Raw genomic sequence first — 226,158 nt, 5'->3', positions numbered from 1 at the left:
CGCATGCTCTTTGTTCGGTTTGTGGTGTTTTTGTATGAGAGTTGTGAGCATATCTGCATATTCCTGCAGAAATGCATTGCGGTGGTCCATGTTAGAAAGTGCTAGTTCCATTTCCATTACTGCGCTTGGAATCTCTTCATCCTCGGATTGCTCCATTAAAGAAATGGCATCTCGCTTGATCTTCTCCGTAAGTGATAACACATGAGCTAGAGCAGTTTGATCTTGGAGCTTTTTAATCGTGTCAGCAGAGAGACCTAGTGAATCTGACAATAAAAACGAACGACCGGCACTTACATATAAAACTTCTACAAGGTTTCTAACATTCCTTGTGCCTGCGCGTACTACAAGGCCCACTTTTTCCAGTGCTTTAAGATGATAATTAATTTTTTGAGCGGAATCGTTCATTCTTTTTGATAGCTCTGTCGCAGAACTTGGCTCTTTTAACAAACTTATGAGCTCTGACCTTACAGGATGCAAAAGTGCAGCAGCTTGTTCTGGTTCTGTGACAATAAACGTCTCTGGCATGCTTTGATTCCTCTTCACTCTCATCACCTCACTTTCATTCCTACGCAAAAACATTTCTTTACGTAAAATTATTTTATTACGTCCTCACCATTTTGTCAAAGATTTGAAAAAAATATACGTCGGCCTAAAATTAGACACAAAAAAACAGACCGATTTCCGTTCAGCCTGCTTTTTGCTCATTATTCTTTTTATATGAACGGTACGATTCCAAGAATCAAAAAGATCGTGGCTATTCCTGCGTTCAACCAAAATTCAGTTTTTTGCTTAAATATTTTTCGCTCTGCTGCACGAAAGATAAAGATCACCAACAAAATTGAAAACAACACAGTCGGACTTTCCCACGACTTACCATTGTAAATAGCCAGAAGGAGTCCAAAGAACATGAGAAACATTTCTGTATACACCCAGCGTTTCGGACGTTTTTTCATCACATCGGCCCCCTAACCACCGGTTAATAGTACACAGTGTACGGTGGGGAAGCCTATCCGGTGCATATCTTCAAGCAGATTTTTCTTCTTTTGATCCTAGCCAATTTTTTGCTGCAGCATTTTTATGAAGTACACGGAGGACGACCAATCCTATCACTCCACCAACAATTGAACTGACTAAAAAAGGAATGATAAAAAAGAATGCACCCGTTTTTGACCCTAAAAAAATGGTGGCAATCGGCACCGCTATTAAAGCTCCAAGGATCCCTGTCCCAACCCATTCTCCTATTACTGCGTACGTATATTTTCTTCCTTTTTTATAAAGATAACCGGCCAAAAATGCCCCAATCATTCCTCCTGGAAAAGCAAGTAAAGAGCCGATTCCAAATAAGTTACGCAGCAAGCCGATACTAAATGCGATGGTCACCGCCGGAATTGGTCCAAGCGTTACACCTGCCATCACGTTGATCGCATGCTGAACGGGAAACGCTTTTGCTACTCCAGCCGGAATCCAAAATAAATGTGAACAAATGGTCCCAATCGCGACCAACATAGCCATTACCGTAAGTTTTTGGACAGATATCTTCACTTATGATCCTCTTTTCGCCGTGTGTACAGCACGAAGCAGATTACTAGAAATGGCTGAAGGATCAACTGCACCACTGATTGCTGAAATAACAGCAACACCGTCAGCACCAGATTTAATGACTTCACTCGCATTTTCAAGTGTAATCCCACCGATTCCAACAAGTGGAACGTTAATATGATTGTTGCGAAATTCCGCTATGAGATCAACTCCAACAGGCTTCTTCGCATCAGGTTTTGTGGACGTTTGATAGATCGGTCCAGCTCCAATATAATCGGCACCATGTGCAATGGCGTCCACTGCTTCAGCTAGAGTATGAGCTGAAACACCTAAAAGCTTTCCTTCTGTTTCTCTACGCATAAAATCCAGATCTCCATCTGTTTGACCAACATGAAGGCCATCTGCATCTACCGCCTTCATCAAGGCTAGATCGTCATTCACGATAAATAACACATCATGTTTTTGGCAAACTTCCCTTGCACGCTTTGCCATTTCTAACTGTTTCTGGCCACTTAAGCAATTAACACCCTTTTCACGAAACTGAAAGGCGGTAATGCCACCTTCAATCGCTTGCAAAAGAATACGATAGAAATCTTCAGGTGAATTGCAGTTCATCGTACCTGCTACAAAATAGAGTGATAGATCTTGTTGTAAACGTGCTTTTGCTTGAGTTCTCATTGATTCGCTCCTTCCTTCAATACGTAATCTTGCCAGTGGATGGATCCATGAAATATTTCATGGGTAGACTCTAAACAATAGAGCTGGTCCAGAAGATTCTGTTGAAAACTTCCAGGTCCTTTGGCAGTTTTTACTGCCTCTTCAGCCGCTTTAGTGAGCATTAATAGCGCTAAAGCTGTTCTTTCAAGAACTGTTAGGTCTATTCTTTCTCTTGTAACTTCTTGTTTCATATTCGCTTGATATAGAGCTACCATTGAGGTGGCAAAACACCCTGTTCCTGTAACATACGAAAGCATAGGGTCTCCATGAGAAAGCACGATCGCTTTTTCACCATCTGAAATAATATCCTTACTTCCTGTCATTGCGATAAGACAGCCTGTTTGCTTCGCTGCAGCCTCTGCAAGCTTAATCAAATCATCTTCCGAAGTGGTCAGATCACCATCCACTCCTTTTCCTTCCCATGCGCCTTCAGCTAGAAACTGCATCTCAGCAGCGTTCCCGCAAATTGTCAGAATTGTTCGGGGTCTGACCCCCTTCAATTCTGAATATTCTAACAACAACTTCTTGACAAGCTGCTGCCTGAATGATGATAATCCTACTCCCACTGGATCGAGCACAACTGGTACTTCGGCAAGTATCGCTTTTCGTAAAGCGAGTATCATAGATTTCGCTGATGCTTCATCGATTGTCCCAATGTTTAGCACTAAAGCATCGGCTACCCCTACAGCTTCTTCAACTTCACATGCGTCATGCACCATCATCGGACTTCCTCCTGCAGAAAGGACCCCATTGGCAAGAAAGTTCATGGTTACGTTGTTCGTAATATGATGAACGAGTGGCTTTTCTTCTCTAATCTGTGAAACAAACATTTTCCATTCCTGTATTCTAGTATTGTTCATGTGCAATCCTCCTATAGGCAAAATGATTGACCGGTCCATGGCCCGAACCAACATCGATTCCATGTTCAATTGCAGTTTGTATATATTTCTTAGCATTCACTATCGCACTTTCTGGTTTTCTCCCATATGCAAGTTCAGCTGCCAAAGCTGCTGAAAACGTACAGCCTGTTCCGTGTGTATTTTTCGTTTGGATCCGCTTCTCTATAAGTTCAAACATCTCTATGCCATTAAAAACTAGATCTGTTACAAAATCACCGTTTCCAAAATGTCCGCCCTTTACTACAACATGATCAGCACCAGCGTCAAACAAGACTCTCGCCGCTTCTTCTCTTGCCTCTGGGCTGTTTATCTCTATACCTGTTAGCGCTTCTGCTTCCGGAATGTTAGGTGTGACTATTTTTGCGAGTTGGAGCATACATGTTTTCATAGCATGGAGTGCTTCCTCACCTAACAACGTTGCACCCCCTTTTGCGACCATAACAGGATCCACCACTACGTTTTCCCATGCGAATTTTCTTATCATATAAGCTGTTCTCTCAATATACTCACCTGAAAAAAGCATGCCTGTCTTAATGGCATCAGGTGTCAAGTCACTAGCTATAGACGCTAACTGAGCTTCCAACCCTTCAATTGAAACCGGAAATACCCCTTGGACACCAGTCGTGTTCTGTGCAGTGACGGCGGTAAGAACCGACATACCATATACACCTAATTCCTGAAATGTCTTTAAATCGGCCTGAATGCCTGCGCCACCTCCACTATCTGATCCTGCGATCGTAAGTGCTTTACTCACCTTAATAAGTTGTCCCATATACTCATACCTCCTAGTTGTCTATGCAAAAAAGCCACCCGCTAATTAGCGGGTGGCTTTACATTTCAAATCATAAAGGAAACTTTTATTCATCCACACCGCTTCCCTACGCCAGTATGAACTGGATCAGGTTCAAAGGGTCAAAGGTCACAACCTTCTCTCAGCTTAAAATAAGCACCCCTAGCGAAATAACATTATTGAGTTAACACAATCCTACTCATACATAAACAATAATGTCAATATTTTTTAGGTTACGTGTTTCAAAAAGTTTAACCCTCTTTAAATACGGGGAAATAATAACTAACACACTATTACAACATAAAAAACATAGAAATTAAACAATTGTAACAAAAAGATGCAACCAGAAATAAAGATGACAAATCATTAACATTTTTACCAGAAGGTGGTGAAAACAGGGTACTTTAGAAGCAATAAAGAAATTTTTTCTGAATTTTCAAACAAAATGGTTGTCATTAAGCATCTTGCTCAGTATACTAGTAGAAACCTAGAAACATAAAAGGTTAATTGGATAGGGAGATAATTTTAAGGAGGGAAACAGGATGAAAGACAAAAACGCTTCTTTTAACAAGAACCAAAATGAAATGGTGCAATACAAACAACAAAAAAGAGACCCATTTGCCTTCAGCCTTATTGCCCAAATGGTATTAGATGAGGCCCTTCACAATTATTACAAAGAGTATTATGAGAGAGAAATTGACATTGCCTTGGATACAAAAGATAAAGAACGATTTATGAGATTAAGCGCAGAATACAAAGCGTTTCTCAGTTAGCGCTTTTAAACGGCACTCCACTTAAAAAGGTGCCGTAAAAGCCAAAACACCCTTTCAGCAAACGGATCAACAATCCGTGCTGCAGAGGGTGTTTCTGACGTCCCAGTTACTGACAGGTTAAAACATGTGTTCTAAGTCAAAGATGTCGGTGATTCCGGCTTTTTCTTTTGTTCTTTTTTACGTTTAAGCCACCACACATAAAGCACAATTGCTACGATTAGCCATATCGGTGCTAATCCCAATAGACTCACCACAATTAACGAGATCGCAGACATTAAAAAGTTCACCGTATCCATAAAAAGAACCTTCGTTTTTGCCCACGTATTTAACCCTTCTGTTTGAAGTTCTTGCGCTTTTAAATTCTTTACTTCGAATTGTATCGTAACGGTTGAATAATCACTTTGATTTTTTAGAAAGTTCAAACGTCCCTCTACCTGCTCTATCTCTTCCTGCACTGCAGCAAGGTCAGCTGATATCTTCAATAAGTCTTCTGTTTTCTGTGCCTCCTTCATAAAAGCCTCAAGACGTTCTCTTACTTGTTGTTTGGCTTTCAAGCGTGAAGACAGGTCCACGTATTCTTCTGTAACATCTTCTCCACGAACATTTTCGTGTGGGGTACCTTTACTTAAACTTCGAACATCATCTAAAAAGAGACGAAAACTTTTCATTGGAACACGAACAACCATCACACCAGATTCATAACCCTTTTCACCTGTACTCGTGTTCGACTCCACCATATATCCGCCGGTGTTCTCTAACGTTTTTCGAACTGCTTCCATCGAAGGTTGCAAATTATCCACTGTAATCTCAATATCAGCATGATAAATAACTTTTCTTTGATTCTTCATTTGTTGCTCTTCTTTACTTTTATTTGATTTAGTATTTTGACTTTCTTCATTTGTAGAAGAATCCATCTTTGCTTCTGAATGACTGCTGCCACTATCTCGATCTACAGCTTTATCACTTTTCGAACTTCCGCCATTGCTGCATGCACTTAACAAAAGTACCGCAATGAATACCCACAATTCCCATCTCTTCCACATATCGTAATTCCCCCTTTTTCGCTTAGACGCTTTTTATATGAAAAAGGTTTCAGTTCCCAAAAAAACCAACCTATTGAATGATTTTTTCTATGACATTTTTATGATAAAATAGTGTCTGATGATTTGTAGTTTGAAAAAAAACCGATTTATGCTAGTATGTACAGGATAAGTAAGTGGTTTACTGGAGGAATAGCATGTCAATGATAGGAAGAAATGATCCGTGCTATTGTGGCAGCGGAAAAAAATATAAAAAATGTTGCTTACATAAAGAAGAGCAAACACGTGAAGTATCCTTTCATCAAGAAGGACTCATTAAATATGCCCTGGAAAACTATCAGCAGGATTTAGCTGCACGTACATCTAAGTACGTGAAAAAGTACCCGGTTGCTAAAGAGCAAGAACAAACATACGCAAACATTGCCGTTTGTTGGGAAATTTTCTGCTCAGAGATAAAGGATAACAAAACACCTGTAGAGCTTTATGTAGAAAAAGTGAAGAATTCTGTTAAACCAGAAGTAGCGGAAATACTAGCTGGCTGGACAACAGCAACACCATCTCTGTATAAAGTTTTAGAGCAAAAGACTGGATTCATCTTTACTGTACAGGATATTTGGACAGAAGCTGTTTATGATGTAACAATCAACGCTGCTGAAAAGCCAAAAACAGAAAGTGCTCTACTTGGAACACTCGTTTCAAACGGTATCAACCATGAGTTTTATGTTGGATATGTGGAAATGCCAATGACTGAATTACCACCGTTAAAAGCAGCAATAGAAAAGATTCAGCCTCAAAACGATCCAAAAGAAACATTCAAGAGCGAATTTCCTGCTGTACTTCAGCTCGCTTTGATTGATATTAGTGATGGTGTACCTCAATCTCAACCTGAGAAGAAGGAAACTGACGCTACTTCTACCAAAGTTGAAAAAGCAGAAGATGCAACTGATTTAAAAGATGAAAAATACAATGCTGTAACGGAGCTCGTTAAAGCGAATGCCGAGACAGAAGTTGTAAAAGAAGCAGAAAAGCTTTGGAGCGAGTACGTTACAGAAAGCAAGCCTGCTATTCGTAAAGAAGAAATTTATGCGGCTGCCCTTGACTATCTCGTGTCAAAAGATATTAGAGGAATCGCTTCTACTCAAGCAGAAACGGCAAAAAAATATGGTGTTTCACCTGCTAGTCTATCCTCACGATATCGTGAAATGAAAGAACTATTAAGCGTATAAACGATTTCTCGACTGACCCGCCTGATGTATTAGGCGGGTTTTTTTACACTGTAAAAAACAAGACCCTTATAAGGAGTCTTGTTTTCGATTCCGCTCTAGCCAATAAAAAACAGGCAGTCCAGCAACTGTTATAAAGATAGCTGTGAAACTATCAAAAGGATCGTTGACTATAGTCGCGACTACAATATACAAAGAGCCTAAAATAGCGAAAAAGGAATCACTGGAAATAACGGTACGCTATAGACTCGCTTTTGGTCTTTATTGCGTTTACGCAGTTTAAACACGGCATAAAAAGCAAAAATATAAAAAATATATACAGCAAATATAGCCATTTCTGATAAATAATCTGGATCAGTTACGATCATCATGATGATCGCGATCACGACTTGCAAATACGTAGCAGCGATAGGTGTACCATATTTTTCACTGACTTTGCTAAACGTTTTTGCCATCGGAAGCTGATTTCGTTCTGCCATAGCAAATGGAACACGAGGAATGGTTAAGATCTTACCGTTTAGACAGCCAAAGATCGATACTGCGATGCCGACAGCTATTAACTTCCCACCTAGTGGCCCGAAAAGAATCGTTGCAGCTGATGCGGCAGAATTCTCTCCTAGTCTTACGATCTCTGATGCAGGCAATATGTGAAGCAGTGCAACATTAACTAACAAATAGGCTGCCATTACGACTAAGATTCCTCCAATGATGGCTTTAGGTAACGTTTTTCCGGGATCCTTCATCTCACCTGCTACGAATCCAACCATCAACCATCCATCATAAGCGAAAAGTGTCGCAAGGATCGCTGCACCCATTGATATTTCAACAACTGCTTCAGTTGAAGCATTTAAGATTTGTTCATTTCCTTGTGTTATCCCAAAAATAATGATTAGTCCGATCGGAACCAATTTTCCTATCGTAAATAAATTTTGTATAAAACCTCCATACTTCGTACCGAAGTTATTAATGACAGTGAGAAAAAGTACAGTACCTATTCCAATCCAAGGCCCAAAGGACTCTTCCCACGAGAATAAGTGAACCAATAAGGAACCAAAGTATAAGCCTAGAGCCCCGATTACCGCCGGACCATAAATAACAGTCTGAACCCAACCGCTCAAGTATCCCCAAAGCTTACCGTATACTTCTTCCATATAGACATACAAACCACCTGTCTTAGGAATCTGCGTCGCCACTTCAGCAATCGTTAAACCACCTGCTAACGTGATCAATCCTCCTAGAGCCCAGGCTAATAGTGCAAGATTAGAATTCCCTGTATATTCTAGAACACTTCCAGGTTTCATAAAAATCCCTGATCCAATAACCGTTCCAATAACGATGGACATGGCTACAGAAAGCCCAATATCTTTTTTCAATGCTGTGTTTTGATTCATGCTGTGTTCACTCCCTAAAGAAAACCTAAAAAACTAAATCGTCCATCTGAAAAAGACTAGTGTCACTTTAACATACACAATCACAAAATGTCACTACCTTATAAAAAAGACAGTTAATTCAGTTTCTTTAAAGTGTTTTCTATAGAGTAATACAGTGCTTAAAGTTGCTTACGCCTAATCAACTGCTTTTTTATAAAAGCTTTTTCAATCAGGTTATTGAGCTGTCGTTCAAGCTCCTTTTTTTCTAATACATCAGATTCAAGCCTAATCTTCTTTTTCAGTTCACGAATCATGAGCTTTTCTTCTGATGAAAAATGAGAAGAATGCAGCAACGTGTTCACCTCATTTCAGATTTTGATTCACTGAACCTCTCTCTTTTCTAAGAATAAGATAATCTGATACCCATAACATTTGATGTGTTATAAAATCTGACACTCTATTTCAAGTCCTTATACTACAAATGTGAATTCATCATTCACTCCGGAGGTGGAGACCCCGATATAATGATGAGTAAATAATAAAAAGACCTCCATTTTAGGGGGTCTTTTCTTTATACGAAAATTATTCTGTTTCTGAAGCTAACGGCTGATGACTTATTTCTGATTGAGCAATAACTACACTAACTCCTTGTTGTTCAATCGCTGAAAGATGATTTCTTGGCGCATCATCATCTGTAATCACGACGTCTAAATTGGAAACCGGCCCAACTTTCGCGAAAGCGTTAATCCCTATTTTGTAATGCGGAAAAACACCAATGGTTTTACGAGAGACCATTCCAACCGCACTCATAAAAGCAGCCACTTCTGGCGTTGCCGTGCTGATTCCTCTCTCAGAAATCCCACCACCTGTTGCGAACGAAACATCAAACGAATACTGACTGATCAGATTTGTCACTAATGCATCCGTCATATTGCCTGATTTCTTCACTTTTCCACCGACCACATACAGATCGATGTTTTCTTTTTCACGAAGTGCTTCAGCTGTTGTAAGTGAGTTGGTCACAACGGTTAATTGAAAGTCGGGAAGATGCTTTACAATCTCATGGTGCATTCCTCCTCCACTGAGGAAAATGGTATCGTTTTCTTTGATGTACTTTATAGCTTCCTTCGCAATTGCTTTCTCATACTTAGATCCTTCTCCAAAACGAACTGCGTTTGATGAAGGTCCTTTTTTTACTTCTGTTACAGGAATCGCTCCACCATGCGTGCGTTTAAGCAGCCCGTTATCCTCGAGAGATGATAAGTCCCTGCGAATAGAATCGATCGAAACTTGGAGGGCATCTGATAACTCTTTTGCAAGCACTCGTCCTTCATTCTTAAGCACTTCTAAGATCTTTTCTCTTCTTTCTTCAGAAAACATAATAACTTCCTCCATTACCTCTTATTTCCACGTGGTAAGATAATCATATGCCGTTTCATGCTTGTTCGTCAAACTATATTTGCATGTTTATTCCATTTTTTATAAAAACAAGCTAAAACAAGCAGTTATGATAGCTTATTTTAGCTTGGGGTTATAGGATTTTAATGAATAGAGTTTGCAAAATTTGTACTTCTGACAAATACAAATTCCTTTAATTTGTATTTGTCTGAGGTCAGACCCCTTTAGTCTTCGACCTTAATCAGGAAGAGACGCTCGTGAAAACGACCTTGTTTTCGAGCCTTTTCCTGCCTGATCTCATCCAGCTCTCTTAGAGTAAGTTCATGCACTTTCGTTAAAGCGATTAAGATCTCAAACAGCTCTGCCAGTTCTTCAGCAGCATCTATCTCACTTTTAGCTTCACGATACTCTTTTACGCCTTCTGTAAGCTTTTTCTTAAGTTCACTTTCGAATTCCTGATTTCCAAGAATCCGAAAAGTTCCCTTTTTCCCAGCCTGTTCGAGCAGTTCTGGTATTTTGTCTCTCACTAATTTATTGTAATACGCCATTGGCTTTTTTCCCTTCCAACAATTTCACAAGCACCACTAAAAAACAATCCTATATAAACGATATGCATCAAGTTAGTTTTTTAGCAGAAACAACCCCTAAAAAAATAATAGCGATCATACCAAATACCGGATACAAATAATGAATAAGGTCAGAATAGCCTACTTGACTCAGCAGATAACTCCCTGTCATCAAACCGATTAAGATAACTTGATTGGATAACCTGACATTTCTCTGCAATGCTCCTGCAAGTCCGAAAATGTTCCCGATCAGTGTTGAGAAAATCTCACCGTAAATCACAAATACAAAAATATAATGTACAACTACACCAAGACCGCCTACTATTTCAGCGATTGGTATCTCATAACTCATGACACGCGGAACAGAATAGAGGACATAATGGCTATTTAATAGAATAAAAGTTAAGCCTAGGCCACCTAAAAAGCCACCCCATTTAATAACCGATTCATCTCTCGCTTCTCGTGACAAAGGAACAAGAACTGCTTGTGCAAGAGTTAAGTTAAATGCAGCATAAGCAAATGGACTTACAATCCATCTCCAATCGCCAACAAAATCACTTTCAACAAATAGCTGCCTTCCTTCAGATAAGCCAAACATTGATACCGATAATACGATTGAGAAGAATATCATGATGGGGACGATCAGTGAGTTTGTCCAAAGAATCCCCTCTATTCCTTTTTTCATAACAAAATAGGTTACGAGTAATGTTAATAGGATTCCCAATTGAAACGGAAGGTGAAGCTGTTCCCAAAACAAAGCCCCTGCGCCTGATAACATGACTCCAGTAACTCCGAAGAGCATGATCAGCATTAATACGTTGACGATTCTAGAAGCAATCGCTCCAAATAAATATTGATTCATCTCATCAAACGAAGTTGCACCTAGCCGCTTTGCCATGATCATAAGTTTTGTACCAATCATGATAAAAAGAAACCCACTGATTAGAATGCCGGCAAAACCGGCTGAGCCGTATCTTGTAAAAAATTCAACGATCTCTCTTCCAGTAGCAAACCCAGCACCAACCACAGTGCCGATGTAAGTGGCGGCTATCTGCAGTATTTGTTTCATTCGACTACTCATGCCCTCACCTCCATGGCGATATCTTTTACAAACATATGCATGGACAAGGATTTTAGAAGAAAAAGAAAAAACAGCAAGATTTCACTTGCTGCCCTAAATCATTTATTAAATATGGATCGCTTCGCTGTATCCTTCGGTAATGACTCTGTTCTTACCTTGCCTCTTTGCAACGTATAAGCTATTATCGGCACCCTCAAAGAATGCTTGTTTATGCATGCCTCTTCTGTACGTTTGCAACCCTGTACTAATCGTTATGTTTTCTTCCTTTACTTCAGGGTGTTCGAGCCTTTGTATGACCATTCGTACCTTTTCTAATAATATAAAGGCTTCTTCCTCATTTATATCATTTAAGATCACCACAAACTCTTCTCCGCCATAACGGGCGACAAAATCGTCTGTAGTTACATTATCTTTTATAGCCTTCGCAATTCGTTTTAAAACGATATCGCCAATTCCGTGACCATATGTATCATTAATCTTCTTAAAATTGTCTATGTCCATTACCGCTAGATGAACCGGATAATGGTACGTTTCAGCTTGAAGCAACAGCACATCCATATATTCATAAAAGGCCATATGATTATACAAACCTGTTAGTGCATCTGTTTTCACTTGCTTCTCCATTATTGTTGATTTAACCATTAAATCTTGATGATCTGCCTGCGCTTTGTTAAGTTCTTTTACCATCTCATACCCTCTGCTCATGATTCCAACACAGATAGCTGTTGAGGTTATGAGAATACAAATCATAGAGATTTGATCCATAAGATGATTCATATTCTTCAAGATCGGATGGAAGGTGGAAAGCAAGAGATAGGTAAGTGAGCTAAGAGCAAAAGACAGCCACACTTTTTTCTTTTTAAAATAAATCGTTGAAATCAACATAGGAAAGAACAGACTCGTATACATGACATACATTTCATAATGTACGCTGATCAAGATTGCGGAAAACATACTCGCTGTCCAAATAATGATGTAATCTATGTATTTTGTTTTCTTTTTAAAACTCCATTCAGCCAAGCCAACCATAAGTATTAAAAGTGTTGTTGGTAAAACAATGAACATCCAAATAAATTCTTCTAATGGTCTAGATGTAAAAAAACTGTTAATGACCTCTACACACACTGACACAATGATTACAACCCAAAATACATTTATGATTTTGCGATTCCAGGCGATGTGATTTAAGTGTGCAGGCAGGTGTTTTTTCCCCAATACATTCACCCCATCTACACGTATCCGAAATCATTATAACATTTTTTTCCTTCTTTCATTTGTTTTCTAAACGATTTCTTTTTTCAACATGGCTCTTTTATTAAAAGATTTTGCACATATAAATGGAAAACGCACAGCAAGATTAACCTGCTGTGCGATTATTTTCACGGATTATTATTTTATTTTCACACGTTTCTTTTTAGGTAGTTTATCAAGGAGCCAGCCTCTGCCTACTTCACAAAAACGAATCGGCATCTCAAGTGTGGCGAGTATTTTATCCTTTCCATGGATGGTAAGTAACCCAGTCTCCTCGTTCACTTGATCAACAACCGCGTTTTCAGTACCAGAGAGCGGAAACGCCCATTTGTTGTTACCAGAGTCCTTGATCTTAATCATTCTTCCGTCACAAGTTACTTTGTGGCAATGTGGAGGTAAGCCTAACGTAATTTTATTCATTGCATTTCTTTCCTCCCTTTCCGGATTTGTTTCATTGTAACAGATATAGTGCGTGTCTGACTTCTTATTTTTTAAATTTTTTGACTATTTAACACATTTGAAATAAAGCTTCTATAAATTAGGGGACGAGCAATAGGTAATCGCCAAAGCAGGTTGTTTCGTACAAACATATACTATACAAATTGGGGTTCAAAGGGGGAAATGATGAAGTGGAAAAATGGTCCATGCTATACAATATGACTGTAGTATCATTAGGAGCAGTTGCAAGCTTCTTATTTGGTACACCCAGCATATTATTCAAAACACTTGTCTTATTCGTAGTGTTAGACTATTTAACAGGCATGGCTGCTTCTGCCTACGAAGGTAGATTAAACAGCAAAGAGGGCTTTAGAGGAATACTAAAAAAAATGATTATATTTGCGATCGTAGCAGCCGCACATTCTCTCGACCAATTACTAGGTGGAAACTATATTCATTCTGCCACCATCTTTTTTTATTTATCTAATGAAATGTTATCAATAATTGAGAATGCAGGAAGAATGAATGTACCAATTCCTGAGTTCATAAAAAATGCCGTTTCTCTGTTAAGACAGAAAAACGACAATCAAAATAAGTAAAGGTTAATTCGAATAAAATTGTGAGATTTTTTTTGCGATCGCTTGCGCATCGATCTGGTATTCACCAGCATCAATGCGTTTTTTAATATCTAGTAATTTCTTTTCTCTTATATTTAATTGAGCATTTTCATGCAGCACTTTAGCTTCGTTAGATATGTATAATTCGTCTTTAGCAAATGATGGCGGCTTTACAGAAGGCTGCTGATACACTTTATTCACATCATATTTTCGCTGAACGGGTTGTTGTCCGTCAATTCTCATGATTTCACCTCTTCTGTATATTGAAATGTGCCAAGCCATTTCCATTGGTCATCATAATCCAAGTTGTCCAACAATCTGAAGAACAATTCTTGTCCTGATGTATCCCATTTTACTTCGAACTCATCTCCGTTTTCTTTATCCTTACAAAAAGAATGAATCCATTGCGAAGTAAACAAGTAAGGCGTAAACTGTTCAAAATCTAATAGATGTTTCTCTAACCATTGAATGACATCATCATGTGTAAGTTTATGCATCATTAGAATCGTCCTTTGTTTGTGGTCGTCTTAACCTGTATCTATATCATTCGGCCACTACCATTTTTTTTAGGGTATACGAAATAAATATTTCACTCTTTTTTGAATGTTTGTTATTGATACTTTCTTGCCTTAAGGATTCTTACCCGCTATTCCTACATTTATAAACCTCTTTCCCTTCTACGAATCAAGGGAAAGGTCTATAATGAGGAGTGACGAAATACATAACAGAAGGTGTTTACATGAAATTAACGTTTTCTTCTCTTCAATGGATGGTGTTCATCCTTGCTGGTAGTTTAGTAGCTCCCATCGCTATCGGTGATGCGTTTGGAATGACACAAGCGGAAACCGCAGACCTTTTACAACGTTCATTCTTAATTATTGGTGTGTCTGCGATTTTGCAAGCACTATTCGGTCATAAGCTTCCGATCAATGAAGGTCCTGCTGGATTATGGTGGGGTGTTTTTACAGTTTATGCGGGAATTGTAGCTTCAGGGGCTTTAACAGTTGCTGATGGGCTGCAACAGCTTACAGCAGGAATGTTGATCAGCGGCGTCCTTTTCTTACTGCTTGGCATGTTTCGTATTATAAGTTCGGTCAGAGCTCTTTTTACTCCTTTAGTTACCGGCACATACTTAATCCTTCTCGTCTCACAACTGAGCGGTTCTTTTATTAAAGGTATGCTCGGCATCGGCTATCTACAGGAAGGTGCAGATAGCAAAGTAGCTCTCACGTCACTCTTCATCTTAGTTTTGTCTATCGTCCTAGGAAAATCCCGTGTGAAATGGTTAAGAAGTTATTCCATCTTGATTTCTTTGTTACTCGGATGGGGACTGTTCAAAATCTTGAACTTAACAAAAGAAACAATGCATAGCAATACGACTTTTGCTTTTCCAGAATTATTCGCATGGGGTATGCCAGAGCTATCTTCCGGAACGATAATAACTTCTCTATTCGTAGGAATGCTCTTGCTTACGAACATGGTAGCCAGTATTAACGTCGTCGAAAAAGCGTATGAAACAGAGAAAAAAGATTATAAACCTATCAATTATAATCAATCATCGATCATGATGGGCATAAACACATGGATAGCTGGTCTCTTTTCAGCTGTTGCAAGTGTACCGATTTCAGGTGCCGCAGGCTTCATCTTAACTACAAAAATGTTCAGCAAACTAGCATTCATCATAGGAAACGCACTTATTATCTTGATTAGTTTTTTTCCTCCACTTACTTTTTTCTTTGCTGGTATTCCTGCGCCGGTAGGGTATGCAACCATATTCCTCCCTTTTTCGAGTATGATTGGTTTAGCTTTTAAAGAATATAAAGCCGAGTTAAAATCGGAAAACAATCTCTTTATTATCAGCACTTCCCTTATGGTTGGAATTGGAAGCCTCTTTATTCCTGCAGCTGCATTAAAGGAATGGCCAAATATTATCGTAACGCTATTAAGCAACGGCCTGATTATGGGGATGCTAACATGCATGATTCTTGAACAGTTTTATAAAAGAAGAAATTCGCCTCAATTCGTCCAGAAAGAAGACGAATAGTATGAAAACACAGAAGGGCTCCCTCATTGCACGGGAGCCCTTTTGAATCTATCATCTTATAGATTTTTCTGAAACAGGTAATTCCGAGTGAAATTTCAATATTGCTTCTGCTAATTCTTTTCCATGATCAAACATCATCAGATGTGTTGTGTTGGGGATAACCACGGTCTCACTGTAAGGTAATTCTTTCTTTGCCAAATCAATAAAATTTAATGATTTTTGAAAATGTTCTTCTTTTTCAGCGGGTAGAAATAGAACAGGTGATCGAACCTTCTTATACCATGTAAGGAAATCTACATAATAGATCTCGGATATAATTTTCTCCATTGTTTGGCCGGTAGTAATATTACCTACTTTTCCGTTCTCTTTCATACGTGGTTCATACTCTGCAACATAATTAGCCCTTTCCTTATTCCATGGTAACCATTGCTCTTGATAAACCTGTTGAAATTCTTCTACCGATTCGTAATCAGGATCTAATTGTCCTTTAAACTTAGCTAGATGCTCTTCTAATGTCTCATCATGAAGACCATGTTCACCTGAATCATTAATGATCGCACCGTCTATGTTTGCGAGTGACGAAACTCTACCCTGCCGCATCGCTGTAAAATATAACCCTATCATACATCCGTACGAGCTTCCTACGAGGTGAGCTTTTTCAATCTCAAAATGATTCATTACACTTTCTAAATCATTCGCCGTGTCCTCGAAAGAATATCCTTGATGAGGTTGTTCCGATTTTCCATGTCCACGTAGATCATAGCTTATTATTCGATAATGACTTCTGAAGAATGGAATTACCGGATTCCAGGCTTTCGCTGTACCACCAAGATAGTGAATTAAAATCAATGGATTCCCTGAACCGCCATAATCATAACCAGTAAGGATTGTGCCATCATGTGATTGTATCTTATGTTCATCAAACGGAATATTCATATTCATCTATTTTACCTCCTCTTTCATCCGCTCTTGTAAATTTGGTTTTGAACGAGTATGGATTTCGTTCATTTTATTTTTTATATCTTGTTCTATATCTCTTTGAAAGAACGTCGCAAATTTGCAAAGATACGCAATACTATCAGCAATTTCTTTCCCAATATCTTCAGCTACTTCTTCCTTTGCAAGCTGAAATGCCTTTTCCCTTTCAATCCCTTTTTCTTTCATCTCATACGCTCTATTTAACATTCTTCTTAATTCTTCAGCAATCTCCGCTATTTCAGTCGTTAATAACATGTGATTGAGCAAAAGGGATTCCGTGCTTTTATCGGCATCGGCTTGACTAATCTCCCATCCCTTTTGCAGTTGAAAATCTTCTAACTCTCTATGTATGCTTCTCATGATTTACAGTCCCTTCGTTCTACACCATTCCTTCTACATAGTTCTCCACAATTTTACTTATTCCTTTCTATAAACTAAAATTATAGGATATAATGTTACCAAAATATGGAGGTTGGACAATGGAACATAAAACGGCAGATCGACCTAATTGGAAAAGAGTAACTGACAAACATTTTGAAGTAACGCATAAAGAAAGTTCTTGTTTTAATGGCAAAGTTACAGTGATTCATTTGAAGCAAGTATCTGAACCATTGGTTGTTAACTATAAAGAACATACGGTATGTATCGCTGATTCTGGCTATACGTGGATGCAACATTTTCCTGAGGGAGAAAAATATACGATCACAACAGTACTGGACGATAACGGTGATGTTGTACAATTCTATATTGATATGTGTGGGGATCATGGAGTGGACGAAAACGGAATTCCTTGGTTTGATGACCTCTATTTAGATATCGTTATTCTCCCTGATAAGGAACTTTTTCTTTTAGATGACAATGAGTTGATGGAAGCTTTCAAAAAAGGGGACATAAATGAAGATCAAATGAAACTTGCTCATGAGACGGCTCAAAAAATCATTTCGATGCATAAAGAAGGAAAGTTTGAACAACTAGAAACATGTATTGAGCATGCTACAGAATGGATGCAAGCAAAAAAATTCCTTTGATAAGAGATATAGAAAATTAAAAAACCAGAGGCTCATTCCCTCTGGTTTTGTCTATTTATTCACTACTTTGCTTTTCTCTAAAAAACGTAAAGCATCCTCTACTTCATCTAAAACTTGTGATCCGATGATTCCTTCTTCCTCATCTAAAAAAGTAACTTGGAAATAACCACTTTCACCTTGTGGAACATATCTCATTCTCACAAGTTCAGGCTGTTGATCTTCTTCTCTCCAAAACTCTAACTCTTGTTCTGGATTGTTCATTAATTTTTCGATTTGATCACTATTCATCTGTAAGACACCTCTAGATCACTCTGTTTAATTTATTATATACATTTTTACCCTAAATGATATCCTCTAAACCATTAGCAGTATCCGACATTTCCTGGGGAATATTGTCTATGTCTGTTATTGCATGTATGGAGAAGTCCTCACCCACCGCGTTAAAGCTTCTTCGGTACTTATTATTTCTGCAAACTCTTGATGAAGATGAGCAAGAGCAGATTCATGGACTTCTTGAGCAGAAAACACAGTTCCATCATATGATTTAATTTTGAATGCAGCAGTAGCATCATGGATTAACGACACTCCAAAACCATAATTTGCTGCCATTCTTGTAGTGGTCGATACACAATGGTTCGAAGTTAAACCAATAATAACAATGTGTTCGATCTCTTCTTTTTCTAATGAATCTTTAAGCTCTGTACCAATAAATGCACTGTTAACATTCTTAATAAAAAGAAGTTCATCTTCTTTAGGTTCAAATCCTGTTTTCAACTGATAACCTAATTTTGAAGGATGCAATGGAGAGTGTTCATTAACTGATTGGTGCTGAACATGAAAGACCGGCAATCCCACCTCTCGAAAGGCACCAAGTAATATAAGCATATTTACTTCAGCATTTGCATTATTTCGTTCTCCCCAGAAATCTGTTTCATCAAATCCTTTTTGAACATCAACAATAAGCAAACCTGCTTTTTTCACAATACGATCTCCTTATATTCAGATTGCGCTTCTTATTACATTACATGTTCGATATGACTTTCATTTTTCCTTCTGTACTATTTCTAAGGATAAACTCATATTTTGAAAGTAACTTAGACAAGCCATATGAATAGGGGTGCATTTTTTGAACGATATTATGATATTAAGTATTCATTTCGTTATGCTTGGTATCAGTTTAGCTATTCCAATCGGCCCTATTAAACTTGAGATGATCAAACATGGATTATATGGCGGTTTTTGGCCATCTTGGCTTGTTGGAATTGGCGCAGTTTGTGCTGATATATTGTTTATGTCCTTTATATTTCTAGGACTCTCGCCTTTTCTACATGATAAATGGATTACTATCTGCATGTTGTTAACCGGAATTATTATGCTTAGTTACCTAGGAATTTCAACTATAAGAAGTTCAGTATCTTTATCTTTAGTAAAAGAAAACATTACAGACGTCAAGAAACCTTTTTGGACAGGTTTTGTCATTGCTGTTATGAATCCTTATAATTTAATGTTTTGGTTTGGTGTATATGGTGGTTCACTTCAAAGCATACCTTCTACATCAAGTAATATGATTAGAATTGGGTTAAGTTTTTGTATAATAGTAGGGATTATTTTGTGGAATCTTAACGTGGCGTTTACCGTTCATTTTTTTCGAACGCTTATCAATGATTTTACAATACGGTGGCTAATAAGATTTGCTGGAATCGGTTTACTGGCCTTCTCTAGTTTCCTTACGTATAAGTTATTCGCATTGTTTCCATCATAAAACAAAAGGCGCTGCTATAAAATAGTCAGCGCCTTGCCTCTTTTTACTTATCATACTTTTCTCTATCTGCTTGCTTTTCCTCTTCCCTGTCCAATTCTTCTTCATATTCTTCATGATTTCTATTCTGAACAACATTTCTTTCTTTTCCTGTAATATCAGTAGCAACAAAACTTTCATATTCTTCTACAAAGCCGTCATCGTCATCCGAATCTTCATACATCTCGTTATAATCTCTCTTATCGGGATCAGAAAAGTCTGACGGAGTTTCACTTGTTCCATACTTGGCAACGGACTGCCATGTATCTTCTCCATCAAAAAACGTCGCATCCTTATTATCATTGCTTCTTGTTTTGTAGTCAGGGCCAATTACCTCTTCTTCAATAGGACGATCATCTGAAGAATTTTGTGCAGGGCTATGTTCTTTACAATAAAGGGTAAAAGGGACTATCTCTAAACGTTCTTTTAGAATGTCTTGACCACACGTTTTACATACTCCGTACTCACCTTTTTCAATACTTTTTAAAGCTGTTTCGATATCTTCCAGCTCTTTCTCATGTAGATCATTTAGAGCAATATCTTTTTCTTTTTCAAACAATTCTGTGCCGAGATCTCCTGGATGATTATCATAGTTAGACAGTTCACCTGTTGATTCTTTAGGAAATTCCGAATCACTACCAAAAGACTCGTTTCTTTCTCTCATTCCTTTTATCTCTTCTTTTCGTGATAATAAGATTTGTTTAAAATGGTCCATTTCTTGTGTAGATAATGCCATGATTAAATCTCCCTTCCTACTTCCGTATACCATTTCATACCCTTTATTCCGAATAATTATCCATCCTGTGTATTTTGCACCATAATCATACATGCTATACTTATCAACGACCTTCTTACTCTCCAGTTGACTACATCTAATATGGTTTCCCCATTTCTTTTCATCTGTATCTTGCTTATAAATCAAAATACCTATTTTTTATCAAAAAATGTTCTAAAGTGTTGAAAAATTGCTTTTTTTCCAACTTTTTGTAAGGTATGCTAATAATATCTTTTTAAAAGTAATAGTAAGAAAGGCGGGGGAACATGAAGATCTATAAGAATTTTGAAAAACGTTTATTAAAAAATTATGTGATTGGTTCAACCGCTGCCGTATTAGGAGTTGGAGGGGTATTTGTATTTACTACACTCCGTTTATCAACGTTTGAATTTACGGTGTTATGTGGTATTCTTCTTACTTCTTGTGTGATTATGTTTTCACTTGAATATGTTTTTTTTCGTTTGCATACAGCTGTTTTTAAAAATTACTTCTCAAAACAACAACCTGCCATACCACTCGCTGAAAAGGCATATTTTCATGCGCATCATTTTCCGATCAGAACTGTAAAACGAATCCTCGGTCCGCATTTGTTAGGATTATCTATACCGGCACTGTCCCTAACAGCTATAGCAATTTCTTTGGGTTACTTATCACTTCCCTATTATTACATGTATCTTGCATCACTCGGAGCAATCTTAGTGGCAGGTATGCATGCGATTATTGAATTCTTTTTAACGACGAAAGCTGTTCAGCCCGTGCTTCGTACCATTCAAGAAAGAACGCTTAAAGACCATGGAAAAATACTATCCTTATCTACGTCCAAACACATATCTATCCAACGCAAGATTCAGTGGAGTACCTTATTTATTGGAACGTTTCCACTTCTTTTATTCGCACTCGCGAATCAAGTACGCTTATATCATTTGTCCGCACCTGTAAACGGATCGTATTGGAGCTGGGCTTTCTTCATCTTATTGATCGGTATTTCTTTCGCCATCTATGGAGCGTACTTATTGTTTAAAGATATTCAGCAGCCAATGAACGAACTTCAAGCAGGCATGTATGAAGTTCGTACCGGAAATTCGAATGCAAAAGTAAATGATCTGTATTCAGATGAATTTTCTAAACTCATAAAAGGTTTTAATCATATGGCTCAAGCTATACAATCTCGTGAACATGAGAATAAGCAGCTACTTGAAAGTTTTTTCGCGACGATGGCCGCCACTCTGGATGCTCGTGATCCTTATACTGCAGGGCATAGCTTACGAGTTGCGGATTATGCTATGAAGATTGGTCAAATGGCTGGATTGCCGTTTCAGCAATTGGTTCAACTTCGAAAAGCAGCACTTTTGCATGACATCGGAAAAATTGGAATACCCGATGTCGTTTTACTAAAAGAGTCGAAGCTAACTTCAGAAGAATTTGAACAAATTAAAAAGCATCCGGTCATAGGTGCAGACATCCTTGCACAGGTACACCCTTTTGAAGCTATGCAACCTCTGCTTCCTGGTGTTCGTTATCATCATGAGCGTTATGATGGTAAAGGCTACCCTGAACAGCTGGCTGGAGAAAACATCCCTATTTTCGGGAGGATCATTGCTGTTGCCGATGCTTATGATGCAATGACCTCTGACAGGCCTTATCGAAAAGGAATGACTCACGAAAAAGCATTGGCTATTTTGAAAGATGGAAAAGGTACACAATGGGATCCATACTTAACCGAACTTTTTATTGAAGAGATGTCGTTAAAATCTATTTCTTAAAACAGGAGGTCATTTTTGAATACATACGATCATTTTCCAGTTATTGATACAGATAGGCTTAGACTAAGACCAGTGATTGAGTCAGATTTAAAAGAAATATATGCAGCGTTCTCAGATGCTGACGCATTACGATATTATGGAATGGAGCCATTAAAAACTGAAGAAGAAGCATATGAGCTTATTCAAGCGTTTGAAAAAGGATTCACTACGGGAAGTTCCATACGTTGGGGAATCATTCTAAAAGAACAAGATAAACTCATCGGAACGTGCGGATTTCACAATTGGAGCAAATCAGATCGAAGAACAGAACTTGGTTATGAACTAAATCGTGCATATTGGCATAACGGATTCATGAATGAAGCGCTACGAGCTATTCTTCATTACGGATTCAATGGGATGGAGTTTAATAGAATAGCGGCAGTGATCCGACCAGAAAACAATTCTTCCCGTACGCTTGTATCTAAACTTGGTTTTCATGAAGAAGCATTACTACGCGAACATCAAAGAGTCGGCGACCACTACTATGATATGTACATCTATTCCTTACTTAAAAAGAACGCCGATTTATATGGACAAGAAGCTAATAGCATTTAGCTTCTTTTTTTATATTTTACGTGTCATATGTTTCAAACTAACTTTCTAGAGGTATGAAAAGGAAAAAGGAGGTATTCGAGAATGGAACAAAAAGGAACGTTTTATGTAACGGCTAAAGGCGATATGGAGCCAATGCCTACTGACGATCATGTTCATTATTTTGAAATTCAGGCTTCTTATGATGAAAAACAACAGCTAGAGCATCTGTTTGCAAAGATGCATGCTAACAATAAACAAGAGGGCTTGGATATTTTCTCACCGAAAAGGCATTTTTCTGAATCACATGCTGAATACCATCGTGGAAAAGACAGCAAGCTCGTATACGAATTGTTTAGATACCTCTACTTATTAGGAACTGAAAAAACAAAGCGCGAAATTGAAGAGATGGAAGTTTTGCCTGAATTGTATGAAGCAAGCCATGATACAATTGAAAAAGTAAAATAGCACCGGAATCTTTTCCGGTGCCTTTTCTTTAACTACTTATTCCCATTCTATCGTTCCGTCTTCTTTAACCCAAAATCTTACCATTCCTAAATCGTCCAAAGCATGTTTAATCGTATTCACTTTTTCTCGATAACTTGGAGTGTCAGGATGAGCAAGTACTAAGGTTTTAGCAGGATTTTTTTCATGACTTTTTAGTAGGCTCACAAATTGCATATAGAAATCATCATGCTCCTGATACCCTGTAAGCTCAGACAAATTTCCTTGAGCTGCGATCAGAAGTGTATGATATTCATTTGTTGCCATCAAGTCTACACCGTCTGTCTCATGGCTAGTTCCAGTTTGATAACCTTCGCGTAATAAATACGCTTCTACTGCTTTAATTACTTCTGCTTTGTTCAGAACAAAGGCATCACTAATATATGGATGGTCATGTAAAGCCAAACTCATCACTCCTTCTTATCTATAACAGCATTCGCCATACTTTCATATCAATAGAGGGGTACTTAAATGTCGTATACCCCTATTTTTCAATCAAAAAACCGTCTATAAAGGAATTTTCTTAAAAGAGAAACTTCTTTCCCCTTTCGACGTATTTCCTTTAAGATAGAAATAAGAAACTATAGTTGGGGGATTCATACATGGCTCAAAAAGCTGAAAAACAAAACCAGTCCCGTATATGGACCATAATAGCGGGTATCGGTTTGTTTCTATTAAGTAAATTAAAGTGGGTGTTCGGCCTACTGAAATTAGGAAAGTTTGCAACACTCATCTCCATGTTTATATCACTTGGAGCATACGCAGCGTTTTATGGCTGGAAATTTGCAGTAGCCATCGTTTATTTAATTTTTGTGCATGAGATGGGCCATTTAGTCGCTGCCAAACAAAAAGGAATAAAAACTTCTCCAGCGATCTTTATTCCATTTATGGGTGCCGCGATTGGTATGAAAGAGATGCCGAAGAATGCTAAAGACGAAGCCTACATTGCTTATGCAGGACCTTTGTTCGGATTATTATCTTTCTTACCAGCTGTGTTCCTTTATGAAACGACTGGAGAACCCTTCTGGGGCTTGGTCATCTTTTTAGGGGCAATGATTAATCTATTTAACTTGTTCCCCGTCTCTCCACTCGATGGAGGCAGAATCGTAGGAGTTCTATCTACTAAAATTTGGTTCATTGGTTTATTACTTGTTCTGCCTTATCTGTTCATTTCACCTGATCCGATTATTTTCTTAATCTTCATCTTCGGTATCTTAACTTGGTGGAAACGAGTACGTGAAGACTTTGAACAAAACAAGCTAAAAGAAACGCTTACTTTGTTTCAATCAGAACAAGATAAACTCTCTGTGATTAATCAGGAGATGGATGAGTACAAAGACATGCCGAACTTTGGTTATATCATCGGCACGTACTTAGAAGATGTACGAGTTGCAAAAGATAGACTAAAACGCAATATGCCAACCGGTTATTCATTCCCTGTTCTTCAGGATAAGAAGAAGATACGTAAACATAGTACTTTAGTAGAGATTGAAATATTAAACAATCGTGAGCGATTCCTACAAACACTTTTAAAAGAATATGAGAGCAATCAACGTCAGAGAGAGTATATTCATAACATGTATAAAGAAGCGGATCCTGAAGAATTGGCTACTATTCCGGAGCTTCCGAACTTTAGCCACAGAAACTTGTTTGAAGCGTATGAACAAAGCTTGTTAACCGAAAAAGCGAACACTGAGAAACAATTCGAACAAACAAAAAACTATTACGTCTCAAACACAAAAACAAAAGTTATCGTGTTAATTATGTATTTATTGTTAGCAGGAGTGTTATCCGCTTTTGTTGTATACGGAAATCAACTTATGGATGCAAACCGCTTTTTAATCAGCTAGACCTATAAGACACCTCTTAATGGAGGTGTTTTTTTATACCCTTCTTTTTACCTGCACATGTTTATATATGGTACATTGGCTACAGATTTCCATTAACTCAAAGAGGGCTTTTTGACTTATCTTTTCATAGAAAAAAGGAATGCCTAACAAAAAACAAGAATGGTGTAGAAAATTAGAAAAAAAGGAGCGAAGTCTTTATGAAAAAAATTGTTAAAGTTTTATTTTCACTCGCTGTGTTACTTGGTATATTTTCAAATACAGCTTCAGCTGAAAAAGGAACACCAGACAAAGATGTTATCGGTAAAGATATGTATGTGAATGTTGCGGCAGCAACCCTTTGGGTAGGACCAGATGCAGCAAGGCCTGTAGATGATCCATCGGTTTCCCACCCCGTTGACTTACGAAGCTGGACAACTAGTATGACTTATGAAGAAAAGCTTTGGTTAGTTGGAGAACTTGAAACACAAGCGCTTTACGGTCAAAAAGTACATATTTTAGAGCAACAAGGTGATTGGGTAAAAGTTTTGGTCTACGGCCAGCCTACACCTAGAAACGAGGTTGGATACCCAGGCTGGATGCCGCTTTCACAATTAACTTACTCTGAGCCTTATAAAAAAGCGGAAGGAAAACACTTTGCACTGATTACAAGTCCAACTGCTTGGCTTTCTAAAGGACCATTTGGACATAAAAATGATCTTGAATTAAGCTATAACACAAAGTTACCAGTTATTAAAAAATTAGCAAAAACAATCGCTGTATTAACACCTCAAGGAAAAGTCCGCTGGCTAGATGCGAAAGATGCAAAAGTATACAAAAGTGAAAGTGATATTCCGGTGCCTACAGGCGAAGCGCTTGTAGAAGAAGCTAAGAAATTTCTCGGTCTTCCTTATTTGTGGGCAGGTGCATCAGGTTTCGGATTTGATTGCTCCGGATTTACACACACCATTCACAAAGCAAACGGCATTACAATTCCACGAGATTCTGGCCCACAGTCTAGGGAAGGGCTAATCGTTGATAAAGATCAACTTCAGCCTGGAGATTTGATGTTCTTTGCTTATGATAAAGGAAAAGGACGCGTTCATCATGTTGCGATGTATGCAGGAAATGGTATGATGATCCATTCTCCAAACACAGCGTCTACAGTAAGACTAGATCCGATCTCAACACCTGCTTATACGGTAGAATTCTCGGGCGCACGACGATATATTCCACAACCATAACTATAATAGAAGGCGGTGCACAATCATATGTGCTCCGCCTTCTTATTCGTTATGCCTTTTATTCTAAACCAGCTATCGTCATCTCCGATACAGGTAAAAATGCTTCACCTGTATTTTGATAAGTTACCTTAACTTTATCTTGTTCTTTTAAATAGATAGCTAGCGGATTATTTTCTGATGATACGATATAGCTCTTACGGTTATCTAATAGGAAGGATACGACCGTATAATCGCCAACTTTTTCTTTATAAACGCGAAGAACGGTTCCTGAGATCTGTTTTTCTTCAGCATTCGATGTTCCGTCCACTGAACCTCCACCTCGCTGTAAAGCAGTTTTATATTGTTTTATTGCAGCGTTCGGTGTATTTGCGTATGCAGAGATCTCTGGGTTTGCCGCAGAAACAATAAAATAGTTCTGTAAGAATCCATTCGAATCTAGGACAGGAGTCAGCCAGCTTGCTTCTCCATAGAAGTTATAGAGAACTGGCATTTCACCGTCCCATTTTTTCTCGATGAATTTCTTTTCTATGATCTCTAAAGCCCCTTTAGAATCCATATACGATTCTTCTAGATTACCAGTATAATACGTAGCTTCTCCCGTTCTCGCATCTGTTAGTGAATAACCGAGCATAGAGTCGACACCCTCTTTCGGGCTCGTAAAATCAGTAAAATAAAACATATCTCCATTCTCATCAAAAATCGGGCTTACATTGGCTTCCGTTCCTTCATCAGATGGAAGTTTTACATCCTTTTTACCAAACTTGCTGTTCCAAAAACCATGAACATAGTTACCAAAGTAACTGTTTTGTAGGCTAACTGTTTCTGGTGAAACAGCACCATCAATGAAGGCAGGAATGTCCTTGATCGAATAATTCTTCGTATCTCCATTCTCCGGATCTGTTACAACAATACCTTCTACTTTAAATCCATTCCGTGCAGAAATAAATTCTCCATATGAGCGGATATAGAACGGCTTTCCATCATCATCGATTTCTAGTTGTGGATTACCATAGAAAATGTATTCCGGAAAAATTGAGCGCATATGACGTTCAACATTTTTATTAAAATACGAAGATGGTGTATACGTCATCTCTGATTTAACAAACTTCGGGTTTGCCGTAGAGTCTGTAGCACTTAATGTAAAATAACCAGGTGTCACATCACCGTTCCACCACTTAAAGAGTCCAGAGAACTCTACTGGTGCAATATATACGTATTTCCCATCTACTTTTTGAATCTGTAGATTTCCTAGTTCATAAAAGCTTGTGTTTGGTACTTGCCCAAAAGACTTCCTCATTTTATTTTTAGCAAACTTAGGTGGAACACTTGCTGGGGTTTCTTTCTCATCAAAAGACTCAATTTCTGTCTTTTCTGCCATTATAGATGTCTGATATTTTTCGCTCGCGTTAAATAACCCAGCAGACAGAAAGTAGATACCAATCATTAAGCTGATAAGGAATAATGCCAGCTTAATCAATCTTTCTTTACCTGTTGCAAAAAACGCACCAATAGCTGTAACGATAATTGCTAAAATCCAGATTGAAGAAAAATTCCGATCGAGATTCGTAATATAATAGAAAAGATATATAACGGGAATTGTACAAATGACAATTCCGATCACAGCACTAGTAAGATTGTTTTTCTTCTCTTTTTTAATCGGCTTCCTGCTTCCGGATATTGGAATTATCACCAATGCCGCAGCAAGCCCTACAATGATGGAAAATAACAAGATGTTCATAAACTATCCCCTTTTTAACATTTACTTCTTAACCCTATTAAGCAATACGATTGAATATGTAAAAAGTTCCATAACAATTTTTGATGATAAAAAATTAGCTTATTAAGAAATATTGACCTGCAGCTTTAATCGCTCTTATTTTATAATGGAATAAAAAGGATGTGGAAGATTTGTCCCTTGGCATTAGATTGTTAGGTTATTCTTTCATCCTTAACCTATAAACTATGTCCATGTTTCTTTTAAAAGGAGTTGTTATAAAATGAAATACCCATCAAAAAAAGATTGGTGGCTTGGATTGATTCTCTGGGGCGCCGTTGGTTGTGGTGCTTACATCAGTACATATGCCTTACTAACAGAAAAGGCAGATCTCTTAGGAATATTAATTACCGTTATCATTAATCTTGCCTTGATTGCTTTTATCAGCTGGCTTTGGTTTACAACCTACTACGTTTTAGAAGAAAAAGAACTAATCATTAGAAGTGGTCCGATCAACAAAAGAATACCCTATCGTGAAATTTCATCTGCACATAAGACTCTGAATCCCATATCTAGCCCCGCTCTCTCTTTAAAACGAATCAATATTACGTATCAGTTTGGAATGGCTCTTATTTCCCCGAAAAACAGGGATGAATTTTTACAAAAACTGAGTGAGCGATGTCCGAATGCAACAATCAAATTTGATTAGGAGTTGCTATGATGAATCATACATACCAAGCCATTTTTTTAGATCGAGACGGAACGATCGGCGGTTCAGATACGATTGAATATCCAGGGGATTTTGAACTTTTTCCTTATACCCAAGAAGTAATTCACACATTTAAGTCCAATGATATGTCGGTTTTCTCATTTACGAATCAGCCTGGGATCAGTCGAGGTGATGCATGCGAAGCAGACTTTATCAGTGAATTAAATGCGTTTGGATTCGATGATGTTTATCTTTGTCCGCACGACCATACAGAAGGCTGCGATTGCAGAAAACCTGCCATCGGCATGTTAAAGAAAGCTGCCATTGAACATAATCTTGACCTAACAAAGTGTGTTGTGTTTGGTGACCGATGGACAGATATACTTGCTGCCAAAACTGCTGGATGCAAAGCAATATTAGTTCAAACCGGTTCTGGCAAAATTTCGTGGGATCAAAATCATTTCACTTCTGTTATTCAACCAGATTATGTAGCTGCAACCTTAAAAGAAGGAATGACATGGCTGCTTGAACATACATGCATTACCAGATGATGAAAACAAAAAAACGCCTCGAAAGAAACGAGGCGTTTGAACTTAAATGATAAAGGATTGTACGGAAACATAAAGGTTTACAGCGAATGCAAAAAAGCAGAGATAGCTGATCCACTTTTTCTTTTTTTGCCGTTCTTCAAATCCCATAACAAGTAATAATAAAGCTAGTCCTAGAGAAGTAAAAGGAGTAATATCAAGATTTCCTGTAGTTATGCTATAGACCGCAAGTAATAAGACGACTGCAGAAAAAGCAATTTTCAACTTGCGAAACATAAAAACCTCTCCTCTACTTTAGTGAATTCCTTTTTTCTTAAATCTTCCGCCTTTTACTTCAGCAATATCAGCAATGGCTAGAAATGCACTCGTATCAAACTCATCAACAATATCTTTGAGCTTCGCCTCTTCTAAACGAGTGATCACACAGAATACAACACCTTTTTCGTCACCCGTATACGCGCCTTCACCTTTTAGATATGTAACTCCACGTCCTAAGCGATGAAGAATGGCGTCTCCGATTTCTTTATGATTATCACTAATGATCCAAGCGGATTTTGATTCCTCAAGACCTGTAATCGTTAAGTCAATCGTCTTGAATGCAATAAAGTAAGCGATTAATGAATACATAGCTCTATCCCAAGTGAAAACAAAACCTGCTGCTCCGAGAATAAAGATATTAAAGAACATAATAATTTCACCAACAGAAAAAGGCAGTTTGTTATTGGAGAGTATAGCTAAGATTTCTGTACCATCTAATGAACCACCACTTCGAATGACCATTCCAATCCCGACTCCGATAAAGATACCTCCAAAAACAGTCGCTAATAGTAAATCGTCTGTAAATGGTGGAACAGGGTGCAATAATGTTGTTGCGATTGAAAGAACGATGATTCCGTATAATGTTGAGAAAGCAAATGTTTTTCCGATCTGCTTATAACCAACGAAAATAAATGGTAAGTTTAATGCGAATAGAAAGAGTCCTAAACTTAATCCTGTTATGTGAGATAGCATGATTGAAATACCAGCTATACCACCATCAATAACATTGTTCGGTACTAAGAATATTTCTAGTCCAACTGCCATAAGTATGGCTCCGAAAGTTATGAGTATCGCTCTTGTAGCAAGTTTTCCTTTCGTTAGCTTTCGGTGTTGTTTCTTAATCTGTTCCATGGCTTGCGTATTTGTAATTGCTTCTTCTGTCATAAGTGTACCTCCACGCTTTCCCTTATAATCTTACGTCAATTTGCGTTTTAATGGGGTCTTCCCTAGAGATCCCAAGATATTTAAGTGTTTCAGAAGGACTTGAATGATTGAAATGCCTTTGTAATAGAGATATTGCTACTCCCCTTTTATAGGCATGATAGCCAAAGGTTTTTCTGAGCGAGTTCGTGCCAATTTTTCCTTTGATCCCTGCATGCTCTGCAGCTTGATGAATCACTCGATATGCTTGCTGTCGAGTGATCGGCAACTTTGTTTTTTTAGATAAAAATAAAAAATCCTCTCGCTTGAGTTCTGCACATTCCACATACTGAGTAATGATTTTCTTAACTGTTTCATTTAAGAAAACTTCTTTATTCCCGTCTTTGTTAGGGACAGAGTAAAAATCATGAACCACTAAATCTTCCGATAGTAGATCTTTTACTTGCATGCAAAGTAATTCAGTGATTTTTAAACCCGTGTTGATTCCTAGAACAAATAGAACATAATCACGAACGGAGTTTTTCTTTAAATAACGTTTAATCGCATTGATCTCTTTAATATCTCTTAAAGCTTCAACATATTCCATCTGAATATCCACCTTATATGATGTTACTTAATACCATTATAACAAAGGGTTATGTAACATTAAAAAGATATGCTCAACTTTCAGCCTTTATTAATCTTTACTTTTTTACAAAGAAAAAAACCTCCTTAAATAAGAAGGCTTTAAAACTTACCTGATTCAATATGATCTTCTTCGATGTTAACCACTTTTACCTCTGGGTAGAATTCCTGAATTCGAAGCACCAAGTTCTCTACCCCAAAGATTTCTGTAAATGTGTGACTTCCAACATATAAATTAATGCCCGCAAACTTTGCATATTGGACAGAATATAGTGTTCGTTCTCCAGTAATATATGCATCGCAGTTTTGTTTCTGAGCATATTGAATAATGGCTGTATGATTTCCTGCCCCAGTAAGGATGCCTACTTTTTTTATAGGACGATCATGATTTTTCCATGCTTGTACCGTTTCTCCCATCACATGTTCAAGTTGTTCTTTTAATTCAGTAAAAGAACGAGGTGTATGAAAGATGCCGATACCTGGAATCTCTTCATTATCCTTAAATGTGGATAAAGTGGTAATCTCATCGATCTCAATCCGCTCAAACAAAGCTGTACTCGTTCCAAACTCTACAAAATCAAGCGGATAATGAGTAAAGTAATGTGTAATATTGTGTTTCTTTAATTCATCTACACAACCCTCTTTCATTCCATACACAAAATCCCAAGCATCATGATGTGTGATCAACATGTCTGCTCCTCTACTATGCGCCTTCTCTACAGTCTCTGGCGTTAAGTTTGTCGCATAAGCGATTACATTAATCTCTTTCTTCCCTTTATGGGTAAACCCATATTCACCCTCGTCTTCAAATTCCTTCAACCATTTTCCAAAGAGTTGTGTCATCAATTTTTCGAAATCACTAGTTTTCATAACGTGTATCTCCCACTTAGCTTTTCAATTATTATACATTATTTTCCATATAGAGACATAAGAAAAGACCAAGCATCTACTTGGTCTAATCGACTGTATTTATTTTGTCTCATCATCTAATGAATTCTCAAGATGCTTCATTAAATCGTAATAATCATCTGGCCTTTGAAACTGTTCAACGGACCAATGCTGTTTAATCCACTGAGCAACTTCACTCGCACTGTTGAACACTTCACCTGTTGTATCACTATCCCGCACTGTAAAAACCATATTGTCATAATCAACTGTTACGTCACATGGGAACTTTCCGTCCTTTTTATATAGTGAATACTCCATCTCTCATAGCCTCCTTGTTAATTACTTTCTTACAGAAGTAATACCCACTATCTCCCTTCTTTATGACATTTCACTCAGAAGTTTTTAAACGAGGTATAAAACACCTCCGCAACGTTTATTCTGATAAAGATTACAATTAAAGTTCATCTAGGAAATTTAGAAAGAAATAATTAACAAGGAATTAAATCACCTATCAAATACACTTAGTACAAGGAGAAAATGAACATGCAGAGTTTGATGATAAAGATTTTAGGTATTCCACTCGCACTTATATTAGCCAACTTTATATTTAAAAGTGTAGATTTCGAGTTTCTTCAACCGTATATTTGGATCACGGTCATTTTAGCTCCTCTTGGTGTATTGCTGGAATATATTATGGTCCCTCGCATTTCTTACAGCAAACAGCTGACGATTGATTTTGCTACAAGTTTTGTACTTGTCTATCTACTAGGGCTTGTCTTACCTGGTGTAAGTATTTCATTGTGGGGATCGTTTCTTATTGCCATCTTGATTACATGTATGGAAGCAATGGTTCATAAGCATTTGATCTCTGACCACATGGATCATTCTTATCGTTAAAACCATAAAAGTGATTCGTTCTTATTGGAACGATTCACTTTTATGGTTTTTTTATTTTTCACAAGTATATACGAATGCTGGAGGGAAATTTTTCGGTACAAATGCAATTTCAACGGTACGGAAGATCTCTTTAAACGTTCTTTTCATCTGAGTAGAATATTGAAATGCTACTAATACTCCTCCTGGTCTAAGAGACCGATAAATTTCCTCAACGATTTCTGTTTGCAACTCACGAGTGAAATTTGCAAACGGAAGTCCTGAGAAAATCGCATCTAATGTCCCTTCCTCTTTTCCGATACTGGTTAAGATATGACGAGCATCTTCACAGACAGTGTTTCTAGAAAAATGGAATCTAAGTTTTTTTCTCATCTCTTCATCTTTTTCAAATATATAAAGTTCTGAATCTGGCTTTAGATTGCGTACGATTTCTTTTGTAATTACACCAGTACCTGCTCCTAATTCAGCAGCGATGTCAATATGATCCCAGCAAAGAGGAGTTGTCATCTTCTTAGCTAAGCTAAGAGAGCTTGGAAAAAGGCTCCCCACTTGTTTTGGTGATTGAAAAAACTTTTGTATAAATAAAGGGGTTCCGCCATCCACCCTCAACACCTACTTTAATTCCGATTATTACAATCAATTTTATCTAGTATATTCAGAACCGGATGTTTGGTGAGAATGGAACGCAGCTTAAATTTTTATCATATTGACCGTGTGTAACTTCTTTAATAAAGAAATATTCTCCTCGGGGAATCATCCAGAAATGCACATGGAAAAAATTATAATTGATTAAAATGTTAGCTTTTGTTACATTAAAAATTGGTGTGCAGCTGAGATAGACAAAAGATTAAATGAGGTGTATGTATGGATTGGATTAACAATATCATAGGAAGTATTAACACATATTTATGGTCTTATATCCTAATAATCATGTTAATTGGGCTAGGACTTTACTTTACGGTCAGAACAAAATTTGTTCAGTTTCGTATGATCGGGGAGATGATTCGTCTTTTAGGCGAAGGGGCGCGAGATGACAAGAAAGGTGTCTCTTCGTTTCAAGCGTTCTGTATCAGTACTGCATCACGTGTAGGAACTGGTAACTTAGCTGGGGTAGCCCTCGCTATTACAGCAGGTGGACCCGGCGCCGTTTTTTGGATGTGGCTGATTGCATTGATTGGTTCAGCATCTGCTTTTGTAGAGAGTACGTTAGCTCAAATCTATAAAGTACGTGATGGAGATGCTTTTCGTGGTGGACCAGCCTATTACATGGAAAAAGCGTTGAACGCTCGATGGATGGGTATTATCTTTGCCGTATTGATTTCGATTACATTCGGACTAGCTTTTAATTCGGTTCAATCGAATACTATTGCCAATGCTTTTGGAGCTTCGTTTAATATTGATCCTATCTATATTAGTATTGGTTTAGCAGTAGTAACAGCTTTTATTATATTTGGTGGAATTAAGCGTATAGCTAGAGTTTCTGAAATTATCGTTCCTATCATGGCTGGATTATATATTCTAGCTGCATTATATATTGTCATTACAAATGTCACAGAGCTTCCCGCTGTGTTTAGCATGATTTTTAAAAGTGCTTTTGGTATCGAAGAAGTTGCCGGCGGAGCACTAGGTGCAGCGATGATGAACGGCATCAAACGAGGCCTGTTCTCCAACGAAGCTGGTATGGGGAGTGCTCCTAACGCTGCAGCTACTGCAGATGTAAGTCACCCCGTTAAACAAGGTCTAATACAATCATTGGGTGTATTTGTTGACACATTGTTAATTTGTTCTTCAACAGCATTCATTATCCTGTTATCGGGTAAATATACTTCTAACGAATCAGATGGAATCGTTCTAACTCAAGAAGCACTCAACACGGCTCTAGGTTCTTGGGCTGGTCCATTCCTTGCGATTATCGTATTGTTGTTCTGTTTTAGTTCTGTAGTTGGAAATTATTATTACGGAGAATCGAACATAGAATTTATCAGCACGAACAAAGTATGGCTACTTCTTTATCGAGCAACTGTTGTTGCAATGGTAGGCTACGGAGCTGTTGCATCATTAGATTTTGTATGGAGTTTAGCAGATTTGTTCATGGGGCTTATGGCAATCATCAACTTAATCGCTATTTCACTTCTTGGAAAAATTGCCTTTGATGCACTTGGTGACTACTTGAAACAAAAGAAAGAAGGAAAAGATCCCATTTTCCGTCCATCTAGTATTGGACTCAAAAACACAGAAGCTTGGGATGAAGATGTTTCTAAAGATAATTAAGTCAAAAGAAAGAAGACTTCCAGTGTGAAGTCTTCTTTCTTTTGTGTTAGTTTAAAAATGACTGAAACTTGCAAAATAAAAACTGGCGAAGAGCCAGTTTAAAGTTATACCATTTATCACTCAACCTAATTTAAGTTGCTTTTTCTTGTGCAGGCGGGGAAAGTAAATCCTTTAATTGTTGTTCAAGATCCTGCAAAGAAAGCTCGTATAAATGACGTCCATCTGCTGTCTTATAGATATTATGTAACAATAGATCAGCAATTAAGTTTTCTCTTTTTAGATGGTCCGCTGACACGTTCAATCCCTCCTGTAAATCTCTTCAACATTTTACTTACCCTGAAATGATGGAGAAAAAACTTCCCATAATAGTTTATGTAAAAAAATGACGAAGGTGATGTAATTTTACAACCACTATCTTCCGTCAAGATTACCCGCTTTTGGTTAAAATGTCAATTGTTTCAAGACAATAATTGTCGTCGATACTGTAAAAAGATTTGCTTAAAAATTGTGTAGTTAAACAATCTCGTCATAACGAATAGATAAAGGAGAGTTGTTATGTTTGAAGGTGGATTAAACGTAGATTATTTTATCTTATTACTCGCGATTCTACTCTTGCTAGGAGTAGTTACTACGAAGTTCTCTTCTCGCTTTGGTGTACCTGCTCTTGTTCTTTTTATTGGAATTGGAATGCTTGTAGGAAGTGATGGCCTTAATTTTATTTATTTTGATGACCCGCACTTAAGTCAGCTGGTCGGAGTAATTGCTCTTATTATTATTTTATTTGAAGGTGGACTTCAGACAAAATGGAATAGCGTAAGACCCATCTTAGCCACTTCACTATCACTCGCAACGTTTGGTGTATTTCTAACAACAGCCGTTGTTGCTGTATCCGTTAAGTTGTTATTAGATGTTAATTGGCTAGAAGCATTTTTGTTCGGTTCGATCGTTGGATCCACAGATGCTGCTGCAGTATTCTCTGTTTTAGCCGGAAAAAATGTTAAAGAAAAACTTTCTTCAACTCTTGAAGCAGAATCTGGTTCCAATGATCCGATGGCTGTATTTTTAACAATCACATTTATTGAGTTGCTCACAAAAGACTCAACTTCCATTACAGGACTTGTTCTATCATTCTTTTGGCAGATGGGGATGGGAGCTGTTTTTGGCTATTTCTTTGGTAAGTTTGCCGTTTATGCCATTAACCGTATACGACTTGAATCAAGTGGACTGTATCCCGTATTTGCTCTTTCTTTTGCTATCCTGACATATGGGATTACGATGCTTGCTGGAGCAAGTGGACTGCTTGCTGTATATGTTGCAGCTGTGTTTATGGGGAACAGTCACCTTACATACAGAAACTCAATCGTACGATTTAACGAAGGTTTCGCTTGGATGATGCAGATTTTAATGTTTGCGATCTTAGGTTTACTTGTTTTTCCGAGTGAGCTGTTTCATGTTGATATTATGCTAAAAGGGCTAATAATCTCTTTCGTACTTATTGTCATCGCACGTCCAATAGGTGTCTTCCTAAGTATGCCTACTTCTGCTTTCTCATTAAACGAAAAATTATTCATCTCGTGGTCTGGTCTTCGTGGAGCTGTTCCTATTGTTCTTGCTACGTTCCCACTCATCGAGGGAGTAGAGAACAGCCAGTTGCTCTTTAATCTTGTTTTCTTCGTTGTTCTTACATCCGCTCTCATACAAGGATCAACTATTCCTTGGGTAGCTCAGAAATTAAAGTTAACGGAAAAAGAAAAACCTACTTCTCCACATGTATTGGAACTTGTTTCGATGGGGAAAGCCAACGCAGAAATCGTAGAATTTTTTGTACCCGAACATGCAAAAATCATCGGACAGACACTTGAGGAAATTTCCTTACCAAATGAATCTACTGTAAGTGCAATGATTCGAGGCGATGAATTGATCACACCAACAGGGAGAACAGAGATTCACGCTCACGATATTCTTTACATTATGGCACATAAAACAAAACTGAAGAGTGTAAGCGATTATTTATCAAAACAAAATATTGAAAAGAATTAAAGAAAAAGCCGGGAAGCACTTTCCCGGCTTTTCTTATGCTCCTTTTTCTACGTTTACTTGATGAGGATATGGAATCTCGATGCCGTTTGCGTCTAAAGCTTCTTTTAGTGCTTTACGCAATTCTCTTTCTACCGCCCATTGTTCTCCGTTTATCGTCTTAGAAATAATACGAATAACAACGTCGGAAGATCCTAGCATATGAACACCTAACACGTTCGGCCCTTCCATAATACTCGGGTTATTTTCTTTAACCTTATCACAAGCATCTTGAAGTACTACGAGAGCCTTATCTATATTTTCTTCATATGCGATCCCAATATCAACGAGCGCACGCATATTACCACGTGTATGGTTCGCAATCGTACTGATCTCACGGTTCGGCATATAATTAAGTGTGCCATCAAACGCGCGTATGTGAGTTGTTCTTAAACCCACTTCTTCTACAATTCCATCTACACCGCCAATCGTTACATAGTCTCCAACTTCCATCTGTTTTTCTAGCAGGATGAAGAATCCCGTTACAACATCACTTACGAGTCCCTGCGCTCCAAAACCTATGGCTAATCCGACTACCCCTGCACCAGCAATAAGTGTACCAATTTCAAGTCCAAATTGTTTAAACAAGATACCAGCAAAAACAAAGATTAAAACGTATGAAAATAGGTTGACCACAAGCTTTTGTAGCGTAATAATTCTTCCTGATGACATCTTTCTATGTGTTGCCGCTTTATCAAACATTCGGTTGATCACCCTTCTACCGATAGAACGGATAACCAAGAACATGACGATGATTAATAAAAACTTAGCCGCCCATAGACCAGCCGATAGCATGAGCTCTGCCCAGTTTACTTTCTCCATCCATCTTTGCCATTTTTCCAAAAAAAACCACTCCCACTATGTACAATAGAATACTCCCTATTGTACAAAGCTTCGAGTGGCTTTTCAATCTTTAACAAAAAACTATGGTGCCATAACAGGAGTACGATCAATTTCAAAGCCCATATCTTCTAGCATCTTATGGTCTGCAGTTGACTCTTGCCCTCTCGTCGTAAGGTAGTCTCCTACGAAAATGGAGTTCGCTGCGTATAAACCGAGTGGCTGTAGACTTCTTAAGTTCACCTCGCGCCCACCTGATATACGAATCTCCTTAGTAGGATTGATATAACGAAATAATGCAAGTACCTTCAAACAGTAACGAGGATCGAGCTCATCTGTTCCTTCAAGCGGTGTGCCATCAATGGCATGCAAGAAATTGACTGGAATAGAATCGGCGTCAAGTACGTTAAGGCTTCTTGCCATATCAATAACATCTTGTTTTGTCTCTCGCATGCCAACGATAACTCCTGAGCAAGGAGAAATTCCACTTTCCTTAATGATATTTACCGTATTCACTCGATCATCGTATGAGTGAGACGTTGTAATATTTTTATGATTTCGAGCAGAAGTGTTGAGATTATGATTGTACCGATCGACACCCGCTTCTTTTAACCGCTCTGCTTGTTCTGGTTTTAAGATGCCGAGGCACGCACATACTTTTAAACCATATGTATCTTTGATTCTCTTGACAGCTTCAACAACTTTATCGACATCTCGGTTTGTAGGTCCACGACCGCTCGCAACGATACAATACGTTCCAACGTTCAAGTTATACGCTGCTTCAGCTCCTTTTACCATCTCATCACTATCCATCATTCGATAAGTCTCAATGGGTGCAGTTGAAACAATAGATTGTGAGCAATACCCACAGTTTTCTGGACATGCACCTGACTTGGTATTCATAATCATATTGAGTTTTACAAGATTTCCATAGAAATGCTTTCTGATTTGATAAGCCCCGTGCAGCAGCAATAGCAGATCTTCATCTGGACAATTCAAGATACCAAGTGCCTCTTCATTTGAAATCTCTTCTCCACTTAATACTTTTTCAGCAAGAGCATTCCATATCATCTTAACTGCACTCCTTTATGACGCATGTTTTGTTCGTTGAGACATCGCCTTTTTACGTGCAAAATTAATTCTCGGAGCTAACATACCGGCACAAATCGCTAGAATGATATCTTTAGGTAGTGGAACCATCATCCACGCCCATGCCATTGAGTATGTGAAACCTTCTGGTGCATCTGCCCACATTTTATAAGCCATGAACATCAAGTTTGTACCTACAATGTAATTAACCGCTGTTCCTACAAGGGTTGCTACAATGTAAGAAGCTTTTCCACCATTTTTTTCAATGATTAGACCTGTCAGATATGCTACCAAAATGTACGATAATAAAAATCCGAAGGTCGGGCTAATAACTGTTGCAAAGCCACCTTTAAATTGCGCGAAGACAGGTGCTCCTATTAATCCGACGAGTACGTATACACTCATCGCAATAGCACCTAATCTACTTCCTAACAAGGCTCCTGCTAGAATACAGAAAAAGGTCTGCAACGTAATGGGCACGCCTCCAACCACCATGAACGGAAACATGGTCGTAATGTTTGCTCCTATCGCCATAAGAGCTACAAACATGCCAACTAACGTAATATCAATTGTTTTCAAACCATTTCTTTGTGCTGTCATCTTCATAAACCTCCAAGAATAAGTTCTATATACGATTTAGAATAGCGAAGGTTCACAATTACGTCAACTTAAAATTTTTTTTGGTTAACATATTTAAAATGAATAAACCATTCTATAAGCTAGAATGGTTTATTCCGTTTATACACTTTGAGAGAATAAGATGGATTATTTATCCCCCGTAAATTTGATTCCTTTTACAAAATATCGGTTGAAGAACGCGTACAGGACGATTATCGGTAACGTAAAGACCATCGATGCGGCCATGATATAGTTCCAAAATGAGATAAACTGTCCTTTGAACGAGTTCAGTCCTAGCGGCAGAGTGAACATGTCTTGATCGGACAAAATGATGAGAGGTCTCATGAAATCGTTCCAGAACGCCATGAATACGAAGATTGTCTGAGCTGCAAGTGCCGGTTTTGCGAGAGGTAAAACGATACGAAAAAATGTACCGAACCGTCCAAGCCCGTCGATCGCAGCTGCTTCTTCCACTTCTTTCGGAAAATTGATAAAGAACTGTCTCATCATAAAAATGAATGTCGCGTTCACCGCACCTGGTATGATCATCCCTTGATAAGAGTTGAGCCAGCCAAGTTCTTTTAATATTAAGAAGTTTGGAATGAGCGTTACTTGGAAAGGAATCATCAATACAGCCAATATCATTAAGAAAATACTCTTCTTCCCTGGGAAGCTTAATCTTGCCAGTGCATATCCAGCCATGGAGTTGAACAATAAGTTTAATAGAGTTCCGACAGTTGCAATAAACAAACTATTAAACAACCATCTTCCGAATAGGGGCTCTCTCGTAAAGATCTGCTTATAGTTATCAAGTGTAAAGTCTTTTGGAATAAAATTAATCGACACACTTACGATCTCACCAAGTGTTTTAAAGGAAGAAGACAGTGCCCATAAAAACGGAATGACGGTGATGATCGCGTAAACGACAAGGATGACATACAAAGCTTTTCTTCCAGCCGTACGTTTTTTCATGGTATCTCCTCCTTAATATAGTGATTCTTCTTTTGAAAATTTGCGCTGTAAAAGTGTTGCCACTAAAATGATGATGGCAAGCATGAAAGCGATCGCTGTAGCGTAACCCATCGTTCCAAGTGTCTTAAATGCATATTGATAGATTAAGAGAACGACCGTTAGAGTGGAGTTGTTCGGTCCGCCCGAGCCTCCAGAGAAAATATAAGATTGATCGAAAAGCTGGAATGTACCAATCAGACCCATAATCACCACAAAAGATGTTACAGGTCGTAAGTTTGGAACCGTAATATGCCAAAACTTTTGAATCGGACCTGCTCCGTCGAGTTCAGCTGCTTCATAATGACTGTCTGGAATATCTTGAAGAGCTGCTAGATAGATAACCATGAAAAACGGTGCTGTTGCCCAGATATTCATGATCATGATGGCGATAAGAGCAACGTCTGGATCACCAATCCAGTTATACGTTGGCAGATTTAAGAACTTTAGTACATAGTTAATCAATCCGTTTTGGTTATACATCCACATAAAAATAAGTGTTAAGACAGCGGATGAAGTTAACGTTGGTAAGAAGTATACGATGCGAAAGAACTTTTGTCCTTTAAGCCCTGCATTTAATGATGCTGCTAATACGAGAGCAAGAAATGTCTGAGTTGGCACTACGATCGCAACATAGATCGCCGTGTTCTTGAGTGCAATAATAGCTCGATCATCAAATGTTACTTTCATAAAGTTATCGAGCCCTCTAAACTCATAGGTCGCACCACCGATCAGTTCTACCTTATGAAAGGAAAGGAACACAGCATATAGAATTGGTGCGATCACAAATACTCCTAATACGAGTAGCGCTGGCAAAAGAAATAGATAGCCTTGCCCCGCTTCTCTTCGATCTTTTTTAGATAACATCCTCACTTGGTTCACCTCGATTCATAAGTCATTATTCTGTTACTTTTATCTCTCTGTTCGCCTGTTTTTCTGCATCGTTTAATGCTTCTTTTAAAGGTCGATCACCTAAATACGCACTCAGGAATTGGTTATTAAAATTGTTCATTACGATTGGCAGTGTTGGACCATCCTGCCATACCGTTGCATATTCTGCGCCGCTCACAAGAGGTCCGCGAAGTTCATCTTGATCAAAACCTAGTTCAGTAGCTACAGACTTTCTTGTTGGAAGAGCAAAGCCTTTGCTCGTCCACTTCTTCATACCTTCTTTGCCCGTAAGATATTCAATCAGTTCCCATGACTCTTTCTTATGCTCTGATTCTGCATTCATCGCGTATCCGACTGCAAAAGACATCGTTCCTTTTTTACCGTTTACTGTCGGTAACTCAGCTGTTCCATAATCAAGCTCTGGGAACGTATCTTCTAAAAATGGTATGTTCCAGTTTCCTTCCATAACCATAGCCGCATTGCCGCGACCGAACATCTCACCAGCTGATTGCCCGGCGCCAACTTCTGAAGGCGTTGCTGCAGTCTTATCTTTCACATGCATATCAACAATTGGCTGGATAGCATCCACAACTTTATTGTCAGCAAAAGTGGCTCGACCATCTGTGATGACCTGTCCATCCTGAGATTCTGCCATATAATACATCCGTTCAATCTGTGGAAGCATTCCAAGTCCGTATACTTGTTTCTTTTGATCGGTCAGTTTTTTTGCGATGACCTCCATCTCTTCCCATGTCTTTGGAGGTTCTTTTATTCCAGCTTCTTTAAACATTTTCTTGTTATAAAAAAGAGCGAGTGTTGAGTAATCCTTTGGCAGACCGTAAAGCTTCTCACCTTCTTTAAAAGCATCAAGCATCGGTTTTTCAAAATCTGCAAGGTCAAACTCTTTTGTCACATACTTATTTAGCGGTTCAACAGCGCCTGTCTCAATGAGAGCAGGAGCTTCAAAAGCATCAAGATAGAATACATCTGCTGCGGTTCCACCGATCAATCGTGTTTTCAAAACATCCATGTATTGATCACTAATTGTATTCAGTTTCACATCAATGTGGGGATGTTCTTTTTCAAAATCTGATAGAACTTCGTTTAACAATTTCTTCTCAGTCGGATTTCCACCCCAACCACTCAGAACAATCTCTGTTTTCCCTGATTGAGTTTCTTCTTTTCCATTGTCATTTCCACAGCCAGATAACACCGTTGCTAAAAGCAGCGAAGGTACACCTATTGCAGACAGCCACTTTGTATGTCTCATCTTCTAAAACTCCCTTCTCTACATAAGGTGAACGAACCACTCTATTTTTGGATTACTTCATATCCTGTTGTATTCTCTTTAATCTCTACTGTTGTTTCTTCAGCCTCACGTCGAACGTGAACGGAAAGATGTCCTTCTCCGACCTTAATCTTATCTACTTTAAGCTCATTCATCTCCTCCAACAGTTGAGGAGACAGGTGAATGACTTTGTTTAAACTATCAGGAAATAATCCAAGAATCGTTTGGATGAATACTAATGGTGTTCCAGCAGCCCAAGCTTGTGGTGAACATGCGACCGGGTAATTTACTGCTTTACCTTTTTTAGAACCATATCCACAGAAAAGCTCTGGCAGCCTGTCATATTCAAAGTGACTAGCAGCAGTAATCAATCCTGAAATCACAGTGTTTGCATCACTCTGATGATTGACCTTACTCATACCAAGCAGGATCATACTGTTGTCGTGCGGCCATATGCTTCCATCGTGATAGCTCATCGGGTTGTAACCCGCTTCTCCTTCTGCCATCGTTCGAATACCATAACCGGAGAAAAAGCTAGGCGAAACAAGTTTTTCTATCACCTTACTTGCTTTAGGACCGTCCAACATCTCTGCAAAAAGAACATGCCCCGGATTGGTCGTTAATGTCCCTACCTGTTTTTTATCCTTATCTAACGCGATCGCGTGAAACTCTTGATCTTCCATCCAGAATTTCTCGTCGTACAATTTCTTTAGCTTTTCTGCATCATGACGAAGTCTGTTTGCTTCTTCCACTTTTCCTTGCACTTCAAAAATAGCCGCTATACCGATTTTGGCTTGATAGACATAACCTTGAACCTCAGATAGCGCTATTGGTGTTTCAGCATAATCTCCGTTTCGATGGACGATCGAATCTCCAGAATCCTTCCAGCCTTGGTTCGCGATTCCTTTACTCGATTCTTGATGATATTCCACAAATCCATCACCATCCTGGTCACCATATTCGTCGATCCAATTTAGTGCTGCATCTACATTCGACTTCAGCTGCTCTACTAGAGATAAGTCACCTGTCCATTTTGTGTATTCAGATAAAAGAACCAAAAACAGAGGTGTTGCATCAATCGTTCCGTAATAAGGCGTAAAAGGAACTTGATTTGTAGAAGCTAGTTCTCCGTATCGGATCTCGTGCATGATCTTGCCAGGTTGTTCATCACGCCAAGGATCTACTTTCGTACCTTGTTGAGAAGCCATGGTTAATAAAGTACCTTTTGCTATTTCAGGATTAAAAGCAAGCATCTGAAGCGCTGCGATCAAACTGTCTCTTCCGAAAGGAACACCAAACCAAGGTAATCCTGCTACTGGGAACGCTCCATGTCCAATGTCCGTTAACAATACGCGAAGATCCATAATGCCTCTGTCGACAAGTCTTTGAAGAGGCTTATAATCTGTTTGAACTTTTGTTGTATCTCTTTCCCATTCTTTGTATGAAGTCTTTAGCAGTTGAAGCGCTTTCTCCGGATCTATAACTGTACCTGATTTCCCGTCTATTTCTGGAGTTACAGAAAACGTAACCGTTTCGACCTCACCGTGATTCAAATGAAAATCAAATGCGATAGAGCCGTCTTTATCAACCGACTTTGCATCTCGATCCCATTGTACTCTTGTCGCACGTTCAACATCGTCTGCACCCTTGTAAAAATAATCGAACGAGTTCTCTGTAACTTTTTCGCCTGTTCTTCTTCCAATCTCACCATATTGAAAACCGCGAATTATAAACATGTCTGTAAAATCAGCATCAACATGAACACTAATTTCAAAATCTACAGGCTTTGGATAATAGCTTTTCAGTTTAAGTGTTTCATATAAAACTCCATCATAAATTAAGCGCTTTCTTTCAATCTCAACAGATTCTCTCCATAGAATGAGTTTTCCGTCCTCTTCCATGTGAGGGTTGGTTAGCAGGATTTCAGCTTCATAATTCTCATCCGCTGATGAGGAAAGAAGTATAGGATCTTTACCGTTTATTTTAATATCGAACTTGCTTAGAAACCGGGTGTCTTTCGTATATAGCCCTAGTCCATAATCATTCTCTTTCGGAATATTACCTTTGTCATCAGTTAAAAAAAATAGGTCGTTTTCTTTGATTACACGGTAGTTCATTTGCTAAATCCTCCTGATTTTTATAAGTAAGGGTGTTTCCAAAACGTTTTCGGTCTTGGTCTAAGTAAAAACCACTATCTGTGGTTTTCGGTTGTTGATTCTCTTTTGATGAAAGCCGTTTGGAGAACTTTATTCTTTTCAACTTCCTTTCCTTCTAGCAGTTTCGTTAGAAGTGTCGTTGCTTCAAACCCTAATCTATAGCGGTCTTGTGCGATTGTAGATAGAGATGGCGATGAATAAGAGGAAAGGATAATGTTGTCATAACCAACAACAGATAAATCTTCTGGAAGTTTTTTTCCCAACTTTTTAGCGGCTCTCATAGCCCCCATCGCCATTAGATCACTGGCACAAAACAACGCCGTAATCTCAGGGTGTTTTCTTAATAGTTTGGTTGTTTCAAGTTCTGCCGATTCTTCTAAAAAAGCACCGTTTACAACATAATTTTCATTATAGGAAATTCCTTTTTTCTTCAATCCTCCTTGATAACCTGCTAAACGTTCCCGGCTGACAAAAGCTTGACTATGCCCATTAATCATCGCAATGTTTTTATGCCCCAAATCAACGAGATGCTCTACCGCTGTTTGTGCCCCACCTTTGTTGTCGGTTGTAACATATCCAACAGAATCACTTTCAATCGGTATATCGATAAGAATACAAGGAATATCGCTTTTTAGTACCTCATCCAAGTACGGGTCATCCGTTTTAATGCCTTGTAGGATCACCCCTTCTACTTTTCTTTCATTGCACAGCTGGTTATACGTTTTTTCTTGTTGTTTTTTGGAATCTGTACTGATCAATACAAGTTCGTATCCAAGTTCACCAGCGCAATCATTCACGCCGCAGAGTACTTCAAAGGTAAAATTGTCTTTACTTCCTTCAATTCGAAGTCCGGATACGAGCAATCCAATGGTTTTCGTCTTTTTCATTACAAGACTTCGAGCTAATAAACTAGGACTATAATTAAGTTCTTGAGCGATCACCTTAATTTTTTCTCTTGTTTTTTCGTTTACATCAGAGTAGCCGTTCAACGCTCTGGAAACCGTTGTTACAGACACTCCTGCTTTTTTAGCAACATCTCTTATTGTAGCCATTCGTTATCCTCCAAAACGTTTTGGAACTGATTAGTAGTTATCTTAACGCTTTTTGATATCGCTTTCAAGTATTAGTTTTATAACATGCAAAAAACCCTGAGAGTAATCTTTCAAGACTACTTTCAGGGTTTCTTTTGCATCTACTTGTTTTCTTCTTCTTTTTCATGAGGAACTTCTTCTGTTGGAGTTACAGGTTCAGAAGTATGTTCAGCAACAGGTTCTTCTTTCCAAGATTCTTTTTCATTATGAATCTGGTGCAGCTTTTTCACTTGTCGCTGCAGTTGAATTACTTTAATCAGACCAAATAGTCCGACTGATAGGCCACCGATTACGGCTGATCCTAAAATGACGAGTACTAATGGCCAGTTGGCAGTTCCAAAGAGGTAGTTGATTTCTACATCACCAACATTTATGACCGCGAACGTTGCTATGATTAGTGCGAAGATAAAACCAAATAACAGATACAATTGCATTTTCATTTTTATCACCTCATTGTTATCTATTCCCTCAATGAAAGGGAAATTCACCTAAATTTTTACGAAATTTTTATGAAAGTTAAGCTGCTTTGATTTCGGGTATCCTTGTATTATAAGGAGGTGCTTCATTGACGATTAAAGCTTTTGTTTATGACGCATACGGAACACTTTTTAATGTACATTCCGTTACTGAAAAAGCCCAGTTTCATTTTAAAGGACATGGTAAATCGATCAGTGAAGAATGGCGAAAAAAACAAGTAGAGTACTTCATGCTTCACCAGCTAACTGGAACATACATTCCATTTTCCGAAATCACTCGCAATGCTCTTTTATATACTTTAAAAAAATTCTCTTTACAATGCAACGAAGAAGCACTTGATTCTTTAATGGATGCTTATCTAGAACTCCAAGTCTATGAAGAAGTTCCTGACACTCTTCATAAAATTCAACAAATTAATATTAAGCAAGTTATTTTTTCTAATGGAACTTATAAAATGCTAAAGCCATTAGTTAAAAAAAGAGAACTAACAGATGTAATAGATCTACTTTCGATTGAGGATGTTCAACAATATAAACCTGCACCTGCTGCCTATCAGTATGCTCAGGAGACGTTAGCTGTAAACCGGGAAGAAATTTTATTCATGAGTTCTAACTTCTGGGACATCACCGGTGCAGCAGCATATGGATTTAAGACCGCATGGGTCAATCGAGGAAATCTACCATTAGATGTTTTAGGTATTAAACCTGATTATATTTTTTCCTCTCTTAAAGATCTTGAGAACGAAAAAGAGCTGCACTCCTTATGAGTGCAGCTCTTATCTATTTTTTGTTTGGTTCCTAGAATTAACAATATAATCTGGTATCAAAAGAGTACCGATGAAGAATAAACTACCCCCACCTATCCGAATGATCCTCTCATGTTCAGAACCTATCGTTAAAGAAATTATCATGATTAGTGCTCCAATAATTACGAATGTAATCCCAAGATATCGATATTTCATTGTAATCTCCCTCAGATTGATTTTTTTAGTTAGTTTAGAAACTTCATAATGAATGACTTTTTGTCTTGCAATTCTTTTTCTTGTTTTTCAGTGGTAGGTATTTGCTCTCTTTCCACATTGCGAATTTTTGGTTCTGCTTTGGATTCAGAATAGTTAATGTGAGTTACAAACCATCCTTTATCCTCTTTCTTTATACGAACCCATACATCTTTTTGACAATCTGCACAGGATTCCATTTTGTAGTAGTGAAGTCTGTAAATATATTCCTTACTGTTTATACGATATTCAAACTGATCTAACTCTTTAAATGAGTATGTAGGTTGTTCTTCTTTAATAGTTTCTGAAATAATATCCACGTATTTCATTTTTTCCGAATCGGAGAGTAATGTATATTGCATTGATTCATTATTTATTAACTTTGCCTCTCCCCACTGTCTAGCAATTCCTTGTGTCTCAACACTTTGATCATCTATATCTACAACAAAAACGACCAGAAGACAAACGATCAAGAAAGTAAATATCATACGAAATGCATAGGTTGATCTCTTATCTTCTTTTAATTCCAATTTAAATTTAATTTTGTCTTCATTCATTTCGTACTCCAGGCTTCCTTTTATTAATCTCCACACTCACAACGGTTTTCCATGTTTCAGGTTTATGACACATCATAGCAGGAGTTAAATAGATTTCTTTATAACTACTTTTTAGCGAAAGGCTCTCTTCTTCGGCGAAATTCATTATCTCTTCCAGGGTTTCAATTGAGTTTCGATAGTGACCTCTATGTAACTTTTGAACACAAGTGAGCGACTCATTAGAAATGAGTTGTAGTGTTGGAAACTTCTTTCCTAATCTCTTTTCAACGTGAAAACATGCTTCTTCAAATAATTCTTTAGTTATACAATCAGGGACTTGCATCATTTGAGTTGTAATTGACCTACTGACATTTTTCTCATGCCAAAGAATCTCATGCGGCATTAAAGTAAATTTGTAACTTAACTTATTTTTCGTTAAATATTTCAGCTGATTTACGACTTTCCAGACGATCCATTGCTCATCAATTGGTTCTGGCCTACCTGCCCAATCCATGCGATAGGATGTGGTCATCTCTTGCGAAACGTACTTCATAGCTGGTATCACACGAACTGCCACTGGCCCTGGCTTCATTTTATAGATGTCAGAATGAATGTTTCGGTGGTCATGAGTCATTAACTTTGTTGTCATCATGATACCTCCTTCATTAAGGATTGGAAAATAATGATAATTAAAGAATAGCATAAAATAAACTGAATTTCTTTACAAAGGAGAGATTACAGTGAACAAAAAGAGGTTAATTGGATTAGGATTATAAAAAGCAGAAAAAAAACACTTGCAACCCCGATGTCACAAGTGTTTTCTTTATTAACTTTCGATTTCAACTTCACTCAGCCCTCTTGTTAACTGATCAGGGTCAAGGTCTTCTCCAATAAAAACAAGTCTTAGCGGCATCTTCATCAATTCTTTTTCGTAAGTAGGCAAGCCATAAGAGTACTGAAAAAGATAAATTTGATTTTCTAACTGAATATACCCTTTGATTCTGTAGATCGATGAGGGTACATTTCTCAGCCAGTTTTCAAACAACTCTTTATTAACAGGTCCTTTAAACGAATAAATAAAAGTTTTGACATTCAATTTATCTGCGGAAATAGACTGGTGATCTGATCGCTTTTTTACGGAAAGTGAAAAAAGTTGAGACAGTTCTACCTTCGCAAAATCTGTTAACACAAATGGAGTGCCTTCATTCAACCTTGATGCGTCACTCGTAAGCATCATCTTCTCTTTCTCCGTCAAACCGCTTGTTTTGTTCCACACGATATAATCTGCGTGCTTAACCTGCTCAAGCATGAGCATTCTAGCCTGAACATTCATACTCTCTCGTTCTAGCCATCGAGGTGCATCCATGATTGAAATGATACCTGCTATCTGTAAGTCGTCGATTAGATAAGGTGACAAACAGGCATCAAGTACATCAATCGGATGAGCGACACCTGTTGCTTCAATAATTAACGTATCAAGCTCATTCTCTTTACATAGTCCCCAAAGCTGTTTTTCAAGTTGATCCGATAAAGAACAGCATATACAGCCGTTGAGAAGCTCTTTAAGCGGAACATCTTCTGGAACAGAATCAGAATCGATCGAAACTTTCCCAATCTCATTCATTAATACAGCTGTTTTATGCTTTTGTTCTTTTTCATATGACAGCAGCTGTTTGAGCAATGTCGTTTTTCCGCTTCCTAAAAATCCAGCTAGAATAATAACATTCGCTTTCTTTTTCATCTTACACCTCGAACTTCTTTTTTATAGATCTCATCAATTTCTCTATTTTAACACAAACAAAAAAACAGCCGTTTTACAGGCTGTTAACATTTAGTTTAGCTAATAATTTTTTTATAATATCAAGGCTTACTTCTTCCCAAAGGGCATGGTCAGTCGTAAACAAACTAGAGATTCGATCAGCAAAAAGCTTGAAGGCTTTTTCGTAACGTGGATCCTCTTTTGAAGGTATCTTCTTTTTGCGCTCTTCAACAATTTGCTGCAATTTCGGAGCACGTGGGCCCCACTTTACAACTTCTTTTCCCTTCTCATCAATAAAGATAATGATAGGAATTGATTTTGCTTTTGCTGTTAAGTATCGATCCATTAATTCCGGATGCTGGTCGCGTAAGATAAAGCGGATATCAATAAGTGCTTCATCTGCCATGCGCATAAAAACAGGAAGATTCAACATCGCATCACCACACCAATCTTCGGTAATCACGATCGCTCTCAACCGGTTTTTTTGGATGCCTTGCAACGCATCTTTCATAGGTTCAGGTAGCACGAATGAATTATATATCGTCAGCAAGTTTTCCTTGTGTGTTTTCATTGAATGGATATATGCATAGCGCGTCATGCCTTTATCAAACCATGTATTGAGGTCAGTCATCATCCTGTGTTCCTCCCTGTTTATCTTGTATTCTTATTTTAACCAAACAAGGGGGAGTTGTGGCAACGAAAATGCCTTACATTTATTTTTTTAGTTCTTTTAACCTGCTCTGAGCTTTTTCTGGAGTTGGGAAACAGCGAATAAAAGCAGGTATCTCTCATTCGGCGTTAACCGGAGCCAGTCCTTCGCTTTGTACTTCATACTGATTTCCACCTTTCACTAACATTTATCATGCCGTAACTATCTAATACCTCTTTTCACATAAAAGAAAACTTTTTTTCACACATAAGTTTTCGTCATTTAATGAGGAATTTCGCATTATTACTCGTAATTTCTTTTTTCTCCTATACTATTTCTCGAAAGAAGAAGGGTTTCTTTTCATAAAAATAAGGGAATGGATACGAAAACAGGGGAGGGGTTAAGTGGTTATGAAAATGCTGAGTGAAGATGTTAAAACTTTGTTTTTTACAGACGATGGGACGATTCCGAATCATCCTTCCTGGCCCGTTTTGTTATACGTAGGAAAATTAAAAGAACCTCAGGATGCATTAGACGTTTTTGAGCAAAACGGCTGGAGTAATGGTTGGAAGAATGGTGTCTTTGATTATCATCATTATCATAGCAATACTCATGAAGTTCTAGGTGTTATGAGCGGTGAGGCGGTTCTCCTACTTGGAGGAGAAGATGGCGTTTCTGTTACTGTTTCAAAAGGGGATGTTATCGTGCTCCCTGCCGGTACCGGACATAAATGTATCGGATCCAGCACTGATTTTAAAGTAGCTGGAGCATACCCGAATGGAATGGACCACAACCTTAAAAAAGGTGAACCTGATGATCGACCAGCTGTATTAGATGATATTATGCTCGTTCCATTACCTGATAGAGATCCTCTCTTTGGAAGTGATGGCCCACTGTTGGAGTTGTGGAAAAGTTAAAGAATACATGTAGAGAGTGCCCTCCACAGTGAAGAGCACTCTTTTTTATCTATTCTTATTCTCTCTCCACCACGTCGAGCTAGATAAAAACTCTGAGCCAAGAGTAACTGTCTCACCAATCTGAGGCGTACATATTTGAACATTGGATAATATTGCAGCATTTACCGCCCGTTCTACAGGATCTGTCCAATCATGCAGTGATAGCGTAAAAGCACCCCAATGAATAGGAAGCATGACTTTGCCACTTACATCAAGGTGAGCTTGTACTGTTTCTTCAGGCATCATATGTATCGCAGCCCACTTCTCATGATATTGTCCACATTCCATTAAAGTGAGGTCAAAAGGTCCATACCGTTTCCCAATCTCTTTAAAGTGTGGTCCATATCCACTGTCCCCACTAAAATAAATGTTCGAATCCTTTCCTTGTATAATCCAAGAACACCAAAGGGTAGAATTACGATCCGATATGCTTCTTCCTGAAAAATGTCGTGCGGGGGAGCAGACTAATGAAATTCCTGAAAACTGTATCTCATCCCACCAGTTACATTCTTTTATGCGGTCTGGTTCCACTCCCCACCGCTTTAAATGTCCAGCAACGCCAAGCGGGACTGCAAAATTTTTCACTTTATGTTTAAGTTGTTTGATGGTTTCATAATCCAGATGGTCATAATGATCATGTGACAAAACCACTAGATCCACTTGGGGAAGTTCTTCAATTTTAAAAGGCAGTTCTTTGCTATAACGCTTGTTTCCAAACCAAGGAACAGGCGACGGCGCGGAGCCGAACATAGGATCGATTAGTATGCGTTTTCCGTCCATCTCTATCAATAATGCTGAATGTCCAAACCAAGTTACTCTTGTTTCTTGATTTGCTTCTTCAGGTAACTGAAACAAGTTTATAGGAATTGCTTTCTTAGGCTGACGATTAGGGTTTCCACTTAAAAATTCTTTTAATACAGGGAGCATAGAACGTAGATCCGTTGTCATCACGGTTTCTATCTGATTAGTAAAAACACCATCATTATAGTTTTTTATTGTTTCATACGTGTTCACCTCTTGTTTTGAGGGCTTCTTACCAAAAACAGGATGAATCATCATAAATAAAAAAACAGCTGTTACGATTACAAGTAGAAAGCCTAATAAAACCATAGTTACGTTCCTCTCTATTTTACAGTAGTGCTCATATATTACTCCTTTTCAAATCATAGAAGCAACTTTCTAGTTGGTTACTTACGACAAAAAAGCTGATTCATGTGAATATACTAGATCTCACAAAATCAGCTTTTAATCAATCTATTCATTTAAGCACTTTCCTTTTCCTTTTTCTTCACTGCTTTCTTTCGCTTTCTTTTCTTTTTCTTTTGAAGCTCTTCTTCTTTTGCTCTGTTCTTTGCACGTCTTCTCATCTCTTCATAAATTCTAATACAAAGAGTTGCAAAGCTGATCAACAACGCAATAATTTTATACGCCATCCCCATACACGCCCTTTCTTCCTAAGAAACGGGGCAAATATTTATGATTCTGACTCTTTCGCTGCAGCCGTTTCAATAGGAGTTCTCATCGCTCTTAAATTCTCCTGATCGCAAACTGCTTTTTCTTGTGCATTTAATACTAACAAACCATTTCCTTCTGCTTTCTTTGTTAGTCCGATACTTAACGTATTTTTTACTAATTGAGCATAGACCTCTGCTTCTGAAAGTTCACGACCAAACAATTTTTCTTCTCGTTCAATCAGTAATGCAGCTGCTCCCGATACATGAGGCGTCGCCATAGAAGTTCCAGATAACTTTGCATATTTATTTCCTGGATAAGTAGAAACAACATCAACGCCCGGAGCAACCAGGTCAATCTCATCATTGGTGTTTGAAAACGGAGCAAGTTTCATTTTAGCATCCACTGCACCTACTTGAACGACTTCTTTATACGCGCCGGGATAAGCATGCTCATTCGTATTTTCCTTATTATCCCCTTCGTTACCTGCTGCACAGACTACAAGCACATCTTCCAATACGGCTCTTTGAATCGCTTCATGTAGCTCAGGTACATCTGTCGGTCCACCAAGTGACATAGAGATCACACGCACTCTCTCGCCATTTTCCCCTCTCCATTTAACGGAGTAGTCAATAGCATCGATGATTCCTTGATACGATCCGCCTCCATCTTTTCCAAGAACTCTACAGATTAAGAGTTTCACATCTGGTGCTACACCCGCTACACCGGCATTGTTTAAAGTAGCTGCGATCGTACCTGCCACATGTGTCCCATGATAATGCGCATCTTGATAATCATCTTCATCCCCATCTACAAAATTCCGACCACCAACGATTCGTTCAGCAAGCTCCGGATGGCTTGCATCACATCCGGTATCTAGTACGGCAACAACCACACTCTGTCCTTTTTCACCTTCTCGCCAAAACGCCGGTGCATTAATCATCTCGACTCCGTATGGAATCTCTTCTTTTGATTCTTCAATGACCTCTTCAAGAACAAATGGAATTAAACAGACTTCACTCATTATCTTTACCTCCTTTTTATTTAAAAAGAATGTTTTGTAAAGAAAGTGACGCTAGGATATACAAGGGGAATTGATGAACCTCCTTTCTTATAGATTTTAATACTAGTAAGAAAAAAGATTCTAGTTGAGGATTTATATTACTATTCTACCAAATTGTTAAAAGTTACCACAAGTCCTGTATTTAAAATGAGCTATTAAGTCTACATCGACATTTTATGCAATGCGAACATATGTCCTTATCCTTAAATTCCAACACCATTCGACAAGATTTACTAGTTCTATCAAACTATTGCAAACAAAAAACTTCCAAGACTAGAACAGATCTAGCCTTGGAAGTTTGTAAGCGTAAAGAATAGATTAGTAGCGAACTGCGTCTGCCGCGTTTACACGACCTTTAGAGTAGTAAGATCCTGTTCCTGAGATAGGATCTGCTGTGTTCTCGATAGCAGCACGGATGTTAGAAGCACTTCTTCCTTGTGAAGCAAGCAATCCTGCGATACCTGCTACAAGAGGACAAGCCATAGATGTACCAGACATGTAAGCATATCCGCCATTACGTACAGTAGAAGCGATGTCTACACCAGGAGCGGCTACATCAACCCAAGATCCATAGTTAGAGAAAGAAGCGCGAAGGTCATTGCGGTCAGTTGCAGCTACTGCAATGGCACCTGAATAGTATGCTGGATAGCTAGGTGCTGAAGTGTTTTCGTTACCTGCTGCGGCAACTACAACTACTCCTTTAGAAACCGCATAGTTTACTGCGTTTTGTAATGAAGTTGCAGATCCAGGTCCGCCAAGGCTAAGTGAAACTACTTTTGCTCCGTTATCTACAGCGTGGTAGATTCCGTTCGCAACATCATCAAGAGATCCGCTTCCGTTCGCATCAAGTACACGTACAGCATAGATAGATACGTTTGGTGCCATTCCTGCGATACCTCTAGCATTATTCGTTGCAGCTGCTGCGATACCAGCAGCATGTGTTCCATGATCGTTCAGATCCATTGGATCCCAATCGTCACTTACATAGTCATATCCTTTAATAACTTTACCAGCTAGATCAGGGTGATTGTAATCGACTCCTGTATCAATGATTGCAATTTTTGTAGTAGATGAACCGCGTGTGATGTCCCAAGCTGATTGAGCACTTACTTTTTGAGGTGCATATTGTACTCCATTTGAGAAGTACGTGTCATTTGGAGTCCAGCTCGCATGGTATGTATAGTTTGGCTCTGCATACTCTACATCTCCACTCGCTTCATATTCTGCAATGGCTGCTTCTACGTTTCCATCTTTAACTTTAATTACATGAAACTTAGAGCCTTTTTCTTTTACTTCATCTTTTCCTTTTACTGCTAGAGATTTTACTTTTGACTCTGACACGTTGTCTTTAAATTTTACGATAATTTCTTGAGGTGTAACGTTTGCTTTCACCGCTGTGCTTTTTGCAGCTGCCGCTGGTGTTGCAAGAGAAACTACTAAAGGTAAAACCGCTGCCATCGTGGCAATCTTCTTAATCATTTACTTCACTCCTCTAATTTGGTGTTGAACTACAATTTCTAATATAGAGGCCAATTTACAGAAAATAAAGAAGAATTTTACTATTCTAACAAAAACAAATATAAACTACTAATTTTTAAAAGTTTTAACTTAAAATAGGAATAAAGTCATCGATTAGGTTTTCATTTTATTACTTCTTTCCTCATCTGGACGTAGATATGACCTAGTATGAAGAGTGATTTTTCAAGAATTAAAAAGCTTAAGAGTTTAAAATTTTCTGCAAGAGGAATAGCTAAAGAAGAAACTTATCTTTGGAGGGATGTTCACATGTTACAAATAGGAGACACAGCACCTGACTTTACTATTAAATCCGAATCCGGAGAATCTTTCTCCTTTCACAGCCACCTTGAAAAAGATGACCGTTTTCACTTACTCGTCTTTTTCCGCGGAGAATGGTGTCCAGTATGTAACGATCAGCTGAAAGAATTAGAGCAAAATATTGAAACGTTCAAAGAATTGAACACCCACATCATCGCGATTTCTACTGATGAAGAACAAAATCTAAAGAAGATGAAGGACAAACACTCCCTTTCTTTTCCGGTTTTTAGTGATACAGACCGTGTTGCGGGAGAACCATATGGTGTCCAATATCATAACGGAAAACTATATGACGATCATGGTGAACATGGAGAACCAGCTTTATTTTTAGTAGATGATCAAAAAAGAATTGTCTATTTTGATATTCAAACAGGACCTTTTGGAAGACCTACTGCAGAAGATTTAAGAAAGACAATCAAATATATTAAAAAAACGTTAAGATAATAAAAGAAAACGACGAAGTGAGGCAGCACTAACCTCACTTCGTCGTCTTTTGTCTTCAGGTTTATGAATCCCACTTAACCTTCTTCTCTCCCTACAAAATATTCATTCTTCCGGTAAGATAAAGCACTTACATGAGCAACTAGCTCTCTATCATTTTCTACTCTTACTTCATACCAAGAAGTCCTATGATTACGTTTAATCTCTATGGCTCTGGCAGTTATTTTATCACCACTTTGACAAGCAGCTAGATATCCAATATTTACAGAAAGCCCTACTGATGTTTTACCATAAGAATTACATGCTACAGCAAAGACAAAGTCAGCAATAGCAAATAATGCAGCACCATGTGCTGTACCATGAGCATTAAGCATATTTTCAGAGATTGTCATTTGTGCTTCTGCCGTTCCTGGACCAACCTCCGTTAATACAATACCTAACCATTGAGCGAAGGTATCATTCTTGAGCTTTTCCTCAATCTCCTCTGCATACTGAAAATGCACATCACGATCGTCTCTTTGTATCTTCATTTTTCTCACCTCGCTATAAGACATTCTTGTTACAACAATAATCCCCTTCTTCCTTTCATTAGAATTAGCACTTCACATTCCTCTCGATTACATTTACAATAAGATAACTAAACCCATGAGAAAGGTCGGATTTATATGTCTAACTCTCCCATTTCTATTCCTAGACCTTTAGTTCGAACAAATCAGTGGTTCATTTTTTTATCTACTGTAGCAACTTGGCTTTCTGGTCAATCATGGCTCTTATTACTTCCTTTAATCGCTGGACTTCTTGGAATGTGCTTTGATTACAATCCTGTAATGAGAGTTGCTAAATTATTCTTGAAAAAGAACCCTTCCGAATACATTCCAGAAGATAAAGACCAGCAGCAGTTTAATCAACTGATTGCGATCTCACTACTTGCTGTTGGATTTTTAAGTTATTTAATGGGCTGGAGTACTATAACTTGGATTGCTACTATCATGGTTGCAACAGCTTCGTTCGTAGCCATACTTGGCTTTTGTATTGGTTGCTATATAAGGTTCAAATGGCAGCAATTTCGTTATAAAAGAACTCAAGACTCTAACTAGAAAACATAAATAGAACCATTCGCCTTTGCCTGCGAATGGTTCTTTCAATTATTTTATCGCTCCAAATATAAAGCTTTGTCTAGAATGAGGTAATTATCAAATACAGACTCGATAACTTTAACCTCAGAAAGGCAAAACTTTTCTAAAAATAATTTCATTTCCTCAATTCGTGCCAGCCTATCGCAAATCGTTGAAGTTCCATTTGCATTTAAACTTCCATTTCGCCATTTATCATACTTTAAATATGACACCTTATAATGCTCTAAAAAGTATACTTCAACTCAGGTATCCTCCATAATAATCAGGTCGAAAAAAATGAGTGAGTACTCACTTGACATTTATCGGTGAAATTGCATATGATGATTGTAAATGAGTGAGTACTCACTTTTAAATAAAACAAGGAGGCTTCATATGTCATCTATTATTCAAGTAACGAACGTTTCTAAGAACTATCGATCTCATCAAGTTTTGAAGAACATTGATCTAACTGTGAACAAAAAGGAAATCTATGGATTATTGGGTCCTTCAGGAGCTGGGAAAACAACACTTGTTAAGATGATTGCAGGAATTGAAACCCCTACATCTGGCAGTATAAACGTACTTGATTCTTCAATGCCTAATCTTCACACGATGACACACATAGGATTTATGGCTCAATCTGACGCTCTTTACGGAGAATTAAGTGGAAAGGAAAACCTCGAATTCTTTTCATCAATTTATAGTTTAAAAGGACAAAAACAAAAAGATCGGATCAATCAGGTTTCAGAACTAGTAAAGCTATCAAACTTTCTACAAAAGCCTGTTAATCAATATTCTGGGGGCATGAAACGCAGATTATCTTTAGCTGCTGCACTCTTACATGAACCAAAGATTCTTATTCTTGATGAACCTACAGTAGGAATAGATCCCGTTCTTAGGCAGTCTATTTGGGATGAACTGTATAAGTTAAGCAAGAGTGGTACAACGATTCTAGTCACAACACATGTAATGGACGAAGCAGAAAAATGCGGCCAGCTGGGAATGCTTCGTGATGGAAAAGTAATCGCATCTGGCTCACCAAAAGAATTAAAAGATAATACTTCGAGCGCTTCAATCGAAGAAGCATTTCTTTATTATGGAGGTGTTCATCATGAGAATTAAGGCACTAGTGATCCGGATAATCAGACAGTTCGTGCGTGACAAACGTACCCTTGCGATGATGTTCATTGCCCCTCTTCTCATCTTGACGCTAGTAAACCTCGTTTTTTCTAGCAATGACTATGATCCAAAGATAGGCGTTGTCAGTGATCAACAAATGGTTGTAGACAAACTGAAATCATCAGATAAAGCCTTCACCGTTTATCAAAACCGTTCCGAAGCTCATCGAGATTTAAAAGAAGAAAAACTTGATGCTGTACTTGTAGTTGATTTCCCCTCCACTACTATTACTCTTGAAGGAAGCAATCCTACAGCAAACGAAGTTTCTATAATGACTATTCAAAAATCGATGAAAACAATTCCAGCAAAAGACATTGAAAATACAGAAGTTAATTCAGAAATTGAATATTTGCATGGTTCAGCTGATATGGAGACTTTTGACTATATCGGTCCTTTCTTAATCGGATTCTTTATTTTCTTTTTCGTTTTTTTAATTTCAGGTGTTTCATTTCTACGCGAAAGAACGACAGGAACACTTGAACGACTGCTCGCTACTCCGATGCGACGATGGGAAATGGTAGTTGGATATGTATTAGGTTTTGGCATTTTCACTATTTTACAATCTGCCATTATTGTTTCGTTTGCCATCTATGTTCTCGATATCATGATGGCAGGGTCTCTTTGGTTAGTGATTTTGATTACACTGATGCTTGCTATTACAGCCCTTTCACTCGGAACATTGCTTTCTGCTTTTGCAACAAATGAATTGCAGATGATTCAATTCATTCCACTCGTCGTTGTGCCGCAAGTGTTTTTCTCTGGCTTGTTCACCATTGAAACGATGGCAGATTGGCTTCAGCCTTTGAGCTTTATTATGCCATTAACATACGGAGGAGAAGCGATTCGGGATATCATGATTCAAGGTGACGGTTGGGAAGAAATTTATGGAAACGTGCTTGTGCTCCTCGGGTTCTCCCTTTTATTTATGATATTAAACGTACTTGCATTGAAAAAACACCGCAGACTATAATTAAGCGTTTGTACTACCTATCAATAGTGTCTATAATGAAGAAAATGTACGTTTTTAAAAGGAGTAGCTTTAATGTCCAATTCAGAGTGGATCAACGACCTAATTAACGATAACGAAGCCCCTACGATGAGTGATAAACAGCAGAAAATCCTAGAAGCAGCCATAGATACTTTTTCAGAAAAGGGATATGCTGCTTCTTCTACAAGTGAGATCGCAAAAAAAGCCGGAGTTGCTGAAGGCACGATTTTTCGTCACTTTAAAACGAAAAAAGAGCTGTTGCTTGCTATCGTTACACCAACAGTAGCAAAATTTGTAGCTCCCTTTTTTATCAAGTCCTTCGCAAAAGAGGTATTTGAGAATGAATATGAGCACTATGAAGACTTTATAAGAGTGATTGCTAAGAACCGGCTTGAGTTTGTTCGCAAGCAGTTTCCTGTCTTAAAAATCTTTATTCAAGAGATCGCTTTTCATGATGAATTACGCGAGCCGTTTCAAAAGCTTTTCACTCAACATGTGTATCAAAAATTCAAGAAGATCATCGAGCATTTCCAAGAAAAAGGGGAGATCGTTTCTCTTCCTCCAGAAACAATCATGCGCATGACTGCATCAAGTATCATTGGTTATATACTCCCACGCTTTCTTCTCTTCTCTGATAAAGAATGGGATGATGAAAAAGAAATTGATCAAATTGTGGCTTTTATTATGTACGGCCTTACAGGAAAACGATAACGAACAAACAGAACCCGATTTCCATGGAAACGGGTTTTGTTTTATTCTACTAAGATTTGTGGTTCGGGGGTAAAGTGAGAAAGTTGAATAGTAGGATCAGTTGTTGTGGGTGACATCACCTTAGCGGCGGGACTAATAGCAATGAATAAACAAATGATGATAAATACATTCACTTTCTTCATACACTCACCTCCCACTCTACATTTATTATCTTTATTGCTCTTTAAGATTTACAGTATACATTACCCGATATTCTCACATTCTCAAGCCTGTTTTTTTGGTGTGATCGGTTTTAATGTACTTTTTTCACTTAATAGAATGACGAACAAACAAACAGCAAGTATTAAAAAAATCACGCCAGATCCCATAAACCCATTAGCATAGGACGGTATATCTACTGAAGGAACGCTCTCATTAATTTCTATTCCTAAAAAATACACGCCAATGCCGTCACCATCCACCTTGGTTTCAGCAGCAGTCCTTAAATTTAGTCCGTGCGTTAACAATAAGATACCTAAGATAGAAAAAAAGATTCCTATTATCCATCTCATCTTTCTATCTCTGAAACAGCTTGATTTTGTAACGCTTTATACGTCGGACTTAGCACACTCCAAACATCAAAACGGTTCCCATCCAGATCAGAAAAAACGAAATTCTTACCGATATGTCCACGATCTTCAATATCCCCTGTTTGTATGCCCTGATCTCTAAATTCAGCATGCAAGTTATACAGTGCTTCCTTTCCGTCAACTTCAAACGTTAAGAAAAATCTTGTACTTCCTCTATAGTCAGTAAAGTTTGAGGTCTCACCTTCTCGTGATCTCACTAAGAAAAAACTTTGTTCTGCTAGATTAAGTATGGCTTTTTCGTCATCACAATAGTTAATCGTTGCACCAAGCTTTTCTGCATACCATTTAGCGGAAAGATCAACATGCAAAACAGGCACATAGGTCGTACCAACACGGACTAGTCTTTCATTCAAGAATATCCCCTCCTTATGAAATGGATTAATTTTATATAAAAATTCTTCTATTAAAAGAAAAATCCTCCTTGCAAACAAGGGAACTCATCATATGTAAGAGAAATAGTACGATAACAAAGTAACTGGAGAGTGAATACTTCATGAATCAATATCAAATAAAAAACACAATTCCTGTCCTTCGAATATTTGATGAAGATAAAGCAAGAGAATTCTACCTAGACTTTCTTGGATTTTCGTTAGATTGGGAACATCGTTACGAAGACGATTTTCCGATCTATATGCAGGTTTCCCTAGGGCACTGTTCATTACATCTGTCTGAGCATCATGGTGATTCGAGTCCTGGAATTAAAATAAGGATACACGTTGAAGGAATTGAAGCATATCATCAATTTTTGGCTAAAAAAAAATATAAGTATGCTAGACCCGGATTGGAAGAGGCACATGGGTTTAAAGAAGTTAGAGTGGGTGATCCGTTCGGAAACGAGTTTTGTTTTGTAGAGAAGATTTAATTACTATTGCCTGATTAAGCAAACGAACAAAAAGACACCTCGAGTTAGGTGTCTTTCTTGATGATTTATTCCAATGCTCTTTTTGCTAGCGTACTAATAACGATATCATCCATCGGCGGATTATGAAGTCCTGCTCTAACATCCCGGTAATGCCTTTGTAACGGGCTAGACATAGCTAAACTTCTTGCTCCAACAATCCTCATAGCTAGATCAACCACTCTTGCTGCCGCATTCGTTACGACGTGTTTTACTGCCATTAATTCTGAACCCATTTGCATTCTATAATGAGGTTCGTCTACCCATCTTTGAGCAACACTGTATAATATCTCCCTTGCATGGAAGAGCTCTAGCTCCATCTCACCAACTTTTCTTTGCACTTCTGGTACTTCTCCAATCGGTCCTGGGAGACTATTTGGTTGATATGTTTTTGCAAAGTGAACAGCTTCGTTTCGTGCTGCAACCGCAATACCGATGTAACACGCTGGTATATGAAGAAGCCACGCTTTTGGCAGTTCGCTTTTGCCTCGATCTTGTTCGACTAAAGCACTCTTTTCAACTTTTACATCCTTCATGATCAGATCATCACTTCGGGTTCCACGCATCGCTACTGTATCCCATGTTTCTTCAATTGATACACCTTCGGATTTCATAGAGATCATGAAATTCCCTTTCTTACCCGTTTCTCCGATTTGTGCTGAAACAATTGCATAATCAAGTGCAGGTGCCATAGAAGTGAAGGTTTTTCTTCCATTAATAATCCACTGGTCACCCCTCTTAAATGCTGTTGTTTGCGGCATTCCTCCACGCGTAGGACTTCCTGTTGCTGGTTCCGTTGCTGCCCGGTTCACTAACACTTGATCATGCACTACTTTTTCACAAAGCATCTTCAACATTTCTTCATCCCATGTTCGTTCCTCAGCTAGTTCTAAAAAACAGCCTAGATGCCATCCGAGACACAATGCAGTAGCTGCATCGCCGGTTGCAATCCTTTCTTGCAATAGAACAAATTCATACAAATTTAGCCCTTCTCCACCAAATTCAATGGGAATGGTTAAAGATAGGTATCCCGCTTTTTTTAATTCAGCTACATTTTCAAATGGAAATTCACTTTTTTGATCATATGTGTCCGCTCTCTTAGCAAATCCACCTGCTAGAATATCAATCTTATCAAACCAATTTCGCAATTTCTTTGATTTTATATACGTTTCATATAAATAATCCACCCGACCCAATCCCTTCTTAACAAATCAGAACACTATGGTTTTAAAATATAGTTTATAGGTTTTCCATAAAAAACGGCAAGGTATAAGTCCCATATTTCCCCTTTGACATCTTCCTGACACATTATTCCTTCATAATCACAATATGAAATAGCTTGTTTTAGAAGAATATAGACTCAGTTGAATGTTCAATATATTTTTTAATTTTTTTTATTTTCATCTTCTCCTGACATTATGCTGACACGTTCACTGGTTACATTATTGATACAAGAAAAAAACACAGCATTATAGAATTTAATTTAGGAGGAACATTCAATGAAAAAGAAAGCAATCGGATTTACAATCGCAGGTGCATTACTAGTTGGTGGATATACGACAACTTCTCTTGCAGCAGATAATAATCGTCCTGGTTCAGATTCCGCACTAGAAAAACGGGAGATGAAAGGCAAAGGGTTTGGGCATTTCGGAGGTTTCTTTAAAGTGAACTCAGAAGAATTGATTAAAAAAGCAAAAGAATTTGGAATATCGACAAGTGGGAAAGATGCTGAAACGCTCATGAAGGAAATTCGTGACGCAACAATCAAAAAGGAAGCAAAGGATTTAGGCATTAAGACTTCTGGTAAAGAGATTGAAACGCTTACGGAAGAAGTGCAGTTAGCTAAACTACAGGAAAAAGCGAAAGAGCTTGGCATCTCAACAAAAAATAAAGATGCTGCAGCTCTACACGATGAAATCCACCTTGCAAAACTTAAAAAAGAAGCGAAAGAACTAGGTGTTGCGACTAATGGCAAAGATTCACAAACACTAAGACAGGACATTAAACAAGCCACCCTCAATAAGAAAGCAAAAGAACTTGGCATCTCAACAGATGGCAAGGATCTACAAATACTTCAGCAGGAAGTAATGACTGCAGCTATTAAAAATGAAGCGAAAACGTTAGGTATTTCTATAGACGGTAAAGATATACGTGAAGTAGCTCAAGAAGTTGCAAGTGCAAAAGTAAAGACTGAAGCTAAGAAACTTAACATTACCATTGATGGAAAAATGATTCCTGAGATCGCGTTTGAAGTAAGAGAAAAGAAGATTAAGAACTTAGCAACAGAGCTAGGCATTTCTACTAAAAACAAATCAACGCGTGATTTGATTGAAGCAATTGATAAGAAAGATGCAGATAAACTTGAAGCTTTGAATGACGATGATTTCTTCTCTCTAATGCGTAAAGGTAAGAGGGGATTCGGACAAGGTGGGCATCATGGCGGAGGAAAACATCATGAAGATAGTCAGCGCTTCAAAGATGAAGCTCCTGCTTCTTCAAACAATGAGATGCAACCACAAATAAACGAGCAAGCCGAGTTTGGAAGCGACATATAAAGGTTAAGATCCCCAGTCTATAAAACTGGGGATTTTTACAGTATAGTATGGGTAACAGGAGGTATGAACATGAAAAGTATATTGCTAGTAGAAGACGAAGTAACAATATCGAGAGTATTAAGTGTTTATTTAAAACATGAAAACTTTGATGTTGTTCAAGCATTTGACGGTAAAACCGCACTTCAACAGTTCAAAGAAACTTCTTTTAACCTAGTATTGCTTGATGTGATGCTTCCCGATCAAGATGGATGGTCCATTCTTCATGAGATCCGTCAAAATAGTTCATGTCCTGTTATCATGCTTACAGCCTTAGGAGACATCGATTATCGATTGAAAGGATTAAATAAAGGAGCAGATGACTACATAACAAAGCCCTTTATCGGCGAAGAAGTTATTGCGAGAGTCCATGCCGTCCTTCGTCGATCTACGAATGTACTAGAAACTGAGAACACAAAACAATATGGAAGTCTGAGCATCAACTTCGATTCTCATACTGTGAAAATAAATGGTGAGCCTATCGTTCTAACACCAAAAGACACCTCCTTGTTGCTCTTTTTGGCCAATCATCCAAATCGAACTTACACAAGAGAGATTTTAATTGAACAAATATGGGGTTTAGATTATTTTGGCAGCGAACGAGCCGTAGACCTATCAATTAAACGAGTTCGACAAGCACTTTCTGATTGGCCAGACACACAAGGGGAAATTCGAACGCTTAGAGGATTGGGGTATCAGTTCTGTGTTTACGAATAAAAAAAACAGAACAACTTTATTAAAGTACTGGACCACTCAATATGTTCTCACCCTATTTATCGGCCTTCTTATATTAGGTTTATGTTCTTTGTGGTGGATCAGACATACGGCTCTGGAAAACCGTTTAACACTTATGGAATACATGGCAGCTGATACAGCTGATCGCATTGAATCTGGAGACAGAAAGAATGATTTAGGTCGGTTCAATCGTAAACTTGATGATCGCGCTCAAATTTTGCAGATGGATAAACCTCCAGAACTATTAATCACTGACTTAGATGGTAACATTCTTAATCTAAAATCTCTTCAACGAGGACCTGGACCAAATCAAGAGTTTTATTTTCGTATGAATTCTATACCAAATAAAATTTTAAAAAGCGAGAAAGTGGTAATAAAATATAAGTTAGATAACACATCTTTCTATGCTGTCAAAAAACCTTTAATGTATGCTGGAGATCAAGCGGGCTGGGTAATCGTCATGCAGAAAACATCAGAACTGACAGATGTGAATCAAGAGTATAAACTTCCCATTTTTCTTTTAATAAGTCTCGGGCTACTCGGTTGGCTGATCATTTATATTCTGTTAAGGAAAATTCTACAACCTATTCAAGAGGTAGCTCAAGCTGCTTTACAGATTAAAGAGGGAAACTATGATATCCAATTAGCAACAGAGGCAAGAGAACAAGAAATCTATGATCTTTTAACTTCTTTTGAACAAATGGGGACTAAGCTCAATCATTTAGAAAAACTTCGGGCGGAATTGCTTGCAGGTGTTACACATGATTTGAAAACACCCGTCACATCAATCAGTGGTCTGGTACAAGCCGTAAGAGATGGAATTGTTACTGGGAAAGAAAAAGAGGAATTCCTTCAGATTACATTGAAAGAAATTTATAGATTGCAAAGTATGATTGAAGATCTATTAGACTACAACTCACTTTCTGCTGGAGCTTTTACGATGCGAAATGAAACATGCAACATGAATGAACTTGTTCAAGATATTGTTCATCAGTGGAAAATTACTAAGAACAAAGAAGTTACGTGTAAGATCACGGTTCCAGATCAACCAATCTATAGGGATTTAGATCCACTCCGATTGCAGCAAATCTTAATTAACCTCTTAAATAATGCTTATCAGGCTTTAAGTTATGACAGAGTGATTACTGTAGTCTTAAACGACAAGGCGATTGAAGTAATCGATTCAGGCACAGGTATTCCTGAAAGCGAACAGCCGTTTATCTTTGAGCGCTTTTTCCGTGGAAAAGAGAAAAAGTTAAAAGTTCGTGGGTTAGGCCTAGGATTGCCGTTTAGTAGAATGCTAGCTAAAGCGTTAGGTGCAGATCTATTTCTTAAAGAAAGTTCAACACAAGGAACCACTTTTTCAATAGAATGGAAAAATTAAGTAATAAACATTTACAAGAACACTTGTTCGTGTTATTCTTGATTTAGGTTAGATATTCCAACAACTAACCTCCCCACCAGTGAGAGACCGGCCTACCCAGCCGGTCATTTTTGTCTATGAAGCCTGAAATTGTCTCATAAATTCCCCCTTCAACAACCTCTATATGAGATACTAATAATATGAACTTGTCCCTTTAGAATCTTCTTGTAAACCATTTATAAATAAGAAAGTTATAAGGAGAATTTATGATACGAATACTTGCTGTAGACGATCAAAATAAATTATTGCAGAATCCTTCTATAGAAGAATTAAAAACTACTAACATCAAATGGTATTGGATAGACATTAGTAAGCCTACTGTGTCTGAAAGTGCAATCCTTACTGATTATTTTGATTTCCACCCGCTTGCTGTAGAAGATTGTCTCTATTACCTGCAACGTCCAAAGTTGGAATACTATGAAGACCATAGCTTTTTTGTGGTTCATGCATTGGACCCGAAGAATCTCGAAACTCATGAAGTAGATATGTTTTGGGGAGAAAACTTTGTAGTGTCATTTCATTTAGTAGATATTCCTGAAATTAATCAATTATGGGACACGATGCAACGAGTAAAAACCATTTCAAAGATTGGTCCAGCTGAGATATTTCATAAAATTTTGGATAAGATCGTAGATACATATTTTCCAATAACTCAGCAAATTGAAGACCAAATTCTCTCAATTGAAAGTAACTTTAATGTATCTGATCAAACCGTAATTCAAGAAACATTTACCGTTCGAAGTGAGTTAATTAAACTTAGAAAAACCATTATTCCAATGCGTGAATTGCTGTATCGTATTACTGAATCAAAAAGGCTTCCAATCACAAATAAGAAGATGGTCTATTTTCATGATGTACATGATCATCTGATTAAACTGAGTCATATGGTGGAATCTAGCCGTGAAATCACCTCTGAAATCAGAGATAACTATATTTCACTTAATTCTTTTCGTATGAACAGAATCATGAAAACATTAACCGTGATTACAACCATTTTCATGCCTTTAACATTCATTGCTGGGGTCTACGGTATGAATTTTGAAAACATGCCTGAACTGAATTGGCAATATGGATACTTTACGATCCTTGGCGTTATGCTTTCGATCGGCGTTTTCATGATTCTCTGGTTTATTCGCAAAGGCTGGTTTAAAGACAATTAAAAAGACCGGCAAACACGCCGGTCTTTCTTATTTCTTGCTTAAATATTGTATAATGTCCATTCTGCGTATAATGCCAATAAATACTTCGTTGTCATCAACCACCGGCACAAAGTTTTGAACGGCTACAAGCGACATTAAGTCTTCCATCTCAGCATCTATGTGAACAGGCTGATAGTCTCTATTTACCTGAATATCTTTAATATAATGGTGATTGCTTGTTTGAAAAGAAAGACCTTCTGTGTTCTTTATCTTCCATAACAGATCGCCTTCCGTTATTGTTTTTATATACCTGCCACTTTCATCTATAACAGGGACTGCCGTATATCGGTGGTGCTCCATCTTCTCCAGAGTCTGCCTCACTGTTGATTCAGCCTTTAAACACACAACCTCACTTTTCGGTAAAAGAAAAAATGCTATATTCATTGTCTTTCCTCTCTATGTTTCTTTTTGATCTGCAACAATATGAATATCAATACCCGATGCAATTCTCATAATATTATTTACAATTGATCCTTTTGTAATCTCTTCCCACCTGCTTCTCGCAGATTGCCCTAATATGATTTGCGTTATTCCATGTTCGACTGCGATATCTCTGATCGTTTCTGAAATCGTTCTTTTTCCAGTTTGTTCTACGATAAACTTGGCGTTAAATTGAGCAGCGAGTTTCTTCCAATTTTGAATTTTTTTCCGATCTTTTAGTGTCCGATTCATGGACGCTTCATGTGTGACATGAAGAATTAACAAATCAGTCTTTAGCCTGCTCGCGATCCTCCAACCTCTTCGTATTAACTTTTCAGCGTTACCACCATATTGAACACATACCATTATTTTTTCATGCACGCCTGTAGCTTTATAGAGTCCGTTCTGTATTCTTTCTTTTCCTATTCGTTCATCAATATCATCAGCAACTTCTCGTAAAGATAATTCTCTTAACGCCCCAAGATTGCTGTCTGTAAAGAAGTTTGTAAGCGCCTGCTCTATTTTACTCTTGTCATATATTTTCCCTTCAGATAATCGCTTTCTTAAAATTTCTGGAGTAACGTCTACTAGTATTACTTCAGTGGCCATCTGATGTAATACATGATCAGGAATACGCTCCCTTACTTTTATCCCTGTAATCTGTTCAACAATATCATGCAGACTCTCCATGTGTTGAATATTCACAGCGGAAATTACGTTAATTCCTACTTGCAGAATCTCTTCAACATCCATATATCTTTTTTCATATTTTGAAGTTGGAACATTTGTATGTGCTAATTCATCTACAATCACCACATCTGGTGCCCTTTTTATGATTGCTTGGGTATCCATTTCCTCTAACAATTTTCCTTTATAAGATACCTTCTTCTTTGGGAGAATCTCTAAGTCACGAATAAGATCCGCTGTTTCTTTTCGATTATGCGTTTCGATTAACCCAATAACGACATCGATACCTTCCGCCTTCAGCTCATGCGCTTCTTGAAGCAACCGATACGATTTCCCTACTCCAGGAGCAGATCCGATGTAAACTTTTAACTTGCCTCTTTTCAATTGTTCAATTTCTTGCAAAATTTCTTCAGGTGTTTTTCGTCTATACTCTGGAAACAATCTCATACCCCCTAAATGAGTAAATACCCCGGCCTACTATAGACCGAGGTTCATCAACCTATTCCATTACATCTTGAACTTTCATATTTAATTCCAGCACATTCACATGCGGTTCTCCAAAGACTCCTAGACTTCTATTTGAAGTAGAATCTTTAATCATAGCTCGCAATTCAGCTTTTTCGATACCAGTTTCCTTACTAACACGATCTGCTTGAAATTCGGCCGCCTTTATAGAAATGTGCGGATCAAGACCTGATCCAGAATTCGTGATTAAATCCAATGGTATATCTTTTTTATCAAGTTCAGGATTTTCCTTTTGCAAAGCTTTAATAGAATCCTCTGTTCGCTTCAACATATCTTCATTAGAAGGAGCATAGTTATTAGATCCTGTTGCCGCTCCATTATTCTCTATAGAAGATACACGTCCTTGGAAATATTGTGGGCTCTTAAAGTTCTGACCAATTAATTCTGAACCAACTACCTTTCCACCGCTATTTTTCACTAAACTTCCATCAGCTTGTGATGGAAAAATCGTCTGTGCAAGTCCTGTCATAGCAACAGGGTAGACGATTCCACATAATACAATCAACAATAGTGACAGTCTGACTATTTTAAACATCGTTAGAACCCTCCAGTTCATCATTACATGAATACATTTACAATCATGTCGATCAGTTTAATTCCGATAAACGGAACAACTATTCCTCCCACACCATAGATCACAATATTCTTATACAACAATTTATTTGCGCTCATCGGCACATATTTCACACCCTTCATCGCTAATGGAATCAAGAGTGGGATAATGATTGCATTAAAGATTAGCGCTGATATGATAGCACTCGTTGGAGAATGCAATCCCATAATATTAAGAGCTTCCATTTCAGGTATAGCTGCTGTAAACATCGCAGGTATAATGGCGAAATACTTTGCAATATCATTTGCGATACTAAAAGTCGTTAGAGAACCCCGTGTCATTAGCAGCTGTTTACCAATCGCTACGACTTCAATAATCTTCGTTGGATCTGAATCTAGGTCAACCATGTTAGCTGCTTCTTTAGCAGCGATTGTTCCGGAGTTCATGGCAAGACCTACATCTGCTTGAGCCAAGGCAGGTGCATCGTTCGTTCCATCCCCTGTCATTGCAACAAGTTTTCCTTTTTGCTGTTCTTCACGAATAACACGTATCTTATCTTCTGGCTTTGATTCGGCAATAAAGTCATCAACCCCTGCTTCTTTCGCAATGGTTGCAGCCGTTAATGGGTTATCACCTGTACACATGATTGTTTTAATTCCCATTTTTCGTAGTTCATCAAATCGCTCACGCATTCCCGGCTTAACTGTATCTTTTAAGTAGATCAATCCAAAAATTCTATCGTTCAAACAGACAGCGAGTGGCGTTCCACCTTTTTTGGCAATTTCATCACTTTTCTTTTTCAAATCGTCTGGAATCTCTCCGCCTTGCTTCTGTACATATTTAATGATTGAGTCAACAGCACCCTTTCGATAATGAGAGCCGTTCAAGTCAATACCGCTCATGCGTTCTTCTGCTGTGAATGGTACGATTTCTGCCCCTTCGTAAGCAGAAGTATTCCAAGATACACCTTGGTTTTTAGCTAGTTCTACTACCGACCTTCCTTCAGGTGTTTCATCATATAATGAAGTCACCACTGCCATTTCAGTTAACTCTTTTTTTGCAGACCATCCAACAGGTATAAACTCTGCAGCTAAACGGTTACCAAATGTAATTGTTCCTGTTTTATCTAAAATTATTGTATTAATATCACCTGCAGCTTCCACCGCTTTCCCTGACATCGCTAGTACGTTAAATCGTGTCACTCGGTCCATACCAGCGATTCCGATCGCCGACAACAGCGCTCCGATCGTCGTCGGAATCAAACAAACAAGCAATGCGATCAAAGTAGATACTTCCAAGTTGATTCCTACATAACTAGCAATAGGAACAATGGTAACGACTACTAACAAGAAAATGACTGTTAGCGTGACGAGCAAAATATTAAGAGCAATTTCGTTCGGTGTTTTTTGACGTTTTGCTCCTTCAACTAAAGCAATCATTTTATCTAGGAATGACTCTCCTGGATCTGCTGTAATTCTAACTTTAATATAATCACTAACCACTTTCGTACCACCTGTGACAGAACTAAAATCTCCTCCTGCCTCTTTAATAACAGGTGCTGATTCTCCCGTTATTGCCGATTCATCAATGGAAGCAAGACCTTCAATTATTTCACCGTCACCAGGAATCATATCCCCTGTCTCTACTAAAACGATGTCTCCTTTGCGAAGATCTTCTGAAGATACTTCCTTAACCGCACCTGATTTCGCTATTTTTTTTGCAATTGTTCCTTTTTTTGTTTTCTTTAAACTGTCCGCTTGCGCTTTACCTCTACCTTCAGCTAAGGCTTCTGCAAAGTTTGCAAATAGGATCGTAAACAGAAGAATTAGGAATACGGACAAGTTATAACCAAATCTGCCTTCTGCATCAAACTGCTTTGGCATAATCATCATGAGCAGAACAAGAAACGTTCCGATCTCTACTACAAACATGACAGGATTTTTCATCATGGTGATAGGATTTAATTTGACAATACTTTCTATCATAGCTCGGCTGATGAGGCCAGAACTCATACTCTGTTTTGTTTGATTCATTTTTATCTGCACCTCTCTAAATTAACGGATCGACAAGTATTCTGCGATTGGTCCAAGCGCCATTACTGGTAAGAAAGTTAATGCACCAATAATAAGCACTGCCCCAACAAGAATACCGACGAAAAGCATATTATCTGTTCTAAACGTACCAATCGTTTCAGGAACAGGTTGTTTCTTTACAAGTGAACCGGCAACAGCGAGCAAGGCTATGATGGAGACGTATCTGCCAAACAGCATGACCAGTCCAGTTGAGATATTCCAGAACGGAGTATTATCCCCAAGCCCCTCAAAGCCTGAACCGTTATTTGCTGCAGAAGACGTATACTCATAAAGAACCTGTGAGATACCATGGAATCCCGGATTGCTGATCGCGCCTTTCCCAAGTTCCGTCATAAATGCCAGTGCCGTCGGGCCAAGAATGATTAAAGGATGTGCAAGCAATGCGATCGTTATTAGTTTCATCTCTTTTGGTTCAATTTTTCTTCCTAAGAATTCCGGTGTACGACCAACCATAAGACCGCAGATAAATACACCAATAATGGCATACATCAGCATGTTCACTAAACCAACTCCATCTCCGCCAAACACTGTGTTTAACATCATGAGAGATAATGGTGTAATACCACCAAGCGGTGTTAACGTATCATGCATGTTGTTAACAGTTCCTGTTGTGGCCGCAGTCGTTACTGTACTAAACAATGCGGACTGAGCAATTCCAAAACGAACCTCTTTACCTTCCATACTTCCCTGTTCAGAACTAAGCCCCATTGCATTCAATGCTGGATTTCCGTTGCTTTCAGAGATATAAATTAATGATAAAAATGCGGTAAATAAAATAGCCATCGCACTGAAAATGACCCAGCCTTGTTTTTGGTTTCTAGCAAAACGGCCATAGGTGTAAGTTAATGCAGCAGGGATACACCACATCGATAAAATCTCGATCACGTTCGTTAAAGGAGATGGATTTTCGAAAGGATGTGCAGAGTTTACTCCAAAGAATCCTCCACCGTTTGTACCTAAGTGTTTGATAGAAACAAGCGAAGCTACTGGACCCGTAGCGATTTCTTGTTTTTCTCCTTCAAGCGTTGTAACTTGGATCGTACCATCTAACGTCTGAGGAACCTTTAATCCAACCAGAACCAATGTAACCACAACGGCCATTGGGATAAGTAAACGTGTATGTCCTTTTACAAAGTCTTCAAAGAAATTGCCAATGGTTGACCCTTTGCTTGTAATACCACGTATAAATGCAATAGCAACAATGATTCCTGTTACAGCAGATGTAAACATCATCATCATGATGACCGACATTTGAGAAAAATAAGAAAGTCCAGTTTCTCCACTGTAATGCTGCAGGTTTGTATTCGTCATAAAACTGACAATCGTGTTAAAAGATAAGGTTTGTTCCATATTGTCTATATTGCTCGGATTGAACGGAAGCAGTTTTTGCAGACGTAAGATGACATATCCGACTGCAACCAAGACGATATTCGTAAGTAATAATGACACCGTATATTTTTTCCATGTCATACCCGGTCTTTCTTTGATTCCGGATATGGAATAAATCATTTTCTCAATCGGACCAAAAATTTTATCTGTTTTATTAGCCTTGTTTGAAAACACGTGATAGATATAGCTTCCTAACGGTTTAACGATCAGAAGCAATAAAACGATCACGATTGCAATTTGTAAAACTCCCATAACCATGTTCCTCCTAAATGAATCCTTTAATATGTTGTTCGGTTAAAACTTTTCAGGGTTAATTAGTGCATAAACCAAATATAGAAAAACGCCACCAGTTGCAATCATGGTTATTATCATTTTTCCTTGTCCCCTCCTGCGATTTGATCACACCAATAAACAAATTTAAAATAAAGCAAAAATGAAACGACTAGTGTTAAAACCATATAAAGATCTAACATGTATCTTCCTCCTTACCTAACTAGTAAACTACTCAATAAAACCCGATAACATATGTGATAAATTTTTTATGGCATCTTGTGAATCGCAGCCTTCAACTCTAAGTGTGATAGGTTCATCTTGATTCCTTGAATAATGTGACAAAAAGAATAGATTGACCGATAGCAAGCCTTTCGCATTAATTTGTATTCCTTGGTAATAGAAAAGGATCTCACTCTCGAAAGAACCAGCAGCATTGACAAATTCATTGATCTGTCCGATCGATAACCGTCTTGGCAATAAAACAACTGACTCTGCTCCCATTATTTATCCCTGCCTATCAGTGATAAGAATTTAGAGGGAGCACGCGGCAAAAGCTCCCTCTTCAGATTTTTTTAACCTTTGTTGCGAAGTGTGTCCTGTATCGACCATTTAGAGAGATTATGCTGTATTACACTTGCGTAATATGCATTCAACTGTTCTCTTTTGGCTTTTAATAAGATTTGTTCAATTTCACTCGGACTCATTTTCATTTTTATATTCCTCCGTTTCTTTTATGAAGAAAGTAAGAATTGAATGTTTCCTGTTTTGTTATAGATTACGTAGTCGGCACCTAGTTCTTTGTATACTCTTGTGATGTACCTTGTGTCTGATTTAATGACATAAACAGGTAGGTTATAGATGCTGCGAATGAGCTCGATCGTTTGGCAGCATTCCAAAAAGCCTGATTCAACGACAATAATCTTTTGGACAAACGGCCCTACCATTTCAATCAATTTACGTTTGTCACCATAATTCATGACATACACATGTTGAAAACCAACTTGTGAAAGTCTGTCTGCCTCTTCTCGGTTAGGAACGCATAGAACAAGAGATTGATATTCATCACATAATCTTAGTTTTGAAATAAATACATCTGAAACTTGGTCAGGAAACATGATGAGCACGTTTCCAGATGGTATTGCCATCGTTTACTTCCTCCATTTCTTAAAGAAAACTTGGCTGATGCCAAGCCTTTCACGTCAGCCTTAGTTGCACTTATACTATCGTCTTAAACTTGTTGCTACGTCGAAAATCATCGTGCAAACAAGCTATAATTTCTGATAGTGTAAAAAAAGACAACAAAAAAGAAGCCTGCGGAAGAGGAACTCTTCTCGCGGCTTCTACACATACTTGAATAAGCGTGTAAACACACGAAATTTGTTGCCTCTCTCTGAACGCTTACGGAGTTAGCTGACGGATTCGGGCTTGAGAGTAGCCCTACTCGATCACTCGAGATTCACCCCATGCAGACACGATAGCCTGCGGTTGGTTCCCCCGCTCCCTAAAGTTAGGAATTAAGCGATAAAGACGCATGATATAATAATCATAGTTTTTTAAATTATAACGACATTTTTTTCAAATTCACCTTCCCTCTCCTACCACGCTTACGAAGTTAGCTGACGGGTTCGGACGGCAGAAGTCGCCCGACTTAATAAGTTTCACCCCTGGCAATTAAAAAACTGCCGATGGTTCCTCCGTTCCAAATTGGATTCAGCGGTCATGGAAAATATTTAAAGATTTAAGATAAGGACTATATTACTCCTGGTTTCCACTGTTGTAAATCAACCAAAAACACTAAAATATCTATATTTATTTCCAAAATCTCTTAAAATAACCTTCTTTATGCATAACCTGTAACCCTTACAACTATTTTCATTGATTTTCATTGATTTTCATTATTTTTATAAACAAAAAAATGTTTTAATATTCTAACAATTAATATCTGCAATTGAATGTTTTTAATACAAAATAAAAAAACTCTGCAAACATAAATTTGCAGAGCCTTGTTAAAACGATCTAAAATCCAATCTCTGTCTTTTAGTCCAAAGCCAAGCGCCTGTGAACAAATGAATTGCAAATACTACAAAGACCGCTCCATAACTTTCTGTAACCCAGCTCACAAACCAAATGATCGGCAAAGCTAAAAAAAGGTTAACAAGCATCAAAATCCATGAAGTTCTCGCAATCGCTACAAAGAATAGAATGATCGGTAAGATTAAAAAAAACCAGAATAGTACGTTTTGAAATGTTGCCATGGCTTCCCCTCCGCTTTTCATTATAAAAGGGCTTCGCCATAAACTCCACCTTTAGACTGGTATTTTTTCTAATTGTAACTCTTTTTTGTTTTCATCATCTTCCGTATCATACTTTGGCAAGGTGAACATATAAAAAACTCCAACAAGTATCAGACATCCTCCAACAACCCAGAACAGCATTTCAACAGTTAAAAACTTCGGGAAAAATACCGCGATTAAACCGAGGGTCATGGTATGAGATAACATATTGATTGGCGTGATCCATCCTTGAACACGCCCCATCATTTTAGGATCTACAATCTTAGGTAACCAGCCACCGATTCCGATATTGATTAAAGGAATGCTAATCCCAGCCAATCCCGTAAAAATAAAGAAGAAGAAAACATTTGGCGCGATGGCGCATAAACCAAGTGACAACCCACTAACGAATAGACCAAGAACAATGGCATACGAGAGTCTAATCTTTTTAGCAAGCATCGAACTTAACACACTCCCTGTAAGTATGGATACACCAAACACAACACCCATCCACATCATCATTTGCTCATAATTATCTGGAACGAGTTTATATTTCATGATAAAAGCCGGCAAAACAGACAATCCTCCATTTACTATCCCAAACAAGAAAAACCCGAAAATTAGAGAGAGGAGAAGCTTTGACTGCTTAATATAGACAAACCCCGCAGTGAAATCCTTCCATACCATCTTTACACGAATATCCTTGAACTTGTGTAGTCCGTTCGGTAGACGAACTTCTTCATTTACTCTCATACTCATAATTAACAATGCTGATATAACATATGTAACAAGATCAAACGCAATTGCTCCTTGTATGCCTACACTCCAATAAATAAAAATGGCAATCATATTTCCAAAAAGCATAAATAAACTGCCTACCATTTGATTTAATCCAGCTGCAATTGCATAATCCTCTTTTGAAAGTACGCCTTGTACCATCGCTTGGTCGGCTGGATGAAAAAATTTACCAACAGCACTTCTTAAGAATAAGATAGCAAAAATCAACGGCATCCAATCAAGCCATATAGCACCCATTAATAGAAGGCACAGCCCTGCACAAATCCAATCACAATAGAGTGCGATCTTTTGACGGTCCATACGATCTGCTAACACTCCTACGATAAAGAAAACAGCTAGTGTTGGTAAAGAATACATCAATTCGGCAAGTGTTGCATAAAACGGCTGTTCACCGAACTTATCCAACAAATAAAACATAAAAGCTGTAACTCCTATGATACTTCCCATCATTGAAGTAAAACCAGCAAAAAACAGCTTTCTGAAGTTTTTATTCTGAAACACTTTCAGAAATTCCTTCACATCATAACCTCCAACTTTGCATAATTTGCATCATTACCATTTTCTACCTAATGCCATCATTTGTAAATATTTTTATGTGATACTTCACAAGAAGTATTGAGCATATCCATTCCCTTTTCAGTATTAAAATCAGCTGAAGTTGTAAATGAAAAGAATACTACGATATAAAGGTTGAACTTTATGCTTTATGACGATACTCTAGACAGAGAGCATAATAGAGAGGATACTGACATGATTCATTTATTTTCACACAATGATTTAGACGGAAAATCGTGCGGTTATTTAGCACAACTAGCATTTGGAGACAACTGTAAAATTTCGTATTGTTCACACGGAACGATTAACGACCGTGTAGAGATGCTGCTCGATAATCCAAAAGAAAGAAAAACAGAAATTATTATTACAGATATTGCGGTTAACGAAGAATTAATGATGAGACTTGATGAACGCTCGAATGCAGGAGGAAAAGTGAAGCTGATCGATCACCATGCAACAGCGCTTCATTTTAATGGGTTTGATTGGGGGCATGTTCAAGTTCGTTATGATGATGAACGTTTAACATGTGCCACTTCCCTTTTCTACGAATATTTGATTGAGAATGGCAAGCTTAAGCCAACAGGTGCACTCGATGAGTACGTAGAGCTTGTACGTTTATATGATACGTGGGAATGGTTTGACCAAAAAGTCGAAGCTAAGCGTCTCAACGACTTATTCTTCATCCTTCCTCCTGATAAATTTGAGGATCAGATCATGGAACGCTTAAAAGGTGATTCATTTCAGTTCTCAGAAACAGAAACGACGATTCTTGATCTGGAAGAAGAAAACATTGCAGATTATATTAAAAAGAAACAGCGTCAGATGGTTGAAATCTGGGACACTTGGTCTTTAGGTGAAGGATCAGAAGAAAAAACCTACAAGATTGGTATCCTTCACGCCGAACGCTATCATTCAGAACTTGGAAACGAGATCAATCGGGAGAATCCTCACTTAGACTTGATTGTGATCTTGAACATTGCCAACAAGCGTATTGGACTACGCACCATTCATGATGAAGTGGATTGCTCGATCTACGCGAAGCAGTACGGAGGCGGTGGACATCCTAAAGCTTCAGGTGGAAACATGACTTCTGAAGCGTTTGAAAAGTTTGTTGTTGCTGCCTTCCATGAACAGCCTCGACGAATCGATGCACCGAAGAACGAACACAACGTGAAGGAAAATCCTGATGGCAGCTTGTATGTGAACAACCATCGTGAAGTTTCTAAGATCTATTCGGAAGATAACCAAACATGGCTGATCTCACATAAGACACATCCGGTTGATGAAACATTTGAAAGCTATCAAGAAGCTGAAAATTACGTCAAGCGCCACTTTGAAGGCTGGCTAATGCGTGATGATGAAGCACATAACAGCAACTAATCAGAGAATGCTCAGACCACACAAGGTTTGAGCGTTTTTTTATTTTACTAAAACATAATGAGATACAAAGAATTGAATATACAAAAAGGACTAACTATAGTAGTTAATCCTTTTGCCTATTTATTCGACGGTACCAGAATGTACGATATTCAGGTCAACATTGACATTTACTTTTACGTCTGAATATTGCTCTTCCCACTTTTGAAAATTAAAATGACGATGATGCGCTTCAAATTTCGCCCCCAAACCTAGTGGATCGACATTGTTTTCTTGAAAGTGCCTGATTATTCTTGTTGCGTCCTGTTCAATATTTTGTTTTACTTGGTGTTGCTGTATTTTTTCTATTGCTGGAAAATTCCTGAATTCTGGCATCCATCTTAATTTGTATATTAAATTCAGGGGTACCTTTATTTATTTTAACTTTATAATGGGGTGATGACCTGATGTTACCAATCACTACATATTGATTTTCGTCTAATTTATATTGATGAGTTCCCATTTTAAATCTTTCCAATAACATCTTAAATGTGAATACATCGTTCATTGATAAAGTAGATTTTAAACGCGCATCTTTAAACAGTGCGATTCCATTTATTTTAATTTTATCTTTTTCTTTTTTTAATATTGGTAAGTAAGGATCGTTTCCAACATTATAGTAATGATAAGAAAATATGGAAAGGTCAGTTGAAGGTAACTCTCCTATTTTTGCATTTTGACTAATCATATCAGAAAGATACAAAGCAATATTTTCTTTTCCATACTTTTTAATAGCGAGTAATTCAGATGCTTCCCCATCGACTATCGCTAACTGTATTTTACTCCCTATTACAGGAGAGCGATTAAATGCATCCAGGAGGGAAAACAGACCTTGCTTTGCTAGCTTTTGACCAAACACTGCGATACGAAGCTGTCCGTTTACTAATGGATATTGTACTTCATATTGAGAACGATCCAGAGTCTCTCGAACCGTTTCCCCTTCTGCTTTTAACACTTCTATCTTTGATGTTTCATCCACGCGATATTCAGGATAAACAATTGTTCCCAATAATTTATCTTCTGCAGTTCTATCGAATCCAACGCCTTGAATGATACTTAGTTCATTTGTATTTAATGTGGGAATAACCTGACAACCCGATAATACAATGACCATGCCAATTTGAAAAAGTATGAGAAAGTGCTTCATCTAGGTATCCTCTTTTTCAAAAGAATAAAAACAACCCACAACAATGGGATATATACATAAAATAATCCAATGGAGAATTTTGCTGTGATATCCAAGAAAGAATTAAGAATGTATCTGTTATCTAATAACTGACAAAGAACAATGCTTAAAGCGATAAGAATTAACAAGGGAATCTTCTGCTTCTTTTTTAATATCAATTTAAAGCCTCTGCTTGATGCCCATAACATCAGCGTTATAATCGTCACTATTTTAATCAAGTATAACGAAAGAAGGATATATTCAAATCTTTCAACAAATGAAAACTTTGCTAAGGCATTAATATTAATTCTAGCCCAAATCGTAGTTTGTATTTGCTTCTCACTAATAAACAAAAAAGTTGTAATAGCTCCTACCGTATAGAATAAAGTCGTAAAAGCAACACCTAAATGGGCAATTTTTTGGGATGATCTTGCGTTTCTTATAAAAGGAAATACCATCAAAATGATCTCGAACCCAGCCATGGAATAACTGGTTTCTTTAGCAGACTTTAATAGGTCAACAAACGAATGATCAAGTATGGGAAGTAGATTATCAAAATGAACATAATTTCTAGGCAGGTAAAAATGATTAAAGAAAAGGAGGACCGTATATATGCCGGAAACAAAACATATTCCTACCACTACACGAAATCCTCCTGAAATAATGTAATAACTTAATATCAAGATAAGTACAGACAAAACCCAAGTCGGAAGAGTAGGAAACATCCACACTTGTATAATCTCAATATATTCCCTTAGTACACTTACAGCGGCCATCCAGTAATAAACCATGATTATTCCGCTCATGATTGAACCAAAATTGTTTCCGTACATTTGGTTGTGTACTTCAATGATATCCCCATTTGCGGCAGAAAGAAGGTGAAACATCAGTAACATAAGGAGTTGAATGACTGCCCCAGCAATCAGGACACTTATCCATGCATCATATCCTGCATGTTTTGCGATTATTCTATGAAAACCAAGTATCCCTACCCCAGTTTGTGCACCTACAAGGATAAAGAATAAGAAATAAGGAGATATTTGATGCCTAATATTTACTTGCATGATTTGATCTCCTTTCTTACTCATTGAAATCGGAAGGTGGACCTTGATTCTTTAAATCGTTCGTATACCTTTGTTTCCTCTGTGGTCGCAAATTTTCAGGATTCTGTTTCTGCATGGAAAAAGGCATTCGAATCCACATGTCTTTAAACATATTTTTACGAAATGGGTAAAAACCAATGTATGGTCTACCTAGAGAGGTTAAGCGTAATAAATGTGCCAGGAGAAAATTAAGACCAATTACAATTCCTATTAATCCAAGAAATTGCGCCAGTACAATTATCGGATATTTAATAAGCCTTACAGAATTATTGAACTTGTAGATCGCTGAGGTATAGGAAGCTAACGTACTTAAGCCAATTAAAATGATCAGTATGCTACTTGTAAGTTTGGCTTCAACAATAGCCTGTCCTATTACAATCCCTCCCACTATACCAAGAGTCGTACCAATTTTAGTGGGAAGACGCAGACTTGATTCTTTTATAAATTCAACACTTATCTCTAATATTAGAACCTCAATAATAGGTGGAAATGGAACCGCCGCTCTGGAAGCTACTAATGAGTCAAGTAACTTTGCCGGTATCAACTCATAATGATATGTTAAAACCGCGATATACGCGGGTGAAATAATGATGGATACAAAGAGTCCAAACAGCCTGATCAACCTCAAGTAATTCGCAATTAACCACGGTACATAGTAATCTTCCATAGCCACTACTGATTCTGCTAATGTGATGGGTGCAATTAATACATCTGGAGACCCATCAACAACAATTACTACCTTTCCTTCTGTTAGGGCTGCAATTGTTCTGTCATTGCGTTCGGTTGGTATAATCTGGGGAAAGAGAGAATTCGTATTATCTTCAATCATTGATGCTAAGTAGGAACTATCTGAGATATGATCGTATTGCACGTCTTCTATACGTTGTAGAACGGTTTCGACATTATCTTTGTTCACAATAGAATCCATGTAGATAACTGCGACTTTTGTTGATGATAATTTACCTACTTTTAGCTCTTTTATATGTAAATCAGAGGAAGGCAAATGTTTTCTAATCAAGTTAATATTTGTGTCAATCTCTTCAACATAGCCTGCTTGAGGACCAAGGGCAGTAGATTCCATCATAGGAAAAGAAATGTCTCTAAACTTAGAATTCGCAACATTCACCATTAAACATTCAGTATGCTGATCAGAAAGCCGAATTGCCGCAAATCCCTGCAAAAGTTTATCCTTTATTATCTTTGCATCCGATGTTACTTCTATTTGTTGAATAGGGATTGTATTTTTTAATTCTTTTAGAGTAAGTTGCGCAGATAGATAAGGTACCACATCTCTATGTAATATTTCTCCCATAATGAGCGTTCTAAAATAAGATATCCAAAATGGCTCAGATAGATTGGAGGAAGTATGGTCATTAACAAAATCCGTAGAGAGTGAAAGTTCCTCTACCCAATTGGTTGTATCAAAGTTAGTTTTAGGATGTTCCTCCATTTTTTTCTTTTCCTCACCTAATTTGTCTCGCCTTTTTTTGAACATACATATCCCTCAAGTGAATTTTTCTTTATTGTTCATATGTAACTCTTAAAGTATTCATATAAAAAAGAAAAACGCTTAGAAACTGTATCTAAGCGTCTTGGAGAGTTTTATTGATGATTTTGCAGCTGATTTAGCATACATGTCAACGTGTTATTTAAAAGTGTCAGATCTTCTTTTTTCATCGACATGTTATCAACAAGCTGACCAGGAATACATTCTGCTTTTTCTTTTAACTCATTTCCTTTTTCAGTTACAGAAATAATAACACTTCTCTCATCTTTTTCGGATCGTTTTCTTTCAACAAGACCATTTAACTCCATTCGCTTTAACATCGGTGTTAGAGTCCCAGAATCTAAAAATAATCTCTGTCCTATTTCTTTTACAGACAATGAATGTTTTTCCCATAAAAGAAGCAAAACTAAGTATTGTGGATACGTCACGTTAAGCTCTTTTAATAAGTCTCGATAAAGTTTTGTGATCTCACGTTCTGCCGTATAGATTTTAAAACATATTTGATTTTCTAATTTTAAGATTTCACTTTTCATGATGTTTCCTTTCTTTTTTTAAAGGGTACTAGCATTATAACACAATTTAGTTTTGCACAATTAAATTGTTTGACTCTGCAAAAAGTATGCGTTATGATGAATACGAGTTATTTAATTGTGCACAATTTAATTTTACACAAACAAAAGGAGTGTTTTGAATGGAAGCATTATACACAGCAAAAGCAACAGCTGAAGGCGGAAGAGCAGGTAAGGTTAAAAGTGACAACGGTGTGTTAAATCATGAGTTAGCTATGCCAAAAGCGCTTGGTGGATCAGGAAGTGAGAACGCAACAAACCCTGAGCAGCTATTTGCAGCAGGATATGCAGCTTGCTTTGATTCAGCACTTAACCTAGTGGCACGCCAAAGTAAAAAACGAATTGAATCAAAGGTTACTGCTGAAGTGTCCATTGGAAAAGATACTGATGGCGGGTTTAAGCTAGCTGTAGTTCTTAACGTAGGTGTTAATGGTGTAACACAAGAAGAAGCTGAGGAACTGGTAAAAACTGCGCACGGTGTTTGTCCATATTCTAAAGCAACGAGTGGCAACATTGACGTTGAATTAAAAACTGAATTGTTATAATTAAAGATAGAAAGGACCATTCATTTTGGTCCTTTTTTTCATTTTGTATCCCCCGTTATCCCTTTAATTTCCTCTTATGTTAGTTCAATCATAACAATTTATCGTCTTTAATACCTTTATTCTCTTAAAAATATATCCTTTGTTCCTATATTCATTCATGTTGAACAATCGTATAATTATTCATAAATAAATAATTATTCAGAATTGAATAACATATTGAATGGATACTAAAGGACTGATGAACTTGAGTCAACCAAAAGATTGGAACGAAAATGAACAGATTCTTCATTCTTTAAAAGATGACATCTTAGTAACGAATGTAGAGGGCATAATCCTTAAAGTGAGTGAAGTAACAGGCAAGATTTACGGAGTTGATTCAGATAGTTTAATCGGAAAATCTGTCTATGATTTAGAAGCGCAAGGGTTATTCTCACCTATTCTCACGCCTATGGTTGTAAAAGAAAATAAAAAGATCACCTTTGTACAAACCACAAATAAAGGAAAAAAACTGCTTGTTACAGGAATTCCTGTTTATAACGAACAAGGCGAACTATATAGAATTGTCAGCTATTCACACGACATTACTGAACTGGATCAATATAAAGAATTTTTGTTTGCTATGGAAGAGGAAATGCAGCGTGTAAAAACAGAGCTAGGTCTATTAAGAAGCAAACAGCTTCATGATGCTGGAATCATCGCCAAAAGTGAAGATATGAAAAAAGCAGTTTCTACAGCACTCCAGTTATCAGAGGTTGATGTGAATGCATTGCTCCTAGGGGAATCTGGTGTAGGAAAATCATTGTTAGCTAAATTTATTCACAATAAAAGTCACCGATCAAAAGGTCCTTTCATTGAAGTTAATTGTGGAGCTATTCCAGATTCTTTATTTGAAGCTGAATTATTCGGTTATGAATCTGGCGCTTTTACAGGTGCACATCAAAAAGGAAAAGTCGGTCTTATTGAACTGTCGAACGGGGGGACACTTTTCTTAGATGAAATCGGTGAACTACCTCTGCAACATCAAGTAAAAGTGTTAAAAGTCATTCAAGAAAAACAGTTTTATCGTGTTGGAGGAACGAAACCAATTAAAGTAGATTTCCGTTTGGTTTCTGCTACGAACAAAGATCTTCAGAAAGCGATAAATGAGAAGCTGTTTCGTGAAGATCTCTATTTTCGTTTAAATGTTGTACCAGTTACGATTCCCCCACTCAGGAAGAGAACGGAGGATATCGTACCACTCATACATATGCTTTTAGAGCAATTTGAAAAAAAATATAACAAGAAGAAAAAATTAGATGAAGCTGTCATTCATCATCTTCTGCATTATGAATGGAGGGGAAATGTACGAGAACTAATCAACATCATGGAACGATTAGTGGTACTCTCCCCTACGACTCTTATTACGGATGAACATCTTCCTGATCATGTAAAAGAAGGTGCATCTACCCCCTCACCATCTATTCATGCAGAACAAACATTAAAAGAAATGTTAGATGAAACAGAGAAACAAATTTTATTAGCTGCAAGGAAGAAGTACAGAACGACCATAAGGATGGCAGAAGCACTCGGCACTAGTCAGCCTTCAATCGTAAGAAAAATGAAAAAATATCAGATTATTTAGTTTTTTGGCATGATCCTTGCATGGATATTCTATATAGAAATTATTTATACAACATGAGAATGGAATATCAAGGAGGTAATACACGTGTCAATGAACAACTGGAGCAACCTTGTAACCGAAATGCCTAACCTTTTAGCGCCTAGTATGGCAAAAGATCATCCGAACCTACCCGTCGTAAAAGCAGAGGGCTGCTATTATTATGGATTGGATGGAAAGCAATATCTTGATTTCACTTCTGGAATCGCAACGGCAAATACCGGCCATCGTCATCCAAAAGTGGTACAAGCTATCAAAGATGGAGCAGATCACCTCATGCACGGGCCATCTGGAGTCATCATGTATGAATCCATCCTGAAACTTTCAAAGAAACTAGCTCATGTTCTACCAGGTAATTTGGATTGTTTCTTTTTTGCCAATAGCGGAACTGAAGCAATTGAAGGTGCTCTGAAACTCGCAAAGCATGTGACTAAAAGACCTTACGTAATTTCTTTTACCGGTTGCTTTCATGGTCGATCACTAGGCGCATTGAGCGTGACAACATCTAAAAGTAAATACCGTAAGTTTCTTCAGCCGAACGGTCTTGCTTATCAAGTTCCCTATGCAGATGTAAAAAGCGCTCCAAGTGGTGTAAATCCAGAAACGTACGTCATTGAAAAGCTTGAGAAAGATTTTGAAACACTATTCAACCATCAAGTAACACCTGAAGAAGTCGCCTGTATGATTGTAGAACCTGTTCTAGGCGAAGGAGGCTATATCGTCCCACCTAGTGGCTGGCTGAAGAAGATAAGAGAAGTTTGTGACAGACATGGTATTTTACTGATCTTTGATGAGGTTCAGACGGGTTTTGGAAGAACCGGAGAATGGTTTGCTGCCCAAACATTTGGAGTTACGCCAGATATCATGGCGATCGCAAAAGGAATTGCTTCAGGACTGCCACTAAGTGCAACAGTTGCTTCTAAAGAGCTTATGCAGCAATGGCCACTTGGCAGTCATGGTACAACTTTTGGTGGAAACCCGATCGCTTGTGAAGCGGCGCTCGCTACAATTGATGTCCTAACACAAGAAAAGCTCATTGAGAACTCCAAAAACATGGGGAATTATGCATGTGCAAAATTGAAAGAACTTCAGGAACGGACTCCGTTGATCGGCAGCATTCGTGCGGTAGGACTTATGATTGGGATTGAAATCATTGATCCTTTTACCGGTAAACCAGACGGTCAAGCACTCATGAACATTTTAGACAAGTGTTTAGAAAAAGGCGTTCTTTTTTATCTTTGTGGAAATCATGGTGAGGTTATCAGAATGATTCCTCCTCTCACAATCAATCAAGAACAAATCGATCAAGGTCTTGCTGTACTTGAAGAATCACTTGAAGAATATTTGGTTGAGGTCCATGCACAACTATCTGAAAACTATCAAAACGCATAAAGGTCATTGTTGAGGTATTACACTAAAAAGGAGGCTTTTTATTATGCAAGCTCTTGATACAGTTATTATTCTTTTATATTTTGCCGTATTGATCGGTGCTGGAATCATTGGTTCCACAAAAGCAAAGACTTCTGAAGATTTTACTCTTGCAGGACGCAACCTTGGCATGTTTATGTATCTTGGATGTTTGTCTGCCGTTATTTTAGGTGGTGCAGCTACGATTGGAACGACAAAGCTAGGATATCAGTTTGGAATCTCTGGAATCTGGTTTGTATCGATGATTGGTTTAGGCATTATTCTTTTAGGTACTATATTTATTAAAAAGATCGATTCACTAAAAGTTACAACGATCAGTGAATTGTTAGGAAAACGATACAAATCTGAAACACGTCTTTTAAGTGCCATCGTGGCTTCTATCTACACTTTAATGATTGCAGTGACCCAAGTGATCGGGATGGGAACAATCATTAATGTGCTGTTAGGCTGGAGCTTAACGACTTCCATGTTAGTTGGAGGAGGAATCGTCCTCTTCTACACAATCCTTGGCGGAATGTGGAGTGTGACGGTCACGGATATTATTCAATTCATCGTAATGACGGTCGGTATCTTCTTCATAATGGTACCTATGAGTCTATCTAAAGTGGATGGTTTAGGAAATCTAGTAACAAAACTGCCCCAATCTCACTTAGATTTCACAGGTATCGGTTATCAGCAGATCTTCCAATATTTCTTGTTGTTTGCGCTTGGTATGGTCGTATCACAAGACATCTGGCAACGTGTTTTCACAGCTAAATCTAGTAAGATTGCTAGAAACGGCTCGATTTTTGCAGGGGTTTATAGCTTTGCTTACGCGATTGCGGGAAGCATTATCGGTATGTGCGCATTTCTAGTACTGCCTGCACTGGATAATCCGCAGAACACATTTGCAGAGATGGCCCTAACCATTCTGCCTACTGGAATTTTAGGACTTGTACTTGCAAGTGTTTGTTCAGCACTTATGTCAACCGCATCTGGTTCGTTACTTGCATCTTCTACTTTAATAACCAACGATATCCTAAAACAGTATTTCTTAAAATCTCCTACTGACAAACAAATGATTAGAGCATCAAGGATCACTACACTTGTTATCGGTTTAATTGCCATTAGCTTTTCAATATGGATTCAAGATGTACTTGTTGCACTTGATGTGGCATATGCGATTCTATCGGGGGCGATCTTCATCCCACTTGTAATGACATTCTTTTGGAAACGTGCGACTCCTAATTCAGGATTTTATGCTATATTAATTTCTTCTGTTGTTGTATTAGCAGGATTGTTTATTGAAGGACTTACAGCAACAAATCCAATCCTTTATGGAATGTCTGCTGGATTAGTTAGTATAGTGGGTATTTCCTTATTCACAGCACCAATCTCTACTGAATTTGATACACCATTTGATGAGGATGTAGCACTTGAAGATCTAGAAGAAGGAAGAAAACAAGCTTAAACATAGAAAAAGACCTTCCCCCTCTGGAAGGTCTTTTTGATTTATTCAATGCATTCTACAGTGCATTCATAAACATAATTTAGAAAGCTGTTTTTCCACAGTAATAATTATGGAAAAACAACTTTTATTTTTCACCGATACCAAACGATAATAACAGAAGACCCAATATGGAGATCAAAGCCATGAACAAAATAAAAAATAGTCCAAAAAACTTAGCTTTTCCGGCTTCTTTTTTTACAATAGCTACAACACTTAAAATCACACCGATAAAATACAACATGATTCCACTAAAGAGAAAGATTGCAACCTGTTGAGCTACATCATCTCGAACGATGAAGGGCCAGCCAGCAAGAAGAATTCCCGCTATGCAAAACCATAATGATAAACGACCAAAACGCAGATTCAATTTCTTGCCACACTCCTGTTTACATTCTTCTATTAACATTCATTATCCATTGTTGCCATTTTCACATCAAAAATCAACTATCTACTAGATAAAATAATCTTTGTAATAAACGAATACGGAGATTAAAGAAACAAGTGTATAAATAATAGCTGTATAATAAGCATAACTCGGTTTAAACATAGCTTTTTCTTCTTCAATTTTTATGCCTGTCATAGCTTGAGCCTGCATACGGACCATGTTAGATGAAAGTCCACCCTTTGAAGTAAAGAAACGAATAGTAACAGCAAAAATTAATCCAATAAATAATGAGATCTCAATAAACGATACTCCTATAAAAATTGAAACTACATAATTAACGACTAACATTAAAAGTATGGTTCCGAGACAACTTATAATCTGCTTCATAACATCTCCTCCTCGAAATGTTTATACGAACTATAAGGAATAAAGTTCCAGTTGGGTAAAAAATATTAAATAAAAACACGCCCGAACAAATTTGCATCGGGCGTTTTATTATTTCCTATTATTCTACTTTTATTAATATCTCATTATTCGTTCACTTACTCGTTCACTAAGGATATATCTATATTGTGCGGTTCGGAACAATTTTGCCTCTAATGCGTATTTAGATTGGGGTAATATTAGATTTGCGGTGTTTTTAAAGTGGACACTGCACGTATCAGAATCTATAGAATCTATCCGTTGAACATGCGATTGGGATAACCATATGCACGTTTCATTCTTAGGAGATTCTACAGGAAAAAAGAAAATGCCTAGTTCGAGGTTAATCATGATTGGGGATAGACTCACATAGCCCATTGACCGACGAACAGCTTCACGCCTGCCTTCATAGCTAGATCCGAAAAATAAACAGCTCTCGTTAATAATTTTGATCGGACTGAGTGCAACTCTTTCGTTTTTTTCAGTTTCTAAAATCTCCGTTTGAACTTCTCCATATTCGTTATAAAACGGTAGGAGTGCCATTGTACTTGTATTAATTTCGTAGGATCGAAGAAGTATTGTTTTTTCCATTTATACATCCTCCCTTTATTTAGTTAATAAACCCATAACTCCTCCCTTGTAAAAAATAGAAAGTAAAATACTCCCAATAGGTAAATTATACTAATTATTCTGACAAGAATCTATAAGATTTTACAAAAATTTTAACTATTTAAATAATTAGTAAAATAATTCCTCAAATAGGTTTGAATACTAGCGAATCGTGGAATACATAACAGGGCGAAACGGACGAATTTTTCGACCTATTTTTCCAACTACTTAATGAATAAGAGGCTGATGAAAGATGGCAAAAGGTGATCTATTGATCATTGGTGGCAATGAGGATAAAAGTGAAAAAAAAATAATCTTATCCAGATTCTCTGCTCTATGTAAAAATCGTCAGGGACCAATTGGAATCCTGACAACAGCATCCGGCTATCCGGAAGAAGTAGGCAGTGAATATTATCAACTGTTCCAAACATTGCATGGTACAAAGCCACTGCTTTTCCATTTAGATTCCCGTGAAAAAGCGGAAGACCCTGAATTACCCGAACAGCTTTCTTCTCTGTCTGGTCTTTTCATGACAGGCGGCGACCAGTTAAGACTAACAAGCATTTTAGGTGGAACATCCTTTTATAAACACCTCTTTCGAGAATGGAAAGACGGTTTAATCATCGGTGGAACGAGTGCCGGTGCTGCTGTTATGAGCAGATTGATGATTATCTCGTCAAAACTGTTTGAAAAAGAAGATGTTTCTGTACTTGAGTTAGGTTCAGGCTTTGGATTTTTAGAAGACGTAATTATTGATCAGCACTTTTCTCAGCGTGACAGGTTTAGTCGCCTTATGCGAGCTATCGCGTTAAATCCTCAGATCATTGGCATCGGTATCGATGAAAACACAGCAATCTGGGTTCATAACGACGGAAAGCAGTTTGAGGTTATTGGTGAATATAACGTTAGCATATTCGATGGCAAAACATCGACCTATGTAGACATCGCTGAGAATAAAGGAAATATGACAATTTCCGATATCCGCTTCCACACACTTGGAGCGGGTGCTGTTTTTGACTTATACAAACGAGAATTAATCATCACTTAAGGAGAGAACGTCTTAATGAAAATCAACCGCGTCAATTACTTAACGGGACCGAACCTTTATAGCTTTAAACCTACTATATGGATTGAGCTTGATATTGAAGAATTTGAGGAAAAACCATCTAACACTTTACTAGGGTTTACAGAAACATTATTAAAAGTCATCCCTTCCCTTCACACACATACTTGTTCGAGGGGGTATGCTGGCGGATTTGTAGAACGCCTACATGAAGGAACTTGGATTGGACATATCTTAGAGCATATTGCACTTGAAATTCAGCACCTTGCTGGTATTTCAGTCAAACGAGGCAAAACGATTACAAGCGAACGAAAAGGAATTTACTTTGTAACTTATGATTATGCAGAACCGAAATCAGGCTTCTACGCATTCGAAGCGGCACTCGAAATTGTAACCGCTATCTTAGCCGGAAACGAAATAAGCGCTGATCCGTATATCTCGCACACCTCTGACCTGTATCATTTACATAAACTAGGTCCGAGTACGGAAGCTATCTATGAAGCTGCAAGAAAACGTAAGATTCCAGTAGAACGTATTGGAACGAATAGCTATTTAAGAATTGGGACGGGTAAGAAACAAAAATCCGTTCAAGCGACCATTTCTTCCCAAACCTCATATTTGGCAGTAGAAAATTCTTGTGATAAAGACATGACCAAAACATTAGTAAAAGGTGCTGGTCTCCCTGTTCCTAATGGTGATGTTGTTTCCAATGAATATGAATTGCTTCAGTCAGCTGAGAATATTGGTTACCCGCTTGTAATCAAACCACTTAACGGCAGACAGGGACAGAACATTATTACAAATATTCAAAATGACACTGACTTAATCGCTGCCTTTCGCTGCGTATACAGTGAAGGGACTTCATATATTCTCGAGCGATATTATGCAGGAAATGATTACCGTTTATTCGTAGTGAATAACGAGCTAGTTGCAGCAAGTCTTCGTCTTCCGCCATTTGTAATCGGTGACGGCTATAAGACGATAGCTGAACTCATTGATGAAGAAAACTTAAATCCATTACGTGGTGATGGTCATGAAAAAGCGATGAGCAAGATTCCTTTAGATGAACGTACGGTCGTTCATCTTGAAAAGAGCGGCTACTCTCTTCAATCTGTATTAAACAAGGGAGAATCTGTAGAAGTGTTAGGTAACGCAAACCTGTCTACAGGCGGTTCGGCAATCGATGTTACAGACGAAGTTCACCCTGATTATCGACACATGGCTGTTGAAGCTGCAGCTGCAGTGGGTCTTGATATTGCAGGAATTGATATTTTGTCACCGGATGTAACGGTTCCTTTTATTGAAGGTGAAGCTGCCATTCTAGAAGTAAATGCAGCTCCTGGCATACGTATGCACCTCCATCCTTCACAAGGGAAAAGCAGAGATGCAGGTGGAGCTATCGTCGACTATCTTTTTGCTTCTCGTGAAGAAGCTGCGGTTCCCATTGTTGCAGTAACTGGCACAAACGGAAAAACCACAACCACTCGTCTCGTTTCACACCTTTTACAGAAGGAAAACATAACGGTTGGATTTACATGCTCCGATGGTGTCTGGGTTGGAGATCAGCAACTTGACGCTGGTGATTGCAGCGGACCAAGAAGTGCGCGCAAAGTACTGGCTCATCCTTCAGTTGATATCGCCGTGTTAGAGACTGCTCGCGGTGGAATGTTACGTGAAGGCCTTGCATTTCGATATTGTGACGTTGGAATCGTAACAAACGTTAGTGAAGATCATCTTGGGTTGAATGGCGTAGAAACATTGGAAGATTTGAAAAAACTAAAGCAAACGGTTGCTGAAGTTGTTCTTCCTCAAGGCACATGTGTATTGAACGCTGATGATTCAAGATGTGTGGATATGGCAAATCATACGAATGGTGAAGTGATTTTCTTCTCCCTATCAGTATTGAACCCTGTTATTCAAGATCAGCTGAAGCAAGGTCTGAAAGTCTGGTATTTAGAAGATGATTGGGTTGTATTCAGCGAAAACGGTAAGGCAGAAAGATTTCTTCCTGTATCCCATATTCCTATTACGATTAATGGTGCTGCCCGACACAACATTGCAAATGTTCTAGGCGCTCTTGCAGCAGCTCATTCATTAGGAAGACCTTTGTCAGAGTTAAGAAGTAAAGTGATTACTTTCCTTTCAACGGAGAATCAAAATAGAGGTCGCTTTAATGTATTAAATATACATGATCGTACGATTGTAGTGGATTATGCTCACAATCCTGCTGGTCTGAAGGCACTTTTTGAAACTGTGGACCATTTGAAGAGTGGACGAGTAATAACGGTTGGCTCTGCAGCTGGTGACAGAAAGGATCAAACGATTCAAGAGATGGGTCGAATCTTTGGAGCGCATTCTGATATTTTTATCATTAAAGAAGATGTGAACCTAAGGGGACGGATTCCAGGTGAAACCGTTCATCACCTCTATATGGGTGTAAAAGAAGCAGAAGGCATTACATCCGTTTCTGTCTATCCTAAGGAAGCGGAAGCCTTGATCCAAGCATGGGAATGCTCCGAGCCTGGCGATACACTAGTCTTCCTCTATGACGAATATACGTCCATTCAAGGTATCTTGCAGAAAATTAGAAATTCGAAAGCTGTCGGCGTGCTACAGAAAGCAGAATAAGAAAAGCAGTTCCCTTTATTGGGAGCTGCTTTTTAACATTTATGTTTTAAGTGTTTTAACAATAATCGCTTGTGAGGCACTCTTAATCAAGCACCCTTCCAAATCTTCTTCACTTAATAAGCCGAGCATGATCGCAGACTTTACTTTTTCTTCATCCGGCTTTGGTACATGATGAATGAGATCTGTCATATTTAACTCAGTAAGTCGGTTCACTGTCTTTTCTTCGTGAAGCTTTTCTGATTTTCGGATCTGCCGCTGTAGCTTGTAATTGTTTACAGTTACTTCGCCTTTCTCATTTTGGCCAACTAAATGATCAAAATAAATATGAAACACTTTTTTTAGTTCGTCTAATTCTTTCTCTAGCTCTTTTTTCTTCTCATTAAGTTTATTGTATTTTATGATCAAGTCTTCTGATATAGTGTAGTTCGTTTTTTGCGTAGCCAAAGCTCGTCCCTCCCATTTACCAATGAATAGTTCATCTTATGGGAGATTTGAGTGATTTATTCCAAAATTAAAACCACCAAACAATGTAAGTCAGGTGGCTCATTCACAGCTTATGGCTGTCCCATTTATTTAGTTGTTATCTGTATCACTTTCGTTATCCGGTTTATTCTTTCCTTTACTCACATAAGGTTTTGGACCTTTTTTCTTGCTGCTGGCTTTCCAGCGGTTCCATCCCTTTTTTCCTGTTCCTTGACCAACGCCGCTTTTCTTGCCTTTTGCTTTACTCATCTTATCACTCCATGACCGTTCTTGTGCTCTATTTCAAGCAGTAATTTGAATTATACTACATTAGCGGCGGTGGGGATAGTTCCATAAACAGTAGTAGCACCTCGGGATAATAAAATTATGTGATGTATGCCATTTTTTATGTGATAATACCCATTTTTTATGTGATGAGTGCCGATTTTTATGTAATTTTCCTAAGAAATTATTTGATTCTTGATATTTTGTGCTTCGGTTATTCAGAAAATGCTTTTTTGTAGCACCAGATCATGCATCCTATATTAAGTCCATAAGTTGAAAGGAGGTCTTTCTATAAAAAAACAACCGCTTATCCCCTACGTCATTCAAAAACTCGGTGCAGTCATTAACAGATTGCAAAGCTGTCATCCAGAACGTTCGAAATTGGAAGGAAATCTGGCAAAATATATTGCTGGGCATAACGGTGAAAAGTCCCTACAGTAATTTTTATCGATATCTGCCAAAACAAGAGACCGATATTATCCATAACATTCGAATTAAGCACATGGAATTCTTCTTTCAGATTGATACACTTATTATAACTTCTTTAAATTTATAATTTTGTTAGAGATAAAAAACTATACAGGAGATTTGTTCTTTGATGATAAATATGGACAACTCATTCGGACTTCTAGTAAAGGAAGAGAAATATTCGAAGACCCTATTCAACAAGTAAAAAGACAATCTTTCCATTTAACTCAGGTGCTAGAACAGCACAAGATCCCCAGGATCCCCATTGAAACGTTAGTTGTTATTACTAATCCACGAACTTTTGTTGATAGTTCAGACACATATAAAAATGCATTAAAGTTAGTAATTAAAAGCCCGATGTTACTTAGTAAGTATGAAGAATTCAATGCTCAATATAAAAAGAATGTGCTTTTGATGAAAGAAAGGAAAAAGATCAAAAGATTATTGATGAAGTTAAACGAACCATATAATCCCGATATCCTAAGCTATTATGGAATTGATAAAAGTGAGTTGATAACAGGGGTGCTTTGCTCCAAATGTAACACACAAATGAATCGGATAACTGCTAACTGGGAGTGCGCAGCCTGTTTTCACACCTCTAAGACTGCGCATATTCAAACACTGAGCGATTACGCTCTTATCATTTCAACGGATATAACAAATAAAGAATGTAAAGATTTTTTACATTTATCAACAAGTATGCAAGCTTACTACCTGCTCAACTCACTAAATCTTCCACACACTGGAACATCCCGCAGGACTAGAACCTATCAGCTAGACTCCCTCATCACTTAATCTGCGTTTTTAACTTTTCAGCATCTTCCCTACTCAGCTTCCCGTACTTATGCTCATTTAAATTCGAGATATCCGCATCCATATCGTTATGAAACCAAATTTTATATTCTTCCAACCTCTCAGGCATGTTCGGATCATACAGATAGAAAAGGGTTAACTTCAAATCTTCTTTTCTCGCCATCTTCACTTTTGCGTTTTCCCAATTTACTCTTTCTAATTGTGCACCAATCGATTTCACCTGATTCACATCTGTTATTATTCCACCATTGCCTGTTCGCATCTCACTTATTTGATAATCAACACGGATCAGCTTTTCATTCTCGTTGCAGCCAGCTAAACTCATCATGAGTAAAAGCACAACTAGCCTTATCTTCATCAATCAGCAGGATTGATGATAGCCATCTGTTGATGATCTTCCCACTTTCCATTTATCTTTACATTTTTACGTGCTAGTCCTTCTCTCTCAAAACCAGCTTTTTCTAACACTCGAATAGAAGCAATATTGTGTGGCATTACACCAGCTTCCACTCTATGGAGGTTTATCTCTTCAAATGCGTATTTTACAATTAAACGTACAGCTTCTGTCGTATACCCTTTTCCATTATGCTTTTCATCTAAAAAATAGCCGACGAATGCGCTTTGAATAGATCCACGCATGACCGCGAATAAATTAACCGTCCCAATAAGTATCTCTTCGTCTTTTGTAAAAATACCAAAATAGTAATCTAGATCTTGTTTTGCATTCTCTACTAACATTTGAATTCGTTTTTGCTGATTTTCAAGGGAGTAAAAATCATCGCTGCGTTCCATAGCAAACTGACTAAAGAACTCACGGTTCTCCAATTGAAGATTCACCATATCCTCTGCATCCTCAACGGTCAATAACCTTATAAAAATATTGTCACCTGTTAATTTCACATGCGTTTCCACACTTTGATTCATCAACTATTCTCTCCGTTTCTTATGTAAGATCCTTTTTGGCAAGCTTCACTGTTAGTTTTCTCATCTTGCCTAGTGTTCCTTCATATTCAAAAATTCCTTGCTCGATCAAATAATGAATTCGGTTAAAGATAAACGCATCAGCCACATATTGTTCAAAATGGCAGATTATATCACCGACGAGACGTGAGCAATCCTTATAGTCTTCTCCATACTTCCACTCCAAACGTCTTGCGGAATGAATGATGAACGCATCTAAATGATCAACACTTACGCTTTTTATTGACTTGTCTTCCCAAAGTCTTAAGACTTCTTCTGATGCACTCAAAGTCTTCCATTCTTCAACAAATTTTTTCTTACCTTCCAGTGAGATAAGATCGTAACTATCCGTTTTCTCTAAAATGATCTTGAGATGATCGGGAGAAACTTCATTCGTGTGTAGTGAAGTATAGAAGACATCAGGAGGTTTGCAATATCTGTTAAAACATTCATTGGTATTAACCACAAAGATCTTGTTTTCTCGATCTTCGAGTAACTTCATCACAAATCTCAAACCCGTTTGTTCAGGCGCATTGTCAGCTGTCCAGATTGTAATTGGCACGTCTTTAGGAATATCACCAATTTCCTGAAGCGCTTGCCTAAAACTAGATTCATAATCGTTCGAATAATATTCTGCCATATCACCAATTGCCAAATTGTCTTTGAACCATTGAATCCGGCCAACTGATCCCTTTTCAGTTTCCAGTTCATGAATAGGTCCTATCGCAAAAGAATCAGGAAATTCAATTACATGTTCCTGGCGTTTTTCCTTACTTAGCAACCATTTCATCGCGCCAGCCGAAGATTCTCCAAACATTATATGAACGTTCATCAGTACAGCCCCTTAACTTAACCTTACCTTACAATCCATCAAGACCACCCTACACATTCTCTAGTCTACCTGTAATACCCTTTTTATTCCCCAAAATTTATTACAGAATTAAAAAAGAGCTGAGTATGTTCAGCTCCTCAAACCCAATTATTTTAAATCTGTTTCTTCTAATGTAAAGTTGTTGTCTTCCGCAAACTTCTCTAATTCATTCTGACTTTTTTCGCTCATTTTCTCTGCTTCCTCAAGCATTGTATACGACTTTTCATCTAATTCTACATCTTGTTTTTCTATTGCAGTTAAACTTAATTTCATTGCTTCTGCTCTAGTCTTTATATTTTTCACAAAAAGATCTTGTGATTTCTTTAAATCGTCTAATTCATTCAAGCTTATTCCTTCAGCTTCTTTTGCCAATGCCTCATAATCAGCAATTGTGGTCTCTAGTTCTTCTTTCGCAGTAGGGTCTTGTAACATTTTTTCAAAGTCAGTTTCCACTTGTTTAGATAATTCCATATCTTTTTTTATAAGTTTATTGCGATCATCCAAATACGCATTAAAATCATCTTCAATCAGCATGTTACAACCGCCTAAAACCATTACACTTAAAGCTACTACCATTACCAATAACTTTTTCATATTTTCTTTCACCTCATGGATAATTTTGGAGTCTATTTCTTGATACCCCAATCTTATAAGGTGCTAAACCAAAGTTTTACATTTTTATAAAACTTTGGTCACGGATTAATAGTTTGATAACTTGAAATCGATCTCTCCAAGAATTCCAAGACTTCGTTGCTAATAGGATATAAATTCAATGAGCGTGAGGAAGTTTCAGATTTTCGAGCGTTCCAAAATTTTTCCTCTAATTCGGTGTCTCCTTGAAACATTTCATGAGACAAGAGTAATACATCTGAAGCAATTAAAAGACCTTCTTCTGACGTTGGTTCATTTTTATTTTTCAAACAGATCTCTATTCTTTTTATAAGGTTCACCCATTTCGCAGTACTTACATCCTCAAGCTTTGGTAAAGAGGTTTGAAGCGTCTGTCTCTCGTTTTCAGAAAAGAACTTCTCCCAGGCTTGATCCTTTTCAGAAATCTTAGTATCTTCATTTGCTTGAACGAGAGAAAGGATAAGCTTCCAATCCAACTCTCCCTCAAGCTCTAAAATATGTAAGAGTGTGTTTATTTTTTCAACCGCAGAATGATATTGATCTAGCTGAACTTGAACATCTTTCTTTTGTACGATAAGTATATCTTTTATTGTCACTTCTCCTATTATTTTTTTAATTTCTGTTAAGGGTAAGGATAAGGATTTCAAAAGAGTAATCTTCTCTAATTTATGTAGATCTTCTTTCGTATACATTCTTGTACCACTATCACTCTTAATACTCGGTAAAAGCAATCCAATTTGGTCGTAATATCGCAGTGTTCTTACCGAAACGCCATATTGTTTCGAAACCTCTCCTGTTGAAAATAAACTCATATTTATTAATTCTCCTTTTTCTCTTGCAGGTTACGTTACGTCACCACTTACAATTAACATATTATAACAAGTTAATCAGGAGGAACAATACGATGAAAGTTACTACAGAGAGAAAATGGAATGGACGTGAACTTATATTATTGTTGAGTCTTTGTTTAGTTGGCGTACCCATTCTATTGGAGAATGTACTTTATGATCAGTTGCTACAATGGCTGGATAGCACCTTGTACGCGGGAACTTTAACTGGTTTCTGCATGGCGATCGTATTTACTTTAGGTGTTTATTGGATCGCGTTAAAACCAAATAAGTTAGGATGGCGAGCAGTCGGTATTGCCCCCCTCACAAAAAACATGTGGCGTACAATGGTTCTATGGACAATACTATTAATTTTAATTAGTCTCGTAATTATTGTCGTGATGGATGTCCTCTCGATAGGAACAAGTAATGACAAGACAGAGAGTTTAAAGACTGATCTTACACCTTTTACGTTTATGATCGGTTTTGTATCGGCTGCAGTTGTTTCCCCTATTTATGAGGAGATCTTTTATCGTGGATTTTTATATACTTGGTTCAGACGATGGGGTGTCAGAAAAGCCATGATATTAAGTTCGTTCATTTTCATGATTGTGCACATACCAACATATAACACGTTGCCGGTAAACTTTGCATCAGGTCTAGTCTTTTGCTGGGTATATGAAAAGACAGGTTCCATTATTCCAGCGATTATAATTCATGGAGTTGTGAACGGAATCGGAATCTCTTTATCAGTTTTAGGGTGATTCCCAAAAAACTACACAAAAAAAGCGAAGATCCCCTAAGGTCTTCGCTTTCTTCATATATAGCGTCTTTTATTTCGGATTCAAAGGCGTTAGTTCAAATTCTGGCTTGCGCTTTTCTTGTTCGGATACTGACTGTTCTTTAAGCACGTATCGTGATACTGGCAAATCCAAAGGCTTTATTGTTTGCTGGTTATGATTGGTCATAGTAAGCATAACTCATCCCTCCTTACCAGGTTTTAACTTCTATTTACCCCCGATGTTATAGTAAGAAACCTTTTTCTACAAAAATAGTGCGACAGTCCTCATTATTTGTCTAAATCATGACTATAGGAGTAGAATACATACTATGAAAAGCAACAGATACTGCTTATTGATTGCGAAAGGATGAATAATCTTGAAATTTGGAGTTATTGGAACGAATTGGATTACAGAAAGCTTTATTGCTGCTGCTAAAGAGGTTAATGGTTTTTCATTGAGTGCAGTCTATTCGCGTACAGAAGAAACAGCGAAAGAATTTGCCGAAAAAAATGGTGCTGAACATACGTTTACAGATTTAGAAAAGATGGGCACAAGTGATGTGATTGATGCAGTTTATATTGCGAGCCCAAACTCTTTCCATGCAGAGTATGCTATCACACTCATGAACCATGGCAAGCATGTTATCTGTGAAAAACCTATGGCATCCAATGCACGGGAAGTTGAAAGAATGATTGCTGTCGCAAAAGAAAACAACGTGTTGCTTATGGAAGCTATGCGTTCAACTGTGACACCGAACTTTAAAAGCATTCAAGAGAACCTACATAAAATCGGTACGGTCCGTCGATATTTTGCGAACTCCTGTCAGTATTCCTCCCGCTACGATAAATATAAGGAAGGCACGATACTAAACGCATTCAAACCAGAATTTTCTAACGGCTCAATGATGGATATAGGCATCTACTGTTTGTACCCGATGGTCGTTCTTTTCGGAGAACCTGAAGATATTAAAGCAAACGCCTATTTACTTGAGTCTGGCGTCGATGGAGAAGGCAGCATCCTTTTAAACTACGGTGACAAAGAAGCAGTAGTCATGTATTCAAAGATCACTAATTCTTATGTACCATCTGAGATTCAAGGTGAAAATGGAAGTATCCTTATTGATCACATTCAGGACATGACCAAGATTGAAATTCGTTATCGTGATGGTCGTACGGAGAATATCACAGTTAAGCAAGATAAACCGAAGATGTATTACGAAGCAAAAGAATTTATCGAGTTGATTGAACGTGGTGAACTTGAATCTAAAGTAAACTCACATGCAAACTCACTCGCTGTAATGAAAATTATGGATGAGGCTAGAAGACAGGTTGGTTTGGTTTACCCGGCTGACCTTATATAGCATTTCCTATTTAGCTCAAGGGATCAGTATTAAACTCCCCTACTTATTCTTTTATTGAAGAGCTCGGTCTATAAAGAACCGAGCTCTATTTTTAATTGTTATTCTCCTGTATTAAACAATTCTTATAATACTTTATAAAACCAATAAATATTAATATAGACCCAACAATATTCGTCCCAACTCGAATGCTGTGGATCAGGACAAACTCTTTAGCCGTTTCTTTTAGGAAAGCTATTGAATGAACGTCTGTTCCTTCAAGAAACATAATTTCGTTACGTGGCCATTCAAAAACAATCGAAATCGCACCTTCAATCACAATCATCAGCATGCTCCAAAAAATCCATACTCGAGCAGACTTCACTTTCCATCCCAAAATTAATGCTAAGATTCCCGTTATAATACTTGCCATACCGATTGGAGGGAAATACGTGTGCGGGCTGGCTACTTCCATAAATTCCATAGCGGTTTCTAGTGATTTTGGTACATCATTAAAGATATTAGGGTATAACAAGAACGTATTTACGAGCATACTTCCTAACATGATCCACTGCACCCAAAGATGCGATAATATGGATACAAACGTGATGTTTTTCTTCATGAATGATAACCCCTTTTTTGAATAATTTCTGTGTTCAACCTTCTTACTGGAGTTATCATACTGAGGAAAAATAAAGGGTTCCTTAGCTAATTCTTAAGAATTTATTAAATCACGCAAAAAAAATGAAGGTTCGTCAATACCTTCATTTCTACATGCTATTTTTAAATCGGTATCCGACTCCCCAAACCGTCTCGATATATTCTGGCTTAGCTGGATTTTCTTCGATTTTTTCTCTTATCTTTCTTATGTGAACCGTTACAGTCGACGTATCTCCCATCGATTCCAGTCCCCATATTTGGTCAAATAAGTGCTCTTTACGAAAGACGATATTTGGATTCATCGCTAAAAATTTCAGCAGTTCGAATTCTTTCACGGCTAATTTCTTTTCAATCCCCTCCACAAAAACCTGTCGGGAATTTAAATGGATTTCCAGACCTTTTATGAGAATGACGTCCGGTTTCGCTTCAAGTTTGGTAAGGCGCTTGTAACGGGAGATGTGAGCCTTCACCCTCGCAACTAATTCATTGGTGTTAAAGGGCTTTACGATATAATCATCTGCTCCACGGTCAAAGCCACGCATTTTATCAATATCGGCTTTTCTTGCGGTTACCATTAAGATCGGAATCTCCAACTTTTCACGTAACTGGCTGCAAAGCTCGAACCCATCAACACCTGGTAGCATCAGATCAAGCAAGATTAGATCATAAGAGCCCTTAAGAGCCATTCGTAATCCTTCATCACCTGTTTCAGCAATGTCGCTATCAATTCCGTTGAATTTCAGGTAATCCTGCTCAAGCTTCGCGATGCTCAGTTCGTCTTCAATGATTAATACGTTCGGCATTTCCTTCCCCTACTTTTCGCTTTTTTAAGGTAATATAGATAGAAGTACCTTTTCCTTCTTCACTTTCAGCCCAAATCTCTCCACCATGTCCCTCAACGATTTTCTTCACAATCGCCAGCCCTAAACCACTTCCACCCGTTGCTTTGTTCCGAGATGAATCTATGCGGTAAAAGCTTTCAAAAATTCGAGGTAATGATTCTTTCGCTATCCCTTTTCCATTATCCTCAAATTTCACAATGACAGCATCTGTTTTAGACTGAAGAGAAATTGAAATCTTTTTCTCTGTTTTGTCACTATACTTCAAGCTGTTTTGTAAAATATTATCGATGATCCGACCTAAACTTAAGCGATCAGCCATGACAAAATAGTGGTCCCTCGGCTCTGATTGAAACGAGAACTCTACTTCTTTAAAGGAGGGGTCGTATTTAAGTTCCTCCAGATAATCTGCAAAATAGTTTTCCAATTGAATGAGTTCAAACTGGAATGGAAGTTGTTTCAAATCTAACTTTGAATACAGAAAAAGCTCATTGATCAGATGATCCATATCATCGGCTTTTTGATAAGCGGTCTGTAAATACATTTGTTTCATCTCTGGGTTATCCGCAATACCATCTAATACCCCATTGATATAACCTTTAATGGATGTGAGCGGCGTTTTCAAGTCATGTGAGATGCTCGCGACAAATTCTTTTCGATTGTTCTCGTACAGCTCACTTTCCTCTTTTGCTTTTTTCAACTGACTCCTCATGCTCTCAAACGTTTCAGATAGTTTTCCCAACTCATCTTTATTCACGGATACAATCTCATGATTTAAATTCCCATTACTTATTTCTTCTGCAGCTTTTGTAAGAATACGAATCGGCTTTAGTATTGTTTTTGAAACCATATAGGTAAGAATTCCGTTCGTAACAATCAGAATGAAAAGAAGTCCCATGAATCTTAGGGTCATAAACCATTGGGAGTCCTTTTTAACAGGTGTACCATTTATCCCCGAAAAAATTAGGGTTGCGATTATAAGTTCAAGCAATAGAAATAATACGATAGGAATAACGATCATAGCAACATTTGAAGCAATAAGACGTTTCTTAATAGACATGACTTCCTCCTGTTGATAAACGCACAGTACAAATAAATTTATATCACTCCTATTATATAACCAAAATATAAAAAATCATGAGTGATTCAATCAGAGTTAAGGTTCTTGAAGGAAATATGGTCAACACAGAATCAAACCACGTGTAAAATATACAGTTTCCTTTTATACTATGGTAGACATGAATCAAATGGAGGGATTTACGATGTTGCATATTGAAATGTGGACAGACTTTGCTTGACCATTCTGCTATATTGGCAAAAAGCGTCTGGAGGACGCTATCAAAAAGATCAATCATCCCGTTGAAGTGACGTATCGCTGCTTTGAACTGGATCCTACGATGGAACGTGACGTTAAAGATAACATCTATGAAAAACTATCTAAAAAATATGGAATGAGTATAGATGCTGCTAAAGCAAACACGCAAAACGTGATACAAATGGCGAAGGAATCAGGACTGGAGTATCACATGGATACAATGATTCTCACCAATACTTTTGACGCTCACCGTTTGACGATGTTTGCTAAAAAAGAAGGTAAGATGCAGGAAATGACAGAACGCATTTTATACGCCTTTTTTACAGAATCCAAACATATCGGGGATCATGCTACATTAGCAGATCTTGCTGTAGAAGTAGGGTTAGATAGAGAATCAGTAATACAAATGCTCTCAAGCGAAGAGATGGCAGATGAGGTTCGAGCTGATGAAGAAACAGCAAAAGCATATGGAGTTACAGGCGTACCTTTTTACCTCATCAACAAAAAATATGCGCTTACAGGTGCACAACCAACTGATGTTTTTGTTCAGGCATTAAATAAAATCATAGCAGAAAACGAAATCACCATCCTAAACGATGACGATGGAATGAGCTGTGACGATGATGGCTGTGAAATTCCTAAGAAATAATAGAAAGGAGCTTACTCTCTAAGAGTCAGCTCCTTTTTAATAGTCTACATACTATACGGTTCTCTCTACCTTTAACTTAAAATCAGGCTTTGTCACATATTCCTTATAAACAACTTGCCCTTCATTATTTAAATAATCCTTATACCGTGTTTGATAAGCTTCTCCAGTTAGCATAGCTAGTACATCTTCTTTTGGCACCCAACGGCTATCTGTCGTTTCATCTGACACCGCTAATTCCCCGCCATTCGGTTTACACACAAAATCAAACATAACTTTCGTTGGAACGTTCGTGACTCCATCATGCCAAGTATATTGCGCAGTGTTAGAGTACACACCCGTTAGATAGGAAACGGTACTATCAATTCCGCTTTCTTCCTTTATTTCACGAATCAATGCGTCGATTAAATTTTCTCCCGCTTCTACTTGTCCTCCAGGAAACACCCAGCCGTTATGTATCGTTTTTACTAGCAATACATTCCCTTTACCGTCTTCCACATACCCTGCCACGGCTACTATATGTGTTGGCATTATCATCACTATGACCTCCAATAATTAGATTCATATTACTCTATTTCATGATAGGCACAATTAGAAGTTATTCCCATGTCTTCGTGATGATAGGTCGATGATAAGTCAATCATGTTTAATTATTTTTTAAAATCTACGCATACATAAATGAGTGAAAAGAGAAAAAACACAGCTTCGATGATATTTGTAGCAAGTTTTATGGAGGGATTAAAAGAAAGATCAAATATTATATTTACTAAACAATATAAACCTGTAAGGATGATTAGAACTAGCAGGACAGATTTGTTTATTACTCGCATAAATTTCATTATATTCACTTCCTTAGTAAAAAAACTTATCTGTACCTGCACAACGCTTCATATAAAAATTCCTTCCGATAGCCGCTTTTATGATGAATGACTTCAACCCAACGATCGATTGAATCCGTTTGTTCACCCTTATACAAGCCTTCACTCGTACTTAAAAAGCTTTCCCAGTTGAAAAACTCCCAGTGTGCAATCTCATTCTTATAAGGCAATCTACACTCAAAGAGAGGCTTTGGATAAATAAGATTCTGTGAGTATTCGGCTCCTTGTAAGAAGACATCACTGTCAATAGGTGTCAGATCGAATACTTGATTTGAAACTTTTCCATTTGGTCTATGATAAAGGATTTCAATATGGTTTTGATGTCTCGATTGAACTTGGATTTCAGCTCCTGGAAAGAACCCTTTTAACTTTTCATTTGAATAATCTTCACTATTCGTTTCAACAAGGATGGGTTGTAGCCACTGATCACCAAGATCACACAGATACCGGTTACCTTTCTCATCTAACGCCACAACAGCCACATGTGCTTCATCAGTATGAAACTTTGAACCGATTGGATAGGCTTTGATTCTATCTTGTTTAAATTCATCTAATAACCATAGTGCAAGATCAAAGCAGTTTCCCGTATTGCCGTAGTGAATTCTATGCTCTTTCATCAACGATACTTCTCTTTGTTTCTTTGTCGTTCCCTTATGAAAGTACCAAGCCTTTGTTAAGGTTTCCATTGGAAAAGAATCGAACTTCTTCCACGCTTTAAGAATAGGATGTGATGGATGCACCTAAAATCCCCCTTTACACTCATACTATATATTTACAAATAAGTATAGCATCATATATTTTTACGGTTAACTTAATAAGGAGGATACTAGATGGAAAGCGTTATTATCGTAAGTGAACTTTTTTTATTCAGCTCATTCGTACTTATTCTCTTCTTAAGAAAACTCAGTTCTAAAAATGTAAGTACGACTCTCTTCCTTTATCTAATAGGAGCACTGCCACTTTTGATTACAGGTATGAACAGTCAACAAGATGACCTTAGCACTCATTTAGGACTCGGACTTTCCTTGATTTACACCTGGATTGTCGTAGGTATTGCTATGCTTTCATGCATTGTATTATTGCTTAAAGCAAAATAACGATTCAAACAAAAAGAGCTCCGGGTTTTCGGAGCTCTTCGTTGTTATAGCTTTGTCGTTCTGTAACTTCCCAATACACGTACATCATGTCCGAAAGCTTCTAATATTGTAATGGCTTTGTTCATTTTCTCTTCATGAAGGCCATTTTGAGCTTCTACAAAAAAATGATAGGTACCTAGCTGCTTTTTCGTTGGTCTAGATTCAATCCAAGTTAAGTTGATGGATAGCGCCGTAAATACGTTCAAGATGGATGAAAGGACACCGGAATAATCTGATGTAGGTGAAATCAGCAACATGGTTTTAGAGTTCTTTGGATGAATTTCCGTAATCTCCTTGCTGATGACAACAAAGCGTGTATGATTGTTGCTGTTGTCTTGAATCCCACTTTTTATGATCTCTAGATCAAAGACTTCAGCAGCATATTTAGAAGCAATCGCTGCAACATCTTTTCTTTCCTGATTTTTAACAGCTTGTGCCGCTGCAGATGTGCTATCATAATGCTTACTCTTTACTTTTGCTTCTCTAATAAAATCTCTACACTGCGCGAGAGCAGGAACGATTGACCATACTTCGTGTATCTCTTCTAATGAAGCTCCTTTTAGTGTAAGAAGGTGCAAGGAGACCGGGAAGATGATTTCAGCTTCTACAAAGAGATCGTGCCTCAACAAACCGTCTGCAGTAATGTTTATCGTGCCTTCAATTGAGTTTTCAATCGGTACGATCCCTTTATCTGCTTTCCCCTCTTCTACTGCTTCGAGTACATCTACGATAGAATCACATTTATACCATTCATTCTCGTAATCTGCAAAATAACGAAAGGCAGCTTCTTCTGAGAAACTTCCCTGTGGACCTAAGTATGCAACTTTCATGAATTAGATAACGCCTGCCTTTAGTTTTTCATATCAGTATACAACGATTATGAAGATACACCAACCATTTTCCACTAAAGGAATTGAATTATTTCACTTCAACGACGATGCTGCCGAACTTTTTCCCACCAAAAGAAGTGTCTAGTCGATAAATTCCCGGCTTGCTAAACTTCATATTTGTTGGAATAGAATGAATGGATTCTATTTCTTCTATCGGAGTTAAAGGACTTTCTTTTTGAAATTCATACGACCAAACCATTTCCGAATTTTGAACAAGAACTCTTTCATGTTCCCCACTGTCCTTGTTCGTAGCCATTATCTTAAAGTCACCTCTTGTTAATATTTCAACTTCATTATGACTTCCAAAGAAATGCCAAAGAAACTTATCTGTTTTTCCAGCTATGAATGGCGGTCCAGCTATTCCGATTTTATCTTTTTCACCAAATTCGGTTGAAAGCTTCCAATTCTCCTCACTTCCTTGAAGGAGTTTACCGTCATTATAGATCTTAAATGAATGAGCTAACTCAGCTGCCGTATCTTCATTAAAGAAAGGTGTGTAAAAGTAAACATGATAATTTAGCTTGCTGTGCGGTGAGTTAAAGTAATAATGGAGAATTTGCGTTACTTCCATCGTTTTTTGATGATCTAATATAAATGTTCCCTCATACCGATATCCTTCTAATTCTTCATTGATAAAGGTGTTCTGAGACTGAATGCTTTTAAGCTTTTCATCATCTGTTAACGGCTCGATTCCTCCAACTTTTTTTCCGTTAGCCGAAAAGATCACGGAGCCATCCTTAATCTTCTTCAAAACAAAATCATCTTTTTTCTTAATCTGAAAACTCTCATCACCATGCAAGAACAGCCCGCTCCCTGTTGTATGTTTTACAGCTTTTTCATCTGCTTGATTAATGGCGAAGTAGCTTCCACTCACTAAAAGAAAAAGAAGAACAATCATACTTAAAAGTGGTTTGTAAAAATGAAATATTCGATGAGATTCTTTATCGTAAGACAACCGATTCAACTCGTTTTCTATCGCCCGTTTCTGATCACTATTCATCTTGTACGTTTTAAAATTCTTTAGTTCGATGATTACTTCTTCATTGGTTAATCGTTTCAATGTAATCACTCCACTTTTCTGACGTAAGCTTTTTCTTTAATGATTGAATAGATCGATGATAGGTAAGATTCACTTTGTCGACTTTCCATTTCAAAATTTGAGAAGTTTCTTCAGGGGTAAAATCTAAAATCCCCCTAAGAATCACAACATCTCTATATGAAGTCTTTAACTCGTTGATCGCTTTATATAACTCCTGTTTCCGTTCGTCCTCCAACAACCAGTCGTGAGGAAGTTTACTTTTTTCAGAGAATATACTTCTTAGTTGAGAGACAAGAACATAGTCTCGTTTCCTTTTTCGCATATGATCTATGGCGATATTCCTTGCAATGGAAATAAGCCACGTTTTAGGTTCGGATCGTTCTTCAAATGTATTTATGAATGTAAACCCTTTAATAAATACTTCTTGCACCATATCTTCAACGTCTTTTGTGCCTAGATAATAAATAAGAAAGTTATAGATGTCATTGTGATACTCGTTAAACCAACGCTGTATTTGTTTATGATTCTTCATCGCTTCACTCCCTCTTCTAAGAGCCTTACAACTATTAGACGTCTGTGTACGGAATTCCTTTCACCACCATCACAATAATTTTTTATATAAAACACGAAGTGCATTTTTAAATTTTTTTCACACTTGTACAAGCCATTTTCAACATAAATCATATATTGAAAGAAAGAGGAGGTGATTACTTGGCTAAATTTCTTGATTTAAGAACAAGTCAAAATGCAAGTTATTCTAACTCAATTGCCCAACCGATTACTGTAGTAGGCGCACCCCAATTATTTGGAAGAATCGGCTTAAGTACTGTCGGTGCTGGTCCGAATATTAGGGTTCTCTTACAAGGTGCCGTTTCGCTGCAACTGCCATTACTTCCTGCCGTCACTACTATAACGATTCAAGTCGTACGGGGTACAAGCCCTAACTCTCCTCTCGTTTATTCCGCTAGTGAAAATATGGACTTAAACATCTTAGGACCACAGACTTTTTCATTTAACGCGCTTGATTTTAATCCTCCTGCGGATATTCAACAAACGTACTCAGCTTATATTTCAGTGAGTTTAGTTGGTGTTATCCGAGTAGGACCTGAAAACTTCTCCGGTGTGGCCGTAAGCGATTAACAAAAGAAACAACCTTCTCGGCGAAGGTTGTTTTTTTAAGAAATATTTTATTGAAATTAAGAGGTGACCAAATGAGATTACTGGCCATACAAAAAAAGTACAGTGCAGTAATTAGTCTTGGCAGTGAATGCGGTCCTGGTATTCATCTTAGAAGACATTCATTAAGAAAAACTGCATTTCCCTTTGATTGGGTTTGCTCTCATTCTTTAACTTGCATTAATGAGCTTCTAAGAACCAAATTCAAAAAATATATGAAGTTAAGAAATATGGAAAAAATCCATTCTTATAAGCCTGGTTATGTGCTAGATGATCAAGGAGCCACAACAGGTTCTCACTCCCATTTCATAAAAGATCATAAATATAACGTCATTTCCGTTCATGATTTCCCCATCGTTAATGGGCAGCCTTGGATGTATAACTATCTCAGCTTTAAACGTACAATCAAACAACGAGTGCAGAGATTGTATGAGTGGTTTAACACGAGCTCTTCCATATTATTTATTAGATGGTCCGTTATTGATATAGATGAAGACCAACTAAAAAAAGAAACAGCTGAATTAGAAACGATATTATCCACATATGTAAAAGGAAATTTCAACATTCTCATGATCTATCCTACAGACAAGGTAGGACAACTAACAGAGGTAGATTGGGGTATGAAGCATGTGTGTGTCATTTATGTACCCATACAAATCAATCCTATTACAGATAATGAAACCTGGGACTATTTATTAAACGGTGTTTCTATAGAAAAATAAAAAAGACATAACTGATGTACATCTTAAATTTCATTCTTAATCTAACTCGATCTCTTTTTTTTATACAATTTAATAAAAAGTTTACATCAGAAGGTTTCCTAGCTAATCATCATGTGCTACGCTCTTATATAGGATAATATAACTAGATTAGGATGTTTAAAAGATGTGTGATGACCAAATTGCGATACAGATCATAAAAAAATTAGGTCGATTGTTTGAAGAATATAGATGCTGCAAATGTGAAAAACATAAAAAAAAGTTAGTACGCGATATACAGTTATTGGGTGAAAAATTAGAAGAAATTGAATACTAATCAAGAGGCGCAGCTCAACGAGCTTTTTCTCTCTTAAAAGCAAAAAGCCATCCAGATGATCTGGATGGCTTTTTGTTTTACTCGTTTGTTTCACTCTTCGGTTTTTCCTCGTCTTTAATATTGTAATCATATTTAGATGGATCAACTGTCTTGAATCCATTAACTTTATGGAATCGAAGCAAGTCACCGTATACGGTACGGTCAGATAGATCCAACTTCGTCTCTGCTTCTTTTTCAATGGCTTTAATTTCTTTAGTTTCCTTAACAGGCTCACCCGTTTTAGAATCGTAATATTTACCATCAATTCCGGTTACAGTAGGTGAAACAAAATCACCATTACGTAACGGAAGTACTTGATCATGATTTTTAGATAACAAGTCAGTACCGAACTGAATGTACTCTTTTGTATCCATGCCTAACAAGTGCATGAGCGTTGGACGAATGTCGATCTGCCCTCCGACTTTATCAATGGTTCCACCTTTTAAGCCTGGGGCATGGATGAATAAAGGTACTTTTTGTAGCTGTGTGTTCTCAAAAGGCGTGATCTCTTTTCCGAGTACTTTTGCCATTGATTTATTGCGCGTTTCAGCAATTCCATAATGGTCACCATACATTACGACCATCGTGTTATCGTAAAGCCCAGCTTCTTTCAAGTCAGTAAAGAACTGTTGAAGAGCTTCATCCATATATCTTGCCGTTTGGAAATAACGGTCTACCGTCACGTCACCTGTTGTATGAGGCTCAATCGTTGCTTCCTCTTCTGTAATCGGATAAGGGAAGTGGTTCGATAAAGTAATGAACTTCGTATAGAACGGCTGCTTTAACGATTTTAGCATTGGCATAGATTCTTCAAAGAATGGTTTATCTTTTAGACCATAGTTCTCTACATCTTCCTCGTTCATGTCGTAATGTTCTGCATCAAAGAACTTTTGATAACCAAAGCGCTTATAAATCACATCGCGATTCCAGAAAGACTTGTAGTTACCATGGAATACAGCAGTCGAATAGCCTTGTTGTTCCATAATGGCTGGTGCTGCTTGGTAAGTGTTCTCACCTTTGGTTGTAAAGGCTGTTCCTTGTGGTAAACCATACAACGAATTCTCGATCATAAACTCAGCATCTGCTGTCTTACCTTGTGATGTTTGATGATAGAAGTTATTAAAATACAACGTGTTCTTATCTTGTGTTAACGAATTTAAGAAAGGCGTTACTTCTTGTCCGTTTAATTTATAATTGATCGCAAAATTTTGCAGTGATTCTAAGTGAAGATAGATGACGTTCATGCCTTTCGCTTTTCCGAAATATTCCGGGTTTGGTTCAGCATAATTAGCCTTCACATAGTTCTCCACTTCTGTGACATCATCTGTATCCGCAAGAGCACGCTGAGCGGAAGATTTTGAGCTAAGAACCGCATCATATACCGTGTAGTTATACATCCCCAGATATTTAACAATGTAGTTTCTGTCAAATGTTCTAGTTAAAAGCTGTGGTCGATCCATTTCAGCTAATAATAAGTTTGCGGATAATGCGATAACTGCTGCAAGACCAACTGTTAAGACACTTTTTCGCTTTACCTTTATTGGTTCTGGATTAATTTTCTTTGTTAATACTAATACTAGTAATACAACGATATCTAGGAAGAACAGGATATCATAGGGATTGAACAGAGCTCCAATACTGTTTCCTATCGTTCCTGCATTTTTTGTCTGCGTTAATGTCGGCAGCGTGATAAAGTCTGTGAAAAAGCGATAGTAAATCATGTTAGCGAACAACATAAAGGTCATCACAGTATTTATTATGATCATCCATACGTATGATTTTCTACCCTTTGCAAATAAGGCTAAGCCTAAGAATAAGAGTGCTGAGCCAATAGGATTGATAAACAAAATAAACTCTTGAAACCAACCTTGGACTCCTAAGTTAAATTCGATTTTATAAGCAGCATAAGATTTTATCCATACTAAAGCGACCGTAAGAAGGAAAAACCCCATATGTTTGTTCAATATGTTTTTTTGGTAAATCATTCTCTCACCTCTAAAGTTTCAGTAACCAATCTACCATTCTAGTTTATTTTTACTGATATTTCAATATCATTTTAGAAAACAATATAAAAAATAGTACACCTTATTAACTAAAAAGTCAACGATACATACATCTCTTGGTATTGATAGGAGTTATGGATATAAGAAAAAGCTACTCTTCCTGAGCAGCTTTCAATTAAAATTAATAGTATTTTCTATGTTATCACGTACCACAAAATGTTCGATATGGTCCTTCTGTTTCGGGTGGTAGTTGAGTGTATTCTTCGTGTTCGGGCGAGTGACTGTATGGCGATGATAAAACTTGAACAAGTCTTTCCATCACGCTGTAATCGCCGTTTTCAGCTGCTTGAAGAGCCTCTTCCACTCTATGATTTCTTGGAATCACCCCCGGATTGCTATTACGCATCAATTGCAAAGTGTCTTCCTGGGACTTTGGCTGTCTGGCTTTTCTTTCTTCCCATTTATTATGCCAAGTCTTAAATTTCTCTGCCTCATATAGATCAGAGCATTCCTTTTTACCTAGCGTCAAAGAACGGAATGTATTTGTATAGTCAGCTTTATACGTAGCCATTAGTGAAAGGAGTTCTTCTATTAGAGATTGATCTTCTTTTTCTTCATTATATAACCCCAGCTTTGATCGCATTCCTCTAAAATAGTTTGCATGATACAGATCAGAAAAACCATATAGAACTTCTTGTGCCAATTCAACCGCCTTTTCTTGTTCATCGTGTAAGAGTGGCAATAGCGTTTCAGCGAATCGAGCAAGATTCCATCCTGCAATTCGAGGCTGATTTCCGTATGCATAACGACCCTCTCTATCGATTGAACTAAAAACAGTCAGTGGATCATATTTGTCCATAAATGCACACGGGCCATAATCAATCGTTTCTCCGCTGATTGTCATGTTATCGGTGTTCATAACGCCGTGTATGAAACCAACGAGCTGCCATTTCGAAATTAAATACGCTTGCTGTTCAATCACTTTTTTGAGCAAGCTCAAATATTGATTTCCGTCACTCTCCACTTCAGGATAATGCCGGTTCAAACTATAATTTGCCAACTCTTTCAATTCATCGAGTGTTCCCCACTTTGAAGCAAACTCAAACGTACCCACTCGTAGGTGACTTGACGCTACCCGTGTCATGATTGCCCCTGGAAGAGCCGTTTCACGCATGATCGATTCACCAGTCGTCACAACCGCAAGACTTCGAGTCGTTGGAATACCTAAAGCGTGCATCGCCTCACTCATAATATATTCACGGAGCATCGGACCAAGAGCTGCCCGTCCGTCTCCGCCTCTAGAATAAGGAGTTCTTCCTGAACCTTTTAGTTGAATGTCATAACGTTTCCCGTCAGGAGTGATCTGCTCTCCTACCATTAATGCTCGTCCATCACCTAACATGTTAAAATAACCAAACTGATGTCCTGCATAAGCTTGCGCTAAAGAAGATCCACCTTCTGGAAGCTCGTTGCCTGCAAATACTTTTACAGCATCTTCATTTCGAAGGAAATCTACGTTCAATCCAAGAGAGGTTGCCACCGATTCATTGAGCACAACTAACTTTGGCGAATCTACTGGGTTTTGATCTATTATTGAAAAGAATTTATCTGGTAGTTGAATATAACTGTTTTCTAAATTCCAACCTATTTCTTTCGTCATGAGAAGAACACCTTCTTTTATATAATTAAATCGACATTTTCTATTTCCACCTTAACATAAGAGAGCTTTACTTGTTTGCAATCTGCTTTTCAACCTCATTATGAACTGTCTACCAAATAAATGAGTACAAGCTGGCATTTATCATTAGTAAAAATTCCCTGTTTTATTCCAATATACACCTTGTTGCCAAAAGAATAATTTGTTGGAATAAGGAGCGAATATGTTGAGAAAGAGTATAAAGGTAAAAATGTCAGCTTCCATCTCCTTATTAAACGATATGACAGAAAATCTCAAGAAACTTACTGGGAAATTTAAGATGTAAGAAGAAACAAAGCTCGGATAAATGATATCCGAGCTTTGTTTCCATTATTATCTTTCCTTAAGCACTTAGTTTCTTCATAATAGCTGATGGATTAGAAGTAAACAAAATATAAGTTTGATTTTTTGTCTGAACGAAGACCCGATCTGTCGTACCATAAGGGATACCGATACGGATAGCTTCCTTATCGTCTCCACCATATGTATCGTCTAAGCCTACATTAAGAATATCATTAGCAGGAATTTCAACTCTCAATAGCTGCCATCGAATAATAAAGTTGTTATCTATCTTTTTCACACTAACCTCAATCATGCTCTCCACCTCAATTATCTGTCTTACTATTAATTACGGTTCGGAAGATGGAAAGTTTCGGTAATTAGCATCTAGATCTATAACTCCTAATAGTCCATTGAATTTGCTGATTTCAACAGATCCTCCATCTCAAATTGAGAACCCATTAACATCATTCCATAATAAACATCATCTTTATTCCAACGAATGGATTTAACATTAGAAGAATTACTTTCTATAACAACCTCAGTTCCATCTTTCAATTTTGTTGTCTTCTTCTCACCTTCATCATTGAAGTTTACATTTTTTTTCTGAAATGTGGTTACACGAAGGACCGAACCTTTTTCATTACCATAAGCAAATTCAGTATGTAAGATATCCCCTTTTGGATCTCCCGACGGGTCAGCCGCATATGTTAGTTGGACGTCTTTTGGCTGAAAAGGAAGTTTATTTGGAGCTACCATCTTTTTTTGTACCTCTGTTGGCAACTGTTCCATCTCTTTGTTTACATTCGGATAATTCTTTTTCAGCTTCTCTACAGCTCCTTGATCACTACAAGCTGCCAAAATTATGAAAATTATCAAGCCTAGTATTTTTTTCATACTATCACCTCTTAATTTTCTATATTCTCTTTTTGGAATATAATTCCTGTCACCTTATAAATCTAATTCATGAGAAAGGAAAAAAGCTCAGAGTCATCCTGACCCTAAGCTTTACCACAAATAATGTTCTATAAGATTAATTCCATTGATAATCTTGTATTTTTATAACCTAATTTCTTATATAACTGATAAGCGACTTCATTTCCCGCAAAAACACTTAACCCAACGGACTTTATACCTGACTGTTTTAACATACTTTGGAGCTTTTCTATCGTTTCTTTCCCGTATCCTTTTCTTCTATAGATATCGTCTATGAAAATATGATACACGTAGGCTTGATTGATTTCCGGTATTAAACCATACCAGAGCAATCCTACTTTTTCATTGGTTTTGTTGTCTACAATATTGTATAAATACTGGCCTTCAGTAGACAACCCATCTTTCAATAGGTCCTTCATCATCATTTCTGACTCTTCTATTGCTGCTTGTAACGTCAGGTTAAAGTTCTTAGTGATTTCATAGGCGTAATCCGAAATCATGAATGCCAGATACTCCTGAAATTCTTGCTCAGTTAATGGGTTTAAATGTATCATGTTATCTCTCCATTCTATTTTTTTCATTAGAAGGAAGTAAACAAAGATATCATTCATAGAGCATTGGCGTAATAAGCATTACTTCATGAATAAACATCTTTGTTTACTCATGAGACCATGTTACACAATTTATATGGGACATTCTTTTATGCTCCTTTAGCTATATATTTCAACAGAGTTAATTTTAACATAAAAATCCAAAAAATAACTCAGTCCATTATTGAACCACAGGTTACATTCATAATGGCACCTGTTATTGCACTCGCTCGATCAGAAGCAATAAATACCGCAGCATCTGCAACTTCTTTCAATGTTGGAAGACGTCCTAATGCTGTTCCTTTCTCCATATACGCTCTAACCTCAGGAAAGTCTGGTTTCCACGTTTCTGGAATAGCGTCTGATCTTAAAGATACGACACGAACGCCTTTTGTACCGAGCTCACCAGCTAAGCTACGTGTATATCCTTCAATGGCTGCACATGCGGTCGCAAAACCTCCCGTTAAATGGTAAGTACGGTCTCTGCCTGATAATGCTGCTGATGAAGCAGAAAGCGTTAGAATAATCCCTGATTTCTGCTTCATCATATATTTAGCCGCTGCAGTACTTGTGAGAAAATGAGTTTGGACACCTGTCAAAATGGGAGTCATAAAGTCTTCTTGTGACATATCAATCAATGGAGTTCCTTGAAGGTCCCCTCGAATTCCTATAGCGTTGAAGGAAATATCTATTCTACCCACATGCTGTACGATTCGATCCAAGTGTTCATCAATTTCTTCTTTTTTAAGAGCATCTACTTTTGTTACTTTAGCTGTGCCTCCAGCACTTGTTATGTCATTTGCTACAATTTGAAGAGAAGCCATCGATCTTCCAGCCAAAAATACAGAAGCTCCTTCTTCTGCAAAAGCTCGGGCAACAGCACCGCCAATTGCACCACCCGCTCCATAAACGACTGCGATTTTGTTTTTCAACAACATCTTCAGCCCTCCTTTTATATTCTTTCAAACAGTAATTCACCTAATCCGAAACTTTCATTCTTGTTATCCTCTTTTCGTTCAATAAAAAAAGTACATTCTCCTTCTTGAGAATGTACTCAGCGTTTATTTTGGTTTAGAGATTTAATTTTTCTTTTACTTCTTTAATTTGAAGAATATGTCGCTGCTCATGATATGCCACAAACGGAATCCATTGTTTTAAACTGATATCACCGAAAATTGGATGAGGAAAGCCTTTAGCTTCTAAGTCCTTTTCATCAGCAAAGTTCTCGATATCAAGTAAATGTTGATGAGTTGCAGCCAATTTCATTTTTAGCTCTTCAATAGAAGCGAATTCCGAAGTTGGCACTGCAAATTCTGGAGCATCTACTTTAATATCTCTGTTGATTGTTGCTTCAATAGGCTTAACATCTGCATGAACAGCTTCACCATTTTTAAGTTGGTGATTAATGTTTTTTGCGATTCCGCCTTCCATTAAATATAAGTGTTCTAGAATTTGCTTAATGGACCATTCATTTTCCGAAGGTTTTTGATTGAGGTTCTCATCATTTATTCCCTCTACTTCAGCAAATAGGTCTTGACGTATCTTATCATTAAGTATCATCTCTTCATCACCTTCAATGTATATGACTTGTTCCTCGTAGTGTAGCATAATACGCAGTCATAATCTCTTATGAGAACTTAACCTCATCGTTTATCTAATTGATTCCTAATCATTTCTATACTTGTTTCCGATATAACAGATGGTTCATTTTGAAGTAAATTTAATTGTTATAGGAGTCAATTTCTATGTCTATCAAAGTTCAAACTTATCTGTCCGTGAGTATCTCATTGATCATACTAACCACATCATTATTTCTTAGCATTTTTATCAGTGATAAATCCAGCGAATTATTAGAAAAAGAAATAGGCAATTCACTAGCTTCATCAGCTTTTCAACTATCTCACAACCTTGATTCTTTCATGTGGTCCAGATTCCAAGAACTACAAGTTTTAAGTGAACAGGAAGTTCTGAAAGATCCGAAAAGAATAAATGAAGCACAATTTCTGATTGATCAGCTTCAAAATAAAATTCCTTCCTTCTCTTGGGTTGGAATAACGAATCAAACGGGATTCATTCAAGCTTCAACAAAGAAACTGCTTATCAACCAAGATATATCTGCTCGACCCGTTTTTCAAAATGCAACTGAACAGCCTTTTATCGGTGATGTTCATGATGCACTTTTGTTATCTAAACTAATTCCAACGAAGGATGGATCTCCCTTACAATTAGTTGATATAAGTACCCCATTAAGAGATAAAAACGGTGTTTTTCAAGGTGTGTTAGCCGCTCATCTCAGTTGGGAGTGGTCTAAAGAGGTGGAAGCCGCTATTCTAAGACCCATAAAAGAGCAGAAAAAAGATGTTGAAGTATACATAATCAGTAAAGAAGATACAGTACTCCTAGGTCATAAAAATGATTTAGGAAAAAAAATCAAGATAAGTGATCTCGATAATAAAGGAAAGAATAACGAGTGGAATTTTGTGCGTTGGCCAGATGGAAAAGAGTATGTAACAGGCTATGCATTTGGCGACGGATATCAGAATTATCCCGGACTAGGCTGGACGGTTGTCATTCGTCAATCAGAACAAGCGGCTTATGCATCCGTTCAATATCTGCAAACGTTTATTTTAGTCTGTGGGATTGTGATTTCTCTTTTTATGGCTGTTATTGGATGGTTTATCACAAAGAGAGTTTCTCGTCCTCTTTTTGACTTGGCTATCTCTGCTGATAAGTTGAAAAATGGTGAGATCGTAGAGATTCCTTTGTTGCGTGGAATAAAAGATATAGAAGTTCTTAGTTCTTCGTTTAGGAGCTTAATTTCATCGTTGAAACAAACAGAAAAACAGTTGGACAAGATGGAGAACATGGCACATACAGACTATCTGACAAATATGCCGAATCGATTAGCTCTTTTGGAGTACATGAACTCAGTTCGCTTTGATTCTTCTAGGGGCAGCTTTGGGGTGCTTTATATAGATTTGGATGGTTTTAAATCAATCAATGATACACAAGGACATCATACCGGAGATCTACTTTTAATAGAGGTTGGTAAGCGAATCATTGATACATTAATAAAGAAGGAACATTTTGCAGCACGTATAGGTGGAGATGAATTTGTAGTTGTTCTGCCCATTCAGGAAAATTATCTAAATGAAATAACCGAAATTTCACATTCCCTCATAGACACTCTTAACCGACCATTTCATATTCAGGATTGTTCTATAAAAATCGGGTGTAGCATGGGATCAGCTGAATGGATAGCTCAGGATGTTTCACCACAAACGATACTTGAGTATGCAGATGAGGCATTATACGTTTCAAAGAACACGGGTAAAAATAAGTTGAGTTTTTACCCATTTCGGAAAACATCATAAGATTTATTCATTAGTTTATCGATCAAAATAAAGAAAGCATCCGAATGAAGGCATCCGGATGCTTTCTTTACTTATTTACTTTAATTGACTAATAAAAGGTCCATAATTTCTTGGAGTACGTTGCACAGATAACCATTTTAGAGTAGTGAATTCTTCTAACACCCACTCACCATTAAATCGGCCAAGTCCTGAATCTTTTTCTCCACCAAATGGCATGTGAGGTTCATCGTTAACAGATTGGTCATTAATGTGAATCATACCTGTATGAATGTCATGAGCTATGTCTGTTGCATGTTCAATGTTTTTCGAATGAACGGCCCCACTGAGTCCGTACGGATATGCATTTGCCATTTGAACAACGTCTTCATCTTTTTCAAATGGAATTAGAATAGCTACAGGTCCGAAGATTTCATTCTTCGCTAATGGCATTTCATTGTTCACATCTGTGATTACGGTTGGTTCTAAAACATTACCTTCTGCATCTCCACCAACACGAATCTTCGCACCTTGTGAAACACTTGCTTCAATATCCTTTAAAATCCGATCTACTTGATCTCTGTTAATTAAAGGACCAACGTTCGTATCTTTTTTGGATGGGTCACCAAATTTAAGGTTTTTTGCTCGTTGAACAAAGGTTTCTGCAAATTCTTCATAAATGTCTTGATGAACAAAGATTCGATTGATCGCCATACATATTTGACCTTGGTGATAAAACTTTCCAAACAATGCTGAATCTACTGCCTGATCAATGTCTGCTTCTTTTAATGCAATAAATACGTTATTCCCGCCTAATTCTAGAGCAGATTTCTTTAAGTTCTTACCAGCAAGTTCTCCGATATGTCTTCCGACTTCTGTTGAACCTGTAAACGAGATCAAACGAGGAGTTGGATGTGTGACGATCTCATCTCCAATTTCTGAACCACGTCCTACGATTACGTTAATCAGACCTTTTGGAAGTCCGGCTGCTTCAAAAATACTCGCAAAGATTAATCCGCCTGTTACCGGTGTGTCAGTAGCTGGTTTAATAACAACAGCATTTCCTGTCGCGATGGCAGGTGCGATGGATCGAATAGCCAAATGGAAAGGGAAATTCCAAGGACTAATAATTCCAATTACACCTAACGGATTACGGTACACTCTGTTTTCCTTGCCTGCTGTTTGAGAAGGAAGAATTTTTCCTTCCATACGATATGGGTATGTTGTAGATTCTTTTAAAATATTGATAGAAGCTCGAAATTCAGAAATAGCTTTTATATACGTGCTTCCTGATTCTTTGATGATCCAATCAATGATGAATTCTTCATTCTCTTGCATAACGTCAGCTACTTTTTCTAAAACAGCACGCTTGTTTTGTGGAAGTTCGTTTGCCCATTCAGCTTGAGCGATTCTCGCTGCCTCATAAGCTTCATCCAAATCTTCTTTTGTTGCAGCTTGAATCGTAACAAGCTCTTCATCCGTGAAAGGATTTGTGTTCTTCATCAAGCTATCGCTGCTTCCTTTTCGCCATTCGCCGTTGATATATATATTTGAAAAATCGGTGTTCATTTTATTCATCCTTATTGACACTCCTTTTTTACTAACAAAAGATTAGTTAAGACCTTACTCCTATTTTTAAACGATGTAAATCAATCTGCTTATTACTTTACCCAATTAACTGTAGATCCTACACATCATTTGTGGATCTTAAGTGTTTTACGGTACGTGTTTTTATATTTCTTACACGTTCGCCGATAAACTTTATGTTTTCACCTGAGAATGGATTGTAATCACCGGAAAACACTTTACTTTCACCGGTAAAGTGACACTTTCCACCTGACACCACTACACTTCCACCTGAACATAAACTTATCCATCCTGATGTTGTATTCAGCGACTGCATTCTGAACCGATTTTTAAAGAAAAAGAAAAAACCGACACTAAATTGGGTCTTAATCGTCCCCAAAGTGTCGGTTTTAGTAAAAAATTTTAAGCAGTAACTGATTTTGTTGATGTTTTATTTTCTTTCTCAATCTTATTCACTGCTTCAGCACTTGTATCTACGCGTTTAACGAAGAAGGCTAACACTAAAGCAACAATATTAATTCCGAATGCAACTAAGAACGAATATTGAATACCTGACAGAAGCGCTTGCTGTGTTAATGCGGCTGTTGAAGCCTCCGTAATCGTCGCTGGATCTACTCCACTCATCAAGCTTTCTGCCTCTGTTTTCGTAACAGTATTCATAATCGTAACAAGGATCGCTGTACCGATAGAACCTGAAACTTGCTGTGCAGTATTATTAACAGCTGTCCCATGCGGATTCAAGCTTGTTGGAAGCTGATTGAGACCATTTGTCATAATCGGCATCATAACCATTGATAATCCAAACATACGCATCGAGTAGATCATGATGATATAAGAATAGGTTGAGTCAGCTTGCAGGTGAGCGAGCATATATGTTGATATCGCTGTGATTGTAAGTCCGACTACCGCTAAGGCACGCGGTCCAAACTTATCAAAAAGCTTACCTGTAATAGGTGACATGATTCCCATGATGATTGCTCCAGGCAACATCATAAGCCCAGAATCAAGTGGCGATATTCCTCGAACACTTTGCACGTATGCCGGTGTTAAAATCATGCCTGAAAACATGGCAACTGCGTTCACAATCGCAATGACAGAAGCGAGAGCAAACATTGGATACTTATAAACTCTAATGTTCAATAATGGTTCATCTAACTTTAATTGTCGCAGGACAAAGATCACTAATGCGATACCACCAATAATTAGCGTGGAAAGAACAACCGTATCCGTCCAGCCATCCGAACTTGCCGTGCTACAACCGTATAGAATTCCTCCGAATCCTATGCTGGATAATACGAGAGATAGATAATCCAATGAAACATTTTTGTTCTGCTTCATCACATTTTCAAGCTTCCAAACTGCAAATAATAGGCTAAGAATAGCTAGCGGCAGAATCATTTCAAAAAGTAGACGCCAGTCATAGTATTCAACGATATAACCTGACAATGTTGGTCCGATCGCAGGAGCTGTAATCATGACCAACCCGAAAATCCCCATCGCAATGCCTCGTTTTTCACGTGGAAAACTAACGAGCATGACGTTCATTAATATTGGCCCCATTACAGATGAACCAACAGCTTGCACCATACGTCCTGTTAATAACACACCAAAGTTAGGAGCAAAAGCCGATAGCGCCGTACCGATTGTAAAGATGGCCATCGCTGTAATAAACAACGTTCGATTTGAGAATCGAGTAATTAAAAATGCCGAAGCTGGTATTAAAACACCGCTCACAAGCATGAAGCCGGTGACCAGCCATTGAACGGTCGAATAGTCTTTTACATTTAAATCCACCATGATGGTAGGCAATGCTACGTTCAGCAATGAGTTGTTTAAAAAAGCTACGAACGCTCCAACGAACAAGATCGCAAGCATCAAATAGGGCGGTTTTTTATGTTGTAAAGTGGAATCTGTATTCCCCATGTCATTTCTCCTCTTTAATTAAAATAATTACTTAACTTTATTAAGTTTATACCCTTAGTATAAAAATATCAAATGTTTTGTACCGTCAGTCTAAAAACATTGTGTTTCCATCTGAAGAAATTTATACTAGTCGTAAGGGTTGGACATAGGAGGAAAGCATGAATAACAGAAAAAGAAAAGTCGCTGACACCGCTTTGAAGCTCTTTATAGAAAAAGGCATTCAGCAGACTTCTATACAGGAAATTATTGATAAAGCTAATATTTCAAAAGGCACGTTCTACAACTATTTCTCATCAAAGAGTGACTGTATCGCGGACATTTTGGAATTTTTGCGTTATGACGCCAGTCAACAGCGAATCGCCGTTCAAATAGGCAGGGATACAGGTGATCGGGATGTTTTCATCGAACAAATTGTAATCATCATGCGGCTGAACCAGGAAAGAAACCTTCAGCCACTTTTTGAAGCGATTCTTTCTTCCAATGAAGCTGACCTGAAAAAACTCGTTATGCAGCATCGATTATATGAGATGGAATGGATATCTAATCGTTTTATTGAAATCTTAGGCGATGAAGTTCGGGAGCATGTGTTTGAAGCGACCATCCTATTCTTCGGCATGATGCATCATATGTTGTTTACAATGCGAATAACAAATACGACTTACTCATTAGAGCATGTCGTTGATACTCTCCTTTCTTATATTGAGTTGATCGTACCCAAGATGATGTTGAACGAATCGGTTCTCATCCCTCTTTCAGCTATTGATTTACTCCGTACAAATGCAAATAAAAAACAAGTCAAAATAGATGATGTTCTATCACACGCTGAGCAACTGCAGCAGGATTTTACGTTTAACGAAGAACAGCAAGACCTTTTTGATGCGGTCATGAGTGAACTTAAACGTGAGCGTATTCGTAAGATTGTTCTTCAACCATTATTGAAGCCATTTCAAAAAAGTTTTGAAGAATCACCAATCTCTTCTCAAGCGCAAACTTTTACTAACTTGGTTTGGTACTATTTAAGAAATATGAGTTAACGAAAAAGGCTGTCCGATGTATAGATTCGGATCAGCCTTTTTATGTTTGCACAAATGACCAGCTCTTCTTATAATATTGATGAATGGAGGTCGGTAAAAATGGCAAATCATTTTGCCGGAATCATAAGCAGCTCATGCAAAGCCTAACATTAGGGGCGATTCTTTGTATGGGCTGACATCGGTAACGTTAGTCGCCCGAGCGTATGACTTCGTTTCTAATGATGGCTTTGCACCTTGTTTTCTTTTTTACAAAAAATAAGGAGCTGAACAAAATGAGTAAACCATTCATTAGAAATCATCAGTACAACCTCATAAAACAACAAGTTTTACAACTACAGCGTGCATGTAATAACGGTGCTGATCCAAAAGTAATTGAAGCTGTTCAACACAGCGCTCAATCAAAAATTCTTGAATCCTTTTCTGAGCTCAATGAATCTCAAAAAGATTTAATAGCGGGGTTAGAACCTTTACGGAAATCAGAAGAGTTTCAGAAATACTTGCAATCCTTAGAACCATTTCTTGAGAAATTTTCAACCACTACTAATAAGCAGATTATGAAATTGTTTCCGAAAGTTAAGAAGCTGAAAGTACCTGATTTGAATGCGATTGATTTTCAAAAGATCAGTTATCTTGGCTGGGTTGATATTGGTACGAATAAAATGTTCATCGTGTATCACTTAGACGGTAAGCTAGTTGGTGTACAAGGTAGATATACACCATCAAACAAGGGTATCTGTTTTTTGTGTAACGGAATTACAGATGTTGCATTATTCTCAGCGATAACAAAATCTAAACCAGCAAACGCTTCTTCCGACTATTATAAAGCGATCGGAAATTACATTTGTACGGACAGTCATGAGTGTAATAAAAGAATTTCAAAAGTTGACTCTTTAGAAAAGTTTCTTCAAGACGTTTTATATTAAAGAAAAGCCAAGCTTCTGCGTCTAGCAGCTAGCTTGGCTTTTTTGTTACCTTTTTAAAGTTTTAAAGTTTTAAAGCTGGAAAATGCGGTATCACTTCTTCACCTAGTTCTTGTATAACTTCTTTAGCTGGTCTTTCACTATCAAAGAGTGCAAAGAACAAGTGGTTTACTCCAGACTCTTTATACACTTGCAACAGCTCGATCAATGGATTGCGGCCGATTCTAAATCCTAAACGAATCGGTTGTGGAGCTTCGTTAGGATCTTCTGCTAGATCAAGGTGCATCGGCTGAGTGAATGGTTTGAACGTATCAGGATGATAGCGCCCAACTAACTCTCTCCACCTTTTTATTGTTACTTCTTGATACTTAGGGCTGCGAGGATAGTACATCCACCCATCTCCATGCTCTGCAAACCACTCCATTTCCTGTTGTGCATAGCCTGTAATAAATGTCGGAATTCGTTTTGTTGGCTTAGGTACAAGATTAGCTCCCTGCACGGTTCCCCTGGATGAACGGATTTCTGGGTATTCATTATAAAGGACCTGGTTAAGATATTGAAAAGCCTCCACAAACGCTTGCCCTCGTGTTTCGTGCGAGACACCTAAAGCAGAAAAATCTGCACGTCTATCACCTGATGATACGCCAAGCAACACACGTTCTGGGAACAATTGATCCAGAGTTGCGATTTCTTTAGCAACACGCAACGGATGCCTTAATGGTAGTACAGCAGCTGCTGTTCCTAGTGCAATTTCCTTCGTCTGACTTGCTAAATATGTCATATAGATCATCATATCGTAAATCTGACCTACCGCTGGATCTCCAAAATTCGGATCTTCCAACAGAACATCACGAAACCATAAACTTGTGAAACCTAATTTTTCAGCTAACTGCGACAATTCAACTTGCTGTTCCATCGTCGGAGTAGCAAATCTATAATTTTCAAGAGGGATGTGTAGTCCAAGTGTTAATTCACCCTCACTATACATTCGATTGTAAGAACGATGATATTTGAATGGATTCATTGTTGGTCGTGCCCTCCTATGAGAAAAGATTCCTTTATGATTTAAAATCATACGCTCTTTACCAAAAAATAAAAGTACGCACTTTGAAGTACGATAGGCACTTTCAAGTAACAATTACGTAATATCAAAAAAAGCCGACAGCAAAAAGGTCTGTAAAACCTTTTCCTGTCAGCTTACCTAAACATCCTAGTTATTTTGTTTCCATTCTTCAGCCAATAGACCATATATCACATGATCAACATAATGATCATAAAGCCATTCTGCTTGGCGAATCTTGCCTTCTTCCTGAAATCCTAGCTTCTCCGGAATCGCACGGCTTTTTTTATTTTCTTCAGCTACTCGTATTTCAATTCGATTAAGATCGAGTTCATTAAAGCCATATGCAATATATGCTTTACACGCTCTCATCATAATTCCTTTTCCTTGAAACTGTTGACCGAGCCAATATCCCATAACACCGATCTTATGTAACCTATTTATTTCGTTAAACCCGATAATTCCAGCAATGTTTCCTTTATAAATAATTGCTGTTGTCTTTGGATAACCCCCTGTTTCAATTACCCCTTTTAAGGTCGCTTTTATGAAAGCAAGGGAATCTTCTTCTTCATTCGTATAGTCTAACCAGCCTAGCCATTCCTTTAGATACTCTTTAGATTGAATCGTTAGTTGGAAGAACTCTGTAGCATCTTTTTCATTAAACATACGAAGAGATAGCTCCTCGTCAATTTTATAAACAAACATAACCTTTGACCCCTTTTTTCCTAATTTTAGCACATAGGTACGGAAAATAAAGGTTATTATTGATTTTAAAAAATTTCAATTCATTTCGAATTATAAATTCTAAATATGTTGAATTTTAATTTTTATTGAATTAGAATAAAAAATAGAATTCATTACTTTTTGGAGGTAGACATGAAAAATATCCATTCTCCTCATTCTCATGAAACTGTATCCCTATCTATTGAGAGTTCAATGGTATGGGAACTAGCTCTAGGAATTGCAGGTTATACATACGAAAAATTGCGTCACACGTTTGAACAGGATGAGCAGTGGACACAGCGAGAGTCTCTAATGTCAGCGTCTTTAAGAAAGAATTTAGAAACCATACAACAAACAAACTTGTGGTATGGCATGATTATGCTGCAGAACAAAATTTCAGCTTCTACGATTACAGAATTTTCATTAAAAGTTTCTGAGTTACCATCTGACGTTTTTTATGAAACGCTTTTACCTTACAAAAATCGTTCATGTGAGTCGCACAGAAATGAGGCCGCAAAAAGTTATGAACAATCTAATGCCTTTAATCAATACGCATCTCTATTTAAAGAACACGACTTTTTGGAGGGATATGTACGAACACTTGAGCATATAAACCGTGATGTACTGCACTCCTTACTAACTGAAACACTTTCGGAATGGTATAACTGGCAAAGTAAAAATACGGATTGGGAAAAATGGATGCAAGCTCTCTCATTTGAAAAGAAACAGAATGGTCTTCTTAATCACCAAAAACCATCAGAAGAAATTGAACGTATTACAAGAGGAGCAAAATATGTTCCAGAACCTTCTGTTTGGAACATAAAACTAATTCCACATGTCTCTTATAGACCATGGATACTTGAACAAAAAACATCAGATACAAAGCTCATCTTTTATCCATTGAGTGATGAAGCGTTATTAGAGCCAGGTTCTCCTACAAATGAGCTTGTACGGGGGCATAAGGCACTAGGTGACGATCTTCGATTAAAATTATTGTATCAACTAATGAGAGGACCACTCTCTCTTCAAGAATTAACCACACAGTTTAACGTATCAAAAACCACCCTGCACCACCAGCTATCACTTTTAAAAGCTGCTAAACTTGTTAAGGTTGAAAAGGGTATTTATTCCGCTAATACACACTATATTCGTTCGTTCTCCAACCAACTTCAGCACTATTTGGGAGAAGACACAAATGAAGAATAACTCATTTTCTAGACCATTTAAAGCCCTCTGGATCGGCGAAATCATCTCCGAATTTGGAGGGGCTGCCGGTGGTATCATAAACGGGCTTATACTATTCGAGATAACAGGGTCTAAAGAGTGGATGGGAGCACTTTGGCTTCTTTATTTTATTCCATCCTTAATTCTGCAAGGTATCAGCGCTCCATTCCTAAACCACGTTATAAAAGAAAAAATGCTTTTAAATATTCAACGATTCCGTTCTGTTGCTTATATTCTGCCTTTGATCGGATACATAAGCGGTTCAGAAATAGGTACGATCGCTGGATTAGTGATTCTGCAATGTGTATTGGGTCTATTGCAACCGATATACGCTAGTCTTTCTTTTGCTTTATTACCAGATCTTTGTGAAGAAAAAGAATTAGTTTCTGCCAACAGCTTACTCGATGGAACCATACGCCTCATGAGTTTTATCGCACCAGGTGTTACATCTTTACTTCTTTTAGTCAGTCCTCTGTATACCATTTACGGGTTATCTAGCCTTATGTTTTTACTGAGCTCCATATCGCTTTCTCAAATTCCTCAAGTAAGCAAAAAAAGAGTAGCGACATGGTCAAAAAAGTTCTGGTGGGAAGAAACAAAAATTGGGTATCGTACTTTCCTTCAATTTCCACAGCTACTAAGACTAACTCTGTTATCATCATCTGTACAATTTGCAGTAGGAGCCACTTTGGTAATAAACGTGCCTTTTATTAGAGAAGATTTGACCGGGGAAGCTTGGGAATATGCGATTTTTGCGGGAATGTTTCCGATTGGATATGCGCTTGGCATGCTGCTTCTTACAAAGTTACCTAAGAACAACAAAACCATGTATGTCGGCCTTGTTGGAGGAGGGTTGTCTTTTATCGCATTGTACTTCGCTCCTTCTGTTTATATCGCTTGGGGATGCGAATTCTTAGGAGGACTCTTATTTCCGATGTTCAATGCCCAAAGCTCTGCTCTTTTTCAACAAAATGCTCCTCGAGATCGATTATCACAATTAAGCGCAGTGAGGTTACTTTTTCTTCGGATCACCATGCCACTCGGAATCTTATTCGCTTCTAACAGTTACTTAGGCATAAGTACTCGTATGACATACTTTTTTATCGGTGTGATAATTGCAGTGCCGGGAATGTATTACTTAATCTGTACCTTGATTCAAAATAAAGATCATGATTTGAAAGATCGAGTTAAAATCTCAAGTTAAATGAAAAAATGGCGACCAAAACTAGAGAGTCCTAATTTGGTAGCCATTTCTTTTATTTTAAACTAAATATTTACTAAGGAATTAATACAATTTTCCCTAACTTTCCTGCTTTCTTGAAATATGTTTGAGCTTCTCTTGCTTCATGAAGAGGAAACGTTCGATCTATAACGGGTTTAATTTTACCTTGAGAAATTGCATCTAACATTCGAGCAAATTCTGCCTTTGTTCCTAAAACAGAACCGTATAGTGTTATGTGTTTTAAATATAAAGTTCTAAAATCAAGCTCTGTTTTTTGTCCGCCGGCAGATCCTGAAGTACAGAACTTGCCTCCGTTTTTTAAAACTTGAAGAGAAGTAGAAAACAACGCGTCTCCAACCACATCTAAAACAGAGTCAATCGGACCCCCGTTGATTTGTTGGATTTCATGCGCAAGGTCCTTCGATTTATATGAGACTACATGTGTTGCTCCGAGTTCTTTTAGTTTTTCCTCTAATGTAAGGTCGCCTACCACTGCAATTACTTTAGCTCCAAAAACATTTGCAGCAATCTGTACATTCAGTGAGCCTACCCCTCCGTTGGCACCCGTTACTAGGACGGTTTCATTCGGTTGAACCTGAATCTGTTCGACCATGTGCCACGCAGTTAAACCACTTACGGAGAAAACGGCACTTTCTGTGAAACTCTGTAAAGGCATATCAAAGCAAAGATGTGCTGGCCAAACTACGTATTCAGCATACCCTCCGTCATACTCAGACCCTATAAATGACATATCATCAGAGATATGTTCGTATCCTTCTTCTCCACTTGATGTAAAAGGAAACAATACAACGTCCTTTCCTATCATAGAAGATGCAACTTGTTTCCCTGTTTTCACAACTGTACCTGTAATATCTGAGCCTGGTATTCTCGGAAATTGAACCCCTTCTGGTCGCCAACCTGATTTAGAACCTGTACCGTATGCTCCTTCTCTCATCCAAATTTCCGTATTATTGATACCACATGCCTTCACCTGAATTAAAACTTCATTTTCTCCTGGCTCCGGTATGTTGATATCAACAACTTCTAATTTATTTATATCACCATAACCTGTCACTTGAACGGCTTTCATATACTCATTCCTTCTGTCTTAAATTTCTTGCTGCTATTCAATCCTTTAATATAATATTTAACTTCTCCATCCTTATAGTAGCCCAAAAATTATAGAGTAAAACCTTCACAGTAACCTGAAATAAAGTAAAGTTAACGTTTTGATACTTCCTCTTAGCTTTTATTCTGTAAAACAGGTAAACTAATAAAATCTGATACCTGAGAGTAGTGATAACTTGAAAGTGAGTATGAAAGAGTTAATGGAACAAAAAAGGAATGTTCATGTACTTTATTCTTATAATGGAATGAAAGAATACACAGAAAAAATTGTGAATTATATTCAAGAGGGCACCTCATTAGGAGAGTATGTTGTCGTTATTGAAAACGAACGCATCTATCGCATGCTTAAACAAGAATTGGCCATTAGATTAAAACCTGCTCAATTGGAGCTTGTTCATCATGTAAATAATTTTGACTTTTACTATTCAAGCGGCAGCTATCATCCACCTGCCATTGTAGATTACTTTTTCAAAACCGTTAAACCTTATGTAGATAACAACAAGTCTTTTCGTTCATGGGCACATGTTGAATGGGGGACAATGGAAGATCCTCTTCATCTAATCGAAGACCTAGAGAGAATCGTGGACGGAGCCGTAAATGAGCTTGCATTCCCACTTATATGTGCATATGAGGGTGAAAAAATGCCAGAACATCTTCAAACCAGCTTACTGAAAACGCATCCCTATATACTCATAGATGAGGAATTCGTTGTATCAGATCAATACACATTGAAACGTATAAATAAATAAAACACTGCGATTTGCAGTGTTTTTAACTTATAAATGGCCATACTCCTGTTTCCAGCACATACTCTTCATTTGAATTCTTTACAACATAATCAAAGTGTTGATGTTTGGGATGCATGAATACTTCATACTGAATTCTTCGTTCCTCGTGTGAATGTAACAAATGATCAATGTTGGTCCCTCGTTCCGAAACATCACGTACCCCTCTCCTACTTAACTCAGTATCACCGTCTGTATATAAATAGATCTTAAGATCAAACAGTGCAGGATCACAAAATGCTACACTCATTCCCTCAACTATTGTTATCTGTTTTCCTGAGGAAACCAAAATACTCTCTGTTAAATGAGTCCCGATCGTGTATAGATTTAACCTATCCCTTATCATTTTTATATCTCGCTCTAAAGACCAAATATGATGAGCAAGTGGATGACCTGCTGTCATTTTATAAGAATGGTTTTTATTGTGATACACGTAATCTACTGTTGTGCATTTTCTTAGCTCAGAACGGACGATATAAGGATCCGTATTAATAGAATTTACTTTTTCCTGCCCAATCATATGTATAAGTTTAGAAGCAAATGTTGTTTTTCCTGCAGCACCGTGTCCAGAGATCCCTATGATCAATGGATGCTTTACTCCTTTTATATGATTACTTACTTCTTGTAAAATATTTTCCATGTTTTTCACTCCTGAATAATGTCTGTATGATTAGTTCTTTCTGATAAATATCTCTGAATACGATGCAGTTGTAAACATATAGAAATAATTACACCAAGAATGCCACCTAACATTATGCAAATACCTTGTTGATCATAAGAACTTCCCACAATGAGACCAAACAATAAGCCTAATAAAAGATTGGAAATGTATACCTTCATATTTTCTTCCTCCTTGTCTGCATAATAATCCTATTTGAACCTCTAACTATGCGTTTTGTCTTTTTTTTGTCGCGTAACATATCGCTCTATTCCAGAAACCACACTCCCGATAATGTATAGAGCACCGTTTGCAATAAGAACTAAAGCTATAATGGCTCCTGCAAGTCCTGCTCCGAACCCATCACTTCCTTCACGCTGAGCTTCCTCTCCTAAATATGAGCCTACCCCCATTGCAACCAATGGTCCTAAACAACAAATGATGATACCAGAAACCCAATAAGGTAACTTGTACTTTTCCTTCAAAGTATAAGGAAAATAGTTAAACACAAAAAGACTTAAAGTCAATACGATACCGAAAACAGCACCCGAGTTCATAAGTTCCTCCTAAATGGAATATAATGGTATATTAATATATATGTTACTCGTTAACAATCATGTGAATGGGGGTCGATCCATGTATGAATAAAACATTGCTCTCACTAATTCTTGGAATAATTATCGGAAGTGTTTTTTCTTATTTTCTATTAGACTATGAGAACCAAACAATGGAATTTCTAAACTATTATGGTGAAGAATCTAAAATAGTTCATGAATTAGATTTTAATTATTTTTCTAACACCGCAGCCTTCATTATAGTAGCTTCTCTTATCGTATTCTTAACGATATCATGGATTGAAAGAATAAATAAAAGATGAATATATGCATCATTATGTAAGATAGTCTAAAGAGTTTACAACACTAAACAAGTTACTCTCCTTTAAAAATTGAGTAACTAGATGTACAGGAGCCGCACCAATTATTAATAGGGTACGATCTGATAGCGATGTAATCTTAGCTAAATTGTAATAAAGGATTGGATTTCGTTGATACCACCATCTCATCCAATCGATGCCAATATATTCTTCAGATGAACCAATTCGTGCTATCGCCAAATACATTTCGTGCTGCTTTTCAATATAATCATTTATGTAACGAAAAAACTCAGGTTGATTCTTTTCAGCCCACTTAAAAACCTGACCCAATCCTCTATTTCCTACCGTATCCATCCAGTCCACAGCATGTACTTTTTCATGTTGTAAATCTGAGGCGATACGGAACCCAAGCTGATGTACTTCGTCAATTGCAAGACCTATTGACCCTCTTTATATTGATTAAATTCTTGATTGAGTTTATTCTCTTCACTCTTTACTACCTCTAGTGCAACCTTTGTTGGTTTAAATTTCTTCAACTGTTCGACTACTTTTTGAATTTCTCGTTGTCTTGATTCAACTAACAGATCATCGAACTCCATCCGTTGAAGGTCTGGTGTATACCTCATGTGAAAAGTTCCTAGTATCATTATTTGTGGTTTTTCTAGTTTGATGTTCATCACAACAGCTCCAAACTATTCTTATTTAAACCAGTACTTTGAGATAACCAACTTTCAGCATTACTTATAAAATCATTATCTTTCCAAGCCGTAATCGCATCGCCCTCACCTAGCTTTTTAACTTGGTTTTGAAAGAAGAGATCCGCTATATAATAGCCAAGTCTGCTGTGACCAAATTTCTTACCACCATTGATGGAGAACCATTCTGAAAAAATTGATTGGGCAGAGAATGAGTTGTAATCTTTTGCAAACGCCAGCAAAATCTCATCTTCATGTTTTTGAGCAAACTCCAACCACTCACATCCATGGTTATCAAAGGAAAAGTAAACAGATGGATGGAGACTGCCTACAATTCTCCTAGAAAAGTGAGTCGCTGCACCTTCTTGATTTAACCAAGTCATTGGACTGTTCCAATTTACGCTTTCCCACTTCATACCTGCTTTATCAGTCAAAATATTTTGTGTGGCATGCCCAAATTCATGGGCAACAATGGTTCTTAAATGCTCTCGTTCTGGTGACAGTTTTTCTAATGCGAACGTAACATTCGGTATGATCTGTCTGTGCGTGTATGCATTCGAGCCATAACCACCCACTATTAGATTCACCTCTACAGGAAAACGTACACCATATGCTTCTTCATACGCTTGAACAACTTCCACAATAACCGGATTAATTAACTCGTGAACGCGTTGTATAGACAACCAAGAGTCCGGATATTTTTTAATTGATAAATCATGTCTTTCTTCTGTATCTTTGCAATGGTAAGTAAAATATTCATGAAAAATAGACGGGTATCTTTTATAATACTCTTTCAAAAACGAAATCGTTGGCTGATAGTTTTGCAGAAAAAATGAAACAGTATCAATAATTTTCATGAGAATCCTCTTTTCCTTTCTCTTTTGCTATCTCAATTCAATAAAAATCCAGAAAATCCCTTTAAATTAAAAAAACTGCCCGAATGGACAGTTATGAGTCATCATTATTAAATTAATTTCTCCATTCGAATGTCCGCCCACATTCGATCTTGATAATACGTGAATGCCTCGACCCTACCAACTTCTGAGTATCCTAGTTTTTGATAAAGCTTTTGTGCGGTGGTGTTGAATTCAAATACACCAAGCTCGATGCGTTTCAAACCATTTCTTTTCATTTCATTCTCTAAGTACGACAACGCTTGGTAACCAATGCCTTTACCTCTTCCAACCGATTCACCTATCGTAATACCTAACCATGCCGTTCCTTCCGTTCTCTTAAAAAGGTGAGGAGGATCGACCATATAGTTCATCTCACCTACTAATTGACCATCTACAAAGATCAAATAAATTTCGTGAAACTCTAAACGTTGATATAAGTCTTCCATCGTGATGATTCGTTTACTTTCGAGCTCTACTCTATCCTTGTTCGGTCGTGTTAATGGAACAAGCTTTGTATCGTTCTCCCAACGATTTAAAGCTTCTACTACGTTTTCTTCAGGTTTTAACATCTTTTTAAAGTGAATGTTCATTACATAACAGCCTCCGTATCCTTATCTATGAACCTGCATGAATGTATGTCGAGCGACCATAATCCTGAATTTAAGATAACATCTGAGCGTACAATCTCTAGCCTTTTTCCGAAGATTGGTCCGTCTACAACAAATGTATGATATTCTCCATGTTCACCCATAGAGCAGCTCTTTGTTGCTTTAATATCCTCACAAAAACTTGTATTCAACTCGCGACCTGTCCAAGTCGAGTCCAAGATATCTGCTGAGGCTCGGCAAACAATCGACTGAAAACCTAATGAGATAAATTCTTCTAAGAGTTCAGAGGCTTGTTCCTCTTGAATCCATACGGGAAAAATAGCATCCAGACCTGCTTTTTCTGCAACTTGTTCATTCCATTTCCGATCTTCTTCCATATACAAACTGCCGAATGCGATCGCATCTATCCCAAACTGTTTCTTTATAGAAGTTAAAGACTTTACCAAAGAAGCTTCATACCCCCCAGCTGAATCCACCATAATTAAAGGAAGATCGATCGCACCTGCTTGTAATTGTAAGATTTCTAATGGAATACCATGGGCATGATTTCGTGCATCCTCTTCAGAAACCATGGATATCAAGCATACAACTTCATGTTTTTCTTGAAGCAATCGATATAGAGCTAAGCAGCTGTCTTTCCCGCCGCTCCAGCTAACAGCTACTTTTTTCATGTACCAAACCATCTCCCTTTTTCTACTAGTCTTCGATATATTCGATGAGATCCCCTGGCTGACATTCTAGTACTTTACACAAGGCATCGAGTGTTGAAAAACGAATCGCTTTACCTTTTTCATTTTTTAGTACAGAAAGATTAGCAGGGGTGATATCAACTAGTTCAGACAATCGATTCAATGACATTTTTCGCTGTGCCATCATAACATCTAATTTTATTCTAATCATCGCAATCCCTACTCCACCTTTAGATTGTGTGTTTATTTTCTTCTACTGCCTCTACGGCCACTTTTAACGCAGAAGCTAAGATCATTAAGAAGACCCCTGTGAAAAATGTATCCACATAAGCTAGGCCTGTATATGTTACAGAAGCGTTCGTTACATCAATTTCCTTAAGTGCTTTTGTCATTAAAAGCTCGTCCATAAAGGTAAAAGCTGATCCGAGTACAAGAATGCTGATCCCCATCCTGAATAGAACCTTAACGTTCTCCATCATAAATAAACTCTCTTGATGTAAATTCTGTAACAATTTCCTCATGAGTCTTAAGAAAATTAATGCAAAAACAAACATAATGATAGAGGTCACCAACGAGAGGACGATGAATTCTTCATCCCTGTAAAGCAAAGGTTGCTGATCAAATACTAGCGTTAAGTTGCTGTAGACAGGATCAAATGCACCGAAAGACTTTGCCAAATCTCCTGTTGGACTCATCAAATAAGATAAATGATATACCAATGTAAAAATACCAATAAGGCCAATCATATAAAAAAGAACAGAGCATAATTTCGCTCCATACTTATAAAAAATTTTCCACTTCATCTTTCTGCTCCCCTTCTAAAATTTTATAAATTCAACATACCACAAAAGAAGGATAAAATCTCAATAATCATTATTTTTTTATCGTAAAACAATAAATATTTGTTGAAATATATAAATTACGCTGTTATAGTTATGTCGTCGACACATTGTTAGGTATTGGTAATTATGTAGATAAAGGGGAGTATTAACATGTCATTTGTCAAACAGAGAATTAACATCATCGATGGTATTAGGGGATTTAGTTTATTAGGGATTCTTTTAGCAAACCTACTCATTTTCCAGTTCGGAATCTTTGGAAAGGACGAAATTCATTATTATCAATTATCAACCGTTGATACATATGCTTACTACTTCACAAAAGTGGTGATTGAAGGCGCATTCCTTCCCATCTTCATGTTCATCTTTGGGTACTCTCTCATTCTTATGCGTAACAAGTTAAAGGAAAATAACAAACGCGTAAAGTGGCATCTGTTCAGAAGATTTGCTTTACTGATGACTCTTGGGATCTTGCATAGTACGTATTTATGGGAAGGAGATATTCTTTTTGTATATGGGCTTATGGGTGTTCTGCTTTTGGTTATGGTAAATCGCAAACCAAAGACACTATTGATTTGGGCTGTTCTACTATTCTCTCTTCTCTTCATTGGCTCTCTGTTTGAGGCAGAAGAAATCAAAATGATTCGTGCTGATAAGATAGATTTATACATGAAACAAACACAAGAGATCTATGGATCAGGAACGTACTCAGAAATAAGAGCACACAGTCTTGATGACGAAATGCTTGATATGAGTGGTGGTGAAGCTGCCTTCATGTTATTCTTAACACCTTTTGTTCTTAGTCCAATGTTTCTGATTGGTATGTATGCAGCACATCGAAAATGGCTGCAAAACACGTCTTCTAAGATCAAACAGTTCACAATCCTAAGTGGTTTATTTATACCAATCGGTCTCTTACTAAAAGCTACTCCTCTACTCAGCAAGCAATGGGATTATCGTTTAGATATGAGTATGATCGGAGGAAGTATGCTTGCTATCGGTTATATCAGTCTGTTCGTTTACATGTACAACCATCAGAAGTTCAGACGCTTTTTAAGTGGTTTTGAAAGTATGGGAAAACTATCATTAACAAATTATTTAATGCAATCGATGATTTGTACATTTCTTTTTTACGGCTATGGTTTAGGTTGGTTTGGTGATCTTGGTGTAATACTGGCCACTGTAGTAGGTGTTATAATCTTCGGAACTCAAGCACTCCTTAGTTCCATTTATTTGAAATACCTGCCCATCGGTCCGATAGAATACCTTGTACACTTGGTCGTCTACTTAAAGATACCTAAATTCAAAAAACATACTTCTTTAGAGTATAATCATAGAAAAGCGATATAAATAAAGATAGCTGTCCACACAGGGACAGCTATTTTTTGTTTCACTATTATTTCTCATCAAGTCGATCCGCTATTCTTTTTAGAGATCGGTTCATTTGATAGAGCATGACCAAGACAAAGATTCCTACTCCTATTGGTACTAAAAATGTAAATAACCCCATTAATGCTAACCCTGACGCTCCATATTCCATACACTCACCACCTCATGCCCGTTAATGATCAATGAGAACTTTCTTTAAAATCTCTTCTTCCCATTTCTGTTCATACGTAATTTCGACGATTTTACATAACTCTTTATGTAACTTTTGAAATTGAGGTAAGATTCTTCTTAAAATCCTTAACATGTCTTCTTCGTTAGAATTGTAACGCCATTCAGATAGGAGCATGTGCTGCCAGTCAGCTAACGGACTGCTCTTTCCTTCAACCTTCGACCAATCACCAAATGTATTCGGTTGCAGACCTGCATTCATATACCATCCAGACACCATAGAATAGATCATGTTTTCTAAGCATTGTTTTGCGTATGAAAGTTCACTTCGCATGATTCGCCTATAGAACTCATGAACGTATGCAAAGAATTTAGTACGCCAGATCTCTACTTCTTTTATTGTTGGTGAGTAGGATAGCTGAAGTGATTGTTGCCTTATGGAGTTTACATGACCTTCAGGATCGTAAACTATTTTTAAATGCTGCATCCATATAGAAGGGTGAAGATCATTTTTCTTGTAATAGAAAGAATCTACTTTGATAAACGAGTCATAATGAGCGATAGAATAGTTTGTCCAAGGAAAATCTTCATAGAAAAGAACTTTCCCCCAATTGGCCGCTCTTTTCTTTTTATTCTCTCGAAACTTCTCAAAAACTGCGTCTCGCACGACAACACGAAGATCAATATCTGAATAGAGATCTGGGTTTCCTTTTCCGATCGACCCTCCATAAAATATGGCCAAAACACTCTTATCTGCCACTAGATCTTGTTCTATAGTACTCATTAAATTTTTCCGTAGTAACGGCAGTTCTCCATCCCTCTTTTTATTGAAATTCCTTAAAGTTTCAAATCCCACTCATCGAAAACCAGCTCCCTATTATCATCTTCTTTTCATATTCCTCTTAAAGGAGGATTGTACCTTCTAATTGGATAAAAAAGGTTTTTTAAATAAATATTAGAAAAGGTTATTGGTTAGGAAAAATTCCAACCTTTATTAAAATGAATCGTCTATAGTTAAATGACTTTTTCTATGAGGGATGCAGATGAAACCAAATCCATTACAGAATCAAACATATGATTACCGTGAAGAACAATTAAAACGCATTATAAAACAGTATGGAGAAAGCATCTTACGACTTTGTTATTCCTATGTTAAAGATCAAGCAAAGTCTGAGGACATTCTTCAAGATACGATGTTAACGGTTTACTTACAGATGGATAATCTACGTGAGAAACAAGCGATTAAAAGCTGGATCTATCGAATTGCAATAAACAAATGCAAAGATTATTTAAAGAGCTGGCATTACAAACAAATCAGGCTTTCTCAGATGCTAACATTTACAGCCTCTTCTAACGAGAAATCAATAGAACTGAAGTTGATTATTCAAGATGAAACAGAGCAGCTTATTCAGGAAATTATGAAGCTAAAGCCTAAACATAGAGAGGTTATTCTTTTATTTTATTACGAGGAGTTATCGCTGCAAGAAATCGAACAAGTTCTTGGCATTAATTCCTCAACCGTAAAATCTAGACTTTATCAAGCGCGACAACTCCTTAAAAGTAGATTAGAGAAAACGGGGGGATCTACATTTGGAAGATAAACTCGAACATCTAAAAAAACATATGGATCAGCGCTTATATAGACAGATCAAACTCACCTCACAAATGGAAAGAGATATTTTACAAAGTATTAGAGAGAAGAAAACCGTTAAACCTTCGTTCTATTTTGCGAAAGACCTTATGATCACTGCGCTAATCTTACTTTTCGTGACAACTAGCATTCCAATTCTTGTAACAAAAACAGGAAATAATTCATCAACAAGTTATATGTCCATTCCGTTTTTGACAAAAGCGGAAAATTTGGCAAAACAAAAAGGATTGACCGATGAAATTTATAATCTACAACAAAGTGAAAATTCCTTCTCCATGGAAGTGATGATTTCAGATAGGGGTAAAATAAGTGATTATAAGAAGGATGTAGAAGAAGTGTTAACAACATACTCAAGACTATATCAAATGCTTTACCCACATCGAAAAAGCGTGTGGGAAATGAAAGATGTAACTGTATATCTTTCGAACTATAAAGAGCATCCAGATGCTTATGATAATGGTAATGTAAACAACTACATACTTATCGCACACAAACCTGCAGGATCAATCGGTATTGAATGGAGCATGCCGGAAGATGGATAAGGTAATTAGCGGGGGCAAACATTTATTATTTACCTGTATTCATTTTTTTCTGTCAGTAGTAGGGATCATAGCTTTAGGTGCTGCGCCAGCACTTTTTAACGGACTTTCGTTAAATATTACACACTATTATCTAACATTTGGAAACCTAGTTCAAAAATTACTAGAACCTTCTTCCTTAACGTACTCCTATTATAAAGTTGTACGCCCTTTGTTTCCTGAAATTCTAATCAGGTACAAAGAATCCTTATTTATATTTTCTAGCTCTTTTATCGTTTCATTATTACTAGCTATCGTTATCGTTTATAGTCTTACAAGAATTAATCCTAGAGTTGTTAATAGAATCAAACAGTGTATCGTTTATCTTGAAGCTTTGCCAGATATTCTAATCATTATGACTTTGCAGTTGTCTGTAGTATGGTTGTTTAAAAAAACAGGGATACTCATTGTGGAAGTTGCGGCGGCTGGCGATCAAAAGATAAGGGCACTTCCAATCATTTGTTTAAGTATTCCTACAACCATTATGTTTACGAAGATTTTACTTTTGCGTATTGAAGAAGAATATGAAAAGCCTTACGTATCACTTGCAAACAGTAAAGGATTAAGTCATTTCACTGTATTTTTTAAACATGTGTTAAGAAACGTCCTACTTCGTTTCTTCTTTTTTACAAAAACAAACATTTGGCTTATGTTATCCAACCTTTATATTATTGAATATTTTTTCAACTCTATTGGGCTATTTATTTTTGTAAAAGACTATAACAGTATCGAAACTTTTACAGTAGCATTATTACTCATCTATGTACCTATTTTTATTTATTTCAAGGTGTTTAGTTTATTCACTTCACATCTTTTAAAAGAGGTCGTCTAATATGTGGTATTATTTCATACGTCAAAAAAGAGCTGTAACTGCTCTTCTGTTTTTAGTAACTCTTGTAGTATTAAGTATTGGAAATTCAGTTATCCATGATGGTGAGATCAGACGTGTATCCTTACTTTTTGATGAAGATGGCACAGTGAGTGCTGCACCGTTTGCACCGTCAGCCGAATTCTTATTAGGAACGGACCGTAAAGGGTATGATTTGCTTCATCTCATTATTGAGGGCGCAAAGTGGACAATAGGTGCTGGACTACTTATCACTTTTATGCGTATTTTTATCGGCTTATTACTAGCGATAACCCTTGCTAAATTTAACAAACCACTTTTCCGAAGCTTTGAGTCTTTTTTTGATAGTTTTTCAGTTATTCCAATGACTATGATTTCCTATTTCCTCTTGCAACACGTCCTAACTTTTAGTAACGGTACTACACCAGAACCCTTTTATCTAAGGGTTGGCTTTCAGATGATGATCTTAATCATATTCGCCGTTCCGACAATTACTTTTTATTTAGGAAATGAAATAAAATTATTACTCAATGAAGAATTTGTTCGTTCTGCAAAAATATTAGGTGGCCGTTATCCTCATCTTCTAAGAAAACATATTGCCCCCCACCTGAATCCAATACTTATCATCTTGTTTCTGCAGCAATTCATTCAAGTTCTTGTCATCTTAATACACTTAGGAGTACTACAAGTATTTTTTGGAGGAACCATTGTCTTTCATGGGGGAGATATTGATTCTGTTACTCATGAATGGACGGGTTTACTAGGGATGTATTATCCTTCGTTTATGTCACATCCTTGAATTCCACTTGTTCCAATTCTTTTTTTCACGTTAACCATAATCGCAAGTACATTTATACTTTCAGGATTGGAGAAGGCTTACCTCTTATCTAAACACAACAGCTTTAGAGATCAATTAAAGCCTATAGAAGTAATACCATCCGGCCCCTCTTTTTCATTTGTTAAAGAAAACAAACCCAAAAAGCTCACTCCCCTCTAGATGGGTAATGAGCTTTCTTTAAGTGGGTTTGTAAAACTCACTCATCTTTTACATGTAAGCCCAACAATGTGGAAAACACGATGGCCTGCTCTCGTGATACAGTACATCCCTTTAAACTTGTGAGGTTTACATGAATGGTATTGAATTTACACGTACTAATGTCAATTCCGTTCAAAGATGTTTCTGAAAAATCTATTTCCTCGATATTACACGATTCGAATTTTACTGTATTAAGCTTTGTTTCATAAAAGTTTGCCTGTTTAAGTGAGGATTGGTCGAACAAAACGGGCTTTAGGTCTGTTTCTACAAATTCACTCATGTCTAACTTGCAGTTTTCAAACGTCACATTTCTAAGATTCGCTTTTTCTAGATCAACACCCATCAATTTGCAGTCTTTAAAATGGACGCGATACAGAATACCCTCTTTAAAATTCGTGTTAGAAAGATCACAGTTTTCAAATACCACATCTGTCATGTCAATTTTATAAAAACTTGAATGAATGAGCGTTACATTATTGAATTTTACTTTAGAAAGAATCAGCTTATCGATTTCTTCATTCTCTAAAAATGCTCCCGTGATCGAGCAATCGTGAAGATAAGGATCTTCCTCTAAATACAGATCTCGAAACCGAGCCTCTTCTAAATGCCCTTGAATCTTAGGCAGATCTATTTTAAATTTCTTTGTCATTTTCTTCACTCCATTTCCTTGATTATGTTAAATCAAGCTTACAGAAGTAAAAATACAAATAGTAGTCTTTTCTTTTCTTCAGAAATCTGTGCAAAGAAAAAAACCGCTGAACAAAATCGTCAGCGGTTCAAAAGTTTATTAGTAAGCTCCCTGAGAATATGTGAGCTCATAACTATGTGTATAAATTTCAAAGATATTGCCGAACGGATCTTCTACATATACCATTTTATAAGGTTTTTCGTTCGGATAATACTCACGAATCGGCATACGCTGTTTGCCACCATATTCTTTAATTTTCTCAACGATCCCTTCGATGTCTGGGTCTTGGATACAAAAGTGGAACAAACCTGTCTTCCAGTACTCGAAATTGTTTTCCGGCTTTTCATTATGAGGAAACTCGAACAGTTCAACTCCGATCTTGTCACCTGTAGCTAGATGAGCAATTCGGAAAGTTTCCCACTCATCACCGAATACATCTCGGCACATTTGTCCGATCGGTGTATCATCATTCTCTACATTTGATGGCTCCATGATAACGTACCACCCGAATACCTCTGTATAAAATTTTATGGCTTCTTCTAAATTTGGCACGGATAAACCAATATGAGAGAATGACCTTGGATAGATTGGCATAATCGTATTCCTCCTTTTATTTTTGATTACAGGAATCATTATACCCAGACATACTTCGCGTATGTAAGAACGCACTTTAAAGTGACATACTATCCTTAAGGTAAGAAAGGACGGTTATGCTCATGAAGATATCAACACATGACGATGGTAAATTAAAATGTTCGATCGAATATACATTGCAAAAAATCGGTGGTAAATGGAAAACAGTTATTCTATGGCACTTAGCTGTGGATGGTACATTGCGGTACAACGAATTAAGAAGTATGCTGCCAGGTGTGACACATAAAGTGTTATCGCAGCAATTAAAGGAATTAGAAGAAGAAGGATTTGTTGATCGTAAATCATACAATACGGTTCCACCAAGAGTTGAATATTCATTGACTTCATTTGGCTCAACCTTACTGCCCATCTTAAAACAGATGCATGATTGGGGAACAGAGCATGGAGATTTGGAATAACAAAAGGAGGCTCAGCGAACTTGACCAAAAGCTGCCTCCTTTAGATTGTTTAAATTTGTGATAAGCTTTTTCGAATAGTTTGTTGTAGTGAAACACATAGCAGATCATCACTAACCTCTACGAAGAGGCTTTTTAATAATGATTTACAGTTAGCCATCACAAACCAGTACTTTTCAGATGACAATTCTTCTTTTTGAGATTTCAAAAGACTGGGAATACCTTCTACAAATTGTTTTAATTCTTCTAATCCTACCTCTTTTTTCAGCATGGCAAGAACAGCTGTAACAACGCGCTCATCTTCTCCATGCAAAAAACCAGTCGGGGTCCTACAATATTTTTTCAAAAGCACTTCAACGATAGAAAAGTATTCAACTTCAGCAATTTTTTCACTTTTGATCAGTTCATCGCACGTATCCGCCACATGAGCAATGCTGTGTGCCCAACCTTTTACGGGTACATAACCCCTAACATCTCGTTCCAATTCTATGTACTTTTTGATTTCATTTTTCACTTCAATAAGTGTTTCTTTTGGAAGAAAGTCCACTTCGATATCTTTATGGATAATTACAGCGATTAATATCGTCGTGAAAGCTCGTGTGAAAACAGAATCTGTCCCACTTTCGCCTATTCCTTTAAATAAAAGGTGTTTTAAACTATAATCTAGAAGTTTCTTTACTGTCTCGTAGTCGAGCTGATCGTGGATAATTGACATATAAAACGATCGGTAAACCATCTCTCTCAGATCACTATTCGGTGAGCCAATATGAAGGATCATCGCATCCAAAACAACTTCCTGATCCACATCTTCCCATGTCTTTTCTTTGTTATTTATAGAAGTTAAGAGTGCTAACAATTCGGTTCCTTCTACGATTGTGTTGCTTTGGAACAATGTAGTCATTATCTTTATCCCCCATTTTCTAATCTATCTTTTTCATTATACAAAAAGAAGGAATAATTAAGGTTATATTTTGGAAAAATTTGTTTAACCCGTTACAATTCTGTGGAAAGCTGTTTAGTTGTTATTGGAATTTTGGATACAATGATACAATAAAGAAAATGAATTGAAAGAGTGAATGCAATTGAAAAAATATATGTTTGTTGCGATATCTATATTGTTTTTAGCAGGCTGTAGTTTTAATAAACAAGAGACTACGAACAACATCTTTTTGATTCCAGAAGGCTTTGAGGGCTCTATCTTTACGTTCTATAACATGCCAGACGAACCCGCCTTAAAAAAAGAAGATGATTATACGGTTATTCCTGTTAAAGAGAAAACATTGGATGTCTTAAAAGATACGGAGATCAGTCAGTATGGTGTTTCATTCACTTCAACGAAGGACATGATCTATGGAGTTGTGAATGATAAATATTATTATGTTGATAAAAACGGAAAACGAAAAGAGATCAACGACCAGTGTATCAGTCTTGGATCGAATGGTGGTTTTTCCGGCAAAAACGGTGAAGATATTAAGTATTCTGTTATTCAAGTAACTTCTTCTAGCTGTGGTCCTTCGTTTAAAGAAAACGGAAGAAATGATTTTAATGCGCAAGTGAACCATGTAGGAAAATATTATTTTCAAAAGCTAGCTATAAAGAAATAAGTTATGGTGCTGGGGGATTACAAAACCTCCTGCACCCTTTTTTTATCTATGATTCTTCACCTCATGACATGTTAAGAACAGCTAGAAATAACTTAAGAAAATGAATAGATGATACCGTTTCCATACTGCCTTGTGCTGTTTCATTTAAAATTTTTGTGTTGACAAGCCTAAGATACAGCCTTTATAGTAATCCATATTATTCTGAATAATCATTTTGATAAAAGCAACGAACGGGAGTAGTAAAAGTCTTTTTGTCGTCTAGAGAGCTGCGGGTTGGTGGAACGCAGTCTACGAAAACTTTGAACTCGCCCTGGAGCAGCAAGACAAAAAGAACGCGTTCTCTATGTTTTGACGACTAACCTTCGTTAACAGGTTCTACAAGCAGGATTCTATGACTAATCAACAAGAGTGGTACCGCGGTCAGCCAAAGGCTTATCGTCTCTTTTCTCACAACTGAGATCAGAGATGGTGAGCCTTTTTTTGTTATTTGTTTTATAGATTCTAATATCACTTTAGGAGAGGTTATGAAGATGAAAAAAACCACAGAGAACTTACAACGAACGATGACTTCTCGTCATATTATGATGATGGCTCTTGGTGGCAGTATCGGAGCAGGACTTTTTAAAGGAAGCAGTGCCGCTATTGATACAGCAGGTCCTTCCGTTGTTCTAGCATATTTAATCGGTGGAATCATCTTATTATTTGTGATGCAAGGTTTAGCAGAGATGGCTGTTCAAAACAGTGGTGCCCGAACGTTTCGTGACCTTGTTCAATCTGTATTAGGCATGTTCCCCGCTTATTTTCTTGATTGGATCTATTGGAAGATGTGGGTGTTAAACATTGCGGCCGAAGCTGTAGTAGCAGCGATTTTTCTTCAATATTGGTTTCCTGATACCCCAATTTGGATGCTAGCTTTTTTAGTCTCAATCGCCGTTACGATCGTAAATCTGTTATCCGTTAAAATATTTGCTGAAACGGAGTATTGGTTAGCCCTTATTAAAATCAGTGTGATTGTCATCTTTATTCTTTCAGGACTTTTGCTTTTATTCGTATCGTTTGGTGACCATATTGCACCGAACTTCACGAACTTAACGGATCAAGGAGGTTTCTTCCCAAACGGTTCAGCCGGTCTTATGACAGCTATGTTAGTCGTGATCTATTCGTATGGTGGAACAGAGATTATCGGTGTAACCTTAGCTGAAACGAAGAATCCAGAAAAAGTAGTACCAAAAGCTGTTCGCAGTACATTAACTCGTATTATAGCCTTTTACTTATTTCCGTTCTTTATCATCGTTGGCTTAATTCCTTGGGATCAAGTAAATGGAGTAAACGAATCACCTTTTGTGATGGTGTTTCAGATGATTGGAATTCCTGGTGCAGATCATGTGATGAATGGCGTGATTCTTCTTGCGATCATCTCATCCATGAACTCAGGGTTATATGGTTCATCCAGAGTGTTGTATACACAAGCCGTTGACGGTCGTGTTCCTCAGATTTTCGCCCGACTTTCATCTAAAAAAGTTCCTTTTGTCGCAATTCTGCTGTGTACAGCATCTTTGTATGCAGGTGTACTAATTTCTATTTTTGCTGGCGACAAAACCTTTAACTATCTTATGGGATCACTCGGCTACACTGTATTGTTCATATGGTTGATTATTGCCTTTGCTCATTTAAAATCAAGAAAACAGAATAAAGAGCTTTCCGGTTATTATGTAAGGTGGTTTCCTTATACCACTTGGGTTGCGATTCTATCTTTATTTGCAATACTAATCGGAATCGTGCTCACAACTTCTGGTATTATCACTGGCATAACATTAGGAATTTATTTGCTGATAAGTGCAACTTATATGTTTAGAAGAAAATCACTCAATACAAATCAAAAAAAGGTTGCAAGTTAACAAAAGAAAACGCTCTTAACCGAGCGTTTTCTCCTTACCTTTTTGCATGTGTATTCATCGCTACTTTATTCAATCTTAAATTATTTCCCTTTGCTTCTAGTGCTCGCCTACGTGATAGGAAGATGCATGAAGCAATAATTAACATACCTCCTAGAATCGTTTGAGCATCTGGAATCTCTGACCAGAATAAAAAGCCCCAAAAGGCGTTAAAGACGATTCCAATGTAACGGGTAACCTCTACAACAATGACATTTTCATGCGTGAATGCACTTGTTAAGAATAACTGTCCTACTAAAGATACAACTCCGATGCAGATTAAATAGAACAGTTCTAATGGTGAAGGTATTACAAATTGGTTCCACATTAAAGGTATACTAACTAACGTTGCTGTAGCGAGAAAATAAAATACGATCTCATAAGCATGATGTCTGCTGCTTAAATACCGAATAGAAGTGGCTGCACAAGCTGCGAAAAAAGCACTTCCTACACCAATTAGCGCATACATGGAATAGGACGAGAACTCCTGTGGTTTAATCAGTAAGAACGCCCCTGCTAACACGACAGGAAGAATATAGAGAAGCGTTTTCGTTAGCTTTTCTTTTAAAAACAAACCTGCTAATACTACGGCAAAAATGGGAGACAGATGAGCCAGAATACTCGCATCTGCTAACGGAATTTTAGCGATTGTATAAAAATAGGCTAATAGATACAACGCTCCAAAGACTCCTCGAACCATAAGCATTGGTACACCCGTTTTTGAAAAGGCTACCTTTTTCTTTTTCATAATAATAAAGATGATGATTGTGCCTATCAAACTTCTAAAGAATACACTTTCTGAATAAGGGATGTTTAAACTTACTGCCTTAACGAGAGCGTTCATAATACTGAAAATAAAGGAAGACAAAATGGCGAGCCAAACACCGTTTTTCATTGTAATCGCCTCTTTCTTTCCTTCATGATGTTTGTTACTTCTTGCAAGGAAGATTCTCTTCTTGCTTCGATTAATGACTCTTTTATTCCTAACAGGGATTCAATCTGCTGACACTCTGATTCGAAATTTTTGATGAGTCTTTTCATCTCAGGCATTGGAATTCCTGAATTCTCTGCAAGTCCATAGATCACGATCAATTTTTGATAATCTTCGAACGGTATCCTAGGGATAGACCACACTCCCTTATTTTCTTCTTCTGCTTTTTTAAAGGGAACTGCTGAGAATTCAAAATATCTTCCTTCATGATCAGGCTTTGAAAATGGGTCGATTAGAATAGAAGCATAGCGTATATAGAGCAGATACTCCTGTTTGACTTCCTCATATTCTGAAAAATTATCAATGTCCTCTCTTTGGATGCATTCTGTTGGAACGGGATAATTATCGTCATTTAAAAACTGCAATAAATTGATCGATTTTGCGCCTAGTTCATTCATTAATGTAGAAATTTCTTTCCAGAGCCGCACCATTGTTTTTATTCTTTGTGGTGTGATGGGACCTTCAGGAAACAACTTATACATATACTTCGTACCATTAGTATGAAGGCCAAATATTTCATTTAAAGTAAATCTATTTAAGAAGAAGGCAGGATGCACATATGTTGTTATATTTCTGCATTCCGCATCGAGAGGGTGATCGACGATCTCCCCATCGATATTCATTGATTTTAAAAATTCTTGCAGTGTATTTAGCGTACGGCTTTTACTGATTGATGAACCTAAGTAAATACGTTTTTTATATGCTTTCGTATGAGCCTTTATAGCAGAATTAAGAGATTTAGTAGCAGCAAAATATGTTGACATGCTGATTACTTCAACTGTTTCTTGTAACAGCAAATTTTTTACGAGATCGTTTGAACCGATGTTTGGAGCTAGTAGAACTATGGTTCTTACGCGCTTTAACTCTATAGTCTGAAGTGACTCTATTACGTTTGCATAGCTCGTACAGGGAGTTGCAAGAATAACCGTATCCCATTCATCAGATAGTTGAGATACGTCATCAAAAAAACAATCCACCTTTGTTGTCAATTCTTCCTCTTTATCCTGAATAGTAAGATTGACTTCAAAATGATTTTGATTCAGTTCTCTTTTAATCCGTTCTGCACGAGCACCTGGCCGATTATACAATCCTATTCTTTCACTAAAACCAGCAGCGCAAAGCTGGACAGCTGTTTGAATGGCAGCTGGTCCAACGCCTGCTATTAGGATATTCCCAAGATCTTTTGAACGTTTCGTACCCACGATTCCCTCACTTCCTTTATTTACATTCATGCATTTACCTTCTCTAAGACCATCGTGTCATAGATACCGTCTGTTCGTTTAACGCTCTGCAGTTCCCAGTCTTTCGTTAGGTTCATTTCTAACGGATAGTTAAAGATTGATTTTAATCCGTTTCCGTATCTGAGAATCACTTTTGTATGAGGCTGTAATATATCCTTTAGTTCATTCAGTACTTCCCGTTTATTTCTGACTAGAGAAGCGATTAAGACATGAGTAGTATTATGGGCAAAGTGTAAGTCGTTTCGAACAGAATTAGAAAATCTAACGTTGTCTTGTAGGCCTGTAATCAGAGAGACTTTTCTTCCCATCTCGACCGCTTCTTCATCAATGTCTATACAATGAACTTCAGCATTCTTCTCACTGGCGATAGTGAGGGCAGAAATGGGAAACGCTCCAGAACCTATAAATAATACCTTAGAGTTCTCATTGATATGTAATTCATCCAATTCATGTTTCACAGTTTGAGAGAGTGTAGTTATGTATTCACTTGCATTCAATTGATGGTTACATGTACGCACACTTTGGTATTTTTCCATCTCACAAAGAGCTTGTACGGAAGCTTCCCGGAGCTTTTCAGACAGTGACAGAATATCCTTGTCCTTCCCCCATTCCTGCCATCGGTGCAGGTTTATAGGATCTGTCATAAAATGGTGAAGACTATCCAGCTTTACTTTTAATAACTCGTAACACTCATCACATTCTTTGGCAAACTTTGAAAGTTCATTGATTTCATACTCGGTGACTTTCAAAGATAGTAATAATTGAAATCTCTCTTTCACTCGTACCTCCATACAATATTTTGTAAATCGTAATTATTACGATTTGATTTTTATATACTATCATCACTTTATAAAACGAGTCAATGATAATTGCTATGAATTTGTTATATTTAATTACTGTTCAAGCCAAGTACGATAAAAAAAACACTGCATATTTTGCAGTGCTTACAGATATACTGAATGTTTTCCTTTTAATAAATTGAATGAAAGTGGATATTATTTTTACTTTATTTTACTTCCTCAATTACGGACTCTCCAGAACTCCCTTCCGCCCATCTCCATTTTTCATACAATCTTATCCTTCCGTCACTTAATACCTCAGGTTGAGATATACAGGCTCCACCTCTTATTTCATCAGACGTATTCACATGATTGTACCTGAAGTTCAAGCTGCCGTCTTCGTTTGCAATTCCGATTAACGTGCCTTTTAAGATTTCTCCACCTGCATATGAGGCAGTGACAATATTACCGTCTTGTTTGTAGTGAAACGTTGTTTGTGAGGATACCTCACCGTTTGAAGAATTTTGAACAGACACGAATACTTTTCCATCATAATTAAGCATCTTTCAACCACCTTTTTAGAATATTCACATAACTTAACATATAAGTTTAATTTTTCCCAGTAACAAGTGATTCATTTCAATGGTACTTAGCGTACTGACAATGGTGGGTTACATCATCGGAGGGAGTTTTCTTCATGTATGATCACTTGAAAAAACTACAAAAAAAACACCTCAAAAAAGCAAGTGAAGTGTTAACGAATTCATTTATTGATAATCCAATGTTTGTGTATTTCTTTCCTATCCTGAATAAAAGAAGAAAGATTTTACGTTCCGTCTTTCCTATGGTCCTTCGAATCCTACAAACCAACGGCTCATTATATGTAACGTCTGATAAAGTGGAGGGGCTTTTTTGTGTATCTCAGCACGGCGAAAAAACCAAGATAGGAAAGTTAATGCTCGCTGCTCTATCATGTACTTTTCGCCTGCCCTTTGTTTTCATTCAATTATCTTTAATCGATTTTTTGAGAAAAGCTAGTCAATTACAAACCACTAATAGCAAACTTAACCATTATAAGGCATACTATGAAAACTTTCTGTTGGTCGATTCAGTATGCGTAGACCCCCAATACCGACATCAAGGACATATGACCACCATGATGAGTGCCGCAATCGCAGAAACAAAAAAGAAAAGAACCTTTTGTTTGCTTCAAACAGAAACCCTGCAAAATGTGAAGATCTATACGCACTTAGGCTTTTCACTCGTTGAGGAGATTACAAGTGATCAGATTCCCTTCTCAACTTTTGTAATGATTTATGATCCTTTTGGCTTAACGACTAATAGAGAACTAGATACATAATGCTAGTTCTCCTTGCTTCATTGCTATCTTTTTTAAAGCTTAATTAATCATTAATCGTCATCTTTAAGAAGCTCTTCCATAAACTTCTCTCTATTATTTAAAAAGTACTTGGTTACTTGAAAATGATCTGTGGATTCATAATCTACTTTGGATATCTTTCCATCATCAAAGCTTATGATGTCGGCATTCGGATAGCCCAATAAGATGGGAGAATGAGTAGTGATAATAAACTGCGTATCGCCTTGAGCTGTTAGATCATGAATAATCTTCAAGAAAGTGAGCTGTCTTGAAGGTGAAAGAGCCGCCTCAGGTTCATCTAGCAGATAGATCGCTTTGCCTTTAAAGCGATGCAAAAACAAAGACAGAAAGGATTCACCATGAGATTGTTTGTGAAGGGACCGGCCTCCATAATCTCTAAATCCTGTATCGTCTACTTCTTCAAGATGAGTGGCAAAGCTGTAGAACGATTCTGCACGTAAAAAGAACCCGTTCGATACTTTTGGCAGCCACGAAAGCCGAATATAATTTCCGAGCACAGATTCTGAAGCATACACTTCGTACATATTGTTGCGACCACCGCCAGCTGTATTAAAGTCACATTTATCCGCAATCGCTTCTAACAGTGTAGATTTCCCTGTTCCATTCTCTCCCACAAAAAAGGTCACGTTCTTGCCCAAGTATATTTCCTCAAGTCCGTTGATTGCAGGAATGGAGAACGGATAATCTTTAAACGATTTAATATCATCACGCAACAGCTTGATTCTTTTTAAAAACATTAGCATCACCTATGAAAAGTATAACAAATTCGATCAGCCGTTCACTGCTTTCAGTCATATTTTCTCTAATTTAAAGCGTTATCTGTCCGATCTAAAGAGGGTCTGTTCAAACTGGTGCATAATCTGTCTAATTAAAGCTCCGTACACACTCCATCCCCTCCCATCAATACCTCAAGATAGCAAATCCTACAATGACGTGATAAACTAATTTCTTGGTTATACTCTTTTATTTACTATTCATTTAACTAAGTGAACTACTTATGATTTGGCATGCTTTTAAATGCCAAGGAGGACATATATGAGAAAACAAATTATGACTGCTTTATTGCTCGTTACTGTTCTGGCTGCGATGGAAGGTACAATTGTAAGTACTGCCATTCCGCGTATCACGAGCGATCTTTCCGGCATTGAACTTGTAAGTTGGGTATATGCGGTTTATATGCTGGCCACAGCTGTATCGACACCCATCTACGGAAAGCTTGCTGATTTATTCGGCCGAAAAAAAGTTATTCTCGCAGGTATTATTCTCTTTTTGATTGGATCTGCTCTTTGTGGAATTGCCATGTCCATGGAACAACTCATCTTTTATCGGGCTATTCAAGGTCTAGGTGCTGGTGCAGTTATGCCAATTACGATGACGATAATTGGAGATCTGTATGCTGAGGCAAAAGAGAGAGCAAAAGCACAAGGCTGGATTTCAGCAGTGTGGGGAGTTGCTGGTGTGTTAGGACCTCTAGCTGGTGGTTTTCTTGTTGACACGCTGTCCTGGCGATATATTTTTTTCTTAAATATTCCGTTCGGACTTCTTGCTTTCTTCATGCTCGCAGCGAATTACAAAGAAAATCTTACAAAAGGAAAACCATACATTGATTATTGGGGTGCTGTCACGTTTTCACTTGGTACGATCGCATTTCTTTATGCACTTTTAACAGGAAGCCAAACTCAAGATTGGAGCAATCCTATCATTATCGGATTATTCCTAACTGCAATCCTGCTTTATGTGCTATTTGCTTATATTGAAAAAAAATCACCTGAACCACTCATTCCTCTTAATCTTTTTACCAATAAAAGTGTGTTGATCGTAAACTCACTCACATTGATTTCAGGTGCTGTCGTTATCTGTATCACGATTTATTTACCGATCTGGAGCCAAGGAGTTATGGGGAAAACGGCTACACAAGCTGGTTTTGTATTGATGCCACTTCCAGTTATGTGGACACTAGGATCACTAGTTGCTGGGAACTTAGTAGGACGGTTAAAGGATAATTGGATTATTACTCTTGGAATTAGCGTAGTAAGTGCTGCTTCATTACTTTTCTATCTGTTAGATGCTCATTCTCCGACATACTTAATCTATGTCGCCTCAGGTGTTCTAGGTCTTGGAATGGGGCTCATTACACCAATTTACATGCTAATCATTCAGGCTTCTGTACCATCAAATAAACGAGGGGTAGCTGTAGCTTCCAATACGTTTACGAACACATTCAGCCAAACACTCGGATCTGCTGTGTTCGGTACAATATTTAACTTAATCACGATTTCTAAGGCTGAAAAAGCTGGACAAGATCTTGATCTGAATGCTTCTTTTGAACATGGGAGTGAACTACCTACTAGCCAATTGGGTCAACTTCAAGAAATTATAGCTTCAGGGATACATGCTATTTATGGAGTGACTCTCCTATTAACCTTGATCGGTATTGGTATCTCATTTCTCCTTTTAAAATATAAAAATAAAGAATTTATATCTTCAAATGTTCGCTAGTTATAGGCTTCCTAAAGGTAAAATCCATTTATTTCAAATTGAACAACGCATACAGCTATGTTACAGTAGGCACATAAGTTAACAATGTGAAGAATTAAAGATAGATCAAACATTTATTATGAGACGGCACTTAAATAAGAAGTGTCGTCTTTTCATTTACTTTAATACTTAGGAGAATGATAATGACTACTAATGACAACTATGAGATAGATGAACTGGTCAAATATGTGAAAAACTTTAAAGACTCATTTCTTCATGACGAAAAACTAAATTATCTTCAAATCGAAACGATGATCTATCTGCTTGAAAACAATACGCAAACAATTACACAACTAGCTGAAAAAATAGATACTACCCCAGCTTCAACATCTATCATTATTGATCGGCTAGCTAAAAAAGAAATGGTGAATCGGCAATATACAGAATCAGATCGAAGAAAAGTATATGTATCATTAACCGAGACCGGATCCCAAGAAATTAACAGGTTGTTGATTAAGAAAAACGAAATCATTTCCACATCCCTGTCACCTTTAACATCAACAGAAAAACTAATCTTTGCAAAATTAAACGAGCTCTTTCAAAAAATAAACGACTAAAATTTCTAGACCAACATCATCAGTACCGAAAAACCTGTTAACCCTGTGATAAACGATACAAAACTGCTTTCCTGATCCTCTGGCAGTTCTTCTTTTAGAACGTTTAAAATAATGCCTCCTGCTAGAAGAGCAACTAGTATAGATACGATTAGTTCATGAACTACCGTGATAGCCCCGATACCCCAACCAATTAAAATCGCGACTGTAAGCAGCACTCGTCCATACTTGTCATATTTTTGTTTGTGATCCTTCCTAAGGCCATGATCATTAGCGACAAAGTGAATGCTCAATGCCAAAAAGAAGAAGAACATTCCCCATTTCGTCTCGTACTCTTCTCTTATGAGCAAGTATCCAATTACCGCATTATACAGAAAGAATGATGCTATATGTACCCAGAAGACACCTGAAGAAACTGCAACTTCTTCAGAGTTTGACTGTGCGCCTTGTTTCTTTTTAGAATTCTTGACTAATCGCTCTAGTCCATAAAAAAGTGCAAGACCAAGCAACGCTATTAAATAGATATGATCCTCCAAATAGTGACCGATTCCATGATTAAGCGTTTTCCCAACCTTTTGTTGATAGTGATTCAAATCAGGGAGTAAATGTAGAAACACATAAGAAACAGCTACTCCTCCTGCAAAAGATAAAAACTTATTTCGCGAAGAATCTTTTATAAAACTCAAGTATTTTGAGCTTAAATGAACGAGAGCAAATCCCATTACAAAAATGAAACTAAGCACAGTTTTTGTCATTTTCAAACTCCTCTCTCTATTGATTAAGTACACCCAATTAGTATGTATCCATCTCCTTGTACAATAAACAACAACTTCTACTTTCAAGAAAAATAGTTATTTCTCTCAGTGTACGTGTCTATACTTGTCCACCCCTTCCTTCATATACTATTAAATCGGATGAGTGAAGGATGTGATTTGTATGAAAAATATAAAAGAGTTATTTGAGTTCGATGGAAAAATGGCTCTGTTCCTGGCAGTGATGTCTTACAAAGCCTATATCGTTCACGAACTTTGTACGATTGAATTACCAAAGCATTACGAGATGAAACAAGAGATCATCACAGATTCAGGTGAAACATTTGGATTTATTGCTGAGTCAGAGGATTCTTTAGTGGTCGCTTTTCGGGGAACTAAGACTATGGATAATGTAAGTTCATATCTAGATATTTCTCAGATTCCTTATACCTATGTATCGAATAGCGGTTTAACACACCGTGGAATCACTAAAATTTACAGCACATTTCGAAATGCCCTTCTGGCAGATATCAACCATCTCTATTCAGACGATAAAAAACTACTTGTTACAGGTCATAGCCTTGGCGGCAGTCTAGCTGCTTTGTTTACGTTAGATGCAGCTGTGAACACAAATTTCAAAAATCCTATTCTCTATAGTTTTGCGAGTCTACCAATCGCTGATGAAGGTTTTACTAAAAAGTTTTATGAAGAAGTAAAAAACAGCATTCGTGTTGTAAATGTACACGATGCCATCTCAAATTGTATGACTCCACTTTTTTTTAAGAACAAGCCTCTTCTAAATCTCCCAGTTGGACAGGAATATCAACTGAATTTTAAAAATAGGCGATATATCCAAAATCATAGGATTCTATGTTATATCCATTTTTTAAGTAAGCAATATCCAAATGAATACAAAGAACTTCGCAATAAGTATCCAGGGTTTTTTCCTGTTTCAACTCTATGTGAATGATTGATGCTATCCTTTTAACACTGTGTTAAATGGTTTTATTTTTATGTATGTAAGGATGGTTTCTTATCCAATCCATTTGTATACCCCATACTACTACAATAAAACGTATTAATACCGAGTTAGTAGTTTTGTAACATGAATTGTCATAACCCCCTACTTTTGAGGTGGATGCACAACTGCTAAAAATAGAGAATGCGCTTCATGTCTAAATCATCCTTTATTGATAATATATAGAAATCACGAAGGAAAGGGAGTTTTACAATGATAAACCTACTAAGCAAGTTAGTACTCTTTTTTGTGGCAGTGACGTTTCTATTCGTTCCGACTAAAGTTCAAGCGCATGGACTATTAACTGAAGGAAGTCAGGGCAATGAGGTCGCCATCCTACAAGAAAAACTAAAAGCACTTGGATTATTCTATGGACCTGTTACTGGATATTATGGCCCTATTACAGAAAGAGCTGTTGCTAGCTTTCAGTATGAGACAAATCTTTCATCAGATGGTGTTGCTGGTCCCGCTACCTTTTTAATGTTACACGATGTAGAACAGATGGCTCGTGTTGTTCATGGTGAGGCACGCGGTGAATCCTACATAGGCAAAGTTTCTGTGGCAGCTGTTATATTAAACCGTCTAGAAGACCCTGCATTCCCCAAAAATGTGAGTGATGTCATTCATCAGACGAACGCATTTACTGCCGTTCATGATGGGCAATATCATTTACAGCCTTCCAACAATGCCTATCGTGCAGTGCTTGACGCGATGAAAGGTTGGGACCCCACTTACGGATCTGTTTATTATTACAACCCTGAACTTGCAACAGACACGTGGATTTTCTCACGATCTTCCGTTACGAAAATCGGTAACCACCTTTTCGCGAAATAAATTTGTTTGAAATATGGTTGATGTGGTGCAGATAAAATTTTGTCGTCAATCGTTTAAATCATCCTAGTTATCCATTAGAACGGACAATTTTTACATTTTGTTCGTCTCAGCTATACATGTATACAAAAAGGTGTGCCCTCATCCAAAGGCACACCTTTTTTCTATCATTAATTATTGAAATGTTTTACTTACATGAATGAATTCTCGATAGCCTGAGCGTGTCAGGTGATAGGTGTCATCTAATAACCCATCTCTTATTAAGGAATTAAGTGTTTCTTCCGGAATAACGTCAATCACTTGATCCATACGTTGATTCAAGTCTTCAAGAGTTGCGTTTTTAAGTGTGACCGGGTTCATCATACGAACGATTCCTTCAATTCGAGAATCTCTTTTTTGGAAAAATTGAGGTGTTTTCTTGAACACATTTTGAATGCGATCTTTAAACTGATTCAATTCTTGTTTTGTGTTAAAGCTTTCTGTTTCTTTTTCTCTGATTTTCTCGTTAAAGTATGTCATTTCTTCCTTGCTTAACTGTGCTCGCGAGAACAGTTCGTTATAGATCTGAGTTTTATCCATCTCGATCTTGGCTAGCTCTTCTTCTTTTATACGCTGCGTTTCCCAAATTTCTTCTTCATCTATTACTTCTTCTTTTACTTCTTGTTCTTTTTCATCTTCTTCTGTTGCGTCTACTTCTTCTACTTCAGAAACAGGTACTTTGTGCTGTTCTTCCTTTTCCTCAAAGAGCTCTAGTTGCTCTTGTTCAGGCTCTTCCGCGACAACAGCAACTGCTGGGGTTGTCTCAAACGACTGAGCAGCTCTCTCTTTGGAGGTAAAAGACTCAATCATCTTCTCTAATTTGCTGACCTTGTTAAAATAAATGAGTGAGATGGTTATAGCGAACAACGAACTAAATACCGAAATAAAGTCTGAAAAGCGGAATACGAATGGTGCTGTTGCTATCTTATAAAAGATCAATAGAGCGAAAGCACCGATGATAATAATCTTTAACCAGCTTTCACGATTCTTAAATTCTGCTGATTGTTCATTGTTTTTATTATTTTTATTGGATAGATTCTTTAGACGTTTCATATTCTTACCTCTTTCATAGAGATTGTCGTGCAGCTTTTTATTTTATACGAAATATGTAAAAGTGGAAAGGAAAAGGAACATTTCATCATGTAATTATCATGTGTGTAACATACATTTTAAAGTTTTAGGACATATGTCCTTCCCAATGGATCCACTTCTATTCTTTAATAGTTATAGAATTTTTAATTGGGAAGTGATGACATGAAAGGAATAGTGTTTGCTTTTTTAGCCGGCGCCTTTATTACTCTGCAAGGTGTAGCGAACGCACGGATCAGCCAGGATATTGGCTCATGGCAGGCAGCAACGATTACTCAATTGACTGGTTTTGTCGCAGCCGTTCTAATTGTTTTGATCGTAAAAGATCAAAAATGGAAAGAATTTAAGAAAGTACGACCCATCTATTTAACTGGCGGATCATTTGCTGCAGTCGTCATCTATGGAAATATTTACGGCATTCACTCTATAGGCGTGACGTTGACGATCGCCGTAATCTTAATCTCGCAGCTAGCGATTACATTTGTGATCGATGGCAAAGGCTGGTTTGGTGTATTAAAAAAAGAAATGAAAGTTCCGCAATTTATTGGAATTGCCATGATGATTGCAGGAGTTGTCATTTTAAAATTTTAAGAAGAATGAAGTGAGGTGATTGTAAAATGCGAGAAATTCACGACCCTGAGCTGCTTCAGTACTATTTGAAGACTTTCGAAATCAAACCTATTTTAAACGAGGATCTTCTACCCTATCTAACTCTATACAGCTATAATCATGGTGAATTGATCTGTACACAAGGTGATCCTTATAACCATTTATATTTGTTAGTAAAAGGAAAACTGAAGATTTTCAACACTTCACCTGAAGGTAAGACGCTCATTCTTTCATTTAAAACACCTCTTGATGTTGTTGGGGATATTGAATACGTCCAAGGAACTGACTTTATCAATACAGTTGAAGCCGTCTCTGAAGTTCACATGATTGCGATTCATCACCGGTGGTTGAATAAATACGCAAGCGATCATACGCCGCTCTTAAAGTTTCTGCTGAACGTAATCACCAAGAAGTTTTTTGTTAAATCAAGCTCTTTAAGCTTTAATCTTCTGTATCCGGTTGAAGTGCGTTTTGCGAGCTACCTTTTGTCGGTTTGTTTTGACGAACGAGATGCGTTATATAGCGGCAAACTTAGCACGAGTCATCTTATAGATGCTGCAAACTTAATCGGAACAAGCTATCGTCATCTGAACCGTGTCATCCAACACCTTTCTAAAGAAGGGCTCGTTGAACGACATAAAGGTTTTATCGAAGTGAAGAATCGTGAAGGCTTAAGTGAACTAGCCAACCATCGAAATATTTACGAAAAATAAAAGGAGCGTTCAAAATGCTTATCGGTATACTCTTTGCAATTTTGGCAGGCGTACTTGTCGGTCTGCAAAATATTTTTAACACACGAGTCAATGACCATGCCGGAACATGGTCGACTACAGCCCTTGTGCTAGGTTTGGGCTTTCTAGCCTCAATGGCACTAGGTGTTGTTTTTGAAGGAAAAGAATTATTTGTTCTCAAAAATATGGAAACTTGGTTTTGGTTCAGCGGATTGATCGGGGTCGGTGTTGTTGTTTGTTTAGTTCAAGGTACAAAACTGCTCGGTCCAACATTCGCTATCTCTATCGTTCTGACGTCACAGCTCGGCTCTGCTCTCATGTGGGATTCACTCGGGTTGTTCGGTCTAGAGAAAATTCCGTTTACCTCTCAGCAGCTTTTAGGAGTCCTCGTCATTATCGGTGGCGTTATCGTGTTTAAATTTGGAGGAAGAAGTCAAGAAAAACAAAAAGTTAAACCCATCCAGAGACATATGAAAGAACAAGTTACGGGGAGATAATAGATCTCTCCTTTTTTTATAATCATTTACTACATCCTACTTATTACCTTGTTTGCCTCTAAATTTCCACAACTATATTCTCATCCTTATTCTTTAAGATAGGTAGTACCCTCTATTAAATTTGAATTCAGCATACTGTAAACTTAAATGTATAAAACTTTTTAAAAATTCGAACTATGGAGGTATTACTTTGAAAGTAAAAAGAAAAGTTCTTTCAGTTACGTTGACTGGCTTAATGGCTTTTAGTGCTCTAAATGCTGTCGCTTCACCTGCACAAGCTGTTGGAAACGGCCCAGGTACAGGAAATGGTTCTATACAAACGTCTATTCTACATACTTACGAAGAACTTGTTGATACGCTAAAAACACTTGATGCTAAACAAGATGCAATGAAACTTGAAGTGATCGGTCAAACTGTAAAAGGTCGAGATATCTTCATGGCAAAGTACATATCCAATCCAAATAATCCCACCATTCTTTTTTTAACTCAACAGCATGGTAACGAGCAACTTACAACAGAAGGTGCGTTAGAGTTCATGAAACATCTCGGTACTAATAAAACAAAAGGTTTGTTGAACAATGTAAATGTTTTAGTCATACCGATGCTTAATGCTGATGGTGCAATGGGCGATGTAAACTTCTCGCTTGAAGATTACTTAGCTGATGGTGACCGCCACCTTACCCGTTATAATGCAAATGAAGTTGACTTGAACCGTGAACATGATAAGCCAACAAATGAAATGGAGCCTGAAGCTCGTGTACTGCATGAAAATGTGTTTGCTAAATATAACATTGATTACATGATAGATTTACATCACCAAGGAACGCTAAGCGAAACGGATGGCCAACTTGTTTCGGGATCTATGCTTTATCCTACTAATGCAAAGGTGAAGCCAGAAGTCGTTGAAAAATCTAAACGATTAGGGGCTGTTGTATTTAACGCCATTCATCATACTGGATGGGGACATATCGGAAAGTACGATGGTGGTTCTGGGGAAAACATCGGACGTAACGGTGCTGCTGTTCGTTATGATATTTCTACTCTTCTTTTTGAAATGCGTGGAATGTCTGACCATTATAGAGAAGATTATGCTCTTGGACAAAAGAGCAATGGTTATTTGATCAAACAGACAGTCGTAACATTAGATGCTGCTGTTCGTACCATTTCAGATGGTTCAATCAACACAACTGATGCAAGTTTCTGGGATACACTTCCTCAACAAACAAATCGTTCTGGTGAGGTTGATGAAGACGAGTAAACAGAAGGAAATAGAACACAACAAAAAACACCTCAAAAGATTGAGGTGTTTTTGTTGTGTCGTTTTATTCGTAGCTTTTTGCTCCAATATAGTTTTCTGACCAGTAAGAGCCGTTAAGCTCCGCTGTTGTTACCCCTTTTGAAGATGAAGCATGTACAAATTGGTCGTTTCCGATATACACTCCAGCATGGCTCGGACCGTCTCCCTCTAGATTAAAGAATACGATATCGCCCACTGCTGGTGAATCAACTTTTGTCCCTTTTGCATAAATGTCATCGACTGTACGAGGCAACTCAACATTCTCTGCTTCATCAAAGATATATTGTAAGTATCCACTGCAATCAAAACCGTCCGGTGATTCTCCACCCCACTGATAAGGTGTTCCTTCGTATTTTTTAGCCACTTCGACGATTGAAGAATTACTTTCTGTAGCATCAATTCCTAGCGATTTAAATGTTTCATCACCAGCGATACCATCCACTGTGATTCCTTTTTCAGCTTGGAATTTCTTTACGGCATCTGTTGTATAATTACCATAATAATCGGTTGTTTTGCTATATGAAAAATATCCTTTTTTGTCTAATGTTTGTTGGAGGTCTTGTACATCTGAATGCTGCGTCCCAGGTTTCAGCGTTTGATCACCTAGAGCTGCTTCACCCACAATCGGATTAAACGCCACGACACCTGCTATTGCTAATCCTGCTGCTGCTTTTTTCAAAGTAACATCCCCTTTTCTTATTTAATCTGACCTGTCCCATACTAACAGGCTGAGATGACAAAGACATTGTAAGGGGATTACAGCGGTTTAACAATTTTCGGCAGAGTGTATGAGAAATTACATATTGTAATATTTAAAAAAGTGACGAAATCCTTTCATTGTGTACAGGTAAGAATCAAATCTATGAACAAAAGAGAAAACCAAATAAATTTTTGCACAATGTGGACAAATAGAAGGAAAGATTAGCTGTATTCTGTATAGAGTATATAAAGGGCAAAAAAGGGTAAGGAGGCATCTATTTGGAGTTCCCGTTCATTCTTACTAACTTTTGGGATGCATTGATTGCTATACCCGCCATCATCATCATGATTGAAATCCTCAAGATCTTCTTTCCTTACATCTCTGCTTGGATACCAACGATCGCCTGTTTGCTGGGCTTAATCATATCTGTTTTAATTGCACATCCGCATAGTCTTTGGACTGGTATCGTAATGGGAATCGTCTATGGAGTTGCTGCAGTCGGATCATACTCAAGCTTTGTTTATGTTATTTATAACTATCGAGATAAGAAGCCCCACAATCCTTATAAATAGTTGAATGCTCGGAAAAGTTCGTTTACGTTTAGTACATAACTTAACGAACTTTTTTATGAGGAGAATGAAATGAACAGAAAAACAGCCATTGTGACTGGCACATCTAGCGGGTTTGGTATGCATTGTGCAATTGAACTTGCGAAGGCCGGTTTCTACGTAATAAGTACGATGCGAAATATCGGTCGTGCAGAATCTCTATTAAAGTTGGCAGACGAAAACAAGGTAAGTGACCAAATTCATCTTTATGCTCTGGACGTGACATCAACAGAATCTATTCTTACTTTTAAAGACTTCATCAAAGAGTTTCCTAGCATTGATGTTTTAGTCAATAATGCAGGATTTGCACTTGGCGGTTTTTCGGAAGAACTTCCAATCGATGAATATCGTCTTCAGTTTGAAACAAATGTGTTTGGTGTTATCGCGATTACGCAAACCGTTCTTCCCTTCATGCGTAAAAACAAGCGTGGACGCATCATTAATATGAGCAGCATATCTGGAAAGTTCGGCTTTCCTGGTCTATCACCTTATACGGCATCTAAGCATGCGTTGGAAGGATACAGCGAAAGTTTGCGTTTAGAGCTTCGTCCGTTCGGTATAGATGTTGTTCTTATTGAACCTGGATCTTATCAAACAAACATCTGGTCTTCGGTTGACAACATGACCATTAGTTCTAAGTCTCCTTATTATTTTTATATGGAGGCATTGATGAAAAACATGGAGAGCAGCAAAGGAAATCATGGAGATCCCGTTGATGTCGCACAGCTAGTAACTAAACTAGCTACCGCCACAAAAACACCTAAACTGCGGTATCCGATTGGTAGAGGTGTGAGATTAACGATATGGCTAAAAGCAATCGTTCCATGGAAGACGTTAGAAAGAATAATAACAATGAAACTAGTAGGAAACAAAAAGAGGTAGTCATGGGACTGCCTTTTTATGATGTTTGATCATGGTTGTTCTTAAAGTGAGCATTGAATTGTCCACGGAGCATTTCTTTTAGCACACTCTTCTCTGCAGGTTTTTCTTTCTCCTTTTTCATCTCTGTTCTAATTTCATGTGTTTGTACTCCGTCTTCTCGTTTGTTTGCAATCTCAACGAGCTTTTCAATATCAGAAAATGAATATTTCCGTGTCCCTTTTTCAGTACGTTCCGGGAAGATCAACTTTCTTTCTTCGTAATAACGAATCTGCCTGAATGTTAATCCCGTTAACTCACTTACAATACCTATTGAAATAACCTTCTTATCTTTATATGGTGTATTTTCAAAAGACATATAGAAGCCACTCCTTCTCCCTACCCCCTGCTTTTACTATATCTTAATGAACCTTTCATTCAACAAAGCTGTTAGATTATCTCACCTACGTTTTTATATATTTATGAATCCCTTGATATATTTTCTAACAGGTTTGACCAAAGAATTACGAGTTTGATTGCAGGAGATTTCCACCATCTTAATTGTTAAATCATCGGCACAGAGTATCTGATGATAAATTCTTTAAAAATATTTTCACTTTTGAAACCAAAAGGCTGCAGGTGCGTAATATCTAATGCATTCTATCGAGTAAAGTTCGTTAATGAGTCAATAGACGAAGAAGATTGTTGTGCTAATAGGATATTCAATATTTTTAATGGCTGTATGGTTGATTTTAACTAAGCACAAATCTTATTTCACCTCAGAAACGGATAAAGAGGTTTGAATGGGTCTCAGCATGAAACACAGATTAAACATTATTGGGGGAATAGAACATGAATAACCACGAGATTGATTATAAAATTTATGGCGATGATATGCAGTTCGTTGAAGTAGAGTTAGATCCAAAAGAAACGGTAATCGCTGAAGCTGGTGCACTAATGATGATGGAAGACGGCATAGAGATGGAGACGATCTTTGGAGACGGGTCAGGTTCATCAGGCGGCACTGGTTTAATGGGCAAACTATTCAATGCCGGCAAACGCGTACTGACAGGTGAGAGTCTATTCATGACAACATTTACGAATGAAGAACGTGAAAAGAAACATGTTTCATTTGCTTCTCCTTATCCTGGAAAAATCATTCCGATGGATTTAAGTGAACTTGGCGGTAAAGTGATCTGCCAAAAAGATGCGTTTCTAGCCGCTGCGAAAGGTGTAGCAGTCGGCATAGAATTTCAACGTAAGATTGGAGCAGGCTTCTTCGGTGGTGAAGGTTTTATTATGCAGAAGCTTGAAGGCGATGGGATGGCATTCGTTCATGCTGGTGGAACCATTCACAAAAGAGAATTGGCACCTGGCGAAGTACTGCGTGTAGATACGGGATGCTTGGTTGCTATGACAAGCGGAGTTGATTATAATATTGAAATGGTTAAAGGCGTGAAAACAGCACTATTTGGCGGTGAGGGCTTGTTCTTTGCCACATTAAGAGGACCGGGAACCGTTTGGATCCAGTCTCTTCCGTTCAGCCGCTTGGCAAGTCGTGTGTTTGCTGCAGCTCCGCATAGAGGTGGATCAAGTGATGAAGGCAGCATTGCTAAAGGCGTGTTCGGCATGCTAAATGGAGATTGATTAAGAAATGGTAGTTAAACAGATGTTATAGTTAAAATAAAGAGCAGAATCATCTTCAGTAGATGGTCTCTGCTCTTTTTATAGTTTGATCCGTTTTGCATAAACGACCAACCGTTTCTCATGTTCATTGTTTTTCCTATTATATACACCTGTACATGTTATGAGGTTTAACCTAGGCTGCTGACCAGGTCCAAATATCACACGTAAAGGTGCTTCGTCTTTTTTATAGGCAACGACCTTTTCCACTTGAAAAGAAACTTTTTCATTTCCTTTCCCATAAACATGAATGAGATCACCTGCTTTCAAGTTCTTTAAATAGAAAAATACAGCAGGGCCTTTATAATCATCAACGTGACCAGCTATAACTGCATTCCCATTTGCCCCGGGCTTAGTACCCAGCTCATACCAACCAACATCTTCTCCGTTATTTGGCACTTCCATCTGTCCGTCTTTGTTTAGTCCTTGTCCATTTACAGAAGCGCTCACTTTTAAAGCTGGAATCTCGATTTTTGTTGGAAGAATACCAATGGATTCAGTCTCATTTGACTCATCTTTTTTTGCATCATCGTTATTCATTTTCATCATAGAATCGGTTTGTTGAGCTGATTTTGTATCTGTTTCTTCTTTTGATGAAACTAGAATCTTGTTCTCACTATACTCTTGTTTTTTATCACTTTCATAGTTATTCCCTGCTGAGCAACTGCTCAGCAGGAATAAAATTGGTATTAAAATAATTTGATTTCTCATTTTTATTGAACAGTACGTTTTCGATAAAGGACAAACGCAAGCGCACCCAATCCAGCTACAGCGATAATTTCTGCTGTATAGCTTGCCGTTGAATCATCAGATGCTCCACCCATTCCTGTTTTTGGCATTTCTGACGGCATTACCATTGAGTCTTGAAGAACGAGTACTTCAAGTTTATCTGCTGTATTGATTGCATAAACGCTGTAAACCATATTTGCTTCAAGCTTTGTTCCAGAGAGGTCAAGCACTTGCTTACCATCTGGAGTTCGAATCTCTAAATCATAAGTATTTGGATCTAACTCTTTATAATCTGTAAATGCTTTGAAAGTAGCTCCACTAAACAAAGCGTCCCCTCCGATTAAACCTACATCCACTGTCGGTGCATCAGGAGAAAGATGGCCGATGCGTACTTTTGCTTTTCCTTCAGTTGCTTCCATGGAATCTTCTGCAACTGCCAGCTCAATCATTTCTAGCATGTTTGCTGCAGCTACTGTATAAGCTTTACCTGCTTCAACGGACAAATTTTGTGAGATTACAGCATTATCTTTAGTACCCGCTGCAAAGATTTCTACTTTATGCTCTCCAGCTGGCAATGGCATGTAATCTGTTGCCGCCTTAAACTCCGCACCCTCGACTACTGGTTTTCCATCGACATACACATCAACTGCAGGGGCATCTGGTGAAGCATGTACAATACGAACCATTGCATCATTAGACTCAGCAAAAACCCCCGTTGCCATCATAGCAAACATCATAACCGCGGCAAGTGCAGACCCAAAAAACTTTTTCATTTCATCTCTCCTCACAAATGGTATACAAACCACCGTACAATAAATGTAATGTGTTTGTGTAAGTTATGTACCACTTAAACTATTAACTTAAACCATATTTTTAAAATATTTACAATTTATTATTTTATCCGTTGTTCGTTTAGTGAACAAAAAAAAGAAATTGCCCTTAAAATAAGAGACAACTTCTCAAGAATTTGTAATATTGTGTTGCGTTAATTATTTCTTATCGGTTAGCCGTTCATTTACGAAAATGTTGTAAAACCGTTCCTCTACCACCTTTTACCTCGACTTCGGCAAAAGCCCCGTTTACAAATGTAATTTGAGGCGGTACATGTCCACAATCCACATCGTATATAACAGGGATCTGCAACTCATCTGCCAATTCTCTATACACATCTTCAGCAGTATAATCATTAACAGGATCATTAGCAGGGCTTCGGCCGAATAGAAAACCTGAACAGTTATCAAACCAGCCGGCTAGCTTCATCTGAACCAATGATCTTCTTAAATCAGCCGTGTTCATCTCACAATTTTCTAAATACCATAGGATCGGTTCACCGTTGATTTTCTGTTTATTAAAATCAGCGTCGTTACCATAAGGTGTCCCTACCAGATGCCGAATCACATCAATACAACCGCCCAGCAGACGCCCAGAAATCTTTTCATCCTCACCTGAAACCGTCTTCCATTCTGTATCTTCAGTCAAATGAAACACGTATGGTGTTGGCGCCTGGTGTTGCCATTCTTTTTGATATTTTTCAGAGGACTTCTGAAGAACAGTTTTACCTTCTTCTGTTGAAAGTACTTTTTCCCACATAGCTGTTGTTTCATCAGAGTACTCACCTCTTAAATCAACGAAATTTGTTCCATGAGCGGTTGCGATCCCTGTTTTTAACGTGATGGAAAGCAACAGAGCACTCGTATCTGAATAACCTAGAATCCACTTTTTTGGCAAATTCGTGAAATCAACATATTCTAAAATTTCGATTAATAGCTCACCACCCCAAGGAGGGATGATTAAATCTATATTTGGTTCTCTTAACATCTCATTAAACTCAGCAGCACGTGTTTTTGCTGGTGCTGACTTCGCTTTTTTCTGTGTCCAAACCGTTTCACCACAAGTTACCTCATATCCTCTCTTCTCCATCCGAATACAGGCCTGCTTGAACATATCATGAAGAGTTGATTGTACACCTGAGGAAGGAGCAGTTACTCCGATCGATGCATTATCGTTTAATACTGGATATCTAATCATCTGAACTCATCCTACTTTTTGTTTTTTTTCTGTTGTTAATTAAACTTCCACAAATTTAGTTAGAGTTCCTTCAATCTTTCGCAATTAGAGGTGATTCCACTTTAATGATTACTTTTCCTTTTGCTCTTCCCGTTTCTACATACTCAATTGCTTTTTGTGCATCTTTAAATGGAAAGACTTTATCGATCACAGGTACGATCACTTCTTTTTCTACTAAATCAGCAATCTTGCTTAACTGTTCCCCACTCGGTTTCATGAATAGGAAATGGTAATGAACGTTATGTTTTCTTTCAAGCTTTGCTATCTTACTACTCACAATAGAAAAAATCACCTTTTTGAAGAACCCCAAATTGTTTTCTGCTGCAAATGCCTTATTCGGGACAGCTGAAACAGAAACAATCTTTCCACCGGGTCTCAACACTTTAAATGATTTTTCTAAAGAAGTTCCACCTAACGTGTCAAAAACGGCATCATACCCTTTAAGAACCTTCTCAAAATCTTGTTCTTTGTAATTGATAATCTCGTCAGCACCCAATGACTTAACAAGATCGTATCCTCTATCACTCGCTGTGGTGGCTACATAGGCTCCCATAGTTTTTGCAAGCTGAATCGCAAATGTACCAACTCCGCCCGCACCAGCATGGATTAAGATTTTTTGTCCCTCTTTCAATTGAAGAACGTCATGAAAGGCTTGCCAAGTAGTCAAGCCAACTAGCGGCAGTGAAGCACTTTCAATCAAGGAAATGTTACTTGGTGCGATTGCCACATCTTCTTCATGAATTGAAATATATTCGGCGAATGTTCCAATGCGGCTCTTTCTTGGTCTACCAAACACTTTATCTCCAGGTTGAAACTTAGTCACTTTACTTCCTACCTGTTCAACGGTACCTGAAAAATCATTCCCAAGAATTAATGGCATTTGAAAGGATAACAACATTTTTACTTTTCCATCTCTTATTTTAAAATCTATCGGATTTATACTTGCAGCATGTATTCGGATTAAAAGATCTTGCTCCCCTATTTCGGGTATATCTATTTTTGTTTCTTGAAGTGCTACGTCCTCTCCGTAGCGATCGATTATCATTGCTTTCATTTGATTGTTTATACCTCCAGCATTTCGCCCATTTCTTACTAATTTTACTATTATGTACAACGAACAAGCTACTCATATGAAGCAGCTATCATATTCATATATCGAACAAACTGTTTTGTGGAAGGAGGAAAAGCCTTTATGAACAATTATCCCATGAACAATCATCCATATAATCATCAACATCAACACTCCATTGACGAATCAAATTATGTAGAGCGCCAAATGGAAGAAGATGAAGCAGGTCCATTTTCACCACCACCCCAACAATTTGCCCAAAGTCAAATCCCACAGCCTTTTTTTACTCAAAACTTCCAGCCCCCACAAATTCGTGCACGGTTATGCAGTTGTTTAGGAAATTGGGGGCTATTAGGTCTACGTCGTCCAGGTCAGTTTGGGCGTGACTTTTGGTTCTTTCCTGTAGCAATACGCCAAAACAGCGTAACCGGCTATATTTGGATTGGCGGTCGGCGTCAGCGCGTACGATACGGATTTTCTCAGATCCGAAACTTCGTATGTTTTGGTTGATTTAAAAAATGGGCTGAAACCAAGCCTTTCATGTCAGCCTTAGTTGCATTTATACTCTCGTTTTAACTTGTTACTACGTTGAAATTCATCTACAAACAAGTTAACCTTTCTTATGATGTAAGAAAAAGCCGCTCCCACGGGGAACGGCTTTCTTTAATCTCGTTTCTTATAAAAAACACCAAGGATATTATCAAGAATTCCCTCGTCATCATTTCCCTCTTCTTCCCACTGGTCGTGGTCATTGCCATCTAGAATATTTCCCCGATCAAGGCTAGAATCTAAGTTCAAATCTAGATGGGCACTGTCCTCCCTCACTCCATGTGTTTAATGATTTGATAAAATGTTTTTCACACAAAAGAATTAAACCGAACTTTTTTCTTGTTGATTACGTTTCTTTTGGATAACCAAAGCAATTATTCCTATGATTACCGAGATTCCAATACTAACATAAAGCCCCGGTCGTATGGTTTCTTCAAACCATGTACCTGTTACGGCTAAAGAGATTAATCCGATTGCAACGATCGAAATCAGCTTCACCCCTATAGATTGCTTTAGTATCTTCATGGAAGACAGAATGATAAACAACCAGTTGAATAGAAGTAATATCCCAGCTGCCGTTGTAATGTACTCATAAATACGTCCTGGGAGGAGAAGTGCTGTTATGATACTTGCTAAAAGGCCTCCTGCTCCTAAACCCATCGCAGGAAGCGGCAGTTTTTTAAATTTTATCGTTTTCGCAAATAATTTAGGAGCATCTCCGTCTTCTGCAAGCGTTCTTAAAAGATTAGTCACTCCAAAAAGAGCTGCCGCCATAGCTGAAAACCCAGCTATAATGATCGCTCCGTTAAATACATGCGGGAAAAAACCTAGATGATACCTTTCCATCGCCGTAACAAATGGACTTTCTTTATGATCAAATGTTTCTAAAGCAACCGTAGACACAGCAAGTCCAATCGATAAGACATAAATAATTGTAAGGATAAATAGCATGATCGAACCCGCTTTTGAAGCATCTTCTGTCTTTTTCAATTGCATCGCCATCATACCGATTACTTCTATTCCGCCAAATGCATAAAACGCATAGATTAGAGACGACCAGAAGCCTTTAAGTCCTCCTGTAAAATAACCGTTGAACGTATTTGGTATGACTAGATCATAGTTTTTTCCATCAACAAAACCAATTAGTCCTGCGATCGCCAAAATAATGAACATAACGATTGCTGCTACTTTTATGACAGCCAGCAAATTTTCAACTTGATCAAATTTCTTCGTTCCCGCTAACACAACAATAATGGCTAAAACTGCATAAAAAGCTGCAAAGATCCAAAGCGGAACATGTGGCAACCAAAATTGAGAGAGGATTGAAAGTGCAGTGAGCTGGCTTCCCATGATCAATATATTAGAGACCCAATAATTCCAGCCACAACTAAAACCCGCCCATCTTCCATAGGCATGTGTGGCATAATAACAAAAAGAACCCTTTTGAGGATCTGCTGCTGTCATTTTGGCTAATAACTGAAACACGATGTAAGTTCCTATTGCTGCCAATATAAAGGAAAATACAATAGAAGGGCCGGTAAGCTGGATTCCAATCGTGGATCCTAAAAAATAACCTGTTCCTATTGTACACCCTACTCCAACAAGAGAGAGCTGCCACCAAGCCATGTTTTTTGCTTCTGATTTATCAAGATTTGGTTGAACCGGTCCACTAAAATTGTTTTTTTTCACAATAATACCCTCCTGCTTTACAGGTATTATTGTTTATCTTAAGCGATTGAATATTCATTGGCGTAAGAAAAAACAATTTTTACGATAATAAAAACGAGATACCTTTATAACCAAAGTAAAAACCAAATCCGATTAATGATAAACCTGATAGTTTCGAAATTCCATCTAGAATGCGGTCAGCCAGCATCTTTCGAAAACTACTTGATACGACTGCCATCGCGAAATCCCACATTAGTATGCCTGTAAATATAGCTGCACTATAAAGAAGTAGACTTTCTAATGAATATTTCGTTGCAGTTTCTGCAAGTATAGAACCATATATTCCTAACCAAAATAAGATAGTAAGTGGATTGGTAAGAGACATGAGAAAACCAGCCATAAAACTCCTGCTATTATGTACCGTGTAATCTTGTTGACTGCTCTTTCTTTCAGAAGAAGCTTTTTTTAATGTCTCGATTCCCGTATAAAGAAGAACAAAACTGCCAAATAGCCAGAGGAAAGTTTTAATGAATGGTGTATTAATATAGCTTACAAGCCCCATGTAGACCATAAGCATATAGAGAGCATCTGCAAGAGTTGCACCTAATCCGACCATCCAAGCTTGCCAAAATCCGTATTTAATACCGCGGTCCATCTGTGCAGCATTTACAGGACCGATTGGTGCAGCAAGAGATAAACCTAGCAGTACATATTTAAAAAATAATATCATTGATTACCTCCACATATAAGATGGACACCTTATGCTTGTCTTCATCTTATTCGGAAGTAATTCTAATCAGACCTAAAAAATCATATTGTGAATGGGAGTTCATACAAATGGATCATCAGTTAAGCCCTAAGATTCAAGAAGCTCTTGACCATGTAAAGCGTGCGGATGAAGCTATGATAGAAGCACAAGCAAATCAAACGCCATCTTGTTTTCAAACCGCAAAATTATGGCTAGAAACCGCTCAGCAATCAGTACATGACGTAGGTGAGGAAATGTCTGAAGAAGAAAAGAAACACATTCATCACGCCAAAGAATACTTGAGACATCTACACGAAACACAAGCTGCACTGCAAGATACTAGGTACGATTAACGTATAAACCCCTCATGAGAGCTCATGAGGGATCTTTATGTTTAGGCAAATAAATTTCGGATGAACCCGGCTTGGTTGACGGTTTCAGTTTTCACATCAACATTAAGTTTACGAATGTTATCACAATAAATATGAAGTCGTTTTGCTTTCTCTGCGTTTAGATAAGAGGCGTAGTTGTCCAGCTTATCTACTTCACGAAGTACGTCTTCCTTTGTGTCTGCTTTCTCGATCCTGCTGCAACAAGAGCTGATCTGGTCATAAACAGACATGCTAGCCACCTCCTTTATGTTTTGTTTAACAATTCCCTCTCCAAAATTTTTAAAACTGAGACCTATGAACTGTTAAGTCTTTAACAATAATTCCTATAATTTGTTTGCTAGACTTTGCTTACACCATTTTAAAAGGAGCACAACAAAGTGGAAGAATTTCGTGCTACGTTCTGATGACCGTTATATCGCAGCGCTTAAAGGTTAATGGTACATACATAAAAAAAAGGGAGAATCACTCTCCCTATTATAAAAAGTATTCAAGAAATTACTGGTGGCAACGTTCGTCCTGTTTCCAGCATTGTTTTCAAATTGCTCAAGATCGCTGGCCAGCCATTGTTAAATCCTACGAACGTATCTTCATCCTCTACGAGATCTGCATCCTTCAAATTCTCGTGACGCAATGTCAACCTCACTGTACCGTTCAACTCCTTAAGCAGAAATGTCGCAATAGTAGGCTTTTTCCGAACTTCATCATCCCACTTGTTGAACCATGTAAAGGAGAGTTTCTTTTGTGGCTCATATGTTAAGATTTCTCCCCAATCAGTCACCTTACTGCCGCGTGAATATGTAATCTGTGAACCTTCTTTCCATTCCGAATCCACTCGGCTGCCGAAAAAGTATTGCTCTGTTAAATCTCCGTTTGTTAGGGCATCCCACAATTTTTCAGATGAGGTCTCTATATATGTAACATATACAAACTTTAGATTCTCCACATTCTAGCCCTCCTTTTAATGAACACCTTTACTAGAATCCCAGTTTCCTTTAGATTTTCTTATCTCAACGATTTGGCCGATGTGATAGGCATTATGAATGTTTATATGAGCAAGTACTGAATACCAAGGGTCGTGACGGTCTTCATGAGCAGAAATTTCAAAGATACTACCCTCTGCATCTTTTAATACAGTGGCCCAATCCGTTAGGATAGCAAATAATTGATCTTTAGCTGCTTCCCAATCCTGACCGTTTTTGTTTTCGAACGTCTCATCATTGCTTTCAACCTTTTGATGGGGCGAATTTCCTTTAAACCTCTGTAAATAACGTTCGTTCCAGAAAATTAAGTGGTTGACGATTTCCCATATTGAGTTGCTGTCACCAGGCTTTTCCCTCGCTTGTTCAATTGTAAGTCCTTGAAGTGCTCGATCGATAGGCACAAACCAGTTTGGTTCATTATGGTTTGCCGCCATTTGATTTAAAAGAATTGTTTTTTTATTCATACAAAAACCTCCTTGTTCAGAACTGTTTACGAACATACATTCTGCACAAGGAGGTTGGATTCCTTTTTATAAACTTTAAATATTCTGCTTTGATATTAGTTCTGATAATTGCACACGACGACCTTCTTTACTCGAGATAGCTGCTGCTTCATTTATTGCCGTTAGGTTTACAATATCATCTCTTTCTATCGTCGTTTTCACCCCATTTTCAATCGACTCAACCCATTGCTCCATATTAGAAGAGATTGGATTCGGCAGTTCCGGCTTTACCCAATCCTCTGTGCCAAGGTGCTTGCTTTTAATCCTTACATCTTGCCATTCAACCATAAGTGTACCTTCTGTGCCGTAAAGCTCGAGTTGCTGAGGGCTTCCATAAGATAAGAAGCCCGTTTCGATCATGCCCATAGCACCTGATTCATATTCCACCATAACGACAGCGTTATCATCTACACCTAATTCGTATAATTCATTTAGTTTACCGCTTACTGCTTTTACTTTTCCACCTAAACGGTTCGTTAAATAAATTGGGTGTGCCCCAAGATCGATCAAAGCTCCTCCTCCACACTCTTCTTTATTATAAAAGTGCTGTGGCAGCCATCCTTTTGGATTCTCTTCGGAAGGTACTGATCCGTTATGAGCTACGCGACATCTAATATATGTAAGATCTCCAAGAAGTCCAATGTCTACTGCTTGTTGGGCATAGAGGTAAAAGCTTTCTGTAAGTCTTGGAAGGTTGACCATAAGTTGTACCTTATTTTTGTCTACAGCATCTAAAATTTCTTCACACTCTTTCACTGTGAAAGCTAGGACTTTTTCAGTAAAAATATGTTTCCCATGGTTCGCAGCAGCGATAATTACCTCTTTATGACGGTTTGTTGCTGTAGTAACGATTACACCATCAATGCTTGAATCAGCTAGCACGTTCTGGAGATCCGCTTCATACGATACCCCTAATTCTTCAGCCCACTGGGTACCCCGCTCTTGGTTTTCATCCCAAACCGTTTTGATTGTGATGGCTTTATTTTCCATTGCTTCTCGTGCATAATCGACTGCATGCACGTGCCATTTACTGAGTAGAGCTACATTCATTACCTTCACCACTCCTCAAGCTAGAATTATTACCATTATACATAAGAGAGGCGTGCAATACATAACAAGCTTTACTGTGTTTACTAGGAGTTTAGAAGTTTATCGAAGTAAATAAAATAACTAAAAGTTTGCTTCTTGATCCTATACGCTGCTCTCACTTGCGCCTTCTATTACCATTCTATTTTGAAGTGACTCTACAAAATTTCCCGCATGATCACAATAAAGATACACTTTATTAATCTCTTGTTTTTGTCCAAAGTAACCTTTTGCTTGCACTGGATCCTTTAACACTATTTCATATTTTAGCTCATCGCTAATCCCAAAAATAATCGTAAATATTCTTGGAAAAGCCGTAGCATGGAATACTTTTTTTTCGTTGATGATGCTTCCACTTTTATTGTATTTGATTGCGGCAGGCTGTATATAGTCAATCTCGCTTAAATCAAAATGTAGAGATCGTCTAGCACCAATAATCATCACTACTTTTTCTTTGATAATACGGAAAGGGGTATTTCTCATTAAGTTATAATCACCTAGCATGTAGATTACACTGTAAATATGTAAAACTAGCATAATGAGAGCTATATTAGGTTCTTCTTTTTTAAGATAAATATGAAACACAATCATCTCAATGATTTGTTCGTGGATTAAAGCTAGAAATAGATAAAAATAATTGGAGTTTTTATGAAAGAGGTAACTATCATTCTGAATCAACATACGTTTTTTAATTCTCCACTTAAAGAAGGCATGGTATAAGATGTTCCATTCCTTTTTGAAGAGTAAGAATATAGGGTTCTGATCTATGTTTCCTTTCTTATACATAAGAAATAAGTAAATAAACAAACTCTCAAATAAAATGATGACTATGACAATTGAGATTAATAGTTGGCGATCCATAAATACATTTCCCTTCCTTCACCATATTCTTCAAGTTAATTGTAAAGGAATGGGAATTAATGAGTAGTAAAAATAATGATTTCCATAATTTTGTAACAACTTTAAGGCAAATTGGTTAAACCACCTCTTATTGGAAGGAATTTAGACTGGACTCGATGGTATTGGAAAGTTCTATTTTAAATTACACTTTATTCAACATAAAAAAAAGCCGTACTCGAAGTACAAAATCTTCCTCAAGTGACGGCAAAAAGTTATGAGTCATATCGTTTTATAGTACAAAACGGTTGTATCTAATCCACCTTTTTCGTTCTTAGCGAAAAAGGGTATTCGCCCCGCTTCTTGAAAACCAAACGACTGATAAAGTAGATTTGATGGATCACCTTCCCTTGTATCTAAAACAAGCAGTGACCGCCCTATTTCTTTTGCCCTTTGTTCTGCATGAAGCAGCAGCTTTCGCCCAATTCCTTTTTGTCTAAATGCTGGGTGTGTCATCAGCTTAGCTACCTCTGCACGATGAGTTCCATTTGGTTTCGTACACAAGTGAAGCTGAATGGTACCCGCGATATGCTCATCAACTTTAGCGATCCAAAACAAAATATCAGGTTCCACACAGCTTTCCCAAAAGGCATCAGCTTCTTGTTTTTTAAGCGGAGGCAAAAAGCCGATTGAAGCTCCTTCATCTACTACTTTAATTAAAAGATCAGACAGCTCGTCGGTACATTCGTCAACATTCCGTATCTCAACAATTTCCATTCCCGTTAGCCCCTTCATCACCATTTGTTTATTATCCATTTTAATACTCCTTTTCAGTGAAAAGAAGAGGGTTTGTTGAAAATCGAATTATCATACATTAACTCACCTCAATTCCTTAAATTTGTCACTCCGCTTCAGCCTATGCATACACTATGTTCGAGAATAACTTAGGGGAGGCTTATATATGATGAAACATTCAAGAAACAGTTTATTCTCAAAACAACATCTATTTCAAAACGAGAAGAAGCAACATCCTCAAACAAGCTGCGAGGGTTGTATCTGTGGAATTTTTCGTCGTTTAAATGAGGAATGTACTGAGGGTTGTACAACTAACAATCAGTTCTTTTATATTCTGCCAAAAGGGGAAAGTCGTCCAGTCGGTGATACCCCTATTCTCTTTCGATTCCTACGCTTTGAAGCTGAGAGTTGCTGCGCTTTTTTTGAGATTATGATTGAGCAAAATACGGTCACTTTGCAAGTTGCTGTAGACTGTCACGAAATTAGTGGTATCGTACCGATCCAGTAAAAGAGGTGATCTTTAAGATGTTAGCAAATTGTGGTTGCTCCAACCTTTCAAAATGCGGTGGTTGTGCATGCTGTATTTTAAAAAATTTAGCTCAGCAAATATCTAGTCAATGTGACAGCAGTTTAAATCCCTCTCTATTTCTTCTGAATAAAGGAACAAGAGAACCGATTCGTCTGATAAGTGGTGTAGGGGATAATTCGACTGTTTTTCAACTCTTGAAATTTGATTCTGACTCTTGTTGTGCTTACTTCACATATGTTGACAATCTAGGTGTTACACGAACATTTATTATTGATTGTAGAGATATTAGCTTTATTGCGATGGGTCCGCCTGGAATGAACGGAAACATGGCTTAATTCTAGCAAAAAAAGGAACGATCATTTCGTTCCTTTTCTTGCATTTCATTGATTGGCTGTACATACTTTATTTCTTCCAGTTCTCTTCGCTTCATACAATGCTTTATCTGCATCTTTAATCATTAAGTTTCCATTAGGAGTTGTTTCTGGAAAGTTAGATAATCCGATAGACACTGTGATGTTTACTTCTGTACCACTGTTTAAGAGAAATGCATGCTCTTCCACCGTTGATCTAATTCTTTCTGCAATTTTTTTTGCTTGATCCAGCGAACTATCTACGAGTAAGACCGTAAATTCTTCTCCGCCGTTCCTACTCACAATGTCTGTCGGACGTGCGCATGATCTAAGGATTAACCCTAAATCTTTTAGTACAACATCCCCTTCTGAGTGACCATAAGTATCATTAATTTTCTTAAAAAAATCAATATCAATATACAACAAAGAAAGCTTTTTCTTCTTTTCAAGATCTGCCATACAACTATTAAATACTTCATCAAATTTTCTTACATTGTTCAACCCCGTCAACGGATCGATCGTAGACTCTGCTTTGTACTTATCAAACATCATCTGACTCTTAAATAAAATATGTAATACCTGAAACGCTACATAACCTGAAAGAAAGGAAACGAACCAATATCCAGGAATTAAGTAAAGTAGCAACTGTTGGTCCTCAATCAGATAGAAAAACAAGAGGGATGTTAATAGATTTGCAAAAGTAAGCATGGACCATTTTTTTGTCTGTTGGCTCAAGTTCGTTCTTGAAATTCCGATTGCAAACAAGGTAACAGTTAACATTAACAGACTAGACGTATAAGAAGAAATATTAATCCCTATTAAAAACCGACCTGCGATGACTAAGAACATTCCTATAAATGCCGGCACTGCTCCACCAAAATAGGCTAGTAGAATAATTGGGATATGTCTTAAATCAATCAGAGTTGTACCGATCGGAATGCTGTACTGCATGAGGATGTTACTGAACAATCCCCCTGCCACTCCTGTAGTTATCTTTTTCTTAATTGTAGAATTCATACGGAGTGGTGGATCTTTCTTAATCTGGGTATACAGAAACAATAGTGCGACTAAGATTGCAAGATTAGCAAAAAGCTGTTTCACAATTATCATTTTTATCACCATCTAGTAAAATACCATAGAATACATCCAAAAACTAACATAATTTCCAACTTATTTGTTACACTTATCTTTTTTCACCTTTAAACAAACAAATTATTCGCACGAATCATTTTCTACTTATATGATTAAAGGTATATTCTCATCAATAAAACTGGAGTGTTCGTTTTGACAAAGCTTTTATTAATCGGTGGTGGACATGCTCATCTTTCCATACTACGAAGCCTTTTACATGAAGAAATTAGTGATTTAGAAGTTACACTTATTACATCGTCAAAATCCCAATATTATTCAGGCATGTTTTCAGGATTTACAGAAGGTCTTTATGATGAAGACGAAATTCGGATCGATTTAAAGTCGTTATCTAGTCGAGCTTCTGTCACGTTTATAGAGGACACCATCATCTCGTTTGATCCGATGCAGAAAGTGTTGTTAGGATTTTCTGGCAATATCTATTACTTTGATGTAGTTTCTTTTGATATTGAACCTTGGATATCTTCAGAACTCATTTCTACTACAGAATTAAATCCACCTAAACATCACTTAATAGAAAAAATAAAAAAACTACGCGCTAGTGAAGCACCTGTAATAATCGGTGATGGTGCTGAAGCGGTTGAGCTCGCTCTCTCCATAACATCTTGGCGAAATATAAATAAATTGAGCAAGTCTGTAACCTTAATAAACTCATCTTCACTTCTTCACTCATTCGGTGTTAAAGCGACGGTGAAAATTAGAGAGATCGCTCAGTATCATAATCTTGTAATCTACGAAAACGAGCAAATTAATGAAGTAAACAACAATTATGTAATTACTGACAGAGGTACAAAGGTAAAATTCTCTATGACCCTGCCTATTACAGGACCTAAAGCTAGTTCTCTATTTAAACAAGCATTATTACCCATTGATTCTGATGGATTTTTACTTGTTGAGGACACACTGCAAAACAACGAGTATCCTTATGTGTTCGGAGCAGGTAGCTGTGTGACGTTTTCAGATTATCCTGATTTAAAGAAGAATGATTTACATGCAACTAAACAGGGACCTATTCTATGGAGAAATATTAAGCGTTTTATATCCGGACAATCATTAGAACGTTTCAAGCCACGAAATGATTCTTTTTCTATCATTTCAACTGGTGAGCAACAAGGATTATTTATTTATAGAAATATTACTCTTCATGGAAAATGGGTATGGAACATGAAGAATTATAGTGATCAAAAATTCATCAAAAAACATTTGCAGTAAATGAGGTTTATCTTTGTAAACACTTGGCTCACTCCGCTTTTCAAATTCCAGGTACAACAAAAAGAGGTCCTTTTATTCAAGACCTCTTTTCTTAATTATTATGCTTTTACAGCATGTGAACCTTGAGTAGCCATAAACTCCTCGATCTCTTCTACTTCACGGAAAATATCTTTGGATAAGTTCTCAAATCCACCTTCTGTTACTAAGATGTCATCTTCGATTCGAATACCGATCGCTTCTTCCTCAATATAAAGTCCAGGCTCAATCGTTATGACCATTCCAGGCTCTAAAATACGATCTTTGTACGAACCAACATCATGTGTATCAAGTCCAAGGAAATGGCTTACACCATGATAGTAATATCTGGAGATCTCATCGTCATTTTGGATTAAACCGATACGTCTGCACTCTTCTGCTAACACTTTTTTCGTATGATTATTAAGTTCAGCAAATGCTAGGCCTGGTTTAATAATAGCCGTTGTTTCTTTAAGTGCTTTAAGTACGATGTTGTAGAGAACCTTTTGACGATCTGTGAACTTCCCATCTACAGGAAACGTATAACTGATATCCGCATTATAGTAGTCCTTTTGGGCTCCTAGATCAAGAAGAACGAGTTCACCAGGATTCGTTTGAGCGTTGTTATGCTCATAATGAAGAATCGTAGCATTTTTTCCGCTCGCCGTAATCGTCTTGAACGCAAAATCACGAACACCGTTGGATTTTAACGTATAGTCAAAATGTGCTTCAAGCTGGTTTTCTTTCAATCCAGCTTTAGCATGTTTCAGCACATTATAGATGCCCTCTTTTGTAATGGCGATTGCTTCTTTGATCTTTTGAATCTCTTCTGACGTTTTGAACACACGCAGTTCAGTAATTTCATGGTATACATTGTGGATGTTCACATGCGGATAATGTTCTCGAATATGTTTTGCAAATTGCGATGTATCCGATGGGGCACCGGACCATCCACGGCGTTCTAAATCTAAACAAACGTGCTGAGCTTGATTCGTAAAAAACTGACTAGAAACAAACGACTTAAAGCTATCCACATATTTAATATCTTTTATCCCAGATTGATGTACTGCTTCCTCTTTAGAAACGGTTTTCCCGACCCACTTCTCCATGACTGGATCAGCTTTTTCAATGAAAAGCGTTTCTTCAAATTTCCCACCGCTCTTTTTCAGCACGAGGATCACATTTTGTTCTGAAATTCCTGATAGATAATAAAAATTTCGGTTTGGCGTGAAAGGATATTGTTCATCTGCTGATTTTTGCGGAGCTTTTCCAGCAAAAAGAATCGTTAAAGATTCATCTGGCACCAATTCTTTTAATCTGCTTCGATTACGTTCAAAAAAATAAGATTCCATGGGGATCCTCCTTAAATAGGTTTTCAAAAACGACTGATTAGTTTATTTATGTATCTATAGTATAAAGATTTTTTTAGAGCAATGACAGTTTTTTTCAGAATTTTATAAATGAAAGCCTCAACTTCAGCCTCATTATTCGTTTTCATATTCCTCTAGAGTATGTTCTTCAATAAAAGCATTTTTCAGTTTGTGCTCAACATATTCCTGGATATGCCTTTGTACTCTCGGATACAAGATGATATGTTCCAACTCCTTAAGAGGAATCCATTTCACGCCTGTTTGATTTGGATCTGGCTTATCCGGTAAATGAGGTTCGGAGTCTAGAACCCTGGTGCATTCAAAAATAAGTCCTAACGAATGTGTTGTTCCATATCTATTTTCAGTCAGATGTGGTGTATACTCATACGTGAATGCGAGTGGACCAACTTTTATATCAATGGATGCCTCTTCTCTCACCTCACGTTTTGCTGCTTCTTTTACAGATTCATTTGCTTCAACACCGCCTGCTGGTAAATTATAATGAAGACCGTTCTCATCATGAAACTCGATTAAAAGAATAGAATCGTTTTCTATAATCAAGGCACCTGCCCTTACACGAATGGGATGGTTCATTTAGACAACCTCCATAGTCTTTAACACCATTTCAACTACAGGTCTTGAAACATCATCAAAATACACATCATCATGTAAGTCGACCCAGCGTACATCAAGAATGTCTTCATCGTCTTCAATGGAGAGCTCCCCCGAAATTAATTTACAAAGAAATGTTTGTTTTTCTTTACTCTGAATAAGAGGTTTTATAATTTTCACGTTATAGCCTGTTTCCTCCATCACTTCTCGTATACATGCTTGTTCAAAGCTTTCGCCGTGCTCAACTCCTCCACCTGGATAGTTCCAAACAATGTCCCCACGTTTCACTTTTTGCTGTACTAATAGAACCTTGCCATCATGAACGATAACTCCTTGCGCTAACATATTCATTCCCCCTAGTTACAGATAAAAGCTAACCAAAACAAAGTTGGTTAGCTTTATAGGCTATGCTTCCTGCTCAAACAACTGCACGAGTTCAATAATGACTTGAGTAGCTTTGACCATATTATCGACCGAGATATATTCATGACGGCCGTGATAGTTTTCTCCGCCTGTAAAGATATTTGGAGTAGGCAGACCCATGAATGACAGCTGTGATCCGTCGGTCCCACCTCGAATGGGTTTAATGTTTGGTTCTATATTTAGCTTTTTCATCGCCTGAGAAGCGAGATCCACAATCTCTTTTACCGGTTCAATCTTTTCTTTCATATTGTAATATGTGTCGTTCATATCTATTTGAATCTTATCTTGTCCATACTTCTCACGCAGTTCATCCACGATTTCTTGCATTTTATCTTTTCTCTTTTGGAAAAGTTCCTTGTCATGGTCACGGATGATATAAGACATGTCTGTTTGCTCTACATCACCCTTAAGACCAGTTAAATGATAGAACCCTTCATAACCTTCCGTATGCTCAGGTGCCTCTTCAACAGGAAGCTTACCGTTCAGTTCCATAGCTATTTTTGCCGCATTAATCATCTTATTCTTTGCAGATCCAGGATGAATGTTCTTTCCTAAAATACGAATTCTAGCATTAGCGGCGTTAAAGCTCTCATACTCTAATTCACCTAATGGTCCTCCATCCATTGTATAGGCATACTTTGCTCCGAATGCCGCCACATCAAATTTATGAGGACCGCGTCCGATCTCTTCATCGGGAGTGAAAGCCACTCGTATTTTTCCGTGCTTAATCTCTGGGTGTTCAATTAAATACTTCATCGCCGTCATGATTTCAGCAATGCCCGCTTTATTATCCGCACCAAGCAATGTTGTGCCGTCCGTTGTGATCAATGTATGTCCCTTATAATCTTTTAAACTAGGAAAGTCATTGGGAGACAATTCGATATGTAAGTCTTTGTTTAAGATAATCGTTTCTCCGTCATAGTTTTCAACAATCTGCGGTTTAACGTTCGTTCCTGTAAAATCAGTAGCAGTATCCACGTGAGCAAGAAACCCAATAACAGGGATTTCTTTATCCGAATTGGATGGTAGTGTCGCCATAACATAGCCGTTTTCGTCGACTGTCACTTCTTCCATACCGATTCCTTTCAATTCTTCAACAAGCATGTTTGCCAGTGTCCATTGACCTTCTGTTGATGGAGTCGTGTCACTCTTTCCATCAGATTGTGTATCTACTTTTACATATGTAATAAACCGATTCATTATTTCTTGTTTCAATTTTCAATCAACTCCTACTATTTTGCTTTATGATAGCATGTTTTACAAAACATTACATATGGATAGATTACAAAAAAATGTACGTTTTCACTCATCTAGATGTCTAATCAACTTGTCCTTTTCCTGCATATAATGTATTACCAGCACCAAACAAAGGTGTTGTGAAAATAATGGGGTGATTTAAATGGGTTCTTGGAAGAAAAAAGATAAATGTGAGTCTTCTTCAAGCTATATCTATCTAAAATGTAAGCGTTGCAAGAAAAAGAAAAAGAAAAGCTGCGGCTGTCATAAAAAACATTAATTAATAAAAGGAGTCCAAAACTGGGCTCCTTTTTAAGTATTATTTTGATCCTAACCAAAAGCAATTCCTATTGCAATGCCTATTCCAATACCCAATCCAATGCTATCGAGCGCTATCCCAATCGCTATACCGACGGCAATTCCGATCGCCATTCCAAATAAGGAACACGAGAGCACGCACAATCTAAAAGAATCAACTATTCTTGTGGATATGTTTTTAATAGAAACTCAGTTGACTTGTTAATCAGTTGTTTTAACACATCCACATCAACATCAGCTAGTTTATTAATGTATACACAAGCGGCGCCCGTTGTATGTTTGCCGAAGTGCTGAAGCAGCTCAGCGCGTTCCGGATCTCCCGGGGCAAAGTATAGACTGATCTTAGCTTTTCTTGGTGAGAAACCAACAAGTGGTGCATCCCCTTCATGCCCTGACTTGTATTTGTAATGATATGAGCCGAATCCAATAATGCTCGGTCCCCACATCTTTGCTGCAAAACCAGTTGCCTGTGAAAAGATATCAAGCAGTTTATATGCATCTTCTCTTTTTTTTGGACTATCCACATTCTCGATAAACTCAACAACGCTTTGGTCGGTTTCTTTTGTCTTTTGCTCGTACATAAATAGCTCCTTTTTTATGCGAAATATTAAAAATTAAACATCCTATAATTTAACCTTCTACATCTTTAGCTGATCACCTTCTATTCTTTCTTATGAAGACTTTTGATTTTCAGATTGTAAAGTATTCAATATGACTGTATACTACTAATTGAGAATGATAATCAATATTAAAGTTCCAAAAAGGAGCGAACCTTATGGACCAACATAACGTTTTTGATGTTACCATTATCGGCGGTGGTCCCGCTGGCCTTTATTCAGCCTTTTACAGTGGTCTTCGTGAAATGAAGACCAAGATCATAGAGTTCCAACCACAACTGGGTGGAAAAATTCATGTATATCCGGAAAAAATGATTTGGGATGTTGGCGGACATACTCCACTTCCAGGTGCAAAGCTAATTGAAAAACTTGTTGAACAAGGACTAACATTTAAACCTGAAGTATCACTAAATGAAAAAGTAGAATCTATTTCGCGGGATGAAAATGGAATTTTCATTTTGCAGGGTTCTTCCGGTGAAAAGCACTTTTCTAAAACGGTTATCGTTGCAGTTGGAAGCGGTATCTTAAACCCTCAACGGCTAGATATAGAGGGTGCTGAAAGGTTCGAAGTGTCCAACTTAAACTATACGGTTAAGTCCCTTCAACACTTTAAAGATAAGATTGTTGTCATCTCAGGTGGCGGGAATACCGCAATAGATTGGGCAAATGAATTAGTTCCAATTGCAAAAAAAGTGTATCTGACATATCGAAAAGGAAACCTCGCTGGACATGAAGCGCAAGTCACACAATTGATGAACAGCTGTGCTGATTGCATTTTCAATACGTCAATATCTAAATTATTTGCGTGTCCCAACCATGAAGTCATTGAACAGATTGAGTTAACGAATCACGAAACAGGTGAGATTTCTTATCTCCCTATCGATGAAGTCATTATAAACCATGGCTATGAACAAGATACATCTCTGTTAGGAAACAGTGGGTTGAACATTGAACTAGCGGACAACTTTTATATCGCAGGAAACGCTAATAGTGAATCTTCTATCCCAGGATTATATGCAGCTGGGGATATCCTCAAACATGATGGAAAGTTAAATTTAATCTCTGGTGCTTTTCAAGACGCTGCAAATGCAATAAATAAAGCAAAACAGTTCATTCACCCTGATGCACAAAAAGTTGCGATGGTTTCCTCGCATAATGAGGTGTTTAAAGAACGTAATCGCGAGCTCGTCAAGCAGATGGTGAGATAAACAAAAAATATTGGGTGATATATCAATATAAAATGATAGGAGTTTTTCGTGGGATGAAACTTGTAGTATTAGATGATTGGGAACATACCTTTGCAACAAATCCTGAAATAGACCGGTTACGAAAATACTTCATTGTAGACATTTATTCCGATAAGCCCACAGAACACGAATTAATTCATCGAATCAAACATGCTGAAGTCATTTTAACGATCAGAGAACGTACCAAATTCACAAAAGAACTTTTGAATCAACTGAAAAACATTAAACTCATTGCACAAACCGGATCTGGTCTTTCACACATCGATATGGATGAGGCGACTAGACTTAATATTCCTGTTGCTACTACTCCAGGAGGATCTGCTGCCGTCGTTGAATTAATCTTTGGCATGATGCTCGTTCACGCACGAAATCTATTGCATTTAGATCAACGACTGAAAAAAGGTGAATGGATAGAATCTGTTGGTCTTGGTCTGGAAAACAAAACGGTAGGTATTATAGGATTAGGTAAAGTCGGTTCGGGTGTGGCAAAGGTTGCAAAAGCTTTTCATATGAATACAATCGCGTGGGGACCTCGTTTAACTCCTGAGCGCGCGAAGGCAGAAGAGGTTGAATACAAAGACTTAAAAGAACTTCTTCAAACCTCTCACTTTGTCGTCATCTCAGTAAGACTTGTACCCGAAACTCGGCACCTACTTAAAGAAGAACATTTTAGACTTATGCGTAACGACGCTTTTCTTATTAACACATCAAGGGGTGAAGTGCTGGACGAGGATTCACTTGTATACGCATTAACGCAAAAGTGGTTTGCAGCTGCTGGATTAGATGTCTTTTCAGAAGAGCCAATCCGACAGGACCACCCCATCCTGAAGCTTAATAACGTGCTTTTAACGCCTCACATTGGTTGGAAGACGGACAACATGTTCCACAATTTTTTATCAACCAGTGTAGATAACATTATCTCTTACATAATTGAAGATAACCCTAAACGAATTGTTAATACAGAAGCTATAGAAAGGCAAAAGCCCACCGTTTAGTGGGCTTTTTTATGATTATAGCTCTAATTAAAACAGCTTTTGCAGCTCATTGATTCCTAAGAAGGCAAACATGAGGAGACACCCGATCAAGACAGCGTTTGTTAACCACTTATTGCGATATTCCACATCAACTTTTTTAGAATTTAGTAAGATAATGAGCGAGATTGCAAGAAATGGCATGAACAGTGCTCCTAGCACACCATAGATAATGATCAGCTGAACTGGCTTCCCAAAAAAGAAGATCAGCATTGGCGGGAATGTCAGCCATGCTAGATAAGCACGATAAGATTTATCCTTTTCTGTAACAGGTTTAATCGAATGTAAGTCTTCCTTTTTCGTCTTGATTGTTCTTAAGAAGTCTGCAAACAAATACGGCACACCGTTCCAGACGCCAAGAAGTGATGTAAATGCAGCAGACCAGAATGCGATCAAGAATAACCAGCGCAAAGGTGTTCCAAACTCTTGACCTAGCAATTCAGCAAGATTAAGAAGACCTTGGTCTCCTTCTAGCTTAACATCCGTTCCGAATAAGAACTTAGCTCCGATCACGAGTGCAGCCATAGTGAAAAGCCCCGTTATTACATATGCAGCTTTTGTATCAAGTCTCATAATCGGTACAAAGGCTTTCCCTTTCCAATTCTTTTCTCGTAGCCAATATCCATAAGAAGCCATGGTAATTGTACCGCCTACTCCTCCTATTAATCCGAGTGCTAACATGAGCGACCCGTCTGGCATTTTTGGTACAAATCCACCAGCAAATTCGCCGATTGTAGGTAAAAAGAGTAATGATGTACCAATAATTGTAATAAACATAACTCCAATCAATACCGTCATTATTCTTTCAAAAAGCAAATAACGACCTGTCCACACAAGTGCAAAACCTAATAATGAGTGAACGATTGCCCAAGCCCATATCGGCATGATCGGAAGCATCGCATGCATGCCTAATCCACAAGTCATGGCTGCAGTTGCGCCGTAAATGTAACCCCAGATAACCGAATACACACCAAAATATCCAGTCGCCCATTTCCCAAGCGAATGCCAACCTTGGAGGATTGTTTGCCCTGTCGCGAGGTACCAGCGTCCAACGCCTTCGTTTAAGAAATACTTTAAAATAGAACCGATTACGATTGCCCATACAAAAGTCATTCCGAATGAGGTTCCGATTACAATGGCAGTTACTAAATCTGCTGTACCTACACCTGTTGCTGCTACTACAAAACCAGGACCGATCATTTTTAACTTTTGAACCATTGTTTGAGGCGGTACAGGTTCGTTACTAGCTGGAGCAACAGTTGTAAGTTCATTGTTTAATTTCAATTCATTGTTCAATTTCAGTTCCTCCTTCTCCTTATAATAAAACGCTTTCAATATAATATCTGCTAATTATGTCATATGTCTGAATATTTTTTCAACTTCTTTTATACCTATCTCCATAAATGATTCGCATACTTACATTTTCATTTCCCTTACAAAACGCAAACCCTTAATAAATTGTGCTCACATATGAAAATGGTATGGAATAAAATATATGTAAGAAAACCTAACATTAATATGATATAATAAATAACAATATTTTGAATTGTCCGGTTGATCACATTTTAAAATAGGAGGCTCGAAATGTCGGTTGATAAATTTTCTTATAAAGATAAAAAGGTCATATCCATAGGTATCATCAGTGAACTAACAGGACTATCAGAACGTAAGATTCGTTACTACGAAGAAAGAAAACTCATATTTCCAGAAAGAACAGGTAAAGGAACGCGTAAATACTCTTTTTCGGATGTAGAACGTCTCATGGAAATTGCTGATCAAATTGAAGATGGTGTACAAACATATGAAATTAAGAAGGAACTAACGAAAAAGCAAAAACGTGACGAGCGTAATAAAATGATTCGCGGACAGATTAATGCTCAATTTAATATGAGAAATTGAAAACAGCTGACTCCCAATTTTATGGTGTCAGCTGTTTTATCTGGAGAGTCGTTCATATACCTCTCTCAAATTTTTAATTCCTAATTCCTGAACACGCGCTACATAAACACTCCAAAGCTCCGCCGTCATCTTCGCATCTCCTAAGGCATGATGCCGGTTAATCACAGGCACGTTGCAATGCTCACAACAATCTTCCAATCGAACAAGATTAGCCTCTGGTTCAGCGATTTTCAATAAGAACGAAGTATCTACAATTCGGTGCTTGAACTGACTTCGGAACAATTTCCAATTATAGTGTTGAAGAAACTTTTTTTCGTGACTTGCATGGTGGGCCACGAGAACATGCCCTCTTGCAAAATCATAAAAATCTACCAAAACTTTAGATAATTGAGGAGCATGTTGAAGATCACTCTCGTCTATTCCTGTAAGTTCTTTGATCTCAGGAGAAAGTTCGCCCATACAATGCGCGAGAGAATAAAAGGTTTCTTCCTGCTGTACCTCTCCACCTTTTACCTTCACAGCACCTATTGAGAGAATCTGGTTACCTTGTTCAGGAAAAAAACCAGTAGTTTCTAGATCGAACACCACTGCATTTAAATCTTTAAGAGGAACTGTTAAACTCTCCTCTACTTTTAATTCTTTTTCAAGCTGCCTTAAAAAGGCGACGTGCTGAGGACTTGATTGCCCTTGTAATGACGCATAAACACTTGAGTTTATTTTCCCCTGCACTTGCTTCATAAATTGAATAAGCGGATTCATCCTCATGTTTCTATCGTTCCCTTAATGACCGACTGGGTGTAAGTTTGTAATTTTTGTCCGTTTAACAGGATATGCTTCATATCTTTTCTATCATCTTTACTAAGTTCTTTGATATTTAAGTAGTGTATGTCGTCATAGTTTTCTGTTGTTTTTCTATGATATTTCAGCCTGTAATGAAGAAGTAATTCAAATTCTTTAGCGCACCAACTAAGATCTACACTATATTTTGACATGCCGTTTAATTCCTTCAGTCTTGAAAGAGTAGAAGTAGCTTCCAGACTCTCTTTCATCGCAAGCAAACGTACATTATTAACATATGGTAAGAACCCCGATTGCTTCAGGTCGATACTTCCTGCATGTGAGCCATGCGATTCTGTTAAAAATTGATGAAAGAAACCAACCGCTTTTTTTACATGTTGTGTATTTTCTAACAACCTTTCTAAAAGATGAGGTTTCTGTTTCAAGCAATCATGTATGAGTTTTTTAAGTTTCTTACAATAAGCTTCTTCACCAATAAGCACTCGTGCATCATAAAAAATAAGAAGAAAACGTATACTCTCGAAGCTTTCTTCGGTTAGCCACTTTGAAAGTTGCTCTTCCCACTCTGTGATTGACTTAGTCCAAACAGGATTTGAACTCATTACATTCCCATCACAATACGGATAACCGACTTCGTTTAACCCATTCGCTAATTCTTTCCCGAATGTAATAAAATATTGTTTCGTTTTAACACTCTTTTCTTCATAGATCAGACCATGATCTTGATCCGAAATGATTGCTTGTTCAGATCTACCTGCACTCCCCATTACAAACCACGCGTAACGGCAAGGAACAGGACCAAACTCTGCAATATGTTTTTCAAGAGCAGAATCAAAGACTTTTCTCATCAATTCATCATGAAAATCATTTAAAGCTTGAGACGAATGTTGATGCTCGCCACATTTATTATCACGCCATCTTTTTATCTGCGAATAAGGCATATTTACACATCCTATGTGATAAAAGCATTGAGGAATGCCCCCAATGCTATTCACCTCTATTAATTTGCGATTCTATTTTTTTCTTCATTTGTGATGAACGCCTCTGGATAACCATAGTTTCCATGTTCACTTACGTCCAAGCCGATAATTTCTTCTTCTTCAGAAACTCGAAGACCTTTCATTACTTTTTTCATAGCATATAAAAGAACGAAGGAAACAACAAATGCGTATAACGCTGACACAGACACACCCATCGCTTGAACGCCAAGCTGTGAAAATCCACCGCCATAGAACAATCCAGGCTTCCCTACTGTAGCAAGTTCTGGTGTCGCGAATAATCCTGTAGATAACGTTCCCCATATTCCTGCAGCTCCGTGAACGCTTAATGCATAGATTGGGTCATCTACTTTTAATCTATCGAAGAACTTAACAGAATAGAATACCAAGATTCCAGCAACAAATCCGATCAGAACGGCTGCCCACGTTTCAACGAATGCACAAGAAGCCGTGATGGCAACAAGCCCTGCTAACGCACCGTTTAATATCGTCGGAATATCAGATTTCCCTAGAACCATCCATGAAATAATAAGTGCAGCAACCGCACCTGCTCCAGCTGCAAGATTTGTATTTAACGCAACAAATCCGAAAAATCCATCATCAACTACAAAGGTACTTCCTCCATTAAACCCAAACCATCCTACCCAAAGGACGATAACCCCTAATGCCGTGTACACTTGATTGTGACCGAAGATGTTGTTGGATGTTCCATTCTTATTGAACTTTCCGATACGTGGTTTTAATAAAAGAGTTGCAGCAAAAGCTGCCATCGCACCTGTTAGGTGAACAACCGTAGAACCAGCAAAATCTTGCTTTCCATGTTCCGCTAACCAACCTCCGCCCCAGATCCAGTGAGCAACAACCGGATAGACGACAACTGAGAAAAGAATGGCAAACACGAGGTATGCGGATAATTTCGCTCGTTCAGCAAACCCTCCGAATGCAATTGTTAACGAGATTCCTGCAAATGCAAGCTGAAACATGAAGAATGCCGCTGTCGAATAGGCCATCCCTTCCGCCTGGTCACCTGAATAGAAAAAATCAGACAAACCGATAAAAAAGTTAGAGTTACCACCAAAAATAAATCCATATCCTACTGCCCAAAATACAATTGATGCTAAACCAAACGTAAAGACTGTCTTCCCTGCAATGTGTCCTGCATTTTTCATTCGAGTCGATCCTGCTTCAAGCAAGATAAACCCGCCTTGCATTAAAATGACAAGAAGTGCACCAAGTACAAGCCAAACACTGTTTAATGAAAACATGATATCTTCCATTTGAACGCCCCCTACTGAACTGTTTCTTTCATTCTATACAGTTCTGGCGCAGATTCTACACCCATGTAAGATTTTCTAACATGGTTTTTAAAAATGTCATTCTTCCAAAATTAGCAAAACCCCCTCCTCAATTGTGCTTTGAGCAGGAGGTACATATCAAACAACTTTTGAATAGTTAGTGTTATCACTGATCTTTGCAGCGTCCTTATCAGCTCTTTTTCCCCACCAAGTAGCAAGAAGTGGTCCTGAAATATTGTGCCATACGCTAAAGATTGCGCTTGGTACTGCTGATAACGGAGAAAAATGTGCGATAGCGAGCGCTGCACCTAAACCAGAGTTTTGCATGCCAACTTCTATCGATATCGCTTTTTGATCAGCAAAGTTCAATTTTAACCCTTTCGCTATTAAAAATCCTAATAATAGTCCAAGTCCATTATGAAGAATAACAATAGAGAATATGAGTAGACCCGTTTCTGCAATCTGTTGTGCATTAGCAGCAACAACAGCAGAAGCAACAGCAACGATACCAACTACAGATACTAGCGGTAGTGCAGCAACGCTTTTTTCAACGTGTTTACGGAAAAATAATTTTACGACAAGACCTAAAAGAATAGGAACGAGTACAATTTGTACAATTGACATTAATAAGCTGCCTGCTGATACAGAAAGCCACTTGCTAGCAAATAGAAGCGTAAGTGCTGGTGTTAAGATTGGTGCAAGTAGTGTTGCAACGGATGTTACCGCAACCGATAAAGCTGTGTTTCCTTTTGCTAAGAAAGTCATAACGTTCGATGCCGTTCCTCCCGGACAGCATCCTACTAAGATCACCCCAACTGCTACTTCTGGTTCTAATCGAAAAGCGGTCGCTAAACCAAATGCGAGCAGGGGCATGATTGTATACTGTGCAAATACACCGATGATTACACTCTTTGGCGCCTGAAAAACAGCCTTAAAATCATTTAGTGATAAGGTCAGTCCCATACCGAACATAATAATTCCTAATAATAAAGGAATATGGGGAGCGATCCATGTGAAGCCTCCTGGAATAAAAAATGCGAGTACAGCAAAAAGTATCACCCAGATCGCAAAGGTGTTACCTGCCATTTTACTTACTTTCTCTAGAAATCTCATGGTTCTCACTCTCCTTTTTAAGAGAGTATAAACTAATTGTCTGAAATTTCAATGTTTTTTGGTCAAAAATTTAGAATTATGTGATTATAGCCTCTTTTTATGTGATGAGGGATTCTTTTTATGTGATTGGCGCTCTTTTTATGTGATGCGTATTAAAAGTTATATGATAAGCTATTTCATTCTCCTCCATCCAGAGGTAATGATTTCTTCTTTACATCATAGATAGAACAAAGCCAGGCTGATACTTCCACCTGGCTTTGTTTTACAGAGATATATTTTGTACGAGCTGCCGCTTTTTACTCATTAATAGTTGTAACTCCTGATCAACCTCTCTGTACTCATCCGTCCCCGTTTTACAAAAACTAATTTTTCCGAGCAATTCCGTAATCTTGTTCTCTACCAAAGCTATTTCCTCAGTCAACTGCTGAACACCATCATTTGTAGTTCGTTTACTCTGTTCTTCGTATTCTCTAAGACCCATCTCTATCCTCTTAATCTGCTGATTCTCAATGACTAACAGTTTATCACACAGCTTTTCAACGAAGAATCGGTCGTGCGAGACGATGATGAGCGTGCCTGAAAACTGTGACAATGTTTCCTCCAACTGCTCGCGGCTCGGCAGATCCAGATGATTCGTCGGTTCATCCAAAATGAGAACATCGTATTCCTGCAAAATCATTAGCACCAGTTTTACCCGCGTTCGCTCGCCTAAACTTAAGTGACGGATTGGCTTGGAAAGTTTTCGGTCCTCGATCCCCATATTGGCAAAAATCGTCCTTGCCTGAGTTAACAGATGCTTCTCCTCTAAATCAAAGTATTCATAAACCGTCTTTTCTTCAGGAAGGTCGCTGACATCTTGAGATAGATAGGCTATTTTCATAGATTCACTTTTCCAAATTTCCCCGATTGTTACAGACTCCTCGCCAAGTAACATCTTAATAAATGTTGTCTTTCCTGATCCATTCGGTCCCTGAAATGCTATTCTTTCTCCATGCTTGATATAAAAATGACTTTCTTCAAAAAGGGTTCGATCTCCATATTGTTTCGTTAGACCACGAGCTTCAATGAGTCTTTTACCCCTCTTTCCAGCAGAATCAAATTGAAAGAAGACATCACCTTCTTCTTTTGGTTTATCAATCCCAGTTTTCGTAAGTTCTAAATTTAAACGTTTCAGCTTTGACTTGATCTGGTTATCTTTTTTCTTAGCTTTCATCCTTTCATATTCTTTGAGTCCCATCTGTCTATTTTCAGCTGCCGTTCCTCCCTTACCTGCTTCTCGGTGAGCTTTGTCAGACCACGTTTTTAACGTGTTTACCTGCTGTTCGATCATGTGAATTTTTCTTTGTTGCTTCTCATAGTCTCTTTGTTGCTGTTGGAATCGACGTTGCTTCTCTTTTCTATACGCCGAGTAATTTCCTTCGTAGATGGTAAGAACACCATCTTCTAGTTCAAATATCTTCTCTACCGATTGATCAAGAAAATGACGGTCATGGGAGATGATAATGGCTGCACCTCTATAGTTATTAACTTCTTCTGTAAGCCAATTTATCCCTTGAAGGTCTAAATGATTTGTCGGTTCATCTAAAATCAAGAACTCAGGATGATTCGCCCAAATCTTAGCGATGGATACCTTAAGACGCTCTCCACCGCTTAAATGATGCAATTCATCATTTTGCAGCAAATGTTTCTGAAGTCCTAACTTCTTGCTAGTTCGCAGCAATTCTTCACCTGTTTCAAGCAACTCCCGTTCAACATCTAACACATAATCTGTTGATTGTGGTAAATACCCCATGTGCAGATTTGCCGGCCAGGTCGTAATTGATCCATAATCGTGGTTTATACATTTCATAAGGATGTTAACGAGCGTTGTTTTCCCACTGCCATTCCAACCTACTAAGCCAATTTTTTCACCTTGTCTGATATCAAATGAGATATCTTTTAATATTTCTTTATCTCCAAATTTTTTCTGCAATCGTTTAACTTGTAATACAGTCGTCATGCAGCTCACCTCTTTCATGGTCATTAAGGAGGCCACAAAAAAACCTCCCTGGAGAGCCCAGAGAGGTTGGTGAGTTCGCACAATATGGTAAAGACACGTATCCAAATAAACACAAGAACATAACTATTCTTTGTGTGAAATCATAAGGATATTTGGTACGTGTATACGCAAAATGGGCAGACTTATCCTATTCTCCAGGTCTCAATATTGAGTTAGCCTAAGAAAATAAGAGTTTTCCACATCAGCGTAGTACCGTTCCTTTCCAAAATGACTTCTACTTACAATTGTTAGTATATGGTGGTAAACATTAAATGTCAACGCATGCATCAAACTGTTCTAAAAGACAAAAGGAAGAAGCCTTCAGCCTCTTCCTTTCATACATTATTTGATAAAGAAAGTTTTCGTGTTGTACTTCTTGTTGTTTCCAGGTTCGTATTGATTCTCTACGTTTTTACTCGCATCGACCGAGAACCAATTTAACGTTGTTGTCTTTTCAAACGTTAACGTTTCTGGTCCTTCACGTGTACCACTCAATGCTAACTTTTGAGAATTAAACGTTGGACGGCTGCCATCTAACGTGTAGTAGATTGTAGCAGGTTCACTCGTTTTGAAGCTGACTTCAACTTTATTTTCGTGTCTTCCGCCATTTGGTGTGACACTCGATTTTGGCGCTTTTTTATCTTTAGAATATTGATAAGCCACATCAATAAGTCCTAGTAATCCATTTGAGAACTCCATTGCTTCTTCATGTCCTTCTTCAAAAGGAGGCTGAAAACCAACCAGTTCCCAACGTTTTGTTTCTTTGTTCCAAAGATCGGCCCCTACTTCAAAGTTCCAAGCGTAGATTCCTTTTTCATACCAGAGGTGATCAGCAGAGTTTCCTGCAGCAGAATAAAGAACGTCTGGAATCGGCCCTGTTCGACTCGGTAAAATAACCGTTCCACGATGCTTTTTGATCTCTTTTAATATATGATCAGATGCTTGCCAATAATAAGCTTCTTCCCCAGCAGACGGGCGAGGCAATGTTTCACGTTCTGGCGTATAAGCACCTGGTGACCACATGAAGTAACCACCATAACTATGGATGTTCATGGCAAATTTAATGTTCGGGTTCTCATCTGTTAACCAAACTAAATTCCGGCTTTCTGGTTCTGAATGCTCGCTTGGTCCCGCATATGTGCCACTCAAACAATTCGTTGTTGATGCTCCAACATAACCGTCAAATGCAGAACCCACATCATGGTTTCGATTCAAATCAACGCCCCACGAATTTCGGTAGCCATTATCAGACTGAGTTGGTGAGCAATGATTCGTCATGTTCTTACGCTGTGAATTAAAGTCATAGAAACTATAGTGCCCTCCATCTGGATTCATGGATGGAGCAATAAAGATATCAAGATTATCAACCAGTTTCTTAGTCTCTTTATCATGCGAATAATTTCGTAAAAGTCGTTCAGCAGTTTCAACAGAGACAAGCGGTGTTACCCATTCACGCGCATGTTCTTGTGAGTAACCAAGCACCCCAGGCTTAGAACCATCTCGGTGCTTTCCGATTCGAATCGCTTTAACAGTAAATGGATCACGCGATACGGAAGCAGGTGCTTTTAAGTTATCCGACAGGTTGGAAGTCGCAGGTTCAACAATTCCGTTACCTGCATTTCCACGATAGGTCGTAGCAGATACAAGATCACTTACTTCTGCATTCAGCAGATCTACGACTTCCTTTGCCGTACTTTTTGCGTTACCTGCATCATCCGTTGCCAGTGTAACGATGATTTTGTTTCCGCTTGTTCCAACAGAAAGTGGCGCACCTGCTACTGATGCTTTTTTCAGTTCCACGCTGATCGTATTTCCGCCCTCATGTCCCCAGTCTCTCGATGTGACAACAACAGCTGTGTTCTGCAACGTTCCTAGAGTCGCTTGAGCTTGTCTGCGGTATCCGTTCGTCTTGTTCGGCATCTCTACTATTTCAGCAAGCTCTGGGTATTCTTTTACTAAGTTTTCAATTCTCGCGTTGATTTCTGTGGGGTCCATATAATGGTCAACAAAGTTCTTTACATAATGTTTACCAGGCTTGTCCGGCTTTCCCTCACCAAGCCACTCGGTTACTGGAGACGTAGCTGAACCTCCGAGCGAGCTTTCGATTATTATATTTTTCGGTATTGCCGAAACAGGTAACATAAAGGAATGGTAGAGGTACTCTCCAGCATCTTGAATCTGTTGTAATGTTGCCGTTTTTTCTTCTCCATTTTCTGTCCATTTAGCGGTAAGAATCGTGCTCGATACAGCACCAGATGTGGATTTGGCTTCAACGTAAAGGAAAGTTTCCGATTGATTCGTGAAGTGGTTTGCTCTGAGGATCTTTACTGTTTCTTCAGCGGCTGTTAGCTTTTGTTCTTGCTTAACTGCCGTTCTTCTTTCTGCGGCACGTTGGTTGAGTTGGTTTTCAGTAATGAGCGTTTCTTTTATGGTAATTCCATAGAGCTTCAGCATCGCAACTTCAGATGGTGTTACGACCGCATCTACTTCTATTTGTCCATTATGAACATGCATCCTGTGCGTCAGATCAATACCAAGTTCTTCGATTTTCCCCATCGCTTCCTTTGTGTTTGGAACAGCCAACTGAACGAGAGAAACGGACTCTACTGGTTGTATCTTGAGAGATGAAGCTTCAGCAACTTGCGGCGTCACACCTGATTCCATTGTCGAAAAGGCTATCCCTGCAACTGTAGATAGTACGAGTGCAGAAGATAGCCATTTCTTACTTCTTTTCATAACACTACACCTCCTATGTATATATAAGGTAAGTGTAACTTTATTGTCAGAAAATTCAATCATACTTAAGGACTTACATAGGCAGTTAGAAAGCCGTTCGTTCTAACTAGACAATTTGTAAAAAAAATTAATAAAAGGTAAATATAGTAATTTAGGAGTGGGTAGAAGACCTTATCTACCTTGCAGTTTTAATACAATAATTCAAACTCTACTTTCAAAATAGAATACACATTTAAATCTTGATGCTCACCTTTAGCAAACATCGCTTTTCTTAACGTACCTTCATAGCTCATCCCCAATTTTTTCATAACTCTTTCAGATCCACCGTTCTCTACAAAGCATCTTGCCTGAATCCGTTCTAAATGCATGTTTTGAAAACCGTATCTCAGAATTTCCTTACCCGCTTCAGTCGTGATGCCTTGACCCCAGTATTTTTGTGCGATTACATAACCAATCTCAGCTGTTTTATGATTGATCTGCCATGAGACAAAGTCAATCGTACCAATCAATTCGTTGGTTTCTTTTAGTACAATTCCCCAAGGTGCTAATTCACCTTTTTCATATTTTGTTAATACAAACTGGATAAATTTCTTTGTATCCTCTAATGTTCGGTGCGCTTCCCAAGTCACATAGCGTGAAACCTCAGCATCGGATCCATATTGAAGCATATCTTGTGCATCCTCTAATGTTATTTTTCTTAAAAGAAGACGCTCTGTTTCTAATGTTGGTAAGTTCGAAAAAATATCTTTAATTTCCAAGATGAACTCCTCCCTACTTTTACCTATTGTATACTTAATTTGAAAAAGGAAAAATATGGACGTTCGTCGAATTTTGGAATAAGGGGGAAATAAAATGAGAAAAATGAAGCCTTTTGTTATTCCACTTCTATTCTTCTTGGTTGTTTTTGTTGCATTCACTTTAGAGAATTTAAAGACTGAACTGAAACTACCCAATGAAGGTTGGAGCCGTTCTCTGCCATTACAAACAGAAAAGATTGGTGAAGTTAAGCCGGTATTTAAAGAACAAAACGGAATGCAACATGTATATGTTCCGAAAGAAAATGAAGTATTGAGTTTTCAAGTTACTGACAAATTAGAGGTAAAAGATAAACAAACTATTCCTCTTTCTATTCCAAGTCCCCAAGACTTCTGGGTACAAGGTGATCAGTTTGTATTCGTAAGGGACAACCAGCTGATCCACTATGACGGGGAGAAAGAAAGCGTTCTTGATCAAGACGTTAGAGGTATGGATTCTAATCCAAACAACATCATTTATTTTAAAGAAAATGAAATTCTGACCATAGATATAAGTTCATGGAGTGTTCACTCTATAATGAAAGTGCCTGAACAAGTCTATTCCACTGTTTTAAATGACACATCAGATTCGTTCATAAGTGTTGTCAAATCTTCTAAACAAACAACTAAACAGGTGAAGGTTACTTTTCACAAACCTGATAATAAGCGTTCCTATAAGGAACAAATTATTCTAGATCAAGAAGAACAGATTTATGAAAATCATTTTGGATTTTACTTTATTGAAAATGGAAATGATGTGACGGTTTATTATTCTCTGTTTAATAATAACTCTGGAGGTAAGTCATATAAAATTTTTCAAGGAACCAACCAATTGAATGCAAATACTGATTGGAATTTTTCTTTGATGACATTCTTAGACAATAAAGGAACGAAGCTTGAAAATCCAAAATTCATTCAATATGGCGTTGATGAGAATGGTCAAGCAAAAGTATTGTTTACTACTCGTGCATTAAAGTCTAACGATAAGGAAGCTGTTAATGTGTATGAAGCCCGGGCTGATGGAGATGTTTGGAAAACAGAGCTTCGCAGTACAACAAACTATCAGTCCCTTCACCCTTACTGGATGGGTGAAGATTCGGTTATGTGGCTAAACTTAGTGGGGTACAAAGAGTACACGTTTAGCGGAGCCTCGAAAAATCCAGAAGTAATCGAAAAGAGTTTAAACATAACTAAAGTAGATATTAAGGAAGCCGTTTCTGCAACGGTATTGTCTCTTTTTCAAGGATTAATCTTTGCGATGAGTTCGGTGTATTGGATCACTCCAGCCGTCCTTTTTGCATTAGTCATCTACATAGTAAAGATTAAACTGATGGAAGATGAAGATAAGCGCATTTTGTACACCATCTTAGCTCTGTTTCTCGGTGTTCAATTCATCTTTATTCAGAAATTCTTTAACACCCATTATTACATGTTTGCTCCTGATTTCTTGGCGTTTACAGGTAGCTCCTTTGTTATTCCTGTCATGCTCGCTCTATTAAGTGGTGCCGCAGTGTGGTATGGAAGAAAGCAAGACTGGAGTAAACTCACTGCCATTTGTTATTTCGCTGTTTTAAACACTTTCTTTTTATCGCTTGTTGTAGGACCTTATATGTTTTAATGGATGGAGAGAAAAAATGCAAATTTTTCATTTTACCAAAGAATCAGGAACACACATTACTAAATTCAATTCTGATTTTGTAATGTCTAGGATTGTAAAAACGGAGATGCCGGCACATATTGGATGTGTTCATCTAGAAGCTGGAGGAGTCATTGGCTATCATAAAGCTGTGATTCCACAGCTCCTTCTTTTGGTGAGTGGTGAAGGTGAGGTTTGTGGTGAAGATCAAGTAATGCATAAAATCAACAAGGGTGAAGCTGTTTTTTGGATTAAAGGAGAATATCATGAAACATCTACAAATGGTGGTCTTACTGCAATCATTATTGAATCCGAGATGCTAGAACCTGCTTCTTTTATGACACTAAAATAGGACATACGAGGAGATTTTTAATGAAACCAGTCTTGCTTCAAGTTGTTGCGAAATCATTAAAGCTTATTTTAGACAATCATCCTTTACAATTACCTAAATCCTTTCAATCTGAAGTAGAAACTTTTTGGAGTCGTTTTAATCATGATAATCGTTTTACGAACGGTGAAGTTTTTCATATTGATGAAATGAAAGAAACAGAACAAGAAATCGTTTTTGATTTAAGATTGAGTGATTACGCTCATTATCTTTATTCAGTGAAAACGAAGAATAGGAGCGACCATGCCTGCAGAGTTATATATGGAGCTGGATTAGTAGAAACCAAAGATTCTTACTTTGTTTTTGGTGAGATGAATGACCATACCGCTTATCCTGGTCGTTTACAGTGTGTGGGCGGCGGCTTAAGCAGAACCGATTTACAAAGCAATCAGTTCCAGCTACAGGATAGTGTGTTGCGAGAAATGACAGAAGAGCTTGGTATTCAGCTCCATTGCGTGACTAGTTGTTCTGTTCGTTTCTTAAAAACGGGTGGAGATTATGATTTTCTAGCCGTTTTGTTTCACATTCAATTGAATTTAACGAATAGCCAATTAGAGTATGAATACAACAAATTGAGTGAAGCATCAATAGCAATCGGCGAAAAATCAGAGTTTGTTCGTTTGGTTTCAGTTAAGAATGAACCAAGCTCAATAAACAATTTTATAAACAATAATCATCGCCCTTCGGTTGATTATTTAATTCCTCTTCTAAAAGAGATGTAATAATTCATTAAACTGTATAAGCGAACAAGAAAAATAAGGAATTAAATCCATTTATTGATTATAATGAAGATAGCTTTTGGCATATATATGTTTATTCATTTAAAAGAGAAAGAAGGAGGTTTACATATGCAACGCCATAGAAGAAGAAACACCCCAGCCTTTACTGTTTTAGCTTATTTTACGTTCATCGCTGGAGTGTCCATGTTTTGTATCGGACTCTACAATGCAGACAATCTGCAATTAAACGAAAAAGGTTATTATATCGCTGTCATGATTTTGGTAGCCGTTGGTGCGATTCTTACCCAAAAGGTTACTCGTGATAACGCGGAGGATGATGAACTCATCGCTGAGCAAGAGCGCAAGTACACAAAAGCTGAATAATATTTAATAAAAAAGGAAGGCACATGTTATGCGCCTTCCTTTCACGATTATTTTACTTGTTCGCCTGCATACACTTTCACATCAGTTGGAGCAGCCATAAAGCTTGCTGCCTTTTGACCGAACGCCACAAAGTGCTCACTTGTGTTATGGTTTTGAACCGCTTCTTGGTTCTCCCAAACTTCTACCATCATATACGTTCCTTCTTTTTCTGTATCTTTCTTTAGATCGTATTGAATATTACCACTTTCAGCACGTGAAGCCTCTACTAATGTTTTTACCTCTGCTAAAAATGCTTCTTCTTTATCTTTTTGTACCGTTAAACCTGCGTGAATAATAATCATCTTTATCTATTCCCCTTTCCTTATCTCCACTCTGTCGTTTCTTCTACTGATAGACGAACAGATTGATATCCTGCATCAGCTGCTTTACCGATTGAAAGCAACATAACAGGGAAATAACGTTCTTTATCTAGACCAAATGCTTCAGCAATCTCAGCTTTTTCATATCCACCGATCGGATTCGTGTCATATCCGTGTGCACGAGCAACGAGCATTAATTGCATTGAGACAAGTCCTGCATCGATCAAGTTCATATCTTTAAATTGCTCAGGAGTCATTTGTTCTAAAAGTCCACGAATAGCTGGCACTTGCTGATTTCTTACTTCTTGAGGCATATGCCCCTCTTCTACTGCTTTATCATAAATTCTTTCTAAATAATCCAAGCTATTGTTATCTGCGAATACAGCAATTACAGCAGATGATGTTTCTACTTGACGTTGGTTAAACTTAGCTAGAGGCGCTAACGTTTCTTTTCCTTCTGGTGTATCGATTACGACAAAACGCCAAGGCTGTAAGTTAACAGAAGATGGTGCAAGAGAAGCCTCAGTTAAAATTTCTTTCATTTCTTCTCTAGAAATTTTTACTGATGGATCGTAATTACGAATGGAACGACGTCCAGTGATAATTTCGTTAAAGTCATTGATTTTAGTTTGTTGCATCATACATTCTCCTTTATGTTTAAAAGTCTTAGTTGTTTAAGATGGTGACTACTCAAAAATTTCAATATTGCGCTGAATACGAGTTAACATACCCAGCAACGTTTTTCTTTCTTCCTCAGAAAAATCATGCAATACACCAGAAATAAAACGTTCTTTCTCTTCCCGGTAATGAATGATTTTCAAACGACCTTCCTCTGATAGAGAAACATACGTAAAACGTTGATCTTTAGGATCTTTCCTACGGATTACCATTCCTTTATCTTCAAGCTGTTTCAGATGCCGCGTTACGGCTGCATGATCAATATTTACTTTCTTTTGAAGAGCTCTTTGACTGATCTCTTCAACTTCATATAATTCATGCAAAAGCTCTAAGCGCGTCTGACTAATACCTGTACAGCTTTCAAACTTAGGAACCGTTCTGCGATGGATCTCATACAAACGGTTAATGATCTTTTCATCATCTATATATGAGTTGGACAACAGCATCCCCCTCCTTTTATCGGATAATTGATAGCTCAATAATTGATACGTCAACTAATATAAAATACTTCATTCAAAATGTCAAACAGAAGTGTTTATGTATGTAAAAAACAAAGAGGCTATCTGCGATGAACAGATAGCCAAGCCATGATATTAAATTTAATTAGCGCTTTCCGCCAAGAGCTTGAGCAACTAAACGTTTTGTGATTTCTCCACCTACAGATCCGTTAGCACGAGAAGTTGAATCTGGTCCAAGGTTTACACCGAACTCAGAAGCGATTTCATACTTCATTTGGTCGATAGCTTGTTGTGCACCTGGTACTACTAATTGGTTTGAGTTAGCCATGTTGTTTTCACCTCCTAGTTGAATTAAGATTATAATTCCACATTGAATCATTCTTATGCGCGACGGTAAAAGGTAGTATTTGTTAATAAAAATAGGACGATTTTTTGAGTATCGTCCTGTGTGAAACAAGTGGCAAACCTGTTCTTTATATAGTTTTAGATTTTCCTTAAAATGAGTAATTATTCCATTTATTTTATAAAATTTTACAGGTATGAATCTCGCATACATCCATTAAAGATGCGAAACACTATTTGCAAAATATTCATCTTTAATCACACTCATTCGTAACCGATCAACAAACATGCCTCCACGTAAACGGTCTTGTCTTAGAATCCCTTCTTCTACATAACCGGCTTTTATATAAGAGGAGATGGCTTTCTCATTATCAATCTCAACTCTAAGCCAGATTTTGTTAAGGGAGAGTTCAAAAAAGCCATACTTTAACATCTCATGCATAGCGGCAATCCCATAGCCTTTGCCCCAATAACTTTTATCTCCAATGGCTATGCCCAATTCTGCGTGTTGATTTAAACGATCTATATTTTTTAAATCTATCCATCCAATATGTTTACCGTGCTCACTGATTATCGCTTTTTGATCATATCCATTTTTCTTTTCAATACACTGAATGATCCAGTTTCTTGTTTCTTCTATACTGAACGGCGGATATTTGTTAGGCATGTTAAGGTGCTTTGTCACCTCTACGTCCAAACACCACGCATAACGATCTTCAGCATCTTCGATCACGAGGTCTCTAAGTTTAACTTTCGGAAGTGCTTTTTGCATGTTTTCACCTATTTCTTTGTTTTTTCTTTTGAAAAGATTGAATGGACTTTGTATAACCTAACTTTTCAAAGAAATGTTCTTTTCCTGGCTGAGCACCTATAAAGAGGGATGTTGGACTTTGTTCCCAAGCTATTTCCATTAGATGTTTGCCTATCTTCCTGCCTTGATAGTCTGGCCTAACAAGAATTTCAGTGATGGTTCCAAAGAAATAGCCATCAGTTAGAATTCGAACACAGCCAACGAGTTTCTCATGATCCCATGCTGTAATGTTCAATGTTCTTTTTAATGCCTCTACTGTAGACTGTTCATGGTAATCACCTGGCCATACAGCATTCACTAAAGATAGAAATTTTGAAACAGACACATCCTTGTCGTCTGTAACAAATGTGATTTTCTCTTCTATGTCGACCATCCTTAAATACTCCTTTGAAGGCATTTACTCAACACGATTTCATCTCGAATAGGGATGCCATTGTCTGCGACTTGAGGAATTTCGGGTTTTACTTTCCTAGCCTTTTCTACTTCATTTGGAAGAAGGTTAGTTAAACAATAACCTCTTTTTTGATAAAAGCTCAATGCCTTTATGTTATCGTTCGTAGTCGTTACTTTTACGTGTATAACTTTTTGATTAATAGCTTGTATTTCAACTTTTTTTAGAAGCTCTGTACCAATTCCTTTGTTTTCTAAAGTACTGTCTAAAGAAATAATCTCACAGACATTTTTATGTATGATATATGTAAGGAGACCTACTATTTCACCCATCTCATTAATAGCAACGAAACCATCAAGTTCATTGCAATTAAATGTGCCACTGGAAATCACCATCTCCGGACTTCCCCAGTGCTTTTGAAAGAATTTATTAATCAATTTTTTATTAACTTTCGACGTATCCAATATATCTAACATACTGTGACCCCTATCTTAAAAAATCTAATGTCGTTGTTACAAATTTTTTCTCTTCTTCTAAATCTGGAAAGTGCGCACTGTTTTTAAATTTCTCTAACTTACTGTTCGATAGTTCTTGTTTAATAATATTTGATATCTTCAAACCCGTATTTCGATCGTGGATACCGGTTAAGATAAGCGTGTGATGCTTAATTTGGTTTAATCGTTTTTGAAGAGGGGGAGACGGGGGATTCTTTTGAATGGCCACCATCATTTTCCCTGTATTATTTAAGCCACTGTCTTCCCATAACCGTCTGTTATTCTTCGCTACATTTTGGTCTTCGAATAAAAAACGATCAACTACTTCCGAATCAGCGATTGACCAAACTTTTTCCCATTTTTCTTTTATGGGTAGATTTTGACTTAGTACCTTCTCCATTCTTTCTAAGAATCTTTCATCACCTATGGTTTTAAAACCTTGTATCTGAATTTGAAAAACGGAATCCGAAAACATTAAACTTGGAGCTGAAAGAACGATTTTATTGATTATTTCTGGATAAGTAAGAGCCATTTCTAACGCTAATTCACCTCCGAAAGAATAACCTAATACATCTACTTTCTTGATTCCGAGCTGCTTCACTAGGCAATAGAAATCTTCTACTAGTAATTCAATTGCATAAGCATCATCAGAGTGTGGTCGTTCACTTCTGCCGCAACCTCTTTGTTCGTAGTAAATAATTGTTCGCTCCTCAGCAAGCTTTGGCCCTGCAGTCCGCTCAAAAACATAATGATTGCCTCCCGGGCCTCCATGGATGATCACTAAGGGAATCGTTTTATTTAAGCTCCCCTCTATTTTAATCCAATGACCTATCTCATTAATGAGTAGCTGATATTCTCCATCTTTTTGTATCATGTACCACACTCCCTAATAGGATCTAACTGGTGAGATCAGATGAAGATATGTTGATTCTTGATGTGTAGATTCAATTACGACCGGTCTCATTGCGCCGTTGAATTTTATGTTGATCTCTTCGTCCTTAATCGTATGTAAAGCTTCCTTTAAAAAGTGACCATCGATCGAAATCTTGAGATCGGCGTCGCCTGTTAAGTCTAAAATTTCTTGTAGTTCCTGTATTTGCCCCATTTCAGAAGAGCCTGATGAGATGCAAAGTTTATGATTTCTAATACTTAACGTAATATTGTTGTTTTTCCATTCACCAGCAAATAAGCAGGCCCGTTCAATTCCTTTTTCGAGACGTTCTTTATTTAAACTCAACATTGTTTTTTGTTCATTCGGAATGAGTTTGGATGTATTCGGATACTGACCCGAAATCAATCTAGAATACAAAGAAACCTGATCTGTTTCAAAAAGGATGTATCCGTCTGCAGAGTGGATTTTTACGATACCTGAATAATCACTGATTTGTTTTACAAGTTCATTCAAACTGGAGCTTGGAACAATGAATGAGGTCTCTTTCTTTACGTATACATCATTTATTCTAGATGCTAACCGTTGTGAATTAGTCGCAACGGTCGTAAGCTGGTTGTTTGAAAACATAAAATGAACACCCGTAAGGACTGGCCTCGTTTCATTTTTAGCTGTAGCAAAAACGGTTTGTCTAATGACCTCTTTTAATTCTTTTGCGTCCATAGGGATTGCGTTTGTTCCATTGATCTCAGGTAACTGTGGATATTCGTCCGCTCGAAACCCATTCAATTGAGTAAAAATGTCCCCCGATCTAACCTTTACCACCTGTTTATCAGCTACTTCAATATCAACGTCTGCAGGTAGCTTGCGAATGAGCTCTGTAAAATATCGCTCTGAAACGACTGCACTCCCTGTTTGATCAATGCTGATATTTCGGGAAGTTTCGTCTCTAGAAATAAACCGTTTGATGATAATATCTGAGTTTGTTCCAATGAGCGTTATCCCCTCATCTTCTGCTATAACCTTTATGCCTGAAAGAATAGGAACGAGTGATTTTTGAGAAACGGCTCTTCCAACATCAGAAAGAGCTTTACTAAATACTTTTTGGTCAATCGTAAACTTCATTTTGATGTATCCTTCCTCGTTTATCAAATTAGATTTTCATTAATATTCAGATTATTAGTTTAACACAAAATTCCATTTTTTTAGATTCAAAAAACCCTTTCTGCTCATTCGCAAAAAGGGCGTAACACCATTTATTTCACTTTTTCAGCTTTCTTAACGAGCGGGATGTAGATGTCGATCTGTTTGTTCTCATCTCCATAGCAGCGTTCATCGTAAAGCTCGAATTCTAACTTTCCGTTATGCTCATATCCTGAATCTGGGAACCATTTGGAGAAGATTTCAACCCACGTTTGCTGGATCGATTGCACGAAATTCTCCTCTGAGGCTTTTGGTGTTGTAAAGACAGCGTACTCCATCTCTTGAAAGCTTCTATAGGACATCCCTTCTGGAGCAGGTGTACCTTTCTCCACTTCCATTCCAATCATATAAACAAACTCACCTGTTGCTGTATTGTACTCTGTGCATAATCCTAGTTCCTGGTTTCTGTTTAGAGGGTTTGGAATCTTTTCTCCTAATTTATTTTGAATATAATTCTGCCAAAACTTTGGAATATCTACATTATTTTGACCATCTGTGTTTCGTGTGTTTAAGTCATACCCGATGATGTGGAAAGCTGGCTTTTTAATGATTTTCATTTCCATGTTTATTCCTCCTATATAACGGTTTATATTAAGGTAAGTCTTTTGATGAAGTGAGACGGGATGAACGGATGCATTACGGTACTCTCGCGGTGATCGGCCATAATGTTTTTTAAAAGCTCGGTTAAACGATTCATGATACTGAAAACCTAGATCAAAAGCGATATCGATTACTTTATCGTCTGATTGCAATAATCGCTTTGCCGCGTGTGAGAGTCTTCTTTTCCGCACATAATCCATTACAGATTCGCCAACTAGAAACTGAAACACTCTATGATAATGAAAAGGCGAGAAGCAAGCGAGCTCTGCAAGCTCCTCTAATGTGATCCTGTTCTGCAAATTCTCTTCAATATAGTCAAGTGTCCGCTGAATGCAATCTTCATAATCCATCTCCATCACCTACCCTACATCCATCATATACACGAACGTTCATTCGTTCTTAACCTTTTTTGCTAAGTTTACTTATTCTATATCGATAGGAGCACCCCTGCTAATGAGGGTTAATTTCATGAGATTGAGCTTGCAATCCCTGGGTTTCGGCTCTCAATCCACGAGTTTCAGCTCTCAATCCACGAGTTTCGGCTCTCAATCCACGAGTTTCGGCTCCCAATCCACAAGTTTCGGCTCCCAATTCACGAGTTTCGGCTCTCAATCCACGAGTTTCGGCTCTCAATCCACGAGTTTTAGCTCCCAATCCACGAGTCGGTAATCGTAGACATTCGCTATTTCCCCACTAAAAAAGCTAGAACCACTAAAGATGGTTCTAGCTTATCAAAATTTATTGAATGCCTACTGCATTAAATGCCTGATTTACCGATGTTACCGCTTGTGAAGAGGCACCATATAGATCTGTTGCCGACTGGACTGCCGCTGCTCTCGCTTGACTGAAGTTTGAAGATGACGTTAAGTATACCGTGTTCATACGATAGAAGATCGCCCCAAGTTTGTCTCGTCCAATTCCGGTAACTGACACGCCGTAATGACTGCCACCCTCACTTAAGAGGTAAGCTGCTTTATTGATGATTCCACTATTGATATGAACCCCTCCGTTGTCACCAGTTCCTGTATAGCGAACAGAATAGTGATCAGGATCTTGGTACTTTGCCGGATCTGACATCGAACGAAGAGCATCTCCTGCTACGGCAGGTGTGTAAACATCTTCACCAATTTCAAAATCAGGATTTTTACCGTTATAATACTCTACTAGTGTCCCAAAGATATCAGACATCGCTTCGTTCAATGCACCTGACTCGTTTTGGTAGACAAGATCTGAACTCGTATCTGTTACGGCATGCGTCAGTTCATGAGCAACTACATCAATGCCGCCAGAGAAGGCGATAAAGTTCGTGCCATCACCGTCGCCGTACACCATTTGCGAACCGTTCCAAAAAGCATTATTGTAGTTTTTATTAAAGTGAACAGATGATTTAATTTGTGCTCCTCTATTATCATAAGAATTACGTCCGTGTGTATTTTTATAATAATCGTAGGTTAAACCAGCAAAGTAATGAGCATCAACGACTGCTTGATCGTATGAGCTATCAAATACATTGTCTGTTCCACTGTATAGTGTCCCCGGCAAGAAGAATTCAGGCAGGAACGTACGGTTCTTCATATCATAGGTAAAGATCCCGTTTCCACGCGTATTATCTTGCATATAATACTTTCCACTGGATAATGTGAGGTTCAGTGTTTTTGTATCACCTAGTACACCTTTTCCTGTTCCAGTCGTGTTCGTTCCAGTTACTTCGTGCATGTCATTATAACGGTTTAGGATTTCACCTGACTGTGCATCAATAAAATAGTTCCAGTTCCCCGGCTCAGGTGTTAAATAGTTTAAGTTTACAAGATAAGCATAATGCGCCTTGCCGTCTTTCATCAGTACGATTTTTTCCGCTTTTGGCTTTTTCTCAAATTCCGGTGTTAGACCAAGTGCTGCAGTTGCGATTGTTACTGCTTTTTTACCACTGATCTGCTTTGCGCTATTTAATTTCGATTGCTTGTCCATTTCTGGAGCAACTTCACCGGAGATCACGGTAAGTTCACCGTTTTTATTGATGTGAGCCACTTGGGTATAACCCCAAATAGGAACACCATTGTATTTTTGCTGAAGTCTTAGAACCGTATTCCCATTTGCTTCTTTCGTACTTTCTAAAATAGAGAACGAGTCTTCTGCTTTAGTTTTTCCTAGTTTAAAGATTGATTTATGACTGTTCACATAATCAAACAGTACCGTTTGTGCAGATGCATTTGATTTGGAAGACAATTTACCAGCTAGAAATGCAGGAGTTCCTGAATCACTACTTACTTTCACCTTTACTTGTTCTGTTGCAGCCATTGCTGATGGTCCGAACGCACCTGCGATTAATGTTGCCGCAATCCCCATTGCAACCCACTTCTTCTTTGTCATTGTCACGCCTCCAATTTCCTTTTATTTACTTTGTATGCAACATCATATCACCTCTCAAACTCTATTTATATGAATTTTCAGAAAGTTAATTAGTTGTTACTAGCGTCAAAAATAGGAAATAAAATCATAGTGTCTGATGGCATATTTTCTTTGTAGTTCTTTTTTACCTAAAATTTGTTAAATAAAAAGAAGGAGATGTTCTAAAAAAATAGAATGATTTATATAATTAGATTAAGGAGGCATAACAAATGACTAATTCCCTTTCCATATCAGCAGATCAACAAAAGTTAATTGCGAATGCGACACGTATTCAAATTATCCACTTATTGAAGGATGAGGAATTAACGGCAAAAGAAGTTGCTGATAAACTGGGAAAAACGGCTGGAACTGTTCATTACCACATCCAACTTCTTTTTAACGGAGGCATTTTAGAACTTGTAAAAGAACAAAAGAAAGGCGGAATCATAGAAAAATACTACCGCTCTAAATCCACTCGTTTTGAATTAATTGACGAAGATAACACTAAACCCTCGTCTATTTCAACCAACCTTTTACTTGATGATGAAGAGAAGAAGCAGTTCCTACTAGAGTTAGAACAGCTTTTCCTTCGATGGGAAAGTCAAGTCACAAATGATAGCGATAGCACTAAAAAAGAATATAAGGTCTTTTGCACGTTTCAGGTGAATGCGTAATGAGGAAACTAAACAGCGAGTGGAAATTTCCCGCCCTATTGTTATCTGCGGTGGGTATTTCATATATTGGTGACTTTATCTACTTAGTTTCTTTAAATTTATTTATCTTTGCAAAAACGGAATCTGTTGCAGCAGTTGCTGGTTTATGGTTAATCGGCCCTCTAGCTGGAATCGTGACAAGCTTATGGTCAGGCAGCTTGATCGACCGTTTAAATAAAAAAACAATCATGATGATTACTGATATTATGCGAGCGCTACTTGTTGCATTAATACCCTTCTTATCAGAGTTGTGGATGATTTATAGTGTTCTTTTTGCCGTTAGTCTCTGCAGTTCATTCTTCAAGCCAGCATCATCAGCTTACACTGTTCAACTCGTCCCTAAAGAAAAATGGCTACGCTATAATTCAATAGCTTCTGTTCTAACAACTGGCGCGCTTGTTATCGGACCAGCTATCGCTGGGGCACTCGTCCACTTTGGTTCGTATCACTTTGCGATCTGGTGTAATGCTGTTTCCTTCCTTTTATCAGCATGCATGCTTTCTTTTCTACCAAGTTTATATGATAAACAAGGAGTTTCTTCTTCCCATTCTAGCAAAATAAGATTAATGATTAATGACTGGAGGATAGTAGGTGATTTTCTAAGAAAACAACGATCATTTTTAACTACATACATCCTTTTTCAAATGATCATGACTTTAGCCATAGCGCTAGATTCTCAAGAAGTCGTTTTCACACAAACTATTATTGAGCTTTCAGAAAGCCAATATAGTTTGCTTGTGAGTATAACCGGAATTGGCTATTTAACCGGATCTTTAATTCTCGCTGTAATGGCTAATAAATTTCCTGTTCCCTACCTTATTGGCTTCGCTTCCACGCTTCTTAGTATAGGGTATGGAATTTATGCCTTCTCTCATTCATTCTTTTCCGCATGTATAGGCTTCATTATTCTAGGTTTCTTTTCAGCATTTGCTAACACAGGATTCCAAACTTTTTTCCAACAAAGTATTCCGTCTAACAAAATGGGGAGAGTTGGAGCAACGTTAGGTTTTTTTCAAAGTATAAGTCTTATCGTTATCATCCTATTTGCTAGTTTCTTAAGTGAGTGGTTAAATGTTAAAGAAGTTGTCATCGGAACATCTATATTAATTATGTTGTTTGCCGTAACACTTAATGTGTTAATGTTCAATTATCATAATAAAAAAGAAATCAATTATAAAAATGCAAAACAAAGAGAGCTAGCACGATAATCTTAGTGCTAGCTCTAGATTAATAGACTTTACTAAATTTCATGCTCTCATGAAGCAGTAAGTCCTGTGGTTTTTTGAGTTTTGGATAACCTGTAGCTTTCTCACTGATCACAGATGGTAAAAACCAGGTCGCTTGAAGTGCTGTCATTCCTGCTTCAGTTGCTCCCCTTAATTCGTCGGATCCTCCATCACCAATAAAAATAGATTCTTCAGGAGTTACACCAAGCTTTTCACAAGCCATTTGATAGATTTCTTTTTGTGGTTTCGCAACTCGTGCTTCATAAGAGAAAATTACTTCATTAAAATAATTAGATAACTCACATGTTTCCCATGCATCCACCTCTTCAGGAGCAGCGTTTGAGATCAGACCAAGCTTTAACCCTTTGGACTTTATAGTTTGAAGAAGCTCAATAACGCGGGAATCTATTTCTTGAAAAGGAATGTTCTTGGCTATCAATCTTTCTTGGTGAACATGCTCGATAGCTTTTAAATTTGGTGAAATTCCATGCGAATGTAATATATCTCTTAACACACTCTGATGATCTGGAAACGTACCATTCATTCTTTGCTCTCTTCTAAGATCCCACTCTACTTTAAAGATTTGTTTATCTAACCCTAATGGTTCAATAGAATACTTAACTTTCTTCCGACCATTTTTCCACTCCGTAATCAACGTTTCATACAAATCAAAGAAAACAGCTACTCCCAAACTCTCTCCTCCTATTAAAATACTTTTGCATAAATACTTGTATCTCGAAGTTTTGTAGTTGAACCAATCTCCATTGAATCATTGCGAAGAATACCTTCTAATGTGAATCCTAAGCGTTCAGGAATCGCTGCACTTTTAATATTTCGTGTGTCACAGCGAATCTCAATTCGACGCGCTTTTAGCTCTTTTGCAGCAAATTCCGTGATACCCTGTACTGCTTCTGTCATGTATCCCTTACCTGAATAACGAGAATCTAACCAATAGCCGATCTCAAATTTTGGAATTTCCCAATTAATACGGTGTAATCCTGATGATGCGATCAAGTTACCATTCTCTTTTAAAAACACAAGTAGCCGCAGATCTTCCCTGCTTAGAAACTTCAAATGTGCTTCTCGAATATTCACTTCTACATCTTCCTCGGTTTGTTCAAAATGTGCGAAAGGAAGCCATGGCTTTAATTCGTCAAGTGAAGCACTTATAGCTTGGAACATCGCTTTGCCGTCTCCGGGCATAGGCATGCGGATCAGCAGTCGATCAGTTGTGAATTCTGTTGGGAAATCTATTAATATGGGTTTCATGTTGTACCTCCATGTATGTGTTAAGTAAGATGAGTTAGTTTGTCAGGGTTTACTACCCAATATATAGTCTGGATGAGATTATTCTTAATCTGTAGTGAAAGAACACCAAATACTTGATTTTCGGCATACAGTACAATTCCTGGTTCGCCATTTACGTTAGTAAATTTGAATGAAAAGTCTTCCGTCGCTTTTGCCATAATTCCCATATAAAAACGAGAAATCCGCTCTGACCCAACAATTGGAAAAACAGCCGCTTTTACTTTTCCGCCACCATCTGATAATAATGTCGCATCCACTGCCAGCAAGCTTAATAGTCTCGTAACATTTCCTGAAACAACCGCTGATACAAATTGTTCAGTTAATGCGGATGCTTTAGGCGGTGACACTTGGTCAGATGCATGATCTCCTATCGCTTTTTTTGCGCGGTGAAAAATCTGTCTGCAGTTCGAACTGCTCTTTCCAACCACTTCTGAAATTGAATCATACTCATACTGTAGAACTTCTCTCAGCAAAAACACAGCACGTTCAGTTTCTGATAACTGTTCTAATAACAGCAAATATGCTGTGGAAAGAGATTCTTTCATCACATAATGTAATGCTGGATCTTCTTTGTTGTCTGTTATTAGTGGTTCTGGGAGCCATGGCCCTACATATGTTTCTCGTTGTTTCCGCGCAGATTTAAGCAGATCCATGCAGCGATTAGTTACGATTTTACAAAGGTAAGCTTTCGGATTTTGAATTTGATCTATGGTTTGCTCACTCCAAGTAATGTACGCTTCTTGCAGGATATCTTCCGCATCTTGCACACTTCCTAGCATTCGAAAAGCTAATGAAAACAAGAGTGACCTATACGTCGTAAATAGCTGATCAGGATAAACATCATTCATCCATTAAGCCTCCCTTTGCAAACGATTTAGTCCTTCATTCTTGATAATGGCTTCCGCTGCTCTTTTAGCACTAGCAAATGCTGTGTCTACCAACATTTCTCCATGTCCCGTTCCGTCTCCTGCAATGTAGAGACCTGGTATTTCAGGTACACCCGGACCGAAGTATTGTTTATCTTGAACGCTAATCGTGTCTTGTACTACAATCATTCTTGGCAGAAACTGCTGAGCTACAAGTTCTTTTCTCCATCCTGGCTGCATGAGATCTAAAATACTCTCAAGCTCTTGTTTATGAACATTTGCACTCTCTTCTTTCTTCGTCCCTAAATATTTGATCATTTGAATAACAATCTCACCATCCTGACTTAATGAACAAGCTCTAGAGTGGTTAGAGAACAGAATATGCTGGTCGATCCCTATCGCAAAATGATGACTCGATCTTGGTAGTTTTTTTAAAGCTACATCTAGGCATGCAGCATATACAGGACGTGCTTGTTGACTCCACTTTTGAAGCAATGTTCCTTCTGCTTCATTTATGAGTTTCATTGATTGATCAGGTCCTGCTGTTAGAATTACATCTGAGACCGCCATCCTTCCCCCATCTGCAAAATATAATTGATGTTGAATTCCGATTTGAATAGAGGAAACCGTCTTGTTTGTGAGAATAATTGCCCCTGCTTCCAAAGCCTTTAAGCGAAGGTTTTCTACGATGGATTGCCAGCCGTTGTTAACATACAGAACACCTTTTAGCCCTAATTTAACTTGTTGAATGACAGCACTCGCTAATTGTTGATGGTAGTCTATGCAATACGTTGATGTTCTGCATAAAGCGTAAAAAACGTTACGCACCATAGGATCCTTTATTTCCTTTTCGGCCCATTCTCGCAAACTCATATGCGGAATAGTTGTGGCATAAATGGTTTGAAGTTTCAACATGACCTTCACAAGCTCCGTCTTCCCAGACCATGTTAGAAGTTTTGTTTTTACCATTGCAGCTAATGATCCTGGCAATTCAAAAAGTTCTCCATTCCAGATCGCATATCCTTTTGTATTTGGTACAGCTCCAGATACATTTACTTGTAACTCATTTAAAATCTTCTCAGCCGCTCCTCCTCTATATAATGCATGCCCACCTAGGTTAAAAAGTGCTCCGTTTTTTGAGGTGGTCTGTGCACGACCGCCTACTTTGCTAGCTTTTTCTAGTACCACAACAGACTTTCCTGCTTGTGCTAAATATACGGCAGATGTCAAACCAGCTATGCCGCCACCAACAATCGCCACATCAAATGTATTCATGTATCATCACTACTTTCTGATTTTACAAACATGACGATTCTGGCTTTTGATTTGTGACAGGAAATCAGTATTTTGTTTACATAAAATATCAAGGGGTAAAGGTTTTATAAGGTGACATTTCCATACATGTTGCCAAATCTGCAAGAAAGGAAATCAACGTGATGTTATATACCAAGATTCTGGTTGCTTTTGATGGCTCTGAAGGAAGTTTTACCGCTCTTCACAATGGTAATGAGATTGCACGGCATACAGGGGCTGAGTTAACGTTACTTTATGTAACCAATGAAATGGTTCGGCCTTTGTATGGTGGCGTACATCCAGGCGGAGTAGCGATTTCAACTGTAGAAGTAAGAGAAGCAGAAATTTTGGAGCAAAGTCATGGCGAAGAAATCCTAAACAGAGCTTTAGGAAGAGTTGATCCTGAAATAAAGAAAACGACAGCCATTTTGCACGGTGATCCAACTGCCACCATTTGTGGATATGCGGATAGCCATAACATCGATCTCATCGTCATCGGTAATCGTGGCCATAGCGGATTTAAAAAGCTTTTCTTAGGAAGCGTCAGTCAAAAAGTTGTTTCTAACGCACATCAACCTGTACTTGTTTCTAAATAACAATTAATTCGTTTGAGGAGCCCTTTAAAAGATGGGCTCCTCTATTTTATTGAACCATTTCAGAAACTGTTTTAAACGTATACCCTTTTTTCTTCAAATTCGTAATGATACCCTTTACAGAATTCATGGATGCTGCACGGCTGTCATACATAACATGAAGCAGAATGATTGAGCCTGGCTGAATATTTTCACTCACATGCTTCTCTATTTTGGTAGAATTAGATGCTATTTCTGGATATGTTTCCGGCTCTATGTTCCAAAGAATTGTTTCTCGATCATGTTTATCTAAGTAATAGGGCAGTCCGATTAACTTTTTACCATATGGTGGACGAAATTGAATCTTCCCCTCATATCCTGCTTTGCGAATCAGCTCATCTGTTGTCTCAATCTCATCTTTAATATAAGAAGGTGTTTTCAAAACCATTCGCTTATGAGAGTAAGAATGGTTTCCGAGCTCATGTCCTGCTGCAACAATTTCTTTTGCTTCTTTCAGGTTCTCTTCTATCTCCCTTCCCGTTACAAAAAATGTGGCTTTAACTTCTTCTTCTTTTAAAATCGTTAGAATTTCATTCGTGTTGTCTGTAGGTCCATCATCGAATGTTAAGGCAACTACCTTTTCAGAAGTATCTGCACTCGTTACTAAACCTCCGAAAAACTGAAAGTCTCTCGAACTGCTTAACTTCAAACCGCTGTACGCTAGTCCAATCAATAGGATGATTGAAAAGCTTACGTATATCGCTATTTTCTTCATCTACATCTCCTTTTTGAAGGTTGATTGGTGTATATCGAGCTATTAGTAAGTAAGGATTATTGATCTGAATACCAATAACTGGTTAAATCTGTCGTCACTGAGCTATAACCGTTTTGACGCAGCATAGCTGTAATATTTCCGCGATGATAAACACCATGAGTCGAGATATGCATCAACATCTCAGAGATACTCGTTTCTCTACGGCCCGCCCATGGCGTATCCAGTATTAAAATCTTATCCAAATCAACTTGATTGTTAAGATACTCCCTATATTGATTGGTTGATTCATTAAACATCTTAATGATTTCCTCAATGCTCTTTGTATCAGATTCAACTTTTTCAATCTCGAGGGCTTCTGTCATATTGATACCTGAAATAATATGAAACCAAAGCTGATCAACGATGGACATGTGTGAAACTACTTTCGAGATGGATGGGAAAACACTCTGCACTGTCTGATGATACACATCATTTCCAAGTTCTGATAACCGATGGAATAACTCCTTGTTCGCCCAAACGTGATAATCGTACATTTTCATAGCATGATGTGTCATAATGCACTCCCTTATTCTCACTCTTACTTCTTTGCCTATTTTCGACAACTCGACAAGATTCCCTCTAATTTATAAGCTTAGGAAGGAACTGGAATTGATTTGAAGAATTAAACTAAAAAAGGTATAAGGAGAACATTATGAATCATTTTGAGCACGAGAAATAAAACCGCTATTATTCTAGGGGACCTCCAACAAAATGTATAGACTCATCATTTAAAGATAAACTTTCGGAGGTGCACGTATGAAACGTGATGTAGATTTTGAAATGTATATTAAGGAAGTTAAGAAACCATTCTCAGGGTGGGATTTTTCATATATAACTGAATCTGGTCGAATGGCAAGTGGAATGCTCTCGTGGTCTTATGGCAGTATGGTCACCCCTCTTATTGGTAAAGTATCATCGATGCTTGACATGGGCACTGGAGGTGGTGAACTTTTGTCCAAACTTCAACCGTTTCCAGCAGTAGTTTGTGCAACAGAAGGGTATCTGCCAAACGTTCCAATCGCAAGAGAACGTCTTGAACCTCTTGGAGTAAAAGTCTTTCAGATCGGTGACGACGATCTTCTTCCTTTTGAAGATCAGACGTTTGACCTTATCATTAATAAACACGAATCCTATTCTCCACTTGAAGTAAAGCGCACATTAACTGATGGTGGAATCTTTCTCACACAACAAGTCGGCGGTTCAGATTGTGCTGAGATTAATACTATGCTTGGCTATCCTATTAATGAAGAATTTTTACATTGGAATTTACGTTTTGCTGAAAATGAACTCCTGGAAAATGGATTTGAGATCTTAGAAGCGAAAGAAGAATTCCCTGTTCAGCGCTTTTATGATATAGGTGCCCTACTTTATTACTTAGAAGCCATACCTTGGCAGGTGCCAGGGTTTAAACTCGAAGATTCACTAGAAAAGCTTTATCACATTCATGAACTGATTCAAATCAATGGATACTTTGAAGTGAAACAGCACCGTTTTCTAGTAAAAGCGAGGAAAAAGTAAGTGAAAGTAAAAAAGCTGGCTAGTAATCGTTCAATTTGAACGTGCTAAGCCAGCTTTTCTTGATAATTTTCAGGTGGGTGGTTTTATAAGATAGAGGTTTACTGTCCAGTTTATTCAAAATACTGTCCAGTTTTCTTAATTTACTGTCCACTTCTAAAGTTTTACTGTCCACTTGTCCTCATTTACTGTCCACTTTCAACATTTTACTGTCCACTTCTTCAGAACTTACTTCTGAACACTCGTCACCATCCAGCCTTTTTGATCCACCCACTCGAGGTTCACGGTGTATTTTTCGTTTGGCTGTTTATTCGGACTTACTTCTGCAACTGATTTTTGAGGACTGCCGCCATTACCGATCTTCCACACTGTCATGTTTTCATCGAGTCCTGTAGCAAGACGAATCGCTTTTAGCTTTTCATTCCAATCCACGCTGCCTTCTTCATAACTAGAAGTATGCGGTCCTGTTTGTGACGTACCGATCGGCTCGTTTAGAACAGGTTTGTCCCCTGAAGCTTGTTGTTCTTTCTTTTCCGCTTCAGCTTTTTCTGCTTTTTTCTTTTTATCCGCTTCTTTTTCAGGATCTATGCCAATCTCTTCAGATGGTTCTTGTTTTTTAGCTTTATCGTTATTGTTTCCTTCTTTTTCTTCACTTTCCTCATCTTCATAAGCACTTTCGTTATCCGGCTGAAGTTTTACCACTTTATGTTTTGGTTCTTGATTTGTTTTTTCTTTCCTTGGCTCCTCTTCACTACCCAGCAGCAGCGTATCTTTTGGCAAGAATAATAATGCTAAAAGAATAGCTCCTAACGCACTGAATAAAACGACATTTCTCTTTTTTGACTTCTTGCGTTCTGATCTTCTCATCTATATCATTCACTCCTTCGTAACAAACTTTCCCTTTCGAGATGAAACAAAACAAAAAGAACTCCAATAAAACATGGAGTTCAACTATTTTACAAAACTTTTATATACTCAACATTAATTATTCGAAAATGTTATTTAAAAATTTGAGGGTAATCTAAGATTTCAGAAGTTTTTGCCAACATCATATATGTATTAAATTTCTAGCACTACAGCCATTTCTTTGCCAAACCTATCACCTTTATCAACAAATCCTAAGCTCTCATACAGTTGATGTGCTCCCTTATTCTCCGGGTGATACCCCACTACAATTACTTTAGGATTTAACAAAGTCTTCATTTCATCAATCATCAACTGTGTTGCGATCTTACCAATTCCTTTTTGCTGATAATTTTTATCGATCATAATCCGATAAATCCAATACCCATCTAATTCTTCTTCCATTGAGTTGAACATAAGAAATCCAACTGTTTTATCTTCCAAAAAGATAGCGTAAGGCTTTAAGCTTGGTTCAAATTTGGATTGAGCTATGGAAACTGCGTTAGGTTCGATATGGCTCATCTGATCATCTGCTACTTCTAAAAAGCAACATTCATACCAATTTTCTGCATTTAATTCTGCGATTTTCACTTGGTTTTGTGTCATAAGTTCTCCTTTGGTTGTCGTCACTTTCTCAATTTTACCATAATCTCTCATTTTATAAAGGTAAATAGTTTCAAGTTGGTTCTAACATGTAAAAAAACAGTGTCTTCCCATTAATGAAGACACTGCATTTTTAATTAGGCTACAGACTTTTCTTGTTTCGCCGCTAGTTTTTTCATATCAAAGCGGACTAGTATAGATACGATGAGCGCTATAATAAACAAACCAGAAAAGAAAGTTAAACTGTTTGCATAAGAACCTGTTGTATCTTTAATCCAAGCCGCGAATAATGGTCCCGCAAGACCTGCCGCTGCCCATGCCGTTAAGATGTAACCATGAATCGCTCCAACCTGTTTTGTTCCAAATAGGTCACCAATGTAGGCTGGTATTGATGCGAATCCTCCACCGTAGCAAGTATAGATAACTGCCAGCATGACTTGAAAAAGAATCGATGATGAAGTTTGTGGCAACATGAAAAAGAGTGCGATCTGTAAAACGAAAAATGTCGTATATGTATTAGGTCGCCCGATATAGTCTGAAATGGATGCCCATCCAATTCGCCCAAAACCATTAAATAATCCCAATACACCTACAAGCGCTGCAGCTTCAGCAGTTGTTAATCCAATACTTTCTTCAGCAAGAGGTTTTGCGGCAGAAAGTATTGCAATACCACATGTAACATTGATGAAAAGCATAATCCACAAATAATAAAAACGTCTTGTTTTAACAGCTTCGTTAGCTGTTAGTTGTGAAAGGTCTTTTTTAATTTTCACTTTTCCGCTTTCTACATTTTCCTTAAATCCAGCAGGAAGCCATCCTTCTTCTGGTTTTTCCAAATAAAGCGAGGACAATGTCATTACTGCAAAATAAGCAATTCCTAAAATAAAGAAAGTGTTTGCGACACCAACAGATTTAATAAGTGCGTCCATAATAGGTGAACTGATCGCTGCTGCAAAACCAAAACCCATAATAGCAAGTCCTGTTGCTAAGCCACGACGATCGGGAAACCATTTTATCAGTGTAGATACAGGTGCAATATAACCTACTCCGAGTCCGATCCCACCAAGTACTCCATAAAAGAGATAAAGCAGTGTTAAAGACCCGATATTGACTGCAATACCTGAGCCAGCAATTCCTATTCCAAAGAAAATGGCTGCAAGCAAACCCGCTTTCTTTGGACCATGTTTTTCAACAAAATGTCCTAAAAAAGCAGCCGACAAACCTAGAAATAGAATAGCGATACTGAATGTCATCTGTACTTGTGATGCCGTCCAGCCGAATTCCTCAATCAATGGATTTGTAAAATTGCTCCAAGCATACACGGAACCGATTGAGATATGTATTCCCACCGCTGATAGAGCAATAAGCCAACGATTTTTAGACTTTTTCATCCTTAATTCCCCCCTATAAAGTTAATAAAGTTAAACATTCATGAAACTTACCTTAATGGAAGACAAATAAAAAGACAACATTCAAAAGTACTTATTTTTTCAAATAAGTCCATTGTAGAATGTTGTCTAAAAGCTCTACATACTCGTGCAGAGCGTTCATTCATCATTAAAAGTAGAATAGAAAAAGTACAGATCGTGTATTTTCTCCATTACTTTATTTACATTAGTTGTAAGCGTATTTATAATATCAGATCGTTGCATTATTCGCAACATAATTTTTCGACTTTTTCGACAATAGGCGAGTGATGTGGATTTCTTCCCGATCTACGCATTTTATTTTACATAATTTTATCAAATAACTGGATAGAAATTTATCTTTTATTTTTGTGTAATGGTTTGGGTTTTCCCATAGTTCCCGAAATACTTCGCACAAAACCTGCTCAGCCACTCGCTTATCACCTGTTATTCGGAGAGCAACTTGAAATAATAGTGTGCTATATGAATCGACCATTTGTTTTAAGGCTTTGGAATCTTTTTGCAGCAATCGGTTTAATACCTTACTATCAAGGTCATGTTGTATGTTCATTTTAGCAACACCCTCCTTTACTGGCTTGGATATTTTTCCTTTCCCATAAGTTAAAGTAGTTAAACATTTAACACTACATTTGTTTAACATTTTTACACTATTTGTACAATAAAAAAACAGCGCTGTGTTTTCAGCACTGTTAGTAATTAGGCTTATTTCTTTAAGTTTTGTTCTAACGAATATTTAATACCTGCGACTGTCCCTATTCCAAGAAGTGCGTATTTTAATCCAATTAATGTAGCTTCAGGTGTAGCACCACCTGCTTCCCAAAAGGCATAAAGAACTCCTAAGACAACAGCAACAATGGGGATATACTTATTCGAAAAACGATCTGTATGACGAATGGCATATAAAATCACAGCTAAACCAACGTACGGTGCAAAATCGGTCATAAAATCCATGATTTCACCCCAATCTATAAAATTTGTATAGCTAATACAAATCTTATTAGTACCTGGATGAAAAAAGACCGTAACAGTAAAACTTTATATCCATGAAATTCTTTGGAGTGCGTCTTCACATTGGCCAACCAAATTCTCCACCAAATCGCCAGCAGATCCCACTTTTGCTAAACCTGATGCTTGACCTGCCCACATGGACATCAACTCTTTATTCCCTTGTTTTGCCGCTTCTTTTCGAATGTCAGACGTTAATATATGCTGCAGTGGATACGGCGGCGGATTACCACTTATACGATTCTCCAAATCTATCATCATCGTATTCTTAAACCCTCTCGCACTTTTTCCTGAGAAAACTTTTGTGATTTTCGTGTCTGTATCACGACTAGATAATATGGTTTGTTTGTGAATGTTAGGCGCTCCGCTCTCTTTTACCGTTAAAAATGCTGTTCCTAACTGAACGGCTTTAGCGCCTAAAGCCAGTGCTGCTGCCATTCCCCTGCCATCCATGATGCCTCCTGCTGCTACAACTGGACAGGAGACGGCATCTACCATTTGTGGTACGAGGGCCATTGTGCCAATCATAGATTCATTTTCAACATTCAGAAACGTTCCTCTATGTCCTCCTGCCTCAGCACCTTGTGCAACGATGAGATCCACACCATTTGCTTCTAGCTGAATTGCTTCTTCAACAGAAGTTGCTGTTGCAATAACTATGATTTCTGAAGCGTGTAATTCTTCTATTAATCTCTTAGTTGGTGCCTCAAATGTAAAACTAACTATTTTCACACCTGCTTCTATCACGGTAGCAAGTTGTTCCTCAAATAAATTCTCCATGTCTGGAATGTTATTAACCTCAGTAATTCCAAGTTTTACACGGTATGTATTCAAATATTGCTGCATACCTAGAATGGCATCTTTATGAATGTCATAGGTCTGTGGAAGAAACAGATTCACAGCAATTGAAGATTGTGTGAGTTGCTGAATATCTCGTAAAGCAGTTTCAATTTGTTGAGGAGTCATATATCCTGCACCTAATGTTCCTAGTGCTCCTGCCTCACTTACTTCTGCTACTAATTCAGGTGTTGTCGGTCCGCCTGCCATGCCAGCTTGTATGATTGGGTATTTTATATTGAGCATGCTACAGATCATAACTTTACATCCTCCAGTTCTCTCGTTTTTTTAAGCATATCAAAAAGAAAGAGCTTTAGTCTGTTTCGACCAAGGCTCTTCCTAACGTTAAACCGCAATTTTTCTATTTTCATACATTGCCTGAATCGCTTCTTCACTTTTACCTTCGTCAAACTCATTTTCACTTTTAGAAACAACGATCGTTGCAATTCCGTTTCCGATTAAGTTTACAATTGCACGTGCTTCACTCATGAAACGATCAACTCCTAATAGTAGCGCCAATCCTTCAACAGGAATGACTTGCATAGCTGTAAGCGTTGAAGCAAGAACGATGAATCCACCGCCTGTAACCGCTGCTGCACCTTTAGATGTTAGCATCAGTACAGCGATGATTGTTAGCTGCTGAGTGAGACTAAGATCGATGCCAAATACTTGAGCTAGAAAGACGACTGCCATAGAAAGATAGATGGATGTTCCGTCTAAGTTGAAGGAATATCCGGTTGGTATGACAAGACCAACAACAGACTTCGAGCATCCGAACTTCTCCATCTTGTTCATCATTCGTGGCAGAACAGATTCTGAAGAGCTCGTTCCGAGTACAATTAGGAGCTCTTCTTTTATAAATTTCAAATACTTCCACAAACTAAATCCATACATCTTGCAGATCAGATTCAATACGATAAAAACAAAGAAGAACATCGTCGTGTAAACCGCAATCATTAACTTACCAAGCGGTACAAGTGACTCTAGGCCATAGTTTCCAATAGTAAACGCCATTGCACCGAAAGCTCCAAGTGGTGCAGCTTTCATGATATAACCGACGATCTTGAAAAAGACATTAAGCAACTTTTCAAAGAATTCGATAATGATTTTCCCGCTGTTTCCAAGTGCAGTAAGTCCAACACCAAATAGGATAGAAAAGAATAGCACTTGCAGAATATCACCTTTTGCGAATGCATCGACCATGTTGCTAGGAACGATATGTGTAACGAACTCGATCCAATCGATCTTACCGCCTTCTTCAGACGTGTATTGCGACACATCACCTTTTTCAAGTTTATCAAAATCTAAGCCCGCACCTGGTTTTAACACGTTAACAACGATCAACCCAATAACGAGTGCGAGCGTCGTAACAATCTCAAAGTAGATGAAGGCTTTACCTCCGACCTTACCTACCTTCTTCATGTCACCCATTTTCGCGATACCCAGTACGATCGTTAAGAAGATAATCGGCGCGATCACCATTTTAACAGCATTAATGAATGTATCTCCCACAGGTTTCATCTGTTTCCCGAAATCCGGCCAGAAGAGTCCAACTAGAACACCTACTGCGATAGCTGTTAATACCTGAAACGTTAAGTTCTTAAATAACCTTTTCATTGTTCTTCTCCTTTCGAGTATGAAAATGAACTTCTAAAGTGTTAAATTGTCTGGGGTCTGACCCCGGGTCAGACCCCAGACAATTTCCACACAATTTACACAAGCCAATAAAAAAAGCGCTATCATTTGTAAAGATAATGATAACGCTTTCAGTATTTTGTTAGAATATTAAGAACTTATTGGACGTTTTGGTCTTTTTGGTCTCCACCTATTTTTTAAGAAGGTACCGATTTACAGGTCGTCCTACAGTCCCGTACTGAATGTCCATTTGTATCGAGCCGTTCTTCACTAAATAATCGAGATACCTTCGAGCTGTAACTCGTGCGATGCCAATTCCTTCCGCTACCTCTTCTGCGGACTTCGCTTCTGTTTGCGCTTTTATAAAGCTGCCGATCTGTTTTAACGTAAGCTCGTTCAATCCTTTAGGAAGTTCCATTGAGACAGGAACATCACGTATTTCAGAATAGAAGAGGTTATCCAGATCTTTCTGTGTAGCGGTTCCTGATGGAGACATAGTAGAATGATACGTTCTGTATTTCTTTAGTGCTTTTTCAATGCGCTCAAAATTAAACGGTTTGATAATATAATCGAACGCACCGTTCTGCATCATAGAACGAATGGTCTCTAAGTCATTTGCGGCAGTAATCATGATTACGTCTACCTGAATTTTTTCCGCTCGAATCTGCTGCAGCGTCTCAACACCATCCTGTTCTGGCATGTAGATATCAAGAACAACGAGGTCTGGCCTATGTTTTTTTATTAGCTTCAGCCCTTCTGATCCGTTTGATGCCGTTTCAATTACCTTAAATCGCTTTACCTTTTCTATAAACGCTTTGTTTATTTCTAAGACCATAGGATCATCTTCTATCAATAGAACCTTTATCTCACTCATCCTCTTCACCTCTATCATTCATCGGAAATACGATTACAACGCTTGTTCCCTGATTTTCGTGTGATGATACTTCTATCTCTCCATTACCTTTTTCCACAATCTGACGAATCAGGTACAACCCAATACCAGACCCGTTGTTTCCTTTTGTCGTATATCCTCGTTCAAACATGTGTTGCTGAACTTCATCACTCATCCCGCAACCGTTGTCTTCAACCAATATGGCACATGCCTCAGCATCCTGCGCGATCGAAACATCGATCCTGCCATCACGTATCCCTTTAAGGGCGTCATACGCGTTCTCTATTAGATTACCAACGATCGTAACAAAATCATGCT

The 226,158-nt window shown here is 37.8% G+C and carries 258 protein-coding genes, 2 pseudogenes, 3 riboswitches and 1 other annotated feature (2 of these 264 cut by a window edge); of the genes and pseudogenes, 85 read left to right on the top strand and 175 right to left on the bottom strand.

All coding sequences use genetic code 11. The features are described 5' to 3' along the window. From I5J82_RS03695 to thiD, 6 genes are all read right to left on the bottom strand, one after another. Positions 1-525 carry the 5' portion of a winged helix-turn-helix domain-containing protein gene (locus I5J82_RS03695; RefSeq protein ID WP_198766712.1) on the bottom strand. 60 nt of this gene lie to the left of the window's left edge, so the window shows 525 of its 585 coding nt (coding positions 1-525); its start codon is at positions 523-525; its stop codon lies off the left edge, out of view. Positions 526-713: 188 nt separating this feature from the next. Further along, complete coding sequence (locus tag I5J82_RS03690) at positions 714-953, bottom strand: hypothetical protein (protein WP_198766711.1); 240 nt, start codon at positions 951-953, stop codon at positions 714-716. A 70-nt stretch (positions 954-1,023) separates the two neighbouring features. After that, a complete protein-coding gene (thiW, locus tag I5J82_RS03685) occupies positions 1,024-1,536 on the bottom strand; it encodes an energy coupling factor transporter S component ThiW (protein ID WP_332873675.1) in 513 nt (170 codons plus the stop codon). Positions 1,537-1,542: 6 nt separating this feature from the next. Beyond that, positions 1,543-2,217: a thiamine phosphate synthase gene (gene thiE, locus I5J82_RS03680; RefSeq protein ID WP_198766710.1), complete on the bottom strand. Its 675-nt coding sequence runs from the start codon at positions 2,215-2,217 to the stop codon at positions 1,543-1,545. Continuing rightward, on the bottom strand, positions 2,214-3,116 hold the full coding sequence (gene thiM, locus I5J82_RS03675) for a hydroxyethylthiazole kinase (RefSeq protein ID WP_233096398.1): 903 nt from the start codon (positions 3,114-3,116) through the stop codon (positions 2,214-2,216). The genes thiE and thiM overlap by 4 nt, the downstream gene beginning before the upstream one ends. Further along, entirely contained in the window at positions 3,103-3,927 is an 825-nt protein-coding gene (gene thiD / locus I5J82_RS03670) for a bifunctional hydroxymethylpyrimidine kinase/phosphomethylpyrimidine kinase (protein WP_198766709.1), read from the bottom strand. The genes thiM and thiD overlap by 14 nt, the downstream gene beginning before the upstream one ends. A gap of 86 nt (positions 3,928-4,013) precedes the next feature. Further along, positions 4,014-4,119: riboswitch (TPP riboswitch) on the bottom strand. A 368-nt stretch (positions 4,120-4,487) separates the two neighbouring features. Here thiD and I5J82_RS03665 point away from each other — a divergent pair. Continuing rightward, the gene (locus tag I5J82_RS03665) at positions 4,488-4,718 is read left to right on the top strand and encodes an IDEAL domain-containing protein (protein WP_233096397.1); all 231 of its coding nucleotides are present in this window, start codon (positions 4,488-4,490) and stop codon (positions 4,716-4,718) included. Between the two features lie 131 nt (positions 4,719-4,849). On the opposite strand, the gene I5J82_RS03660 is transcribed toward I5J82_RS03665, so the two are convergent. Further along, positions 4,850-5,761 carry a DUF4349 domain-containing protein gene (locus I5J82_RS03660; RefSeq protein WP_198766708.1) on the bottom strand — a complete coding sequence of 304 codons (912 nt, stop codon included), beginning with the start codon at positions 5,759-5,761 and terminating at the stop codon, positions 4,850-4,852. 194 nt (positions 5,762-5,955) lie between these two features. On the opposite strand from I5J82_RS03660, the gene I5J82_RS03655 reads away from it, so the two are divergent. Beyond that, positions 5,956-6,984 carry a YecA family protein gene (locus I5J82_RS03655; protein ID WP_198766707.1) on the top strand — a complete coding sequence of 343 codons (1,029 nt, stop codon included), beginning with the start codon at positions 5,956-5,958 and terminating at the stop codon, positions 6,982-6,984. 66 nt (positions 6,985-7,050) lie between these two features. On the opposite strand, the pseudogene I5J82_RS03650 reads toward I5J82_RS03655, so the two are convergent. The 7 genes and pseudogenes from I5J82_RS03650 to I5J82_RS03620 all read right to left on the bottom strand — a co-directional run bounded on the left by I5J82_RS03650 (position 7,051) and on the right by I5J82_RS03620 (position 13,067). Then, positions 7,051-8,372: pseudogene (locus I5J82_RS03650) on the bottom strand (APC family permease). A 158-nt stretch (positions 8,373-8,530) separates the two neighbouring features. After that, entirely contained in the window at positions 8,531-8,704 is a 174-nt protein-coding gene (locus I5J82_RS03645) for a hypothetical protein (RefSeq protein ID WP_198766706.1), read from the bottom strand. Positions 8,705-8,933: 229 nt separating this feature from the next. Beyond that, positions 8,934-9,731: a DeoR/GlpR family DNA-binding transcription regulator gene (locus tag I5J82_RS03640; protein WP_198766705.1), complete on the bottom strand. Its 798-nt coding sequence runs from the start codon at positions 9,729-9,731 to the stop codon at positions 8,934-8,936. Between the two features lie 242 nt (positions 9,732-9,973). Beyond that, entirely contained in the window at positions 9,974-10,297 is a 324-nt protein-coding gene (locus tag I5J82_RS03635; protein ID WP_198766704.1) for a nucleoside triphosphate pyrophosphohydrolase, read from the bottom strand. A 67-nt stretch (positions 10,298-10,364) separates the two neighbouring features. Further along, positions 10,365-11,396: a YkvI family membrane protein gene (locus tag I5J82_RS03630; protein ID WP_198766703.1), complete on the bottom strand. Its 1,032-nt coding sequence runs from the start codon at positions 11,394-11,396 to the stop codon at positions 10,365-10,367. Between the two features lie 105 nt (positions 11,397-11,501). Continuing rightward, the gene (locus I5J82_RS03625) at positions 11,502-12,611 is read right to left on the bottom strand and encodes a GGDEF domain-containing protein (RefSeq protein WP_198766702.1); all 1,110 of its coding nucleotides are present in this window, start codon (positions 12,609-12,611) and stop codon (positions 11,502-11,504) included. Between the two features lie 174 nt (positions 12,612-12,785). Next, positions 12,786-13,067 carry a hypothetical protein gene (locus I5J82_RS03620; RefSeq protein ID WP_198766701.1) on the bottom strand — a complete coding sequence of 94 codons (282 nt, stop codon included), beginning with the start codon at positions 13,065-13,067 and terminating at the stop codon, positions 12,786-12,788. Positions 13,068-13,276: 209 nt separating this feature from the next. Between I5J82_RS03620 and I5J82_RS03615 the strand changes: the two genes are divergently transcribed. Next, the gene (locus tag I5J82_RS03615; RefSeq protein ID WP_332873626.1) at positions 13,277-13,684 is read left to right on the top strand and encodes a phage holin family protein; all 408 of its coding nucleotides are present in this window, start codon (positions 13,277-13,279) and stop codon (positions 13,682-13,684) included. Positions 13,685-13,687: 3 nt separating this feature from the next. On the opposite strand, the gene I5J82_RS03610 is transcribed toward I5J82_RS03615, so the two are convergent. Further along, a complete protein-coding gene (locus tag I5J82_RS03610; protein ID WP_171005494.1) occupies positions 13,688-13,945 on the bottom strand; it encodes a flagellar biosynthesis anti-sigma factor FlgM in 258 nt (85 codons plus the stop codon). Next, positions 13,942-14,202, bottom strand: coding sequence for a hypothetical protein (locus I5J82_RS03605; protein ID WP_198766700.1), 261 nt, complete (start codon positions 14,200-14,202; stop codon positions 13,942-13,944). Before I5J82_RS03605 ends, I5J82_RS03610 begins: the two co-directional genes overlap by 4 nt. Before the next feature lie 239 nt (positions 14,203-14,441). Here I5J82_RS03605 and I5J82_RS03600 point away from each other — a divergent pair, with 239 nt between their 5' ends. Continuing rightward, complete coding sequence (locus I5J82_RS03600; RefSeq protein WP_198766699.1) at positions 14,442-15,746, top strand: purine/pyrimidine permease; 1,305 nt, start codon at positions 14,442-14,444, stop codon at positions 15,744-15,746. A 51-nt stretch (positions 15,747-15,797) separates the two neighbouring features. On the opposite strand, the gene I5J82_RS03595 is transcribed toward I5J82_RS03600, so the two are convergent. Both I5J82_RS03595 and I5J82_RS03590 read right to left on the bottom strand, forming a co-directional pair. After that, the gene (locus I5J82_RS03595) at positions 15,798-16,688 is read right to left on the bottom strand and encodes an alpha/beta fold hydrolase (protein WP_198766698.1); all 891 of its coding nucleotides are present in this window, start codon (positions 16,686-16,688) and stop codon (positions 15,798-15,800) included. Continuing rightward, positions 16,689-17,084: a hypothetical protein gene (locus I5J82_RS03590; protein WP_198766697.1), complete on the bottom strand. Its 396-nt coding sequence runs from the start codon at positions 17,082-17,084 to the stop codon at positions 16,689-16,691. A gap of 119 nt (positions 17,085-17,203) precedes the next feature. Here I5J82_RS03590 and I5J82_RS03585 point away from each other — a divergent pair, with 119 nt between their 5' ends. Beyond that, complete coding sequence (locus I5J82_RS03585) at positions 17,204-17,752, top strand: ribonuclease FAU-1 family protein (protein WP_198766696.1); 549 nt, start codon at positions 17,204-17,206, stop codon at positions 17,750-17,752. A gap of 51 nt (positions 17,753-17,803) precedes the next feature. Here I5J82_RS03585 and I5J82_RS03580 read toward each other — a convergent pair whose 3' ends face one another. Both I5J82_RS03580 and I5J82_RS03575 read right to left on the bottom strand, forming a co-directional pair. Continuing rightward, positions 17,804-18,040, bottom strand: coding sequence for a hypothetical protein (locus I5J82_RS03580; RefSeq protein WP_137790035.1), 237 nt, complete (start codon positions 18,038-18,040; stop codon positions 17,804-17,806). A 117-nt stretch (positions 18,041-18,157) separates the two neighbouring features. Continuing rightward, a complete protein-coding gene (locus I5J82_RS03575) occupies positions 18,158-18,733 on the bottom strand; it encodes a cysteine hydrolase family protein (protein ID WP_332873625.1) in 576 nt (191 codons plus the stop codon). Between the two features lie 145 nt (positions 18,734-18,878). On the opposite strand from I5J82_RS03575, the gene I5J82_RS03570 reads away from it, so the two are divergent. After that, positions 18,879-19,514 carry a LysE family transporter gene (locus I5J82_RS03570; RefSeq protein ID WP_198766695.1) on the top strand — a complete coding sequence of 212 codons (636 nt, stop codon included), beginning with the start codon at positions 18,879-18,881 and terminating at the stop codon, positions 19,512-19,514. A gap of 43 nt (positions 19,515-19,557) precedes the next feature. Here the strand turns inward: I5J82_RS03570 and I5J82_RS03565 are convergent, their stop codons facing one another. After that, positions 19,558-20,286, bottom strand: coding sequence for a TraR/DksA C4-type zinc finger protein (locus I5J82_RS03565; RefSeq protein ID WP_198766694.1), 729 nt, complete (start codon positions 20,284-20,286; stop codon positions 19,558-19,560). Positions 20,287-20,591: 305 nt separating this feature from the next. On the opposite strand from I5J82_RS03565, the gene I5J82_RS03560 reads away from it, so the two are divergent. The 3 genes from I5J82_RS03560 (at position 20,592) to I5J82_RS03550 (ending at position 23,126) form a co-directional block, all read left to right on the top strand. Further along, on the top strand, positions 20,592-22,088 hold the full coding sequence (locus tag I5J82_RS03560) for an HD domain-containing phosphohydrolase (RefSeq protein ID WP_198766693.1): 1,497 nt from the start codon (positions 20,592-20,594) through the stop codon (positions 22,086-22,088). A gap of 15 nt (positions 22,089-22,103) precedes the next feature. Further along, positions 22,104-22,682: a GNAT family N-acetyltransferase gene (locus I5J82_RS03555; protein WP_198766692.1), complete on the top strand. Its 579-nt coding sequence runs from the start codon at positions 22,104-22,106 to the stop codon at positions 22,680-22,682. A gap of 81 nt (positions 22,683-22,763) precedes the next feature. After that, positions 22,764-23,126 carry a hypothetical protein gene (locus I5J82_RS03550; RefSeq protein ID WP_198766691.1) on the top strand — a complete coding sequence of 121 codons (363 nt, stop codon included), beginning with the start codon at positions 22,764-22,766 and terminating at the stop codon, positions 23,124-23,126. Between the two features lie 36 nt (positions 23,127-23,162). Here the strand turns inward: I5J82_RS03550 and I5J82_RS03545 are convergent, their stop codons facing one another. After that, complete coding sequence (locus tag I5J82_RS03545) at positions 23,163-23,567, bottom strand: hypothetical protein (RefSeq protein WP_198766690.1); 405 nt, start codon at positions 23,565-23,567, stop codon at positions 23,163-23,165. Between the two features lie 197 nt (positions 23,568-23,764). Between I5J82_RS03545 and I5J82_RS20655 the strand changes: the two are divergent. Both I5J82_RS20655 and I5J82_RS03535 read left to right on the top strand, forming a co-directional pair. Then, a pseudogene (locus tag I5J82_RS20655) lies at positions 23,765-24,326 on the top strand (site-2 protease family protein); the annotation flags it as partial. An 883-nt stretch (positions 24,327-25,209) separates the two neighbouring features. Then, positions 25,210-26,232: a C40 family peptidase gene (locus I5J82_RS03535; protein WP_198766688.1), complete on the top strand. Its 1,023-nt coding sequence runs from the start codon at positions 25,210-25,212 to the stop codon at positions 26,230-26,232. A 58-nt stretch (positions 26,233-26,290) separates the two neighbouring features. Here I5J82_RS03535 and I5J82_RS03530 read toward each other — a convergent pair whose 3' ends face one another. Next, on the bottom strand, positions 26,291-27,970 hold the full coding sequence (locus tag I5J82_RS03530) for a DMT family transporter (protein WP_198766687.1): 1,680 nt from the start codon (positions 27,968-27,970) through the stop codon (positions 26,291-26,293). A gap of 259 nt (positions 27,971-28,229) precedes the next feature. On the opposite strand from I5J82_RS03530, the gene I5J82_RS03525 reads away from it, so the two are divergent. Then, the gene (locus tag I5J82_RS03525) at positions 28,230-28,655 is read left to right on the top strand and encodes a PH domain-containing protein (protein WP_198766686.1); all 426 of its coding nucleotides are present in this window, start codon (positions 28,230-28,232) and stop codon (positions 28,653-28,655) included. Between the two features lie 8 nt (positions 28,656-28,663). Continuing rightward, positions 28,664-29,206, top strand: a complete 543-nt coding sequence (locus tag I5J82_RS03520; protein WP_198766685.1) for an HAD-IIIA family hydrolase — start codon at positions 28,664-28,666, stop codon at positions 29,204-29,206. A gap of 42 nt (positions 29,207-29,248) precedes the next feature. Here I5J82_RS03520 and I5J82_RS03515 read toward each other — a convergent pair whose 3' ends face one another. The 5 genes from I5J82_RS03515 to I5J82_RS03495 form a co-directional block, all read right to left on the bottom strand. Beyond that, positions 29,249-29,479: a DUF3953 domain-containing protein gene (locus tag I5J82_RS03515; protein ID WP_198766684.1), complete on the bottom strand. Its 231-nt coding sequence runs from the start codon at positions 29,477-29,479 to the stop codon at positions 29,249-29,251. Between the two features lie 18 nt (positions 29,480-29,497). Further along, positions 29,498-30,406 carry a YitT family protein gene (locus I5J82_RS03510; protein ID WP_408610377.1) on the bottom strand — a complete coding sequence of 303 codons (909 nt, stop codon included), beginning with the start codon at positions 30,404-30,406 and terminating at the stop codon, positions 29,498-29,500. Between the two features lie 22 nt (positions 30,407-30,428). Next, entirely contained in the window at positions 30,429-30,989 is a 561-nt protein-coding gene (locus tag I5J82_RS03505; protein WP_198766683.1) for a tyrosine-type recombinase/integrase, read from the bottom strand. A 140-nt stretch (positions 30,990-31,129) separates the two neighbouring features. Next, positions 31,130-31,897: a Nif3-like dinuclear metal center hexameric protein gene (locus I5J82_RS03500; RefSeq protein ID WP_198766682.1), complete on the bottom strand. Its 768-nt coding sequence runs from the start codon at positions 31,895-31,897 to the stop codon at positions 31,130-31,132. Between the two features lie 99 nt (positions 31,898-31,996). After that, entirely contained in the window at positions 31,997-32,233 is a 237-nt protein-coding gene (locus I5J82_RS03495; protein ID WP_198766681.1) for a glycine--tRNA ligase, read from the bottom strand. A 225-nt stretch (positions 32,234-32,458) separates the two neighbouring features. Here I5J82_RS03495 and I5J82_RS03490 point away from each other — a divergent pair, with 225 nt between their 5' ends. Then, positions 32,459-32,812 (top strand): DUF2512 family protein, encoded by a 354-nt coding sequence (locus I5J82_RS03490; RefSeq protein ID WP_198766680.1) that lies wholly within the window; start codon positions 32,459-32,461, stop codon positions 32,810-32,812. A 51-nt stretch (positions 32,813-32,863) separates the two neighbouring features. Here the strand turns inward: I5J82_RS03490 and I5J82_RS03485 are convergent, their stop codons facing one another. Then, the gene (locus tag I5J82_RS03485; RefSeq protein ID WP_198766679.1) at positions 32,864-33,412 is read right to left on the bottom strand and encodes a class I SAM-dependent methyltransferase; all 549 of its coding nucleotides are present in this window, start codon (positions 33,410-33,412) and stop codon (positions 32,864-32,866) included. Between the two features lie 261 nt (positions 33,413-33,673). Here I5J82_RS03485 and I5J82_RS03480 point away from each other — a divergent pair, with 261 nt between their 5' ends. After that, complete coding sequence (locus tag I5J82_RS03480) at positions 33,674-35,080, top strand: alanine/glycine:cation symporter family protein (RefSeq protein ID WP_198766678.1); 1,407 nt, start codon at positions 33,674-33,676, stop codon at positions 35,078-35,080. Positions 35,081-35,210: 130 nt separating this feature from the next. Here the strand turns inward: I5J82_RS03480 and I5J82_RS03475 are convergent, their stop codons facing one another. Then, positions 35,211-35,375 carry a Fur-regulated basic protein FbpA gene (locus tag I5J82_RS03475; RefSeq protein WP_332873624.1) on the bottom strand — a complete coding sequence of 55 codons (165 nt, stop codon included), beginning with the start codon at positions 35,373-35,375 and terminating at the stop codon, positions 35,211-35,213. A 260-nt stretch (positions 35,376-35,635) separates the two neighbouring features. Here I5J82_RS03475 and I5J82_RS03470 point away from each other — a divergent pair, with 260 nt between their 5' ends. Beyond that, positions 35,636-37,120: a potassium/proton antiporter gene (locus I5J82_RS03470; protein ID WP_198766676.1), complete on the top strand. Its 1,485-nt coding sequence runs from the start codon at positions 35,636-35,638 to the stop codon at positions 37,118-37,120. A 33-nt stretch (positions 37,121-37,153) separates the two neighbouring features. On the opposite strand, the gene I5J82_RS03465 is transcribed toward I5J82_RS03470, so the two are convergent. The 9 genes from I5J82_RS03465 to I5J82_RS03425 all read right to left on the bottom strand — a co-directional run bounded on the left by I5J82_RS03465 (position 37,154) and on the right by I5J82_RS03425 (position 46,577). Continuing rightward, the gene (locus I5J82_RS03465) at positions 37,154-37,978 is read right to left on the bottom strand and encodes a mechanosensitive ion channel family protein (RefSeq protein ID WP_198768897.1); all 825 of its coding nucleotides are present in this window, start codon (positions 37,976-37,978) and stop codon (positions 37,154-37,156) included. 102 nt (positions 37,979-38,080) lie between these two features. After that, the gene (bioB, locus tag I5J82_RS03460) at positions 38,081-39,067 is read right to left on the bottom strand and encodes a biotin synthase BioB (RefSeq protein WP_198766675.1); all 987 of its coding nucleotides are present in this window, start codon (positions 39,065-39,067) and stop codon (positions 38,081-38,083) included. A gap of 15 nt (positions 39,068-39,082) precedes the next feature. Beyond that, the gene (locus I5J82_RS03455) at positions 39,083-39,685 is read right to left on the bottom strand and encodes a biotin transporter BioY (RefSeq protein ID WP_198766674.1); all 603 of its coding nucleotides are present in this window, start codon (positions 39,683-39,685) and stop codon (positions 39,083-39,085) included. A gap of 165 nt (positions 39,686-39,850) precedes the next feature. Continuing rightward, positions 39,851-40,675, bottom strand: a complete 825-nt coding sequence (locus I5J82_RS03450) for a carbohydrate ABC transporter permease (protein ID WP_198766673.1) — start codon at positions 40,673-40,675, stop codon at positions 39,851-39,853. A 12-nt stretch (positions 40,676-40,687) separates the two neighbouring features. After that, a complete protein-coding gene (locus tag I5J82_RS03445) occupies positions 40,688-41,578 on the bottom strand; it encodes a carbohydrate ABC transporter permease (protein WP_144703621.1) in 891 nt (296 codons plus the stop codon). Positions 41,579-41,609: 31 nt separating this feature from the next. Then, positions 41,610-42,872 (bottom strand): ABC transporter substrate-binding protein, encoded by a 1,263-nt coding sequence (locus I5J82_RS03440; protein ID WP_198766672.1) that lies wholly within the window; start codon positions 42,870-42,872, stop codon positions 41,610-41,612. A 41-nt stretch (positions 42,873-42,913) separates the two neighbouring features. Next, positions 42,914-45,007, bottom strand: coding sequence for an amylo-alpha-1,6-glucosidase (locus I5J82_RS03435; RefSeq protein WP_198766671.1), 2,094 nt, complete (start codon positions 45,005-45,007; stop codon positions 42,914-42,916). Between the two features lie 74 nt (positions 45,008-45,081). Then, positions 45,082-46,098: a LacI family DNA-binding transcriptional regulator gene (locus I5J82_RS03430; protein WP_198766670.1), complete on the bottom strand. Its 1,017-nt coding sequence runs from the start codon at positions 46,096-46,098 to the stop codon at positions 45,082-45,084. A gap of 140 nt (positions 46,099-46,238) precedes the next feature. Further along, complete coding sequence (locus I5J82_RS03425; protein ID WP_198766669.1) at positions 46,239-46,577, bottom strand: LapA family protein; 339 nt, start codon at positions 46,575-46,577, stop codon at positions 46,239-46,241. A gap of 125 nt (positions 46,578-46,702) precedes the next feature. Between I5J82_RS03425 and I5J82_RS03420 the strand changes: the two genes are divergently transcribed. After that, complete coding sequence (locus I5J82_RS03420) at positions 46,703-47,380, top strand: haloacid dehalogenase type II (RefSeq protein WP_198766668.1); 678 nt, start codon at positions 46,703-46,705, stop codon at positions 47,378-47,380. Positions 47,381-47,389: 9 nt separating this feature from the next. Here the strand turns inward: I5J82_RS03420 and I5J82_RS03415 are convergent, their stop codons facing one another. From I5J82_RS03415 to I5J82_RS03395, 5 genes are all read right to left on the bottom strand, one after another. Further along, positions 47,390-47,575 (bottom strand): hypothetical protein, encoded by a 186-nt coding sequence (locus I5J82_RS03415; protein ID WP_198766667.1) that lies wholly within the window; start codon positions 47,573-47,575, stop codon positions 47,390-47,392. A gap of 29 nt (positions 47,576-47,604) precedes the next feature. Then, a complete protein-coding gene (locus tag I5J82_RS03410; protein ID WP_198766666.1) occupies positions 47,605-48,168 on the bottom strand; it encodes a hypothetical protein in 564 nt (187 codons plus the stop codon). After that, on the bottom strand, positions 48,161-48,796 hold the full coding sequence (locus tag I5J82_RS03405) for a hypothetical protein (protein WP_198766665.1): 636 nt from the start codon (positions 48,794-48,796) through the stop codon (positions 48,161-48,163). The genes I5J82_RS03410 and I5J82_RS03405 overlap by 8 nt, the downstream gene beginning before the upstream one ends. A gap of 177 nt (positions 48,797-48,973) precedes the next feature. After that, positions 48,974-49,888, bottom strand: a complete 915-nt coding sequence (locus I5J82_RS03400; RefSeq protein WP_198766664.1) for a CobW family GTP-binding protein — start codon at positions 49,886-49,888, stop codon at positions 48,974-48,976. Positions 49,889-49,961: 73 nt separating this feature from the next. Beyond that, the gene (locus tag I5J82_RS03395; RefSeq protein WP_231607455.1) at positions 49,962-50,540 is read right to left on the bottom strand and encodes a thioredoxin family protein; all 579 of its coding nucleotides are present in this window, start codon (positions 50,538-50,540) and stop codon (positions 49,962-49,964) included. Positions 50,541-50,965: 425 nt separating this feature from the next. On the opposite strand from I5J82_RS03395, the gene I5J82_RS03390 reads away from it, so the two are divergent. Beyond that, positions 50,966-51,472 (top strand): cupin domain-containing protein, encoded by a 507-nt coding sequence (locus I5J82_RS03390; RefSeq protein ID WP_313957528.1) that lies wholly within the window; start codon positions 50,966-50,968, stop codon positions 51,470-51,472. Between the two features lie 45 nt (positions 51,473-51,517). On the opposite strand, the gene I5J82_RS03385 is transcribed toward I5J82_RS03390, so the two are convergent. From I5J82_RS03385 to I5J82_RS03370, 4 genes are all read right to left on the bottom strand, one after another. Next, positions 51,518-52,621, bottom strand: a complete 1,104-nt coding sequence (locus I5J82_RS03385) for an MBL fold metallo-hydrolase (protein ID WP_198766663.1) — start codon at positions 52,619-52,621, stop codon at positions 51,518-51,520. 152 nt (positions 52,622-52,773) lie between these two features. Next, positions 52,774-52,944 (bottom strand): hypothetical protein, encoded by a 171-nt coding sequence (locus I5J82_RS03380; protein ID WP_153238849.1) that lies wholly within the window; start codon positions 52,942-52,944, stop codon positions 52,774-52,776. 41 nt (positions 52,945-52,985) lie between these two features. Further along, a complete protein-coding gene (locus I5J82_RS03375; RefSeq protein WP_198766662.1) occupies positions 52,986-53,987 on the bottom strand; it encodes a S8 family peptidase in 1,002 nt (333 codons plus the stop codon). Positions 53,988-54,344: 357 nt separating this feature from the next. Next, positions 54,345-55,505: a S8 family peptidase gene (locus tag I5J82_RS03370; RefSeq protein WP_198766661.1), complete on the bottom strand. Its 1,161-nt coding sequence runs from the start codon at positions 55,503-55,505 to the stop codon at positions 54,345-54,347. A gap of 306 nt (positions 55,506-55,811) precedes the next feature. On the opposite strand from I5J82_RS03370, the gene I5J82_RS03365 reads away from it, so the two are divergent. Next, on the top strand, positions 55,812-56,306 hold the full coding sequence (locus tag I5J82_RS03365; RefSeq protein ID WP_198766660.1) for a peroxiredoxin family protein: 495 nt from the start codon (positions 55,812-55,814) through the stop codon (positions 56,304-56,306). 74 nt (positions 56,307-56,380) lie between these two features. Here the strand turns inward: I5J82_RS03365 and I5J82_RS03360 are convergent, their stop codons facing one another. After that, complete coding sequence (locus tag I5J82_RS03360) at positions 56,381-56,833, bottom strand: PaaI family thioesterase (protein WP_198766659.1); 453 nt, start codon at positions 56,831-56,833, stop codon at positions 56,381-56,383. 135 nt (positions 56,834-56,968) lie between these two features. Between I5J82_RS03360 and I5J82_RS03355 the strand changes: the two genes are divergently transcribed. The 4 genes from I5J82_RS03355 (at position 56,969) to I5J82_RS03340 (ending at position 60,296) form a co-directional block, all read left to right on the top strand. After that, positions 56,969-57,400: a DUF4395 domain-containing protein gene (locus tag I5J82_RS03355; RefSeq protein ID WP_198766658.1), complete on the top strand. Its 432-nt coding sequence runs from the start codon at positions 56,969-56,971 to the stop codon at positions 57,398-57,400. A 411-nt stretch (positions 57,401-57,811) separates the two neighbouring features. Then, positions 57,812-58,540 carry an ABC transporter ATP-binding protein gene (locus I5J82_RS03350; protein ID WP_198766657.1) on the top strand — a complete coding sequence of 243 codons (729 nt, stop codon included), beginning with the start codon at positions 57,812-57,814 and terminating at the stop codon, positions 58,538-58,540. Then, positions 58,530-59,567 (top strand): ABC transporter permease, encoded by a 1,038-nt coding sequence (locus I5J82_RS03345; protein WP_198766656.1) that lies wholly within the window; start codon positions 58,530-58,532, stop codon positions 59,565-59,567. Before I5J82_RS03350 ends, I5J82_RS03345 begins: the two co-directional genes overlap by 11 nt. Positions 59,568-59,639: 72 nt before the next feature. Beyond that, a complete protein-coding gene (locus I5J82_RS03340) occupies positions 59,640-60,296 on the top strand; it encodes a TetR/AcrR family transcriptional regulator (RefSeq protein ID WP_198766655.1) in 657 nt (218 codons plus the stop codon). A 41-nt stretch (positions 60,297-60,337) separates the two neighbouring features. Here the strand turns inward: I5J82_RS03340 and I5J82_RS03335 are convergent, their stop codons facing one another. From I5J82_RS03335 to I5J82_RS03325, 3 genes are all read right to left on the bottom strand, one after another. After that, a complete protein-coding gene (locus I5J82_RS03335) occupies positions 60,338-60,478 on the bottom strand; it encodes a hypothetical protein (protein WP_198766654.1) in 141 nt (46 codons plus the stop codon). An 81-nt stretch (positions 60,479-60,559) separates the two neighbouring features. Continuing rightward, positions 60,560-60,847 carry a hypothetical protein gene (locus I5J82_RS03330; protein ID WP_198766653.1) on the bottom strand — a complete coding sequence of 96 codons (288 nt, stop codon included), beginning with the start codon at positions 60,845-60,847 and terminating at the stop codon, positions 60,560-60,562. After that, complete coding sequence (locus tag I5J82_RS03325; protein WP_198766652.1) at positions 60,844-61,278, bottom strand: VOC family protein; 435 nt, start codon at positions 61,276-61,278, stop codon at positions 60,844-60,846. Before I5J82_RS03325 ends, I5J82_RS03330 begins: the two co-directional genes overlap by 4 nt. A gap of 140 nt (positions 61,279-61,418) precedes the next feature. Here I5J82_RS03325 and I5J82_RS03320 point away from each other — a divergent pair, with 140 nt between their 5' ends. After that, positions 61,419-61,787: a glyoxalase superfamily protein gene (locus tag I5J82_RS03320; RefSeq protein WP_198766651.1), complete on the top strand. Its 369-nt coding sequence runs from the start codon at positions 61,419-61,421 to the stop codon at positions 61,785-61,787. Between the two features lie 65 nt (positions 61,788-61,852). Here I5J82_RS03320 and I5J82_RS03315 read toward each other — a convergent pair whose 3' ends face one another. Then, a complete protein-coding gene (locus tag I5J82_RS03315; protein WP_198766650.1) occupies positions 61,853-63,010 on the bottom strand; it encodes an acyl-CoA dehydrogenase family protein in 1,158 nt (385 codons plus the stop codon). Positions 63,011-63,322: 312 nt separating this feature from the next. Between I5J82_RS03315 and I5J82_RS03310 the strand changes: the two genes are divergently transcribed. From I5J82_RS03310 to corA, 4 genes are all read left to right on the top strand, one after another. Further along, positions 63,323-64,378: a hypothetical protein gene (locus tag I5J82_RS03310; RefSeq protein WP_198766649.1), complete on the top strand. Its 1,056-nt coding sequence runs from the start codon at positions 63,323-63,325 to the stop codon at positions 64,376-64,378. A 69-nt stretch (positions 64,379-64,447) separates the two neighbouring features. Beyond that, positions 64,448-65,131: a response regulator transcription factor gene (locus I5J82_RS03305; RefSeq protein ID WP_198766648.1), complete on the top strand. Its 684-nt coding sequence runs from the start codon at positions 64,448-64,450 to the stop codon at positions 65,129-65,131. Continuing rightward, on the top strand, positions 65,118-66,533 hold the full coding sequence (locus I5J82_RS03300) for a sensor histidine kinase (protein WP_198766647.1): 1,416 nt from the start codon (positions 65,118-65,120) through the stop codon (positions 66,531-66,533). Before I5J82_RS03305 ends, I5J82_RS03300 begins: the two co-directional genes overlap by 14 nt. A gap of 245 nt (positions 66,534-66,778) precedes the next feature. After that, positions 66,779-67,732 (top strand): magnesium/cobalt transporter CorA, encoded by a 954-nt coding sequence (gene corA, locus I5J82_RS03295; protein ID WP_198766646.1) that lies wholly within the window; start codon positions 66,779-66,781, stop codon positions 67,730-67,732. Positions 67,733-67,759: 27 nt separating this feature from the next. Here the strand turns inward: corA and I5J82_RS03290 are convergent, their stop codons facing one another. From I5J82_RS03290 to I5J82_RS03240, 11 genes are all read right to left on the bottom strand, one after another. Continuing rightward, positions 67,760-68,155, bottom strand: coding sequence for a CBS domain-containing protein (locus I5J82_RS03290; RefSeq protein WP_198766645.1), 396 nt, complete (start codon positions 68,153-68,155; stop codon positions 67,760-67,762). Between the two features lie 12 nt (positions 68,156-68,167). Then, positions 68,168-69,319, bottom strand: a complete 1,152-nt coding sequence (gene kdpDN / locus I5J82_RS03285) for a KdpD-like non-kinase potassium sensor (protein ID WP_233096395.1) — start codon at positions 69,317-69,319, stop codon at positions 68,168-68,170. Between the two features lie 58 nt (positions 69,320-69,377). Continuing rightward, the gene (kdpC, locus tag I5J82_RS03280) at positions 69,378-69,938 is read right to left on the bottom strand and encodes a potassium-transporting ATPase subunit KdpC (RefSeq protein ID WP_198766643.1); all 561 of its coding nucleotides are present in this window, start codon (positions 69,936-69,938) and stop codon (positions 69,378-69,380) included. A gap of 23 nt (positions 69,939-69,961) precedes the next feature. Beyond that, positions 69,962-71,989: a potassium-transporting ATPase subunit KdpB gene (kdpB, locus tag I5J82_RS03275; RefSeq protein WP_198766642.1), complete on the bottom strand. Its 2,028-nt coding sequence runs from the start codon at positions 71,987-71,989 to the stop codon at positions 69,962-69,964. 21 nt (positions 71,990-72,010) lie between these two features. Beyond that, positions 72,011-73,690 carry a potassium-transporting ATPase subunit KdpA gene (kdpA, locus tag I5J82_RS03270; protein ID WP_198766641.1) on the bottom strand — a complete coding sequence of 560 codons (1,680 nt, stop codon included), beginning with the start codon at positions 73,688-73,690 and terminating at the stop codon, positions 72,011-72,013. A gap of 42 nt (positions 73,691-73,732) precedes the next feature. Beyond that, positions 73,733-73,798 carry a K(+)-transporting ATPase subunit F gene (gene kdpF / locus I5J82_RS20650; RefSeq protein WP_370630109.1) on the bottom strand — a complete coding sequence of 22 codons (66 nt, stop codon included), beginning with the start codon at positions 73,796-73,798 and terminating at the stop codon, positions 73,733-73,735. A gap of 141 nt (positions 73,799-73,939) precedes the next feature. After that, complete coding sequence (locus I5J82_RS03260) at positions 73,940-74,212, bottom strand: HPr family phosphocarrier protein (protein WP_198766640.1); 273 nt, start codon at positions 74,210-74,212, stop codon at positions 73,940-73,942. A gap of 71 nt (positions 74,213-74,283) precedes the next feature. Continuing rightward, complete coding sequence (locus tag I5J82_RS03255; RefSeq protein WP_198766639.1) at positions 74,284-74,421, bottom strand: hypothetical protein; 138 nt, start codon at positions 74,419-74,421, stop codon at positions 74,284-74,286. Between the two features lie 21 nt (positions 74,422-74,442). Continuing rightward, a complete protein-coding gene (locus I5J82_RS03250; RefSeq protein ID WP_198766638.1) occupies positions 74,443-74,856 on the bottom strand; it encodes a hypothetical protein in 414 nt (137 codons plus the stop codon). Between the two features lie 234 nt (positions 74,857-75,090). After that, a riboswitch (cyclic di-AMP (ydaO/yuaA leader) is annotated at positions 75,091-75,242 on the bottom strand. A gap of 54 nt (positions 75,243-75,296) precedes the next feature. Beyond that, positions 75,297-75,437: riboswitch (cyclic di-AMP (ydaO/yuaA leader) on the bottom strand. Positions 75,438-75,717: 280 nt separating this feature from the next. Beyond that, complete coding sequence (locus tag I5J82_RS03245) at positions 75,718-75,966, bottom strand: hypothetical protein (protein WP_198766637.1); 249 nt, start codon at positions 75,964-75,966, stop codon at positions 75,718-75,720. 51 nt (positions 75,967-76,017) lie between these two features. Continuing rightward, positions 76,018-77,301, bottom strand: coding sequence for an MFS transporter (locus tag I5J82_RS03240; RefSeq protein WP_198766636.1), 1,284 nt, complete (start codon positions 77,299-77,301; stop codon positions 76,018-76,020). A 231-nt stretch (positions 77,302-77,532) separates the two neighbouring features. Here I5J82_RS03240 and I5J82_RS03235 point away from each other — a divergent pair, with 231 nt between their 5' ends. After that, positions 77,533-78,717, top strand: coding sequence for a DHH family phosphoesterase (locus I5J82_RS03235; protein WP_198766635.1), 1,185 nt, complete (start codon positions 77,533-77,535; stop codon positions 78,715-78,717). Between the two features lie 304 nt (positions 78,718-79,021). On the opposite strand, the gene I5J82_RS03225 is transcribed toward I5J82_RS03235, so the two are convergent. From I5J82_RS03225 to I5J82_RS03210, 4 genes are all read right to left on the bottom strand, one after another. Next, positions 79,022-79,900, bottom strand: a complete 879-nt coding sequence (locus I5J82_RS03225; RefSeq protein WP_198766633.1) for a Ger(x)C family spore germination protein — start codon at positions 79,898-79,900, stop codon at positions 79,022-79,024. Next, on the bottom strand, positions 79,897-80,982 hold the full coding sequence (locus I5J82_RS03220; RefSeq protein ID WP_198766632.1) for a GerAB/ArcD/ProY family transporter: 1,086 nt from the start codon (positions 80,980-80,982) through the stop codon (positions 79,897-79,899). The genes I5J82_RS03225 and I5J82_RS03220 overlap by 4 nt, the downstream gene beginning before the upstream one ends. Positions 80,983-80,998: 16 nt before the next feature. Then, positions 80,999-82,516, bottom strand: a complete 1,518-nt coding sequence (locus I5J82_RS03215; protein WP_198766631.1) for a spore germination protein — start codon at positions 82,514-82,516, stop codon at positions 80,999-81,001. A gap of 107 nt (positions 82,517-82,623) precedes the next feature. Further along, positions 82,624-83,061 (bottom strand): MarR family winged helix-turn-helix transcriptional regulator, encoded by a 438-nt coding sequence (locus I5J82_RS03210; protein WP_198766630.1) that lies wholly within the window; start codon positions 83,059-83,061, stop codon positions 82,624-82,626. A gap of 158 nt (positions 83,062-83,219) precedes the next feature. Here I5J82_RS03210 and I5J82_RS03205 point away from each other — a divergent pair, with 158 nt between their 5' ends. The 4 genes from I5J82_RS03205 to I5J82_RS03190 all read left to right on the top strand — a co-directional run bounded on the left by I5J82_RS03205 (position 83,220) and on the right by I5J82_RS03190 (position 88,177). Beyond that, on the top strand, positions 83,220-83,642 hold the full coding sequence (locus I5J82_RS03205) for an organic hydroperoxide resistance protein (RefSeq protein WP_198766629.1): 423 nt from the start codon (positions 83,220-83,222) through the stop codon (positions 83,640-83,642). A gap of 238 nt (positions 83,643-83,880) precedes the next feature. Then, positions 83,881-85,263, top strand: a complete 1,383-nt coding sequence (locus I5J82_RS03200; RefSeq protein ID WP_198768896.1) for a sigma-54 interaction domain-containing protein — start codon at positions 83,881-83,883, stop codon at positions 85,261-85,263. 90 nt (positions 85,264-85,353) lie between these two features. Continuing rightward, the gene (locus tag I5J82_RS03195; protein WP_198768895.1) at positions 85,354-86,691 is read left to right on the top strand and encodes an aspartate aminotransferase family protein; all 1,338 of its coding nucleotides are present in this window, start codon (positions 85,354-85,356) and stop codon (positions 86,689-86,691) included. Between the two features lie 43 nt (positions 86,692-86,734). After that, positions 86,735-88,177, top strand: a complete 1,443-nt coding sequence (locus I5J82_RS03190) for a sodium:solute symporter family protein (protein ID WP_198766628.1) — start codon at positions 86,735-86,737, stop codon at positions 88,175-88,177. A gap of 124 nt (positions 88,178-88,301) precedes the next feature. Here the strand turns inward: I5J82_RS03190 and I5J82_RS03185 are convergent, their stop codons facing one another. The 3 genes from I5J82_RS03185 to I5J82_RS03175 all read right to left on the bottom strand — a co-directional run bounded on the left by I5J82_RS03185 (position 88,302) and on the right by I5J82_RS03175 (position 89,615). Then, entirely contained in the window at positions 88,302-88,583 is a 282-nt protein-coding gene (locus I5J82_RS03185) for a hypothetical protein (RefSeq protein ID WP_198766627.1), read from the bottom strand. 84 nt (positions 88,584-88,667) lie between these two features. Beyond that, positions 88,668-88,988 (bottom strand): hypothetical protein, encoded by a 321-nt coding sequence (locus tag I5J82_RS03180; protein ID WP_198766626.1) that lies wholly within the window; start codon positions 88,986-88,988, stop codon positions 88,668-88,670. Between the two features lie 132 nt (positions 88,989-89,120). After that, complete coding sequence (locus I5J82_RS03175; protein ID WP_198766625.1) at positions 89,121-89,615, bottom strand: competence protein ComK; 495 nt, start codon at positions 89,613-89,615, stop codon at positions 89,121-89,123. Positions 89,616-89,886: 271 nt separating this feature from the next. Here I5J82_RS03175 and I5J82_RS03170 point away from each other — a divergent pair, with 271 nt between their 5' ends. Both I5J82_RS03170 and cphA read left to right on the top strand, forming a co-directional pair. Beyond that, entirely contained in the window at positions 89,887-90,681 is a 795-nt protein-coding gene (locus I5J82_RS03170) for a cyanophycinase (RefSeq protein ID WP_198766624.1), read from the top strand. A gap of 15 nt (positions 90,682-90,696) precedes the next feature. Beyond that, positions 90,697-93,324, top strand: a complete 2,628-nt coding sequence (gene cphA, locus I5J82_RS03165; protein WP_198766623.1) for a cyanophycin synthetase — start codon at positions 90,697-90,699, stop codon at positions 93,322-93,324. 39 nt (positions 93,325-93,363) lie between these two features. On the opposite strand, the gene I5J82_RS03160 is transcribed toward cphA, so the two are convergent. Both I5J82_RS03160 and I5J82_RS03155 read right to left on the bottom strand, forming a co-directional pair. Continuing rightward, complete coding sequence (locus I5J82_RS03160) at positions 93,364-93,768, bottom strand: hypothetical protein (RefSeq protein WP_198766622.1); 405 nt, start codon at positions 93,766-93,768, stop codon at positions 93,364-93,366. Positions 93,769-93,897: 129 nt separating this feature from the next. Continuing rightward, entirely contained in the window at positions 93,898-94,056 is a 159-nt protein-coding gene (locus tag I5J82_RS03155) for a DUF3934 domain-containing protein (protein WP_198766621.1), read from the bottom strand. Between the two features lie 573 nt (positions 94,057-94,629). On the opposite strand from I5J82_RS03155, the gene I5J82_RS03150 reads away from it, so the two are divergent. Continuing rightward, positions 94,630-95,334, top strand: coding sequence for a nuclease-related domain-containing protein (locus tag I5J82_RS03150; RefSeq protein WP_269819556.1), 705 nt, complete (start codon positions 94,630-94,632; stop codon positions 95,332-95,334). On the opposite strand, the gene I5J82_RS03145 is transcribed toward I5J82_RS03150, so the two are convergent. From I5J82_RS03145 to I5J82_RS03125, 5 genes are all read right to left on the bottom strand, one after another. Then, positions 95,327-95,680 (bottom strand): hypothetical protein, encoded by a 354-nt coding sequence (locus tag I5J82_RS03145; protein WP_233096394.1) that lies wholly within the window; start codon positions 95,678-95,680, stop codon positions 95,327-95,329. The two genes, I5J82_RS03150 and I5J82_RS03145, sit on opposite strands and share 8 nt — an antisense overlap. A gap of 29 nt (positions 95,681-95,709) precedes the next feature. Beyond that, a complete protein-coding gene (locus tag I5J82_RS03140) occupies positions 95,710-96,276 on the bottom strand; it encodes a GNAT family N-acetyltransferase (protein WP_198766618.1) in 567 nt (188 codons plus the stop codon). 19 nt (positions 96,277-96,295) lie between these two features. Then, positions 96,296-97,144, bottom strand: coding sequence for a DUF1835 domain-containing protein (locus I5J82_RS03135; RefSeq protein WP_198766617.1), 849 nt, complete (start codon positions 97,142-97,144; stop codon positions 96,296-96,298). 147 nt (positions 97,145-97,291) lie between these two features. Continuing rightward, complete coding sequence (locus I5J82_RS03130; RefSeq protein ID WP_198766616.1) at positions 97,292-97,777, bottom strand: hypothetical protein; 486 nt, start codon at positions 97,775-97,777, stop codon at positions 97,292-97,294. A gap of 98 nt (positions 97,778-97,875) precedes the next feature. Continuing rightward, positions 97,876-98,625, bottom strand: a complete 750-nt coding sequence (locus tag I5J82_RS03125; protein ID WP_198766615.1) for a MerR family transcriptional regulator — start codon at positions 98,623-98,625, stop codon at positions 97,876-97,878. 92 nt (positions 98,626-98,717) lie between these two features. Here I5J82_RS03125 and I5J82_RS03120 point away from each other — a divergent pair, with 92 nt between their 5' ends. Further along, entirely contained in the window at positions 98,718-99,404 is a 687-nt protein-coding gene (locus I5J82_RS03120; RefSeq protein ID WP_198766614.1) for a CPBP family intramembrane glutamic endopeptidase, read from the top strand. A gap of 69 nt (positions 99,405-99,473) precedes the next feature. Here the strand turns inward: I5J82_RS03120 and I5J82_RS03115 are convergent, their stop codons facing one another. Beyond that, positions 99,474-99,617: a hypothetical protein gene (locus tag I5J82_RS03115; protein WP_198766613.1), complete on the bottom strand. Its 144-nt coding sequence runs from the start codon at positions 99,615-99,617 to the stop codon at positions 99,474-99,476. Positions 99,618-99,795: 178 nt separating this feature from the next. On the opposite strand from I5J82_RS03115, the gene I5J82_RS03110 reads away from it, so the two are divergent. Next, complete coding sequence (locus I5J82_RS03110; RefSeq protein ID WP_198768894.1) at positions 99,796-100,782, top strand: Gfo/Idh/MocA family protein; 987 nt, start codon at positions 99,796-99,798, stop codon at positions 100,780-100,782. A 91-nt stretch (positions 100,783-100,873) separates the two neighbouring features. Here I5J82_RS03110 and I5J82_RS03105 read toward each other — a convergent pair whose 3' ends face one another. The 3 genes from I5J82_RS03105 to I5J82_RS03095 all read right to left on the bottom strand — a co-directional run bounded on the left by I5J82_RS03105 (position 100,874) and on the right by I5J82_RS03095 (position 103,317). Continuing rightward, positions 100,874-101,380: a hypothetical protein gene (locus I5J82_RS03105; RefSeq protein WP_198766612.1), complete on the bottom strand. Its 507-nt coding sequence runs from the start codon at positions 101,378-101,380 to the stop codon at positions 100,874-100,876. A gap of 148 nt (positions 101,381-101,528) precedes the next feature. Further along, a complete protein-coding gene (locus tag I5J82_RS03100) occupies positions 101,529-102,221 on the bottom strand; it encodes a response regulator transcription factor (protein WP_198766611.1) in 693 nt (230 codons plus the stop codon). Further along, the gene (locus tag I5J82_RS03095) at positions 102,199-103,317 is read right to left on the bottom strand and encodes a sensor histidine kinase (protein ID WP_198766610.1); all 1,119 of its coding nucleotides are present in this window, start codon (positions 103,315-103,317) and stop codon (positions 102,199-102,201) included. The genes I5J82_RS03100 and I5J82_RS03095 overlap by 23 nt, the downstream gene beginning before the upstream one ends. Before the next feature lie 250 nt (positions 103,318-103,567). On the opposite strand from I5J82_RS03095, the gene I5J82_RS03090 reads away from it, so the two are divergent. Then, positions 103,568-104,221 (top strand): DsbA family oxidoreductase, encoded by a 654-nt coding sequence (locus tag I5J82_RS03090; RefSeq protein ID WP_332873674.1) that lies wholly within the window; start codon positions 103,568-103,570, stop codon positions 104,219-104,221. Positions 104,222-104,272: 51 nt separating this feature from the next. Here the strand turns inward: I5J82_RS03090 and I5J82_RS03085 are convergent, their stop codons facing one another. Together I5J82_RS03085 and I5J82_RS03080 are read right to left on the bottom strand one after the other, a co-directional pair. Then, complete coding sequence (locus tag I5J82_RS03085; protein ID WP_198766609.1) at positions 104,273-104,755, bottom strand: NUDIX hydrolase; 483 nt, start codon at positions 104,753-104,755, stop codon at positions 104,273-104,275. Positions 104,756-105,083: 328 nt separating this feature from the next. Further along, entirely contained in the window at positions 105,084-105,836 is a 753-nt protein-coding gene (locus I5J82_RS03080) for a hypothetical protein (protein ID WP_408610375.1), read from the bottom strand. A gap of 90 nt (positions 105,837-105,926) precedes the next feature. On the opposite strand from I5J82_RS03080, the gene I5J82_RS03075 reads away from it, so the two are divergent. Continuing rightward, entirely contained in the window at positions 105,927-106,193 is a 267-nt protein-coding gene (locus I5J82_RS03075; protein WP_198766608.1) for a hypothetical protein, read from the top strand. 44 nt (positions 106,194-106,237) lie between these two features. Here I5J82_RS03075 and pheA read toward each other — a convergent pair whose 3' ends face one another. From pheA to I5J82_RS03060, 3 genes are all read right to left on the bottom strand, one after another. Beyond that, a complete protein-coding gene (gene pheA / locus I5J82_RS03070; RefSeq protein WP_198766607.1) occupies positions 106,238-107,062 on the bottom strand; it encodes a prephenate dehydratase in 825 nt (274 codons plus the stop codon). An 88-nt stretch (positions 107,063-107,150) separates the two neighbouring features. Beyond that, on the bottom strand, positions 107,151-108,182 hold the full coding sequence (locus I5J82_RS03065) for a hypothetical protein (protein WP_198766606.1): 1,032 nt from the start codon (positions 108,180-108,182) through the stop codon (positions 107,151-107,153). After that, positions 108,163-108,693 (bottom strand): RNA polymerase sigma factor, encoded by a 531-nt coding sequence (locus I5J82_RS03060; RefSeq protein ID WP_198766605.1) that lies wholly within the window; start codon positions 108,691-108,693, stop codon positions 108,163-108,165. The genes I5J82_RS03065 and I5J82_RS03060 overlap by 20 nt, the downstream gene beginning before the upstream one ends. Positions 108,694-108,872: 179 nt before the next feature. On the opposite strand from I5J82_RS03060, the gene I5J82_RS03055 reads away from it, so the two are divergent. Then, on the top strand, positions 108,873-109,301 hold the full coding sequence (locus I5J82_RS03055) for a hypothetical protein (RefSeq protein ID WP_198766604.1): 429 nt from the start codon (positions 108,873-108,875) through the stop codon (positions 109,299-109,301). 71 nt (positions 109,302-109,372) lie between these two features. Further along, on the top strand, positions 109,373-110,059 hold the full coding sequence (locus I5J82_RS03050; protein ID WP_198766603.1) for a DUF1796 family putative cysteine peptidase: 687 nt from the start codon (positions 109,373-109,375) through the stop codon (positions 110,057-110,059). Positions 110,060-110,449: 390 nt separating this feature from the next. Here the strand turns inward: I5J82_RS03050 and ltaS are convergent, their stop codons facing one another. The 7 genes from ltaS to I5J82_RS03015 all read right to left on the bottom strand — a co-directional run bounded on the left by ltaS (position 110,450) and on the right by I5J82_RS03015 (position 117,475). After that, complete coding sequence (gene ltaS / locus I5J82_RS03045) at positions 110,450-112,396, bottom strand: lipoteichoic acid synthase (protein ID WP_198766602.1); 1,947 nt, start codon at positions 112,394-112,396, stop codon at positions 110,450-110,452. A gap of 220 nt (positions 112,397-112,616) precedes the next feature. Next, entirely contained in the window at positions 112,617-114,074 is a 1,458-nt protein-coding gene (locus I5J82_RS03040; protein WP_198766601.1) for a protein adenylyltransferase SelO, read from the bottom strand. Between the two features lie 379 nt (positions 114,075-114,453). Then, a complete protein-coding gene (locus tag I5J82_RS03035; RefSeq protein ID WP_198766600.1) occupies positions 114,454-114,705 on the bottom strand; it encodes a SunI/YnzG family protein in 252 nt (83 codons plus the stop codon). 86 nt (positions 114,706-114,791) lie between these two features. Next, a complete protein-coding gene (locus I5J82_RS03030) occupies positions 114,792-115,286 on the bottom strand; it encodes a hypothetical protein (RefSeq protein WP_198766599.1) in 495 nt (164 codons plus the stop codon). A gap of 128 nt (positions 115,287-115,414) precedes the next feature. Further along, a complete protein-coding gene (locus I5J82_RS03025; protein ID WP_198766598.1) occupies positions 115,415-115,879 on the bottom strand; it encodes a GNAT family N-acetyltransferase in 465 nt (154 codons plus the stop codon). A 209-nt stretch (positions 115,880-116,088) separates the two neighbouring features. Then, positions 116,089-116,853 (bottom strand): SDR family NAD(P)-dependent oxidoreductase, encoded by a 765-nt coding sequence (locus I5J82_RS03020; RefSeq protein WP_198766597.1) that lies wholly within the window; start codon positions 116,851-116,853, stop codon positions 116,089-116,091. Between the two features lie 133 nt (positions 116,854-116,986). Next, a complete protein-coding gene (locus I5J82_RS03015) occupies positions 116,987-117,475 on the bottom strand; it encodes a DinB family protein (RefSeq protein ID WP_198766596.1) in 489 nt (162 codons plus the stop codon). A gap of 185 nt (positions 117,476-117,660) precedes the next feature. Here I5J82_RS03015 and I5J82_RS03010 point away from each other — a divergent pair, with 185 nt between their 5' ends. After that, entirely contained in the window at positions 117,661-119,289 is a 1,629-nt protein-coding gene (locus I5J82_RS03010) for a sensor domain-containing diguanylate cyclase (protein WP_198766595.1), read from the top strand. Positions 119,290-119,364: 75 nt separating this feature from the next. Here the strand turns inward: I5J82_RS03010 and I5J82_RS03005 are convergent, their stop codons facing one another. Next, positions 119,365-120,834, bottom strand: coding sequence for an aldehyde dehydrogenase family protein (locus I5J82_RS03005; RefSeq protein ID WP_198768892.1), 1,470 nt, complete (start codon positions 120,832-120,834; stop codon positions 119,365-119,367). Positions 120,835-121,254: 420 nt separating this feature from the next. After that, complete coding sequence (locus I5J82_RS03000; RefSeq protein WP_198766594.1) at positions 121,255-122,775, bottom strand: DHA2 family efflux MFS transporter permease subunit; 1,521 nt, start codon at positions 122,773-122,775, stop codon at positions 121,255-121,257. A gap of 158 nt (positions 122,776-122,933) precedes the next feature. On the opposite strand from I5J82_RS03000, the gene I5J82_RS02995 reads away from it, so the two are divergent. Continuing rightward, positions 122,934-123,809 carry a TetR/AcrR family transcriptional regulator gene (locus I5J82_RS02995; protein WP_198766593.1) on the top strand — a complete coding sequence of 292 codons (876 nt, stop codon included), beginning with the start codon at positions 122,934-122,936 and terminating at the stop codon, positions 123,807-123,809. A gap of 272 nt (positions 123,810-124,081) precedes the next feature. Then, a complete protein-coding gene (locus I5J82_RS02990; RefSeq protein WP_198766592.1) occupies positions 124,082-124,732 on the top strand; it encodes a FusB/FusC family EF-G-binding protein in 651 nt (216 codons plus the stop codon). 61 nt (positions 124,733-124,793) lie between these two features. Here I5J82_RS02990 and I5J82_RS02985 read toward each other — a convergent pair whose 3' ends face one another. Beyond that, the gene (locus I5J82_RS02985) at positions 124,794-125,753 is read right to left on the bottom strand and encodes an LLM class oxidoreductase (protein WP_198766591.1); all 960 of its coding nucleotides are present in this window, start codon (positions 125,751-125,753) and stop codon (positions 124,794-124,796) included. A gap of 186 nt (positions 125,754-125,939) precedes the next feature. Next, the gene (locus tag I5J82_RS02980; RefSeq protein WP_137790133.1) at positions 125,940-126,494 is read right to left on the bottom strand and encodes a GNAT family N-acetyltransferase; all 555 of its coding nucleotides are present in this window, start codon (positions 126,492-126,494) and stop codon (positions 125,940-125,942) included. A gap of 171 nt (positions 126,495-126,665) precedes the next feature. On the opposite strand from I5J82_RS02980, the gene I5J82_RS02975 reads away from it, so the two are divergent. Continuing rightward, positions 126,666-127,718, top strand: coding sequence for an ArsR/SmtB family transcription factor (locus I5J82_RS02975; protein ID WP_198766590.1), 1,053 nt, complete (start codon positions 126,666-126,668; stop codon positions 127,716-127,718). Further along, positions 127,708-128,940, top strand: a complete 1,233-nt coding sequence (locus I5J82_RS02970) for an MFS transporter (protein WP_198766589.1) — start codon at positions 127,708-127,710, stop codon at positions 128,938-128,940. Before I5J82_RS02975 ends, I5J82_RS02970 begins: the two co-directional genes overlap by 11 nt. Before the next feature lie 73 nt (positions 128,941-129,013). Here I5J82_RS02970 and I5J82_RS02965 read toward each other — a convergent pair whose 3' ends face one another. Next, entirely contained in the window at positions 129,014-130,048 is a 1,035-nt protein-coding gene (locus I5J82_RS02965) for a zinc-binding dehydrogenase (protein ID WP_144701714.1), read from the bottom strand. Positions 130,049-130,268: 220 nt separating this feature from the next. Between I5J82_RS02965 and I5J82_RS02960 the strand changes: the two genes are divergently transcribed. Then, positions 130,269-130,835 carry an MEDS domain-containing protein gene (locus tag I5J82_RS02960; protein WP_332873673.1) on the top strand — a complete coding sequence of 189 codons (567 nt, stop codon included), beginning with the start codon at positions 130,269-130,271 and terminating at the stop codon, positions 130,833-130,835. A 22-nt stretch (positions 130,836-130,857) separates the two neighbouring features. On the opposite strand, the gene I5J82_RS02955 is transcribed toward I5J82_RS02960, so the two are convergent. The 3 genes from I5J82_RS02955 to I5J82_RS02945 are packed head-to-tail and all read right to left on the bottom strand — an operon-like array spanning position 130,858 to position 132,086. After that, positions 130,858-131,511, bottom strand: a complete 654-nt coding sequence (locus I5J82_RS02955; protein ID WP_198766587.1) for a uridine kinase family protein — start codon at positions 131,509-131,511, stop codon at positions 130,858-130,860. Between the two features lie 5 nt (positions 131,512-131,516). Next, a complete protein-coding gene (locus I5J82_RS02950) occupies positions 131,517-131,711 on the bottom strand; it encodes a hypothetical protein (RefSeq protein WP_198766586.1) in 195 nt (64 codons plus the stop codon). 42 nt (positions 131,712-131,753) lie between these two features. Further along, positions 131,754-132,086, bottom strand: coding sequence for a hypothetical protein (locus I5J82_RS02945; RefSeq protein WP_198766585.1), 333 nt, complete (start codon positions 132,084-132,086; stop codon positions 131,754-131,756). A gap of 83 nt (positions 132,087-132,169) precedes the next feature. Between I5J82_RS02945 and I5J82_RS02940 the strand changes: the two genes are divergently transcribed. Continuing rightward, positions 132,170-132,406 (top strand): hypothetical protein, encoded by a 237-nt coding sequence (locus I5J82_RS02940; RefSeq protein ID WP_153238915.1) that lies wholly within the window; start codon positions 132,170-132,172, stop codon positions 132,404-132,406. A 12-nt stretch (positions 132,407-132,418) separates the two neighbouring features. On the opposite strand, the gene I5J82_RS20265 is transcribed toward I5J82_RS02940, so the two are convergent. The 7 genes from I5J82_RS20265 to I5J82_RS02910 form a co-directional block, all read right to left on the bottom strand. After that, the gene (locus I5J82_RS20265; RefSeq protein WP_332873672.1) at positions 132,419-132,802 is read right to left on the bottom strand and encodes a DUF5694 domain-containing protein; all 384 of its coding nucleotides are present in this window, start codon (positions 132,800-132,802) and stop codon (positions 132,419-132,421) included. Between the two features lie 38 nt (positions 132,803-132,840). After that, positions 132,841-133,080 (bottom strand): hypothetical protein, encoded by a 240-nt coding sequence (locus tag I5J82_RS20260; RefSeq protein WP_233096392.1) that lies wholly within the window; start codon positions 133,078-133,080, stop codon positions 132,841-132,843. Continuing rightward, entirely contained in the window at positions 133,080-133,955 is an 876-nt protein-coding gene (locus I5J82_RS02930; RefSeq protein ID WP_198766584.1) for a DUF2268 domain-containing putative Zn-dependent protease, read from the bottom strand. Before I5J82_RS02930 ends, I5J82_RS20260 begins: the two co-directional genes overlap by 1 nt. Before the next feature lie 107 nt (positions 133,956-134,062). Further along, positions 134,063-134,584 (bottom strand): GNAT family N-acetyltransferase, encoded by a 522-nt coding sequence (locus I5J82_RS02925; protein WP_198766583.1) that lies wholly within the window; start codon positions 134,582-134,584, stop codon positions 134,063-134,065. Continuing rightward, positions 134,584-135,273: a Dph6-related ATP pyrophosphatase gene (locus tag I5J82_RS02920; RefSeq protein WP_198766582.1), complete on the bottom strand. Its 690-nt coding sequence runs from the start codon at positions 135,271-135,273 to the stop codon at positions 134,584-134,586. The genes I5J82_RS02925 and I5J82_RS02920 overlap by 1 nt, the downstream gene beginning before the upstream one ends. A gap of 25 nt (positions 135,274-135,298) precedes the next feature. Beyond that, positions 135,299-135,502, bottom strand: coding sequence for a helix-turn-helix domain-containing protein (locus I5J82_RS02915; protein ID WP_066392329.1), 204 nt, complete (start codon positions 135,500-135,502; stop codon positions 135,299-135,301). A gap of 19 nt (positions 135,503-135,521) precedes the next feature. Then, a complete protein-coding gene (locus tag I5J82_RS02910) occupies positions 135,522-136,094 on the bottom strand; it encodes a DUF2975 domain-containing protein (protein WP_198766581.1) in 573 nt (190 codons plus the stop codon). Between the two features lie 189 nt (positions 136,095-136,283). On the opposite strand from I5J82_RS02910, the gene I5J82_RS02905 reads away from it, so the two are divergent. Continuing rightward, complete coding sequence (locus I5J82_RS02905) at positions 136,284-137,480, top strand: DUF418 domain-containing protein (protein ID WP_198766580.1); 1,197 nt, start codon at positions 136,284-136,286, stop codon at positions 137,478-137,480. Between the two features lie 46 nt (positions 137,481-137,526). On the opposite strand, the gene I5J82_RS02900 is transcribed toward I5J82_RS02905, so the two are convergent. Continuing rightward, positions 137,527-137,670, bottom strand: a complete 144-nt coding sequence (locus tag I5J82_RS02900) for a hypothetical protein (protein WP_153238922.1) — start codon at positions 137,668-137,670, stop codon at positions 137,527-137,529. A 21-nt stretch (positions 137,671-137,691) separates the two neighbouring features. Beyond that, on the bottom strand, positions 137,692-138,471 hold the full coding sequence (locus I5J82_RS02895) for a nucleotidyltransferase domain-containing protein (RefSeq protein WP_198766579.1): 780 nt from the start codon (positions 138,469-138,471) through the stop codon (positions 137,692-137,694). 259 nt (positions 138,472-138,730) lie between these two features. On the opposite strand from I5J82_RS02895, the gene I5J82_RS02890 reads away from it, so the two are divergent. The 4 genes from I5J82_RS02890 to I5J82_RS02875 are packed head-to-tail and all read left to right on the top strand — an operon-like array spanning position 138,731 to position 141,562. Then, complete coding sequence (locus I5J82_RS02890; protein WP_198766578.1) at positions 138,731-139,288, top strand: sigma-70 family RNA polymerase sigma factor; 558 nt, start codon at positions 138,731-138,733, stop codon at positions 139,286-139,288. Further along, a complete protein-coding gene (locus I5J82_RS02885; protein WP_198766577.1) occupies positions 139,278-139,880 on the top strand; it encodes a hypothetical protein in 603 nt (200 codons plus the stop codon). Before I5J82_RS02890 ends, I5J82_RS02885 begins: the two co-directional genes overlap by 11 nt. Continuing rightward, positions 139,873-140,748, top strand: coding sequence for an ABC transporter permease subunit (locus I5J82_RS02880; protein ID WP_198766576.1), 876 nt, complete (start codon positions 139,873-139,875; stop codon positions 140,746-140,748). The genes I5J82_RS02885 and I5J82_RS02880 overlap by 8 nt, the downstream gene beginning before the upstream one ends. A 1-nt stretch (position 140,749) precedes the next feature. Further along, positions 140,750-141,562, top strand: coding sequence for an ABC transporter permease subunit (locus tag I5J82_RS02875; RefSeq protein ID WP_198766575.1), 813 nt, complete (start codon positions 140,750-140,752; stop codon positions 141,560-141,562). A 235-nt stretch (positions 141,563-141,797) separates the two neighbouring features. On the opposite strand, the gene I5J82_RS02870 is transcribed toward I5J82_RS02875, so the two are convergent. Next, complete coding sequence (locus tag I5J82_RS02870; protein ID WP_198766574.1) at positions 141,798-142,448, bottom strand: pentapeptide repeat-containing protein; 651 nt, start codon at positions 142,446-142,448, stop codon at positions 141,798-141,800. A gap of 138 nt (positions 142,449-142,586) precedes the next feature. Continuing rightward, positions 142,587-143,081: a lactoylglutathione lyase family protein gene (locus I5J82_RS02865; RefSeq protein ID WP_198766573.1), complete on the bottom strand. Its 495-nt coding sequence runs from the start codon at positions 143,079-143,081 to the stop codon at positions 142,587-142,589. Positions 143,082-143,203: 122 nt separating this feature from the next. Between I5J82_RS02865 and I5J82_RS02860 the strand changes: the two genes are divergently transcribed. After that, complete coding sequence (locus I5J82_RS02860; RefSeq protein WP_153238926.1) at positions 143,204-143,539, top strand: winged helix-turn-helix transcriptional regulator; 336 nt, start codon at positions 143,204-143,206, stop codon at positions 143,537-143,539. 49 nt (positions 143,540-143,588) lie between these two features. On the opposite strand, the gene I5J82_RS02855 is transcribed toward I5J82_RS02860, so the two are convergent. Continuing rightward, positions 143,589-144,437, bottom strand: coding sequence for a DUF2785 domain-containing protein (locus I5J82_RS02855; RefSeq protein ID WP_198766572.1), 849 nt, complete (start codon positions 144,435-144,437; stop codon positions 143,589-143,591). Between the two features lie 181 nt (positions 144,438-144,618). Between I5J82_RS02855 and I5J82_RS02850 the strand changes: the two genes are divergently transcribed. Beyond that, a complete protein-coding gene (locus tag I5J82_RS02850) occupies positions 144,619-145,140 on the top strand; it encodes a DUF6843 domain-containing protein (RefSeq protein ID WP_198766571.1) in 522 nt (173 codons plus the stop codon). 217 nt (positions 145,141-145,357) lie between these two features. Further along, positions 145,358-145,586 (top strand) — a binding site (T-box leader). An 84-nt stretch (positions 145,587-145,670) separates the two neighbouring features. After that, positions 145,671-147,038: an amino acid permease gene (locus I5J82_RS02845; RefSeq protein ID WP_198766570.1), complete on the top strand. Its 1,368-nt coding sequence runs from the start codon at positions 145,671-145,673 to the stop codon at positions 147,036-147,038. Between the two features lie 34 nt (positions 147,039-147,072). Here the strand turns inward: I5J82_RS02845 and I5J82_RS02840 are convergent, their stop codons facing one another. The 4 genes from I5J82_RS02840 to I5J82_RS02825 form a co-directional block, all read right to left on the bottom strand. Beyond that, positions 147,073-147,969, bottom strand: coding sequence for a DMT family transporter (locus tag I5J82_RS02840; protein WP_233096391.1), 897 nt, complete (start codon positions 147,967-147,969; stop codon positions 147,073-147,075). After that, the gene (locus I5J82_RS02835; protein ID WP_198766569.1) at positions 147,966-149,297 is read right to left on the bottom strand and encodes an opine metallophore biosynthesis dehydrogenase; all 1,332 of its coding nucleotides are present in this window, start codon (positions 149,295-149,297) and stop codon (positions 147,966-147,968) included. Before I5J82_RS02835 ends, I5J82_RS02840 begins: the two co-directional genes overlap by 4 nt. Then, on the bottom strand, positions 149,294-150,085 hold the full coding sequence (locus tag I5J82_RS02830) for a nicotianamine synthase family protein (RefSeq protein WP_198766568.1): 792 nt from the start codon (positions 150,083-150,085) through the stop codon (positions 149,294-149,296). Before I5J82_RS02830 ends, I5J82_RS02835 begins: the two co-directional genes overlap by 4 nt. A gap of 227 nt (positions 150,086-150,312) precedes the next feature. Further along, positions 150,313-150,648 (bottom strand): avidin-fold protein, encoded by a 336-nt coding sequence (locus I5J82_RS02825; protein ID WP_144701786.1) that lies wholly within the window; start codon positions 150,646-150,648, stop codon positions 150,313-150,315. A gap of 146 nt (positions 150,649-150,794) precedes the next feature. Here I5J82_RS02825 and I5J82_RS02820 point away from each other — a divergent pair, with 146 nt between their 5' ends. After that, a complete protein-coding gene (locus I5J82_RS02820) occupies positions 150,795-151,445 on the top strand; it encodes a GNAT family N-acetyltransferase (protein WP_233096390.1) in 651 nt (216 codons plus the stop codon). A 50-nt stretch (positions 151,446-151,495) separates the two neighbouring features. Here I5J82_RS02820 and I5J82_RS02815 read toward each other — a convergent pair whose 3' ends face one another. After that, positions 151,496-152,221, bottom strand: coding sequence for an AAA family ATPase (locus I5J82_RS02815; protein WP_198766566.1), 726 nt, complete (start codon positions 152,219-152,221; stop codon positions 151,496-151,498). Between the two features lie 298 nt (positions 152,222-152,519). On the opposite strand from I5J82_RS02815, the gene I5J82_RS02810 reads away from it, so the two are divergent. Together I5J82_RS02810 and I5J82_RS02805 are read left to right on the top strand one after the other, a co-directional pair. After that, entirely contained in the window at positions 152,520-153,983 is a 1,464-nt protein-coding gene (locus I5J82_RS02810; protein ID WP_144701794.1) for an MDR family MFS transporter, read from the top strand. 182 nt (positions 153,984-154,165) lie between these two features. Continuing rightward, positions 154,166-154,579, top strand: a complete 414-nt coding sequence (locus tag I5J82_RS02805) for a MarR family winged helix-turn-helix transcriptional regulator (protein WP_186320571.1) — start codon at positions 154,166-154,168, stop codon at positions 154,577-154,579. 5 nt (positions 154,580-154,584) lie between these two features. On the opposite strand, the gene I5J82_RS02800 is transcribed toward I5J82_RS02805, so the two are convergent. Then, a complete protein-coding gene (locus I5J82_RS02800) occupies positions 154,585-155,331 on the bottom strand; it encodes a ZIP family metal transporter (RefSeq protein WP_198766565.1) in 747 nt (248 codons plus the stop codon). A gap of 181 nt (positions 155,332-155,512) precedes the next feature. On the opposite strand from I5J82_RS02800, the gene I5J82_RS02795 reads away from it, so the two are divergent. Both I5J82_RS02795 and I5J82_RS02790 read left to right on the top strand, forming a co-directional pair. Next, positions 155,513-156,298: a lipase family protein gene (locus I5J82_RS02795; protein ID WP_144701803.1), complete on the top strand. Its 786-nt coding sequence runs from the start codon at positions 155,513-155,515 to the stop codon at positions 156,296-156,298. 261 nt (positions 156,299-156,559) lie between these two features. After that, a complete protein-coding gene (locus I5J82_RS02790; RefSeq protein WP_198766564.1) occupies positions 156,560-157,180 on the top strand; it encodes a cell wall hydrolase in 621 nt (206 codons plus the stop codon). Positions 157,181-157,351: 171 nt separating this feature from the next. Here I5J82_RS02790 and I5J82_RS02785 read toward each other — a convergent pair whose 3' ends face one another. Continuing rightward, positions 157,352-158,269: a hypothetical protein gene (locus I5J82_RS02785; protein ID WP_198766563.1), complete on the bottom strand. Its 918-nt coding sequence runs from the start codon at positions 158,267-158,269 to the stop codon at positions 157,352-157,354. Between the two features lie 201 nt (positions 158,270-158,470). Here I5J82_RS02785 and I5J82_RS02780 point away from each other — a divergent pair, with 201 nt between their 5' ends. The 4 genes from I5J82_RS02780 to I5J82_RS02765 all read left to right on the top strand — a co-directional run bounded on the left by I5J82_RS02780 (position 158,471) and on the right by I5J82_RS02765 (position 161,400). Continuing rightward, on the top strand, positions 158,471-158,896 hold the full coding sequence (locus tag I5J82_RS02780) for a DMT family transporter (protein WP_144701812.1): 426 nt from the start codon (positions 158,471-158,473) through the stop codon (positions 158,894-158,896). A gap of 26 nt (positions 158,897-158,922) precedes the next feature. Next, positions 158,923-159,627, top strand: a complete 705-nt coding sequence (locus I5J82_RS02775) for a Crp/Fnr family transcriptional regulator (protein WP_144701815.1) — start codon at positions 158,923-158,925, stop codon at positions 159,625-159,627. Between the two features lie 14 nt (positions 159,628-159,641). Further along, the gene (locus I5J82_RS02770; protein WP_198766562.1) at positions 159,642-160,142 is read left to right on the top strand and encodes a DMT family transporter; all 501 of its coding nucleotides are present in this window, start codon (positions 159,642-159,644) and stop codon (positions 160,140-160,142) included. A gap of 235 nt (positions 160,143-160,377) precedes the next feature. Beyond that, a complete protein-coding gene (locus I5J82_RS02765; protein ID WP_198768890.1) occupies positions 160,378-161,400 on the top strand; it encodes a M14 family zinc carboxypeptidase in 1,023 nt (340 codons plus the stop codon). A 64-nt stretch (positions 161,401-161,464) separates the two neighbouring features. Here I5J82_RS02765 and I5J82_RS02760 read toward each other — a convergent pair whose 3' ends face one another. Beyond that, the gene (locus I5J82_RS02760; protein ID WP_198766561.1) at positions 161,465-162,118 is read right to left on the bottom strand and encodes a C40 family peptidase; all 654 of its coding nucleotides are present in this window, start codon (positions 162,116-162,118) and stop codon (positions 161,465-161,467) included. Positions 162,119-162,417: 299 nt separating this feature from the next. On the opposite strand from I5J82_RS02760, the gene I5J82_RS02755 reads away from it, so the two are divergent. Together I5J82_RS02755 and I5J82_RS02750 are read left to right on the top strand one after the other, a co-directional pair. Beyond that, entirely contained in the window at positions 162,418-162,711 is a 294-nt protein-coding gene (locus tag I5J82_RS02755) for a hypothetical protein (RefSeq protein ID WP_144701827.1), read from the top strand. A gap of 69 nt (positions 162,712-162,780) precedes the next feature. Continuing rightward, positions 162,781-163,629 (top strand): SDR family oxidoreductase, encoded by an 849-nt coding sequence (locus I5J82_RS02750; RefSeq protein ID WP_198766560.1) that lies wholly within the window; start codon positions 162,781-162,783, stop codon positions 163,627-163,629. 16 nt (positions 163,630-163,645) lie between these two features. Here I5J82_RS02750 and I5J82_RS02745 read toward each other — a convergent pair whose 3' ends face one another. Then, the gene (locus I5J82_RS02745; RefSeq protein ID WP_144701833.1) at positions 163,646-163,984 is read right to left on the bottom strand and encodes a MerR family transcriptional regulator; all 339 of its coding nucleotides are present in this window, start codon (positions 163,982-163,984) and stop codon (positions 163,646-163,648) included. A gap of 473 nt (positions 163,985-164,457) precedes the next feature. Between I5J82_RS02745 and I5J82_RS02740 the strand changes: the two genes are divergently transcribed. Beyond that, entirely contained in the window at positions 164,458-165,252 is a 795-nt protein-coding gene (locus I5J82_RS02740; RefSeq protein ID WP_144701836.1) for a TIGR00266 family protein, read from the top strand. Between the two features lie 78 nt (positions 165,253-165,330). On the opposite strand, the gene I5J82_RS02735 is transcribed toward I5J82_RS02740, so the two are convergent. From I5J82_RS02735 to I5J82_RS02720, 4 genes are all read right to left on the bottom strand, one after another. Further along, positions 165,331-165,999, bottom strand: a complete 669-nt coding sequence (locus I5J82_RS02735) for a class F sortase (RefSeq protein WP_198766559.1) — start codon at positions 165,997-165,999, stop codon at positions 165,331-165,333. A gap of 2 nt (positions 166,000-166,001) precedes the next feature. Further along, positions 166,002-166,790 carry a DUF4397 domain-containing protein gene (locus tag I5J82_RS02730; protein ID WP_144701842.1) on the bottom strand — a complete coding sequence of 263 codons (789 nt, stop codon included), beginning with the start codon at positions 166,788-166,790 and terminating at the stop codon, positions 166,002-166,004. Positions 166,791-167,028: 238 nt separating this feature from the next. Then, entirely contained in the window at positions 167,029-168,045 is a 1,017-nt protein-coding gene (locus tag I5J82_RS02725; protein WP_198766558.1) for a S66 family peptidase, read from the bottom strand. A 70-nt stretch (positions 168,046-168,115) separates the two neighbouring features. Continuing rightward, positions 168,116-169,138 carry an NADP-dependent oxidoreductase gene (locus I5J82_RS02720; RefSeq protein WP_198766557.1) on the bottom strand — a complete coding sequence of 341 codons (1,023 nt, stop codon included), beginning with the start codon at positions 169,136-169,138 and terminating at the stop codon, positions 168,116-168,118. A 138-nt stretch (positions 169,139-169,276) separates the two neighbouring features. Between I5J82_RS02720 and I5J82_RS20255 the strand changes: the two genes are divergently transcribed. After that, positions 169,277-169,663, top strand: a complete 387-nt coding sequence (locus I5J82_RS20255) for a hypothetical protein (protein ID WP_233096388.1) — start codon at positions 169,277-169,279, stop codon at positions 169,661-169,663. Positions 169,664-170,023: 360 nt separating this feature from the next. Here the strand turns inward: I5J82_RS20255 and I5J82_RS02710 are convergent, their stop codons facing one another. Next, entirely contained in the window at positions 170,024-171,328 is a 1,305-nt protein-coding gene (locus I5J82_RS02710; RefSeq protein WP_198768889.1) for an amino acid permease, read from the bottom strand. Positions 171,329-171,470: 142 nt separating this feature from the next. Further along, positions 171,471-172,100, bottom strand: a complete 630-nt coding sequence (locus I5J82_RS02705; protein WP_198766556.1) for a LysE family translocator — start codon at positions 172,098-172,100, stop codon at positions 171,471-171,473. A gap of 107 nt (positions 172,101-172,207) precedes the next feature. Between I5J82_RS02705 and I5J82_RS02700 the strand changes: the two genes are divergently transcribed. After that, positions 172,208-172,471 (top strand): hypothetical protein, encoded by a 264-nt coding sequence (locus I5J82_RS02700; protein WP_198766555.1) that lies wholly within the window; start codon positions 172,208-172,210, stop codon positions 172,469-172,471. A gap of 41 nt (positions 172,472-172,512) precedes the next feature. On the opposite strand, the gene I5J82_RS02695 is transcribed toward I5J82_RS02700, so the two are convergent. From I5J82_RS02695 to I5J82_RS02670, 6 genes are all read right to left on the bottom strand, one after another. Further along, positions 172,513-172,740, bottom strand: coding sequence for a hypothetical protein (locus I5J82_RS02695; protein WP_198766554.1), 228 nt, complete (start codon positions 172,738-172,740; stop codon positions 172,513-172,515). 257 nt (positions 172,741-172,997) lie between these two features. Continuing rightward, on the bottom strand, positions 172,998-173,453 hold the full coding sequence (locus I5J82_RS02690; RefSeq protein ID WP_144701861.1) for an SRPBCC family protein: 456 nt from the start codon (positions 173,451-173,453) through the stop codon (positions 172,998-173,000). A gap of 15 nt (positions 173,454-173,468) precedes the next feature. Then, the gene (locus I5J82_RS02685) at positions 173,469-173,954 is read right to left on the bottom strand and encodes a DinB family protein (RefSeq protein ID WP_198766553.1); all 486 of its coding nucleotides are present in this window, start codon (positions 173,952-173,954) and stop codon (positions 173,469-173,471) included. A gap of 75 nt (positions 173,955-174,029) precedes the next feature. Further along, positions 174,030-175,043, bottom strand: coding sequence for a Gfo/Idh/MocA family protein (locus I5J82_RS02680; RefSeq protein WP_198766552.1), 1,014 nt, complete (start codon positions 175,041-175,043; stop codon positions 174,030-174,032). Between the two features lie 141 nt (positions 175,044-175,184). Next, positions 175,185-175,940 carry a hypothetical protein gene (locus tag I5J82_RS02675; protein ID WP_198766551.1) on the bottom strand — a complete coding sequence of 252 codons (756 nt, stop codon included), beginning with the start codon at positions 175,938-175,940 and terminating at the stop codon, positions 175,185-175,187. A gap of 258 nt (positions 175,941-176,198) precedes the next feature. After that, positions 176,199-176,732: a GNAT family N-acetyltransferase gene (locus I5J82_RS02670; protein WP_233096387.1), complete on the bottom strand. Its 534-nt coding sequence runs from the start codon at positions 176,730-176,732 to the stop codon at positions 176,199-176,201. 145 nt (positions 176,733-176,877) lie between these two features. Here I5J82_RS02670 and I5J82_RS02665 point away from each other — a divergent pair, with 145 nt between their 5' ends. Next, positions 176,878-177,219 (top strand): hypothetical protein, encoded by a 342-nt coding sequence (locus I5J82_RS02665; RefSeq protein ID WP_198766550.1) that lies wholly within the window; start codon positions 176,878-176,880, stop codon positions 177,217-177,219. A 17-nt stretch (positions 177,220-177,236) separates the two neighbouring features. Continuing rightward, positions 177,237-177,575, top strand: a complete 339-nt coding sequence (locus tag I5J82_RS02660; protein WP_198766549.1) for a hypothetical protein — start codon at positions 177,237-177,239, stop codon at positions 177,573-177,575. 45 nt (positions 177,576-177,620) lie between these two features. Here I5J82_RS02660 and I5J82_RS02655 read toward each other — a convergent pair whose 3' ends face one another. After that, entirely contained in the window at positions 177,621-178,700 is a 1,080-nt protein-coding gene (locus tag I5J82_RS02655) for a diguanylate cyclase (RefSeq protein ID WP_233096386.1), read from the bottom strand. A gap of 174 nt (positions 178,701-178,874) precedes the next feature. On the opposite strand from I5J82_RS02655, the gene I5J82_RS02650 reads away from it, so the two are divergent. Continuing rightward, positions 178,875-179,951 (top strand): FAD-dependent oxidoreductase, encoded by a 1,077-nt coding sequence (locus tag I5J82_RS02650; protein WP_198766548.1) that lies wholly within the window; start codon positions 178,875-178,877, stop codon positions 179,949-179,951. A gap of 98 nt (positions 179,952-180,049) precedes the next feature. On the opposite strand, the gene I5J82_RS02645 is transcribed toward I5J82_RS02650, so the two are convergent. The 5 genes from I5J82_RS02645 to I5J82_RS02625 all read right to left on the bottom strand — a co-directional run bounded on the left by I5J82_RS02645 (position 180,050) and on the right by I5J82_RS02625 (position 184,506). Beyond that, positions 180,050-181,318: an aminopeptidase P family protein gene (locus tag I5J82_RS02645; protein WP_198766547.1), complete on the bottom strand. Its 1,269-nt coding sequence runs from the start codon at positions 181,316-181,318 to the stop codon at positions 180,050-180,052. A gap of 132 nt (positions 181,319-181,450) precedes the next feature. Then, positions 181,451-181,930 (bottom strand): NUDIX domain-containing protein, encoded by a 480-nt coding sequence (locus I5J82_RS02640; RefSeq protein ID WP_198766546.1) that lies wholly within the window; start codon positions 181,928-181,930, stop codon positions 181,451-181,453. After that, complete coding sequence (locus tag I5J82_RS02635; protein ID WP_233096385.1) at positions 181,931-182,293, bottom strand: NUDIX domain-containing protein; 363 nt, start codon at positions 182,291-182,293, stop codon at positions 181,931-181,933. A gap of 60 nt (positions 182,294-182,353) precedes the next feature. Then, on the bottom strand, positions 182,354-183,586 hold the full coding sequence (pepT, locus tag I5J82_RS02630) for a peptidase T (protein WP_198766544.1): 1,233 nt from the start codon (positions 183,584-183,586) through the stop codon (positions 182,354-182,356). 497 nt (positions 183,587-184,083) lie between these two features. After that, on the bottom strand, positions 184,084-184,506 hold the full coding sequence (locus tag I5J82_RS02625) for a DUF1801 domain-containing protein (protein WP_198766543.1): 423 nt from the start codon (positions 184,504-184,506) through the stop codon (positions 184,084-184,086). A gap of 194 nt (positions 184,507-184,700) precedes the next feature. On the opposite strand from I5J82_RS02625, the gene I5J82_RS02620 reads away from it, so the two are divergent. Together I5J82_RS02620 and I5J82_RS02615 are read left to right on the top strand one after the other, a co-directional pair. Further along, entirely contained in the window at positions 184,701-185,750 is a 1,050-nt protein-coding gene (locus tag I5J82_RS02620; RefSeq protein WP_198766542.1) for an NAD(P)/FAD-dependent oxidoreductase, read from the top strand. A gap of 53 nt (positions 185,751-185,803) precedes the next feature. Next, positions 185,804-186,784, top strand: coding sequence for a D-2-hydroxyacid dehydrogenase family protein (locus I5J82_RS02615; RefSeq protein ID WP_198766541.1), 981 nt, complete (start codon positions 185,804-185,806; stop codon positions 186,782-186,784). Positions 186,785-186,811: 27 nt separating this feature from the next. Here the strand turns inward: I5J82_RS02615 and I5J82_RS02610 are convergent, their stop codons facing one another. Further along, positions 186,812-188,116 (bottom strand): Nramp family divalent metal transporter, encoded by a 1,305-nt coding sequence (locus I5J82_RS02610; RefSeq protein WP_332873623.1) that lies wholly within the window; start codon positions 188,114-188,116, stop codon positions 186,812-186,814. A gap of 288 nt (positions 188,117-188,404) precedes the next feature. Here I5J82_RS02610 and I5J82_RS02605 point away from each other — a divergent pair, with 288 nt between their 5' ends. After that, the gene (locus tag I5J82_RS02605) at positions 188,405-188,719 is read left to right on the top strand and encodes a MerR family transcriptional regulator (RefSeq protein WP_198766540.1); all 315 of its coding nucleotides are present in this window, start codon (positions 188,405-188,407) and stop codon (positions 188,717-188,719) included. A 36-nt stretch (positions 188,720-188,755) separates the two neighbouring features. Here I5J82_RS02605 and I5J82_RS02600 read toward each other — a convergent pair whose 3' ends face one another. From I5J82_RS02600 to I5J82_RS02570, 7 genes are all read right to left on the bottom strand, one after another. Further along, positions 188,756-189,484 (bottom strand): exonuclease domain-containing protein, encoded by a 729-nt coding sequence (locus tag I5J82_RS02600; protein ID WP_198766539.1) that lies wholly within the window; start codon positions 189,482-189,484, stop codon positions 188,756-188,758. After that, positions 189,481-190,458, bottom strand: coding sequence for a DUF294 nucleotidyltransferase-like domain-containing protein (locus tag I5J82_RS02595; protein WP_198766538.1), 978 nt, complete (start codon positions 190,456-190,458; stop codon positions 189,481-189,483). Before I5J82_RS02595 ends, I5J82_RS02600 begins: the two co-directional genes overlap by 4 nt. A gap of 59 nt (positions 190,459-190,517) precedes the next feature. Beyond that, positions 190,518-191,792 carry an ammonium transporter gene (locus I5J82_RS02590; RefSeq protein WP_198766537.1) on the bottom strand — a complete coding sequence of 425 codons (1,275 nt, stop codon included), beginning with the start codon at positions 191,790-191,792 and terminating at the stop codon, positions 190,518-190,520. 156 nt (positions 191,793-191,948) lie between these two features. Next, positions 191,949-192,923 (bottom strand): bile acid:sodium symporter family protein, encoded by a 975-nt coding sequence (locus I5J82_RS02585; RefSeq protein WP_198766536.1) that lies wholly within the window; start codon positions 192,921-192,923, stop codon positions 191,949-191,951. Between the two features lie 262 nt (positions 192,924-193,185). Next, positions 193,186-194,922, bottom strand: a complete 1,737-nt coding sequence (abc-f, locus tag I5J82_RS02580; protein WP_198766535.1) for a ribosomal protection-like ABC-F family protein — start codon at positions 194,920-194,922, stop codon at positions 193,186-193,188. Positions 194,923-195,303: 381 nt separating this feature from the next. Beyond that, a complete protein-coding gene (locus I5J82_RS02575) occupies positions 195,304-197,697 on the bottom strand; it encodes a M14 family metallopeptidase (RefSeq protein ID WP_198766534.1) in 2,394 nt (797 codons plus the stop codon). A gap of 188 nt (positions 197,698-197,885) precedes the next feature. Then, positions 197,886-198,455 (bottom strand): GNAT family N-acetyltransferase, encoded by a 570-nt coding sequence (locus I5J82_RS02570; RefSeq protein WP_198766533.1) that lies wholly within the window; start codon positions 198,453-198,455, stop codon positions 197,886-197,888. A gap of 94 nt (positions 198,456-198,549) precedes the next feature. On the opposite strand from I5J82_RS02570, the gene I5J82_RS02565 reads away from it, so the two are divergent. From I5J82_RS02565 to I5J82_RS02550, 4 genes are all read left to right on the top strand, one after another. After that, a complete protein-coding gene (locus I5J82_RS02565; RefSeq protein ID WP_198766532.1) occupies positions 198,550-200,109 on the top strand; it encodes a hypothetical protein in 1,560 nt (519 codons plus the stop codon). A gap of 16 nt (positions 200,110-200,125) precedes the next feature. Continuing rightward, positions 200,126-200,479 (top strand): cupin, encoded by a 354-nt coding sequence (locus I5J82_RS02560; protein ID WP_198766531.1) that lies wholly within the window; start codon positions 200,126-200,128, stop codon positions 200,477-200,479. A gap of 20 nt (positions 200,480-200,499) precedes the next feature. Further along, positions 200,500-201,237 carry a hypothetical protein gene (locus I5J82_RS02555; RefSeq protein ID WP_198766530.1) on the top strand — a complete coding sequence of 246 codons (738 nt, stop codon included), beginning with the start codon at positions 200,500-200,502 and terminating at the stop codon, positions 201,235-201,237. A gap of 126 nt (positions 201,238-201,363) precedes the next feature. After that, a complete protein-coding gene (locus tag I5J82_RS02550; RefSeq protein ID WP_066392185.1) occupies positions 201,364-201,618 on the top strand; it encodes a YiaA/YiaB family inner membrane protein in 255 nt (84 codons plus the stop codon). 47 nt (positions 201,619-201,665) lie between these two features. Here the strand turns inward: I5J82_RS02550 and I5J82_RS02545 are convergent, their stop codons facing one another. The 11 genes from I5J82_RS02545 to I5J82_RS02495 form a co-directional block, all read right to left on the bottom strand. Beyond that, entirely contained in the window at positions 201,666-201,959 is a 294-nt protein-coding gene (locus I5J82_RS02545; protein ID WP_198766529.1) for a putative quinol monooxygenase, read from the bottom strand. Positions 201,960-201,979: 20 nt separating this feature from the next. Next, positions 201,980-202,618 (bottom strand): nitroreductase family protein, encoded by a 639-nt coding sequence (locus I5J82_RS02540; RefSeq protein WP_408610374.1) that lies wholly within the window; start codon positions 202,616-202,618, stop codon positions 201,980-201,982. Positions 202,619-202,663: 45 nt separating this feature from the next. Next, positions 202,664-203,101 (bottom strand): MarR family winged helix-turn-helix transcriptional regulator, encoded by a 438-nt coding sequence (locus tag I5J82_RS02535; protein ID WP_379839570.1) that lies wholly within the window; start codon positions 203,099-203,101, stop codon positions 202,664-202,666. A gap of 157 nt (positions 203,102-203,258) precedes the next feature. After that, positions 203,259-203,441 (bottom strand): alpha/beta-type small acid-soluble spore protein, encoded by a 183-nt coding sequence (locus I5J82_RS02530; RefSeq protein ID WP_197222258.1) that lies wholly within the window; start codon positions 203,439-203,441, stop codon positions 203,259-203,261. Between the two features lie 231 nt (positions 203,442-203,672). After that, a complete protein-coding gene (locus I5J82_RS02525) occupies positions 203,673-204,227 on the bottom strand; it encodes a GNAT family N-acetyltransferase (protein WP_198766526.1) in 555 nt (184 codons plus the stop codon). A 4-nt stretch (positions 204,228-204,231) separates the two neighbouring features. Beyond that, positions 204,232-204,639, bottom strand: a complete 408-nt coding sequence (locus I5J82_RS02520; protein ID WP_233096384.1) for a GNAT family N-acetyltransferase — start codon at positions 204,637-204,639, stop codon at positions 204,232-204,234. A 2-nt stretch (positions 204,640-204,641) separates the two neighbouring features. Beyond that, complete coding sequence (locus I5J82_RS02515; RefSeq protein ID WP_198766525.1) at positions 204,642-205,133, bottom strand: GNAT family N-acetyltransferase; 492 nt, start codon at positions 205,131-205,133, stop codon at positions 204,642-204,644. 10 nt (positions 205,134-205,143) lie between these two features. Then, a complete protein-coding gene (locus tag I5J82_RS02510) occupies positions 205,144-206,025 on the bottom strand; it encodes an alpha/beta fold hydrolase (RefSeq protein WP_198766524.1) in 882 nt (293 codons plus the stop codon). 12 nt (positions 206,026-206,037) lie between these two features. Continuing rightward, positions 206,038-207,165, bottom strand: coding sequence for a DNA polymerase III subunit beta (gene dnaN, locus I5J82_RS02505; protein ID WP_198766523.1), 1,128 nt, complete (start codon positions 207,163-207,165; stop codon positions 206,038-206,040). Positions 207,166-207,296: 131 nt separating this feature from the next. After that, positions 207,297-208,193 (bottom strand): AraC family transcriptional regulator, encoded by an 897-nt coding sequence (locus I5J82_RS02500; protein WP_408610373.1) that lies wholly within the window; start codon positions 208,191-208,193, stop codon positions 207,297-207,299. 388 nt (positions 208,194-208,581) lie between these two features. Beyond that, positions 208,582-210,213, bottom strand: coding sequence for a M4 family metallopeptidase (locus tag I5J82_RS02495; RefSeq protein WP_198766522.1), 1,632 nt, complete (start codon positions 210,211-210,213; stop codon positions 208,582-208,584). A gap of 248 nt (positions 210,214-210,461) precedes the next feature. Here I5J82_RS02495 and I5J82_RS02490 point away from each other — a divergent pair, with 248 nt between their 5' ends. Next, positions 210,462-210,905, top strand: a complete 444-nt coding sequence (locus I5J82_RS02490; protein WP_198766521.1) for an ArsR/SmtB family transcription factor — start codon at positions 210,462-210,464, stop codon at positions 210,903-210,905. After that, positions 210,905-212,152 (top strand): MFS transporter, encoded by a 1,248-nt coding sequence (locus I5J82_RS02485; protein WP_198766520.1) that lies wholly within the window; start codon positions 210,905-210,907, stop codon positions 212,150-212,152. The genes I5J82_RS02490 and I5J82_RS02485 overlap by 1 nt, the downstream gene beginning before the upstream one ends. A 19-nt stretch (positions 212,153-212,171) precedes the next feature. Here the strand turns inward: I5J82_RS02485 and I5J82_RS02480 are convergent, their stop codons facing one another. From I5J82_RS02480 to I5J82_RS02465, 4 genes are read right to left on the bottom strand one after another with little or no spacing between them, the layout of a single operon-like run. Continuing rightward, a complete protein-coding gene (locus I5J82_RS02480; RefSeq protein WP_198766519.1) occupies positions 212,172-212,861 on the bottom strand; it encodes an HAD family hydrolase in 690 nt (229 codons plus the stop codon). 14 nt (positions 212,862-212,875) lie between these two features. Continuing rightward, the gene (locus tag I5J82_RS02475; RefSeq protein WP_198766518.1) at positions 212,876-213,439 is read right to left on the bottom strand and encodes a GNAT family N-acetyltransferase; all 564 of its coding nucleotides are present in this window, start codon (positions 213,437-213,439) and stop codon (positions 212,876-212,878) included. A gap of 20 nt (positions 213,440-213,459) precedes the next feature. Further along, on the bottom strand, positions 213,460-214,326 hold the full coding sequence (locus I5J82_RS02470; protein WP_198766517.1) for an RNA polymerase sigma-70 factor: 867 nt from the start codon (positions 214,324-214,326) through the stop codon (positions 213,460-213,462). Positions 214,327-214,329: 3 nt separating this feature from the next. Then, a complete protein-coding gene (locus I5J82_RS02465) occupies positions 214,330-215,619 on the bottom strand; it encodes a phytoene desaturase family protein (protein ID WP_198766516.1) in 1,290 nt (429 codons plus the stop codon). Positions 215,620-215,780: 161 nt separating this feature from the next. Between I5J82_RS02465 and I5J82_RS02460 the strand changes: the two genes are divergently transcribed. Further along, positions 215,781-216,233: a universal stress protein gene (locus tag I5J82_RS02460; protein WP_198766515.1), complete on the top strand. Its 453-nt coding sequence runs from the start codon at positions 215,781-215,783 to the stop codon at positions 216,231-216,233. 46 nt (positions 216,234-216,279) lie between these two features. Here the strand turns inward: I5J82_RS02460 and I5J82_RS02455 are convergent, their stop codons facing one another. Beyond that, on the bottom strand, positions 216,280-216,984 hold the full coding sequence (locus I5J82_RS02455; RefSeq protein WP_198766514.1) for a polysaccharide deacetylase family protein: 705 nt from the start codon (positions 216,982-216,984) through the stop codon (positions 216,280-216,282). Positions 216,985-217,040: 56 nt separating this feature from the next. Then, the gene (locus I5J82_RS02450; RefSeq protein WP_198766513.1) at positions 217,041-217,538 is read right to left on the bottom strand and encodes a DinB family protein; all 498 of its coding nucleotides are present in this window, start codon (positions 217,536-217,538) and stop codon (positions 217,041-217,043) included. 241 nt (positions 217,539-217,779) lie between these two features. Between I5J82_RS02450 and I5J82_RS02445 the strand changes: the two genes are divergently transcribed. Then, the gene (locus tag I5J82_RS02445; RefSeq protein WP_198766512.1) at positions 217,780-218,541 is read left to right on the top strand and encodes a class I SAM-dependent methyltransferase; all 762 of its coding nucleotides are present in this window, start codon (positions 217,780-217,782) and stop codon (positions 218,539-218,541) included. A gap of 225 nt (positions 218,542-218,766) precedes the next feature. On the opposite strand, the gene I5J82_RS02440 is transcribed toward I5J82_RS02445, so the two are convergent. The 9 genes from I5J82_RS02440 to I5J82_RS02400 form a co-directional block, all read right to left on the bottom strand. Further along, positions 218,767-219,405 (bottom strand): YrrS family protein, encoded by a 639-nt coding sequence (locus I5J82_RS02440; RefSeq protein ID WP_198766511.1) that lies wholly within the window; start codon positions 219,403-219,405, stop codon positions 218,767-218,769. A 192-nt stretch (positions 219,406-219,597) separates the two neighbouring features. Then, the gene (locus I5J82_RS02435; RefSeq protein ID WP_198766510.1) at positions 219,598-220,047 is read right to left on the bottom strand and encodes a GNAT family N-acetyltransferase; all 450 of its coding nucleotides are present in this window, start codon (positions 220,045-220,047) and stop codon (positions 219,598-219,600) included. A 134-nt stretch (positions 220,048-220,181) separates the two neighbouring features. Beyond that, positions 220,182-221,435: an L-lactate MFS transporter gene (locus tag I5J82_RS02430; protein WP_198766509.1), complete on the bottom strand. Its 1,254-nt coding sequence runs from the start codon at positions 221,433-221,435 to the stop codon at positions 220,182-220,184. Positions 221,436-221,682: 247 nt separating this feature from the next. After that, positions 221,683-222,021: an RNA polymerase sigma factor gene (locus tag I5J82_RS02425; RefSeq protein ID WP_198766508.1), complete on the bottom strand. Its 339-nt coding sequence runs from the start codon at positions 222,019-222,021 to the stop codon at positions 221,683-221,685. A 152-nt stretch (positions 222,022-222,173) separates the two neighbouring features. Continuing rightward, positions 222,174-222,422: a phage holin family protein gene (locus I5J82_RS02420; protein ID WP_191752959.1), complete on the bottom strand. Its 249-nt coding sequence runs from the start codon at positions 222,420-222,422 to the stop codon at positions 222,174-222,176. An 84-nt stretch (positions 222,423-222,506) separates the two neighbouring features. Next, positions 222,507-223,571, bottom strand: a complete 1,065-nt coding sequence (locus I5J82_RS02415) for an NAD(P)H-dependent flavin oxidoreductase (RefSeq protein WP_198766507.1) — start codon at positions 223,569-223,571, stop codon at positions 222,507-222,509. Between the two features lie 87 nt (positions 223,572-223,658). Beyond that, positions 223,659-224,930, bottom strand: a complete 1,272-nt coding sequence (dctP, locus tag I5J82_RS02410) for a C4-dicarboxylate transporter DctP (RefSeq protein ID WP_198766506.1) — start codon at positions 224,928-224,930, stop codon at positions 223,659-223,661. A gap of 208 nt (positions 224,931-225,138) precedes the next feature. Then, entirely contained in the window at positions 225,139-225,822 is a 684-nt protein-coding gene (locus tag I5J82_RS02405; RefSeq protein ID WP_198766505.1) for a response regulator, read from the bottom strand. Continuing rightward, on the bottom strand, positions 225,815-226,158 hold the 3' portion of the coding sequence (locus I5J82_RS02400) for an ATP-binding protein (protein ID WP_198766504.1). It continues 1,255 nt past the right edge of the window; the window shows 344 of its 1,599 coding nt (coding positions 1,256-1,599); its start codon lies beyond the right edge, outside the window; its stop codon occupies positions 225,815-225,817. The genes I5J82_RS02405 and I5J82_RS02400 overlap by 8 nt, the downstream gene beginning before the upstream one ends.

Origin of the sequence: Fictibacillus halophilus, assembly GCF_016401385.1 — a bacterium.
Classification (GTDB): domain Bacteria; phylum Bacillota; class Bacilli; order Bacillales; family Fictibacillaceae; genus Fictibacillus; species Fictibacillus halophilus.
This window is presented reverse-complemented; position numbering and strand designations above follow the sequence as displayed.

What these genes read in the sequence shown, in the direction of transcription:
- I5J82_RS03255 (WP_198766639.1), bottom strand. Translation starts at nt 74,421, where the DNA reads ATGAAAATGAGTCCGAGTGAAATTGAACAAATCTTATTAAAAGCCAAA.
- I5J82_RS02940 (WP_153238915.1), top strand. Translation starts at nt 132,170, where the DNA reads ATGAATAAAACATTGCTCTCACTAATTCTTGGAATAATTATCGGAAGT.
- I5J82_RS02750 (WP_198766560.1), top strand. Translation starts at nt 162,781, where the DNA reads ATGAACAGAAAAACAGCCATTGTGACTGGCACATCTAGCGGGTTTGGT.
- I5J82_RS02520 (WP_233096384.1), bottom strand. Translation starts at nt 204,639, where the DNA reads ATGGTCGACATAGAAGAGAAAATCACATTTGTTACAGACGACAAGGAT.
- I5J82_RS02980 (WP_137790133.1), bottom strand. Translation starts at nt 126,494, where the DNA reads ATGTTTGTTTATAAAATTGACGAGGAGCTATCTCTTCGTATGTTTAAT.
- I5J82_RS03435 (WP_198766671.1), bottom strand. Translation starts at nt 45,007, where the DNA reads ATGAACTACCGTGTAATCAAAGAAAACGACCTATTTTTTTTAACTGAT.
- I5J82_RS02675 (WP_198766551.1), bottom strand. Translation starts at nt 175,940, where the DNA reads ATGGATCGCCAACTATTAATCTCAATTGTCATAGTCATCATTTTATTT.
- corA (WP_198766646.1), top strand. Translation starts at nt 66,779, where the DNA reads ATGATACGAATACTTGCTGTAGACGATCAAAATAAATTATTGCAGAAT.
- I5J82_RS02880 (WP_198766576.1), top strand. Translation starts at nt 139,873, where the DNA reads ATGGATAAGGTAATTAGCGGGGGCAAACATTTATTATTTACCTGTATT.
- I5J82_RS03450 (WP_198766673.1), bottom strand. Translation starts at nt 40,675, where the DNA reads ATGAAAAAACGTACGGCTGGAAGAAAAGCTTTGTATGTCATCCTTGTC.
- I5J82_RS02555 (WP_198766530.1), top strand. Translation starts at nt 200,500, where the DNA reads ATGAAACCAGTCTTGCTTCAAGTTGTTGCGAAATCATTAAAGCTTATT.
- I5J82_RS02730 (WP_144701842.1), bottom strand. Translation starts at nt 166,790, where the DNA reads ATGAAAAAGTTTTTTGGGTCTGCACTTGCCGCGGTTATGATGTTTGCT.
- I5J82_RS03190 (WP_198766628.1), top strand. Translation starts at nt 86,735, where the DNA reads ATGCAAGCTCTTGATACAGTTATTATTCTTTTATATTTTGCCGTATTG.
- I5J82_RS03500 (WP_198766682.1), bottom strand. Translation starts at nt 31,897, where the DNA reads ATGAAAACTAGTGATTTCGAAAAATTGATGACACAACTCTTTGGAAAA.
- I5J82_RS02965 (WP_144701714.1), bottom strand. Translation starts at nt 130,048, where the DNA reads ATGAAAGCCGTTCAAGTGACAGGTTATGGTGATATAAATAAATTAGAA.
- I5J82_RS03445 (WP_144703621.1), bottom strand. Translation starts at nt 41,578, where the DNA reads ATGTTATCTAAAAAAGATCGAAGAGAAGCGGGGCAAGGCTATCTATTT.
- I5J82_RS02890 (WP_198766578.1), top strand. Translation starts at nt 138,731, where the DNA reads ATGAAACCAAATCCATTACAGAATCAAACATATGATTACCGTGAAGAA.
- I5J82_RS03215 (WP_198766631.1), bottom strand. Translation starts at nt 82,516, where the DNA reads ATGTTCAAAAAAAGGCGAGACAAATTAGGTGAGGAAAAGAAAAAAATG.
- I5J82_RS03470 (WP_198766676.1), top strand. Translation starts at nt 35,636, where the DNA reads ATGTTTGAAGGTGGATTAAACGTAGATTATTTTATCTTATTACTCGCG.
- bioB (WP_198766675.1), bottom strand. Translation starts at nt 39,067, where the DNA reads ATGATATGGAATGCTCTTGCTGAAAAAGTATTAAGTGGAGAAGAGATT.
- I5J82_RS03130 (WP_198766616.1), bottom strand. Translation starts at nt 97,777, where the DNA reads ATGAAAAAGTTATTGGTAATGGTAGTAGCTTTAAGTGTAATGGTTTTA.
- I5J82_RS02665 (WP_198766550.1), top strand. Translation starts at nt 176,878, where the DNA reads ATGATGAAACATTCAAGAAACAGTTTATTCTCAAAACAACATCTATTT.
- I5J82_RS03175 (WP_198766625.1), bottom strand. Translation starts at nt 89,615, where the DNA reads ATGGAAAAAACAATACTTCTTCGATCCTACGAAATTAATACAAGTACA.
- I5J82_RS03440 (WP_198766672.1), bottom strand. Translation starts at nt 42,872, where the DNA reads ATGAGACATACAAAGTGGCTGTCTGCAATAGGTGTACCTTCGCTGCTT.
- I5J82_RS03595 (WP_198766698.1), bottom strand. Translation starts at nt 16,688, where the DNA reads ATGAATATGAATATTCCGTTTGATGAACATAAGATACAATCACATGAT.
- I5J82_RS03040 (WP_198766601.1), bottom strand. Translation starts at nt 114,074, where the DNA reads ATGACGAAAGAAATAGGTTGGAATTTAGAAAACAGTTATATTCAACTA.
- I5J82_RS03390 (WP_313957528.1), top strand. Translation starts at nt 50,966, where the DNA reads ATGAAAATGCTGAGTGAAGATGTTAAAACTTTGTTTTTTACAGACGAT.
- I5J82_RS03200 (WP_198768896.1), top strand. Translation starts at nt 83,881, where the DNA reads ATGAACTTGAGTCAACCAAAAGATTGGAACGAAAATGAACAGATTCTT.
- I5J82_RS02615 (WP_198766541.1), top strand. Translation starts at nt 185,804, where the DNA reads ATGAAACTTGTAGTATTAGATGATTGGGAACATACCTTTGCAACAAAT.
- I5J82_RS02740 (WP_144701836.1), top strand. Translation starts at nt 164,458, where the DNA reads ATGAATAACCACGAGATTGATTATAAAATTTATGGCGATGATATGCAG.
- I5J82_RS02875 (WP_198766575.1), top strand. Translation starts at nt 140,750, where the DNA reads ATGTGGTATTATTTCATACGTCAAAAAAGAGCTGTAACTGCTCTTCTG.
- I5J82_RS02970 (WP_198766589.1), top strand. Translation starts at nt 127,708, where the DNA reads ATGAAGAATAACTCATTTTCTAGACCATTTAAAGCCCTCTGGATCGGC.
- I5J82_RS02435 (WP_198766510.1), bottom strand. Translation starts at nt 220,047, where the DNA reads ATGACACAAAACCAAGTGAAAATCGCAGAATTAAATGCAGAAAATTGG.
- I5J82_RS03410 (WP_198766666.1), bottom strand. Translation starts at nt 48,168, where the DNA reads ATGAATGAAGACAAAATTAAATTTAAATTGGAATTAAAAGAAGATAAG.
- I5J82_RS02930 (WP_198766584.1), bottom strand. Translation starts at nt 133,955, where the DNA reads ATGAAAATTATTGATACTGTTTCATTTTTTCTGCAAAACTATCAGCCA.
- I5J82_RS02685 (WP_198766553.1), bottom strand. Translation starts at nt 173,954, where the DNA reads ATGAATAAAAAAACAATTCTTTTAAATCAAATGGCGGCAAACCATAAT.
- I5J82_RS03340 (WP_198766655.1), top strand. Translation starts at nt 59,640, where the DNA reads ATGTCCAATTCAGAGTGGATCAACGACCTAATTAACGATAACGAAGCC.
- I5J82_RS02645 (WP_198766547.1), bottom strand. Translation starts at nt 181,318, where the DNA reads ATGGAATCTTATTTTTTTGAACGTAATCGAAGCAGATTAAAAGAATTG.
- I5J82_RS03085 (WP_198766609.1), bottom strand. Translation starts at nt 104,755, where the DNA reads ATGATAATGCCAACACATATAGTAGCCGTGGCAGGGTATGTGGAAGAC.
- I5J82_RS02405 (WP_198766505.1), bottom strand. Translation starts at nt 225,822, where the DNA reads ATGAGTGAGATAAAGGTTCTATTGATAGAAGATGATCCTATGGTCTTA.
- I5J82_RS03365 (WP_198766660.1), top strand. Translation starts at nt 55,812, where the DNA reads ATGTTACAAATAGGAGACACAGCACCTGACTTTACTATTAAATCCGAA.
- I5J82_RS03210 (WP_198766630.1), bottom strand. Translation starts at nt 83,061, where the DNA reads ATGAAAAGTGAAATCTTAAAATTAGAAAATCAAATATGTTTTAAAATC.
- I5J82_RS03640 (WP_198766705.1), bottom strand. Translation starts at nt 9,731, where the DNA reads ATGTTTTCTGAAGAAAGAAGAGAAAAGATCTTAGAAGTGCTTAAGAAT.
- I5J82_RS02815 (WP_198766566.1), bottom strand. Translation starts at nt 152,221, where the DNA reads ATGTTTTTAAAAAGAATCAAGCTGTTGCGTGATGATATTAAATCGTTT.
- I5J82_RS03320 (WP_198766651.1), top strand. Translation starts at nt 61,419, where the DNA reads ATGAATCAATATCAAATAAAAAACACAATTCCTGTCCTTCGAATATTT.
- I5J82_RS03105 (WP_198766612.1), bottom strand. Translation starts at nt 101,380, where the DNA reads ATGAAGAAAAACATCACGTTTGTATCCATATTATCGCATCTTTGGGTG.
- I5J82_RS03520 (WP_198766685.1), top strand. Translation starts at nt 28,664, where the DNA reads ATGATGAATCATACATACCAAGCCATTTTTTTAGATCGAGACGGAACG.
- I5J82_RS03405 (WP_198766665.1), bottom strand. Translation starts at nt 48,796, where the DNA reads ATGACAACAAAGTTAATGACTCATGACCACCGAAACATTCATTCTGAC.
- I5J82_RS03120 (WP_198766614.1), top strand. Translation starts at nt 98,718, where the DNA reads ATGAAAGTTACTACAGAGAGAAAATGGAATGGACGTGAACTTATATTA.
- I5J82_RS02545 (WP_198766529.1), bottom strand. Translation starts at nt 201,959, where the DNA reads ATGATTATTATTCACGCAGGTTTAACGGTACAAAAAGATAAAGAAGAA.
- I5J82_RS02625 (WP_198766543.1), bottom strand. Translation starts at nt 184,506, where the DNA reads ATGTACGAGCAAAAGACAAAAGAAACCGACCAAAGCGTTGTTGAGTTT.
- I5J82_RS02795 (WP_144701803.1), top strand. Translation starts at nt 155,513, where the DNA reads ATGAAAAATATAAAAGAGTTATTTGAGTTCGATGGAAAAATGGCTCTG.
- I5J82_RS03125 (WP_198766615.1), bottom strand. Translation starts at nt 98,625, where the DNA reads ATGAGTTTATTTTCAACAGGAGAGGTTTCGAAACAATATGGCGTTTCG.
- I5J82_RS02975 (WP_198766590.1), top strand. Translation starts at nt 126,666, where the DNA reads ATGAAAAATATCCATTCTCCTCATTCTCATGAAACTGTATCCCTATCT.
- I5J82_RS02780 (WP_144701812.1), top strand. Translation starts at nt 158,471, where the DNA reads ATGAAAGGAATAGTGTTTGCTTTTTTAGCCGGCGCCTTTATTACTCTG.
- I5J82_RS02825 (WP_144701786.1), bottom strand. Translation starts at nt 150,648, where the DNA reads ATGCTTAATTATGATGGAAAAGTATTCGTGTCTGTTCAAAATTCTTCA.
- I5J82_RS02680 (WP_198766552.1), bottom strand. Translation starts at nt 175,043, where the DNA reads ATGAATGTAGCTCTACTCAGTAAATGGCACGTGCATGCAGTCGATTAT.
- I5J82_RS20260 (WP_233096392.1), bottom strand. Translation starts at nt 133,080, where the DNA reads ATGAACATCAAACTAGAAAAACCACAAATAATGATACTAGGAACTTTT.
- I5J82_RS03345 (WP_198766656.1), top strand. Translation starts at nt 58,530, where the DNA reads ATGAGAATTAAGGCACTAGTGATCCGGATAATCAGACAGTTCGTGCGT.
- I5J82_RS03585 (WP_198766696.1), top strand. Translation starts at nt 17,204, where the DNA reads ATGGAACATAAAACGGCAGATCGACCTAATTGGAAAAGAGTAACTGAC.
- I5J82_RS02575 (WP_198766534.1), bottom strand. Translation starts at nt 197,697, where the DNA reads ATGAAAAGAAGTAAGAAATGGCTATCTTCTGCACTCGTACTATCTACA.
- I5J82_RS03665 (WP_233096397.1), top strand. Translation starts at nt 4,488, where the DNA reads ATGAAAGACAAAAACGCTTCTTTTAACAAGAACCAAAATGAAATGGTG.
- I5J82_RS02460 (WP_198766515.1), top strand. Translation starts at nt 215,781, where the DNA reads ATGTTATATACCAAGATTCTGGTTGCTTTTGATGGCTCTGAAGGAAGT.
- I5J82_RS02765 (WP_198768890.1), top strand. Translation starts at nt 160,378, where the DNA reads ATGGCTTTTAGTGCTCTAAATGCTGTCGCTTCACCTGCACAAGCTGTT.
- I5J82_RS02490 (WP_198766521.1), top strand. Translation starts at nt 210,462, where the DNA reads ATGACTAATTCCCTTTCCATATCAGCAGATCAACAAAAGTTAATTGCG.
- I5J82_RS03050 (WP_198766603.1), top strand. Translation starts at nt 109,373, where the DNA reads ATGAGATTACTGGCCATACAAAAAAAGTACAGTGCAGTAATTAGTCTT.
- I5J82_RS03225 (WP_198766633.1), bottom strand. Translation starts at nt 79,900, where the DNA reads ATGAAGCACTTTCTCATACTTTTTCAAATTGGCATGGTCATTGTATTA.
- I5J82_RS02565 (WP_198766532.1), top strand. Translation starts at nt 198,550, where the DNA reads ATGAGAAAAATGAAGCCTTTTGTTATTCCACTTCTATTCTTCTTGGTT.
- I5J82_RS03135 (WP_198766617.1), bottom strand. Translation starts at nt 97,144, where the DNA reads ATGAACGTTCATATAATGTTTGGAGAATCTTCGGCTGGCGCGATGAAA.
- I5J82_RS02415 (WP_198766507.1), bottom strand. Translation starts at nt 223,571, where the DNA reads ATGATCTGTAGCATGCTCAATATAAAATACCCAATCATACAAGCTGGC.
- I5J82_RS03310 (WP_198766649.1), top strand. Translation starts at nt 63,323, where the DNA reads ATGAAAAAGAAAGCAATCGGATTTACAATCGCAGGTGCATTACTAGTT.
- I5J82_RS03235 (WP_198766635.1), top strand. Translation starts at nt 77,533, where the DNA reads ATGATTCATTTATTTTCACACAATGATTTAGACGGAAAATCGTGCGGT.
- I5J82_RS02905 (WP_198766580.1), top strand. Translation starts at nt 136,284, where the DNA reads ATGTCATTTGTCAAACAGAGAATTAACATCATCGATGGTATTAGGGGA.
- I5J82_RS03385 (WP_198766663.1), bottom strand. Translation starts at nt 52,621, where the DNA reads ATGGTTTTATTAGGCTTTCTACTTGTAATCGTAACAGCTGTTTTTTTA.
- pheA (WP_198766607.1), bottom strand. Translation starts at nt 107,062, where the DNA reads ATGAAAGTTGCATACTTAGGTCCACAGGGAAGTTTCTCAGAAGAAGCT.
- I5J82_RS02710 (WP_198768889.1), bottom strand. Translation starts at nt 171,328, where the DNA reads ATGGCTTGGTGGCAGCTCTCTCTTGTTGGAGTAGGGTGTACAATAGGA.
- I5J82_RS03100 (WP_198766611.1), bottom strand. Translation starts at nt 102,221, where the DNA reads ATGCCGAACGTATTAATCATTGAAGACGAACTGAGCATCGCGAAGCTT.
- I5J82_RS03610 (WP_171005494.1), bottom strand. Translation starts at nt 13,945, where the DNA reads ATGAGAATTGACGGACAACAACCCGTTCAGCGAAAATATGATGTGAAT.
- I5J82_RS02955 (WP_198766587.1), bottom strand. Translation starts at nt 131,511, where the DNA reads ATGGAAAATATTTTACAAGAAGTAAGTAATCATATAAAAGGAGTAAAG.
- I5J82_RS02920 (WP_198766582.1), bottom strand. Translation starts at nt 135,273, where the DNA reads ATGAAAAAAGTAGCTGTTAGCTGGAGCGGCGGGAAAGACAGCTGCTTA.
- ltaS (WP_198766602.1), bottom strand. Translation starts at nt 112,396, where the DNA reads ATGATTTACCAAAAAAACATATTGAACAAACATATGGGGTTTTTCCTT.
- I5J82_RS03510 (WP_408610377.1), bottom strand. Translation starts at nt 30,406, where the DNA reads ATGACAGAAGAAGCAATTACAAATACGCAAGCCATGGAACAGATTAAG.
- I5J82_RS02745 (WP_144701833.1), bottom strand. Translation starts at nt 163,984, where the DNA reads ATGTCTTTTGAAAATACACCATATAAAGATAAGAAGGTTATTTCAATA.
- I5J82_RS03660 (WP_198766708.1), bottom strand. Translation starts at nt 5,761, where the DNA reads ATGTGGAAGAGATGGGAATTGTGGGTATTCATTGCGGTACTTTTGTTA.
- I5J82_RS02865 (WP_198766573.1), bottom strand. Translation starts at nt 143,081, where the DNA reads ATGCCAATCTATCCAAGGTCATTCTCTCATATTGGTTTATCCGTGCCA.
- I5J82_RS03155 (WP_198766621.1), bottom strand. Translation starts at nt 94,056, where the DNA reads ATGAGTAAAGCAAAAGGCAAGAAAAGCGGCGTTGGTCAAGGAACAGGA.
- I5J82_RS02475 (WP_198766518.1), bottom strand. Translation starts at nt 213,439, where the DNA reads ATGAAACCCATATTAATAGATTTCCCAACAGAATTCACAACTGATCGA.
- I5J82_RS03350 (WP_198766657.1), top strand. Translation starts at nt 57,812, where the DNA reads ATGTCATCTATTATTCAAGTAACGAACGTTTCTAAGAACTATCGATCT.
- I5J82_RS02525 (WP_198766526.1), bottom strand. Translation starts at nt 204,227, where the DNA reads ATGCAAAAAGCACTTCCGAAAGTTAAACTTAGAGACCTCGTGATCGAA.
- I5J82_RS02770 (WP_198766562.1), top strand. Translation starts at nt 159,642, where the DNA reads ATGCTTATCGGTATACTCTTTGCAATTTTGGCAGGCGTACTTGTCGGT.
- I5J82_RS20255 (WP_233096388.1), top strand. Translation starts at nt 169,277, where the DNA reads ATGAACAATTATCCCATGAACAATCATCCATATAATCATCAACATCAA.
- I5J82_RS03260 (WP_198766640.1), bottom strand. Translation starts at nt 74,212, where the DNA reads ATGGGAGCAGAGTCAGTTGTTTTATTGCCAAGACGGTTATCGATCGGA.
- I5J82_RS03430 (WP_198766670.1), bottom strand. Translation starts at nt 46,098, where the DNA reads ATGGCTACAATAAGAGATGTTGCTAAAAAAGCAGGAGTGTCTGTAACA.
- I5J82_RS03580 (WP_137790035.1), bottom strand. Translation starts at nt 18,040, where the DNA reads ATGAATAGTGATCAAATCGAAAAATTAATGAACAATCCAGAACAAGAG.
- I5J82_RS02900 (WP_153238922.1), bottom strand. Translation starts at nt 137,670, where the DNA reads ATGGAATATGGAGCGTCAGGGTTAGCATTAATGGGGTTATTTACATTT.
- I5J82_RS02540 (WP_408610374.1), bottom strand. Translation starts at nt 202,618, where the DNA reads ATGATGCAACAAACTAAAATCAATGACTTTAACGAAATTATCACTGGA.
- I5J82_RS03480 (WP_198766678.1), top strand. Translation starts at nt 33,674, where the DNA reads ATGGATTGGATTAACAATATCATAGGAAGTATTAACACATATTTATGG.
- I5J82_RS02870 (WP_198766574.1), bottom strand. Translation starts at nt 142,448, where the DNA reads ATGACAAAGAAATTTAAAATAGATCTGCCTAAGATTCAAGGGCATTTA.
- I5J82_RS02635 (WP_233096385.1), bottom strand. Translation starts at nt 182,293, where the DNA reads ATGTTAGCGCAAGGAGTTATCGTTCATGATGGCAAGGTTCTATTAGTA.
- I5J82_RS03195 (WP_198768895.1), top strand. Translation starts at nt 85,354, where the DNA reads ATGAACAACTGGAGCAACCTTGTAACCGAAATGCCTAACCTTTTAGCG.
- I5J82_RS03020 (WP_198766597.1), bottom strand. Translation starts at nt 116,853, where the DNA reads ATGTTGTTGAAAAACAAAATCGCAGTCGTTTATGGAGCGGGTGGTGCA.
- I5J82_RS03400 (WP_198766664.1), bottom strand. Translation starts at nt 49,888, where the DNA reads ATGAAAAAGAAAGCGAATGTTATTATTCTAGCTGGATTTTTAGGAAGC.
- kdpC (WP_198766643.1), bottom strand. Translation starts at nt 69,938, where the DNA reads ATGTTTAAAATAGTCAGACTGTCACTATTGTTGATTGTATTATGTGGA.
- I5J82_RS03505 (WP_198766683.1), bottom strand. Translation starts at nt 30,989, where the DNA reads ATGGAATATGTTGAAGCTTTAAGAGATATTAAAGAGATCAATGCGATT.
- I5J82_RS02895 (WP_198766579.1), bottom strand. Translation starts at nt 138,471, where the DNA reads ATGAGTACTATAGAACAAGATCTAGTGGCAGATAAGAGTGTTTTGGCC.
- I5J82_RS02735 (WP_198766559.1), bottom strand. Translation starts at nt 165,999, where the DNA reads ATGAGAAATCAAATTATTTTAATACCAATTTTATTCCTGCTGAGCAGT.
- I5J82_RS03290 (WP_198766645.1), bottom strand. Translation starts at nt 68,155, where the DNA reads ATGAATATAGCATTTTTTCTTTTACCGAAAAGTGAGGTTGTGTGTTTA.
- I5J82_RS03140 (WP_198766618.1), bottom strand. Translation starts at nt 96,276, where the DNA reads ATGAATCAAAGTGTGGAAACGCATGTGAAATTAACAGGTGACAATATT.
- I5J82_RS02835 (WP_198766569.1), bottom strand. Translation starts at nt 149,297, where the DNA reads ATGAATGTAAATAAAGGAAGTGAGGGAATCGTGGGTACGAAACGTTCA.
- I5J82_RS02620 (WP_198766542.1), top strand. Translation starts at nt 184,701, where the DNA reads ATGGACCAACATAACGTTTTTGATGTTACCATTATCGGCGGTGGTCCC.
- I5J82_RS03655 (WP_198766707.1), top strand. Translation starts at nt 5,956, where the DNA reads ATGTCAATGATAGGAAGAAATGATCCGTGCTATTGTGGCAGCGGAAAA.
- I5J82_RS02785 (WP_198766563.1), bottom strand. Translation starts at nt 158,269, where the DNA reads ATGAAACGTCTAAAGAATCTATCCAATAAAAATAATAAAAACAATGAA.
- I5J82_RS03250 (WP_198766638.1), bottom strand. Translation starts at nt 74,856, where the DNA reads ATGGCAATACCATCTGGAAACGTGCTCATCATGTTTCCTGACCAAGTT.
- I5J82_RS02700 (WP_198766555.1), top strand. Translation starts at nt 172,208, where the DNA reads ATGGATCATCAGTTAAGCCCTAAGATTCAAGAAGCTCTTGACCATGTA.
- I5J82_RS03530 (WP_198766687.1), bottom strand. Translation starts at nt 27,970, where the DNA reads ATGAACATCTTGTTATTTTCCATCATTGTAGGGCTTGCTGCGGCATTG.
- I5J82_RS03455 (WP_198766674.1), bottom strand. Translation starts at nt 39,685, where the DNA reads ATGACAGCACAAAGAAATGGTTTGAAAACAATTGATATTACGTTAGTT.
- I5J82_RS02510 (WP_198766524.1), bottom strand. Translation starts at nt 206,025, where the DNA reads ATGATACAAAAAGATGGAGAATATCAGCTACTCATTAATGAGATAGGT.
- I5J82_RS03620 (WP_198766701.1), bottom strand. Translation starts at nt 13,067, where the DNA reads ATGAATAAAATTACGTTAGGCTTACCTCCACATTGCCACAAAGTAACT.
- I5J82_RS03095 (WP_198766610.1), bottom strand. Translation starts at nt 103,317, where the DNA reads ATGTCTATTAAGAAACGTCTTATTGCTTCAAATGTTGCTATGATCGTT.
- I5J82_RS02985 (WP_198766591.1), bottom strand. Translation starts at nt 125,753, where the DNA reads ATGAATCCATTCAAATATCATCGTTCTTACAATCGAATGTATAGTGAG.
- I5J82_RS03060 (WP_198766605.1), bottom strand. Translation starts at nt 108,693, where the DNA reads ATGAAGAATCATAAACAAATACAGCGTTGGTTTAACGAGTATCACAAT.
- I5J82_RS02440 (WP_198766511.1), bottom strand. Translation starts at nt 219,405, where the DNA reads ATGAGAAGATCAGAACGCAAGAAGTCAAAAAAGAGAAATGTCGTTTTA.
- I5J82_RS02705 (WP_198766556.1), bottom strand. Translation starts at nt 172,100, where the DNA reads ATGATATTATTTTTTAAATATGTACTGCTAGGTTTATCTCTTGCTGCA.
- I5J82_RS03415 (WP_198766667.1), bottom strand. Translation starts at nt 47,575, where the DNA reads ATGAAATATCGATATCTTGGGATTACATTCGTAATTATTGGAGCACTA.
- I5J82_RS03515 (WP_198766684.1), bottom strand. Translation starts at nt 29,479, where the DNA reads ATGTTTCGCAAGTTGAAAATTGCTTTTTCTGCAGTCGTCTTATTACTT.
- I5J82_RS03005 (WP_198768892.1), bottom strand. Translation starts at nt 120,834, where the DNA reads ATGAACACCGATTTTTCAAATATATATATCAACGGCGAATGGCGAAAA.
- I5J82_RS03380 (WP_153238849.1), bottom strand. Translation starts at nt 52,944, where the DNA reads ATGGCGTATAAAATTATTGCGTTGTTGATCAGCTTTGCAACTCTTTGT.
- I5J82_RS03375 (WP_198766662.1), bottom strand. Translation starts at nt 53,987, where the DNA reads ATGAGTGAAGTCTGTTTAATTCCATTTGTTCTTGAAGAGGTCATTGAA.
- I5J82_RS02495 (WP_198766522.1), bottom strand. Translation starts at nt 210,213, where the DNA reads ATGACAAAGAAGAAGTGGGTTGCAATGGGGATTGCGGCAACATTAATC.
- I5J82_RS02605 (WP_198766540.1), top strand. Translation starts at nt 188,405, where the DNA reads ATGTCGGTTGATAAATTTTCTTATAAAGATAAAAAGGTCATATCCATA.
- I5J82_RS02530 (WP_197222258.1), bottom strand. Translation starts at nt 203,441, where the DNA reads ATGGCTAACTCAAACCAATTAGTAGTACCAGGTGCACAACAAGCTATC.
- I5J82_RS02860 (WP_153238926.1), top strand. Translation starts at nt 143,204, where the DNA reads ATGAAGATATCAACACATGACGATGGTAAATTAAAATGTTCGATCGAA.
- I5J82_RS02430 (WP_198766509.1), bottom strand. Translation starts at nt 221,435, where the DNA reads ATGAAAAAGTCTAAAAATCGTTGGCTTATTGCTCTATCAGCGGTGGGA.
- I5J82_RS03205 (WP_198766629.1), top strand. Translation starts at nt 83,220, where the DNA reads ATGGAAGCATTATACACAGCAAAAGCAACAGCTGAAGGCGGAAGAGCA.
- dnaN (WP_198766523.1), bottom strand. Translation starts at nt 207,165, where the DNA reads ATGAAGTTTACGATTGACCAAAAAGTATTTAGTAAAGCTCTTTCTGAT.
- I5J82_RS02500 (WP_408610373.1), bottom strand. Translation starts at nt 208,193, where the DNA reads ATGGATTATGAAGATTGCATTCAGCGGACACTTGACTATATTGAAGAG.
- I5J82_RS02670 (WP_233096387.1), bottom strand. Translation starts at nt 176,732, where the DNA reads ATGGATAATAAACAAATGGTGATGAAGGGGCTAACGGGAATGGAAATT.
- abc-f (WP_198766535.1), bottom strand. Translation starts at nt 194,922, where the DNA reads ATGACGACTGTATTACAAGTTAAACGATTGCAGAAAAAATTTGGAGAT.
- I5J82_RS03395 (WP_231607455.1), bottom strand. Translation starts at nt 50,540, where the DNA reads ATGATGACTGACCTCAATACATGGTTTGATAAAGGCATGACGCGCTAT.
- I5J82_RS02515 (WP_198766525.1), bottom strand. Translation starts at nt 205,133, where the DNA reads ATGTTAGATATATTGGATACGTCGAAAGTTAATAAAAAATTGATTAAT.
- I5J82_RS03465 (WP_198768897.1), bottom strand. Translation starts at nt 37,978, where the DNA reads ATGGAGAAAGTAAACTGGGCAGAGCTCATGCTATCGGCTGGTCTATGG.
- I5J82_RS03245 (WP_198766637.1), bottom strand. Translation starts at nt 75,966, where the DNA reads ATGGCAACATTTCAAAACGTACTATTCTGGTTTTTTTTAATCTTACCG.
- I5J82_RS02535 (WP_379839570.1), bottom strand. Translation starts at nt 203,101, where the DNA reads ATGCTGTTGTCCAACTCATATATAGATGATGAAAAGATCATTAACCGT.
- I5J82_RS02485 (WP_198766520.1), top strand. Translation starts at nt 210,905, where the DNA reads ATGAGGAAACTAAACAGCGAGTGGAAATTTCCCGCCCTATTGTTATCT.
- I5J82_RS03495 (WP_198766681.1), bottom strand. Translation starts at nt 32,233, where the DNA reads ATGGAGTATTCACTATATAAAAAGGACGGAAAGTTCCCATGTGACGTA.
- I5J82_RS03490 (WP_198766680.1), top strand. Translation starts at nt 32,459, where the DNA reads ATGCAGAGTTTGATGATAAAGATTTTAGGTATTCCACTCGCACTTATA.
- I5J82_RS03590 (WP_198766697.1), bottom strand. Translation starts at nt 17,084, where the DNA reads ATGAGAAGCATACATAGAGAGTTAGAAGATTTTCAACTGCAAAAGGGA.
- I5J82_RS02775 (WP_144701815.1), top strand. Translation starts at nt 158,923, where the DNA reads ATGCGAGAAATTCACGACCCTGAGCTGCTTCAGTACTATTTGAAGACT.
- I5J82_RS03145 (WP_233096394.1), bottom strand. Translation starts at nt 95,680, where the DNA reads ATGATGAGTTTAGCTGGCTGCAACGAGAATGAAAAGCTGATCCGTGTT.
- I5J82_RS02600 (WP_198766539.1), bottom strand. Translation starts at nt 189,484, where the DNA reads ATGAGGATGAATCCGCTTATTCAATTTATGAAGCAAGTGCAGGGGAAA.
- I5J82_RS03600 (WP_198766699.1), top strand. Translation starts at nt 14,442, where the DNA reads ATGAAATTAACGTTTTCTTCTCTTCAATGGATGGTGTTCATCCTTGCT.
- I5J82_RS02595 (WP_198766538.1), bottom strand. Translation starts at nt 190,458, where the DNA reads ATGCCTTATTCGCAGATAAAAAGATGGCGTGATAATAAATGTGGCGAG.
- I5J82_RS03565 (WP_198766694.1), bottom strand. Translation starts at nt 20,286, where the DNA reads ATGGCATTATCTACACAAGAAATGGACCATTTTAAACAAATCTTATTA.
- I5J82_RS03355 (WP_198766658.1), top strand. Translation starts at nt 56,969, where the DNA reads ATGTCTAACTCTCCCATTTCTATTCCTAGACCTTTAGTTCGAACAAAT.
- I5J82_RS02910 (WP_198766581.1), bottom strand. Translation starts at nt 136,094, where the DNA reads ATGAAGTGGAAAATTTTTTATAAGTATGGAGCGAAATTATGCTCTGTT.
- I5J82_RS02590 (WP_198766537.1), bottom strand. Translation starts at nt 191,792, where the DNA reads ATGGAAGATATCATGTTTTCATTAAACAGTGTTTGGCTTGTACTTGGT.
- I5J82_RS03025 (WP_198766598.1), bottom strand. Translation starts at nt 115,879, where the DNA reads ATGATACATTTAAACCCATTAACTGAGCAAGAATTTCAGGAGTATCTG.
- I5J82_RS02560 (WP_198766531.1), top strand. Translation starts at nt 200,126, where the DNA reads ATGCAAATTTTTCATTTTACCAAAGAATCAGGAACACACATTACTAAA.
- I5J82_RS02950 (WP_198766586.1), bottom strand. Translation starts at nt 131,711, where the DNA reads ATGAAGGTATACATTTCCAATCTTTTATTAGGCTTATTGTTTGGTCTC.
- I5J82_RS02450 (WP_198766513.1), bottom strand. Translation starts at nt 217,538, where the DNA reads ATGACACATCATGCTATGAAAATGTACGATTATCACGTTTGGGCGAAC.
- I5J82_RS03180 (WP_198766626.1), bottom strand. Translation starts at nt 88,988, where the DNA reads ATGAAGCAGATTATAAGTTGTCTCGGAACCATACTTTTAATGTTAGTC.
- I5J82_RS02995 (WP_198766593.1), top strand. Translation starts at nt 122,934, where the DNA reads ATGAATAACAGAAAAAGAAAAGTCGCTGACACCGCTTTGAAGCTCTTT.
- I5J82_RS03560 (WP_198766693.1), top strand. Translation starts at nt 20,592, where the DNA reads ATGAAGATCTATAAGAATTTTGAAAAACGTTTATTAAAAAATTATGTG.
- I5J82_RS03690 (WP_198766711.1), bottom strand. Translation starts at nt 953, where the DNA reads ATGAAAAAACGTCCGAAACGCTGGGTGTATACAGAAATGTTTCTCATG.
- I5J82_RS02990 (WP_198766592.1), top strand. Translation starts at nt 124,082, where the DNA reads ATGAGTAAACCATTCATTAGAAATCATCAGTACAACCTCATAAAACAA.
- I5J82_RS02925 (WP_198766583.1), bottom strand. Translation starts at nt 134,584, where the DNA reads ATGAACATTCACTTTAAAAAGATGTTAAAACCTGAAGAAAACGTAGTA.
- I5J82_RS02790 (WP_198766564.1), top strand. Translation starts at nt 156,560, where the DNA reads ATGATAAACCTACTAAGCAAGTTAGTACTCTTTTTTGTGGCAGTGACG.
- I5J82_RS03170 (WP_198766624.1), top strand. Translation starts at nt 89,887, where the DNA reads ATGGCAAAAGGTGATCTATTGATCATTGGTGGCAATGAGGATAAAAGT.
- I5J82_RS02585 (WP_198766536.1), bottom strand. Translation starts at nt 192,923, where the DNA reads ATGAGATTTCTAGAGAAAGTAAGTAAAATGGCAGGTAACACCTTTGCG.
- I5J82_RS03305 (WP_198766648.1), top strand. Translation starts at nt 64,448, where the DNA reads ATGAAAAGTATATTGCTAGTAGAAGACGAAGTAACAATATCGAGAGTA.
- I5J82_RS03635 (WP_198766704.1), bottom strand. Translation starts at nt 10,297, where the DNA reads ATGGCGTATTACAATAAATTAGTGAGAGACAAAATACCAGAACTGCTC.
- I5J82_RS03605 (WP_198766700.1), bottom strand. Translation starts at nt 14,202, where the DNA reads ATGATGCATAAACTTACACATGATGATGTCATTCAATGGTTAGAGAAA.
- I5J82_RS03015 (WP_198766596.1), bottom strand. Translation starts at nt 117,475, where the DNA reads ATGATACTTAATGATAAGATACGTCAAGACCTATTTGCTGAAGTAGAG.
- I5J82_RS02855 (WP_198766572.1), bottom strand. Translation starts at nt 144,437, where the DNA reads ATGACTACATTGTTCCAAAGCAACACAATCGTAGAAGGAACCGAATTG.
- I5J82_RS03000 (WP_198766594.1), bottom strand. Translation starts at nt 122,775, where the DNA reads ATGGGGAATACAGATTCCACTTTACAACATAAAAAACCGCCCTATTTG.
- I5J82_RS02420 (WP_191752959.1), bottom strand. Translation starts at nt 222,422, where the DNA reads ATGGATTTTATGACCGATTTTGCACCGTACGTTGGTTTAGCTGTGATT.
- I5J82_RS02655 (WP_233096386.1), bottom strand. Translation starts at nt 178,700, where the DNA reads ATGATAATTGTGAAACAGCTTTTTGCTAATCTTGCAATCTTAGTCGCA.
- I5J82_RS03630 (WP_198766703.1), bottom strand. Translation starts at nt 11,396, where the DNA reads ATGAGTAGTCGAATGAAACAAATACTGCAGATAGCCGCCACTTACATC.
- I5J82_RS03010 (WP_198766595.1), top strand. Translation starts at nt 117,661, where the DNA reads ATGTCTATCAAAGTTCAAACTTATCTGTCCGTGAGTATCTCATTGATC.
- I5J82_RS02915 (WP_066392329.1), bottom strand. Translation starts at nt 135,502, where the DNA reads ATGATTAGAATAAAATTAGATGTTATGATGGCACAGCGAAAAATGTCA.
- kdpA (WP_198766641.1), bottom strand. Translation starts at nt 73,690, where the DNA reads ATGGGAGTTTTACAAATTGCAATCGTGATCGTTTTATTGCTTCTGATC.
- I5J82_RS02640 (WP_198766546.1), bottom strand. Translation starts at nt 181,930, where the DNA reads ATGAACCATCCCATTCGTGTAAGGGCAGGTGCCTTGATTATAGAAAAC.
- I5J82_RS03330 (WP_198766653.1), bottom strand. Translation starts at nt 60,847, where the DNA reads ATGAGATGGATAATAGGAATCTTTTTTTCTATCTTAGGTATCTTATTG.
- I5J82_RS02945 (WP_198766585.1), bottom strand. Translation starts at nt 132,086, where the DNA reads ATGAACTCGGGTGCTGTTTTCGGTATCGTATTGACTTTAAGTCTTTTT.
- kdpB (WP_198766642.1), bottom strand. Translation starts at nt 71,989, where the DNA reads ATGAATCAAACAAAACAGAGTATGAGTTCTGGCCTCATCAGCCGAGCT.
- dctP (WP_198766506.1), bottom strand. Translation starts at nt 224,930, where the DNA reads ATGAAAAGGTTATTTAAGAACTTAACGTTTCAGGTATTAACAGCTATC.
- I5J82_RS02805 (WP_186320571.1), top strand. Translation starts at nt 154,166, where the DNA reads ATGACTACTAATGACAACTATGAGATAGATGAACTGGTCAAATATGTG.
- I5J82_RS03335 (WP_198766654.1), bottom strand. Translation starts at nt 60,478, where the DNA reads ATGAAGAAAGTGAATGTATTTATCATCATTTGTTTATTCATTGCTATT.
- I5J82_RS03550 (WP_198766691.1), top strand. Translation starts at nt 22,764, where the DNA reads ATGGAACAAAAAGGAACGTTTTATGTAACGGCTAAAGGCGATATGGAG.
- I5J82_RS03220 (WP_198766632.1), bottom strand. Translation starts at nt 80,982, where the DNA reads ATGCAAGTAAATATTAGGCATCAAATATCTCCTTATTTCTTATTCTTT.
- I5J82_RS03525 (WP_198766686.1), top strand. Translation starts at nt 28,230, where the DNA reads ATGAAATACCCATCAAAAAAAGATTGGTGGCTTGGATTGATTCTCTGG.
- I5J82_RS02720 (WP_198766557.1), bottom strand. Translation starts at nt 169,138, where the DNA reads ATGAAAGCAATGATAATCGATCGCTACGGAGAGGACGTAGCACTTCAA.
- I5J82_RS02810 (WP_144701794.1), top strand. Translation starts at nt 152,520, where the DNA reads ATGAGAAAACAAATTATGACTGCTTTATTGCTCGTTACTGTTCTGGCT.
- I5J82_RS02660 (WP_198766549.1), top strand. Translation starts at nt 177,237, where the DNA reads ATGTTAGCAAATTGTGGTTGCTCCAACCTTTCAAAATGCGGTGGTTGT.
- I5J82_RS02840 (WP_233096391.1), bottom strand. Translation starts at nt 147,969, where the DNA reads ATGAAAAACGGTGTTTGGCTCGCCATTTTGTCTTCCTTTATTTTCAGT.
- I5J82_RS03030 (WP_198766599.1), bottom strand. Translation starts at nt 115,286, where the DNA reads ATGAAAAAAATACTAGGCTTGATAATTTTCATAATTTTGGCAGCTTGT.
- I5J82_RS02465 (WP_198766516.1), bottom strand. Translation starts at nt 215,619, where the DNA reads ATGAATACATTTGATGTGGCGATTGTTGGTGGCGGCATAGCTGGTTTG.
- I5J82_RS03035 (WP_198766600.1), bottom strand. Translation starts at nt 114,705, where the DNA reads ATGATTGAGGTTAGTGTGAAAAAGATAGATAACAACTTTATTATTCGA.
- I5J82_RS02445 (WP_198766512.1), top strand. Translation starts at nt 217,780, where the DNA reads ATGAAACGTGATGTAGATTTTGAAATGTATATTAAGGAAGTTAAGAAA.
- I5J82_RS03115 (WP_198766613.1), bottom strand. Translation starts at nt 99,617, where the DNA reads ATGCTTACTATGACCAATCATAACCAGCAAACAATAAAGCCTTTGGAT.
- I5J82_RS02695 (WP_198766554.1), bottom strand. Translation starts at nt 172,740, where the DNA reads ATGTCTGTTTATGACCAGATCAGCTCTTGTTGCAGCAGGATCGAGAAA.
- I5J82_RS03075 (WP_198766608.1), top strand. Translation starts at nt 105,927, where the DNA reads ATGGAAAGCGTTATTATCGTAAGTGAACTTTTTTTATTCAGCTCATTC.
- thiE (WP_198766710.1), bottom strand. Translation starts at nt 2,217, where the DNA reads ATGAGAACTCAAGCAAAAGCACGTTTACAACAAGATCTATCACTCTAT.
- I5J82_RS03425 (WP_198766669.1), bottom strand. Translation starts at nt 46,577, where the DNA reads ATGAAAATGCAATTGTATCTGTTATTTGGTTTTATCTTCGCACTAATC.
- thiM (WP_233096398.1), bottom strand. Translation starts at nt 3,116, where the DNA reads ATGAACAATACTAGAATACAGGAATGGAAAATGTTTGTTTCACAGATT.
- I5J82_RS03360 (WP_198766659.1), bottom strand. Translation starts at nt 56,833, where the DNA reads ATGAAGATACAAAGAGACGATCGTGATGTGCATTTTCAGTATGCAGAG.
- I5J82_RS02425 (WP_198766508.1), bottom strand. Translation starts at nt 222,021, where the DNA reads ATGAACATACAACATGACCTTGATAGTAAGGTATTAAACCGATTGCTG.
- I5J82_RS02550 (WP_066392185.1), top strand. Translation starts at nt 201,364, where the DNA reads ATGCAACGCCATAGAAGAAGAAACACCCCAGCCTTTACTGTTTTAGCT.
- cphA (WP_198766623.1), top strand. Translation starts at nt 90,697, where the DNA reads ATGAAAATCAACCGCGTCAATTACTTAACGGGACCGAACCTTTATAGC.
- thiD (WP_198766709.1), bottom strand. Translation starts at nt 3,927, where the DNA reads ATGGGACAACTTATTAAGGTGAGTAAAGCACTTACGATCGCAGGATCA.
- I5J82_RS03535 (WP_198766688.1), top strand. Translation starts at nt 25,210, where the DNA reads ATGAAAAAAATTGTTAAAGTTTTATTTTCACTCGCTGTGTTACTTGGT.
- I5J82_RS03370 (WP_198766661.1), bottom strand. Translation starts at nt 55,505, where the DNA reads ATGATTAAGAAGATTGCCACGATGGCAGCGGTTTTACCTTTAGTAGTT.
- I5J82_RS02455 (WP_198766514.1), bottom strand. Translation starts at nt 216,984, where the DNA reads ATGAAGAAAATAGCGATATACGTAAGCTTTTCAATCATCCTATTGATT.
- I5J82_RS02845 (WP_198766570.1), top strand. Translation starts at nt 145,671, where the DNA reads ATGAAAAAAACCACAGAGAACTTACAACGAACGATGACTTCTCGTCAT.
- I5J82_RS02725 (WP_198766558.1), bottom strand. Translation starts at nt 168,045, where the DNA reads ATGATTAGATATCCAGTATTAAACGATAATGCATCGATCGGAGTAACT.
- I5J82_RS02470 (WP_198766517.1), bottom strand. Translation starts at nt 214,326, where the DNA reads ATGAATGATGTTTATCCTGATCAGCTATTTACGACGTATAGGTCACTC.
- I5J82_RS02800 (WP_198766565.1), bottom strand. Translation starts at nt 155,331, where the DNA reads ATGACAAAAACTGTGCTTAGTTTCATTTTTGTAATGGGATTTGCTCTC.